General features: G+C 72.0%; 145 protein-coding genes, 3 tRNA genes and 2 pseudogenes (2 of these 150 only partly in view). 75 read left to right on the top strand and 75 right to left on the bottom strand.

The annotated features are described in order from the left end of the window. The 6 genes in view from WMF33_RS45820 to WMF33_RS45795 are tightly spaced (at most 32 nt apart) and all read left to right on the top strand, a layout consistent with a single transcriptional unit that may run on beyond the window. Nucleotides 1-796: the 3' portion of an amino acid adenylation domain-containing protein gene (locus WMF33_RS45820; protein ID WP_437334473.1), read on the top strand. Its footprint begins 7,034 nt before the window's first position; the window shows 796 of its 7,830 coding nt (coding positions 7,035-7,830); the start codon falls outside the window, past its left edge; its stop codon occupies nucleotides 794-796. Between the two features lie 3 nt (nucleotides 797-799). Continuing rightward, complete coding sequence (locus WMF33_RS45815; RefSeq protein WP_437334472.1) at nucleotides 800-7,129, top strand: amino acid adenylation domain-containing protein; 6,330 nt, start codon at nucleotides 800-802, stop codon at nucleotides 7,127-7,129. Nucleotides 7,130-7,133: 4 nt separating this feature from the next. Further along, nucleotides 7,134-16,070: an amino acid adenylation domain-containing protein gene (locus WMF33_RS45810; protein ID WP_437334471.1), complete on the top strand. Its 8,937-nt coding sequence runs from the start codon at nucleotides 7,134-7,136 to the stop codon at nucleotides 16,068-16,070. Further along, a complete protein-coding gene (locus tag WMF33_RS45805; RefSeq protein WP_437334470.1) occupies nucleotides 16,067-20,035 on the top strand; it encodes a non-ribosomal peptide synthetase in 3,969 nt (1,322 codons plus the stop codon). The genes WMF33_RS45810 and WMF33_RS45805 overlap by 4 nt, the downstream gene beginning before the upstream one ends. Before the next feature lie 10 nt (nucleotides 20,036-20,045). Beyond that, complete coding sequence (locus tag WMF33_RS45800; RefSeq protein WP_437334469.1) at nucleotides 20,046-21,500, top strand: diaminobutyrate--2-oxoglutarate transaminase; 1,455 nt, start codon at nucleotides 20,046-20,048, stop codon at nucleotides 21,498-21,500. A 32-nt stretch (nucleotides 21,501-21,532) separates the two neighbouring features. Continuing rightward, nucleotides 21,533-22,444 (top strand): cupin-like domain-containing protein, encoded by a 912-nt coding sequence (locus tag WMF33_RS45795; RefSeq protein ID WP_437334468.1) that lies wholly within the window; start codon nucleotides 21,533-21,535, stop codon nucleotides 22,442-22,444. Between the two features lie 135 nt (nucleotides 22,445-22,579). Here WMF33_RS45795 and WMF33_RS45790 read toward each other — a convergent pair whose 3' ends face one another. Beyond that, nucleotides 22,580-23,488 (bottom strand): hypothetical protein, encoded by a 909-nt coding sequence (locus tag WMF33_RS45790; protein WP_437334467.1) that lies wholly within the window; start codon nucleotides 23,486-23,488, stop codon nucleotides 22,580-22,582. A 263-nt stretch (nucleotides 23,489-23,751) separates the two neighbouring features. Here WMF33_RS45790 and WMF33_RS45785 point away from each other — a divergent pair, with 263 nt between their 5' ends. Then, nucleotides 23,752-24,054 carry an HNH endonuclease gene (locus WMF33_RS45785; protein ID WP_437334466.1) on the top strand — a complete coding sequence of 101 codons (303 nt, stop codon included), beginning with the start codon at nucleotides 23,752-23,754 and terminating at the stop codon, nucleotides 24,052-24,054. A gap of 107 nt (nucleotides 24,055-24,161) precedes the next feature. Here the strand turns inward: WMF33_RS45785 and WMF33_RS45780 are convergent, their stop codons facing one another. After that, nucleotides 24,162-24,893: an RNA polymerase sigma factor gene (locus tag WMF33_RS45780; RefSeq protein ID WP_437334465.1), complete on the bottom strand. Its 732-nt coding sequence runs from the start codon at nucleotides 24,891-24,893 to the stop codon at nucleotides 24,162-24,164. 223 nt (nucleotides 24,894-25,116) lie between these two features. Here WMF33_RS45780 and WMF33_RS45775 point away from each other — a divergent pair, with 223 nt between their 5' ends. Next, on the top strand, nucleotides 25,117-26,283 hold the full coding sequence (locus tag WMF33_RS45775) for a hypothetical protein (RefSeq protein ID WP_437339581.1): 1,167 nt from the start codon (nucleotides 25,117-25,119) through the stop codon (nucleotides 26,281-26,283). Between the two features lie 164 nt (nucleotides 26,284-26,447). Then, nucleotides 26,448-26,666, top strand: a complete 219-nt coding sequence (locus tag WMF33_RS45770) for a heavy-metal-associated domain-containing protein (protein WP_437334464.1) — start codon at nucleotides 26,448-26,450, stop codon at nucleotides 26,664-26,666. 19 nt (nucleotides 26,667-26,685) lie between these two features. Here the strand turns inward: WMF33_RS45770 and WMF33_RS45765 are convergent, their stop codons facing one another. Together WMF33_RS45765 and WMF33_RS45760 are read right to left on the bottom strand one after the other, a co-directional pair. Then, entirely contained in the window at nucleotides 26,686-29,853 is a 3,168-nt protein-coding gene (locus WMF33_RS45765) for an efflux RND transporter permease subunit (RefSeq protein ID WP_437334463.1), read from the bottom strand. A 7-nt stretch (nucleotides 29,854-29,860) separates the two neighbouring features. Further along, nucleotides 29,861-30,949 (bottom strand): efflux RND transporter periplasmic adaptor subunit, encoded by a 1,089-nt coding sequence (locus WMF33_RS45760; RefSeq protein ID WP_437334462.1) that lies wholly within the window; start codon nucleotides 30,947-30,949, stop codon nucleotides 29,861-29,863. A 301-nt stretch (nucleotides 30,950-31,250) separates the two neighbouring features. On the opposite strand from WMF33_RS45760, the gene WMF33_RS45755 reads away from it, so the two are divergent. Beyond that, on the top strand, nucleotides 31,251-31,883 hold the full coding sequence (locus tag WMF33_RS45755) for a TetR/AcrR family transcriptional regulator (protein ID WP_437316336.1): 633 nt from the start codon (nucleotides 31,251-31,253) through the stop codon (nucleotides 31,881-31,883). A gap of 14 nt (nucleotides 31,884-31,897) precedes the next feature. Here WMF33_RS45755 and WMF33_RS45750 read toward each other — a convergent pair whose 3' ends face one another. Next, nucleotides 31,898-33,301 carry an MATE family efflux transporter gene (locus WMF33_RS45750; protein WP_437334461.1) on the bottom strand — a complete coding sequence of 468 codons (1,404 nt, stop codon included), beginning with the start codon at nucleotides 33,299-33,301 and terminating at the stop codon, nucleotides 31,898-31,900. 269 nt (nucleotides 33,302-33,570) lie between these two features. Here WMF33_RS45750 and zigA point away from each other — a divergent pair, with 269 nt between their 5' ends. The 8 genes and pseudogenes from zigA to WMF33_RS45710 all read left to right on the top strand — a co-directional run bounded on the left by zigA (nucleotide 33,571) and on the right by WMF33_RS45710 (nucleotide 40,935). Continuing rightward, on the top strand, nucleotides 33,571-34,815 hold the full coding sequence (gene zigA / locus WMF33_RS45745) for a zinc metallochaperone GTPase ZigA (protein ID WP_437334460.1): 1,245 nt from the start codon (nucleotides 33,571-33,573) through the stop codon (nucleotides 34,813-34,815). A gap of 409 nt (nucleotides 34,816-35,224) precedes the next feature. Continuing rightward, entirely contained in the window at nucleotides 35,225-35,368 is a 144-nt protein-coding gene (locus WMF33_RS45740; protein ID WP_437334459.1) for a hypothetical protein, read from the top strand. A gap of 22 nt (nucleotides 35,369-35,390) precedes the next feature. Next, nucleotides 35,391-36,308 carry a pyrroloquinoline quinone biosynthesis protein PqqB gene (gene pqqB, locus WMF33_RS45735; RefSeq protein WP_437334458.1) on the top strand — a complete coding sequence of 306 codons (918 nt, stop codon included), beginning with the start codon at nucleotides 35,391-35,393 and terminating at the stop codon, nucleotides 36,306-36,308. Next, complete coding sequence (gene pqqC, locus WMF33_RS45730) at nucleotides 36,305-37,006, top strand: pyrroloquinoline-quinone synthase PqqC (protein ID WP_437334457.1); 702 nt, start codon at nucleotides 36,305-36,307, stop codon at nucleotides 37,004-37,006. Before pqqB ends, pqqC begins: the two co-directional genes overlap by 4 nt. Nucleotides 37,007-37,013: 7 nt before the next feature. Then, nucleotides 37,014-37,274 (top strand): annotated as a pseudogene (gene pqqD, locus WMF33_RS45725) (pyrroloquinoline quinone biosynthesis peptide chaperone PqqD); the annotation flags it as partial. Nucleotides 37,275-37,409: 135 nt separating this feature from the next. Further along, entirely contained in the window at nucleotides 37,410-38,474 is a 1,065-nt protein-coding gene (gene pqqE / locus WMF33_RS45720) for a pyrroloquinoline quinone biosynthesis protein PqqE (protein WP_437339580.1), read from the top strand. After that, entirely contained in the window at nucleotides 38,471-40,027 is a 1,557-nt protein-coding gene (locus WMF33_RS45715; protein ID WP_437334456.1) for an MFS transporter, read from the top strand. The genes pqqE and WMF33_RS45715 overlap by 4 nt, the downstream gene beginning before the upstream one ends. A 332-nt stretch (nucleotides 40,028-40,359) precedes the next feature. Then, nucleotides 40,360-40,935 carry a hypothetical protein gene (locus WMF33_RS45710; protein ID WP_437334455.1) on the top strand — a complete coding sequence of 192 codons (576 nt, stop codon included), beginning with the start codon at nucleotides 40,360-40,362 and terminating at the stop codon, nucleotides 40,933-40,935. Between the two features lie 286 nt (nucleotides 40,936-41,221). Here WMF33_RS45710 and WMF33_RS45705 read toward each other — a convergent pair whose 3' ends face one another. The 13 genes from WMF33_RS45705 to WMF33_RS45645 all read right to left on the bottom strand — a co-directional run bounded on the left by WMF33_RS45705 (nucleotide 41,222) and on the right by WMF33_RS45645 (nucleotide 67,012). Beyond that, nucleotides 41,222-41,908 (bottom strand): hypothetical protein, encoded by a 687-nt coding sequence (locus WMF33_RS45705; RefSeq protein WP_437334454.1) that lies wholly within the window; start codon nucleotides 41,906-41,908, stop codon nucleotides 41,222-41,224. A 282-nt stretch (nucleotides 41,909-42,190) separates the two neighbouring features. Then, nucleotides 42,191-43,681 carry a DUF1552 domain-containing protein gene (locus WMF33_RS45700; protein WP_437339579.1) on the bottom strand — a complete coding sequence of 497 codons (1,491 nt, stop codon included), beginning with the start codon at nucleotides 43,679-43,681 and terminating at the stop codon, nucleotides 42,191-42,193. A 154-nt stretch (nucleotides 43,682-43,835) separates the two neighbouring features. After that, nucleotides 43,836-45,500 carry a DUF1592 domain-containing protein gene (locus WMF33_RS45695; protein ID WP_437334453.1) on the bottom strand — a complete coding sequence of 555 codons (1,665 nt, stop codon included), beginning with the start codon at nucleotides 45,498-45,500 and terminating at the stop codon, nucleotides 43,836-43,838. A gap of 775 nt (nucleotides 45,501-46,275) precedes the next feature. Continuing rightward, nucleotides 46,276-47,556 (bottom strand): S24 family peptidase, encoded by a 1,281-nt coding sequence (locus WMF33_RS45690; protein WP_437334452.1) that lies wholly within the window; start codon nucleotides 47,554-47,556, stop codon nucleotides 46,276-46,278. A 62-nt stretch (nucleotides 47,557-47,618) separates the two neighbouring features. Then, nucleotides 47,619-48,878 carry an HIT domain-containing protein gene (locus WMF33_RS45685; protein WP_437334451.1) on the bottom strand — a complete coding sequence of 420 codons (1,260 nt, stop codon included), beginning with the start codon at nucleotides 48,876-48,878 and terminating at the stop codon, nucleotides 47,619-47,621. Nucleotides 48,879-49,413: 535 nt separating this feature from the next. Further along, nucleotides 49,414-50,379, bottom strand: coding sequence for a cobalamin biosynthesis protein CbiG (locus WMF33_RS45680; RefSeq protein WP_437334450.1), 966 nt, complete (start codon nucleotides 50,377-50,379; stop codon nucleotides 49,414-49,416). After that, nucleotides 50,376-51,740 (bottom strand): restriction endonuclease, encoded by a 1,365-nt coding sequence (locus WMF33_RS45675; RefSeq protein WP_437334449.1) that lies wholly within the window; start codon nucleotides 51,738-51,740, stop codon nucleotides 50,376-50,378. The genes WMF33_RS45680 and WMF33_RS45675 overlap by 4 nt, the downstream gene beginning before the upstream one ends. Before the next feature lie 52 nt (nucleotides 51,741-51,792). Beyond that, nucleotides 51,793-51,990: a hypothetical protein gene (locus WMF33_RS45670; RefSeq protein WP_437334448.1), complete on the bottom strand. Its 198-nt coding sequence runs from the start codon at nucleotides 51,988-51,990 to the stop codon at nucleotides 51,793-51,795. A 173-nt stretch (nucleotides 51,991-52,163) separates the two neighbouring features. Beyond that, entirely contained in the window at nucleotides 52,164-57,602 is a 5,439-nt protein-coding gene (locus WMF33_RS45665; protein ID WP_437334447.1) for a hypothetical protein, read from the bottom strand. Then, on the bottom strand, nucleotides 57,599-59,245 hold the full coding sequence (gene mads7 / locus WMF33_RS45660) for a methylation-associated defense system protein MAD7 (protein WP_437334446.1): 1,647 nt from the start codon (nucleotides 59,243-59,245) through the stop codon (nucleotides 57,599-57,601). The genes WMF33_RS45665 and mads7 overlap by 4 nt, the downstream gene beginning before the upstream one ends. Further along, nucleotides 59,242-63,519 (bottom strand): methylation-associated defense system protein kinase MAD6, encoded by a 4,278-nt coding sequence (mads6, locus tag WMF33_RS45655; protein ID WP_437334445.1) that lies wholly within the window; start codon nucleotides 63,517-63,519, stop codon nucleotides 59,242-59,244. The genes mads7 and mads6 overlap by 4 nt, the downstream gene beginning before the upstream one ends. Continuing rightward, entirely contained in the window at nucleotides 63,507-64,898 is a 1,392-nt protein-coding gene (locus tag WMF33_RS45650) for a hypothetical protein (protein WP_437334444.1), read from the bottom strand. Before WMF33_RS45650 ends, mads6 begins: the two co-directional genes overlap by 13 nt. Then, nucleotides 64,898-67,012: a restriction endonuclease subunit M gene (locus WMF33_RS45645; RefSeq protein ID WP_437334443.1), complete on the bottom strand. Its 2,115-nt coding sequence runs from the start codon at nucleotides 67,010-67,012 to the stop codon at nucleotides 64,898-64,900. Before WMF33_RS45645 ends, WMF33_RS45650 begins: the two co-directional genes overlap by 1 nt. Nucleotides 67,013-67,181: 169 nt before the next feature. Here WMF33_RS45645 and WMF33_RS45640 point away from each other — a divergent pair, with 169 nt between their 5' ends. Beyond that, the gene (locus WMF33_RS45640) at nucleotides 67,182-68,276 is read left to right on the top strand and encodes a hypothetical protein (RefSeq protein ID WP_437334442.1); all 1,095 of its coding nucleotides are present in this window, start codon (nucleotides 67,182-67,184) and stop codon (nucleotides 68,274-68,276) included. Continuing rightward, the gene (locus WMF33_RS45635) at nucleotides 68,162-68,485 is read left to right on the top strand and encodes a S16 family serine protease (protein WP_437334441.1); all 324 of its coding nucleotides are present in this window, start codon (nucleotides 68,162-68,164) and stop codon (nucleotides 68,483-68,485) included. Before WMF33_RS45640 ends, WMF33_RS45635 begins: the two co-directional genes overlap by 115 nt. Nucleotides 68,486-68,649: 164 nt before the next feature. Here WMF33_RS45635 and WMF33_RS45630 read toward each other — a convergent pair whose 3' ends face one another. The 5 genes from WMF33_RS45630 to rpe form a co-directional block, all read right to left on the bottom strand. After that, on the bottom strand, nucleotides 68,650-72,423 hold the full coding sequence (locus tag WMF33_RS45630; protein ID WP_437334440.1) for an NACHT domain-containing protein: 3,774 nt from the start codon (nucleotides 72,421-72,423) through the stop codon (nucleotides 68,650-68,652). Between the two features lie 319 nt (nucleotides 72,424-72,742). Continuing rightward, on the bottom strand, nucleotides 72,743-75,154 hold the full coding sequence (locus tag WMF33_RS45625) for an AAA family ATPase (RefSeq protein ID WP_437334439.1): 2,412 nt from the start codon (nucleotides 75,152-75,154) through the stop codon (nucleotides 72,743-72,745). An 825-nt stretch (nucleotides 75,155-75,979) separates the two neighbouring features. Further along, a tRNA-Ser gene (locus WMF33_RS45620) sits at nucleotides 75,980-76,066 on the bottom strand. Nucleotides 76,067-76,245: 179 nt separating this feature from the next. Then, entirely contained in the window at nucleotides 76,246-77,748 is a 1,503-nt protein-coding gene (locus tag WMF33_RS45615; protein WP_437334438.1) for a hypothetical protein, read from the bottom strand. Continuing rightward, nucleotides 77,745-78,458 (bottom strand): ribulose-phosphate 3-epimerase, encoded by a 714-nt coding sequence (rpe, locus tag WMF33_RS45610; RefSeq protein ID WP_437334437.1) that lies wholly within the window; start codon nucleotides 78,456-78,458, stop codon nucleotides 77,745-77,747. The genes WMF33_RS45615 and rpe overlap by 4 nt, the downstream gene beginning before the upstream one ends. Nucleotides 78,459-78,631: 173 nt before the next feature. On the opposite strand from rpe, the gene WMF33_RS45605 reads away from it, so the two are divergent. Both WMF33_RS45605 and WMF33_RS45600 read left to right on the top strand, forming a co-directional pair. Further along, the gene (locus WMF33_RS45605; RefSeq protein WP_020741352.1) at nucleotides 78,632-79,066 is read left to right on the top strand and encodes a GNAT family N-acetyltransferase; all 435 of its coding nucleotides are present in this window, start codon (nucleotides 78,632-78,634) and stop codon (nucleotides 79,064-79,066) included. 396 nt (nucleotides 79,067-79,462) lie between these two features. Further along, on the top strand, nucleotides 79,463-79,966 hold the full coding sequence (locus WMF33_RS45600) for a cyclic nucleotide-binding domain-containing protein (RefSeq protein WP_437334436.1): 504 nt from the start codon (nucleotides 79,463-79,465) through the stop codon (nucleotides 79,964-79,966). Between the two features lie 136 nt (nucleotides 79,967-80,102). Here WMF33_RS45600 and WMF33_RS45595 read toward each other — a convergent pair whose 3' ends face one another. Then, complete coding sequence (locus WMF33_RS45595; protein WP_437334435.1) at nucleotides 80,103-80,558, bottom strand: hypothetical protein; 456 nt, start codon at nucleotides 80,556-80,558, stop codon at nucleotides 80,103-80,105. A gap of 155 nt (nucleotides 80,559-80,713) precedes the next feature. Then, nucleotides 80,714-81,163: a hypothetical protein gene (locus tag WMF33_RS45590; RefSeq protein WP_437334434.1), complete on the bottom strand. Its 450-nt coding sequence runs from the start codon at nucleotides 81,161-81,163 to the stop codon at nucleotides 80,714-80,716. Nucleotides 81,164-81,383: 220 nt separating this feature from the next. Here WMF33_RS45590 and WMF33_RS45585 point away from each other — a divergent pair, with 220 nt between their 5' ends. From WMF33_RS45585 to WMF33_RS45575, 3 genes are all read left to right on the top strand, one after another. Next, complete coding sequence (locus tag WMF33_RS45585) at nucleotides 81,384-82,082, top strand: YggS family pyridoxal phosphate-dependent enzyme (RefSeq protein ID WP_437334433.1); 699 nt, start codon at nucleotides 81,384-81,386, stop codon at nucleotides 82,080-82,082. A 164-nt stretch (nucleotides 82,083-82,246) separates the two neighbouring features. Continuing rightward, the gene (locus tag WMF33_RS45580) at nucleotides 82,247-82,894 is read left to right on the top strand and encodes a TlpA family protein disulfide reductase (protein ID WP_437334432.1); all 648 of its coding nucleotides are present in this window, start codon (nucleotides 82,247-82,249) and stop codon (nucleotides 82,892-82,894) included. Next, entirely contained in the window at nucleotides 82,891-84,282 is a 1,392-nt protein-coding gene (locus WMF33_RS45575; protein ID WP_437334431.1) for a replication-associated recombination protein A, read from the top strand. The genes WMF33_RS45580 and WMF33_RS45575 overlap by 4 nt, the downstream gene beginning before the upstream one ends. A gap of 39 nt (nucleotides 84,283-84,321) precedes the next feature. On the opposite strand, the gene WMF33_RS45570 is transcribed toward WMF33_RS45575, so the two are convergent. Together WMF33_RS45570 and hpt are read right to left on the bottom strand one after the other, a co-directional pair. Then, nucleotides 84,322-84,645: a tetratricopeptide repeat protein gene (locus tag WMF33_RS45570; protein WP_061622784.1), complete on the bottom strand. Its 324-nt coding sequence runs from the start codon at nucleotides 84,643-84,645 to the stop codon at nucleotides 84,322-84,324. Continuing rightward, nucleotides 84,642-85,163: a hypoxanthine phosphoribosyltransferase gene (gene hpt / locus WMF33_RS45565; protein ID WP_061622783.1), complete on the bottom strand. Its 522-nt coding sequence runs from the start codon at nucleotides 85,161-85,163 to the stop codon at nucleotides 84,642-84,644. The genes WMF33_RS45570 and hpt overlap by 4 nt, the downstream gene beginning before the upstream one ends. A 155-nt stretch (nucleotides 85,164-85,318) precedes the next feature. Here hpt and WMF33_RS45560 point away from each other — a divergent pair, with 155 nt between their 5' ends. After that, on the top strand, nucleotides 85,319-85,765 hold the full coding sequence (locus tag WMF33_RS45560) for an acyl-CoA thioesterase (protein WP_061623678.1): 447 nt from the start codon (nucleotides 85,319-85,321) through the stop codon (nucleotides 85,763-85,765). A gap of 43 nt (nucleotides 85,766-85,808) precedes the next feature. Here the strand turns inward: WMF33_RS45560 and WMF33_RS45555 are convergent, their stop codons facing one another. Together WMF33_RS45555 and WMF33_RS45550 are read right to left on the bottom strand one after the other, a co-directional pair. Next, a complete protein-coding gene (locus tag WMF33_RS45555) occupies nucleotides 85,809-87,113 on the bottom strand; it encodes a hypothetical protein (RefSeq protein WP_437334430.1) in 1,305 nt (434 codons plus the stop codon). Continuing rightward, the gene (locus WMF33_RS45550; RefSeq protein WP_061623680.1) at nucleotides 87,110-87,865 is read right to left on the bottom strand and encodes an HAD family hydrolase; all 756 of its coding nucleotides are present in this window, start codon (nucleotides 87,863-87,865) and stop codon (nucleotides 87,110-87,112) included. The genes WMF33_RS45555 and WMF33_RS45550 overlap by 4 nt, the downstream gene beginning before the upstream one ends. A gap of 217 nt (nucleotides 87,866-88,082) precedes the next feature. On the opposite strand from WMF33_RS45550, the gene WMF33_RS45545 reads away from it, so the two are divergent. After that, nucleotides 88,083-88,475, top strand: a complete 393-nt coding sequence (locus tag WMF33_RS45545) for a hypothetical protein (protein WP_437334429.1) — start codon at nucleotides 88,083-88,085, stop codon at nucleotides 88,473-88,475. A gap of 40 nt (nucleotides 88,476-88,515) precedes the next feature. Here WMF33_RS45545 and WMF33_RS45540 read toward each other — a convergent pair whose 3' ends face one another. Both WMF33_RS45540 and WMF33_RS45535 read right to left on the bottom strand, forming a co-directional pair. Next, nucleotides 88,516-91,491, bottom strand: coding sequence for a carboxypeptidase regulatory-like domain-containing protein (locus tag WMF33_RS45540; RefSeq protein WP_437334428.1), 2,976 nt, complete (start codon nucleotides 91,489-91,491; stop codon nucleotides 88,516-88,518). A 111-nt stretch (nucleotides 91,492-91,602) separates the two neighbouring features. After that, on the bottom strand, nucleotides 91,603-92,865 hold the full coding sequence (locus WMF33_RS45535; protein ID WP_437334427.1) for a LeuA family protein: 1,263 nt from the start codon (nucleotides 92,863-92,865) through the stop codon (nucleotides 91,603-91,605). A 418-nt stretch (nucleotides 92,866-93,283) separates the two neighbouring features. Here WMF33_RS45535 and WMF33_RS45530 point away from each other — a divergent pair, with 418 nt between their 5' ends. From WMF33_RS45530 to WMF33_RS45505, 6 genes are all read left to right on the top strand, one after another. Continuing rightward, complete coding sequence (locus WMF33_RS45530) at nucleotides 93,284-95,578, top strand: heme lyase CcmF/NrfE family subunit (RefSeq protein ID WP_437334426.1); 2,295 nt, start codon at nucleotides 93,284-93,286, stop codon at nucleotides 95,576-95,578. Continuing rightward, on the top strand, nucleotides 95,575-96,141 hold the full coding sequence (locus WMF33_RS45525) for a cytochrome c-type biogenesis protein (protein ID WP_437334425.1): 567 nt from the start codon (nucleotides 95,575-95,577) through the stop codon (nucleotides 96,139-96,141). Before WMF33_RS45530 ends, WMF33_RS45525 begins: the two co-directional genes overlap by 4 nt. Then, nucleotides 96,141-97,073 (top strand): hypothetical protein, encoded by a 933-nt coding sequence (locus tag WMF33_RS45520; protein ID WP_437334424.1) that lies wholly within the window; start codon nucleotides 96,141-96,143, stop codon nucleotides 97,071-97,073. Before WMF33_RS45525 ends, WMF33_RS45520 begins: the two co-directional genes overlap by 1 nt. Continuing rightward, nucleotides 97,073-98,707: a carboxypeptidase-like regulatory domain-containing protein gene (locus WMF33_RS45515; protein WP_437334423.1), complete on the top strand. Its 1,635-nt coding sequence runs from the start codon at nucleotides 97,073-97,075 to the stop codon at nucleotides 98,705-98,707. Before WMF33_RS45520 ends, WMF33_RS45515 begins: the two co-directional genes overlap by 1 nt. Nucleotide 98,708: 1 nt before the next feature. Beyond that, nucleotides 98,709-99,608: a formylglycine-generating enzyme family protein gene (locus WMF33_RS45510; RefSeq protein ID WP_437334422.1), complete on the top strand. Its 900-nt coding sequence runs from the start codon at nucleotides 98,709-98,711 to the stop codon at nucleotides 99,606-99,608. A gap of 238 nt (nucleotides 99,609-99,846) precedes the next feature. After that, the gene (locus WMF33_RS45505) at nucleotides 99,847-101,088 is read left to right on the top strand and encodes a CinA family nicotinamide mononucleotide deamidase-related protein (protein WP_437334421.1); all 1,242 of its coding nucleotides are present in this window, start codon (nucleotides 99,847-99,849) and stop codon (nucleotides 101,086-101,088) included. Nucleotides 101,089-101,110: 22 nt separating this feature from the next. Here WMF33_RS45505 and clpB read toward each other — a convergent pair whose 3' ends face one another. From clpB to WMF33_RS45480, 5 genes are all read right to left on the bottom strand, one after another. Then, a complete protein-coding gene (gene clpB / locus WMF33_RS45500; RefSeq protein WP_437334420.1) occupies nucleotides 101,111-103,720 on the bottom strand; it encodes an ATP-dependent chaperone ClpB in 2,610 nt (869 codons plus the stop codon). A 199-nt stretch (nucleotides 103,721-103,919) separates the two neighbouring features. Further along, nucleotides 103,920-106,415 (bottom strand): DNA topoisomerase (ATP-hydrolyzing) subunit B, encoded by a 2,496-nt coding sequence (gene gyrB, locus WMF33_RS45495; protein ID WP_437334419.1) that lies wholly within the window; start codon nucleotides 106,413-106,415, stop codon nucleotides 103,920-103,922. Between the two features lie 412 nt (nucleotides 106,416-106,827). Continuing rightward, complete coding sequence (gene recF / locus WMF33_RS45490; protein ID WP_437334418.1) at nucleotides 106,828-107,979, bottom strand: DNA replication/repair protein RecF; 1,152 nt, start codon at nucleotides 107,977-107,979, stop codon at nucleotides 106,828-106,830. Beyond that, entirely contained in the window at nucleotides 107,976-109,106 is a 1,131-nt protein-coding gene (dnaN, locus tag WMF33_RS45485) for a DNA polymerase III subunit beta (RefSeq protein ID WP_437334417.1), read from the bottom strand. The genes recF and dnaN overlap by 4 nt, the downstream gene beginning before the upstream one ends. A gap of 347 nt (nucleotides 109,107-109,453) precedes the next feature. Continuing rightward, on the bottom strand, nucleotides 109,454-110,029 hold the full coding sequence (locus tag WMF33_RS45480; protein ID WP_437334416.1) for a hypothetical protein: 576 nt from the start codon (nucleotides 110,027-110,029) through the stop codon (nucleotides 109,454-109,456). Here WMF33_RS45480 and WMF33_RS45475 point away from each other — a divergent pair. Together WMF33_RS45475 and WMF33_RS45470 are read left to right on the top strand one after the other, a co-directional pair. Further along, nucleotides 109,995-111,314 (top strand): serine/threonine-protein kinase, encoded by a 1,320-nt coding sequence (locus WMF33_RS45475; RefSeq protein ID WP_437334415.1) that lies wholly within the window; start codon nucleotides 109,995-109,997, stop codon nucleotides 111,312-111,314. The two genes, WMF33_RS45480 and WMF33_RS45475, sit on opposite strands and share 35 nt — an antisense overlap. 33 nt (nucleotides 111,315-111,347) lie before the next feature. Then, nucleotides 111,348-111,995 carry an ATP-binding cassette domain-containing protein gene (locus WMF33_RS45470; RefSeq protein WP_437334414.1) on the top strand — a complete coding sequence of 216 codons (648 nt, stop codon included), beginning with the start codon at nucleotides 111,348-111,350 and terminating at the stop codon, nucleotides 111,993-111,995. A gap of 2,379 nt (nucleotides 111,996-114,374) precedes the next feature. Here the strand turns inward: WMF33_RS45470 and bioD are convergent. Genes bioD through zapA form a run of 3 tightly spaced genes read right to left on the bottom strand, consistent with a single transcriptional unit; the run spans nucleotide 114,375 to nucleotide 116,623 of the window. After that, nucleotides 114,375-115,070: a dethiobiotin synthase gene (gene bioD / locus WMF33_RS45465; protein ID WP_437334413.1), complete on the bottom strand. Its 696-nt coding sequence runs from the start codon at nucleotides 115,068-115,070 to the stop codon at nucleotides 114,375-114,377. Beyond that, nucleotides 115,067-116,281: an aminotransferase class I/II-fold pyridoxal phosphate-dependent enzyme gene (locus WMF33_RS45460; RefSeq protein WP_437334412.1), complete on the bottom strand. Its 1,215-nt coding sequence runs from the start codon at nucleotides 116,279-116,281 to the stop codon at nucleotides 115,067-115,069. Before WMF33_RS45460 ends, bioD begins: the two co-directional genes overlap by 4 nt. Before the next feature lie 12 nt (nucleotides 116,282-116,293). After that, nucleotides 116,294-116,623 (bottom strand): cell division protein ZapA, encoded by a 330-nt coding sequence (gene zapA, locus WMF33_RS45455; RefSeq protein WP_061623287.1) that lies wholly within the window; start codon nucleotides 116,621-116,623, stop codon nucleotides 116,294-116,296. A gap of 314 nt (nucleotides 116,624-116,937) precedes the next feature. On the opposite strand from zapA, the gene WMF33_RS45450 reads away from it, so the two are divergent. Further along, the gene (locus tag WMF33_RS45450) at nucleotides 116,938-117,552 is read left to right on the top strand and encodes a hypothetical protein (RefSeq protein WP_437334411.1); all 615 of its coding nucleotides are present in this window, start codon (nucleotides 116,938-116,940) and stop codon (nucleotides 117,550-117,552) included. A 71-nt stretch (nucleotides 117,553-117,623) separates the two neighbouring features. Here WMF33_RS45450 and WMF33_RS45445 read toward each other — a convergent pair whose 3' ends face one another. After that, nucleotides 117,624-118,403, bottom strand: coding sequence for a hypothetical protein (locus tag WMF33_RS45445; protein ID WP_437334410.1), 780 nt, complete (start codon nucleotides 118,401-118,403; stop codon nucleotides 117,624-117,626). A 285-nt stretch (nucleotides 118,404-118,688) separates the two neighbouring features. On the opposite strand from WMF33_RS45445, the gene WMF33_RS45440 reads away from it, so the two are divergent. From WMF33_RS45440 to WMF33_RS45400, 9 genes are all read left to right on the top strand, one after another. Next, nucleotides 118,689-119,027, top strand: coding sequence for a DUF167 domain-containing protein (locus WMF33_RS45440; RefSeq protein WP_020741324.1), 339 nt, complete (start codon nucleotides 118,689-118,691; stop codon nucleotides 119,025-119,027). Next, nucleotides 119,024-119,830, top strand: a complete 807-nt coding sequence (gene dapF / locus WMF33_RS45435) for a diaminopimelate epimerase (RefSeq protein WP_437334409.1) — start codon at nucleotides 119,024-119,026, stop codon at nucleotides 119,828-119,830. Before WMF33_RS45440 ends, dapF begins: the two co-directional genes overlap by 4 nt. Beyond that, a complete protein-coding gene (locus WMF33_RS45430) occupies nucleotides 119,827-121,713 on the top strand; it encodes a diguanylate cyclase domain-containing protein (protein ID WP_437334408.1) in 1,887 nt (628 codons plus the stop codon). The genes dapF and WMF33_RS45430 overlap by 4 nt, the downstream gene beginning before the upstream one ends. Before the next feature lie 30 nt (nucleotides 121,714-121,743). Then, on the top strand, nucleotides 121,744-123,369 hold the full coding sequence (locus tag WMF33_RS45425; RefSeq protein ID WP_437334407.1) for a DUF4388 domain-containing protein: 1,626 nt from the start codon (nucleotides 121,744-121,746) through the stop codon (nucleotides 123,367-123,369). A 157-nt stretch (nucleotides 123,370-123,526) separates the two neighbouring features. Beyond that, on the top strand, nucleotides 123,527-124,639 hold the full coding sequence (gene ald, locus WMF33_RS45420) for an alanine dehydrogenase (RefSeq protein ID WP_437334406.1): 1,113 nt from the start codon (nucleotides 123,527-123,529) through the stop codon (nucleotides 124,637-124,639). A 17-nt stretch (nucleotides 124,640-124,656) separates the two neighbouring features. Next, nucleotides 124,657-125,748, top strand: coding sequence for an isocitrate/isopropylmalate dehydrogenase family protein (locus WMF33_RS45415; protein WP_148314520.1), 1,092 nt, complete (start codon nucleotides 124,657-124,659; stop codon nucleotides 125,746-125,748). A 145-nt stretch (nucleotides 125,749-125,893) separates the two neighbouring features. Beyond that, on the top strand, nucleotides 125,894-129,625 hold the full coding sequence (locus tag WMF33_RS45410) for a response regulator (protein WP_437334405.1): 3,732 nt from the start codon (nucleotides 125,894-125,896) through the stop codon (nucleotides 129,623-129,625). A gap of 97 nt (nucleotides 129,626-129,722) precedes the next feature. Then, nucleotides 129,723-132,029, top strand: coding sequence for a sulfatase-like hydrolase/transferase (locus tag WMF33_RS45405; RefSeq protein WP_437334404.1), 2,307 nt, complete (start codon nucleotides 129,723-129,725; stop codon nucleotides 132,027-132,029). Nucleotides 132,030-132,445: 416 nt separating this feature from the next. Then, nucleotides 132,446-133,264 (top strand): hemerythrin domain-containing protein, encoded by an 819-nt coding sequence (locus tag WMF33_RS45400; RefSeq protein WP_437334403.1) that lies wholly within the window; start codon nucleotides 132,446-132,448, stop codon nucleotides 133,262-133,264. Nucleotides 133,265-133,356: 92 nt separating this feature from the next. On the opposite strand, the gene WMF33_RS45395 is transcribed toward WMF33_RS45400, so the two are convergent. Continuing rightward, complete coding sequence (locus WMF33_RS45395; protein WP_437334402.1) at nucleotides 133,357-134,181, bottom strand: SOS response-associated peptidase; 825 nt, start codon at nucleotides 134,179-134,181, stop codon at nucleotides 133,357-133,359. A gap of 112 nt (nucleotides 134,182-134,293) precedes the next feature. Between WMF33_RS45395 and acnA the strand changes: the two genes are divergently transcribed. From acnA to WMF33_RS45365, 6 genes are all read left to right on the top strand, one after another. Further along, on the top strand, nucleotides 134,294-137,047 hold the full coding sequence (gene acnA / locus WMF33_RS45390; RefSeq protein ID WP_437334401.1) for an aconitate hydratase AcnA: 2,754 nt from the start codon (nucleotides 134,294-134,296) through the stop codon (nucleotides 137,045-137,047). A gap of 135 nt (nucleotides 137,048-137,182) precedes the next feature. Next, the gene (gene serS, locus WMF33_RS45385) at nucleotides 137,183-138,484 is read left to right on the top strand and encodes a serine--tRNA ligase (protein WP_061625295.1); all 1,302 of its coding nucleotides are present in this window, start codon (nucleotides 137,183-137,185) and stop codon (nucleotides 138,482-138,484) included. A 5-nt stretch (nucleotides 138,485-138,489) separates the two neighbouring features. Beyond that, entirely contained in the window at nucleotides 138,490-140,745 is a 2,256-nt protein-coding gene (locus WMF33_RS45380; protein ID WP_437334400.1) for a hybrid sensor histidine kinase/response regulator, read from the top strand. Beyond that, the gene (locus tag WMF33_RS45375) at nucleotides 140,746-141,768 is read left to right on the top strand and encodes a hypothetical protein (RefSeq protein WP_437334399.1); all 1,023 of its coding nucleotides are present in this window, start codon (nucleotides 140,746-140,748) and stop codon (nucleotides 141,766-141,768) included. Between the two features lie 141 nt (nucleotides 141,769-141,909). Next, nucleotides 141,910-142,359, top strand: coding sequence for a universal stress protein (locus WMF33_RS45370; RefSeq protein WP_061625298.1), 450 nt, complete (start codon nucleotides 141,910-141,912; stop codon nucleotides 142,357-142,359). Nucleotides 142,360-142,510: 151 nt separating this feature from the next. After that, nucleotides 142,511-143,293, top strand: a complete 783-nt coding sequence (locus tag WMF33_RS45365; protein WP_437334398.1) for a hypothetical protein — start codon at nucleotides 142,511-142,513, stop codon at nucleotides 143,291-143,293. A 126-nt stretch (nucleotides 143,294-143,419) separates the two neighbouring features. On the opposite strand, the gene WMF33_RS45360 is transcribed toward WMF33_RS45365, so the two are convergent. Next, complete coding sequence (locus WMF33_RS45360) at nucleotides 143,420-143,965, bottom strand: chalcone isomerase family protein (RefSeq protein ID WP_437334397.1); 546 nt, start codon at nucleotides 143,963-143,965, stop codon at nucleotides 143,420-143,422. Between the two features lie 404 nt (nucleotides 143,966-144,369). Here WMF33_RS45360 and WMF33_RS45355 point away from each other — a divergent pair, with 404 nt between their 5' ends. The 3 genes from WMF33_RS45355 (at nucleotide 144,370) to WMF33_RS45345 (ending at nucleotide 148,864) form a co-directional block, all read left to right on the top strand. After that, entirely contained in the window at nucleotides 144,370-145,869 is a 1,500-nt protein-coding gene (locus WMF33_RS45355) for a vWA domain-containing protein (protein ID WP_437334396.1), read from the top strand. A 274-nt stretch (nucleotides 145,870-146,143) separates the two neighbouring features. Further along, a complete protein-coding gene (locus WMF33_RS45350; protein WP_437334395.1) occupies nucleotides 146,144-147,340 on the top strand; it encodes an aminotransferase class V-fold PLP-dependent enzyme in 1,197 nt (398 codons plus the stop codon). Nucleotides 147,341-147,556: 216 nt separating this feature from the next. Further along, nucleotides 147,557-148,864, top strand: coding sequence for a hypothetical protein (locus tag WMF33_RS45345; RefSeq protein ID WP_437334394.1), 1,308 nt, complete (start codon nucleotides 147,557-147,559; stop codon nucleotides 148,862-148,864). A 167-nt stretch (nucleotides 148,865-149,031) separates the two neighbouring features. Here WMF33_RS45345 and WMF33_RS45340 read toward each other — a convergent pair whose 3' ends face one another. Continuing rightward, a complete protein-coding gene (locus WMF33_RS45340; protein ID WP_437334393.1) occupies nucleotides 149,032-149,352 on the bottom strand; it encodes a hypothetical protein in 321 nt (106 codons plus the stop codon). Between the two features lie 1,430 nt (nucleotides 149,353-150,782). Here WMF33_RS45340 and WMF33_RS45335 point away from each other — a divergent pair. Beyond that, complete coding sequence (locus tag WMF33_RS45335) at nucleotides 150,783-152,405, top strand: thiamine pyrophosphate-binding protein (RefSeq protein WP_063823707.1); 1,623 nt, start codon at nucleotides 150,783-150,785, stop codon at nucleotides 152,403-152,405. A 3-nt stretch (nucleotides 152,406-152,408) separates the two neighbouring features. After that, complete coding sequence (locus tag WMF33_RS45330) at nucleotides 152,409-152,930, top strand: M17 family peptidase N-terminal domain-containing protein (protein ID WP_061623693.1); 522 nt, start codon at nucleotides 152,409-152,411, stop codon at nucleotides 152,928-152,930. A gap of 21 nt (nucleotides 152,931-152,951) precedes the next feature. Here WMF33_RS45330 and WMF33_RS45325 read toward each other — a convergent pair whose 3' ends face one another. From WMF33_RS45325 to WMF33_RS45295, 7 genes are all read right to left on the bottom strand, one after another. Next, nucleotides 152,952-155,018, bottom strand: coding sequence for an ATP-binding protein (locus tag WMF33_RS45325; RefSeq protein WP_437334392.1), 2,067 nt, complete (start codon nucleotides 155,016-155,018; stop codon nucleotides 152,952-152,954). Between the two features lie 551 nt (nucleotides 155,019-155,569). After that, on the bottom strand, nucleotides 155,570-156,301 hold the full coding sequence (locus WMF33_RS45320; protein WP_437334391.1) for a hypothetical protein: 732 nt from the start codon (nucleotides 156,299-156,301) through the stop codon (nucleotides 155,570-155,572). Continuing rightward, nucleotides 156,298-157,350, bottom strand: coding sequence for a chromosome partitioning protein ParB (locus WMF33_RS45315; protein ID WP_437334390.1), 1,053 nt, complete (start codon nucleotides 157,348-157,350; stop codon nucleotides 156,298-156,300). The genes WMF33_RS45320 and WMF33_RS45315 overlap by 4 nt, the downstream gene beginning before the upstream one ends. A 9-nt stretch (nucleotides 157,351-157,359) precedes the next feature. Beyond that, nucleotides 157,360-159,723: an AAA family ATPase gene (locus tag WMF33_RS45310; protein ID WP_437334389.1), complete on the bottom strand. Its 2,364-nt coding sequence runs from the start codon at nucleotides 159,721-159,723 to the stop codon at nucleotides 157,360-157,362. Nucleotides 159,724-159,815: 92 nt separating this feature from the next. Beyond that, nucleotides 159,816-160,805: a universal stress protein gene (locus WMF33_RS45305; RefSeq protein ID WP_437334388.1), complete on the bottom strand. Its 990-nt coding sequence runs from the start codon at nucleotides 160,803-160,805 to the stop codon at nucleotides 159,816-159,818. Next, complete coding sequence (locus tag WMF33_RS45300; RefSeq protein WP_437334387.1) at nucleotides 160,799-163,879, bottom strand: glycoside hydrolase family 65 protein; 3,081 nt, start codon at nucleotides 163,877-163,879, stop codon at nucleotides 160,799-160,801. The genes WMF33_RS45305 and WMF33_RS45300 overlap by 7 nt, the downstream gene beginning before the upstream one ends. Before the next feature lie 90 nt (nucleotides 163,880-163,969). Then, nucleotides 163,970-164,377: a response regulator gene (locus tag WMF33_RS45295; protein WP_061628008.1), complete on the bottom strand. Its 408-nt coding sequence runs from the start codon at nucleotides 164,375-164,377 to the stop codon at nucleotides 163,970-163,972. Nucleotides 164,378-164,800: 423 nt separating this feature from the next. Here WMF33_RS45295 and WMF33_RS45290 point away from each other — a divergent pair, with 423 nt between their 5' ends. Beyond that, complete coding sequence (locus tag WMF33_RS45290) at nucleotides 164,801-165,463, top strand: response regulator (protein WP_044970202.1); 663 nt, start codon at nucleotides 164,801-164,803, stop codon at nucleotides 165,461-165,463. 33 nt (nucleotides 165,464-165,496) lie between these two features. Here WMF33_RS45290 and WMF33_RS45285 read toward each other — a convergent pair whose 3' ends face one another. Next, nucleotides 165,497-166,132, bottom strand: coding sequence for a pentapeptide repeat-containing protein (locus tag WMF33_RS45285; RefSeq protein ID WP_437334386.1), 636 nt, complete (start codon nucleotides 166,130-166,132; stop codon nucleotides 165,497-165,499). Nucleotides 166,133-166,185: 53 nt separating this feature from the next. Between WMF33_RS45285 and WMF33_RS45280 the strand changes: the two genes are divergently transcribed. Together WMF33_RS45280 and xth are read left to right on the top strand one after the other, a co-directional pair. Then, complete coding sequence (locus WMF33_RS45280; RefSeq protein ID WP_437334385.1) at nucleotides 166,186-167,097, top strand: alpha/beta fold hydrolase; 912 nt, start codon at nucleotides 166,186-166,188, stop codon at nucleotides 167,095-167,097. A 94-nt stretch (nucleotides 167,098-167,191) separates the two neighbouring features. Continuing rightward, the gene (gene xth / locus WMF33_RS45275; protein ID WP_437334384.1) at nucleotides 167,192-168,001 is read left to right on the top strand and encodes an exodeoxyribonuclease III; all 810 of its coding nucleotides are present in this window, start codon (nucleotides 167,192-167,194) and stop codon (nucleotides 167,999-168,001) included. A 30-nt stretch (nucleotides 168,002-168,031) separates the two neighbouring features. Here xth and WMF33_RS45270 read toward each other — a convergent pair whose 3' ends face one another. Next, nucleotides 168,032-169,135 (bottom strand): penicillin-insensitive murein endopeptidase, encoded by a 1,104-nt coding sequence (locus WMF33_RS45270; protein WP_437334383.1) that lies wholly within the window; start codon nucleotides 169,133-169,135, stop codon nucleotides 168,032-168,034. Between the two features lie 213 nt (nucleotides 169,136-169,348). Between WMF33_RS45270 and WMF33_RS45265 the strand changes: the two genes are divergently transcribed. From WMF33_RS45265 to WMF33_RS45255, 3 genes are all read left to right on the top strand, one after another. Next, nucleotides 169,349-169,422: transfer RNA gene (locus tag WMF33_RS45265), tRNA-Arg, on the top strand. 79 nt (nucleotides 169,423-169,501) lie between these two features. Continuing rightward, nucleotides 169,502-169,574 (top strand) — tRNA-Lys (locus WMF33_RS45260). Between the two features lie 149 nt (nucleotides 169,575-169,723). Then, nucleotides 169,724-170,644, top strand: coding sequence for an SMP-30/gluconolactonase/LRE family protein (locus tag WMF33_RS45255; RefSeq protein WP_437334382.1), 921 nt, complete (start codon nucleotides 169,724-169,726; stop codon nucleotides 170,642-170,644). Here WMF33_RS45255 and WMF33_RS45250 read toward each other — a convergent pair. The 4 genes from WMF33_RS45250 to WMF33_RS45235 all read right to left on the bottom strand — a co-directional run bounded on the left by WMF33_RS45250 (nucleotide 170,641) and on the right by WMF33_RS45235 (nucleotide 175,869). Further along, nucleotides 170,641-172,575 carry a YjhG/YagF family D-xylonate dehydratase gene (locus WMF33_RS45250; RefSeq protein ID WP_437334381.1) on the bottom strand — a complete coding sequence of 645 codons (1,935 nt, stop codon included), beginning with the start codon at nucleotides 172,573-172,575 and terminating at the stop codon, nucleotides 170,641-170,643. The two genes, WMF33_RS45255 and WMF33_RS45250, sit on opposite strands and share 4 nt — an antisense overlap. Continuing rightward, a complete protein-coding gene (locus WMF33_RS45245; protein WP_437334380.1) occupies nucleotides 172,572-174,077 on the bottom strand; it encodes an aldehyde dehydrogenase (NADP(+)) in 1,506 nt (501 codons plus the stop codon). The genes WMF33_RS45250 and WMF33_RS45245 overlap by 4 nt, the downstream gene beginning before the upstream one ends. Nucleotides 174,078-174,139: 62 nt before the next feature. Further along, nucleotides 174,140-175,000, bottom strand: coding sequence for a fumarylacetoacetate hydrolase family protein (locus tag WMF33_RS45240; protein WP_437334379.1), 861 nt, complete (start codon nucleotides 174,998-175,000; stop codon nucleotides 174,140-174,142). A gap of 200 nt (nucleotides 175,001-175,200) precedes the next feature. Next, nucleotides 175,201-175,869: a phosphoribosyltransferase gene (locus tag WMF33_RS45235; protein WP_437334378.1), complete on the bottom strand. Its 669-nt coding sequence runs from the start codon at nucleotides 175,867-175,869 to the stop codon at nucleotides 175,201-175,203. Nucleotides 175,870-176,166: 297 nt separating this feature from the next. Here WMF33_RS45235 and WMF33_RS45230 point away from each other — a divergent pair, with 297 nt between their 5' ends. Then, nucleotides 176,167-176,358, top strand: coding sequence for a hypothetical protein (locus WMF33_RS45230; protein ID WP_061624112.1), 192 nt, complete (start codon nucleotides 176,167-176,169; stop codon nucleotides 176,356-176,358). Between the two features lie 69 nt (nucleotides 176,359-176,427). On the opposite strand, the gene WMF33_RS45225 is transcribed toward WMF33_RS45230, so the two are convergent. The 10 genes from WMF33_RS45225 to WMF33_RS45180 are packed head-to-tail and all read right to left on the bottom strand — an operon-like array spanning nucleotide 176,428 to nucleotide 197,821. Continuing rightward, on the bottom strand, nucleotides 176,428-176,829 hold the full coding sequence (locus WMF33_RS45225; RefSeq protein WP_437334377.1) for an aldehyde dehydrogenase family protein: 402 nt from the start codon (nucleotides 176,827-176,829) through the stop codon (nucleotides 176,428-176,430). Then, the gene (locus WMF33_RS45220; RefSeq protein ID WP_437334376.1) at nucleotides 176,829-180,971 is read right to left on the bottom strand and encodes a hypothetical protein; all 4,143 of its coding nucleotides are present in this window, start codon (nucleotides 180,969-180,971) and stop codon (nucleotides 176,829-176,831) included. Before WMF33_RS45220 ends, WMF33_RS45225 begins: the two co-directional genes overlap by 1 nt. Continuing rightward, nucleotides 180,968-183,211: a hypothetical protein gene (locus WMF33_RS45215; RefSeq protein ID WP_437334375.1), complete on the bottom strand. Its 2,244-nt coding sequence runs from the start codon at nucleotides 183,209-183,211 to the stop codon at nucleotides 180,968-180,970. The genes WMF33_RS45220 and WMF33_RS45215 overlap by 4 nt, the downstream gene beginning before the upstream one ends. A gap of 26 nt (nucleotides 183,212-183,237) precedes the next feature. Further along, entirely contained in the window at nucleotides 183,238-187,803 is a 4,566-nt protein-coding gene (locus WMF33_RS45210; RefSeq protein ID WP_437334374.1) for a DUF6603 domain-containing protein, read from the bottom strand. A 20-nt stretch (nucleotides 187,804-187,823) separates the two neighbouring features. Continuing rightward, a complete protein-coding gene (locus tag WMF33_RS45205) occupies nucleotides 187,824-189,227 on the bottom strand; it encodes a M14 family zinc carboxypeptidase (RefSeq protein WP_437334373.1) in 1,404 nt (467 codons plus the stop codon). Nucleotides 189,228-189,239: 12 nt separating this feature from the next. Continuing rightward, the gene (locus tag WMF33_RS45200; protein ID WP_437334372.1) at nucleotides 189,240-190,604 is read right to left on the bottom strand and encodes a M14 family zinc carboxypeptidase; all 1,365 of its coding nucleotides are present in this window, start codon (nucleotides 190,602-190,604) and stop codon (nucleotides 189,240-189,242) included. 9 nt (nucleotides 190,605-190,613) lie between these two features. Next, nucleotides 190,614-191,690 (bottom strand): hypothetical protein, encoded by a 1,077-nt coding sequence (locus tag WMF33_RS45195; protein WP_437334371.1) that lies wholly within the window; start codon nucleotides 191,688-191,690, stop codon nucleotides 190,614-190,616. Between the two features lie 15 nt (nucleotides 191,691-191,705). After that, entirely contained in the window at nucleotides 191,706-193,163 is a 1,458-nt protein-coding gene (locus WMF33_RS45190) for a hypothetical protein (RefSeq protein WP_437334370.1), read from the bottom strand. A 2-nt stretch (nucleotides 193,164-193,165) separates the two neighbouring features. Continuing rightward, nucleotides 193,166-194,245 (bottom strand): hypothetical protein, encoded by a 1,080-nt coding sequence (locus WMF33_RS45185; protein WP_437334369.1) that lies wholly within the window; start codon nucleotides 194,243-194,245, stop codon nucleotides 193,166-193,168. 18 nt (nucleotides 194,246-194,263) lie between these two features. Next, complete coding sequence (locus tag WMF33_RS45180) at nucleotides 194,264-197,821, bottom strand: beta-propeller fold lactonase family protein (RefSeq protein WP_437334368.1); 3,558 nt, start codon at nucleotides 197,819-197,821, stop codon at nucleotides 194,264-194,266. 866 nt (nucleotides 197,822-198,687) lie between these two features. Here WMF33_RS45180 and WMF33_RS45175 point away from each other — a divergent pair. Then, on the top strand, nucleotides 198,688-200,487 hold the full coding sequence (locus WMF33_RS45175; protein ID WP_437334367.1) for a glycoside hydrolase family 43 protein: 1,800 nt from the start codon (nucleotides 198,688-198,690) through the stop codon (nucleotides 200,485-200,487). A gap of 46 nt (nucleotides 200,488-200,533) precedes the next feature. Here WMF33_RS45175 and WMF33_RS45170 read toward each other — a convergent pair whose 3' ends face one another. Then, nucleotides 200,534-201,163 carry a LysE family translocator gene (locus WMF33_RS45170; RefSeq protein WP_437334366.1) on the bottom strand — a complete coding sequence of 210 codons (630 nt, stop codon included), beginning with the start codon at nucleotides 201,161-201,163 and terminating at the stop codon, nucleotides 200,534-200,536. 167 nt (nucleotides 201,164-201,330) lie between these two features. Here WMF33_RS45170 and WMF33_RS45165 point away from each other — a divergent pair, with 167 nt between their 5' ends. From WMF33_RS45165 to WMF33_RS45155, 3 genes are all read left to right on the top strand, one after another. Beyond that, nucleotides 201,331-202,746 carry a sugar porter family MFS transporter gene (locus tag WMF33_RS45165; RefSeq protein WP_437334365.1) on the top strand — a complete coding sequence of 472 codons (1,416 nt, stop codon included), beginning with the start codon at nucleotides 201,331-201,333 and terminating at the stop codon, nucleotides 202,744-202,746. 177 nt (nucleotides 202,747-202,923) lie between these two features. Continuing rightward, nucleotides 202,924-204,468, top strand: a complete 1,545-nt coding sequence (locus WMF33_RS45160; protein ID WP_437334364.1) for a type I restriction-modification system subunit M — start codon at nucleotides 202,924-202,926, stop codon at nucleotides 204,466-204,468. Then, nucleotides 204,468-205,739 carry a restriction endonuclease subunit S gene (locus WMF33_RS45155; RefSeq protein WP_437334363.1) on the top strand — a complete coding sequence of 424 codons (1,272 nt, stop codon included), beginning with the start codon at nucleotides 204,468-204,470 and terminating at the stop codon, nucleotides 205,737-205,739. The genes WMF33_RS45160 and WMF33_RS45155 overlap by 1 nt, the downstream gene beginning before the upstream one ends. A gap of 94 nt (nucleotides 205,740-205,833) precedes the next feature. On the opposite strand, the gene WMF33_RS45150 is transcribed toward WMF33_RS45155, so the two are convergent. Further along, on the bottom strand, nucleotides 205,834-206,556 hold the full coding sequence (locus WMF33_RS45150; RefSeq protein ID WP_437334362.1) for a hypothetical protein: 723 nt from the start codon (nucleotides 206,554-206,556) through the stop codon (nucleotides 205,834-205,836). Nucleotides 206,557-207,470: 914 nt separating this feature from the next. On the opposite strand from WMF33_RS45150, the gene WMF33_RS45145 reads away from it, so the two are divergent. Continuing rightward, a complete protein-coding gene (locus tag WMF33_RS45145) occupies nucleotides 207,471-213,023 on the top strand; it encodes an AAA family ATPase (RefSeq protein ID WP_437334361.1) in 5,553 nt (1,850 codons plus the stop codon). A gap of 39 nt (nucleotides 213,024-213,062) precedes the next feature. Here WMF33_RS45145 and WMF33_RS45140 read toward each other — a convergent pair whose 3' ends face one another. Further along, complete coding sequence (locus WMF33_RS45140; protein WP_437339578.1) at nucleotides 213,063-214,571, bottom strand: FAD-dependent oxidoreductase; 1,509 nt, start codon at nucleotides 214,569-214,571, stop codon at nucleotides 213,063-213,065. Nucleotides 214,572-214,658: 87 nt separating this feature from the next. Between WMF33_RS45140 and WMF33_RS45135 the strand changes: the two genes are divergently transcribed. Continuing rightward, nucleotides 214,659-215,303, top strand: a complete 645-nt coding sequence (locus tag WMF33_RS45135) for a TetR/AcrR family transcriptional regulator (RefSeq protein ID WP_437334360.1) — start codon at nucleotides 214,659-214,661, stop codon at nucleotides 215,301-215,303. A 200-nt stretch (nucleotides 215,304-215,503) separates the two neighbouring features. On the opposite strand, the gene WMF33_RS45130 is transcribed toward WMF33_RS45135, so the two are convergent. From WMF33_RS45130 to rpmG, 3 genes are all read right to left on the bottom strand, one after another. Further along, nucleotides 215,504-215,896 carry a four-helix bundle copper-binding protein gene (locus WMF33_RS45130; protein ID WP_437334359.1) on the bottom strand — a complete coding sequence of 131 codons (393 nt, stop codon included), beginning with the start codon at nucleotides 215,894-215,896 and terminating at the stop codon, nucleotides 215,504-215,506. Nucleotides 215,897-216,259: 363 nt separating this feature from the next. Then, a complete protein-coding gene (locus WMF33_RS45125; protein ID WP_437334358.1) occupies nucleotides 216,260-218,578 on the bottom strand; it encodes a heavy metal translocating P-type ATPase in 2,319 nt (772 codons plus the stop codon). Nucleotides 218,579-218,884: 306 nt separating this feature from the next. After that, complete coding sequence (rpmG, locus tag WMF33_RS45120) at nucleotides 218,885-219,055, bottom strand: 50S ribosomal protein L33 (protein ID WP_437334357.1); 171 nt, start codon at nucleotides 219,053-219,055, stop codon at nucleotides 218,885-218,887. Between the two features lie 106 nt (nucleotides 219,056-219,161). On the opposite strand from rpmG, the gene WMF33_RS45115 reads away from it, so the two are divergent. After that, nucleotides 219,162-219,659, top strand: a complete 498-nt coding sequence (locus WMF33_RS45115) for a DUF1826 domain-containing protein (protein WP_437334356.1) — start codon at nucleotides 219,162-219,164, stop codon at nucleotides 219,657-219,659. A 3-nt stretch (nucleotides 219,660-219,662) separates the two neighbouring features. Here the strand turns inward: WMF33_RS45115 and WMF33_RS45110 are convergent, their stop codons facing one another. Then, entirely contained in the window at nucleotides 219,663-220,013 is a 351-nt protein-coding gene (locus WMF33_RS45110; protein WP_437334355.1) for a hypothetical protein, read from the bottom strand. Between the two features lie 419 nt (nucleotides 220,014-220,432). Between WMF33_RS45110 and WMF33_RS45105 the strand changes: the two are divergent. The 3 genes and pseudogenes from WMF33_RS45105 to WMF33_RS45095 all read left to right on the top strand — a co-directional run. Beyond that, nucleotides 220,433-221,062, top strand: a pseudogene (locus WMF33_RS45105) (catalase); the annotation flags it as partial. A gap of 388 nt (nucleotides 221,063-221,450) precedes the next feature. Next, the gene (locus WMF33_RS45100; protein ID WP_437334354.1) at nucleotides 221,451-223,046 is read left to right on the top strand and encodes a serine/threonine-protein kinase; all 1,596 of its coding nucleotides are present in this window, start codon (nucleotides 221,451-221,453) and stop codon (nucleotides 223,044-223,046) included. A gap of 146 nt (nucleotides 223,047-223,192) precedes the next feature. Continuing rightward, nucleotides 223,193-224,482 (top strand): Hsp70 family protein, encoded by a 1,290-nt coding sequence (locus WMF33_RS45095; RefSeq protein WP_437334353.1) that lies wholly within the window; start codon nucleotides 223,193-223,195, stop codon nucleotides 224,480-224,482. A gap of 1,166 nt (nucleotides 224,483-225,648) precedes the next feature. On the opposite strand, the gene WMF33_RS45090 is transcribed toward WMF33_RS45095, so the two are convergent. Further along, entirely contained in the window at nucleotides 225,649-226,989 is a 1,341-nt protein-coding gene (locus WMF33_RS45090) for a metallophosphoesterase (RefSeq protein WP_437334352.1), read from the bottom strand. A gap of 657 nt (nucleotides 226,990-227,646) precedes the next feature. Between WMF33_RS45090 and WMF33_RS45085 the strand changes: the two genes are divergently transcribed. Next, nucleotides 227,647-229,068 (top strand): glycoside hydrolase family 6 protein, encoded by a 1,422-nt coding sequence (locus tag WMF33_RS45085; protein ID WP_437334351.1) that lies wholly within the window; start codon nucleotides 227,647-227,649, stop codon nucleotides 229,066-229,068. Between the two features lie 292 nt (nucleotides 229,069-229,360). Continuing rightward, the gene (locus tag WMF33_RS45080) at nucleotides 229,361-230,281 is read left to right on the top strand and encodes a LysR family transcriptional regulator (RefSeq protein ID WP_437334350.1); all 921 of its coding nucleotides are present in this window, start codon (nucleotides 229,361-229,363) and stop codon (nucleotides 230,279-230,281) included. Nucleotides 230,282-230,308: 27 nt separating this feature from the next. Here the strand turns inward: WMF33_RS45080 and WMF33_RS45075 are convergent, their stop codons facing one another. Next, nucleotides 230,309-230,686, bottom strand: the 3' end of a protein-coding gene (locus tag WMF33_RS45075) for a hypothetical protein (RefSeq protein ID WP_061621872.1). 702 nt of this gene lie beyond the right edge of the window; the window shows 378 of its 1,080 coding nt (coding positions 703-1,080); its start codon lies beyond the right edge, outside the window — the gene reads right to left on this strand; the stop codon is at nucleotides 230,309-230,311.

Genomic DNA, 230,686 nt, shown 5'->3' with positions numbered 1-230,686 from the left:
CCGGCCAGCGCTCACCGCCGAGCGGTTCGTCCCCGATCCATTCGGCGATTCGCCCGGAGGGCGTCTGTACCGCACAGGCGATCTGGCCCGCTATCGCCCCGACGGAGCCATCGAGTTCCTGGGACGACTCGACCATCAGGTCAAGCTCCGCGGCCTGCGCGTCGAGCTCGGCGAGATCGAGGCGCGCCTGCTGCTGCACCCCAGCGTGGGCGAGGCCGTCGTCGTCGCCCGCGACGAGGCCCACGGCGGAAAGCGCCTCGTCGCCTACGTCACCGGCCGCGACGGCGCCACGCCGGAGCCAGAGACGCTGCGCGCCTGGCTCGCCGACGCGCTCCCGGCCTACATGGTGCCTGCCCCCATCCTCCCGCTCCCGCGGCTGCCGCTGTCGCCCAATGGCAAGGTCGACCGCCGCGCCCTGCCCGCGCCCGAGGCGGCGGCGCCGGTCGAGCGCCCCTATGTCCCGCCGCGCACCGAGGCGGAGCGGATCCTCGCCGAGGTCTTGGCGGAGGTGCTCCACCGCGAGCAGGTGGGCATTCACGACAACTTCTTCGAGCTGGGCGGCGACTCGATCGTCACCTTGCAGGTCATCGCGCGCGCCGCCCAGCGCGGGCTGCGGCTCTCGCCCAAGCAGCTCTTCGAGAGCCCGACCGTGGCCGAGGCCGCGGCGCTCCTCGCCGTGTCGGCCCCGCCGCCGGCCGCACCGCCGGCGGCCGCGCCGCCGCGCTCCCCCGAAACCCCCGCCGCCGGCCTCTCCCCGGAGGAGTGGCGCGATCTCTTGGAAGAGCTCGACAGGTGAACCGTGTCCAAGACTGACCCCTCCGCCAACATCGACAGCGTTTATCCCCTCTCGCCCATGCAGGAGGGGATGCTGTTCCACACGCTGCTCCGCCCGTCCTCGGGCATCTACCTCATGCAGAACCGCTATCGCCTCGAGGGCGACGTGCGGATCGACGCGTTCGTCCGAGGCTGGCAGCTGGTCGTGGCGCGGCACTCCATCCTGCGCACCTCCTTCGTCTGGAAGACCCAGAAGCGCCCCCTCCAGGTCGTCCACAAGGCGGTGGAGGTGCCGTTCGACGTGCTCGACCTCCGCGGCCTCCCCGGCGAGGCCCAGGAGGCCCGCCTCCGCGAGCTGCTGCGCGCCGAGCTCGATGCGGGGTTCGACTTCGGCAAGGCGCCGCTCATGCACCTCCGCCTCGTCCGGCTGGGCGACCAGACCTACGAGCTCGTGCACAGCTTCCACCACATCCTCCTCGACGAGTGGTGCACGTCGGTCCTGATGATGGAGTTCCTCGCCTGCTACGAGGCGCTCGCCCGGGGCGAGACCCCCCATCTGCCGCCCGCGCGCCCGTACCGCGATTACATCGACTGGATCGGCCGGCAGGATCTCCCGGCCGCGGAGGCGTTCTGGCGGTCCGCGCTCAAGGGCTTCTCGGCGCCGACGCCGCTCGGGTTCGAGGAGCGCTCCGCGCCCGCGCCGGAGGACGAGGGGCGCGTCGACGATCTCGTGTTCCGGATCGGCGCGGCGCCCACGGCCGCCCTGCGCGCGCTCGCCCAGCGCCACCGCCTCACCCTCAACACGATCGTGCAGGGGGCGTGGGCCCTGCTCCTCAGCCATTACAGCGGCGAGCCCGAGGTGCTCTTCGGCGTCACCGTCGCCGGGCGCCCGCCCGAGCTGCCAGACGTCGAGTCCATCGTGGGGCTCTTCATCAACACGCTCCCGCTGCGCGTCCCGGTCCCCGCCGATCAGCCGCTCCTGCCGTGGCTCTCGGCGCTCCTCGACCAGAACCTCCGGCTCCGGCAGCACGAGCACACGCCGCTCGTGGACATCCAGCGCTGGAGCGAGATCGAGCGCGGGCAGCCGCTGTTCCACAGCCTCTTCGTGTTCGAGAACGCGCCGATCGATCCCGCGCTCCGCGAGGGGCGCATCGTCTTCAAGGTCCAGGACGTGCAGGACCGCGTGCACACGAATTACCCGATCACGATCATGTCGTGGCCGGACACGGAGCTGCCCCTCAAGATCTCGTACGACCGGTCGCGCGTCCGGCCGGAGCTCGCCGAGCGGCTGCTCAGGCACCTCGGGGCGCTGCTCGAGGGCATGGCGGAGAGGCCCGACGCGCGCCTCGGCGATCTGCCGCTCCTCACGCCGGCCGAGCGGCAAAGGGCGCTCGCGGCGCCCGGCGCGCCGCCGGCGGAGAAGGCCGATCTCTCCTCGTTCGCGGCGCGCTTCCACGCGCAGGTGAAGCGGACGCCCGACGCCGTGGCGGTGTCGTGCGAGGGCCGGCGGCTCACCTACGCGGAGCTGAACCGCGAGGCGAACCGCGCGGCCCACGCGCTCGTCGCGCGCGGCGTCGGCCCGGAAGAGCGGGTGGCGCTGCTCGACGAGCGCGGGATCGACCTGCTCATCATGATCCTCGCCGTGTTCAAGGCCGGCGGGGCCTACGTGCCGCTGGAGCCCGCCTATCCGGCCGAGCGCATCGGGCGGATCCTTGGGTCGAGCGAGCCCCGCGTGGTGCTGACGCGGGACCGGTATCGCGGGGCTTTGGAAGGAGTCTTCTCCTCGGTGGGCGCGCCGCGCCGGCCGGCCGTCGTGACCCTCGAGGACACACGGCGCATGTCCTGGCCCGACGGCGACCCGCCCGAGCGCGGCGGACCCGGGAGCCTGGCCTACGTGATCTACACGAGCGGATCGACCGGAGCGCCCAAGGGCGCGATGGTCGAGCGCCGCGGGATGCTCAACAACATGCTGAGCAAGCTCCCGCGGCTCGAGCTCGCGGCCGGGGACGTCATCGCGCAGACGGCCTCGCCGTGCTTCGACATCTCGGTCTGGCAGCTCCTCACCGCCCTGCTCTTCGGCGGGGTGGTCGACATCGTGCCCGACGACGTCGCGCGCGACCCGGGCCGGCTGCTCGAGCACCTGGAGCGGCGGGGGACCGCCGTCGTCGAGGTCGTCCCCGCCGTGCTGCAAGGCATGCTGGACGCGGCGCGCGAGGACCCCGCGCCGCCCGCCCTGAAGCGGCTGCGCTGGATCCTGCCGACCGGCGAGGCGCTCCCCGCCGCGCTCGCGCGCGACTGGCTGACCCGCTACCCGGCGGTGCCCCTCATGAACGCGTACGGGCCGGCGGAGTGCTCGGACGACGTGGCGCTGCACCCGCTGACGGCCCCGCCCGCGGCGCACGAGGCGCAGGTGCCGATCGGCACGGCGGTGGACCACCTGCGGCTCTACGTCCTCGATCACCTCCTCTCGCCGCTTCCCGTCGGCGTGCGCGGCGAGCTGTACGTGGGCGGGATCGGCGTGGGGCGCGGGTACCTGGGCGACCCGCGCCGCACCGCGGCCGCGTTCGTCCCCGACCCGTTCAGCCCGGAGCCGGGACAGCGGCTCTACCGGACGGGCGATCTCGGGCGGTACCGCGACGACGGCACGATCGAGTTCGTCGGGCGGCGCGACCATCAGGTCAAGATCCGCGGCCACCGCATCGAGCTCGGCGAGATCGAGGCGCGGCTCGCCGAGCACGCCGGCGTGCAGGAGGCGGTGGTGCTGGCGCGCGAGGACAGGCCGGGCGCGCGGCGGCTCGTCGCCTACGTGGCCGCCACGGCGCCGGCGCCGGACGCCGAGGCGCTGCGCGCCTGGCTCGCGGCGCGCGTGCCCGAGTACATGGTCCCGCCGATCTACGTGCTCCTGCCGGCGCTCCCCCGCACGGCGAACGGCAAGGTGGACCGCGCCGCGCTGCCCGCCCCCGAGTCCGGCGACGCGCTCTGCTTCGTCGCGCCGCGCACGGTGACCGAGGAGCTGCTCGCCGGCATCTGGGCCGAGGTGCTGGGCGTGGAGCGGGTCTCCGCGGAGGCCTCGTTCTTCGACCTCGGCGGCCACTCGCTGCAGCTGACGCAGATCCTCGCGCGCGTGCGCCGCGCGCTCGGCGTCGAGGTGCCGCTCCGGTCGCTCTTCGAGACGCCGACGGTCGCGGCCCAGGCGCGCGCGGTGGAGGCGGCCCGGCGCCGGCCGGACGCCCCGCCCGCGCCGCCGCTCGCCGCGGCGCCGCACGACGGGCCGCTGCCGCTCTCCTTCGCGCAGGAGCGCCTGTGGTTCCTCGCGCAGCTCGAGCCGACCGCGGCCTCGTACAACGTCCCGGCGGCCGTGCGCCTGCGCGGCCCGCTCGACGCGGACCGGCTGGAGCGCTGCCTCGAGGCGGTGGTCCGCCGCCACGCGTCGCTGCGCACGACGTTCGCGGAGCGCGAGGGCCGGCCGGAGGCGGTCGTGCGCGCGTCGCAGCCCGTGAGGATCGCGATCGCGGATCTCCGCGCCCTGCCCGAGGAGGCGCGCGAGGCGGAGGCGCGGCGCGCGCTCGACCGGGAGGCCGGGAGGCCGTTCGATCTGACCGGAGGGCCGCTGTTCCGGGCGACGCTGCTGCGCCTCGGCGAGCGCGAGCACGTCCTGCTGGTCGTCCTGCACCACATCGTGTCCGACGGGTGGTCGCTGAACCTCCTCGTGGGCGAGGTGACGGAGCTCTACGCCGCCGACGCCGAGGGGCGCGCCGCGGCGCTCCCGCCGCTGCCGGTCCAGTACGCCGATTACGCCCGGTGGCAGCGCGCGTGGCTCGACGGGCCCGCGCTCGATCGGCAGCTCGCGCACTGGCGGCGGCGGCTCGGCGCGGAGCCGCCGGTCCTGCGGCTGCCCACCGACCGGCCACGGCCCGCGGCGCGCTCCTACCGGGGCGCTCGCCACGCGTTCGCGCTCCCGCGCGAGCTCTCCGCGAAGCTCGTCGCGCTCGCGCGCGGCCAGGGGGTCACCTCGTTCATGCTGCTGCTCGCGGCCTTCCAGGCGCTGCTCGCGCGCTACAGCGGCCAGACGGACCTCTGCGTCGGGACGCCGATCGCGGGCCGCACCCGCGTCGAGGTCGAGGGGCTCATCGGGTTCTTCGTGAACACGCTCGTGCTGCGGGCGGACCTCGGCGGGGACCCGCGCTTCACCGATCTCCTGGCGCAGGCGCGGGAGGAGGTGCTCGCCGCGCAGGCGCACCAGGATCTGCCGTTCGAGCGGCTCGTCCAGGCGCTCCGGCCCGCGCGCGACCTCGGCCACACGCCGCTCTTCCAGGTGATGTTCTCGCTCCAGGAGGCGGCGCGGCCCGCGCGGCCGATCGCCGGCCTCGAGATCCTGCCGCTCGAGGTGGACCCGGGGAGCGCGCAGTTCGACCTCTCGCTCCACATGGCGTCGGCGCCGGAGGAGCTGAGCGGCGCGTTCGAGTACAGCACGGATCTCTTCGAGGAGCGCTCGATCCGCCGGATGGCGGACGATCTCCGCGCGCTCCTGGAAGGGATCGTGGCCCAGCCGGCCGCGCGCCTCGGCGAGCTGCCGCTGCCGGAGCCGCCCGCGCCGGCGCGCGAGGAGCCGCGCGAGGAGCCGCGCGAGGACGGCGAGAGCCGCGCGGGAGGAGCGCCGCCGGCCGGCGCGCAGGACGCCGCGCCCGCCACGGACGCCGAGGCGCAGCTCGCGCAGATCTGGGCCGCGGCGCTGGGCCGCGAGCGCGTCGGCCGCCACGACAACTTCTTCGAGCTGGGGGGCGACTCGATCCTCAGCCTGCAGGTCGTGGCCCAGGCGAAGCAGGCCGGCCTACGCATCACCGCGCGCCAGATGTTCCAGCACCAGACCCTCGCGGCGCTGGCCGCCGCCGCGGTCGCCTCCGGCGACGCCAGCCTGGCGCCGGACGACGAGGGCGCGGCGGAGGGCGATGTCCCGCTGACGCCGGTCCAGCGACGGTTCTTCGGCCGCGATCTGCCGAACCCGCACCACTGGAACCAGGCGCTCCTGCTCACGGCGAAGGAGCCGCTCGTCTGGCCGGCCCTGGAGGCCGCGGTGCAGGCGCTGCTGCGCCACCACGACGCGCTCCGGCTGCGCTACGCGAAGGAGGGCTCGGGCTTCCGTCAGGCGTACGCGCCCGACGAGCCCGCCGCGGTCGCGCACCGGACGGACCTCTCCGGGGTGCCCGAGGCCGAGCAGCCGCGGGTGATCGAGGCGCACGCGTCCCGGTGGCAGGCCAGCCTGGATCTGACGACGGGGCCGCTCCTGCGGGTGATCGGGTTCTACCTTGGGGCCGGCCGGCCAGGGCGGCTGCTGCTGATCGCGCATCACCTGGTCGTCGACGGCGTGTCCTGGCGGATCCTGCTCGACGATCTCCAGACGGCCTACGACCAGGCGCGGCGCGGAGCGCCGGCGCAGCTGCCCGACAAGACCGCCTCGTTCAAGCGGTGGGCAGAGCGCCTGGAGGACGCCGCGCGCGACGCCGGCGTCCAGCGGGAAGCGGCCTTCTGGCTCGAGCTGCCCTGGGAGCGCGCGGCGCCGCCGCCCGTCGACGATCCGGGGGGCGATCGGTCGGCGCGGGCCATGGCCACGCTCACGGCGGGCCTGACCGAGCCGGAGACGCGATCGCTGCTGGAGTCCGTGTCGGACGCCTACCGGACGCGGATCGACGAGGTCTTGCTGGCCGCGCTGGCCCTGGCCCTCGGCCGATGGACAGGGCAGCGCGCCTCTGCGATCGACGTCGAGGGCCACGGGCGCGGGGGGCTCGACGGGGACGACCCGGATCTCTCGCGCACGGTCGGCTGGTTCACGAGCGTCTACCCGGTGGTCCTCGAGGTGGCGCCGGACGCGGGGCCAGGCGCCGCGCTCAAGGCGGTGAAGGAGCAGCTCCGCCGCGTCCCGCGGCGCGGCTTGCCCTACGGCGTGGTGCGGGAGCTCGGGACGGGCGAGCTCGCGGACCGGCTGCGCCGCCTGCCGGCGCCGCGCGTCGCCTTCAACTACCTGGGGCAGTGGGATCAGGTGATCGGCGCGGGCGCGCGGTTCTCCGCGGCCGCGGAGTCGCCAGGCGCCGAGCACGACCCGCGCAGCCCGCTCCCGTACGACCTCGAGATCGACGCGGCGGTGTACGACGGCCGGCTCGAGGCGACCTTCCGTTACAGCGCCGCGCGGCACCGGGAGGCGACGGTCGCGGCGGTCGGCGCGCTGTGGCGCGACGCGCTGAGAGCGCTGATCGCGCACTGCCTGTCACCCGACGCCGGCGGCTACACGCCCTCGGACTTCACCGACGTCGCGCTCGCGGCGGACGAGCTCGACTCCATCCTCGCACGACTGGACTGAGGCCATGGCAACCAAGAAGAAAGACGTTGAGTCGATTCACTATCTCTCCCCGCTCCAGCAGGGATTGCTCTTTCACGCGGTCTCGGACCGGTCCGCCGACCCGTACTTCGTCCAGACGGCCTTCCTCCTGGAGGGGCGGCTCGATCCGGACGCCTTCGAGCGCGCCTGGCAGGCGCTCGCGGAGCGGCACCCGATCCTGCGCACGGGCTTCGTCTGGGAGGGCGTCGCCAGGCCCGTGCAGGTCGTCCGCCCGCGGGTGACGATCCCGCTCGCGCGCCACGACCTCTCCGGGCTCGCCGAGGGCGAGCGCGAGGAGGCGCTGGCCGCGCTGATGGCCGAGGACCGGCGCGCCGGCTTCGACCTGCTGAAGGCCCCCCTCATGCGGCTCACGCTGGTCCGGATCGCGGAGGACGCCCATTGCTTCGTCAACAGCCACCATCACCTGCTGCTGGACGGGTGGAGCTTCGCCCTCCTGCTGAGGGAGGCGCTGCTCGTCTATCGAGCGCTCGCGCGGGGCGCGATCCCCGAGCTGCCGCGAGCGCGCCCGTACCGGGACTACCTCGCGTGGGTGCAGGCCCAGGACGAAGCGACGGCCGAGCGGTTCTTCCGCGAGGCGCTGGCCGGGTTCCGGGCGCCGACGCCGGTCCCCATGGAGGCCGGCGCGGGACCGGCCGCGGCGCGCGGCGACGCGCCCCCGTTCGCCGAGCAGGCGCTGAGCTTCTCGCGGGCGGAGACGGAGGCGCTCGCGGCCTGCGCCCGCCGCCTGCGCGTCACGCTCAACACGCTCGTGCAGGGCGCGTGGGCCCTCCTGCTCGCCCGGCACGGCGGCGAGGCCGACGTGGTCTTCGGCGCCACGGTGTCGGGCCGGCCCCCGGAGCTCCCCGGCGCCGAGGCCATCGTCGGCGTGCTGATCAACACCCTGCCGGTGCGGGTCCGCGTGGACGAGCACGAGCCGCTCGCCGCCTGGCTCTCGCGGCTGCAGGACCGGAACAGCGAGCTGCGCCAGCACGAGTGGGCCCCCCTCTCCCAGGTCCAGCGCTGGAGCGAGGTGCCGGGCGGGCGCTCGCTCTTCGACACGCTCGTGGTGTTCGACAGCTACCCCGAGGAAGACGTGGCCGGCGGGCAATCCGACGTGCGCGACGTGCGCGACGTGCGCGTCCGCCCCCTGCCCCGGCCCGGCGTACGCGAGGGCGACGCCACGCTCACCGCCGGGCGCAACAACTACCCGCTGTCGCTCATCGTCGAGCCGTCGAGCGAGCTCCGGCTCATCGTGTGCTACGAGCGCCGCCGCCTCGCGCACGACGCCGCGGCGAGCCTGCTCGGGCAGCTCCGCGCGCTGCTCGAGGCGATGGCGGCGCGGCCGCACGCCCGCCTGGCCGAGCTGCCCCTCGTGAGCGGCGCGGAGCGGCGGCGCCTGCTCGAGGGCGGGAACGCGACGGCCGCGGCCTTCCCGGCGGCCTGCGTCCACGAGCTGTTCGAGGCGCACGCCGCCGCCCGGCCCGACGCGCCGGCGGTCGTCTGCGAGGAGACGGCGCTGACGTACCGGGAGCTCGACCGCAGGACGAACCAGCTGGCGCGCCGGCTGCGGGCGCTCGGCGTGCGGCCCGAGGACCGGGTCGCCCTGTGCGTCGAGCGCTCGGCGGAGATGGTCGTCGCGCTGCTCGGAGCGCTCAAGGCCGGCGCCGCGTACGTGCCCCTCGACCCGAAGTTCCCGCGCGAGCGGCTCCGCGCCGTGGTGGAGGACAGCGGCGCGCGGGTCGTGATCACCCACGAGCGGTGGGCCGGCGCGTTCGACGCGCCGGGGCCGGCGCTGCTCTTCCTGGACCGCGACGAGGCCGCCCTGAACGCCCTGCCCGATGGGCCGTTCGGCCCCGCGGCCCGACCCGAGAACCTCGCCTACCTCATCTACACCTCGGGCTCGACCGGTCGGCCGAAGGGCGTGGCCGTGGAGCACCGCCACCTCGCGAACTACGTGCGCGGCGTGCTCACGCGGCTGCCCCTCCCCGAGGGCGGCGGCATGGCGCTGGTCTCGACCGTCGCGGCCGATCTCGGGCACACGTCGCTCTTCGGCGCGCTCTGCTCGGGCCGCGCGCTGCACGTCCTGTCCGAGGCGCGGATCTTCGATCCCGACGCGACCGCCGAGGCCATGAGCCGCCACGGCATCGACGGCCTGAAAATCGTCCCGAGCCACCTCGCGGCGCTGCTCGAGGCGGCGCACCCCGAGCGCGTGTTGCCGACGCGCTGCCTCGTGCTCGGCGGGGAGGCCTCGAGCTGGGCGCTCATCGACCGGATCCGGGCGCTCGCCCCGGATTGCGCCGTCGTCAACCACTACGGCCCCACCGAGACCACGGTCGGCTCGCTCACCTACCCGATCGACGCCGCGGCCGACCGATCGGCGGCGACGGTGCCCATCGGCCGGCCGCTGCCCAACACGCAGGCCTACGTCCTCGGCAGGAACATGGAGCCGGTGCCGGTGGGCGTGCCCGGGGAGCTCTACCTCGGCGGCGCCGGCGTGACGCGCGGCTACCACGCGCGCCCCGAGCTGACGGCCGAGCGCTTCGTCCCGGATCCCTTCGGCGGCACCCCGGGCGGCCGCCTGTACCGCACCGGGGATCGAGCGCGCGTCCTGGCCGACGGCGCGATCGAGTTCCTCGGGCGCACCGACCATCAGATCAAGCTGCGCGGCCACCGCGTCGAGCTGGGCGAGATCGAGGCGCGCCTGCGCGAGCAGCCCGAGGTGCGCGAGGCGGTCGTGGCGGCGCGGGACAGCGGCGGGGCCACGCGCCTCGTGGCCTACCTGGTGGGCAGGGACGCGGCGCCCCTCGACGCGGCGGCGCTCCGCGCGCGGCTGGCGCTGCACCTCCCCGACTATATGGTCCCGAGCGCGATCGTGCCGCTGCCCGCGCTGCCGCTCACCGCGAACGGCAAGATCGACCGCGCCGCGCTGCCCGAGCCAGAGCGGGCCGGCGCGCCGGACGCCGGCGGCTTCGTCGCGCCGCGCAACGAGGTCGAGGCGACGCTCGCGCAGGTCTGGGCCGAGGTCCTGGGGCAGGAGCGGGTCGGCGTGCACGACAACTTCTTCGCCCTCGGCGGCGACTCCATCCGGAGCCTCCAGGTCGTCGCGCGCGCCAACCAGCGCGGCCTCAAGCTCAGCCCGAAGCACCTGCTCGACCACCCCACGGTGGCCGCAGCCGCGGCGGCCGCGGCGGTCGCGGTCGTGGACGCCGGCGCGACGAGGGCAGAGGGCCCCGCGCTCCCCACCGAGCTCCCGCTGAGCGGCCTCACGCGAGACGAGCTCGATCGGATCCTGCCGGACCGGTCGGGCATCGAGGATGTCTATCCGCTGTCGCCGACGCAGGAGGGCATGTTGTTCCACACCCTCCTGAACCCGGGCTCGGGCATCTACCTCATGCAGCAACACTACACGTGGGCCGGCCGGCTCGACGCCGATCTCATCGTCGAGGCCTGGCAGCGTGTCGTCGCGCGGCATCCCATCCTGAGGACGTCCTTCCTCTGGAAGGATCTCGAGCGGCCGCTCCAGATCGTCCACCGGCACGTCGATCTCTCCGGCGTCATCCAGGTCCTGGACTGGCGCGGTCTGCCCGAGGCCGAGCAGGAGGCCCGCCTCGCCGAGACGCTCGAGTCCGAGCTGACCGCCGGGCTTGACATGACCCGCGCGCCGCTCTGGCGGATCCGGCTGATCCGCGTGACGGAGGACGCCTGCCGCATCGTGCGGAGCTTCCACCATATCCTCACCGATGGCTGGTGCTTCTCGCTGCTGATGATGGAGTGCCTGTCGTACTACACGGCCTTGCGGGAAGGACGGCCGCTGGAGCTGCCCCGGCTGCGTCCGTATCGCGACTACATCGCCTGGCTCGGGCGGCAGGACCTCTCCGCGGCCGAGCGCTTCTGGCGCGGCGAGCTCCACGGCTTCACCGCGCCGACGCCCCTCGGCGTGGAGCGAGCCGTCCCTGGCCATCCGGAGCAGCCCGCGGGCATGGGGGACGCGGTCATCGAGCTGGAGGCGGCCGCCACCGAGGCGTTGATGGGCCTCGCGCAGCAGCACGGGCTGACCCTCAACACCCTCGTGCAAGGGGCCTGGGCGCTCCTCTTGAGCCGCTACAGCGGGCATCGCGACGTCGTGTTCGGCGTGACGGTGGCAGGGCGCCCGGCCGATCTGCCCGACGTGGAGACGATCGTCGGGTTGTTCATCAACAGCCTGCCGCTGCGCGTGATGGTGGCGCCCGAGCAGCCGCTCCTCGCGTGGCTGAAAGATCTCCTGGCCCACAACTACCGCCTCCGCGAGTACGAGTATTCGCCGCTCTCGCAGATCCAGCAGTGGAGCGAGCTCCCCAAGGGACAGCCGCTCTTCAACAGCCTGGTGGTCTTCCAGAACGCGCCGATCGACCCGCGGCTGGGCGAGCAGGTGGGCGATGTCCGCCTCTCCTTCGAGCAGGCCAGGATCCACAACAACTATCCGCTGACGATCGTGGCCTATCCGGGCTCGGAGCTCGGGCTCCGGCTCTCGTACGACCGGCGGTGGCTCGATGGCGACGCCGCCTGCCGCATGCTCGACCAGCTGCGCCAGCTGCTCGAGGAGATGGTGCGGCGGCCGCGCGCCCGGGTGGGCGATCTGGCGCTCCTCCGCGAGGCCGAGCGGCGGCGCGTGCTCATCGAGTGGAACGCGACGGCCGCGGCCGTGCCGGCGGACGCCTGCGTCCACGAGCTGTTCGAGGCGCACGCGGCGCGCCGGCCGGACGCGGCCGCCGTGGTGTACGAGGAGACGGCCCTCTCGTACCGGGACCTCGACCGGAGGGCGAACCAGCTGGCGCGCCGCCTGCGGGCGGCCGGCGTGGGGCCCGAGGATCGCGTCGGCCTGTGCCTCGAGCGGTCGGCGGAGATGGTCGTCGGACTGCTCGGCGTGCTCAAGGCGGGCGCCGCGTACGTGCCGCTCGATCCCAAGTTCCCGCGAGAGCGGCTGGACGCCGTGCTGGCCGACAGCGGCGCCCGCGTGGTCGTCACGCAAGCGCGGTGGGCGGGCGCGCTCGACGCGCCGGGGCGGACGTCGCTGTGCCTGGACCGCGACGCGGCGGCCCTGGCGGCCGAGGCGGCCGAGCCGCTCGGCGCGACGGCCCGGCCCGAGAACCTCGCCTACCTCATCTACACCTCGGGCTCGACGGGGCGCCCGAAGGGCGTGGCCGTGGAGCATCGGCAGCTCGTGAACTACGTGCACGCCGTGCTCGCGCGGCTGCCGCTCGCGGAGGGCGCCGGCCTCGCGCTGGTCTCGACCGTCGCGGCGGACCTCGGGCACACGTCGCTGTTCGGCGCGCTCTGCTCGGGCCGCACGCTGCACGTGCTGTCGGGCGACCGGACGTTCGATCCGGACCGCATGGCCGAGTACATGAGCCTCCACGGCGTCGATGGCCTGAAGATCGTCCCGAGCCACCTCGCGGCGCTCCTCGAGGCGGCGCGCCCCGAGCGCGTGTTGCCCCGGCGCTGCCTCGTGCTGGGCGGCGAGGCCTCGAGCTGGGACCTCATCGACCGGATCCGAGCGCTCGCCCCGGACTGCGCCGTCATCAACCACTACGGTCCCACCGAGACCACGGTCGGCTCGCTCACGTGGGAGATCGACGCCGCGCGCGACCGGCCTACGGGGCCCGTGCCGATCGGCCGGCCGCTCGCCAACACGCAGGCGTACGTGCTGGACCGGAACATGGAGCCGGTGCCGGTGGGCGTGCCCGGGGAGCTCTACCTCGGCGGCGCCGGCGTGACGCGCGGCTACCACGCGCGCCCCGAGCTGACGGCCGAGCGCTTCGTCCCGGATCCCTTCGGCGGCTCGCCCGGCGGCCGCCTGTACCGGACCGGCGATCAGGCGCGCTACCGCCCGGGCGGCGCGATCGAGTTCCTCGGGCGCACCGACCACCAGATCAAGCTGCGCGGCCACCGCGTCGAGCTGGGCGAGATCGAGGCCCACCTGCGCGAGCAGCCGGAGGTGCGCGAGGCGATCGTGGTGGCGCGGGACGACGGGAATGCCAAGCGCCTCGTGGCCTACGTGGTGGGCAGGGACGCGGCGGCGCTCGAGACGGCCGCGCTCCTCGAGCGGCTCGCGCAGCGCCTGCCGGACTACATGGTCCCGAGCGCGATCGTGCCGCTGCCCGCGCTGCCGCTCACCGCGAACGGCAAGATCGACCGCGCCGCGCTGCCCGAGCCAGGGCGGGCCGGCGCGCCGGAGGACGGCGGCTTCGTCGCGCCGCGCAACGAGGTCGAGGCGGCGCTCGCGCAGGTCTGGGCCGAGGTCCTGGGGCGGGACCGGGTCGGCGTGCACGACAACTTCTTCGCCCTCGGCGGCGACTCCATCCGGAGCCTCCAGGTCATCGCGCGCGCCAACAAGCGCGGCCTCAAGCTCAGCCCGAAGCACCTGCTCGACCACCCCACGGTGGCGGAGCTGGCCCGCGACGTCCAGCCGCCGCGCGCCGACGCGGACGCCGCCGAGGAGCCGCCGCTCGTCCCGGTGCCGCGGCAGGCGCCGCTGCCGCTCTCGTTCGCGCAGCAGCGCCTGTGGTTCCTCACCCAGCTCCAGCCCGAGAGCGCCGCGTACAACATGACCGCGGCGGTGCGCGTCGCGGGGGACCTGGATCTCGCGCTCCTGAAGGAGAGCCTCGCCGCGCTCGCCCGGCGCCACGAGCCGCTGCGCACCACGTTCGGCACGATCGACGGCGAGCCGGTGCAGGTCATCGCCCCGGACGGGGCGCCGGCCTTCGAGGTCGTGGATCTGTCGGCCACGCCGGACGCGGAGCACGACGCTGCCATCCAGCGCGCGGCGTCCGAGCGCGCCGCGGTGCCGTTCGACCTCGGCCGCGGTCCGCTGGTCCGCGTGACCGCGATCAAGCTCCGCGACGACGAGCACGTGCTGGTGTTCGTCATGCACCACATCCTGACGGACGGCTGGTCCATGAACGTGCTCGTGGTCGAGCTGGCCGAGCTCTACCAGGCGGCGCGGGCGGGCCGCCCGCCGGCGCTGCCGGCGCTGCCGATCCAGTATGCCGACTTCGCCGTCTGGCAGCGAGCGTGGATGCGGGGAGCGGTCCGCGAAGCGCACCTGGGCTATTGGCGTCAGCGGCTCTCGGATCATCCGCCGGCGCTCGACCTGCGCACGGATCGCCCCCGGCCGGCGGTGGTGAGCTATCGCGGGGCTCGCCACGTGATGACGGTGGATCGAGGGCTGGCCGAGGCGCTCCGCGCCCTGGGCCGGCGCGAGGGCGCCACCCTGTTCATGACGCTGCTCGCCGCGTTCAAGGTCCTGCTCTTCCGGCGCACCGGCCAGACCGACCTCCTCGTCGGGACCGACGTGGCCAACCGCAGCCACGTGGAGACCGAAGGGCTCATCGGGTTCTTCGTCAACCTGCTGGTCCTGCGGACGGACCTCGGCGGTCAACCGAGCTTCCTGGAGCTGCTCCGCCGGGTCCGTGAGGTCACGCTGGACGCGTACGCGCATCAAGACCTGCCCTTCGAGCAGGTCGTGGAGGCCGTGCGCCCGGCCCGCGATCCAGGCCGGCACCCGCTGGTGCAGACCCTGTTCGTTCTGCAGAACACGCCGAGGACCAACATCGATCTACCGGGGGTCCGCTTCAGCGCCGTGGATCTCGACTGGAAGATGTCGCGGTTCGACCTCGGGGTGTTCGTGGAGGAGACGGAGGAGGGGCTCCGGGCTCAGTGGACGTACCGGGCCGATCTGTTCGAGCCCTCCACGATCGAGGGCATGGCGACGGAGCTCGTCGCCCTGCTGCGGTCGATCGTGGAAAGCTCCGAAGATCGCATTACGGCGCTCGCAACCTCGACGAGAGAGGAACGCACGATGCCAAGTCACGCGCAAGGGAACGCGCGCGGTCAGGGCCGGCCCAAGGGCCTCAAACACATCACGCCTCGCAGGGTGGGAATCGACCACGGCGCGCTGGTCTCCACCGGCACGCTCGGCGGAGGGCCGCTGCCGCTGGTCGTCCAGCCCGCCGTCGACGACGTGAACCTCGCGGCCTGGGCCGCGCAGGAGCGCGCGCTCGTCGAGGCCCAGCTCGATCGGCACGGCGCGGTGCTGTTCCGCGGCTTCGGGCTCCGGTCGGTCCCGGAGTTCGAGCAGGTCGCGCAGGCCGTCTGCGGCGAGCTGTTCGGCGAGTACGGCGATCTGCCGCGAGAGAAGACCGGGCGGCAGGTCTACGCCTCGACGCCGTATCCGGCCGACAAGGCGATCCTGTTCCACAACGAGAGCTCGCATATCCCGCGCTGGCCGCTCAAGCAGTGGTTCTTCTGCGTCCAGGCCGCCCCGTCCGGCGGCGCGACGCCCATCGTGGACTGCCGCAGGGTGCTCGAGGCGCTGTCGCCCGAGCTCCGCGAGCGCTTCCGGCGCCTCGGCCTGCTCTACGTGCGGAACTTCACGCCGGGCTTCGACGTGAGCTGGCAGGACTTCTTCCACACGACGGACCCCGCGGTCGTGGAGGAGCGCTGCCGCTCGGGCGGCATGGGGTGCGCGTGGCTTCCGGGCGGCCGGCTGCGGATCAGCCAGCGCGGCCCGGCCGTGCTCGCGCACCCGAGGACGGGAGAGCAGGTGTTCTTCAACCAGGTTGAGCTGCACCACCCGGCGTACCTGGAGGCGCCGGTGCGCGACTCGCTCCTGTCCATGCTCGGCGAGGAGTGGCTGCCTCGCAACGTGTACTACGGCGACGGCTCGCCGATCGACGTCGAGACGACGCGCGCCGTGGGCGAGGCCTACGAGCGCTGCGCCGTGCGGTTCCCGTGGCGGGAGGGCGACGTCCTCCTGCTCGACAACATGCTCGTGGCCCACGGCCGCGATCCGTTCTCCGGTCCACGGAAGATCGTCGTGGCCATGGGCGAGATGGTGACGGGCGGGACGGCGACGCCGGGCGCCCGCGGCGAGGTGGCGTCATGACGATGCAGGTCACGGAGTCGACGCCGAGCGTCCAGGGGGTGCGCCTGTCGCCGCAGCAGCGGCACCTCTGGGCGCTCCATCAGCGCGGGGCCGCGGCGTGCGCGCGCGGGCTCCTCCGGCTGGAGGGAGACCTCGATCCCGCGCGGCTCTCGGGCGCCCTCGCCCGCGTCGTCGCGCGCCACGAGATCCTGAGGACGACGTTCCGCCGGGACGCGCGCCTCCGGTTTCCGCTGCAAGCCGTCGGCGAGGCGGCGCCCGCGTGGCGCCGCGTCGATCTGACCGGCCGCGCGGCCGGCGACCAGGACGCGCACGTCGAGGCGCTCTGGCGCGACGCCGCGCGGCTCGGGTTCGACCTCGAGCGCGGGCCGCTCCTCCACGTGTGGCTGGTGCGCCGCGCCGCGCGGCGGCACGATCTGCTCGTCGCCGCGCCCGCGCTGTGCGCCGACGCGTGGACGCTGCGCCTCCTCTTCGACGAGCTGGCCGAGGCCTACGCCGCCGGCGATCGAGGGGCGCTCGCGGCGGAGCCGGTGCAGTATGCCCAGTTCGCCGAGTGGCAGAACGATCTCGTCGGCGCGGCGCAGGGCGCCCGGGCTCCGGCGGCGGCGCCCCTCGTCCTCCCGTTCGAGGGCGCCGCCGAGGAGGGCGGCGCCTCCGAGGAGGCCGTCGCGATCGAGGTCGACGCGGCGCTGCTCGACCGGCTGAGCGCGCTGGCCCGCGGCGAGGGGATCCGGCTCTCCTCGGTCCTGCTCGCGGCCTGGCAGGTCCACCTCGCGCGCCTCGGCGGGTCGCGGGAGCTCGTCGTCGCCGTCGCCTCGGAGGGGCGGCGGATGGAGGACGTCCAGGAGGTCATGGGCCCGGTGGCCAAGTGGCTCCCGGTGGCGTGCCGCGTGGACGACGCGCTCGGGTTCGCCGACCTTGCGCGCCGGGCGCAGGCCGGCGTCGAGGAGGCGGCGGAGGGACAGGAGTCGTTCGATCCCGGCTCGCCGGCCGACGGCGGATGGCACGCCAGCGCCGTCGGCTTCGAGCTCCAGTCGCTCCCGGAGCCCCGGGCCGCGGGGGGCCTCTCCTGGCAGCTCGAGCGCCAGTGCACGGGCGCCGGCGGGCTCAAACTCGCGCTCTCGGCCCAGGAAGGGCAGGGCCGCGTGCGGCTCTCGCTCCGGTACGACGCGCGCCGGTGCGGGGCGGAGGGCGCCCTGGCGATGGCGGAGCAGTACCGGGCGCTGCTCGGGAGCGTGGCCGAGGGCTGGTCGGCGCCGGCCTCGAGCCTCGGCCTGCTCGGCCCGGCGGAGCGGGCGCGGCGGCTCGCGGCGGGCCGGGGCGCGGCGCGCGACGGGGCGCCGCCGCGGTGCCTGCACGCCGCGTTCGAGGAGCACGCCGCGCGGCAGCCCGACGCGCTGGCCGTGGTCGGGGGCGAGCGGCGGCTCACGTACGGCGCGCTGAACCGGCAGGCCAACCGGCTCGCGCACCACCTCCGCCGGCGGGGGGTCGGCGGCGGCAGCCCGGTCGGCCTCTGCTGCGAGCGCTCCGCGGACATGATCGCGGGCCTCCTCGGCATCCTCAAGGCCGGCGGGGCCTACGTGCCGCTCGACCCGCACGCGCCCGCGCAGCGGCTCGCCCAGCAGATCCGCGGCGCGGGCCTCTCGGTCCTGGTCACGAACGCGGCGGCCCGCGCCCGGCTGCCGGCCGCGGACTGCGCCGTGGTCTCCGTGGACGACGCGGCGCTGCTCGACGCCGAGCCCGCCGGCGACCCGGGCGTGCCGGTCCTGCTCGACGATCTCGCGTCGGTCGTCTTCACGTCGGGGTCCACGGGCGAGCCCAAGGGCGTCGCCGTCACGCACCGCGGCGTCGCCAGCTACACCCGGTCGGTGTGCGAGGCGCTCGGGATCGAGGCCGGGCTGCACTTCGCCACCGTCTCGACGCTGACCGCCGATCTCGGCAACACGAGCATCTTCGGCGCCCTCGCCACGGGCGGGTGCCTGCACGTGATCGGCTACGAGACGGCCACCGACGGGCGGCTCTTCTCGGAGTACGCCCGGCGCTGGCCGCTCGACGTACTGAAGATCGTGCCGTCCCACCTGAGCGCGCTGCTCGACGCGGGCGCCGGGGCGGCGGTGCTGCCGCGGCGGCTCCTCGTGCTGGGCGGCGAGGCGCTGCCGCTCGCGCTCGTCGACCGGATCGCGGCGCTCTCGAGCGGCTGCGCGGTGGCCAACCATTACGGGCCGACCGAGACGACGGTGGGCGCGCTGGTGTTGCCGCTCGGCGACCTGCGCGATCGGCGCGGGTGCGCCTCGGTGCCGATCGGCCGGCCGCTGGCGAGCGCGGAGGCCTACGTGCTCGACGAGCGCCTGGAGCCGGCGCCGGCGGGCACGGTGGGCGAGCTGTACCTCGGCGGGGCCGGGCTTGCGCGCGGGTACCTCGGCCAGCCCGATCTGACCGCGGAGCGGTTCGTGCCGCACCCCTTCGGCGCGGGCGCGCGCCTCTACCGGACGGGCGACCGGGCGCGCTACCGGCCCGACGGCGCCATCGAGTTCATGGGCCGGCGCGATCATCAACTGAAGATCCGCGGTCACCGGGTCGAGCTCGGGGAGATCGAGGCGCGCGTCCGGGAGCATCCGGCGGTCGGGCAGGCGGTCGTCGTCGCTCGGGAAGACGGCGCCGGCGGGCGGGCGATCGTCGCCTACGTCGTCCCCCGGGACGGCGCGCTCGACGAGGCTGCGCTGCGCGCGTTCCTGAGGGAGCGGCTCCCCGAGTACATGCACCCGAGCGACGTCGTGCTGCTGCACGCGCTCCCGCTGACCGCGAACGGAAAGGTGGATCGGCGCGCGCTGCCCAGCCCCGCGGCGCGGCGGCGGCGTGCGTACGTCGCGCCGCGGACGCCGGTCGAGGAGGCGCTCGCGAAGATCTGGGCCGACGTCCTCGGGCGCCCGCAGGTGGGCGTCGAGGACGACTTCTTCGACCTCGGCGGGCACTCGCTGCTGGCGATCCCGCTGATGCACCGGATCCAGCAGGCGCTCGGCGGCTCGCTGTCGCTGATGGCGATCTTCGAGGCGCCGACCGTGGCGGGTCTCGCGCGGCTGCTCGACGGCGAGCGTCCGGCGTCGAGCATCGTGGCGCTCCGCGCGGCCGGGTCGCGCCCGCCGCTCTTCTGCGTGGACCCCACGGGCCGGCATGTCACGGCGTACGAGGGCCTCGCCGCCGCCCTCGGCGACGACCAGCCCGTGCTCGGGCTCGAGCTCGGTCCGGCGCTCGCGCGCGAGGCCGAGGCGGTGTCGATCCGGCGGATCGCCGAGCGGCTGTCGCGCGAGATCCGGGAGCGGCAGGCCCGCGGCCCCTATCTCCTGCTGGGCTGGTCGCTGGGCGGCGTGCTGGCGCTCGCCGTCGCTCGGGCGCTGGAGGAGCAGCGCGAGACGGTCGCCTTCGTCGGCCTCCTGGACACGCAGCCGCGCACGCGCGTCTACGCGTCGGGCGAGCCGGACGCCGTGGAGGAGCTCGCCGCGTACGTCGCGCTGGATCGCAGGGCGGCGTTGCTCGCGCTCCCGCCGGCGGAGCTCGACGCCTTACGCGCGCGGCTCTCGGGGCTGGGCGAGGTCGACCGCGTGAACGAGGCCGTGCGGTGGGCCCAGGCGCGCGGCTTCGTGCCGGGCGACGTGCCGGCGGCCGCCTTCCACCCCCGGTACGCGCTGCTCCGGGACGCGGCCGTGTTCTTGAACGAGCTGCCGCCGCGCGGCCTCCGGGCGCCCATCCACGTCTTTTGGAGCGCCCAGACGATCGAGCGCCGCGGCGGCCCGCCCGTGGACTGGCAGCAGTACACGGCCGGCGCGGTGCGCACGGCGATCGTGCCCGGCGATCACTTCGCCGCCGTGCAGGGGGCCGACGTGCACGCGCGCGTACGCGCGGCCCTGGAGGTCTTGGACCTGGGGGAGCGCGCCCCGGAACGCCCGGAATCGACCAACCCGTCTCGCTAGGGAGTACCCGATGAGCCTATCTGCAGCTTCGAACGTGCCCGCCCTGGACCAGGTGCCTGTGGCGCTGAAACCGACCCTCCACGCGGGCCTCGTCGCCGAGCTGGCCGAGCGTCACCGGCGGCGCGCGCCGTACGATCTCGGGGATCATCCGCTGCTCGAGCGGCAGCGGCAGCGGGAGTCGAGCGCCCGCACGTACCCGCGGCGCCTGCCGCTGGCGCTGGCCCGCGCGCAAGGCGTCTATGTGGAGGACGTCGAGGGGCGCGTGTTCATCGACTGCCTGGCCGGGGCCGGCACCCTGGCGCTCGGCCACAACCACCCTGCGGTGATCGAGGTCATGGAGCGCACCCTGCGCTCGGGACTGCCGCTCCACGGGCTCGATTTCACGACGCCCGTGAAGGACCGATTCATGCAGGACGTGCTCGGCGCGCTGCCGGCCGATTTCGCCCGCTACGCGCGCATCCAGTTCTGCGGCCCCACCGGGGCGGACGCCGTCGAGGCCGCGCTGAAGCTGGCCAAGATCGCCACCGGGCGCGGCACGGTGCTCGCGTTCCACGGCGCGTATCACGGCATGACGCAGGGCGCGCTCACCTTGATGGGCAATCTCGGCCCCAAGGTGGCGCTCGGCCACAGCCTGCACGGCGTCCAGTTCCTGCCGTATCCGTACGCGTACCGCTGCCCGTTCGGGCTCGGCGGCGACGCCGGCGTGGCGGCCTCGCTCGCCTACATCGAGAACCTGCTGTCCGACCCGGAGAGCGGCGTGCCCAAGCCGGCTGCCATCATCATCGAGGCCGTGCAGGGCGAGGGCGGCGTCATCCCGGCGCCCGTGACGTGGTTGAAGGGGCTGCGGGGGCTGGCGACCCGCTACGATATCCCGCTGATCCTCGATGAGGTGCAGTCGGGCTTCGGACGCACGGGACGCATGTTCGCCTTCGAGCACGCCGGCATCGAGCCGGACGTCGTGGTCCTGTCGAAGGCGCTGGGCGGCGGGCTGCCGCTCTCGGTGGTGGTGTATCACGAGCGCCTCGACGCCTGGCGGCCGGGCGCCCACGCGGGCACGTTCCGCGGCAATCAGCTCGCGATGGCGGCGGGGTCGGCCACGCTCGCGGTCCTGCGCGCCGAGCGCCTCGACGCCGCGGCCGCGGAGCTCGGCGCGCGGCTCATGCAGCAGCTCGCCGCGCTCGGCGAGCGGTTCGCGTGCATCGGCGACGTGCGCGGCCGCGGCCTGATGGTCGGCGTGGAGCTCGTGGACGCGGCGGCCGTGCCGAACGCGCTCGGGGCCCGCCCCGCCCACCCGGAGCTCGCCGCGCGCGTGCAGCACGAGTGCTTGCGGCGCGGGCTGATCGTGGAGCGCGGCGGGCGCCACGGCAGCGTGATGCGGTTCCTCCCGCCGCTCGTCATCACGGCCGCCCAGCTCGACGAGGCGGCGAGGATCTTCGGTCAGGCGCTCGCGGCCGCCTGCGCGTAGCCGAGGGGCGCGCTTCAGAAGGAGAACTCGACATGCTCAATCTAACGGCCATGGGCCTCCAGGTCAGCGAGATCGAACGGGTGGGCTCGCTGTCGGTCGAGGCGTTTCGACGGACGTACTACAAGACCAAGACCCCGGTCGTCATCGAGGGCGGCGCGTCCTCGTGGACGCGTCGGTGGAGCTTTGACTGGCTCGACGAGAAATACGGCTCGCAAGAGATCGCGTTCAGCACCGATCCCGTGGGCGCGGAGAAGGTCGGCCGCGTCCGGCTGAGAGACTATCTCCGCAGCCTCGACGCGACCGAGGCGTATGGCGATCAGCTCGAGGCGAGCGATTTCCGCGGGATCTCGGACTACTACGAGGTACCAGCGTACGTCCCGATGCCGCGCCAGCTCACGGTGGCCTTGTGGGTGGGGCCGTCAGGGACGATCGCGCACTTCCACAAGGATTACTATTATCAGATCCCATTTCTCCGCAACGAGAACTGCTTCGTGCAGATATGCGGGAAGAAGCAGTTCGTGCTGGTGCCGCCGGCCTACGACGAGTGCATGTGCACCGCCAGCTCCGACAGCACGAATGTCAAGAGCGAGATTCTCCTCAACGCCTGGGACCGCGTCAAGCATCCCAGGCTCGCGGAGGTCAGGATGGTGCAGACGGTCGTGGGGCCTGGCGACATCCTGTATTTACCGAGGGATCATTGGCATTACGTCACGTCGCTCGAGAAGAGCATCTCGCTGAGCTTCTGGTGGTACCCGGAGAGCCTCGTGGACAAGCTCATGACCTACCGGGCGCAGCTCGAGGCAGGGCGGGATCCGGGCCTTCCCGAGATCACGGCCCAGGACGTCGAAGAGTTCGGCGGGATGGCCCAGGTGATGCACGCGTGCTCCATGCTTCCGCCCGGTTTTCGGCAGATGCTCACCGCCGCCGTCGGCATGGTGCGGTAGACTTCGCTCCTCGAGCGAGCGGACCGCCGGCAGACTTCTCCCGCTCTGGCGCGGTGCCCCGCGGGGCCAGGCCGGGTGTCTCAGCGTCGCTGGCGTGCGACGGATTGGGGCTGTGGGCAGGGCGCGGTCGCGCGCTCAGGAGCCGTTCGTGGCGAGGAGCTCGCGGGCGTCGCTGACGACGGCGGCGCGGCGGATCCACCGGTCCAGCTCGGCGATGTCGGTGCTCGCGAGCACGCGCTCTTGGACGTCGGCGGGGACCTCCAGCCCGCGGGCCTCGAGGAAGGCCAGCACATCGTGCGCCTTGGTCTTCAGGGTGCCCTCGCGCACCCCTTCCTCACGGCCCTCCTGCTTGCCCTGGGCCACGTAGCTACGCGCGAACTCGCTCTGATACTGGTATCCGCTCTTCATCATCGCCTCCAACGTCCGCCTCGCCGCTGCGTTCAGCGAGGATAGCACCACGTCCGCGTACAGCGCCCGGCGCTCCTCATCGAGCCCGGCTGCCGCCGCCAGGAACGCCACCCCGATCGCCTCCCCCGCCTCCCCTTCCCCGTGCGCCATCGCCGACAGCACCACCACCTCCGGCGCCGCCTTCGCCTGCTCGGCGTCTGTGACGACCGGGACGCCCTCGGGCCCGAGCACCAGCGGCGTCAGCGTCCAGCCTGGGTGGCCCGTATCGATCGGCCGCGCGCTCCACCGCGCCATCGCCGCATCGATCGTCACCACCAGCAGCCGCGTCGGGCAGCGGTGCCGCGCCCTCGTCTGGGTCACGTACACCGGCCAGACGTACGGCTTGTCCCGGTCCACGCCGAGCTGGACCTCGACCACGATCGCCATCGCCGGCCGCTGCTGCTCGCTCGCCAGCAGCACGACGATGGCGTCCGCCCGCCGCTCCGAGGGCACGACCTCGGCCAGGTCCGAGGACTCGACGCGCGCCTCCGTGAAGGCGGGGACCGGCTGGCCGAGCGCGTCTTGCAGCATCTCGGCGGCCAGCCTCGGGCGGTTCTTGAACAGCTCGACCAGGGCTTCATGCGTGACTGAGGGCATCGGGTCATCTCTCGGGTGGTTGCAGCCATGCTGATTTTTCCGGGCGGTGTGCCCGGCTCCTGCGGCAGCTCCCGCACGCGCCGGAGCAGCCGCCTCCCACCTCGTAAATTCCGGCCACCTTCCCGGATTCGTCACGCGATCCGACCTACCCTGCTGGTCACCCCCTGCCGGAGGCGCGTCGTCTCGACACGGGGCGGCGTCTCGGTTCGCCTTGCAGCGCGGAGGGCCGATCGCTCACCGGGAAAGCATAGGAGTCACGCGACATGTCACGACCCGAAGACTTCTCCGAATCCACCAAGCAATCCGCCCTGTGCCGGCAGTATTTCCGCTGCGGGAGCTGCGGCGAGCACATCGCAAGCATCGACAGCACAGGAAAATCAGCGCATTTTTACGGCGAGGCGGCGCAGGCGCATCACATACGCCCCATCCGATTCGGCGGGACGAGCAGCGTGGACAACTGCGTCATCCTCTGTCAATCGTGTCATTACTCCGCGCACGAGGGTGGAAGGTACCGCTCGGGAACCATCATCGGCGACACAGGGGATTACGCCTACTACAACGGATAGACATCCAGCCATCCGCCGCCGCCCGCTGGAGGGCGCCGCGCACCTTCCCGGAGCGGCCGAACAGGCCGAGCTCTAGCGGGCTGCTCGGCGCCTTCGAGCCCGGCGCCTCACCCGACCGGACCGCGATCCCCCGCCCCGTGCCCGCAGCCTCGCCGCGGCTCCGGCTCGCCCTTCGCCGCTCTCGGCGGCTCCGGCTCGCCCTTCGCCGCTCTCGGCGGCACCGGGCCGCACGAGCAGTCGAGGCACCCGTGATCGGCGCAGGTCCCGCACGACGCGGCCACCTGCTTGCGGAGCGCCTCGCGCGCGCGGAAGAGGCGCACCGCCGCGTTGTTCGCGGTGATCGACGCCTCCTCGGCGAACGCCTGGACCGAGAGCCCGTCGACCTCCACGCGCTGGAGCGCGGCGGCGTACTCGGGCTTCAGCGTGCCGGCCAGCGCCCGGACGCACTGGCACACGGCGCGCTGCTCCACCTGCGGCTCGGCCACCTCGTCGAGCTCGGCGGCCAGCGCGGCCATCGCCCGCTCCGACGCCCCCTTGCGCCGGAAATGGTCCACCACGGCATTCCGGAGGGTCCGATAGAACCACGCCGTGGCGGACTCATCGTTGCGCAGGCTGTCGATGCGGCCGATGCCCCGCACGAACGCGTCCTGCAGGATGTCCTCGGCGACCGCCCGGTTGCCGACCTTGCGCTCCAGGAATCGCAGGAACTCCCGGTGGCTCTCGACCAGCGTCGCGACCACATCGGCCGAGCTCCCAGGCGCGGCGCCCTCCGCGCTCGCAGGCTCGGCCTCCTCCCTCGCACGCTCGGTGCCTTCCGGGGCTCGCTCGGTCTCGCTCATGACGCATGAGGCTAACCTCGGGGCCCGCCTGCCGCCACCCCGCCCCCGCTTCCGCCGCGCCGCTCCCACTTCCGCCACCCGCCTGCCGCCGCCCCAACGCAAGGGCCCGGGAGCCACGACACAAGGAGCCACGCCGCAAAGGGATGGCCACCGTGAAAGGGATGGCCAGCGTGACCGGCGGGGTCACAATGTCCGCGTCATCGTCAACTTGGAGGCCGGCGTGATGCTGCAAAGGGTGCTCGTCCTGGTAAGCGTGGGACTCGTGTCGGCCTGCTCCGGGGCAGACCCGGACGCCGCTCCGGAGCCGCCGCTGCTCTGCAAGGCCTCACCGGACTGCGCCCCCGCGCCCGAAACGCCCCTGTGCGATCAGGTGCGCGGCGAGTGCGTCGCGCTCCCGCCCGGATCCCCGATCGGCGTCAAGGACGGCAGTCCGTCGTCGGTCGCGCTCGTGCTGGTCCACGAGCAGGACAGGCAGCGTGAGCCGACCGATCTCGACTTCAACCCCGAGCGGCCCGAGGAGCTCTGGGTCGTCAACCGCCAGGATGACAGCGTGATCATCATCACGCGGCCCGGCGCGCCCGACAGCGCCTCGATCCGCCTCCGCGACCCGGCCGCAGCGCACTTCATGGACCGGCCGCCGGCGATCGACTTCGGCGACGCAGGCACGTTCGGGGTCTGCGGCGACAACGACAACGGCGGCAATGACTTCATGGGTCCGACGCTCTTCTCGTCGGACCTCGCGGTCTTCGCGAAATCGACGCCCGACGGCCTCGGGTCGCACCTCGACATGCTCCACTCGAGCCCCTTCTGCAAGGGCATCGCGCACGAGGCGGGCAACGTCTATTGGGTCTTCAACGGCCACGACCTCGCGCTCGACCGGTACGACTTCGCCCACGATCACGGCCCCGGGAACGACGACCACGCCGACGGCGCGATCCTCCGCTATGCCGCCGGCGAGGTGCTCGGCAGCGACGACGCGCCGAGCCACGTCTTCTATCGCGCCGAGGACCGCCATCTCTACGTCGCCGACACCGGTCACGGCCGGCTGCTCAAGCTGGATACCGCGAGCGGCGCGCCCGGCGCGGGCTTCGACGGGCAAGAGCCGGTCAGGGCGCGCAAGCACGTCGACGGGGCCACGCTGACCGAGCTCGTCCCCCCGGGGACGCTGGAGGCGCCGAGCGGGATCGAGGTCCACGAAGGCATCGTCTACGCCACCGATCACGCCACCAGCCGATTCTATGCCTTCGATCTGACAGGACGGCTGGTCCGCACCCTGGATACCGGCCTGCCGGCCGGCTCGCTCGCCGGATTCACCTTCGGGCCGGACGGCAAGCTCTACTTCGTCGACCTGCGGTCGAGCCGCGTCTACCGCATCGATCCCATCCTGTAAGCGCCGCGCGGCCCGACCTCGGCCGGCCGCGCGGCGTTGCCTGGCCGCGCAGGGGGCGCCCGGGCCGAACCGGCGGAGCGCAGCGGCGCGGGCGCGGTGTAATGAAGCCGGGCGGCTGCGTCTTCGGAGGTGAGCGGCCGCGGGGTCGCCGAAAGGAAGACACCATGAAAGAGACTACCCTCCAGGTCGGCGGGATGAGCTGCCCGTCCTGCATTCGCCACATCGACGGCGCGCTGCGCGAGCTCGACGGCGTCGCCAAGGTCGACGTCCGCCTGCGCGAGGGCGCCGTCGTCGTGCAGCACGACCCGGCCCGCGCGCCCGTGGACGCGCTGGTCGAGGCCGTGCGCGGGGCCGGCTACGACGTGCGCTCGCGCGCCGCCTGAGCGACCGCGCTGGCCGGGCTCACTCGCCGCCCGCCGCCGCGCTCGCTTCGGGCGCGGCGAGCAGCGCGTCGAGCTCGGCCTCGCCCCTGTCCTCCGCCCGCCTGCCCCGGCGGCGGCGGAGCCACTCGGCCGCGTCGTCGAAGAGCGAGTAGGCCACCGGCACCGCGAGCAGCGTGAGGACCAGGGAGAGCGACTGGCCCCCCAGCACGATGGCCCCGGTCGTCCGGTTCTGGCCCGAGCCGACGCCGTGCGAGAGCACGAGCGGGATCATGCCGGCGACGAAGGCGATCGTCGTCATCAGGATCGGCCGGAGCCGGTCCTTGTTCGCCTGGAGGATCGCCTGGAGCCGCGGCATCCCCTCGGCCCGCAGGTGGTTCGTGTGATCGATCTGGAGGATCGCGTTCTTCTTCACCACGCCGAAGAGCACGAGGAGGCCGAGCCCCGAGAAGAGGTTCAGCGACTGGTCGAAGAGCTTCAGCGACAGCAGCGCGAACGGCACCGTGAGCGGCAGCGAGAGCAGGATCGTGATCGGGTGGAGCCACGACTCGAACTGCGCCGCGAGGATCAGGTACATGAACACGAACGCGAGGCCGATGACCACGGCGAAGCTCGTCGCCGTGCTCGCCGTGTTCTTCGAGCTCCCCACCGCCTGCGTGGAGTAGCCCGCCGGCATCTTCTGCTCGGCGATGATCCGGTCGAGCGCCGCCTGCACCGCGGTGTCGCCGACGCCGGGCGCGGCGTTCGCGCTGATCGTGATCTGCCGGCGCCGGCCGAGGCGGCCGATCGACGAGGGCCCGCTGTCGGGCTCCAGCGCGACCACGCTGTCGAGCGGGACGGCGCCGTGCTTGGACGAGGGGACCGAGAGGAACGAGAGGCCCTGCGCGTCCGCCCGGTGCCTCGCGTCGGCGCGCACGCGGACGTCGTACTGCTCGCCGGCCTCCGAGTACGTCGAGACCTTGAGCCCGCCGACGAAGAGCTGGAGCGCGCCGGCCACGTCGGCCACCTGGACGCCGAGATCCGCGGCGCGATCGCGATCGATGATCGCGCGGAGCTCGGGCTTGCCCACGACGAGGCTGTTGTCGACGTCCACCGCGCCGGGGACCTTCCGCAGCTCCTCGGTGATGCGCGTCGCGTACTCGGCCAGCCGGTCGAGATCCGGCCCCTGGAGCGCCACCTGGATCCGCCCCGTCGCCTGGCCGCCGGACGAGATCGCCTGCACCTCGCCGGCCGTGACGCGCAGCTCGGGCGGCAGCTTCGCGAGGATCTCGCCGCGCGCCTTCTGCATGATCTCGAGCTGCCCGAGCGCGCGCTGCTCCGGATCGACGAGCATCACGTAGATCTTGGCGACGTTCGAGGCCTGCTGCTCCCCCTCGCCGACCGTCATGAGCGTGCTCGTGACGCCCGGGAGCCGGCGCACGTCGTCGGCGATCCGCTCGGCGATGAGGCGGGTCGAGGTGAGGCTCGTCCCCTCCGGCGCGCGCAGGCTGATCTCGAACTGCGCCTGATCGTCCTCCGGGAGGAACCCGGCGGGCAGCGTCTTGGCGATGGGGCCGCACGAGCCGAGCGCGGCCACCGACGCGACGACGATCACCCAGCGCCGCTTCATCACCCACGCGAGCGCGGCCATGTAGGCGCGCTCGATCGGCCGGTAGAAGACGTCGACGGCGCGCTCGAGGATCGAGGGCTTCGCGTGCGCGCCCGCCTGCCTGTGCCCCGAGAGCCACCGCGCGGCGAGCGAGGGCGTGAGCGAGAAGCTCACGACGAGCGAGACCCCGATGGCGAAGGCCATCGTGAGGCCGAAGCTCTTGAGGAAGCGCCCCACCATGCCGGGCATGAACGCGACCGGGATGAAGACCGCCATGAGCGAGAGCGTGGTCGCGAGCACCGCGAGGCCGATCTCCTTCGTCGCCAGGACGGCGGCCGGGAACGGCTTCATCCCCTTCTCGTCGATGTAGCGGACGATGTTCTCGAGCACGACGATCGCGTCGTCGATCACGATGCCGACGGCGAGCGCGAGCGCGAGGAGCGTGAGGAAGTTGAGCGTGAAGCCGGCGACCCACATGACCGCGAACGTCCCGATGACCGAGATCGGGATGGCGAGCGCCGCGATCAGCGTGCTGCGGGCGTTGCCGAGGAAGAGGAGCACCACCGCCGCGGCGAGGAGGGCGCCGAGCACGAGGTGCTCCTTCACGGCGGCGATGCCCGTGCGGATCACCCGCGAGCCGTCGCGCACGACCTCGATCCTCGTCCCCTCGGGCAGCGAGCGCTGCACCTCGGCGAGGCGCGCCTTCACCGTGTCGACGACGGCGACGGTGTTCTGGCCCGACTGCTTGACGATCGACAGGAGGACGGCGCGCCTCCGGTCGAGCTGGGCCCACGTCTTCTCCTCGGCGCGGCCGTCCTCGACGCGGGCGACGTCCGCGAGGCGCACGGCGCGGCCGTCCTGCTGCCGGAGGACGATGCGGCCGAGGGCCTCGGGCGAGTCGACGCGCCCCATCACGCGGAGCGTGAGGTCCTCGGGGCCGGTCTCGACGCTGCCGCCCGGGGTCATCAGGTTCTGCGCCGCGATCGCGCGCTGCACCTCGGCCGCGGTGATCCCCTGCGCCCTGAGGGCGATCGGGTCGAGCCAGACGTTGATCTGCCGGCTCTGCGCGCCGATCACGTTGACCTGACCGACGCCGGAGATGCCCTCGATCTGCCGGCGCACCTGCTTGTCGGCGATCTCGCTGAGCTCGCGGATCGGCCGGTCCGACTCCACGGAGACGAGCAGCACCGGGGCCGCGCCGAGGTCGATCCTGCTCACGATCGGCGGATCGATGCCCTTGGGCAGGCTGGGCAGGACGGCGCTGATCTTGTCGCGCACCTCCTGGGCGGCGACGTCGGCGTCCTTCTCCAGCGTGAAGCCGACGACCACCTGGCTCACGCCCTGGCTCGACGTCGACCGGAGGTCCTCGATGCCGCTGATGGTGTTCACCGCGCCCTCGATCCGGTCGGAGATCTCGGTCTCGACCTCCTCGGGCGCCGCGCCGTCGAGGCGCGTCGTGACGACCACGTACGGGACGTCGATGTCGGGGAACTGGTCGAGGCCGAGCCGGGTGTAGCCGGCGGCGCCGAGGACCACGATGACCAGCATGAGGACCGACGCGAAGACGGGCCTCTTGACGCAAACGCGGGCGAGCCACTGCATGACGACCTCACTCCACGGCTTGGCCGTTCTCGAGCCCCTGAGCCGGCTTCATCACGATCGCGTCGCCCGCGCGGACGCCGCGGAGGACGGCGACGAGGTCGCCCTTCTCCGCGCCGGTCTGCACGACGCGCTCCTCGATCCGGCGCTCGACCACGGCGAAGAGGTGCGCGCGGCCCTCCTTCTCGACGATGGCGGACCGCGGCACCACCGGGCTCGGCGCCTCCCCGGTGGCGAGCGCGATCAACGCGAACATCCCCGGCCGCAGCGCGCCGTCCGGGTCCTCGACCTCGGCCTCGGCCACGAGGTCGCGCGTGGCCTCGCGGACCGAGGCGCCGATCCAGCGCACGGCGCCCGAGAACGAGCGCCCCGGGTACGCCGGCACGGTGAAGGTGAGCGGGCCGCCGGTCTTCACGGCGGCGAGGCTCGCCTCGGGCACGGTGAACTCCAGGCGCAGCGCGCCCTTCGAGACGAGCGCGACGACCCTGGAGTCGTGGCGGACGTACTCGCCGACGTCGACGAAGCGCTCGGTGACCATCGCGTCGAACGGCGCCCGGATCTGGCCGTCGCCGACGCTCTGCGCGGCGGCGCGCGCGCGGGCGGTGGCGGCCGCGACCGAGAGCGGGGCGCTCCGGCACTGGTCGGCGATCCGGTCGTGCTCGGCGCGGGAGATCGCGCCGCCCTCGAACAGCGCCCGGTAGCGCTCGCACTCGCGCTTCGCCGTCTCCTCCTGCGCGCGGGTCAGCGCGGCGTTGGCCTGCGCCTCGGCGGCGGTGAGCGCGGCGGCGCGGACGTCGAGGCGCGCGAGCAGGTCGCCCTTCTTCACCGCGTCGCCGCGCTCGACGAAGGTCTCGAGCACGCGGCCCACCGCGTTCGCGGCGAGGTCGGTCTGCCGGTCCCCGCGCAGCGTGCCGGTGAGCGCGAGGCTGCGCGGCATCGGCGCCTCGCGCACCTCGGTGGTCTCGACGCGGACCGGCGGCGCGGCCGCCTGGGTCGCGCTCTCGGCGCTGGCCTTGGACGCGCAGCCCGCCGCCGAGGCGGCGAGCGCGGCGAGGAGGAGGAAGCTTTCGGCGCGGCGTTTCGTCGTGGCGTGGTTCAAGGATTCCTCGCGGCGGGGTCGGTCACGAGCGGCCTCGCGTCCGGGCGGAGCGCGACGCCGCGGCCGGCGGCGCGCCGCGCCCCCGCCCGTCCCGCCGTCGCCCAGCCCTCCGCCTCGCCCCTCGGGCGCGGCGCTCCGATCATCGCAACCGATGGTTGCGATGGGTATAACACGGCCGCGGCCGACCGCAACAACCAGTTGCGGTCATCGCAACAAACTGACGCGATGGCGCGCCGCGCCGCGAACGTGCCGAGAAATTGCGCTGGCGTGCGCCGCGCGGCGGAACTTGAATGACGGGTCGATGCAGGCGACGACGGCGAAGCGGACGGCGAGGCGGGGTTCCGCGAAGAAGCGCGCGCTCGTGCGCGGCGAGCCTGTCGTGCGCGGCATCCTCGCGGCCACGCTGGAGGAGCTCGCGAGCGCGGGCTACCGCGCGCTCCGGATCGAGGACGTGGCGACGCGCGCGGGGGTGAACAAGACCACCGTCTACCGGCGCTGGCCCACGAAGGAGGACCTCGTGCGCGCCGCGCTCCTGTCGGTCACGGACGAGAAGATCGTCCCGCCGAACACGGGCTCGCTCCGCGGGGATCTCATCGCGCTCGGGCGGGCGATCGTCGAGATCCAGATGTCACCGGTGGGGCAGAGCCTCGTTCACGTGTTCCTCGCCGAGGGGCTCGACTCGGAGCTCATGGCCATCGCCCGCTCGCTGCGCGCGGTCCAGGAGAGCGGGCTGCGGGCGATCGTCGAGGGCGCCGTCGCGCGGGGCGAGCTCGCGCCGAGCGACGATCCGATGCTCCCGTTCGAGCTGCTCGCGGCCTACCTCAAGAACAAGATGATCGAGCATCGCGCGAGCGTCGACGAGGCGCAGCTCGCGCGCGTCGTCGACGTGATCCTCCTCGGGGTGCTGCGCCCGGGCCTGCGGGAGCAGGCCTGAGCCACGGGGCCGGGTCAGACGGCGAGGGCCTTCCAGCGGCCGCGCGCGAAGGCGACGGCGAGCAGGGCGCTGCGGCAGATCCAGTCGGCGGTGCTGCCCATCCAGACGCCGACGAGCCCGTGGCCGAGGGTCACCGCGAACAGCCACGTGCCGCCGAGCCGGACGAGCAGCGAGCAGACGAGCGTCACGGCGAGCACGGTCCGGGTGTCGCCGGCGCCGCGGAGCCCCATCCCCATGACGGTGGCGAACGCCATGAACGGCTGCGCCACGGCGGCCATGCGGAGCGCCCGCTCGCCCACGGCGAGGAGCTCGGGGTCGCCGGAGAACGCGAGCAGGAGCGGGCGCGGGGCGAGCGCGAACAGGACGCCGAACGCGGAGAGGGCGAGGATGGCCATGAGGGCCGCGACGAGCCCGACCCGCGCGGCGTCGCGGGGGCTGCGCGCGCCGAGGCGCTGCGCCATGAGCGCCCCGGCGGCGATGCCGAACCCTTCGGCGGAGAGGAAGCACACCGACTCGACGGCGATGAGCGCCTGGTTGGCGGCCATCGCGGTGGCGCCGAGCAGCCCGATGATGGCGACGAACCCCATGTAGCCGGCGTGGTAGACGGATCGCTCGGCGAACGCCGGCAGCGCGACGCGCAGGACCCGCGCGAGCGCCGGGGCGCTCGCCGGCGGCGCGGCGCCGGTGCCGCGGGCGGCGGCGTCGGTCGGCGCGGGCGCCGCGGCGGCCGGAGCGGACCGGAGGGGCAGCGGGCTCGAGCGCGACAGCAGCGCCGCGGTCAGCAGCAGCGCCTCGGTGGCCATCGTGCACGCCACGCCCACGGCCGCGCCGCGCACGCCGAGCGCGGGCAGCCCGAGGTGGCCGAAGATCAGCACCGCGCTGACCGCCACGTTGACGAGGTTGCCGATCGTGGCCACGGCGAGCGGCGTCCTCGTGTCGCCGACGCCCTGCAGCGCGGCCGCCGCGACGGCCTCGACGAACGCGAGCGGCAGCGCCGGCAGCACGATCCCGAGGTACGCGGCCGCCTGCTCGACGACCGCCGCGCCGGCGTTCGGGAACAGCGCGCGGAGCAGCGGGCCGCAGGCGGCGAGCAGCGGCAGCGCGACCGCCGCCCCGAGCGCGAGCGCGAAGACCAGCGACGCGCGCGTCGCTGCCGCGGCGGCGGCGCGGTCGCCGGCGCCCACGCTGCGCGCGACCACGGCGAGCGTGCCGGCGGAGGTCGCGCTGAAGACCGAGACGATGGTCCACGTGAGCGTCCCGCAGATCTGCATCGAGGCGAGCGCGGTCGTGGAGTAGCGCCCGACCATGCCGCGGCCGACGAGGAAGACCAGCGTCAGCAGCAGCATGTGCGCGATCGCGGGCCAGGCGAGCTGCCACACCTGCCGCGCCAGCGCCGCGCCTCCATGTTCGCTCTTCACGAGTAGTCGGATCCTCCGGGCTCAGCCGCGCCCCGCCGCCCCGGTGGATATCACCTGCCGCGGTACGCTCCACCCCGCGAGGGAGCGAGGCCTGCGCCGCGCCGGGCGGCCTGAGCTGCGCGCGGCGATCGGGGCGGTCTCGTGAGGCCGCTCCGCGGCGGCCTCGGCCGCGCGCGCGGCGCCCGGCGCGCGCGCCAGAGGTCATTTTATTGCAAATGCAATTGTGTTGCATTATTTGAGACGGTGTCAGACCGAGAGAGGACCTCCACGTGACGCGAAAGCTCCCTGTGACCGTGCTGTCCGGCTTCCTTGGCGCCGGCAAGACCACGCTGCTCAACCACGTCCTCGCGAACCGCGACGCGCTGCGCGTCGCGGTGATCGTCAACGACATGAGCGAGGTCAACGTCGACGCCGCGCTCGTGCGGGGCGGGGGCGCGGCGCTCTCCCGCGTCGAGGAGAAGCTCGTCGAGATGTCGAACGGCTGCATCTGCTGCACGCTCCGGGAGGATCTCCTCGTCGAGGTGGCCCGCCTGGCGGCGGAGGGGCGCTTCGACTACCTGCTGATCGAGTCGACGGGCATCTCCGAGCCGCTGCCGGTCGCCGAGACGTTCACCTTCGCCGACCCTGCGACGGGCGAGAGCCTCTCCGAGGTCGCCCGGCTCGACACGCTCGTCACCGTCGTCGACGCGCAGCGGTTCCTCGCGGACTGGACGAGCGCCGACGACCTGCGCGCGCGCGAGGCCGCGCTCGACGGCGACGACGAGCGCACGGTCGCGGATCTGCTCGTCGAGCAGGTCGAGTTCGCGAACGTGCTCGTGCTCAACAAGACGGATCTCGTGAGCGAGGACGAGGTCGAGCGGCTCACGGCGATGCTCCAGCACCTGAACCCCGGCGCCCGCATCCTCAAGGCCCGCCGCGGTCGGGTCGATCCTCGCGAGATCCTCGGCACGGGGCGCTTCGATTTCGAGGAGGCGGCGCGCTCGCCCGGCTGGATGCGGGAGCTGCGCGGAGAGCACGTGCCGGAGACCGAGGAGTACGGGATCGAGAGCTTCGTCTACCGCGCAGCGCGCCCGATGCACCCGGAGCGGCTCTGGGCCTTCATCCACGGCGCGACCGCCTGGGATGGAGTGCTCCGCTCGAAGGGGTTCTTCTGGCTCGCGACCCGCATGGACGTCACGGGGGCCTGGTCGCAGGCGGGGGGCGCCGCCTCGTTCGAGGCGGCGGGCCGCTGGATCGCGTCGTTGCCCGAGGAGCAGCGGCCGGAGGACGACGAGATGAGCGCCGCGTGGCACCCGGTCTGGGGCGACCGGCGGCAGGAGATCGTCTTTATCGGCGTCGACATGGATCGAGCCGAGCTCACGCGCGGCCTCGACGCCTGCTTGCTGACGGCGGAGGAGATGGCCGCGGGGCCCTCCGGCTGGAGCCGCATCGAGGATCCGTTCCCCGCGTGGCAGGGAGAGAGCGCTCCGGAGAGCGAGAGCGAGGCAGAACCGGCCCCGCTCCTGCTGTCCTGAGGCGATCCATCCCTGTCGAGCTCGCGGCGCCCGAGGCGACCGTGGGCTCGCCGCGGATAGACCTCGATCCCGAAATGGCACAATCGGGTCGTCCACGGAATCGAGTAAGGGATTGTCCTTGCCTCGTGCAGAAACCACGGACTCTTCCATGTCCAAGCGAATCGCTCGGCCCCCACGCAGCGCGCCGGCGATCACGTTGAAGCTCGGCGGGCATTCTTCGGTCGAGGGGGAAAGGAGTCGCACCCCGGAGGCGCCTGCGCACCAAACGATATCTGCTCTGTGCTTCAGGCCTTGACTTGGGGCTGTCCGGCGCGAAATCTCATCCGGCCACTCGTGGAGCGGCGAGCAAGAAGCCTGCGTTTGCGCCGGCGAACAACGCCGTTCACCGAAAGGAAACAGGAGGTCCCCGATGCGCTACGAAAAGCCTGAGTTCGTCGAGATCAAGATGGACGCGGAGATCGGCTCGTACCAGAGCGACTTCGACCCTGTTCCGATCAATTTCGCGCGCCCGGCGCCGGCGGAGCGGGAGGGCGCCTCGGTCGAGGCGGAATAAGGGCCTCCGAGCGAGCACCGGAATGCGCCTCAGCGTCCTGGGTTCGTCCGCCGGCGGCGGCCTCCCGCAATGGAACTGCGCCTGCCCGAACTGCGTCGAGGCGCGCCGCGGCTCGGCGCGCATCCGCCCTCGCACCCAGGACGCGCTCGCGCTCGAGGTGAGCGAGGGCAGCTGGTTCCTCGTCAATGCCTCCCCCGACGTCCACCGGCAGATCGAGGCCTTTCCACCGCTGCAGCCGCGGGCCGGCAGGGCCTCGCCCATCGCGGGGGTCATCCTCACGAACGGCGATCTCGACCATACGCTCGGGCTCTTCTCCCTGCGCGAGAACACGCCGCTCGTGATCTACGCCACCGAGGCCGTCTACCGCGGCCTCACCGAGGGCAACACCATCTTCCGCACGCTCCAGCGCTTCCCCGGGCAGACCACGTGGCGGCGCCTCGATCTCGACAAGCCCGCGGAGCTCACCGGGCCGGACGGCGCGAAGACCGGGGTGACGGTGGTCCCGGTCGCGCTGCCGGGCAAGGTGCCGAAGCACCTCGAGGGCCTCGCCCCGCCGTCTCCGGAGGACAACATCGGCCTCTGGGTCCGCGACGCGACGAGCGGCCGCCTCGCCGCCATTGCGACGGCCGTCGGGGCCGCCGGCGACTACGTGCCGCGCCTCGACGGCGCGGACGTCTGCTTCTTCGACGGCACCTTCTGGTCGAGCGACGAGCTGGTGCGCCTCGGGGTCGGCAAGGCCCGCGCGGAGGACATGGCGCACCTGCCCATCGGCGGCGACGGCGGGAGCCTGAGGCTGCTCGCGGGCGTCGCCGCGCGGCGGAAGATCTACACGCACATCAACAACACCAACCCGATCCTCGTCGAGGGCTCGCCCGAGCGGCGCGCCGTGGAGGAGGCGGGCTGGGAGGTGGCCGCGGACGGCCTTGTGATCGACCTATGAACGACGAGCCGCTCTCCCGGGAGGCGTTCGTCGCGCGGCTGCGCGACGAGGGCGCCCGGCGCTATCACGACAATCACAGGTTCCACCAGCGAATGCACCGCGGCGAGCTCTCGCGCCGCGAGATCCAGGGCTGGGTGCTCAACCGTTACTATTACCAGACGCGCATCCCCATCAAGGACGCGCTCATCCTCTCGAAGAGCGAGGATCCGGCGTTCCGGCGGCTCTGGATCCACCGCATCGTCGATCACGACGGCGCGCGCGAGGGCGAGGGCGGCCTCGCGCTGTGGCTGCGGCTCGCGGACGGCGTGGGGCTCGACCGCGCCGAGGTCGCGGGCCTGAGCAGGGTGCTGCCCGCGGTGCGCTTCGCCTGCGACGCGTACGTGACGCTGGTGCGCGAGCGCAGCCTGCTCGAGGCGGTGGCCTCGTCGCTCACCGAGTTCTTCGCGCCGGATCTCATGTCCCGGCGCATCGTCGCCTGGGAGCGGCACTATCCCTGGGTCGACCAGGCCACGCTCGATTACTTCCGCGGGCGGGTGACGCGCGCCAGGGCCGACTCCACCGAGGCGATCGATTACGTGACGGCGCGCGCGACGACGCGCGCCGCCCAGGAGGCGTGCATCGCCGCGCTCATCACGAAGTGCGACATCCTCTGGTCGATGCTCGACGCCATCGCGGCGGCCTACGGGCCCGAGGCGTGACGCGGAGATGCCCCTCGCGCCCGGCGATCGGCTCCTCCTCGCGAGCAAGGCGCGGCTCGTGCGCGATCGCGCCTCGGGCCGCGAGATCCTGCTCTATCCGGAGCGCGGCCTCGCGCTGAACCCGGTGGCCGCGGCGGTCGCCGCGCGCCTCGACGGCGCCCGCACGGTGGCCGAGATCGCCGCCGAGATCGCGGCCTCCTTCGCCTCCACGCCGCCGGACGCGGTGGAGCGCGACGTGATCGCCTTCCTGGAGGAGCTCGCCGCGCGCGGCCTGCTCGAGGAGCGACGCGCGGCCGTCGCCGTCGGGGACGCCGCCGCGCGCGGCGCGCCGGCGACGCAAGGCCCCGCGTCCGCCCTCGAGGGCGGCGCCGCGGCGGACGCCGCGTCGCACCGCCCCTACACGCTGATCGCGGAGCTCACCTACCGCTGCCCGCTGCGCTGCCCGTACTGCTCGAACCCGATGGAGCTCGAGGGCGCCGCCGGGGAGCTCTCGACGGAGACGTGGTGCCGCGTCTTCGCCGAGGCCGCCGCGCTCGGGGTGATGCAGCTCCACCTCACCGGCGGCGAGCCGCTCGCCCGGCGCGACCTCGAGGCGCTCGTCCGCGCGGCGCGCGGCGCCGGGCTGTACACGAACCTCATCACCTCCGGGGTCCCGCTCGCGCGCGAGCGCCTCGCGGCGCTGCGGGCGGCGGGGCTCGACAACGTGCAGCTCAGCGTCCAGGACGCCGACCCCGAGCGCGCCGACCGGATCGCCGGCTACGCGGCGTTCGACCACAAGCTCGCGGTGGCCGCGTGGGTCAAGGCCGAGGGCCTGCCGCTCACGGTCAACGTCGTGCTGCACCGGGAGAACATCGACCATGTCCCGGCGATCGTCGCGCTCGCCGAGCGGCTCGGGGCCGACCGGCTCGAGCTCGCCAACACGCAGTACCTCGGCTGGGCGCTCGCGAACCGCGACGCGCTCCTGCCCACGAGGGATCAGCTCGAGCGCGCGTTCGCCATCGCCTCGGCGGCGCGCGAGCGGCTGCTCGGCCGGATGGAGATGGTCTTCGTCACGCCGGACTACTACGCCGCCTTGCCGCGGGCCTGCATGGATGGCTGGGCGCGCCGCTACCTGCACATCGCGCCGGACGGCCTGGTGCTGCCGTGCCATGCGGCGCACACGATCCCGGGGCTGCGCTTCGAGAGCGTGCGCGATCGGCCGCTCGCCTGGATCTGGCGCGAGGCGCCGAGCATGAACCGCTTCCGCGGCGACGCGTGGATGGCGGAGCCCTGCCGGGGCTGCGACCGCCGCGAGGCCGATTTCGGGGGCTGCCGCTGCCAGGCCTACCACCTCACCGGCGACGCCGCCGCGACGGACCCGGCCTGCTCGCTCTCGCCGGCGCACGGGATCGTCGAGGAGGCCCGGCTCCGCGCCGCCTCGTCGCGGGCGGCTCAGCCTCGCTATCTCCACCGCGGCGCGCCCCGTTGAGCTCCCCCGCGACCAGGCCCTACGCCGTGCTCGGCGTGGTCGCCGTCGGCACCTGGATGTCCGCGCTCGGCAGCAGCCTCATCAACGTCGCGGTGCCGCTCGTCCGCCGCGATCTCGGGGTCGACATCGGCGCCGCGAGCTGGGTGCTCGCCGCCTACTCGCTCTCGGTGAGCGCGCTGCTCCTGCCGTTCGGCCGCCTCGGCGATCGTCACGGCAAGGGGCGCGTGTACGCCGCGGGGTTCGGCGTCTTCGGCGTGGGCTCGGCGCTCTCCGCGCTCGCGCCCACGCTCGCGTCGCTCGTCGCGGCGCGCGCCCTCCAGGGCGCGGGCGCGGCCATGCTGATGGCGAACGGCCCGGCGCTCACCACCGCCGCGTTCCCCCCCGCGCAGCGCGGCCGCGCGCTCGGCTTGCAAGCGACGGCGACGTACCTCGGCCTGTCGCTGGGGCCGTCGATCGGCGGCTGGCTCGCGCAGCGCGCCGGCTGGCACGCCGCCTTCTGGATCAACCTGCCCATCGCCGCTCTGGGAGGGCTCCTCGCCCGGTCGCTCGTCTGGGGTGGATCGGCCGGCGCGACGCCGGGGATCGCCCGCGGCGCGGACCCGAGCGCGCCGGCGGCGGCCACGGATGCGGCGTCGGCTCCGCCTGCGCGGGGCGCGCCGCCCGGCGCGCGCACGCGGCCGTTTCCGTGGGCGAGCGCGCTCCTCTTCGGCCCGGCGATCACCGCGCTCCTCGTCGCCGTCACGCGCGGCCAGCGCTGGGGCTTTCAGAGCCCCAGGGTCATCGGCCTCCTCGCCCTCGGCGCGGTCCTCGCCGCGGCGTTCGTACGGGCGGAGCGGCGCAGCCCTGCGCCGCTGATCTCGGGCGCGCTGCTCATGCAGCCGGCGCTCGGGCGCGGGCTCGTCGCCGCGTTTCTCCAGTACGCGGCGGTGTACATGATGCTGTTCTTGCTGCCGTTCTACTTGCAGGGCCGGCTCGCGATGAGCGCGGCGGACGCGGGCCTGGTGATGACGGTGCAGCCGGCGGTGATGGCGGTGCTCACCGCGACGAGCGGCTGGCTCTCGGACCGCATCGGCACGCGCGCGCCGGCCGTCGCGGGCATGGCGGCGCTGGCGCTCGGCCTCGCGAGCGTGGCCCTGCTCGGCCCGCGCCCCGAGCGCGCGGGCCTGCTCGCCGCGCTCGCGCTGGTGGGGGTCGGCTCCGGATTGTTCACCTCGCCGAACAATAGCCGCATCATGGGCGCGGCGCCGCGCGATCAACAGGGCACCGCCGCGGGCCTGCTCGCCGAGGCGCGCAACGTGGGGATGCTCTGCGGCGTGGCGGCCTCCGGGGCGATGTTCGCGGCGCTCGGCGGCGGGCAGCTGATCGAGGCGGCCGGGGGCGGCGCGCTCGGCGCGGCGTTCCAGGGGACGATGCTCGCCGCGTCGGCCCTCGCAGCCCTGGGGGCGGGTGTGAGCGCGGCGCGGACGACCCCGGGGAGCGCGCACCCGGGCGCGGGCAGCGGGCGCGGCTCGGCCGTGGTTCGAGGCGAGGCAGGCGGCCCCGTCCCCGGATAAAAGCACATTCCGACGCTTCTCCCGGCCGACTTCGAGGAGCGCCTCTGGGCCGCCGCAGACCAGCGCTGGGCCGACGCGGCGCTCCAGCCGTCGAATGCGCGACGCCGGTCTTTGCGCTGATTGCCCACCACAGATGACGTCCCTCGCCTGGCGCCGCTCTCTCGCGAGCGAGCGGCCAAACCCTACGGGCGAGGTGGCCACAAAAGTTCGAGCTCACCGAATCCCTCCGCCGACCGTGCCTCGCCCTCAAGGCCCTGAGATAGAAGGCTTTCTCTTTGATCCAGCGGGGAAGATAGCTATACTTCCTCCCACACAACCTTCATCGTGACCCCATGAAAATTCAATTCTCAAGCTTCGCCGCGGCAGCGATCGTCGCCATCCTGTCACCTCTTTCAGGCTGCTCCGATGCGCCGGAGGATCCTGACGACACAACCACCAGCAGCTCGGCAGCCGGAAGCACGACGGCAGCCTCGAGTGGGTCCGGGACCGGCGGCTCGGACTCGAGCGGACAGGGCTCGGGGAGCGTTACCAGCAGCGCGAGCACTGGAGGCACCGGCGGTGGCGACCCAGGGGTCGCACCGACGTTCGAGACGATGAAGTTCGTGATTCAAAACGCTTCTTGCTTCGGGGCGGGTTGCCACAACGACGAGATGAACCCGCTGGATTTGCAGATCGACGCGGAGCTGCGCACGAGGCTGGTCACGCACGTGTCCGAGAACTGCGGCAATCTCCCGGTCGTCAATCCCGGCAAGCCGGAGGAGAGCGCGCTCATCAAGATCCTCAAGGGGCCGTGCGGCGAAACGATGCGGATGCCCCTCGAGTGCGTCAACGATGGGGATGCCAAGTGCGTACCCCCCGAATTCATCGAAGCGCTCTCGCAGTGGATCGCCGACGGCGCGCTGGAGTAGTAGGGCCTGGCGAGTAGCCGCCGCCCCCGCGCCCTGCGACATCGAACGGGCTGAAACCCCGAGAAAATGAACCACGGAGGCACAGAGGGCACAGAGGGCACAGAGGAACGACAAATTCATTCTGTGCTCTGTGCCTCCGTGGTTCCAATCTCTTCATTCTCGGGCGTTAAGCTGATCGGCGTTTCAGGATCTGTCCATAAACCGTCGACGGCCGACACGTTGGCCCGCCTGGCTCGGCCGAGCTCACGCTCGCCCGTGTCGGGATGGCCGTGCGACGCGGGATGATCTACGGCTTTACGAGCGCGGCCGCCGGGTAGGCGGCGTGATCGGGTCCGGGCGTGTCCACGGTGTTCGTCTCGAAATTCCAGCTGCCACCCGGCGGAATCTGGACTGTGCCGCTGCCGATCGCCACGCCGAGCGGACGCCCGACGCGATTGACGGAAAAGACCGTGGCGGAGGGCTCGCTCACCGCCACGTCGAGCCCGTTGAAGAACGTGCCCGTGTACGCCGTCCCGGCGCCACGAGTTACGGCCTTCACTTGGCTGATGGTGAGGCCCTCGATCGGAACGACGTCGAGGGCGAAGTAAGGGCACCGGTAGACGACGTATACTACGTCTTCGATCGCGATGTCCGAGGGCAAGTCCGTCACCGCGGCCATGGTCACGTCGCCTGGACCTACGCACGCGGCGATCGCGCCCGAGCCATCCGTGAGCCGATAGAAATGCTGGGTGAGCAACCCGTTGATCCCGACCGCCAGGGACCGCTGGGTCCTGTCGTAGAGCTCAACGGAAACGGCGGCGCTGCAGGCCGGGGTATCCCCGTCGTTCCTCAAGGCGGCGTAGAGCTCGGTGTTGGTCGGTCCCTTGCGAAGCGTCAGCGCGATCACGTTGAGCACGCCGTTTCCGCCGGGGAGCGCCATGACCGTGAGGTCTTCCGGAACGATGAGCGCGTCGTCTCCGATCTCCCCGCCCATCTCGGCGCCGTCGCTCGCTCCGCTCGAGCAGGCCAGGGGGAGGAGCGCAGCAGCAGGGATGAGGAGACGCTTCGCCAACATGACCATGAGAAGAGATCCTCCGCCTATCGCTGTCCGCCATCGTCGTCCAGCGCGGGCCGCGAAGTGAGGAACATCATGAAGAGCGGCAGTTTCGCCGTGCCCGCGGTGGCCGGCGACGCACAAACGCAAAGACCTCTTCGGTAAGAAGAGGTCTTTGCACTCGAGCTCGTCCGGGTGTTCAGGGCGTCGCCCCGAGCGCGGTCAGGCCTTGAGCTCCGCGAACCCGCCAGGATTGTGGATCGAGGCTTCGCGCGCGCCCTTGCCGCCGATGAAGTCCTCCGTCTTGTCGGAATAGCCGAAGTGGGTCACCTCCGCGGAGCCACCCTTCGCAGGGAAGCCGTCCGCGCCCGCCTTCACGCCGAGGGCGTTCATGATGTTGCAGAAGTACTTGTTGATCGGGGCGTTGCCGATCTTCGGATCGGTCCCGGTGCCTTGATTGACGCCGTTGACCTGGCCGGTGCCGTTGGCGCACTGCGACATGCTGTTGCCGGCCGACGGGGTCGACGCGGGGTCGACGTTGATGATCTGACCGGTCTTGAAGTAGCCGCCGGCGCTGCCCGCCTGAATGATGGGGGCGTTGTTGAGGTTGTGCGCGTTGCCGTCCGACATCTCGTTGAACCAGATGGCGGCGACGCTGTCGAGGACCGTCCCGCTCCCCGAGGGGATGCTGTCGAGCATCTTGACGAGGTTCGCGAACTTCTGCGCGTAATAGGCGTCGACCTTCAGGAGCATCTCTATCGCGTTGGGCAGGCAGCTGCCTGTCATGCCCGCGTTGTCGAGGCGGTGCGAGAGGGAGTGCGACTCCATCGTGATGCCGAGCCCCTTGAAATTGTAATTTCCAGGGTACTTCATGAAAATCACGGGGTTGGCGTTGCAGGCGGCCGCGAGCGCCGCGATGGCCGAATAGATGTCCGCGCCGTCCAGATCGCCGGCGACCTTGGTCGTGAGGACGTCGGTGCCGAAGCCGCCCGACGCCGCCTTGGAGGCGTTCGCCGACGTCGCGCCGAGCATCTCGCCGAGCTCCGCGTTGCACTGCGCGGAGACCATCACGTTTCCGGTCGAGTTGACGAGCTCCTTCCAGGCAGCGAGCTTCTGCTTGTCGGCGCTGCTCATGTCGAACCGCTCGAGCGTCTGCAGATCGTCCTTCACGAGATCGAGGACGCTCTTGCCGCGGACCGCCGCGTAGCTGTCCGGAGACATCGGCTCCCCCGACTGGAAGAGGCCCGTGAGGCTGCTGAAGGCCTGCGACGCGTTGAGGCCGCTGAAGAGGGTCTCGGAGGCTTTGTAGGAGATCGCCGACTGAGCGCCGTCATTCTGACCGGCCGTGTTCAAGAGCAACGGCGTGCCTTGCGGGCTGAGCTGCTGGGCGATGACGTGATCCAGCGACGGACCGACGGCCTTCGCGTTGAACTTCGTCGCCTGGTTGAAGCTGAACGGGTCGTTGCTGTTGGGCGTGACCGGCTGGCAGGTGAAGAACGACCCGACGATCTGCGTGTGGGAGTCGTTCCCCTGTCCACGCGTCATGTTGGCGGTCCACTCGTTCATCGAGCGGATGCCGCGCGGCATGAGGAGCTTCTTCGCGTAGGGAGCGAGGGCCGCGAGGCTCGTCGGCTCGAGGTCAGCAGCCGTGAGCTCGCCCTGCGTCTTCGTGGGGAACCACTTGTTCGTGATGACCCCGTAGTGCGTGAACATCACGATGAGCGCCTTCCCAGGCGCAGGGGTGTCGCCCCTCGCGGTGCGTTCCCACACAGAGCTGAGGAAGGGCGCAGCCAAGGCTGCTCCGCCCATGCCACGGAGGAAGATTCTGCGGTTCAGTTTCGTGCTCATGGTCAACATTCCTCAGCTTTCACTGCGTTTCACGGATTCGCACGCGGAACGAATCCGCTTGAGTGAGATCGGCCATCAGATCGAGAACGCTGTAGCCGCTCTCCGACAACTTGAGCTCGATATTATCGACGACGCATTTGTCCTTCCCGTTCGGGAGCCGCCCAAAGGCATAGGAGACCCACGCCTGAGCGTAGAGCTGCTTGGCCTTCTGAACCTGAGCGATCTCCTGCATGAGCTCGAACGGAGAGGTGATCTCCTTCACGTTGCCGTCGCCGAAGTCGATGGTGTTCGTCGTCACGCTCGCGTCGATGACGCCGCCGCGAGGATCCATCGTCTGCATCTTCCCGATGCCGTCGAAGCCCTCCATCACGAATCCCGGCGGGTTGACGACCGCGTGGCAGCCCTTGCAGCTCTCGGGCTTCGTCAGAGCCTCGACGTACGCGCGTTGCGTGTCGAATTTGCCGTCGACGGTCAGCATGGTGGCGCCGGGGAGGGGCGGGCCCGGGTTCACGCCGAGGAGGTACGTCGCGATGAACGCGCCTCGCAGGATCGGGCTCGTGGCGTCGTAGCTCGAGTAGGAGCTCAAGAACCCGACGCGCGTCAGGAAGCCCGGCCGCTCGTTGGCGTCCAGCTCCACCTTGGTCAGCTCGGTGCCGTACGCCGCAGGATCGAGCCCGTAGATCTCCGCATTGTCCTTGTTGACGAAGGCGACATTGCTGAGGAGGACGTCCTTGAACGAGCCGCCCGAGAACGCCACCTCTTCGAAGAAGGCGTCGAGCTCGGCCTGCCAGCTGGGCTTGGCGGCTGGATCGTACAACGGGTACGTCTCGGTGTTGTGATCCCCCTTCCACCAGTGGGCGAGATCGTTGTCCATCTGCGCCCAGTTCCGGTGGAACGCTGAGACGAGCGGCCCGGTCTTCTCGCGCACGGCGATCATCCGCTGCGCCTGGGCCAGGATCTGCTCTTTGGTCTGGAGCTCGTCGTTGTCGGCCGCCGCGTCCAGCGCGTCGTCCGGAGCGGAGCCCCAGAGCAAGTACGAGAGCCTCGTCGCCACTTCGTAGCTGGAGAGCTGGATGCCCTCACCCGACGAAGCCGGAGTGGTCGTCAGCTCGGGGAGCATGAGGAACGAGGGCGACACGAGGAAAGCGAGCAACGTTGTCTCGGCGACCTCGTCGGGCGTTCCTGCCGGCGTCGTCTGGCCCAGCTTCTCGAACCGCGCCACCTCCTCGGGGGTCAGCGGGCGACGGAACGCCTTGCGGCCGAAGGTCTGGATGGTCTGCGTCAAGCAGCCGCTCGCCGCAGGATCGCAGCTGATGAACTTGGACTTGTTCGGCCCAGCCATCACGTCTTTGGCGATCGCCGCGGCAACATCCTGATAGATGCGCCACGCGTCAGGGGTCATCGGGCCGTCGAAGTCGCCGACGAGCAGCTCGGACGGCCGCTTCCCTTCGGCGCCCACGCGGGTGACGCCGAGGAGGTCCCGCACCGTGTTGTCGTACTGCCGGTTCAGCAGGCGGGGGAGCTGGCTCGTCGCCGGGAGCCCGGGGATACAGACATCCGGGGGCCCATTGTCGATGCCGCCCCCCGTGCCGGTCGAACCGCTACCGCCGGTGGGGTTGTCGTCGTCGCCACCATTATCCGCGATGTTCCCTGTGCAGGAAGCGAGGAAGGCTGTTGAGGTCAAAAAAATTGTCGTACCGATGTACGATAGTTGACGCAACGTTCGCATAGCCCAATATTCCCCAGTCGCGCCGAAGTGATCACCGGAGCGGATCGGAAACCGTGGATGAGCCCGAAGCTCTCCGGTGACGAGATCACCGGCGTCTCGCCGAGCGTTTTCCTTTGGAGGCGGGATAGTGAAGCGCTGGCATACGAAGGTCGCGCAGACGCCGCTTCGCTCTAGCTGCTGCCCGCTTCGATCGGAGGGCCGTGCCTCCGCCGAGCGAGGCGGAGACGCGCACGAGGCGTTCGGCGCTCCACCACGATCACAAGGTAGACTCGAGGTTTAGGATGCCTCGCCCCGTCCGCTCGCCAGCACGGACGGCTGCTCTCCGAGACATCCTGCGATCCACCCGCGCGGCTGGGCATGCGGTCAGAGCAGCGACTGTCCACTGCTGAGCTTCGATTCGTTCGTGGACGACGCGTCGCACGATCGTGGACGACGCGTCGCACGGCCGCGGATGACGCGCTGCACGACCTGAGGGCCACACGGAGCCACGCATCCATACGGCCGTGGTTGGCCGTCAGCTGCGTCCACTGCGCCGACGGCTGCGGCGGCTGCCGGTCCTGGACCCGCCTTGTACCTCCGCGATGATCCTCGCGATGAGGGGGACCCAGGAGAGTGAACGTTAACACTCGACTGTTGCCCCTTGAGCCTGGCGATTGGCATTCACTGCTGCCGCCGGCCGCAAGCCACCCGCGGACCGCGAGAACCGCCTCGTGCGCCGCCCTCCAGGCCGTCACCCCTCGCCCGCCGGGTGAACCGCCGCCGCGAGCGCGAGCGCCCATCCCGTGTCGATCCACCGCGTCGCGACCCGCGGCGTCCCCTCGAGGTAGCGCAGCCGGTTGACCCGCTGCTCGTCCAGCCGCCCACCGTTCTTCCCGACGTCGTCGCGCGCGGCGAGCACCCACGCGAGATCGGTCAGCGACACCGTCCGCTCCGCGAGGCCGCCCGGGCCGCCGTCGATGCGCAGCCCGCCGCCGTCGGCCCTGCCGACGATCCTGCAGCGCCCGCCGTCGCGCTCCACGAAGGCGCCTGCGCCGGGGCGCCGGAGCAGCTCCTCCACGAGCGACCGCGCGCGCTCGCGGGCTCCCGCCGGGAGCGACCGGGACGCCCCGCGGCCTGAGCCCAGGGCGCGGTACGCGGCGTGGTCGATCCCTGGACAGGCCCAGAGCCCCTCGTCATCGAGGTAACGGGCCACGCCCAGGGTTCGCCAGGTGGGCTCGCCGGGCGGCCGCACGAGCACGAACGCCGTCTCTCCGGGGCGGCGCTCCTGGGCCGGCAGCGGCGAGCGAACGCGATCGGGCGCGACCAGCGCCCCGGGTGCCTCCAGACAGAAGAAGAGGTGACCGCCGACACGGCCGGTCCGCGGCGGCTCCTCCAGCCCGAACGCACGGGCTGCGGCGTCGTCGTCCTCGAAGCGCTCGCCGGGGCTCGGGCCGATGTCCTCGGGGCGGACCACCTCGACCAGGGTCGCGAGGGGCACCGTCTCGGCCGTGGCCTCGTACGACGGCGCGTCCGGGTTGTCCGAGCGGAGCCACCATCGCGACCGATCGCGCACGAGCCGCTTGATCTGGTAGGCAACCCCGAGATCGCGATCGGGTATCTGGAGCAGCGCCACCTTGCCGTCCAGCGCATCGTACGAGGCGCCGCGCGCAAACTTCATGATCAGCCAGTCCCCGTCGCGGATTGGGCGCTTCCCGCCATCCATCGAGTTGCCCGCGGCGCGCACCGCGAAGAGCCCATCGCCCCGCGCGGCCGCGATCGGGAGCCGCACCGTCTCGGCCTCGGGAGAGAGCTCCGTCGGTGCGGCGGCGGCGCCGGCCGCCGCCCGCAGATCGGGGAAGGCGACGAGCGCAGAGCGCGGCGCCGTGGAGGCGCCCTCGGGGCTCTCCGGCTCGGCCCATAGCCCGTCGGGGGAGCGGACGAAGCGGACGTGGAACGCCGTTCCAGGTCGGCCGGCGGCAAGGCCGAACCAGCGGCGCAGCAGATCCGGGAGCTCGTTGCGCTGCGAGCCCACGCGGTGCGCGACGTTGCAGAACTCCTTACGTCGCCGGCGAGCTCACCGGCGCTCCCGGCGCATCAGCCGAAGCGCGCGGCGCGGCCCCGCAGGAGGCGGCGGAAGGTCCGGGCGGCCTGGACGAGGAGCTCCTCGCGGTGGGCGAGCACGAGGACCCGCGGGCGGCGGCCGTGGTGCTCGGACCAGGCCTCGACGTCGAGCGCGGCGAGGTACGTCTTGCCCAGGCCGGTGGCGAGCACCACGAGCGCGCGGCGGCGCCCCTCCTCCGCGCGGCTCCGGTGCAGCGCGGCGAGCGCCTCGCGCTGGATGGGGTGCGGCGGAGGCGGGGCCTCGATGGGCTCGGCGTCCTCCTCGCCGGGCGGCAGGCCCACCGGGGCGTGCGTCGCGCGCTGGGCGTAGCGCTCGACCCAGTCGGCCGTGAGCGGCCGGGCGCGGGACCACCAGCGCTCGAAGGCGCTGGCGGCGGCCCGGTAGGCGTCCGGATCGCGGTGGCGGTCGACGCGGAGGTTCCACTCGATCCCGGGTCCGAGCGCGGCGCGGGAGATGTTGCTCGATCCGACGAACGCGGCGCCGAAGCCCGGGCCCTCGAAGCGCCACGACTTGGGGTGGAACGAGCGGATCGTGCCGGGGAGCGCGTCGACCTCGACCACGCGCGCCTCGAAGCTGCCCCGGGCGCCTCCGGCGCCCGAAAGCGCGGCGTTGCCGCCGGCCCAGTCGAGCACCTCGGCGAGCGCCGCGGCCTGGGTGATGTGGAGGTAATCGCCGGTGACGAGCCGGACGCGCGCGCCGCGCGCGAGGGCCGCGAACACGTGGCTCTCCAGGACGTCGAGGCCGCTCTCCTGGACGAAGGCCGAGAGGATGGCCACGTCGGTCGCACGCGCGAAGACCGGCGCGAGGTGGCGCAGGAAGGGGTCCTCGGCGCCGCCGGTCGCGAGCGGCGGGGGCCTGCCGGCGAGGTAGTTCCCTCGGCCCGGGATGACGTGGCGCACGCCGCCGCGCGGGTCGTCCACGTCGCCGCGGAAGCGCGGGATCACGTGGACGTGCAGGTGCATGACGGTCTGCCCTGCGGCCTCGCCGGCGTTGATCCCGATGTTGTAGCCGTCCGGGTGGAGCTCGGCGTCGAGCTGTCGCTTGACCGTGTCGACCAGCTCGAAGATCGCGGCGCGCTCGTCGGTGGTGGCGTCGAACCAGGTCGGGACGAGGCGGCGCGGGACGACGAGCGTGTGGCCGGGGCTGACCGGGAAGCGGTCGCGCAGCGCGAACGCGAGCGCGTTGCTCGCCACCCAGGCGGACTCGGGGGTCTCGAGGAACGGGGAGGTCACCGGCGGGCGCATGGTACGCCGGAGCGGGCGCGAGGTGCCGGCGCCCGTGCCGGCCACCCGGCATCACGCCCTGCGGCACTTCTTCGTCCCCGAGCGCTTCAAGGGTGGCGCCTCGGCTCCGACCGTGCAGCAGCTCGCCGGCCACCTGCACATCTCGGTCAGCCAGCGCTACGCGCACGCCAACGGCAACCTGAGGAAGGACGCGGTGCGGGTCTTCACGCCGCAGTCGGCGTGGCCGTGCGAATGGCGTGTGAATGGGCCCGGGAGGCCCTCCAGGGGGCGCCCGAGCTCCTCGACGAAATCCTCAACGGTTTCAGCGGAGGAGAAGGGATTCGAACCCATGGTCGAGTTGCCCCAACCGCGGTTTTCAAAAACGATGGGTTTGGAGCCCTCCGGCGGAATATTCACTAGGACTATCAACAGCTTGCGCGTGACACAAACCCACTGGAGGCTCGCCGTGCCAAAAGTTTGCCAGATCTCGGACGAGTGCCTGCGAAGTGGCGCGCGCCGAGGTGACGCGCCGCTGGAGGTCAAGTCAAGGCAGGCCAAGGATCCACCCTTCCTCCTCGACGCAGTCCTGCACCACGGGGTCAGGCAGGTCCGCTGGCCTGTCGAAGAACCGGCCGAGCTCGCCCGCGGCGTCCGTGCGCTCGGCCCATGCGCACAGGGCTCGGACCTGCGCCTGATCGAGGATGTCGAGCTCGCGATCGGCCGCGATCTGGGCCTCCACCTCGGTGCCGAACAGCACCGGCCAGACCTCGGCGTGCAGCACGAACGGGCCGGTGGCGGGGCCTAGCGCGGGCCCGAAGCCCGTCTCGAAAGGCCACACCTTGCTGAAGGGGGCGAGGACCGCGTCGTGACGGATCCGCGCCACGCGGGGGATCCCGACGAGCGCCTGGCTCCCGACGCTCCCGGAGGTGAACAGCTTCCAGGTCGACTGGACGCTCGGGTTCTTGCTGCGGGCTCGCGCCTCCGCGTGCCGCCACTCGGGCAACGAACGGCCGGCTCGCGAGAGGAACGGAAACGCGAGCTTCCCCTCCCGCTTGCTCGCCTTCAGCGTGGCCGTCGCAGCGCCCGGAGGGCAGCCCCAGAACGGCCCCACCGGACTTGCGACGGGCATCAGCGCCCGGTTCAGCTCCGACGCCACACGCCAGCGGTTGCTCCCGTTGTTCGCGCCGTCGGTGATCTTCGATGCGAGGACGTCCCACGTCCTCGCCCATGGAGCGGCGTTGGAGGATAGACCGAGCGCATCGGCGAGCCCTCGCGGGTATCCGTATGCGAAGTCGAACCCGATGAGCACGCGCAACCCATCGGCGGCGAGCGCGCGGACCCGCCTCAGGAGGTCGTCTATGCAGGCCGAGCGTGTCCGGTGATAACGCTCCGCCGGTGGTGCGCCACGAACGAGCTCGCCGAGCCACACGGCGTCCTTCTTCGGCTTGCGTCGCGTGGGCGCGCTGCTCGCGCTCCAGTCCACGAAGAAGTAGGCGTCGAACAAGGTCATCGCGCCAGCTCCAGGGTCAAGTCCAAGCGCGACGTGCTCGTTCCCGAGCCCGCGTTGTAGCTCGCTTCGGTCTGCCGCCCTCGAGCATGTGGAGCAAGTCGCTCGAGGTACGCCGCGACGTCCCGTGCCGCCTGGTCCGCGGTGCCCTCCGCTGCCTCGCGCGGCAGCTCCACGCGGACCAGATGAACGCCGCCTCCGCGGTTCTGGTGAAACACGCGCAGCCCCGCGCGCTGCACCTTCGACATGGGGATCTGTTTTAGCTCCTCGTAGACCCGATCCGTGATCGGCGTGCTCTCCAGCAGCTCGGAGGTGACCGTGCTCCTCTGCAGTAAGTCGACGATGTCGTCGCGCACGTTCGCTTTGGCCTTGCCGAGGTGCGCCATCTCGAGCTCGACGAACTCGTCGCGGTCCACGAGGCGGATGTCGATCCCGAGCTCTTCCTCAAGCGCCTCGCGCCTCGCCCGGAACGCCTCGCTCATCTGTTCCGCTGTCGTCACCACGACGCCCGCATCGACCTTGTGGTACTCGCGGGCTTGCTCGATCTGCGAGAGCGCTGTCGTGTCGTCCTCCGTTCCCTGATGCAACTTCACCTGTACGGCGTTCTTGTACTCGATGCCGAGCGGGTCCCGGGTGAAGACGATGAGGTCCGCGCCCTTCTCGCCCGCACCGCCCCAGTGCTCAACGCGGCCGTCCTTGTAGATGCACTCGAGCAAGCGGCGGACGAGGTGCTCGAACTCCGCGCCCTCGTACTTCTGTTTGATGTGCTGCCACGCGGCTTGGCGCATCGCCTCGAAGAAGCCTTCGGCTTTCTGGACTTCGGGCTCGGGCGTGTGCGTGTCCTTCCCCGCCTCGATGGCGCCGATGAGCGCCTCGACGGTCGCCCCGAGCGCGTCGATCGCCCACATCCGCGACGGGTTGCGCATCGTGGCTCGCAGCCTCGCGTCGACATGCTCGTTGTCGGCTTCGACGAAGCCGATCTTCCCACTGGGCTCCCGGATGGGGCTCACGGCAACGATGTGACCGTAGTCGGGCCCGGCGCCCTCTTGGACTCGGACGGGCGAGAAGTCGTACCCGCCGGTCACCCGCGCGAGGACCCAGCGGCCCTGCTCGGGGAGGTTGGGGATGACGATCACGTCGCCCTTCTTGAGGCCGTCCGGTTCTGTATCGAGTAGCCGTCGGTTGCGCCAGACGCGCGCCTCCTCGTCGCTCAGCTTCCTCGACCGGACCTGCCGCGCAAGGAGCCGCAGGTCATGTTCACGCTTCCACCCCCACCCCTGCCGTAGCCGGCCCTGCTCGAGCTCGCGGAGGATGAAGTCTCGCCGGGTTCGATCTGTTCGGATCACGAGGAAGCGACGGGCCATGCTCGAAGGCTACGGCGAGAGCGCTGGCAGCAGAAGGACGCTCGGTGTCGGTCTACTTCGGCCACGCCGTACGCAGCTGCTCGAGAAGCTCGGCCGGCATTTCACGGGTCGACTTGATGCCGGGCGGCCGGCTCGATGTCGTCTTCCGCCACAGGCGCGAGAACTCGGTCCACGGGATCCTGGTGTCCTCGCGATCCGCATACTCCTCGACGAAGAGGTGCGTCACCCCGTTCTTGTCCTTCCGTCTCACCAGGGGCTCCGGCCGGGGGGATTCTCCGGATTTTGCTCATGCGGATAACCTTCGTCGCGCCTACACTGGTATGGATGACCAGAGTCTAGGCGAGGTCGATTCCGCGATACGCGGAACGCCGGGAGCGCAAGCCGGGTCAAGGTAATCGGCGACCTCAGCGTGAGGCGCCGCCGTCACTTCACCGTCACCCCGGCCACCGCCGTCTTAGTCCCTCCTCCGTGCTGTGTTACTCTCGGTCGGATCGTCACCTTCTGCGGCCGGTGCATAAATCGCTTGTCCGTGCTCCGCTGCGACCACACCAGCGCCTCGCCCGGCGAAAGCGCGGCTAGGTGGATCTCCTCCAATCCTTCCAGTGCCACGATTGCCGTCTTCAAGTGCCGGAGCCATTGCGGCGACGTCATCCGGTGCAGCACCAGCACCGTCGACAACTCGATCACCACCCGAGGCACGCTGATAGGATCTTGACTCGCTAGCACGATGCTCGTCGCGTGGTGCCGCATTTCGCGGATGGTCTCCACCACCTGCCCGACCAGCTCGGACTCAGTGATGTACTTGTGCGCTTCGTCGAAGACGATGAGCTTGTTGAAGTCGTGCCCGCCTCGCTCCTGCGCCGCGAAGATGCGCATCATCACTACGAAAAGCTCGAGCGCCTCGTCCTTCTCGATCCACTCGTCGCGAAGATCGACAATGATCGTCCGGCCCGGCTGGAGCAGCTCCCCCAGCGAGCGCGTATCGTCAATGTAGGGCTCGGCGAGCCTGAGTCTGTCTTCGGCGAGGCGCGCCGCGCTCTTCGACAGGTCCGCTTCGCGTAGCTCTTCGCGGAGCTTTTCCAGGGTCAACACGTCCCGGTGCCTGCGCAGGATGGCGTTAAGCTGGCGCAGGTAGAGCGCCTCGTTCCCATAGGCCCCGAGGAGAAATTTCCAGCCGTCGTTCTTGAGCTCGGCGGAGCTGAACTTGATCGGCTCGACCACGATCCCGGGGTAATCCCGCCGGCGCTGCTCGACCTTGGCCTCTGGCGTCAGGAGCACGACGTCCCGGAGCCCGTCTGGACGTGCACCATAATCGCGCAACAGCCGGTCCACCTCGTTCTGCTTGCGGTTGGGAGACACGGCCGTGACGAACTCCGGTTCGTAGGCGTCGCTCTTGTGATAATGGAAGAGCACGGTCGCAAGTGGCGAGGGCAGCGCGTTGATGCCGGGGAAGCTCGCTGCGGCCATCTCGGCGATCACGCCCAGCGTGTAGGACTTGCCAAACCCCTGCACGCCGAAGAGGCTGATGGTGTTGCAGCCGGTCAGATCGAGCCCGACCTTCTGTGAGCCGAACTTGCCTAGTACGCCGTGCTGCGGCGTCATCTCGGTGGCGCCGAGAAGTAGATCGGCGACCGGCGCGGTGCCCGCAGCCACGGACTCGACCGGTGCCGCTGTGCCCGACGGGAGCGTGGCACTCGGCGCCGCGACGACCGGCGCAGCCGGGGGAGCAGGCGCGCGAAGTGGCAGCTCGAGAACAGGCTCACGCGCATGGTGCGGGGGGCGAGGCGGCGGGATTACGTAAGGCGTCGGTGACGGGGCGGGCGGCGCTGGAGGCTGCAGGCTGAGGGCCTCGCGGAACGATTCGAGATCCGCGTCCAGCGCCGCAGTGTCCGCCGTCGGCGGCTCGGTGGGTCGTGTACCGCGGCGCTCGCTGCCTCGGCTGGACCGATCGGCGAAGCGACCGGCCGCGTGCGCGAGAAGCTGCTTCGCCTTGTCACCGCCGAGGCGGTACACGACAAATCCGGGCTCCTCCTCATCGACATCCACGCCCTGGCTCCGGTGCTCGAAGAGCACGCCGCAGGCACGCATGTCCAGCGTGTAGCCGTCATCGAGGTTCTCCACGAAGGCGAGTGCACGGGCGAGCTCGGCATCGGAGAGCAGACCGTAGCGAGAGGCACGCCGCGCGTAGAAGGCGAGGGCTCCGCCAAGCTCCTTGGCGCGCAGGAGGGCATCGGCGCGTGGCACCGAGTAGCGATCGAGCGCGAAGCGATCACGGAGATGATCCATGGTGCTCTGGATCTGCTCGTGCATCTCGCGGTAGAGTTCCGCCCGCGCCGGCCCGGAGAGCTCCTCGCGCAGCTTCACCTCTACGATGTCGAGCCGGATCGTCTCCTTAGGCCCGAAGCCCACAAGCAGCAGATCGGCGCGGCGCCGGGATGTGGGCCCCTCCTCACTGGCACTCGCACCAGCGAACCAGGTGCGGTGCGCATCGAGGGGCACGACGATGCGCTGCTCAAGGAGGTGCTCGCGTTCAAGAAGCCAGCGTGCCAGCAGGAGGCCCACGACTTCAGCGGCCTGCGTCCGGCCGCCTTCGAGGCGCAGCGCCAAGCGCCCCGAGATTGATCGGAGCGTGTCCAGGACCATGATCTCCTCGCCAGGACGGAGGCCGAGGCCGTAGGCGTCCAGGATGGGCCGGATGAGTCCTTCGATCTCGAGCGTGCTCCGCGTGCTGAGCAGGATCCTCTGTCGGTCCTCCTGGAGGTACTCGGGTGCGAAGTCGAGCAGGTAGCCGGCCTCGCGAGCGGAGGACGGACTGTCGAAGAAGTCGATGCCAAGGTTTCTATCGACCGTCAGCACCCAGTCGGAGACCTCGTGGACCTGCTTGAGCAGCGCCTGATCGAGCTGAGAGAGCTGGAGCTTGGTCACTGGCACCTCTCCTTCGCGCGCCGGCGCGCTGTGCGCGAAAGCCGCCTGGACGCGCTGCGCGGCCGCGATGCTCTCGCGAAGCAGCTCCTCGGCCAGCGTCGCCTTACGCCGCGACCCGGGCCGGAGGCCCTTCACCCAGCCGACCTGTGCGCCGAGCGGTTCGACCTGGGTTTCGGGCTCTTGCACCAGGCCGGCGACGAACGAGCCGCGGCGCAGCCCATCGACACGCCCGACGCTTCCCAGCACGGTGAACTGCTCGAGCAGCAGCGACACATGGGCGGCGTAACGCTCCGGCGCTTGGAGGAAGTCGGCAAGCGCATTCTGAGCGAAGACCAGCTTGGGCAAGAGGTGGTTGTGAGAGGCGAGGGTGAACTCGTCCTCCTCGCCGACCTGGCGATCAGGATCGAGCAGACTCTCCAGTCCATCGGCGGCGGCCTCGACGCGACCGGCGCCGGCGAAGAGGTGGACCGCGTAGCGGATCGAGGGCGCCTCGGAGCCGAGTCGATCGGCGCGGAGGGCCTCGACGCCGCGCAAGACATCGGCGACCAGCCGGCCATCGCCGGAGTTGAAGACGTTGATACAGAGCTGCTCGACGTAAGGATGCTGCTCGAGGTACTCGAACAGGCGCCACGCGAGATCGTCCGGATCGACCGTAGTGACGGTCGTCGCACGATCGCGGACGCCCAAGACGCGCAGAACGCGATCGCGGGCGGCCATTGCGTCCACAGGAATTGACCCCTCGGCGCGGTCTGGCAGATACAGCGGCCAGAACGCAGTGAGCGGCGCGTGCTCGACAAAGGGCCGTCGCCTCCGGTCGAAGAGGACCATGGGCAGGTTCATCGGCAGGAGTTCAGCCACGAGCTGGTCGAGGAGCTCCCTCCAGTCGGGCGCCCGTTCGGAGCCGTCGCTCCACGCCGAGACCGCGTCTTGGATCATGCGGGCGTGAGCGAGATGCCAGAGCAGGCGAAGGGGGTGAGTGGGCGCGAGCAGGAGCGCCCGGCCGGGGTCACCCGGGCCATGACGCCAGCGCAGCTCGACGGTGTCGAGTTGCGCCAAGGCGGTGCGGAAGCTCGCGGCGCTCACCGGCTCGAGATCGGCGTGCATTGCCGCGCCCGCAAGTGCCACGTAGGCGCGAGCGTAGCGCTCGATCGCCTCGGCGTGGCGCGTCAGGTCAACCGTCTCGACAAGGCCGCTGCGCAGCGTCCGTCGCTCCTCGGGCTTCCCGGCGTCGAAGTGGTGCTCACGAATGGCATGGAAGACCTCCTGGCGGACGGCCAGGAAGGCGGCTGCCTCCGGGAGAGCGCCGAGCTCGGCTTGTTGACGGGGCTTGATTACGACGTTCTCGACTTTGCGCACGTCGACAAACGACACTTCTTGCCCGCTGAGATGCTCGGGGTTCCCGAGTAAGGTCAGCTCGATGGCCCGGAGGAGTGCCGGGATCCGCACCGTGTACCCTGCGAAGCCTTCGGTCGAGAGCTCGAAGTACACCTCTCCCTTGGGTGGCGCGTCCACCGTCTGATCCCAGGCGCCGCGTATGGCGGCGCGGTCGGGCACCGGCTCGCGCTGCTTACCGCCAAGGCACTTCGCGGCGACATCAACCCAGGCTTCGAGAAGCGAGCTCACGAAGACGGCGCGGACCTCGTCGGCAATCACGTCGACGCTCTCGCGCACGACGAGGAAGGGCTCGGACTCGTTCTCGGCGCGGCTCGTGGGGTCGTCATCCTTGACCCGGCGCGGCTTGGTCAGAAGCGCACCGTCGGCGTCGTAGGCATCGATCTTGAGGTAGTATGTCCCCTCCTCCAGCGCGGCGAGATCCTTTGCCTTGAGGTTACGCAAGATGGCGGCGCGGCGTCCCGTCGCCGGCTTGGGGAAGCTATTGCTCTCCCAGGCCACCGACGCTTGCCCCTCGGCGACCGAGAGGATTTGCACCCGCCACGTCTTCCACGACGGCGCCTGCGCAGGGCTCGGGATCGCGCGGAAGGCGACCTTGAGCGTCTCTTTGCTCTTGTCGCCCACGTTCAGGACCGGCATTGGCAAGGTACCGGAGACCTTGTCCTCCGTCTGCTTGGGCAGGCTCAGCGGGTCGAGCAAAAGGCGGAGGTCCTCTTCCTTGCCCTCGTCGATGAAGTCCCAGCAGTCGAGTGCGAGCTCGCGGTGAGTGGGGTCGGTGGCGATCTCCCGCGCCCAGACGCGGATGTCGCTGGCGTGGCGGGTGCGCAGGAAGGCGAAGAGCGGCCCCTGAATGGTGCCCGGCTTGACGGGAAGCCGCCCTAGGCGCGCTTGCAGCGGCTGGGCGGCTTCGCGAAGCTTCTCGCAGACGCCGCGGTTGCGCGTGAGCCAGAAGAGCGTGCTCCCGCGCTCGAAGAGGCGGAAATCGGGGAGGAGCCCGAATACGTAGAGCGCGGCGCCCGCGGCGACCCGGCTGCCGCCGTTCTTGCGCACGGTGAGCAGGTACTCGACCTTCTCGTCGTCGTTGCGGATGTCACGCTCGCGCCGGAGCAGATCGATGACCTCGCGGATTTCGCCCTGGAGCGGCTCGGGGATCCCCTCGAACATGACCTCCACCAGGTCGGACGCCACAGTGGCGAGGGAGAGCTCGGTAAACGTGGCGATGTCGAGCGAGTCCTCGGCGGCGGTGCGCTTGCCCGGCGGGAGGAAGACGAGGAGCGGCGCCGGGAGGACGTTGCGTAGCTCGATCAGCTTGGTTGCCGTGGCCTTCCAGGGCGCGTCAGCGGCGGCGGGCGCGAGGACCCGGGCCACCCAGCGGGGATCGTCCTGCAGGCTCGCGCAGAGGGCGTCCATCACCGGCTCCGGGAGCGTGGTCACGCGCAGGCGCTGCCCCGGGCCCGCGGCCTCCAGCTCGGCCTGAAACCGAGGCCGGAGGTGCTCGGCCAGGAATGCGTAAAGATCAGTCTTGCTGGCCGCCGCGATGGTCATCGTCCCTGCCCTCGCCGCGAAAGCGTGTAGCGCGGCCTCACCGTTTGCGCGTTGTAGGCATCACTGAGGTCGTCGTAGAAACCGATCTCGCGGAGCCTGTCCTTGAGCGCGCGCACATTCTCGCGGAACGCGCGATGCTCGTCGAGCGTCACCGGGCGGCGCCCGGTGGGCGTCGTCGCCTCGGCGATGACGAAGCCGTAGCGGTGCTCGACCCAGCGCAGGAAGTCCTCGACCAGCAGCGGCTCGGTGTAATAGCGCTTCTCGCCGCCGGTCTCATCGAATTGGAGGACTGCGAGCTGCACAAAGACCTCGAGCAGGCGCCCGCCCAGGTGGAAGCGACGCGGATTGCTCAGCGAGCGGCCCTGGACGACAGCGCCGAAGGGGCCATTCTTCTGGAGCAGCTTGTCGATCATCTGCACCAAGTAGGTCATGTGGTGCTTCTGCCGCACATGGCTGATGAGCTCCACCAGCGTGTCGAAGGACGGCATCCCGGCGGCCAGGATGGCCCGGACCTCGGGGGTCAGCTCCTCGTCTTCTTGGTTGAGCCTTATGATCTCCTTCAGTGTGGCCTTGAAATCAGCCTCGAAGTCTGCGGGCGGGTTCGCTAGGATGGATGGAACTCCGAAGGGATCCTCGGGCAGGCGCAGGCTTCGGTCGCGCTCGTTCTCATCCTTCGCATAGGTCATGAGCTGGTTCATGGCGAAGATGGCCTTCACCAGCTCCGCGAGCAGGGCATACTCGGCGGCTGCGTCCTCCTGCGCGATCTGCGCCATGCGCGTGCGAAAGTCGCTCCCCATGTCCACGGTGAAGCTCATCGTGTAGGGGCACTCGGCGAAGGGCTCGCTGGACGTGCCGTAGACGGGGCAGGCGCGGCAGGCAGGGTGCGATTGCCGGTCACGGATCCAGCCAGAGAGCTGGCGTCCGACACGGAGGGTATAGAGGCCGAGGTGCAGGCCGAGGATCGTCTTGAGGTAGTCGATCATCACCGGTCGCGGGACGACATCCTGGTAGGCGAGAAGCCGCTGGACGTCGTTGCAGAGCACCCGGGACTGGCCGCGGCAGGTGGGCGGATGAGGCGCGACCCTCTCCTGCGAGACCTTCATATCCTCGAGATCTTCGACGAGCTTGAGCACAGTGAGCGTCTCGAGGTCGAGGGGAGTCTTCCCATCGTACTTCCGTGTGGCCGGGTCGCGGCCGCGGTCGAGGTAGCTCCGCAGCTCGGAGAGCGCCGTCGACTCGTCGTGCTCCAGCATGGCGTAAAGCGCGTCGGCGTGGTTGTAGTCGCGGCAGTACTTCGCGACGCGGATCTTGTGTGCTTCGAGGTGCAGCGGGCGCAGCGAGGCGATGGCCTCCGTGGGCCTGTCGCGGTTGACCAGATCGAAAATGTCGGCCTTGAGCCACTGGTCGGCCATTGAGGCGTGCTCGGCGAAGCCCTCGACGCCGCCGAGCTTGGTCAGCGCAGTGCGATGGGTCTCGACCTTCTCGAACTCCTTCTTGGGCCGGCCGCGGGTGACGGGGCGGGTTCCGTCACACTTCAGGTACAAGAAGAGGTTGATCAGTACCCGGTCGAGGTCGACGTTCTTCGGGTCCGGGTAGAAGACCTTGGGATTCCTGAACTCCTGGTCGGGCTTGCGGAGCTTCACAGTGTCTTCTCCTCGGTATCCCCAGGCGTTTCGTGCTTGGCGAGGGCGAGGCGGATGCCGTCGGCGCACCCCTCAGCGGTGATCTCGTAGAAGTCGCGATCGTCCTGGGTGACGAGGACGCGGTCGAAGGTGGTGGTCAAGAGCTCGTTGCGGAAGATGAGCAGGTTGACGAAGAGGCCCTGGAGCTCGTTGGCCGTCGGGCGGTAACCTCGGCCGATGAGATCGAGCATCTCCATGAGATCGAGCGAGATGCGGAGGCGGGCTGTACCCTGGCCGCCCTCAGAGACGAGCTCGATGGTGTCGGGGGCGTGCTCCAAGTACTCGGCCAGCGCGGTGGCGCGGGCCACGGTGGCGCGGAACGACTCCTTGGGAAAGAGTCGATAAGACCGAACCGGCGCGTCCTTGATCTGAGTAACTTTGAGCGCCAAATACCGTCGGTTGTAGTCCTCGTTCATGAGGCCCTCGGCGCGCGAGATGGCGTGGACTACCTTGTCGCGCAGCTCGTCGCAGGCTTGGGCGAAGTCCTCGTCTCCCTTGGGCACGACGATGCGCTCCAGCAACGCGGTGGCCCGGTACGGGATCATGGTGCGCCAGCCCTCGTCGCGGCGCTCGAAATAAGCCCAGCGGCGGCGGCGGGCAAGGAGGCGGCGGCGCGCGGCGAGGAGGTCGGCGAAGGGTACATCGTCGGCGATGGTGGGCGCGTCCCGGCCGAGCGCAGCCATAACGGCCTTGGCCGTGGGAGAGCGGCGCTCGTACGTCATCCAAGGGACGGCGGTCTCCGGGTCGTGGTCCAGGCGACGGTCGAGTGCGGGGGCGTTGGGAAGGCCGACGTCGGCCTCACGAAGGCGGCGCACCAGGCGGTCGACCGTGCGTTCCTCTGCGGGCGCGTGTGCGGCGCCGCCGTTCGGGGAGGGCAGACAGCCGATCTCGGCGTCCCGATCGGCGAAGGCGTCGGGGTAGTAGAGGCGCGAGAGATCCTCGGTGAGGTTCCCGTCCGTACGCGCGAGTAGGGTGGCGATATCGGCGCAGCTCTGGTCGCGTAGGAGCATATAGGAAAGCGCCGATCGCAGGTCGCGCATGGTGACGTGGGCCCGGCGGCGGAGGTGGACCACCTCGAAGAGGCGGCGGACGCGCTCCCGGGTGGCCGGGCCGGAGGCCTCGTCACGCAGCGTGTCGACGTTGTGCTTGGTCGGGCAACGAGCGCGGTGGGCGCAGGTTTCGCAGGGAGCCCAGAGCACGGGGTCGAGCATGGCCACGAGCTGGCGCTCGACCAGCGAGGCGGCGCCGCCGGCGGTCACGGCGCGCAGGTTGAGGTTGACCAGGAGTGCGCGCGGGTCGACGGTGTGACCGTCGAGGGCACGATGGACGAAGCGCCGGAGGCCGGCGAAGCGGTCGACCCCGCTGCGCGGCGCCAGGAAGTCGAGGAGGCGTCCTTCGTTGACGGCGATGAGGCGGACCTCGGTGCCGTCGAGCCCGGAGAGGGTGTTGCCTGCGAAAGGGGCGAAGAAGCGGTCCAGGACGGCGTCGTTGTGCTGCTCACCCTCGTCCTGCGAACCATCGTAGTTGGTCTCGTACGAGAGGCCCTCGTGGGTCCAGCGGCTGCCGTTTCGGGTGGGCAGCGGCTCGATGACAGCGTGGTTGTCAGCGAAGAGGCGCTCGACCTGCTGCAAGAACGCCGTCTTGCCGTCGCCAGCGTTGCCGGTGACGATGACGAGGCGGAAGCGGCCAGAGGCGATGGCCGGGGCCAGCTTGCGGTCGAGCTGGGTCTCGACGTAGGTGAGGCGGGCGATCTCGTCCAGGCCGCGGGTTCCCGCGTTGCTGCGGCGAGCCTGGCTGTACAAGGTGAGGAGGCGGGTGACGTACGGGTTGTCGTTCGCGCGCGCGGCCTCCTCCGGCGAAACCGTAAGGCCGGGGAAGTGGCCAGGCTCGATCGGGGGCAGGGGCGCGGGCGCGACCGCGGCCGGGATGCTCTCCAGGGCCGCCTTCATCTCGCGCGCGGTCTGGAACCGGTCGGCGCCGGAGGGCTGCACGGCCTTGAACAGGAACGCGTCGAGCTCGTCCGAGACCCGGAACTCGGTGCTGATGTCGCGGGGATGATAGGGGTCGCCGTCTCCGGGCGTGTCGTTCTGGTACGGGTGGCGGTGGAGGAGGAGCTCGTAGAGGACGACGCCGAGCGAGAAGAGATCGTCACTCGCCTTCCACTTGGGAATGCCTCGATCGGGGGCCCAGTAGCGCGGGGTGCCGCCCTTGCCGGTGGCCTTCAGGGTCTCTGCGGCGATGTTGAAGTCGATGAGCTTGGGCCGGTGCGCAGGCATCTCCAGCATGATGTTTGCCGGCTTGATGTCGCGGTGTAGGACGCCCACCATAGCCCTCTCGCGCGCCGCCTCGATCTCTTCGTACTCCTCCTCGGTGAGATCGCGCCCCGCGCTCGCCGCGCGAAGGCGTTCGTAGGGCTCCGGGTCGGGGTGCATGGCTACCAAGGCATCGAGGAGCTGGACACCGATGGCCTGGATGTCGCGCCAGGGCAGGACCTTGGTCCCGTCGCAGTAGGCCTGTAGGGTCTCGCCGTCGACCAACTCGCTGATGAGGTAGGGGGTCTGGTCGGCGAGGCGGCCTAACCAGTCGATATGGGCGATGTTGTCGTGCTTCGGCAGCAGCTCGCGGATGTGATTGAACTCGTGCCGCAGTGTGTCGATGTCCTCCGCGTTGTGGAGGACCTTCATGGCATACGATTTCTGGTGATCGATGTTGTAGACGCGATACACCTTCGACGACGCCCCGGCGCCGAGCTCGGCGTCAACGCGCCAGGCGAAATCTACGATGGCACCTGGCTCCAGCTTCACGGGTGCAGGAGCGACCGGGCTTGACGGCTTTTCGGCGAGGCCAGTGCTCAGGCCCATCTCGGCGCGTAGGGCGGCGAGTGCTTCTCCAGCGGAAGGGCGCGCCTTGAAGTCGTCCACGCGGAGGAGGGCGAGGAGCAGGGTGTCAAGCTTGGACGAGAGGTCGGGGCGGCGGTCGCTGAGCTTACTTTTCGGGATCCCTCCCGCAGCGCGGGCCGCGGCGGCGTCAGCGAAAGGGATTTCGTCGAGGAGGAGCTGATGGAGGAGGACGCCGAAGGAGTACATGTCCGACGTGGTGTCGAAGTCGTAATCCGTGGCGTCGGAGAGCTCGGGCGGGACATAAGCCGAGTTTCTCGCGCGCGCGGTCGTGTCCTGAAAGACCGTGGCGGAGGTGTCGACATAAGCCCGGTCGAAGTCGGTGAGCCGGGGTCTGCGATCGAAGCCGACCAGGATGGTCTCCGGGCAGACGTTGCGGTGAACGATTCCGTGCGCGTGGACGGCTTCGAGCGCGGCGGCGACGCCTTCGGCGATGGCCAAGCGTTCGCGGAGGGTGAGGCGGTCGCGCTCTTGGTTCTGGAGATAACCGTGGAGGGTGCCAAAGTCGCTCCACTCGGTGACTTCGAAGAACTCGCTGCGTTCGTCGTCGAAGGCGAAGTGGAGGACGCGGAGGAGGTTCGGGTGAGGACCGATCTTGGCCACGGCCTCGGTGGGGCGGCGGATGACGGCGCTCTGTTTGTCCCGCGTGGGCCTGGGGAGATTCGGGTCGACGCGGAAGGTGCGGATGCGGTAGACGGTGCGGTCCTCCGTCAGGAGGGCGTGGCGGGCCAGGTACTCGGCCGAGGCTGCGTCCGCGGTAAGGGTCTCGATGATCTCGTAGCCGCCAATGCGGCGGCGTTTCTCCTGCTGCCGCGCACCCCACTTGCCCTGGAGGAGGGTAACGATGGGCGCGTGGTAGGCGCGGATGTCTGCGGGCCGGGGGAGTTTGTTCGGGTCCTGAAGATAGGCGATGGTTCCTGTGGCCGAGCGGATCGATGATCCCCAGTTGCCGCCGACGTGGTTCGTGGTACCGTCCGGTATCACGATGAGTGGGGAGATGTAGACCTGGGAGGCGAGGGCGCCGAGCTCTCCCTTGAGGACTTTGCACTTTAGGTTCGTCAGCCAGATGGGGGGCTTCTTCGGGGTCTGGTTGATGAGCCATTCGGTGTCGTCCCCGCTCAAGCGGCCGTACCACTCCTTGGCTTCGAGGACATAGAGGGCGTGGGGGGCCAGAACGAGAAAGTCGATCTCCAGGGCGTCGCGATCTTTGGGCTTGATCTGGAAGTTGGGGGCGACGCCGTAAGCGTCTGGGAGTTTTTCCAGTAGGAGCTGGAGGAGGTCGCGTTCGAAGGGGCCGGTGAGGCCGGCACTGGTGGGCGTGGGGATCAGGTGAGCCATGCGGGCAGGACCTCCTCCTCGATGATGCGGATGGCCTCAGTTTCAGCTTCGGTGGCGGCGACACGGGCAGCAGACGCAGCTTCGAGATGCGTCGCGATGTCACGTGACTGTGCGATCGTCAGTGTCGGATAAGGAAGCGCCAGCACCAGGTCTTCTCGAAGGCTCAGGAGCTTGGTTCCCACGCCGGTGCTTCTGAGGAGCCGCTGACCAACAAGTGTCGACAGGAATGCATATGAGATCGCCACCTGCGCACGATCGTGAGGTTGAATCCTCAACAGGTGCTCGGTGACACCACATCTGGCAATGTCGGGAGTTACGATTGCGACTTGCCCAAATATTTCACCTTCGCCCAGTGTTCCCTGGCCACCGGCAAGCAAGCTAAATTCGGGCACAAAGACTAGAGCGCGAGCCACAGCCGGCGGATTGATGCGTTTCGGAACAGGGCGAATCGAGAAAACGTCACGTTGGCTTAGGAAGTCAATGCCGTGAGGAGGTTCGCACGCGATGCGCTGATATCGACCTCCACGGAACAGCTTATCCGGATGCACGACATCACGGAGGCGCTGCGGCCACTTTCGCAGCAGCAGATCTAGCGCACCACCAGTCGAGGCATAGTTCCAGGCGTTGAGGGTAACGAGCGGTCCGGACCAGGTCACACACCGCGACCGGCGCTCCGCGCACATTGCGTGCGCTTCGCGCATATCGGGCAGAGCTTCCACGACCTCCCGTGCAGCGTGAAGTTCTCTTACGTAGATCTCGCGCTGCTCGACCGCTCGGCGCACTAAGTGGGCGACGCGTTCGACGACCTCGTCATCGGGTCGAGGAACCGGCAGATCAGCGAGTATGTCCCGCCGAATTCTTAGGATCTTCGTGCCGTAGCTCGTGGCACGCACGGCCCGGAGCCCGGTAGGACTGGCCAAATACGCATACGCAAACAGGCTCATCGACGCCTCGGGCTCGTGGAATTCGAGGATGAGGCTGTCTTGGCCGACGTACTTACCGGCGAGCCTTCCGTCGGCGATTAGCGCCCGTCCATAAAGCTCGGTGGGGGCGAGCGTGCCGGCTCCAGCGATGAGTACTTGCCAGCGCTTCACCTCGTGCCGCTCGGGGTACCGCATCGAATCGCGGCGAATCAACCGGCCTTGCGGCTCGGCGTCGAACATGTCCGACTGCGATAGAAGCTCGACCGCATGCTCGGGTGCCGCGTCGATCCGTGAGAAGACCGTGGCATAGCCGCTGCCAAGATCAGCGACGAGATCGCGCAGTCGTACGGCCTGCCGGCCCCTGCGCTTCTTACGGAGGCGCTCCACGGACGGCTCATAGTTGAGCGCGCGTAACGCAGCCGGTCGCGCCTCGTCGACGACGAATGCTTGGCGCACTATCTGAGCCTCCCGCTGGCCACAGCCTTCCGGTACTCCTCCGCCACCCACGGCAGGTCATCCGCCAAAACCTTCACCTGCCGCGACCTGACCCTCTCGTACGCCTTTCCCCGCCGCTCCCACCGCTCCAGCACATCCTTGGTCTCGATCCGCTCGCTCCCGTCCGGGTTCCGCACCCACGTCGTCTCGTCCCGCCGCCCATGCCCGCACTTCTCGGCGATGGCCATGAACACGGGGCGCTGCTTCAGCCCCTCTTTGCTCACCATCTGCAGCTCGCTCGGAAAGCGCCGCCGCAAAAAGACGCAGCTCGCTTGCACCGAGACCTGTGGCAGGAACGCTTCAGCCGGCAGATCCACGCTGGCAAGCAGCTCCATATTGCGGAGCATCCACCGCCGCACCGACTCCATGTAACCCCCGGGGTTGCCGAGGATTCCGTTGGGCAGCACGATGGCCATCACGCCGGTGCCGGGTTTGAGAAAGTTGTAGCAGGCTTCGATGAAGAGGATCTCGGGCGGCAGCTTCTTGGCGTCCTTGCCAAGCTCGAAGGCGCTCAGGATATCGGGGTCGTCGACGGGGATCTTGGCGCCGAAAGGCGGATTTGTGCATACATAGTCGAAGGAGCCGAGCCCTCCGCTGCGCTTCACGAACTCGCGCATCTGGTCGGTCACGAACTCCTGAGCTCTCTTGGGCGCCCCGGGCTTCAGCGCGGCTACGAGCTCGAGGCTGTTGGCTTCGTAGATGTTGCCGTGCCCGTCGTTGTTCATCACCATGTTCATCCGCGCGGCCTTGCGCAGATCGGGATCGACATCGAGGCCCCAGAGGCTCTCCTTGGCGTACTTCTGGGCCTTGGGCGCGATCCGCCGGAGCTCTCTGGGCAGCGGCTGCTCGGCATGCGGGCAGCCATCGTCGACGAGCAGCCGGCACCGCGCGTGGGCCAGCGCTACGACGAGAAATCCCCCGCTCCCGCAGGCCGGGTCGAGGAGCTTCTTTCCGGGCGCTGGGTCGACCATGTCGACCATCATCTGGATGATGTTGCGCGGCGTGAAGAACTGCCCGCGCTCCCGCTTCATCGTGGTGGAGGTGATCGCCTCGTAGGCCATCCCCTTGGCGTCGGCGTCCGTGGACAGCAGGCTATAGCGGGACAGCTCCGCGGCCACATAGGCGAGCGCCCGGTCGCGAAGCTCGATGGTCTCGTCGCCCCGAAACACGTCGTGATACTGCTTCTTGGCTTGCTCGAACAGGGCCCTGATCCGTGCGGCAATCTTCTTTTCGCCCGCCTCGGCATTACGCTCGGTCGCCCCGACGAAGAAGTGCCGAGAGCTCCCGTGCTCGTCGTGGATCTTGGCAAAGATGAGGTAGAGGAGTTGCCAGAAGGCGTCGCGCCGGTTCTGGTTGCCGTAGATAAAGTCGTGGCAGCGCTTGAACGTGCCGAGGAGCGATGCGCTGGTGGCGACGCGCAGCGGCCGGCGCTCGGCGTTCTCGAGGTCGGCCAGCGTCTCGTCGGGAGCGGGGATGTCGGCGAGCTCGGTGTAGATCGGGGCCCCTGTGCGGGGGTTGTAGGTGCGCATCCGGAAAGCTAGGTCGAGCCCGTTGGTCCAGACACCGAAGACCTCGGGGTGCTCCTCGCTCAGGTTTCCCAGGATCTCTTCAAGGACGGCGAGGGCCTTTTCTCCGGGCTTGGTGCCGGGCTTGGCGACGATGGCGACCCGGGTGATGGCGCCGAGGTTGACCGCGCCCTCGGCGTCACGGTGGGGCTGGCCATGCTCAAAGACGGCCAGCGAGACGACGCGGCTGCGGGTGCGGACCTTGTCGCCCTCGGAGGACTCGCACGCGATGCGGACGTCACGCTCCATGTCCTCGAGCGGTATCCCGTACTCGCGGTGGAACTGCTCGATGAAGGATTGGAGGACCTCTTCGCCGGGCGTGGCCTGGCGGTGCGTGCCGGTGAGGGCGCAGACGAGCGAGCCGTCGAGGACCACCTCGTCATCGCCGCCGTCGGCTTCGTCCGGCTGGGCTTCGCGCTCGGGGGCGGCGGGGGTTCCGACGGGCTCGGCCTCGGAGAAGAGGTCGCCCTGCGTGGCGTCGTCGGCGCTGCGCTTCTTGGGCCGGGGCATGATCGGCTCAGGGTTTTAGCGGAAAGGCGGGCGACGATACAACCGGTGCGGCTCGATGGGGCGCGGCCGGCCTCGTCGACCGGCGCGCCGCCTCAGCAATCCGTGCGCGAAGGGCGCTCTTGACCGGCGCCATGCCAGGGTCGAACCTAACAAACCTCCGGAGGTTCGGATGTCGAACGAGGTCCTGGGCGACCTGAACGCAGCCTGCGCTCGCGGGGATGACGAAGCCACCGAGCGGATCGCGGAGCTCGTGGGGCTCACGTTGCGCGCGGTCCAGAAGCGCCTCCACGAGGCCCACGGCGCGACGCTTGTACGCAACGTCTTCTTCGACGCGTGGCCTGCGACCGCCGGCGCGTTCGCCGAGATGCGCGTCAAGCAGGCCCGCGAGGCCGGGCTCTTCCCGGAGATCGCGCGGGTCACGGGCCTCGCCGAGCGCGCGGTGCGCCGCCGGCTCGAGGGAGCGCACGGTAAGGGCTTCCTCCAGAACCTCTTCTCTGACGCATGGCCGAGCGAGGAAGGCGAGGACGATGCCCCGGCCTCGGACGATGAGGCCGATCATGACCTCGTCGCGATCGGCACCCTGACCGCGGCACGGGCGCGCCGGGACGAGGACGTCGTGCAGAGGATCGCCGTGCTGACCGGGCACTCGGTTCGCTCCGTCCAGCGGCGGCTCGAGGAGGCACGCGGCGCGACACGGGTGCGCAAGCTCTTCCGCGAGTGGCCGACGGATCCGCAGCGGCTCGGCGATCTGCGCGTCAAGCTCGCCCGCGAGTGCGGTCTGTTCCCGGAGATCGCGGCGGTGACGCACCAGAGCGAGCAGACCATCATCGACTGGCTCATGCAGGGCGATGGCCGCTCGGCAGTCCGCAACCTCTTCGGGTACGTGTGGCCCTCGCGCGGACCGGGCGGCAAGGAGCCGGACGAAGAGGAGGACGGCGACGAAGAGGAGGACAGCGACAAGAGCGAGGACGGCGCCGAGAGCGAGGACGATGGCGACGAGGAGGACGGCGACCAGGACGAGGATGAAGAGGAGGACAGCGACGAGGACGAGGACGGCAACGAGGACGAGGACAATGGCGACGAAGAGAACCTGGTCGCTCGCTTCCGCCTCGATCCCGGCGGTGCGTGGAGCCGCCGCGTAAGATGTCGGTGCACCTCGTCAACATCGCCGAGCCCAAGGATGGCCCAAGCGCCGGCCTCGCCTTTGCGCTGGCGATGCTCTCGGCGGCGACGATGCGGCCGATCCGGCGGGCCCTGGCGGTGACGGGGGAGCTGTCGATTCACGGGAACGTGAACCCGGTGGGCGGGGTAGCGGAGAAGCTCCACGCGGCACAGCAGCACGGGCGCAAGAGGGTCATCATCCCGGCGGCGAACGCGCAGGAGCTTGCCCGGCTGCGGGCCGTGACGGCGCACCTGGAGGTGCAGCCCGTGCAGACGCTGTCAGAGGCGGTGGCGCTGGCCTTCGATGGGTGAGAGGATGGAGCTTGTCGCTGGCTGGCTGGCTGGACGTTCCCGCGGGCGCGGGATGTGGTGAGTGCGACGCGAGCAGGAGCTCGCTGGCGAGGTGTAACCGGCGTTCGATGTGCTCGGGTGCGTGCCCGACGAGCGCGTTCATGCCCCACGGCGCCGCGCCAACGCTATTGTAGGCTTGGTGCGGACTCTCCCATCAAGAAGAGAAGCTCCTCGGCGGCTTCGCTCAGACGGACGCAGGGCCAACGGACGTCTGTCGAGACCCAGGGAAGGTGATACCCGGCGAGCTTGCGTGTCACTTGCACGAAGTCGTCCCGTAGAGAGGAGTCGGAGAGATGGCTCCAGAGGCGGCGAGCCATGCGGAGGAAGGGGAGCGCAACAGCTCGGTCGTGGACGCGTAGCGCCTCCAGACAGGCTCGACCCCATGCCTCCGGCGCCGAGGCCAGGAGGCGCTCCTCATCGTCATCTGCGAGCTCTCGGTCGTCCTCATTCAAGAACGGACGCAGAGAAGCAGCTTGCTCGGCGAGCATGGGAGCTTCGTCGGGGTGCAGGAGCATGAGATAGGAGGTGGCCTGATGGATCACCGGGAGCGGAGTGCTGCTAGCCACGAGCATGCGCAGCACGGGCTCGACCTGACGCAAGATGCGCGCACGCGCGGCGGCGCTCAACCAGCGCGCGAGTCTGAATGAAACGAACGGCGACTCGGTGGGCCAGCGATCAACGTCGCAGATTCGCCGATGGAGTGCCTGAGCCACCTCTTCAGGGAAGTCTCCCTCCATCCAGGCATCCAGAGAGACATCGAATCGCTCGAGCTCCGTCCCCTGCGCCCACGCGATCAGGCCCTCGCTGATCTCCCGATCTTCTACCCAGGCCGGCCACAACCCGCGCAATACGAGACTGAGGGCCGTCGGGGGCAGCGGCCTGATCTCGCCGTTTGCATCGGGGCGCCCGCGGTTCGCGTGATCCCACGCGTCTCGCGCGGCGGCCCGCGCAGCTGCGCGGATCGGGGGGTGGCACAGCGCGCCCTGGGAGGGCGGACACCACGGAACCAGAGGCATCATGAACGGGTTGTGAGGCAGCCACGCTGCATAGACCGCCACCGCGTCGGGCTCCCCTCTCGCGGCAAGCGGCTCCAGCGCGACGCCGGGGAACGAGCTGGGGATCTGGGCGTCAGTCCCACGACGCCACCTCGTCACGAGGGCTCTGCCGATCGCAGGGTGCCTCAGGGCCGCACGACCCAGGGCATCTTGCGCGCCAACCGGGATGAAGATGTCTCCCGCTCGCTCCAGCAGATCCAACGCAGCCTCCGGCGCATGCTCAGCCGCAAGGCAAATAGCGTTGGTCAGCTCGCTCTGGCGAGGAGGCATCAAGGCGAGAGCCTCGCGCACCTCGCTCCTGTGAAAGGCTTCCACGGTGATCTGAAGCAGATCCCGCCTGACGAGCCGCGAGGGAGGGGCGATCGGCGAGTCGCCGGCTGGTGGCTCAGGACCCTGCTGCGGGGGCGCGAAATCTGGCGCCAGCGCCTCGGGCCAGTGACGCTCGAGCCACGATCGCCCCTCTGGAACGCGCCGATGGGCCTCGATGGCATGGTACGCTGCGGGCGGCTTATCGCCGCGGGAGACGAGCTCCTTAAGCTTCGTCAACAGGGCGTCAGTATCTGCTTCGCCGGGGAGCAAGGCCAGGGCCGCGGCCTCCGACGAGATCCAGCTACCCTGGGTCAGCAGCATCTGCAGGAATGCCCGATCGCCCTCATCGCGGGGCGCGTGCCGGAGCACGGCGGCCGCGACGAAGGCCGGCCGCCTCCAGGCCGAAGACTCGAAGGCGTATCCTTGGTCCTGGAGCTCCCAGATCAAGATGTCATGGATCTCCGGCGCAGCTTGCCGTTCAGCCAGCCGTGAGATCGCGACCGCACGGACGGCTGGATCCTCCTCGAAGAGGCTCTGGATCCACGCCTCCGGGTCGCTGTGGTCTCGCTCGGCGATCCATGAAGCCCGGTCGCCCACGGCGAGCAGCACGGGCTTCAGCTTCGGCCAGAGCGCCTCCCAGACCGGCCCGCCGTCGAGCGCGAACTTCCGGACCTCCGCGCCCACGCGGCGTCGCCGCCACGCCGAGGTCTCATCGGTCACCGAATCGAAAAGCGCGGTGGCCAGCGTCTCCGCGACCGGGGCGGAGGCCTGCTCCCGGTCGCGCGCCGCCTGCGCGGCGACCAGTATCCGCCGCAACGGGGCGTCGGCGGTGTCCGTGGAGAGGACGTCGTGGAGGCCCGAGAGCAGCGTCAGCGCACGTGTCGGATCGGCATCCCAGCAGCGATCCAGGGCCAGGCGCGCGATCTCTCCGGCCCAGGGCTTGCCGGCTGTTCCGATGATCTGCTCGTCGCTCCTGCGTAGCAGGGCCCCGGCGGCGAGGTACTCCGCAACGGCGCGCTGCGGCAGCTCCCATGCGCTCCCGTCGATGCGACGAAGCAAGCCGAGCTTCAGTTCCGCGGTCTCGATCGCGGAGTCGACCTCCGCCTCTCCGAGGACCCGCGCCAGCGCGGACTCGAGGGCCGACCGCGACAGCGCACGACCCCCTCGCGCGAGCGCGTCGAGCGCCACCTGTTCGAACGCCTCCCTGAGCCGCTTCCATGCCGAGCCATCCCGGTCCTCGGCCCACCGGCGGAAGAGCGCATCGACGAACCAGCGGAAGAGCCTCGCCCTCCCCGCCCCTCCGTCGGTGTGCTCCGGTTGCTGCAGGGCCAGGAGCGTGCTGCAAAGCGGGCTCGCACGCGTCGAAGCGTCCGATGTTATCGCGGATTTAGGGGACGACGGGCGCCCTCGAGCTGCCATGCTGTGAGCCCACCTGGACGAGAAATCCTGCCATTCTTGCTCACGCCACGCGGGAATCTCCACCAGGGTGGCTTCCGGGAGCAGTCGGGGATGGAGGTGAGAGGTCCGGCAGGTAAGCGCGACGCCCAGGATCGCCTGGCGGCCATAGACGGCGATCAGCTCCTGCAGCACACCTTGCTGGGCCCGCTCTTCGACCTCATCCAGGGCGTCCACCAGAAGCACCCACCGGCTCATGGGATCCGTCCAGAGCCGCGGGAGACCATCGAATGGCAGGCGCGGTATCAGGAGGTCGAGCCGGGTTCCGACGAGCTGGGCGGCTCGGACGTGCAAGGGGAGCGGCGCGCGGTCGTCATCGGCGGCACGCTCGGCCAGCTGCGACGCCGTGGTCAGGACGGCCACCGTCTTTCCTGCGCCCATCGGCGCGAGCACCAGGATGAGCGGCTTGCCGTGGGTCTCGATGTCCAGCCAGTCGATGAGCTGCCCCTCGTGACGGGGCGGACGGCTGCTGACCTGCGGGCGGCGGTCCGGCTGTCTGGTGGACAGCTCGCCCTGCCGTGACGCGAGCCTGAGGATCTGCGGGAGCAGCACCTCTTCGATGTGGATGTCGTCCGTTCCAGGAAGGTGAAACGAGAGCGGGTACAGCGGTCCGGCCTGCTGGAGTTCGCGGCGGACCTGAGCACAGTACTCCTGACGGAGCCGCGCCCGGTCCCTCTGTGACAGCCATGGTCCTGCGCCGCAGTGCCGGATCAGCAGATCGGAAAAGTGCTCCCAGCCCCAAACCTGGAAGTCGATCCTGAGCTGGCGACCAAGCGCCAGCGCCCTCGACTGGACCCCTGCCGAGACTGCCGCAGTCGTCACGACCACAAAGGTGTCCATTTCTTTCCAGTGCTGGAAGCATCGGAGCTGCTCGGCCATGTTCTCCAGATCGGACGGATTCAGGCGCTTCGCACGGTAGTTCTTGGCCTGAAACGCCCAGAGCCGACCCGTGCCCGCCGGCCGCCGGTCCCGTGCCAGGACGTCGAGGCCGTGCTGCCCCTGGCCCTGCCGGCCGTAGAGCACGGCGCTCGGATCACCGAGGTACTCGCGGGCGAAGTGAGCGATATACCGCTCCAGCACTTTCCATTCGTCAGGGGGAGGGACGGGGGAGGACATTGTGTCGCCGGTGCCGTCACCTTCCCTATCACAGCCCCATCGCCCGGGGTGGGATTCACCCCGGCGAATGCGCCAGCAGGTAAGCGCCTCGATGAGAAGCTTACCGGCCCCGACGGGACGCCCGTGAGAGCGGGTGCTCGCTGCCGGCCCTCCCATGACGTTCGTGGACCGAGGCCGTGGAAGTTGCGGTCGCCCTCGGGACGTTACAGCTTCTGCCCTCGGCTCTCCCGTCCCTGTGGGCGTGAGCATGCACAGCGCCGACTGGATGCCGCAGGCAGACCTGCTACGTGCCGAGGATGTCCTGCACCTCCCGCTCGAGCCACTCGAGGGTAGCGTCCGCATGCCCGAGCTCCAGGCGGGCCTCCTCGAGCCATCGGGCGGCGTCGTCGCGCTGGATTGTGCGCGGGTGCTCGCCCACGCGCGCCAGGAGCTCTCCTGTATCGAGCGTGGGAACGCCGTGCTCGCCGGCGCGCCACACCGCTCGGCGCACCGCGCCCTCGACGACGCACCGGATGTCCGACGGCGTGAACAGCCGCGTGTTGGCCGCGAGCGCGTGCGTGTCGATGCCGTCGATGCCACGGATGCCGCGCCGCTGATCGCCGCCGAGGTAGTGCTCGAAGATCTCGCGCCGGTCGTCTTCCTGCGGGGGAAAGACGGGGATCTTCAGATCGAAGCGGCCGCTCCGGCGCACCGCGGAGTCGATGCCGCGGGCGTAGTTCGTGGTCGCGACGACGACGACGGAGCGCCCCGAGAGGCGATCGAGCTGCGCGAGGAGCTCGTTCACCTGCCGCTTCTCGTCCGTGTGCATGTTCATCTCGGACCGCTGCGGGGCAACGCCGTCGAACTCGTCCAGTATCAACATGGAGGGCGCCTGCTTCAGGGCCCACGTGAAGACCTCCCGGATCTTCTCGACCCCCTCGCCCAGCCACATCGAGGTCAGGTCACTCGGCACGAGCCGTCGGCGCGTAAGGCTCGCCTGACCCGCCAGCACGCGTCCGATCAAGCTCTTGCCGCACCCTGGGAGCCCGTACAGCAGCAGGCCGTTCGGGGCGCTCACGCCGAAGCTCTGATAGCGGGACGGCTCGACAAGCGGCGCGAGCAGATCGCTCTGCAAGCGGGCCTTCAGGTCGGCGTACCCAGCGACGTCCGTCCAGTCGAGCGGCCGCTCCACGATCGGCTTGCGCGCCTCGCGCCACGCGACCCCTCGGATGCGAACCTGCGGGCGAGGAGGATCGATCAGGCTCACGAAGACCGGTCGACGGTCCTGCAGATCGACGAAGCCGAGGCGAACGCGATCGAGTGCGTCGCCAGCAACGTTCCGTACGATCGCGGAGACCTGGTGCCGAGCGAGCAACGCGACATCGCGCGGGAAGAGGAGCCACACCTGCTCGCACTCGAGCATCGCAGCCCGTTTCCGGCGGAGCTTGTTCTCGAGGAAGAAGAACGGGTTCGACCCGCGGAGCGCGATGCCGCGCAGTGTCTCGACCTCGACCCAGAGCTTCTTCCCCACGCGAAGGTCGGGGCGTGCGACCTTCATGTCCGGCACCTCCGCCTCGGGCTCGTCGACATCCGCGGGGATCTCGAGCACGCGCTCCACGAGCACGTTCTCGTTCGGGAAGCGGGTCGTGAGGTGCTCCAACATCACGGCCTTGAGCACCATGTGCTCGGTCCCCTCGTAGCCCGCGTCGAACTTGGGATGCGTCACCTCGTACGTGGCCCGATCGAGGAGCGCATCGGCCGCGCGGGCCGCATCGGCGAAGAGGCTCGAGAGCTGCACCTCCACGTCGCCGTCCTGCCAGTCCGCCTCCACCGACGGCGCACCGGTGTATGCGGCAAGCCAGCGGAGAACCTGAGGGTAGTGCGGGTCGTCGGCGGCGCGGCGCGCGTCAGGGCCAGGGTCGGCCGTCGTCGTGGTGAAGATCGCGCGCACCCGGTACGTGTGCGGGATGTACGCCTCGCGCACGAACGCCGTGAGCTCGTCGTCGACCACGTCGTGCGGGTCGTCTCGGATCAGGTAGACCGCACCGATGCCAGGGAAGTCGTCGCCCTCGCAGCGGTCACCCTGCCCGGTCACGGAGCGCAGGCGCGACAGCGTGAGGATCTCGGGAGCCTGCGCGACCCACCGCCCCATGTCGTCGAACCGGAACGTCAGCGCCCGCCGCCGTGTAAGCGCCGCCAGGACGCCGGCCAGCAACGTGAACATCTCGTCGGACGCATCGACCATCAGGCACACCGTGCGGCACGACCAGATCGCCGCTGTGATGTCGTGCCAGAGCGCGCCCGAGCGCTCGCCCGTCGGCGCGTCGTCGACGTGGAAGCCGAAGGTGAGCGGATCGACCGGCAGATCAAGCTCGCCGTCCTTCCACGCGACCACGCCCCGTGCGCTCCCATAGCCAGGGCAGGCCGCGCGCTGGGATTGCTCGCTGCTGACGGGCGCGTCGCTCTTCCAGATGGTGATGTAGTCGTTGACGGTGCTGCCGCTGAGCTTGTGGTCGTAGCCCCACCTCTGGAGGTTCTCGAGCGCGGACGAGAGCGATGTCTGGCGCACGCGGGCGCTCGCGGTGTAGCCGAAGCCCTCGAGGAAGGTCCGGAGCTTCATCCGTGTGCGGCCGCGATCCGAGCGGGCAATGGACGTAGCGAGCTCCTCGCGAAAGTGCTCGCTGATCGTGTCGAGGAAGTCAGTGCGGTCGGGCATGGGTCGGTCTCCGCGGTACCTGCGTGCAAGCGTACCAGCCCCGGCCGCTAGCTAGAGCCCCGCGCGTCTCGCCACGGGGGCCCATGCATCAAGTCTCCGTTCCTACAGACCGGGTGGGAGGCCTGAGCCTCGACCAAACTGCAGGGGCGTGGATGATGCCCTTGCTCGACGCACTGAGTATGGCGCCGCAGATCGGGACGCGCGCCATGCGGAGTCGGGCGACGTGACTCCCTTCGCACGGATCCGGTCATGCGGCGCGTCGCACGCGCTCGAGCATCGGGCTGACGATCGCGTTGACGGTCCGGAGCCCTTTCCTGATGACGTCCACCGCTTCGCGGACGAGCCTCGTGCGTTCCTCGCTCGGGGCAACGCGCCGAGGGCTCTGATCATCGCGTTCGCGCCCGAGATGACGCGGGCAATGACCTTGATCTGGCGAAGGCACAGCCCGCGCCCGTGGCGGTGGCCGGTTCAAGAGAGGGAGGCGACCGCAGGATGACATCCACGCCGCTGCTTTCCCGGGCGGCCGACGCGGCCGAACAGGGTGGGAGGCTGGAGCGCCGAACACGTCCCCTTACGATCGGGCACGGGTTACTGGTACGGCAAGCGAGGGGATCGATGGACAGAAGCGCCGCGTACGCTCGCCGCCGAACTCGCAGGGGTCCGACTTAAGCGACTCAGGCACGGGAACGGTCCCGGAGCGGGTGCCGGACAGGGGGTCGCCGTGCCAAAAGTTTGCCAAATCTCGGGTCCCGCCCTGTCCGCCGCTGTCCTCTCCCGTCCCACCCCACGACCGCAGCAAATGCCGGAACTCACAGCAGATTTCAGCGGAGGAGAAGGGATTCGAACCCCTGGTTGAGTTGCCCCAACGGCGGTTTTCAAAACCGCTGCCTTCGACCGCTCGGCCACTCCTCCAAATACTCAGAACGACTTGCTTTTGTGCCCGTTCCCGCGCCGCCTGTCAACGCCGCCCTCGCGCCGCGCCGCCGCACCGGCCGTCCGTGGGGCGTCCCTGAGCTCGACCAGCGCGCATCCGGCAGAGCTCCACCTCGCATCGGCGTCTCTCCCCTTCCCTCCCCGCTCGAGCGCTCCCGCTATTTCCGCCCCCCGTCCCCCGCCGTCGCTCCCCCCGTCCCCGTCGCGCCCGCCGCCTTCTCCCCTACCCCGCCCTTCATCACCTCCGCCAGCCACGCCTTCGCGCCCGCGCAGGTCCCCGCCGCGCGGGCCTCCCCTCCCCCGCGCCGCTCATACGGCCCGGCGACGATCGCCACGTCGCTCCCGCGCGCCGTCCACGCGAGCGGCCCGAGCGACGCGCGCTGCTGGCACGCCTTGCCGAAGCGGCGCTCGAGCACCTTCCCCGCCTCCGCCGCGTCGGCCGCGCGGTCGAACCGCAGCCGCCACGCCAGGGCGAACGCTCGGCGCGTCGGGTCCTGCGGATCGTCCCGCTGGACCACCGCGTACCGGTCCCCGCCCCACCCGGCCGCCGCGCCGATGGCCGCCTCGCGGTGCGCGTAGGCCGCGAACGTGATGCGCAGCGCCTGCTCGCCCATCACGTCGTCGAAGACGACGCGGAACCCTGGACCGAGCGCCGCGGCGGTCGGGACGGCCACCTCGACGGCGGGCTCGCGCGCGGCGAGCTTCTCCGGGTGCAGCAGCTGCTCGGTGGTCTCCGGCAGCGCGCGCCAGACCGCGTCCACGGAGGCCCAGCCGCCGTCCCGGCGCAGCGCCTGCACGAACGCGAAGCCGTCCGTGTACGGCGCGCCCAGCGACTCCTGCAGCGCGAGCGGCGTGTCACCCACGGACGACAGCGCCGTCGACATCGCCACGAGCTTCCGGAGCGTCGACTCGTCCATCTGGAACGCCGAGCCGACCAGCACATCGAACATCGCGCTCATCGCCTCGCCCTCGACGAGCGCGTGCGTGGCCGCGAGGCGATCGCTGTCGCCCGCCTTGAAGCGCAGGAGCCGCCCGAGCGAGAAGCTCTGGTCCTGGAGCGCGTGGACGAGCTCGTGCGCCAGCGTCTCCTCGGCCTCGGTCTCGCTGAGATCGTCGACGAGGTACATCGTCGCGTCCTCCGGCTCGTAGAAGCCCGCGATGCGGCCCTCGAGCAGGCGGTACATCCCGGTGGTGAAGTCGTAGTCGGCCGGGATGAGCTCGAGCGCCGCGAGCACCTCGCGCTGGTGATCCAGCACGCCCTCGGGGATCTCGCGCTCCACGTGCGCGCGCACCCGCGCCAGGATCTCGCCGCGCGTGAGCACGCGGCTCCGCACCTCGCGGAGCACCGGCAGGCCGCGCGCCTTCGCCACGCGGGCGAGCACGCGCGCGACCTCGTCCTGGGTCAGCCGGGCCGCGTCGTCGTCGAGCTCGCCCTCGCCGACCGGACCTGCGCCCCCGGTCGGCGGAGGCGCGACAGGCGGCGCAGGGCGCGCCGCGTCCGAGGTCTGCGCGCCCGGCCGCGCCGCAGGCGCAGCCGGCTGCGCGCAGCCAGCCAGCGCGGCCGTCCCGAGGAGCGCCGCCCCGAGGAGCGCCGCCGCCGCCGGCCCCCGCGCCGCTGCGAGCCCCCGCGCCGCCGCCGCCCGGGCGTTGGGCTGGGTCACAGCTGCTCCGCGGCGGGCGCGCGGAGCGCCCGGATCGCCTCGGCGTACCGCGCCACGCGCGCGTCGAACGACAGCTCCTCGCCCGGCGCCACGGCGCCGAACACGGCCGAGCCGGCGACGAGCGCCCTCGCCCCGGCGGCGACGACCTGCCCGGACGTCGACGGAGCGATGCCGCCGTCGACCTCGAGCGCGATGTCGAGGCCCGCCTGGTCGATCGCCTGGCGCAGGCTCCGCAGCTTGTGCAGCGACGCCGGGATGAACCGCTGGCCGCCGAACCCGGGGTTGACGCTCATCACCAGAATCAGATCGAGATCGGGCAGCACGTGCCGGATCGACTCTTCCGAGGTGTGAGGGTTCAGCACGACGCCGGGGCGCGCGCCAGCCTCCCGGATCTGATGGATCGTCCGGTGCAGGTGCGGCGACGCCTCGACGTGGACCGAGATCCGATCGGCGCCGGCGGCCGCGAACTCGTCCACGTAGCGCTCGGGCTCCACGATCATCAGGTGCACGTCGAGCGGAAGACGCGTCGCGGCGCGAACCGCGCGAACGACCAGGGGTCCGATCGTAATGTTTGGCACAAACCGGCCATCCATCACGTCGACGTGGATCCAGTCGGCCCCGGCGGCCTCGGCGGCCCGCACTTCCTCCGCGAGACGACCGAAGTCAGCCGACAGGATCGACGGAGCGACGATGATTTTGTCGTGACGCACAGGGTAGCGCTAGCAGGCGTGACGCGTGGCGGCTAGCGGGGCACCGACGAGCGTGCTTACGAGGAGGCCGGCGCGGCTGCTAGGCTGCGCAGGTCTGCGCGAGGCGCCCGTGCCCTGCGCGGCGGCGCTGCAGACCGAAGGCAGGATCCCGAACCGTTCGAGTGAGGTGATGCATGGAGACACGGCCGCTGACGAAGCCCGACTACGACCGGATCGTGGGCGAGATCGATCGGTGGTGGGCAGGCCCGACCAGCGCGCTCGCGCACCCGATCTTCTTCTACGAGCTCGGGCGGCTTGCCCGCGTCGTCGAGGATCGCGGGCTGCTCGTCGGCTTCCTGCTCGGGTTCAGGTGCCCGGACGCGGCGATCGGGTACGTGCACCTCGTCGGCATTCACCCCGACTACCGCCGGCGCGGCGTCGGCAGGATGCTCTATGCAGCGTTCGAGGAGGACTGCCGCCGCGAGGGCTGCCGGCAGCTCAAGGCGATCACGACCCTGGGCAACGAGGGCTCCGTGCGCTTCCACGCGGCGGTCGGCTGGTCGGCGGCCGAGGTCGAGGACTACGCCGGGCCTGGGCGCCCGCGGATCGTGTTCACCAAGGATCTCTGATACGGCTCGCGCCAGGCGCGCACGGCGGCAGCGCAGCGTCCGGGCGGAGCGCGGCGCGAGGCGGCTCGACGAGCGCGGCGCGAGGCGGCTCGACGAGCGCGGCGCGAAGGCGGCTCGACGAGCGCGGCGCGACGGCGGCCCGACGAGGCGACGGCGCTCCGGGCGGGCATCGCGCGGCGACGAGGCCGCAGCGAGAGCGCCGGCTGGACGGCCCGCGCTCGCCGCGAGGGCGAGCGTTGACGTCCTCATGTTGCGGCGTACGCTCTGTGCGAGCTACATCGGCTCGGAGCCGCGAGGTGGAGCGATGCGAGAAAGCGGATACGTTCGCGAGGTGGTGGCAGGCGTTGTCGGGTCGGCCGACGTGATGGTCGCCGCAGGCGCCCTCGGTGCATCCCCGTGAGCCGCGACGGTGAGCTGGTCGCGCAGCTGCGCGAGATCGGCCTGTTCGGCGGCCTGGGCGATCACGTCCTCCAGGGGCTCGCCGACACGCTGGAGCTGCTCGAGCTGCAGCCGGGGGCCGTCGCCTTCCGCGAAGGCGACAGCGGCCGCGAGATGTTCGTGCTGCTCGCGGGCGAGATGGAAGTGCTCAAGCGCTCGAAGCGCGACGTCGAGGCGAGGGTCGCGGTCCTGGGGCCGAGCGACTGGTTCGGCGAGATGTCGATCCTCGACGTGATGCCCCGCTCGGCGACCGTGCGAGCGATCGCCCCGTCGCGCTTGATGCGCGTCACCGCCCACGATCTCGACGCGCTGTACCGGCGCGACCTCAAGTCGTACACCCTCCTCGTGCTGAACATCGCCCGCGAGATGTCGCGCCGCCTTCGCGTGGCGGACAGCCTGCTCGCCGAGCTCGTCGCGAACATGCTCGACGAGTACGCGCGGCCGCGCCGACCCGGGATCTGAGCCGCGCGACCGAGGCGTCGCACGGCGAAGGCGTTCAGGAAACGTCTCCCGGCCGTACCCGGGAGATCAGCGCCGCCGTCGGGTTACGAGGCAGCATCGAGCGCTCGGCATGAGGGCGCCTGGCTCATCGGTCGCCTCACGCGCCGCCCTGGCCGAGCGCGCCGCCGGCGCCGCCCGCGCCAGCTTCGCCGCCGGTGCCGCCCGCACCAGCTTCGCCGCCCGCGCCGCCCGTGCCGCCTTCGCCACCGGTGCCGCCCGTGCCGCCCGCGCCAGCTTCGCCGCTCGCGCCGCCTGCACCACCGGCGCCGACAGGGTTATCCGCGCCGGTCGCGCCACCGGTCCCGGTCCCACCGGTGCTGCCAGCGCCGGTCGCGGCAGCGTTGCCCGAGCCGACCCCACCAGGGGTGAGGCCGCTGCCGCCCCTGCCGTCATCCCCATCGGTTCCACCCGTGTCGCTTCCCCCTCCGGGCCCGGTCTCGCTGGCGCCATCGCAGTCCGCGCACCCGATACCCGAGAGAGGCGGCTCGGGTTGTGGGTTGAAGCCACAACCCGCGAGCACCAGCCCCATCAGAAGGACGACAAGCTTGCGCATAAGCTCTCCCCTCAATAGCACCCTGCGCAACCCCCTGCCGCTTGCGCAGCGCCCTCTCATCCGCGGGAGCGCGGCGTCGAGCGCGATGAGCCGTCTGCTTCCGCTCGCGTCTGCGCGGAGCGGGCGCCGCCGTCAAGGTCGGGCTGCGCGCTTGCTCAGCCGCAGTCCACACCTCCAGCGCCCCCATCGCCGCAGGGCTCGCCGCCCTGGCCGCCAGCGCCACCGCCGGCGCCGCCGTCACCGCCCCCGGCGCCGCCAGCGCCGCCAGCACCACCCTCACCGCCCTCGCCGCCAGCGCCGCCGGCACCGCCCTCGCCGCCAGCGCCGCCGGCGCCGCCACCGCCGCCATCACCGCTGCCCGTGCTCGTGGAGCTGCCCGCTTCGCCGGCGCCGCCACCGCCTCCGCTGCCCGATGCTGGATCCGGAGCGCCAGCGCCACTGCCAGCGCTAACGCCAGCTCCGTTGCCCCCTGCACCCGTGCTGCCGGCCCCGGTGACGGTCGCCCCCGGCGGCGAGGGGTCCTCGTCCTGGAACGGCGGTTCAGGCTGCGGATTGAACGTGCATCCAACCGCGAGGAGCAGGGTAAGCAACAGCAGGCTTCGCATGGCGGGTACGCGGAAGTATGGCAATCCACATGCCACGTGAAAACCCCTGAAATCACAGGGATTGACCGGCGATCGTCGCGGTCCTCAGGCACACTCTGGCACGCCGCTCGGGCGGTGGGATCCGGCATGACGCGCCGGCCTCCGCCGCGGCCCGCGCTGCCGCGTCCGGCGCAGGGGCGCGCCCTCGTGTCCGAGGCGGCAGCTCGCGGTATCGTGCGGCGTGATTTCTGTAGACCTGGAGAACATCGCGCCGCGGCTCGAAGAGGTGCGGCGACGGATCGCGAGCGCCGCGGCGCGCGCCGGACGCGCGCCCGGTGAGGTCCGGCTCATCGCCGTGTCCAAGGGGAAGCCGGCGGAGGCCATCCGCGCCGCCTACGCGGCCGGGCAGCGCGATTTCGGGGAGAACTACGCGCAGGAGCTGGTCGAGAAGGCCGAGGCGCTCGCCGACCTCGACGGGATCGTGTGGCACGCCATCGGCCAGCTCCAGCGGAACAAGGCGAAGGTCGTCGCGCGCGTCGCGCAGGTCGTGCACTCCGTGGATCGCGACGAGCTCGCCGTGGAGCTCGACCGGCGCGCCGCCGCGCTCGGCCGCACGCTCGACGTCCTGCTCGAGGTGAACGTCGGCGGCGAGGCCTCGAAGGGCGGCTGCGCGCCCGGCGACCTGGCGCCGCTCGTCGCCGCCGTCGCCCGGTGCGCGCACCTCCGGCCCATCGGCCTCATGACCATCGCGCCGTTCCTCGAGGACCCGGCCGACGTCCTCCCGTTCTTCGCGCAGCTGCGCGCCCTGCGCGACGCGCACGGTGGCCACGAGGTGCTGCCCGAGCTCTCGATGGGCATGTCGCACGACTTCGAGGCAGCCGTCGCCGAAGGCGCCACGCTCGTCCGCGTCGGCACCGCCATCTTCGGGGCCCGCGGGTAACGCCGGCGCCTCGCGCGCGGCGCGCTCCCGGTCCCTCCGGCGCGGCGGCGATCCATCGAGCCGGTCTCCGCGCCGACCGCAGCGGCCGCTCCTTCCGCCGGCCGCGCGCTCTTTTTCGCCCTGCGCCCCTCGGACATGGCGCGCCGGGACGTTAAACTCCCCGCGTGCTCCAGGCGAAGGCGGCGAACAAGCCCTCCTCGGTCAGCGTCGTCGGCGGCGTCCGCGCGACGCTCGCGGCGTCCGCGCGCTCCGCCCTGGCGCGCCTCGGCTCGGCTGGCCGCGCCGGCGCCCTCGCGAGCGCCGCGGCCTGCGCGACGCTCGCGCTCGGGTGCGGGCCGGGCGCGATGCCCGCCTCGGTGCGCCACCCGCTCGTGGGCAGCTCCGCGCCGGAGTTCCACGCGGAGTCGACGGCGGCGGTCACCGTGGGCGTGCCCGGCACCCGGAGGACGCGGGTCACCGTGATCGACTTCTGGGCGTCCTGGTGCGCGTCGTGCAGCCGGACCCTGCCGGCGCTCGACGAGCTCTGGCGCGACCGCAAGGCGGACGGGGTGGCCGTGATCGGCGTGAACGTCGACGACTCGGAGGCCGCCGCCGAGGCCGCCGCGTACGAGCTCGGCGCGACGTTCCCCATCGTCGCGGATCTCGGCCAGCGGCTCACCGGGACCTACGGCGTCGCGCAGGTCCCCCTCACGTTCGTCGTCGACGGCGCCGGCACCGTGCGGTGGGTCGGGCGCGATCCGGCGATCGCGCGCCGCGCCGTGGAGGTCCTGCTCTCGGAGCGCCCCGCCGGCGCGAGGTCGGTCTTCGAATGAGCGCCGCGCGCGGCGGCGGCGGCGGCGCGCGGCGGCGGCCCGCGGGCGACGAGCCGACGCTCTTCGACGCCGCCCGGCAGCGCGAGCCGGAGCTCCGGGCCGCGGTGCCCCTCGCCGAGCGCATGCGCCCGCGCTCGCTCGCGGACATGATCGGCCAGGGCCACCTCCTCGGCGAGGGCAAGCTGCTCGCGCGCGCCATCGCGGCCGACCGGATCCCCTCGATGATCCTCTGGGGCCCGCCGGGCGCCGGCAAGACGACGCTGGCGCGCGTCGTCGCGCACACGACCAACGCCCGCTTCGTCCCCTTCAACGCCGTGCTCGGCGGCGTGCCGGAGCTCCGCGAGATCCTCGCCCAGGCGCGCGCCGCGCGCTCGTACGAGGGCAAGCGCACCATCCTGTTCGTCGACGAGATCCACCGCTTCAACAAGGCCCAGCAGGACGCGTTCCTCCCGCACGTCGAGGACGGGACGATCACCCTCATCGGGGCGACCACCGAGAACCCGTCGTTCGCGGTGAACGCGCCGCTCCTGTCCCGGTGCAAGGTCTTCCGCCTCCAGGGCCTCGACGCCGCGGAGCTCGTCGAGCTCCTGCGCCGCGCGCTCGAGTCGCCGGCCGGGCTCTCCGGCGCGGTCTCGGCCGACGACGACGCGCTCGCGGCGATCGCGGCGCTCGCGCAGGGCGACGCCCGCAGGGCGCTCACCACGCTGGAGATCGCCGCGGACGAGGCCGCGCGCGCGGGCGCGACCACCATCACGCGCGAGCTCATCGCCGGCGCGAGCGAGCACAAGACGCTGCTCTACGACAAGGCCGGCGAGGAGCACTACAACGTCATCAGCGCCTTCATCAAGTCGATGCGCGGCTCCGATCCCGACGCCGCCGTCTACTGGCTGATGCGCATGGTCGAGGCCGGCGACGACCCGCTCTTCCTGCTGCGCCGGATGATGATCTTCGCCTCCGAGGACATCGGAAACGCCGACCCGCGCGCCCTGGAGGTCGCCGTCGCGGCGGACGCCGCGTTCCGGCGCATGGGCATGCCGGAGGGGCTCTACCCGCTCACGCAGGCGGCGCTGTACCTCGCCACGGCCCCGAAATCGAACGCGTGCAAATCGGCCTGGCACTCGGCGCAGGCGGCCGTGCGCGAGCACGGCGCGCTGCCGGTCCCGCTCACGCTGCGCAACGCCGTCACGCGGCTGATGCGCGACGAGGGCTACGGCGAGGGCTACCGCTACGCGCACGACGAGCCTGGCGGCGTCGCGCGGGGCGAGGCCTACCTGCCGGAGCCGCTCGTCGGAAGCCGGTTCTACGAGCCGACGGACCGCGGCTACGAGCGGACGATCGGCGAGCGCCTCCGCCGGATCCGCGGCGAGGGCGGGGGAGAGGGCGGCTGAGGCGCGGCGCCGGGCCCGGCGCCCGGCGCCTTCACCGCGTCACGCGTCGCCGTCGCCCGCGCCGGCGAGCGCCTGCTGGAGCTCGCTCAGCGCGTGCTGATCGCCCTTGCCGCGCGCGACCCCGATGCCGTCGCTGAGCCAGGCGCGCCCCTCGTCGAGGCGGCCGGCCTTCACCAGCATCGTCCCGCACATGAGGTACATCGGCACGTAGCTCGGGTCGATCGCCCGGAGCGCGGTGAACGTGGCGAGCGCGTCGTCGTGGCGGCCCTGCCCGGAGTACTCCAGCGCGAGCGCGTACCAGTGGAACGGGTCCTTCGACCCTTCCCGGGTCATCTTCTCGAGCATCAGCAGCCGCTTGCTCACGTCGCCTCCACAACGCCGATGAACGGCAGGTTCCGATAGCGCTCGGCCCAGTCGAGCCCGTAGCCGACGACGAACTTGTCCTCGATCGTGAAGCCCAGGTAGTCGATCGGCACCTCGACCCGCGCGCGGGCCGGCTTGTGCAGGAGCGCGCAGACCTTCACGCTGCTCGGCATCCTCGTGCGGAAGAGCTGGAGCAGGTGCGAGATCGTGAGGCCCGTGTCGACGATGTCCTCGACGAGGAGGATGTCCTCGCCCTCGATCGGCCGCGTCAGGTCCTGCGTGATCTGGACGACGCCGGTCGAGTCCGTGCCCTCGCCGTAGCTGCGCACGCCGAGGAACTCGATGCGCACCGGCAGGTCGATGTGGCGCGCGAGGTCAGCGGTGAAGACGAAGCTCCCCTTGAGCACGGAGACGAGCACGAGCCGCCGCTCCGCGTAGTCCTTGGTGATCTGCGCGCCGAGGTCGCGCACGCGGGCGCCGATCTGCTCGGCGGACAGCAGCGTCCGGACATTCGCCATGGGGCCGCGCTACCATCGCGGCGCCCCCGCCACCAGCGCCGAGGCGCGCCCCCGCGCCCCGCGCGCCGCCGGCCGCCTCCGGACGCGCGGATCCCAGGTCGCGCGGCCGCCCCGCCCGCCGGGTCGAAAGTGGGTTAGTCTCCGCGCCGCTCGCGATGCAGCCCCTCCCTCCGCCCGACGCGCCCCCGCACCTCACCTCGCGCACCCCGCTGACCGTCCGCTTCTGCGAGACGGATCTGATGGGCATCGTCCACCACGCGAACTACGTCGTCTACCTGGAGGCCGGCCGCATCGACTGGCTGAAGCGCCGCGGGGTCTCCTACGAGGAGATGGTGCGGCGCGACCTCCACCTCGCGGTCGCGGAGCTGCGGATCAAGTACCGCAAGGCGGCGCGCTTCGGCGACGAGCTCGTGGTCGAGACGACCTGCCGCGAGGTCCAGCGGGTGACCGCGCGCTTCAGCTACCGCATCCTCCGGGGCGAGGACGTGATCTGCGACGGCGACATCCTCCTCGCGTGCCTCGGCTCGAACCTCACGCTGACGCGGATCCCGGACGACATCGCCGGGCTCCTGTCGAGCCCCGAGACGACGCCCGGCAGCTAGCGCCGTCCGCCGCGCCCAGCCGGCCGCCGCCCGCCGCTCCCGCTCAGTCGCCGCCCGCCGCGCCCGCGTCGGCGCCGCTGCGCACGAGGCGCGCCGGCATCTCGACCGTCTGCGGCGGGTCGATGCTCTCGCCGAGGAACGTGCGCCACTGGACGACGTAACGCCCGCGCTGGGGGCCGGCGACGTAGCGCTCGCTCATCGGAGGCACCGCGACCGCGGGGATGCCGTCGACGAGCAGGTAGTACAGCGCGTCGGTCTGGTTGACCGCGACGAAGCCCTCGCCGGGCGCGCCCGGGTCGACGCTCGCGGGCAGCGGGAGCGGGTCGGTCCGGATGGCCGCGAGCTCGTCGCGCGTCAGGAAGACGCCGCCCTGCGCCGACGGGAGCCCCGCGGCGGTGTACGCCGCGCTCGGGGGCGGCATGAGCAGGTCGGTCGAGAGCAGGTCGGTGCGCCGGACCGCCGACGTGACCTCGAACGCGACGCCGCCGCCGCTCTGCCAGGCATAGCTCGCGTAGAGCGGCACCTCGCCGGCCACGCACTCGGGCGACTTCGGATCGACGCCGAGGATCTCCAGGAGCGCCCGGCAGAGCAGGGGCCCCCCGTCGCCGGCCTCCGGCATCCTGCCGAGCTCCAGGTACAGCGCGCCGAGGCTCGCGTGCACCTCGACCTTGCGGACGTCGACCTCGAGCCGCTTGCCCTCGCCGACCGGGCGCGCCGAGCCGGCCGACAGCGGCGTGACATCGACGCGCCGCTCGCCGAGCAGCGTGCGGAGCGCGCCCGGCGGCACGACCCGGTACTGGGCCGAGGCCGGCCAGAGCAGGATCTCCCCGTAGACGTCGAGGCGGGCGCGGAGCTCGGAGCCGGGCGGCAGCGGGAGCGCGCGCGACGTGAACTGGACCCGCATGCGGCCCGTCTCCGTGAGATCGACCTTCCACGACAGGTCGGTGAGCCGCTGCGCCGCGTGGACCCCGGCGGCCGCCACCTCGGGCGCCTTGGGGGGCTGCGGCACGTCGCGCCAGCGGAAGGCCGCCCCGAGCGTGACGCCGGAGAGCTCGCGGGCCGAGAGCGCGTCGTCGGGCAGGGGGGTCGCCGGCGCGAGCGGCAGCGGCGACTGCTGGCTCGCCTCGGACATGATCGGCCGGCCGTAGTCGTCGGACGCGAGCTTCGCGCTGGCCTCGACCGTGGACGCGTCGAGCAGGTCCGGCGCCTCGTTCGCGAGCGGCGCGGGGAGGATCCTCGCGTTCGGGCTCGCCCCGGCCTCCACGAGGTCGGCGGGCTGCTGGCGCGACGGCTCGCACCCGGCGGGGGCGAGCAGCAGGCCGATGGCGGCGATGCGCGCGTGGATCACGGCTCCCGCTCGAAGGTGTGGATCACCTGCACCCGCGGGTCGAGCGGCGGCGGGTCGGGCGCGCACTGCGTGTCCAGGAAGACCGCGGTGCAGCGGGGGTGGCAGTCCACGAGCAGGTTGCAGTTCGCCGCCTCGTTGTCGAACGCCGCGATGACGCGCCCGAGCCGCGAGAGCTGCGGGGCGACGCTCCGCTTGAACTCGGTGTCGGGCATCTCGAACCGCGGCTTCACGACGAGCTCCGTGCCGATGACCCCGATGGGAAAGCCGAGGTCGCGCAGGCTCGCGAACGAGCCGAGCGCCATGTTCGGGAGGTCGCGCCCGGTGAGGTACACGAGCGTCGCCCCCGCCGCATGGCACTCGCGCGCGTACTGGCTCGCGCCGGGCACCTCGACGTCGTGCCGGATGTGCGGATCGTTGAAGAAGCGGGCCTTCCAGAACTCGAACGCGTGCAGGTGGAGCGACTCGTCGTCGACGCCGAGCCGGCGCAGGTTGTCCTGGAACCCGTACACGATGCCCTCGGGCGACGCGCGCTCGAGGAGGGCGGCGACGTGCGGGTGCTTGCGGCGCCACTCCTCCGCGAGCTCGTGGAGGATCGCGACCACCCGCGGCCGGTTGTCCATGAGGGTGCCGTCGAGATCGAAGACGATCACGGGCGGCCCCTCGGATCGGTCGGCCGCCCGCGCGACGATGGAGTCCAGGAGCCGCGTCCGCTCGAGAGGGACGAGGCGCTTCTCGTAGAACAGCGTGCTCAAGGTGGTCGCGCCGCGAGGGAGCGCGCCCTCCGCGCCGCTCCTCGGGCGGAACCCTATAGCGCGAACTCACCCGCCCCAGAAGCCGCGGTGTCCACCCCCGAGGCCTTGGCCCACGAGTCGGTAAGTGTGCAGAAACATCCCACATTGTTGACCATGGCGTTCCATTCTTCGTAGGATTTTCCACACCGGGGGCGCTTGAGTCCCCGAAGGAAGGCCCATGCAGAACCGCATCATGACCGCTCTGGCCCTGGCGATGGCGCTGACCGCCGTGTCGGGCTGCTCGAAGACCCCTCGCGATCGCCTTCAGGGGCGCTGGTATGGCGAGTCCATCGAGAACGCGCCCGTGGAGCAGCTCACGAAGGCGACCGGGTGGGTCAAGGGGACGGCGCTCGAGTTCAACGGCAGCAAGGTGACGGTCACCCTGCCCGCGGAGACGCCGCGCAGCGGCACCTTCAAGGTGACCAAGGCCGAGGGTGAACAGGTGACCGTCGCGTTCCTCCGGCCCGAGGGCGGGCTCGACGAGGCGCAGTTCCGCTTCGCCACGGATCAGACGCTGCGCTGGGAGATCGGCGACGGCCGCGCGATCGTGCTGGCCAAGGCGAAGAACTGAGATCGGGCGGCGCCCGCCGCCTCGCCGCGCTCCCGCCCGCCTACCGCCGCACCCGCTCCCGCCGCACCCGCGTGAGCCACCGCGCCTCGCCGCGCTCGCCGTCGCGCGCGAGCAGCACCACGACGTCCTCCGACAGCGGCCCGGTGAGCCGCCGCCGCGCCTCCTCGATGGAGCGCACCTCGACGCCGTTCACGGACAGGAGCCGATCGCCAGGCTCGATGCCGGCCTCCTCCGCCTCGCTCGCCGGGGGCACCGACACCACGGTCACGGTCCGGCGCTCCTCGCCGAGCGTCACCGCCAGGCTCCCGGCGCCCTTCGGGTCCTGCCGCGCGCCGTCGCCCGGCAGCGCGATCCGGACCCGCTCGGTCGTCCTGCCGGCCCGCACCTGCACCGGCTGCGACTCGGCGCGCCCGAGATCTGCGCTGTACGCCTCGAGCACCGCCGTGCCCTCGGGCAGGCCGCCGAGCTGGAACCGCCCGTCGCGGTCGGTGAGCACGACGCCCGGCGGCAGCGGGCCGAGCGGCAGGTACGTCGGCACGCGGTCGCGCGCGACGCGGACCCCGGCGACCGGATCCCCGCGCGGATCGACGACCTGGCCGGCGACCTCTCCGGCCTCGAACAGGTCGATGCGCCCGAGGTCCGCCGGGCGATCCGGGTCGCCGGCGAGGGTGACCCGCAGCGTGGCCGGCGCGAACCCGTCGCGGGTCACCGTCACGCGGAACTGCCCCGGCGCGAGGTCCCCGAGCGTGAAGGCGCCCTCCGCGTCGCTCGTGGCGCGGCGCGGCCCGGTCGGAGAGAACAGGGTGATCCGCGCGCCCTCGAGCCGCTCGCGCCCGCCGCGCCCGGTCACGGTGCCGGTGGCCTTGAGCGCGGCGCGCATCTCGAGCCGCAGCTCCTTCGGCGCGGCGTCGACCTGCTCGACGCGCGGGGCCCTGCCGGAGCGCACGAGGCTGATCCGGAGCGGGAGGCCGGCGGCGTCGGGCAGCAGCGCGTCGCCGCCGTCGTCCGTGAAGAGCGTCTTCCGGAGCGGGACGGCGACGTCGAGCGAGAGGACGCGCACCTCGGTGCGGTCGAGCGGGTAGCCGCGATCGTCGGTGACGCGGATGGCCACGGCCTCGCGCACCTTCGGGAGGACGACCTCGATCTCCTTGCGATCGCGCTCCGGGACCGCGACGACGAGGCGCGCCACGACGTCCCCGGGCGACTCGGGCCGGGACACCGAGACGAGCACCTCGTCGGGGACCGCGGCGAACGCGAACGTGCCGTCGTCGGCGGAGTACGTCACCCGCTCGAGCGAGCCCGCGGTCGCGGCCAGCTCGACGCGCGCGCCGGCGACCGGCCTGCGGTCCTCCTCGAGGACGCGGCCCTCGAGCAGGCCGCCCTGGCGCATCACCACGCGCACGTGGGCCTCGCCGCCCGGCGGCAGCGTCACGACCTCGCTGGGCGTCTCCACGTACTCCGGGTGCCGGACGATCGCGTGGACGCGCCCCGGGGTGACGGGCTCGGCCCGGAAGGTGCCGTCGGCGCGCGTGACCCACGGGTCGCCCGACCGCGCCGCGGCGACCGGGAGGATCGCGTCGCCGCGCGGCAGGTCCGGGATGGGGCCGGGCATCACCCCGAGCTCTCCCGCCGGGATCAGCGGCGCCGGGCCGGGCAGGGCGCGCTCGAAGTGCTCGTCCCTGAACTCGGACATCGCGGTGGTCTCGTCGATGGGCATCCCCTCGGCGTCGGCCCCGATGATCTCGATGGTCGCGCCCGGGACCGGGTAGCCGCGATCGTCGACGACCTCGCCCACGAGCGCGCCGCCGCGGAGCAGCGGGATGCGGACCTCGGAGGCGTCGGCCTCGACCTGCACCGCGTTCCTCGGCACGAAGCCGGCCGCCAGGGCCGAGGCGCTCGCGTAGCCCGGCGCGATCGGCCCGAGCGTCACGGACCCGTCGTCGCCCGTGCGCCCGTGCAGCGGGAACGCCGACAGCCCCTGCTCGACGAGCACGACGTTCGCGCCCTTCACGCCCGGCGCGGCCTCGCCGTCGCCGTCGGTCACGAGGACCCGCACGTGGCGGCCGGGCCCGAGGACGAGCTTCACCTCCTTGCCCTCGCCGCGCTTCACGGGCACGGCGAGCGCGGTCGCGCTCACGGCGGCGCCGCGCCGCGCCTTGAGGTCGTACACCCCGTCGCGGAGCCCGGCGATCCGCGCGGCGCCGGTCGCGTCGGTGGTCGTGCTGCGCGCCGGCCACAGGCCGGTGCCGGCGGCGAGCACGGTCGCGCCGTCGACGGGCTGCCCCGCCGCGTCCACCACGCGGACCGTGAGCGCGCCGAGCCGATCCATCCGGAGCCGGAGCGGCGCCGGCCCCGGCACGACGCCCGTCCGCACGGTGTCCTCGAAGCCGAGCGCCGACGCGCGGACGACGTAGGGCGCCGCGCCGAGCCGCTCGAACCGCGCGCGCCCCCCCTCGGCGGTCGTCGCCACGAAGGGGAGGGGATCGGCGGTCGCGACCGTGACCTCGGCGCCGTCGATCGGGCGCTCGGCCTCGTCGACGACCTGCACGTCCAGCACCTTCGCGGGCCGCAGCACGAGGTCGACGGCGCGGGGGCCCGGCTCGAGGGCGAGGCGCGCCGAGGCGCGGGCCCGCTCCGCGCCGTACGCGAGGACCCACGTCTCCCCGGACGGTAGGCCGGCGAAGCGCGCCTCGCCGGCCGGATCGGTCCTCTGCTCGCCGGCGAAGTAGGCGCGGTCCTCGCGCAGCGCGAAGACGCGCACCGTCGCGTCCGGGAGCGGGCGCCCCTGCTCGTCGCGCACGGTGGCGGTGAGATCGGCCGCGCGCCCTTCGACCCAGGCGGGCACCGGCGGCGCGGGGATCGGCGCCTGCGGCAGGAACCGCGGGCCCAGATCGCGCAGCGTGGTCGCGGCGAGGAAGCAGACCAGCGCGGCGATCGCGGCCAGGACGGTATCGAGCCGCGACCGGCGCTCGGGCCGGTCGGCTTCCGCTGCGGGTTGCTTGTCCTGCTCGGCCACGGCGTGGATCTCTACTCCGGATCCGCCGAAACGCCGAACGCCCGGGGGCCGTTCCCGGCCGGTGGGGTCTGGCCCGGCCGGCGGGGAAGGGCCCCGGCCGGCGCCGCGGGGTCAGGCCTGATGACCGTGGTGCTGCTCGATGACGGCCAGGATCTCCTCCTCGCCGAGGATGTGGTCGGTGGCCTTGGCCTTGGCGAGGATGGCGTCGACGAGCTCCTTCGAGGGCTCGATCTTCCGCTGCCTGAGCCAGTAGTTCACGTTGGAGGCGCCGGACATGTAGCCCACGCAGATCTCCTGCTTGCGGCCGAACATGCCGGCGGGGACGCCGGAGTAGATCCGGTCGGCCATCCAGGCGTCGCCCTTCGCCTCGGCCTTGATGATGGCGGCCGCGTGCACGCCGGTGGCCGTGCGGAAGGCGTCGCGTCCGACCAGGGGATAATTGATGGGGACCTCCCAACCGACCGCCTGCGCGGCCGTCGTGCAGTACTCGAGGAGGTGGGTGAGGTCCTGGTGCTCGAGGAGGCCGAGGAGCTTCATGTTGAGCAGGATGAGCTCCATGGCGGCGTTGCCGACGCGCTCGCCGATGCCGAGGGCGGTGCCGTGCACCCGGTCCGCGCCGAACTGGAGCGCCCAGATCGCGTTCTCGAGCGCGAGCCCGCGGTCGTTGTGGCCGTGCCAGTCGATGCCGACCGACGCCCCGGCCCCCGCGACGATGGCGCGCGTGAAGTTGATGAGGTTGCGCACCCCGTCGGGCGTCGCGTGCCCCACGGTGTCGCACAGGCACAGCCGGGACGCGCCGTGGTCGATGGCGACCTTGAAGAGCGTCGCCAGCACCTCGGGGCGCGAGCGCGTCGTGTCTTCCGTGACGTAGGCGACCGGTAGCCCGGCCTTCACGCCCGCGTCGATCGCGGCGGCGCTGCGCTGGGCGATGAGGTCGACGTCCCACGCCTCCGCGAGCTGGCGGATCGGGCTCGAGCCGATGAAGGCGTAGATCTCGACCGGGATCCCCGCGCGCTGGGAGATCTCGATCATCGGCGTGATGTCCGAGACGACCGTGCGGCCTGCGCAGGCGACGCGGAGCGGCAGGCGGTTGTCCGCCACCTCCTTGCACATCCGGAGCACGTCCTCGAAGGCCCGCTGCGAGCTGCCGGGCAGGCCGATATCGGCGACGTGAATGCCGACCTTGGCCATGAGGTGGAGCAGCTTGAGCTTGCTCTCGATGTTCGGGTCGGCGACGGAGGGGTTCTGCAGGCCGTCGCGCAGGGTCTCGTCGAAGAAGCCGATCTCCTTCGGGATGACCCGCCCGACGCGGCCCACCTCGTTCCAGTCGTAGATGAGATCGGTCGGGCGGCCAGCGTCGGCAGCGATCGCCATGCTCGGAGTATAGTGCGCGGTTCTCAACGCCGAGGCTGAAACGAAGCTCTTCCGGAGCGCTCGACATGACGCACGGCGCAGGCGAAGGCGCGAGCGACGACGGCGGTGACGCCGTAATGCATGCTCCGTCACATCGGGGTCACGCCGGGAGGGACCGAGCGCGGGCCGGCGGCGTGCGCGTGGGCGTCGGCGGCGAGCGCGCGGGGGGTCGGCGTCGACGAGCGCGGACCGGGGTCGGCGGGGCAGGGTGCAGCCCCGCCAGAAAAAGCGCCGGGCCGAGGACGGGGCAGGCGGCCGCGAGCGCCGCGCGCGCCGCGGCCGCGCGCCGCGGCGTGGTTCCGCGGCAGCGATGGCCGAATCGGCGGGCGCGGTGCGCTGGCCCCGCGCGCCGGGCAAGCCTAAGCTTGCGGCCACGACGATGTGGCAATCTCTTCCTGAGTTCGGGACCGGCGTCCTCTACGCCATTCTGGTCACCGCGGCGTACACCTTCGCGGTGGCGCTCGCGTCGGCGCGCGGGCGGCCGCGGCTGCTCCAGGCGGCGCGGCTCGGCGCGTACGGCACCATCGCGCTGGTCGGGCTCGGCGTGCTGGTGCTGGCGTACGCCTTCGTCAGCCACGATTTCCGCATCGCCTACGTCGCCCAGTACAGCGACCGGTCGATGACCACGCCGTACCTCATCGCGGCGCTCTGGGGCGGGCAGGACGGCTCGCTGCTCTGGTGGATGTTCCTGACCGCGGTGTTCTCCGGCGGCTGCGTCTACTGGCTGCGGCGCCGGTACCTGGAGCTCCAGCCGTACGTCATCGCGACCCTGATGAGCGTCCTCATCTTCTTCGCGGCGCTGATGATCTTCGCGGTGAACCCGTTCCGCACGAGCGTCGCGGGCGCCCCGCTCGACGGCAACGGGCTGAACTACCAGCTGCGCAACTTCTACATGATCATCCACCCGCCGAGCCTCTACGTCGGCTTCACGAGCGCGGCGGTCCCGTTCGCCTTCGCGATCGCCGCGCTCGCCACGGGCCGGCTCGACAGCGAGTGGATCGTCGCGACGCGGAAGTGGATGCTCTTCTCCTGGCTGTTCCTCTCGATCGGCAACGTGCTCGGGATGCTCTGGGCGTACGAGGAGCTCGGCTGGGGCGGCCCGTGGGCGTGGGATCCGGTCGAGAACGCCGCGTTCCTGCCGTGGCTCACGGCGAGCGCCTACGTGCACTCGACGATGATCCAGGAGCGCCGCGGCATGCTGAAGGTGTGGAACGTCTCGCTCATCTGCGGGACGTTCTTCCTGACCATCTTCGGCACCTGGCTCACGCGGTCGGGCCTCATCGCGAGCGTGCACTCCTTTGCCCAGTCCGGCATCGGCATCTGGTTCGTCGGCTTCATGGCCGTGATCCTGGCGACGTGCACCGCGCTCATCGTCTACCGCCTGCCGCGGCTGCGCAGCGACGGTCAGTTCGAGTCGCTCCTGTCGCGCGAGGCCGCGTTCCTCTTCAACAACTGGGGCCTCTTCAGCATCATGATCTTCATCGCGGTCGCGACCGTGTGGCCGCGCATCAGCGAGTGGCTGCTCGATCAGAAGTCGACGCTGGGGCCCACGTTCTACAACATGTGGCTGCCGCCGGTCGCGCTCGTGGTCTTCTTCCTGATGGGCGTCGCGCCGCTGCTCGGGTGGCGGAAGACGTCGCCGGAGCTGTTCCGGAGGAGCTTCCGCTGGCCGGTGCTGGCCACGGCCGTCACCGCGGCGCTCCACCTCGGGCTCGGCAAGAAGGTCGGCTTCGCCCCGTTCGTCGCCGTCGACCCGATCTACCCCGGCCAGCTCGGCGACGCGCTCGCGAAGCTCGCGTCGACCTACCCGTTCTTCACGGTCGCGATCGCCGCGTTCAACATCGCCGTCGTCATCCAGGAGTTCGCCCGCGGCATCGCGGCGCGGCAGAAGCGCGGGGGCGAGTCGTTCTTCGCTTCCTTCTACAACCTGGTCGCCAGGTCGCGGCGCCGCTACGGCGGCTACATCGTGCACGTCGGCATCGCGGTGATGTTCGTCGGGTTCGCCGGCCGCGCGTGGGGCGTCGACAAGGAGATCAGCCTCCGCCCGGGCGAGGCCGTGCAGATCGAGGAGTACCGCCTCGTCTACGCCGGCCCGCGCATGGAGGTCGACAGCGAGAAGCGGATGGTCTTCGCCGACCTCGACGTCGAGCGCCACGGCGCGCCGGTCGGCCGGATCAGCCCGGCGAAGTACATCTACAAGGCCACCCCGGAGGCGCCGTCGACCGAGGTCGCCCGCCACATCACGCTCAAGAACGACCTCTACGTGATCATCGGGATGGCGAACCCGCAGACGAAGGTCGCCTCCTTCCAGATGCACGTGAACAACCTGATCTCGTTCATGTGGTTCGGCGCGGGGATCCTCGTCCTCGGGGCGCTCATCGCGATGTGGCCCGACATCGCCCTCGAGGAGGCCGGCGCGTTCGGCTATGTCCGGGCGGCGGGGTCGGTCACGGCGTCGGTCGTGTTCGCCTTCCTGCTCGCCGGCGGCCCGTCGCAGGCCTACGGGCACCCCATCCAGGAGCGGCTCGGGCCGCCGATCCTGAGCGCGCCGGGGGGCGCGGACGGCGAGGCCGGCGCCCCCGCGTCCGGCGCGTCGGTTGATCCCGGGCGGGCGCCCGCGATCGGTGCAATGCTCCCGACCCCTGCCGAGCCGAGGCAGCCAGCCTTCGAATGAGCCGCACACGACACCTCATCCACGGGATCACCCTCCTCGCCGCGGGCCTCATCGCCCTCGTCGTCCTGCTGCGCTCGCCGGAGTTCGCCCACGGCCAGCAGCTCGGGGAGGGGATGCAGCGCTCGGGCACCGTCGGCATCCAGAACGAGACCGAGCGTAAGCTCTTCTGGAGCCTGATCTGCACGTGCGGCTGCCCGCGCGAGACCCTCGGGACGTGCACCTGCGGCACCGCGCACGAGCGCCGCGACCAGCTCCGCGAGGCGCTCGCGTCGGGGCTGTCGATCGAGGCCATCCAGGCCGCCTACGCCGAGCGCTTCGGCGCGGAGGCGCTGGCCGTGCCGCCGAACAAGGGCAGCCAGCGGCTGCTCTACCTCTTCCCGCTCGCCGCCATCATGGCCGGCGCCGGCATCGTCATCGTCACGCTGCGCCGATGGAAGCGGCGCAGCGACGAGGCGCGCGCCGCCGTCGAGCGCTCCCCGAAGGGCGTTGTCCCCGGCGGGCGCGACGATTACGACGACAAGCTCGACGAGGAGCTCAAGCACCTCGACCGCGAAGACCGTTGATGAGCGCCGAAACCTCCGCCAAAAGCGCCGCCTCGGCCACGGCCCACGAGGCCGTGAGCCGGGGCTCTGGCTCGCCGCTCGAGCGGCAGATCGTGCACTACGCTCGCTTCGGGGTGCCGCTCGCGGCGCTCGCGGGCGCCGGCGTCGCGGGGCTCGTCGCGGGGCCGCCCGCGGCGATCCTCGTGCTCGCGGGCGGCGCGCTCGTCGCGGTGATCGCCATCTTCTGGGCGAGCCTCCGCGTGCTGCTCGGGGAGACCCCGCTGAGCGGCGCCGACGCGTACGCGATCGGCGCGCCGCGCGCCGAGGAGGAGCAGAAGCAGGCCGTCCTGCGCGCGCTCAAGGACCTGGAGTTCGAGCGGAGCGTCGGCAAGATCAGCGACGAGGACTACGCCGATCTCGTCGCGAAGTACCGCGCCGAGGCGAAGCGGCTGCTCCGCGTGCTGGACGCCGACGCGCAGCCGCGGCGCGAGCAGGTCGCCGCGCTCGTGGCGAGGCACCTCCGGCGCGCCGGGCTCCAGGACGACGGCGGCGTGGAGGCGCCGGAGCAGGGCGAGGGCGCCGAGGGCGCCGCCGCGGGCGAGGGCGCCGCCGCGGGCGAGGGCGCCGCCGCGGGCGAGGGCGCCGCCGCGGGCGAGGGCACCGCCTCGGAGGCGAGGCCGGCGAAGCGGAGGCGCGCCAGGGCCAAGCCGCCGGAGCAGGAGCGCGCTCCGGAGCCGGCGGAGGGCGAGCGCGACGAGGCCGAGGCGACGGCGGAGGGCGCGGCTGCGCCGGCGCTCGCGTGCGCGGCCTGCGGCACGCTGAACGACGAGGACGCGGTGTTTTGCAAGAAGTGCGGGACGAAGTGCGCGCCCGGCGCGCCTGTGGCCGAGCAGGCTGCGGCGGAGGAGGCCGCGGCCGGCGTCGACGAGAACGACAGCAGGAGGGCGTCGTGATGCGCTGGTCCAGGTACACCGCGCTGGCCGCGATCGCCTCGCTGAGCATGACCGCGGCACCGACGGCGCAGGCGCAGCCCGCGGCCGCGGCGCAGCCCGCGGCGGCCGCCGCGACCCCGGCGCAGCCGGCTGCCCCGGCGCAGCCCGCGGCCCCCAAGGCGGCTCCCGCGCAGCCCGCGGCGCCGAAGCAGGACGCGAAGACGGCGGCGCCGAGCGCGGCGAAGCCGCCGGCCGCCGCCGCTGCTGCCGGCAGCGCGAGCCCCGCTGCGGCCTCGGCGGCTGCGGCGGACGCGGGCGCGCCCGACGCCGCTGGCGCCCTCCCGCCGGGTCATCCCGAGGTCGGGCAGGAGCTGCCTTCCGGCCACCCTCCCGTGGGCAAGCCGCCCGCGGGAGGCGCCGCATCCCGGCGCGCCGCCGAGGAGCTGACCGGCCTGTTCGAGGCGCCCGACGACACCGTCCAGGAAGATGCCGGCCTTCCGCCCGGCGCCATCGCGCTCACGGTGCAGGACGCGAACGGGCAGCCCATCCCTCGCGTCGCCGTCGACGTCGACATCCTGCAGAGCTCGGTGACGAAGGGCGAATCGCGCGAGCGCGTGACGCGGGAGACCGACGACGCGGGCATCGTCCGGCTCGAGAACCTCACGATCGGCGGCGGCACGAGCTACGGCATCTCGGTCACGCGCAACGGCGGGACGTTCTCGCTCCCGCATTTCGGGCTCAGCGCCGAGGCCGGAAAGCGCGCCGTGCTCCACGTCTACGAGGCCACGGCGGACGTGAACGGCCTGCTGGTCGGGTCGCAGGGCATCATCTACCTCCAGCTCCGGCAGGACTCGATCTCGGTCGAGCAGCTGTTCCAGGTCTACAACCTCGGACGCGTCGCCTGGCTCCCCAACGAGACGTTCGCCCTCCCGCCGGACTACAAGGCGTTCAACAAGAGCGAGGGCATGGACGAGATGCGCTTCGAGGAGGTGAAGGGCACCGGCGTCGCGCTGCGCGGCACCGTGAGTCCCGGCCGGCACGAGGGGCAGTTCCGCTGGCAGGTCCCGCTCAACCAGGACGAGCGCCAGACGATCCGCATCGAGCTGCCGCCGCGCATGGCCCAGCTGCGGGTGATGGCCGAGGCGTCGAAGTCCATGACGCTGAACGTCGCCGGCTTCCCGGCGGCGCAGCGCACCCAGAACCGGGACGGCAAGAAGATCCTGATCACCGAGAAGGCGGGCAACCGCGCGGAGGGCGGGCTGAGGACCATCGAGATCACGCTGGGCGGGCTGCCGACGCCCGGCGTGGGCCGCTGGGTCGCGCTCGTCCTCGCCGGCGCGGCCGTGATCGGCGGGGCCGCGCTGAACTTCGTCCGCCGGCGCGAGGACGATCGCGGGCCCGACGAGGAGGAGCGGCGAGAGCTGCTCGAGGCGCGCGACGCGCTGCTCGACGAGTTCGTCGAGCTCGAGCGCGCGCGGAAGCGGGGCGACGTCGGCCCGAAGACGTACGACCGGGTCCGGACGGCGCTCCTCGACGCGCTCGCGCGCATCGTGAGCATGATCGAGGCCACGCCGGCGCGCGGGAAGACCGCCGGCGCGCGGGAGCCGTCCGGCGCGCGGCGGAAGGCGGACGCTGCCGCATCGCCGCCGCCCTGAGGTGGGGGCAACGCCGAGCGCCGGACGGAGGCTCGGCTGGAAGGCCAGCCTGTCCGCGGGCGCGGCCCTCCTGATCGTCGGCATCACGGCGCTCGCTCGCCACCGGGCCGGGCCGCCGGCGCGCTGCGCGCCGGGGATGGTCGCGCTCGGCCCGCGATGTTGCGGCGAAGGCCAGCGCCTCGACGACGCCGGCCGCTGCGCCGGCGCGCCGAGCCGATGCGGCGCGGGCCTCTCGGCGACCCTCGCCGGCTGCGTCGCGCCGGGCGCGACCGTGCGCGTCGCCGCCGGGACGCTGCGGCTCGGGCCGAGCGACTGGGAGGCGCAGGGCGTCGTCGAGGCGCGCGAGGTGTTCGTCCCGGCGTTCTCGCTCGACGCGTTCGAGGTCACCGAGCAGCGCTACGCGGCCTGCGTCGCGGCCGGCGCCTGCGCGGCGCTGCCGCTGCGCGGCGAGCCCGGCGTCCCGGTGACGGGCGTCACGCTGGAAGAGTCCGCCCGGTATTGCGCCTTCGCGGGCGGTTTGCTCCCCTCGCGCAACCAGCTGGCCTTCGCCGCGGCGGGCCCGTCGAGCCGGCGGTACCCGTGGGGGGACACCGGCGCGGTCTGCCGTCGCGTCGCCTTCGGCCTGCGCGCGGGGCCGTGCGGATGGGGCGCGACGGGCGCTGAGCTCGCGGGCTCGCGCCCTGACGGCGCCGCCGTGCACGCGGGCGGGCGCGTGTTCGACCTGGCCGGCAATGTCGCCGAGTGGGCGGCGCCCGATCGACCCGACGACGGGATGTCGGGAACTCACGGCGGATCGTGGGCCGACGAGGCGGCCTCGGCGCTACGCACCTGGAATCGGCGGCTCGTCCCTGTATCCACCCGTTCGCCCGATCTCGGATTCCGGTGCGCCTATCCGCCGTGAGCGCGCGCCGCGCCGCTCACGGCGGCGTCGGAGGGGAGGGGAGAGGGAGGGGGAGAAGAGGGGAGAGGGGGAGCTAGCGGAGAGGGGAGCTAGCGGAGAGGGGGAGCTAGCGGAGAGGGGGAGCTAGCGGAGGGAGGAGGGATGGCATGCGAACGACAACAACCGCGCCCAAACGACCGCAAAACCGTCCGGAAACGCGCTCCGTCGGCTCCGGATTGGGTTACAGTCCCCCTTCCCAATGACTGTCGCGCTTCTCTCGATCGGGACCGAGCTCACCCGGGGCGAGATCCTCAACACCAACGCGGCCTGGCTCGCTGCCGAGCTCACCGCAGCGGGCTTCACGGTCAGCGAGTCCCTCACCGTCGACGACGACGTGGATCGCATCGTCGCCGCCGTCCAGAAGCTCGCGAGCGCGCACCGGCTGGTGATCGCCACCGGCGGCCTGGGCCCGACGACCGACGACCTCACCGCGCTCGCCGCCGCGCGCGCGACGGGCACCGACCTCGTGCGCGACGAGAGCACGCTGCTCGCCATCCGCCGCCGCGTCGAGAGCCGCGGCAAGACGATGAACGCGGGCCACGAGAAGCAGGCCGAGGTCCCCGCCGGGTCGGAGATCCTGCCGAACCCCTCTGGCACCGCGCCTGGCTTCGGGATCCACCTCGGCGAGTCCACGGTCTTCTTCCTCCCGGGCGTGCCGCGGGAGATGAAGGCCATGTTCACCGAGCAGGTCTTGCCGCGCGTGCGGCCGGCGGCTCCGAACAACACCTTCCAGGTCCGCCTCCGCACCTACGGCCTGCCCGAGTCCACGGCGGGCGAGCTCCTGAAGGGCGTGGAGGAGGCCTATCCCGGCATCACGCTCGGCTACCGCGTCCACTACCCGGAGGTGGACGTGAAGGTCCACGCCCGCGCCGCCACGCAGTCGATGGCGCACGAGCTGGCCTTGAAGGCGACGGCCGACGTCCGCGAGCGGCTCGGCACGGCCGTGTACGGGGAGGGGGACGACGCCTTCCCGGAGATGGTCGGGCGCTCCGTGCGCGCCCGGGGCTGGCGGCTCGCCGTGTCAGAGTCGTGCACCGGCGGGCTGATCTCCCACCTGCTCACCAGCTACCCGGCGAGCGACTACCTGGTCGGCGCCGCGGTCACCTACGCGAACAGCGCCAAGACGCGGCTGCTCGGCGTCGCGGAGGACACCCTGCGCGGCCACGGCGCGGTGTCGGCCGAGGTCGCCGCCGAGATGGCCCAGGGCGTCCGCCGCCTCTGCGAGGTCGACGTCGCCATCTCGGTCACCGGCATCGCCGGCCCGACGGGCGGCACGGCGACCAAGCCGGTCGGCCTCTGCTACTGGGCCGTGTCGCACCCTGGCGGCCTCGTCGTGCGCGACCGCGTGTTCTCGGGGGATCGCGAGGAGGTCCAGCTCGGCGCCGCCTACGCCGTCCTGGACCTCCTCCGCCGCATCGCCGGCAACCTCCCCGAGCGCTGACGCGGGCGCGGGCTGACGAGCGTCAGTTCGGCGCGGCGCGCGTGAACGTGAGCGCGCCGTCCCCGCGGTCGATCCGCACCGTGTCGCCCTGCTTGAACTCCCCGCCGAGGATCCGCTTCGCGAGCTCGTCCTCGATGCTCCGCTGGATGGCGCGCTTCAGCGGCCTCGCGCCGTACTGCGGGTCCCACCCCTGCTCGATGAGGTAGCCCTTCGCGTCGGACGAGATCGTGAACAGGAGCCCGCGTCGATCCAGGCGCTTTCGCAGCAGATCGAGCTGGATGTCCACGATCTTCTCCATCTGCTCGCGCGCCAGCCGCCGGAACACGATGAGGTCGTCCAGGCGATTCAGGAACTCCGGGCGGAAGTGCTTCCGCACCTCCTCGATGACGGCCCTCCGCACGAGCTCGGCCTTCTCGTCGGCCGGCAGGTTCGCCCGCTCCTCGATCGCCGCGGCCGCGGGCGTCCCGAGGTTGGATGTCAGGATGATGATCGTGTTCTTGAAATCGACCGTGTGTCCCTGTCCATCCGTCAGGCGCCCGTCATCGAGCACCTGGAGGAGCGTGTTCCAGATGTCCGGGTGCGCCTTCTCGATCTCGTCGAACAGCACCACGCTGTACGGCCGCCGGCGCACCGGCTCCGTGAGCTGGCCGCCCTCCTCGTAGCCGACGTACCCGGGCGGCGCGCCGATCAGGCGAGCCACCGCGTGCCGCTCCCCGTACTCGCTCATGTCGAGCCGCACCATGGCCCGCTCGTCGTCGAAGAGGATCTCGGCGAGCGCGCGCGCGAGCTCGGTCTTGCCGACGCCGGTCGGCCCGAGGAACAGGAACGACCCGATCGGCCGCCGCTCGTCGCCGAGGCCGGCCCTCGAGCGCCGGATGGCGTTCGACACCGCGCGGAGCGCGTCCTCTTGCCCGACCACGCGCCGCCGCAGCTCCTCCTCGAGGCGCAGGAGCTTCTGCATCTCGCTCTCGAGCATCTTGGACACCGGGATACCGGTCCACTTCGAGACGACCGCGGCGATGTCCTCGTCGGTGACCTCCTCCTTCAGGTAGCTTTGCTTCGACTGCACCTGGGCGAGGGTCGTGCGGATCGACTCGAGCTTCTTCTCGATCTCCGGGATCTTGCCGTAATGGATCTCCGCGGCGCGCCCGAGATCGCCGGCGCGCTTCAGGCGCTCCTCCTCGAGCCTGAGCTCCTCGATCTGCGGCTTGAGCTGGCGCAGCTCGGAGATGAGCTCCTTCTCCCGCATCCACTGCGCCCGCATCGCGTCGCGCTGCCCCTGGAGCTCGGCGATCTCGCGCCGCACCTCATCGAGGCGCGCCTTGCTCGCCTTGTCGCTCTCGCGCTTGAGCGCCTGCTCCTCCATCTGCAGCTTGAGCAGATCGCGCTCCACCTGGTCGATCGGCGTGGGCAGGCTGTCGATCTCCATGCGGATCTTCGACGCCGCCTCGTCGATGAGGTCGATCGCCTTGTCGGGCAGGAACCGCTCGGTGATGTACCGGTTCGACAGCACCGCGGCGCCCACGAGCGCGGCGTCCTGGATGCGGATGCCGTGGTGGACCTCGTACTTCTCCTTCAGGCCGCGCAGGATGGCGATCGTGTCCTCGACGGTGGGCTGCGCGACGAGCACCTGCTGGAAGCGCCGCTCCAGCGCCGCGTCCTTCTCGATCCGCTTCCGGTACTCGTCGAGGGTGGTCGCGCCGATGCACCGGAGCTCGCCGCGCGCGAGCGCGGGCTTCAGCATGTTGGCCGCGTCCATGGCGCCCTCGGCCGCGCCGGCGCCGACCAGCGTGTGGAGCTCGTCGATGAACAGGATGATGCGCCCGTTCGAGCCCTCGATCTCCTTGAGCACGGCCTTGAGCCGGTCCTCGAACTCACCGCGGAACTTCGAGCCTGCGACCATGGCGGCGAGGTCGAGCGCGGCGATGGTCTTGTCCTTAAGCGACTCGGGCACGTCGCCCGCGACGATGCGGTGCGCGAGGCCCTCGACGATGGCCGTCTTGCCGACGCCGGGCTCACCGATGAGCACCGGGTTGTTCTTGGTGCGGCGCGACAGCACCTGGATCACGCGCCGGATCTCCTCGTCTCGGCCGATCACCGGGTCGATCTTGCCCTGTCGGGCGAGCTTCGTGAGATCGCGGGTGTACTTCTCGAGCGCCTGGAACTTCCCCTCGGGATCCCGGTCCGTCACGCGCTGATTGCCGCGCACGGCCGCGAGCGACGCGAGGAGCTTGTCGTACGACAGCCCCGCTCGCTCGAAGATCGACTGGATCTCCTTGTCGGTCTTCGTCCCGGCGAGCAGGACGTGCTCTGTCGAGATGTACTCGTCCTTGAGCGCCTTCGCCTCGTCTTCGGCCTTCTGCAGGACCGCGAGCGCGCGCCTCGACAGGTTCGGCTCGGCGCCGCCGCTCACGCGAGGGTAGGTGTCGATCTTCGCGTCGAGCAGGCGCAGGAGCCCCGCGGGATCGGCGCCTGCCTTCTGCACCAGCGGAGCGCCGAGGCCGCCGTCCTGGCCGACGATCGCCCGCACGATGTGCTCGGGATAGAGTTCGGGATTTCCCCGGCGGCTGCCGAAATCGACAGCCTCTCGTATGGCCTCCTGGGCCTTCGTCGTCATTCGCTCGATTCTCATGGCACCTCGAAGCTAAGGCGTGTGCCATCGCTAGCAAGGGGCCGGCCAAGCAAGCGTCTTGCCAGAGATACCGAGCGAACGCATCGGTGGATCGATGCAGCCTCAGCGCCGTGTCAACCCCACCGTGCGTGGTGGGGTCCTCGGCTGAAGCGGGCGCGGGCTCCGTCCGCCGCGCGCCCTGGACGCAGGCGACGCAGGCTCAGATGTCGAGGTTCTTCACGTTGAGCGCGTTCTGCTCGATGAAGTTGCGCCGCGGCTCGACCTGATCCCCCATGAGGATCGTGAAGAGCTCGTCCGTCTTCACCGCATCGTCGATGCGGACCTGGAGGAGGGTCCGCGCGTCCGGGTTCATCGTCGTTTCCCAGAGCTCGTCGGCGTTCATCTCGCCGAGACCCTTGTAACGGCTGATCGCGATACCCTTCTTGCCCCGCTCTTCGATGTAGTCGACGAGCGCCTCGCCGTTCTCGATCGTCTCCTCGCCGCTCGAGGTGCGGGCCCGGTAGGGGGGCGCGCCGATGGAGCGCAGGTCCTGCTCGATCGACCAGGCCTCCTGGTACTCCGGCGAGCCCACCAGATCCCAGTCGATGACGCTCTTTCGCGCGCTCGCGCCAGGGCGCGGCACGACCTCGATCCGGCTCGTCCCGTGCTCGGTGTCGCGCGGCGTCGACAGCGTGAGCGGGAACAGGTCCGGGTAGCGCTGCTTCAGGTAGGCCCGGAGCTCGTCGGCGGCCGCGGCGACCTTCTTGGTCTCCCGCAGGTCGTCGCGCCCGAGCCCGCTCGACCGGAGCACCGCCGCCACGATCCGCGCGTCACAGCGCTTGTCGATGTTCGACAGCACGGCGCGGAACCGCTTCAGCCGCTGCGCGAGGCGGTAGAGCGGCTGCCCCGCGATGCCCGTCTGCGCGCCGCTCGCGACGATCTCGAGCCCGTCCACGGCGTTGCCCACGAGGAACTCGTCGAGCGCGGCCTGGTCCTTCAGGTACAGGTCCCGCTTGCCCTTGCGCACGCGGTAGAGCGGCGGCTGCGCGATGAACAGATACCCCTTCTCCATGATCTCGGGCATCTGCCGGAAGAAGAAGGTCAAGAGCAGCGTGCGGATGTGGGAGCCGTCGACGTCGGCGTCCGTCATCAGGATGATCTTGTGGTAGCGGAGCTTGTCGATCTCGAACCCGCCGGCGTCGTTGATCCCGCAGCCGAGGGCGGTGATCAGCGTGCCGACCTCGGCGGAGCTCAGCATCCGGTCGAGCCGCGCCCGCTCGACGTTCAGGATCTTGCCCTTCAGCGGGAGGATCGCCTGGAAGTGCCGGTCGCGCCCCATCTTGGCGCTGCCGCCGGCGCTCTCGCCCTCGACGATGTAGATCTCGCTCTTCTCCGGGTCCTTGGACTGGCAGTCGGCGAGCTTGCCGGAGAGCGACGTCACGTCGAGCGAGCCCTTGCGGATCACCTCGCGGGCCTTGCGGGCCGCCTCGCGCGCCTTGGCCGCGACGACCGCCTTCTCGATGATCTTCTTCGCGCTCTGCGGGTTCTCCTCGAAGTACTGCGCGAGCTTGTCGCTGACGACCGCCTCGACGATGCCCTTGACCTCGCTGGAGACGAGCTTGGATTTCGTCTGCGAGTCGAACGACGGGTCCGGGTGCTTGATGCTGAGCACGCACGTCAGGCCCTCGCGCGCGTCCTCGCCCTGCAGGCCCTGCTTCAGCTCCTTGAAGAGGTTGTGCGCGCTCCCGTAGTTGTTGATCGTCTTCGTGAGCGCGGCGCGGAGCCCGGTGAGGTGCGTGCCGCCGTCCCTGTTGTGGACGTTGTTCGTGTAACAGAAGATCGCCTCCGTGTAGGAGCCGTTCCACTGCAGCGCGACCTCCACGCCGACCGGCGGCGCCGAGCTCGCGCGGCCGTTCCCGGCCTCGCCCGCCGCGCCGATCTCGTGCTGCGACACGAAGCTGATCACCTCGTCGTGAATCGGCTCCTTGGTCTTGTTGAGGAGCGCCACGAACTCCGCGATACCCCCCTTGTACTCGTAGGCTTCGGCCCTCCCGTCGGGGCGCTGGTCGTCGAGGTGGATGATGAGCCCGGCGTTCAGGAACGCGAGCTCGCGGAGGCGGCTCGCCAGGACGTCGAAGCTGAACTCGACCGTGCTGAAGATGATCGGGTCGGGCTTGAAGGTGATCTTCGTCCCCGTCTTGTCCGTCACGCCGATCCCCTTGAGCGGCGCCCTCGGCACGCCCCGGGCGTACTCCTGGAACCAGAGCTTTCCTTCGCGCTTGATCTCGACCTTGAGCCACTCGGAGACGGCGTTCACGGCGCTCACGCCGACGCCGTGCAGGCCCGCAGAGACCTTGTAGCTGGAGTTGTCGAACTTTCCGCCGGCGTGGAGGACGGTCATGACGACCTCGGCGGCGCTCACGCCCTTCGCGTGCATCCCGACCGGGATCCCGCGGCCGTTGTCCTCGATCGACACCGAGCCGTCGAAGTGGACGGTGACCCTGATCTCCGTGCAGGCGCCGGCGAGGTGCTCGTCGACGGCGTTGTCCACGGCCTCCCAGACCAGGTGGTGCAGCCCCGATCCGTCGTGCACATCGCCGATGTACATGCCGGGGCGCTTGCGCACCGCTTCGAGGCCTTCGAGCGCCGTGATGCTGTGGGCGTCGTACGACGCCTTGGTGAGGTCGGTCGGCTGGCTCAGGGTGGGTTCCGTCATCTCGGTCCTGGTGGGCGCGCCCGCCGCCTCTCACCGGGGGGCGCAGAGCGGCGGAGACCGCTCGGATTGCCGGAGTTCTTGCAGTGGAGGGGCCGGCGCGATGGGCAGCTCGTCTGGTGGGACCCGGGCGCCGCAGCCGCGGCGCCGGATCGATTCCGAGGGCACGAGCGTTCATGCGCGGACCGCTCGTCGATGCCCCGTAAAGACTGCGGAAATGTAGCCGAAATCAGCCGCTCGGGCAAGCGTTTCGCCGAGTCCGGAAGCCTCGTAACACCGTATTTTCGGCGCCTGGCGCGGGCGCGTCCGGAGCATCCCAACTCGTGCCCTGCGGGGCGGGATCAACGCGTCTCGGGGCGGCCGCGGCAGGCCTCGCCGCGCCCCCGCCGCCCCGCGTCCGCCCCCGCGGCGCACGTCAGCTGAGCGCGCCGCCTTCGACGTGAAAATCGCGCCGCTCCGACGCGGGTACGCCCGGCGTGACGATGAGATCGCGCCGCGTGGTCGTCAGGAACACCTGTCCGCGCGCCATGCCGAGGAACGTGAACAGCGCGGCCGTCCGGTCGGGGTCGAGCTCGCTGGACACGTCGTCGAGCAGGAGAATGGGCTCTACACCCCGGACGGACGCAATGGCGGCGGTCTCAGCCGCCTTGAGCGAGAGGGTGAGGGCCCGGTGTTGCCCCTGGGAGGCGACCACGCGGGCGGGGTGGCCGTCGAGCTCGAGCACCAGGTCGTCCCGGTGGGGGCCGAAGCCCGCGCTCGGCCGGTGGGCGTCGCGCCGGCGGTGCTCGCGCAGCGCCTCGGCCGCCTGCGCGGCGTCGCTGGCGCCGCCCGGCGCGTAGCGCGCGGCGAGGGTCAGGTCGGGCGCCGCGATGCGGGCGAAGGCGTGGGCGAGCTCCGGCGCGAGCGCCTCGACGGCGGCCGCGCGGGCGCGGGTCAGCGCCGCGCCGTGCAGGGCGCAGAGCTCCTCGAACGCGTCGAGCTCGGCGCCCCCCTGCGGCGACGCGCCCCCGCCGCGGTGGAGCAGCTCGTGCCGCGCGCGGAGCGCCTGCGCGTACCGGGCGCGGTGGTCGGCGCTCTGCGGGTCCATGAAGAGCGCCAGCCGATCCAGCAGCGTGCGCCGCGCGCTCGCGGGCCCGGTCGAGAGCGCGAGCTCCTCGGTGTGGAAGGCGACGACCGGCGAGCGCGTCGCGAAGCTCGACAGGCTCGGGGGCCGGTTGCCGTCGATCCGCACCACGCACCGCTTCTGCTCCACGGCGGCGGTCTGCTCGCGCGCGAGGGGGGGCAGCGCGTCCCTGCGCTCGACGAAGCGCGCGCGCGCGCTCGCGACGTCGGCGCCGTGGCGCACGAGCTCCGCCGCGCGGTGGGTGCGGAAGCTCCTCGAGGTGGCCGCGAAGTAGATCGCCTCGAGGAGGCTCGTCTTGCCTTGACCGTTGTTGCCGGCGATGACGTTGAGGCGCGGCGCGGGCTCGACGTCGATGCGGCCGAGGTTCCGGAACTCGCGCACGTGGAGCCGCTCGAGCAGGAGGCTCGGGAGGCGTTCGTGTCGCTCGTCGTCGGGCGCGCTCAAATCCGCATCGGCATGATGACGGCGACGTAGCTCTGCTGGTTCGACTCGCTGCCGGGCCGGAGCACGGCGGGGTCGAGCTCCCCGGAGATGCCGAGGATGACCTCCTCGTCGTCGATGGAGCCGAGCACGTCGAGGAAGTACTTGGCGTTGAAGCCGATCGTGACCTCGGGCCCGGCGTAGTCGACGGCCACCTCGTCGAAGCCGGCGCCGGTGTCCGGGCTCTCGCTGGTGATCCGGAGGGTCCCCGGCGCGATCGACAGCTTGACGCCGCCGGTGCGGTCGTTGGCGGCGAGCGCGATGGCGCGGAGGGCCTCGGCGAACTGGACGCGGGGCGCGCGGACCGAGCGCTCGGTGACGGACGGGATGACCTGCTGGTAGGGGGGGAACTGCGCGTCGACGAGCTTCACCGAGAACTGCATCCCGGCGATGTTGAAGAAGGCGTTCGGCCCGCTCTGGGTGATGGCGACCATGGGGGTCTCCTTCTCGGCGCGCGCCTCCTCGGCGAGGCGGCGGAGCTCGGTGATCGCCTTGAGGGGGATGAGCATGGTGGCGGTGGCGGAGCTGCCGGAGACGGTCGCCTCCATCTTGGACAGGCGGTGGCCGTCGGTGGTGACCATCCGGACGCGGTCGCCGGCCCACTCGAACAGGGCGCTGTTGACATGGGCGCGCGTCTCGTCGGTGGAGATCGAGAAGTGCGTCCTGGCGATCAGGAGCGCGAGCTGCTCGACGGGGAGCTCCAGCGAGGGCGCGTCGCGCGACGGCGCGGGCAGCTGCGGGAACTCCGAGCCGGGGAGGCCGGGGAGGGTGTAGCGGCGGGGCGATCCCACGGCCTTGAGCGACGTGTGCGCGCCCTCGGTGGTGGTGATCTGGATCGGGCCATCGGGCATGGCCTTCACGCGTTCGAGCAGGTCCCTGGCGGGGACCGCGACGGTGCCGCCGGTCTTGATGTCCGCGTGGGTCTGGCCGGTGACCCCGAGGTACAGGTCGGTCGCGGCGACGCGGACGGCGTTGCCATCGGCGGCGAGCAGGACGTTGGCGAGCGCTGGCATGGCGCTTTTCTTATCCGCCACGCCTTGGCAGCGCGCGACGAGGCGAAGCAGATCTTTCTTGGGGATCACAAGGTCCATAGCCGACTCCGGAGCCGCTCCCTTTAGCAGGGTTATTGCCCGGGCGTGGGCGGGAAATGAGCGCTCCGGTGACCTTGCGGGACGCCTCTTCTTTCCATGAAATAGATAGATAAAGACATCGTCTTCGTCGTAGGCGCTGTGGAGGGCGGGGATAACTCAGATTGCTCAATGAATCCGAGCAGTTGAAAGCGAGCGCCCTGGGGTAAATGGACCGTGCTCAGGGGTAGGAGGACGGGGGACAGCTGGCGGGCGGCGTGTCTCCCCCGTTTTGCCCCCAGGGTTGTCGAGGGGGTTATCCCCAAGATCCACCAGGGGGTGCTCGGGAATGTACAACCGAGCGCGGCCGGTCACGCTCTCACCTGATGCGCTGTGCAGTTCCGAGCGGCACCTGGATGGAGTATTGCAAAATGTACGGACTTGAGTTCGGTGCGGTGCATCCACTGCGGTAGCCACCACGACGTTGCGGCGATCGTGTGCCCGTCGACCGGCCTCGTCATCGCATCGCGCGAGGCACCCTCGTCTTCCCGTGGGGGCCGGCGCGTCGTGGCGGCTCCGCTGCAGCCCGTCCCTGGACCTGCTGCACCGCAGCCGTCGCGGGGAGCGCCGCCGCCGCCGAGATCAGCGCCGCCGCCGAGATCAGCGCCGCCGCCGCCGAGATCAGCGCCGCCGAGGTCAGCGCCGCCGCCGCCGAGATCAGCGCCGCCGTCGCCGAGGGGCTCGCCTGGCGTGGGACCGAGCTCGTCGGCGCGCAGCGCGCCGCCGCCGCGTCCCGAGGCGCGATCCACGCCGCCGCGCGCGCCGTTGTCCAGCCGCGGCGACGCGCGGGTCGAGGCGTGGCCGAGGAGAGACGCGGCGAGCGCGTCGTTGGGGCGTTCGCTGCTCGGGCATGTGATCGGCGACAAGTACGGGGTCACCGCGATCATCGGGGAGGGGGGCATGGGCGCGGTGTACGAGGCCGAGCACCTCCAGATCGGGCGGCTGGTCGCCGTCAAGGTGATGCACCCGCGGGAGACGCAGCAGCGCGAGGCGATCTCGAGGCTGGAGCACGAGGCGCGGGTCGCGGGGCGGATCGGTCATCCGAACATCTGCGAGGTCTACGACATGGGGTGGCTCCCTGACGGCAGCCCCTACCTTGTGATGGAGCGCCTCCACGGTGAGACGCTGGCGCAGCGGATCGAGCGCTGGGGGCCCGTACCGCCGAGCGAGCTCGTGGACATCATGCTGCAGGTCCTCTCCGCGCTGGTGACGGCGCACGAGCGGGGGATCGTTCACCGCGACCTGAAGCCGGAGAACATCTTCCTCTCGGAGCGCGCCGGCATGTTGCCGGTTGCCAAGCTGCTCGATTTCGGCATCTCCCAGGCGTCCGGCATGGATGGGACGATGGATCTGACCCGCACCGGCATGGTGATGGGCACGCCGTACTACATGGCGCCCGAGCAGGCTCGGGGCGATGTCGAGCTTGACCACCGGCTCGATCTGTGGGCGGTGGGCGTGATCCTCTACGAGGCGCTGACCGGCCAGCGCCCGTTCGTCGCGCGCAACTACAATGCGCTGCTCGTCCAGATCCTGACGCTCTGGCACCGCCCGGTCACGGAGCTCGATCCCACGATCCCGCCCGGGCTCTCGCGCCTGGTAGATCGCGCCCTGGCGAAGGAGCGCGACGAGCGCTTCCAGAGCGCCCGTGAGTTCCAGGAGGCGCTGCGGCGGTTCAAGAACGAGGTACCCGTGTCGCAGAAGCGCCGGGTGGAGCGCGTCGCGGTGCAGAGCCTCATCGAGGATCGGAACGACGACGGGACGATGATGTTCGCGCGGCTGGGAAGCGAGCAGGACGCCGGCGAGCCCGGTCGGATCGTCGCTGCGAGCGGCCGCTCAGCGCCCGAGGTGGCGAGGAAGGGTGCTCAGGTCGCTGATGGCGGGAAGGGGCTTGCGTTGCGTCACGGCGCGTGGTCGACGCGGGCTTCGGGGGCGGTGAGCGACGCTGGGGCGGTGCGCAGGCGGAGCGAGCCGGTCGCCGAGGTGGTGGACGGGCCGTCTCGGGACGACGAGACGGAGGATCGGCCGACGATCCCTTCGTTGGGCCCGCTCGGGAGGGGGGCGGAGCTCTCGGACGACAATGAGGCGACGGTGGTTGATCCGCCCGCGTTCCCGGAGGACATGCCCACGGTCGTCGGCGGTGAGGGTCGCGCGCGGGGCGGCGACAAGAGCTGACACGGGTGTGAGCGCAGGAGCGAGGTGAGCGCAGTGGATGCGATCGAGCGCGTGGTGGCGCGTGGCGTCGTGAAGACGTACGGAACGACGGCGGCGCTGCGGGGCGTGACCGCGACCATCGAATCGGGCCGGTTGACGCTCATCGAAGGGGCGAACGGGTCGGGCAAGTCGACGCTGCTCGGCATCCTGGGCACCGTGATTCGCCCGACGTCGGGCGACGTCAGCTACGAGCCGCTTGGGGACGACACGGGGCGGGTTCGAGGCACCATCGGCTGGCTGTCTCACGAGTCGCTGGCGTACCCGGACCTGTCCGGCCGGCAGAACGTCGAGCTGGCGGCCAGCTTCCACGGGCTCGATGCGCAGGAAGCGTGGCGTCGAGCGGAGGAGCGCTTCGAGCTCGGGAGCTTCGCGGTTCGCCCGCTGCGGACGTGCTCGCGCGGCCAGCGGCAGCGCATCGCGCTCGCGCGCGCGCTGGTGCACCAGCCTTCCTTGGTGCTGCTGGACGAACCCACGACCGGCCTGGACCGGTCCGGTGTCGCGCGGCTGCTCACGGTGGTGGAAGCCGAGGTGGCGCGGGGCGCCGCCGTGGTTGTGGTCTCGCATGAGCCGGAGGTCTTCCGGCATCGAGCTGCCGCGCGTGTCGTGCTGGAGCGCGGTCGCGTCGTCGCCGACGCGAGCTGAGTTACCTCGCGACCGCTCCCGACCCGAGCCGTCCATCCGAGCGCCCGTGCCATCTCGTCGCCGAGCTGCGCGAGCTCGGCACTGCGCATTCTCGCTGTCGGCGGCACGGCCTGCGCCGACACGTTCGTTCTGCCGGCTCTCCGAGCGTACACGCCTGCGCCTCCACGTCGCAGCGGCGGGTGAGCGACCGCCGTGCAAGGTACGAGGCTGCCGTCGCCGTTCGCCGTGCGCCCTGCCGTGGCGCGCGTTCGTGGGTCTCAGGAACGACGTGCTGGTCAGCGCCGACCGGAGGATGTCACCCGACGACCCTATCGAGCGCGACGGCGCGGCGCTCGCGGGCACCTTGCGTGATGCCAAGAGTAGGGCGCGATCGGCTCCGAGCAGCCGCGCTCCGGGATAGAGCGCGACGTCGAGCAAACCGCTCGGTTCACCTGTTCCTCTACGCACTCGTCTACGCACTCGTGATGCTCTCTCAGGCCCGTAGCGCTGCAACGTCCGCTGGGCGAAGACGATCACAGCGGTCCTGGTGCTCGCCGAAGAGCTCTCCCTTCAAGACCCGCCAGCCTTCTCTCCGGCAGGCTCGTGAGGAACTCGGCAGCCGTGTGGGCCAGCGACTCTGGGAACGCGCCTGAGACAGGAACCAGACGGGGCGTGACTGGGGTTGGGCCGAAGCTCGCGGCGCGATCTCTCCAGACGGGGCGCGACTGAGGTTGGGGCCGAAGCTCGCGGCGCGATCTCTCCCGCGTTGGTGCTTGTCACAGCACCGGGAGCTGCCCGCGAATTCAGCGTTACCTGCGCCGGTTGCCAACCAGGAGCGAGAGCGCGCGGGGGCAGCACGGCGCGGTCAACCTCATGAAGGATGTGCAGGGGGTAGGGACCGATCAGCACGACGGAATCACGAGCGAGCGCGCACACCAGCTCTGCCTTCGTCGGTGCCCGCGCCGGGGTCTTCAACGAGAGCGCCGCCGCTCTCGTTGCAGGCCCCGGGGCCACCCTTTGGCCTCCCCCCACGCGGTCACGACCTTCAGCGAGACGGCGCTGGCGCAGCGGTGCGCCGCCAGGTGGGATGCGAACGGTTCCGAGAAGCGCCGCGATGCACTCGCCGTGAGGTGCCCGATCGGCACGACGCCGGCTCGGTCTGAACCGAGCTGACGGCGGCCAGCTGATCGGCGTCGTGCGCCTCGAGGCCGTCCACGCCCGACGCGATGGGATTCAGACTGCAAACTTCGTCGCGGCGAGCTGCCAGCGCACCGACGAGCGTGACCGTCGTGTGCCTCTAGCCCACGCCGGTCCTGGTTTCGACTACCGCCACCCGGAGCTGTTTCACGTGAAACAGGAGGGCCTGTCCTCGCAGCGCCTCGCGCACCCCTTGCAAGGGCACGGTTGGAATGCGCCCCGGCGCTGGGCCTAGACGGAGTGAGAGTCGGGTCGGGTTCACAGCTGGTCGCAGAGCAAGTCGCATTCGGACGTGTCCTGGCCAGCCTCCGGCGAGCGGAGCTAGGTACGGTGGCGCGTCAGGATGAGCTTGGCTTCAGGGACGATGCCGGTGCAGTTGGTTCCGCACGCGGCCCGGCATCGCCACCGTGCCTGTGGTGATGCTGGGTGATGCTGGGCGCTTCGAGCTCTCCCGCCTTGTTGCCGGTCGGCGCATCGGGAGCTGCGGCGGGTTCAGCACCACTTGCGCCGGCGGCAGACCCGGGGGCGAGCGCGCAGGGTCAGCCCGGCATGGCAACCTCATGAGGATGCCCAGCCGCGAGGCCCATCAGAACGGCAGCATCGGGAGCGAGCGCGCGCACGAGAGCTGCGCTTCTCAGTCTGCCCGAGAGGGGACGAGAGGGGAGAGGAGCTCGCCGGCGCACTCGATGAGCACCCAGGTCGCCTTTTGACGCCCGCCCCACGCCGTCACGACCTCCAGCGAGATGGCGCTGGCGCGGCGGCGCGTCACAAGGTGCGGTGAGACCGGCTACGAAGAGCCACGCGATGCACTGGCCGTAGCGTACCCATCGTTCCGGCGCCGGCTCGGGATGCACCGAGCCGATAGCGGCTGGCTGATCGGCGTCACTCGCCGAGAGGCCGTCCACGCCCGACCGATGGGCTTCAGGCCGCAAACTTCGTCGCCGCGAGCTGCCGGGATAGCGACGAGGTGAAGCCCGTGTGCGTCTTGCCCACGCCGGGCCTGGTTCCGACCACCGCCACCCGGAGCTTGTTTCACGTGAAACAGGACGGCCTCACCTGGCAGCGCGCCTCGCGCACTCCTGGAAGGGCACGCCTGGAACGCGCCCCGATGCTGGAAGCAGACGAAGCGGGGATCGGGTCGGCAGCCAGCGGCAGAGCCGGTCGCGTTTGGACGTGACCTGACTGGACGGATGGCGGACGGAGTCAGGTATGCAGTCGCGCCAGAACAAGCTCGGCTGCGGCGAGCGATGCCGGCGCTGTGGGGTCCGCACGCGGCATCTCCACGGCGCCTGTGGCGATGCCCAGCGCTTCGAGCTCTCCCGCATTGGTGCCGGTCGAAGCATCGGGAGCTGCCGGCGGGTTCAGCACCACCTGCGCCGGCGGCAAACCGGGGGCGAGAGCGCGCAGGGCCAGCACGGCGCTGGCCACCTCATGAAGGACGCCCAGCCGGTCGAGGCCCACCAGCACGACGGCATCAGGAGCGAGCGCGCGCACGAGATCGGCGTTCGTCAGCTGCGGCCCGAGAGGGGAGAGGAGCGCGCCGGCGCTCTCGATGAGCACCCAGGGCGCCTTCTGCCTCGCGACCCACGACGTCACGATCTCGAGCGAGATGGTGCTGGCGCAGCGGCGCGCCGCGAGGTGCGGCGAGACCGGCTCCCGGAAGCGGTACGGCGCCGGCTCGGGCTGAACCGAGCTGACCGCGGCCAGCTGATCGGCATCGCTCGCGGAGACGCCGTCCACGCCCGACTCGACGGGCTTCAGGCCGCAGACTTTGTCGCCGCGGGCTGCCAGCGCGGCGACGAGCGCGACGGTCGCGTGTGTCTTGCCCACGCCGGTCCCGGTTCCGACCACCGCAATCCGGACCTGACCTGTTTCACGTGAAACAGGACGGCCCCTCATCGCAGCGCCTCGCGGAATCCTGCAAGGGCACGCTCCACATCGGCCTCCGCGAGCGACGCGCTCGCCGTGATGCGGAGCCGCGATGTACCCGCCGGGACCGTCGGCGGGCGGATCGCCTGGACGAGTATGCCCTCCCGTGCGAGGCGCTGGGACATCTCCACCGCGGCACCCGGCGACTTCAACAGCCAGGGGAGGATGGGGCCCGACGAACCCGGGAGCAGCGGGGCCCCCAGCGCGTGCAGGCCAGCGCGGAGCTGGCGCGTGACCGTGGCCAGTCGTGACCGACCTGCGTCGTCGGCGGCGGCACGACGGACGCGGTCCACCGACGCGAGCGCCACCATGGGGCTGATGCCGGTCGAGAACACGAAGCTCCTCGCGCGGTTCCACAGGTAAGTCCGCAAGGTCGAGGAGCCCGCGACGAAGGCGCCGTGGAGTCCGATCGACTTGCCGAGCGTGCCGATGAGGACGTCGGGGCGAACGCCGACCTCGGAGCACAGGCCAGCGCCGCGCGGCCCATGGATGCCGAGGGCATGCGCCTCGTCCACCACCAGCGCGGCGTCATGACGGTCGCACAGCTCGCGGAGGTAGCGCAGGTCGGGGCTGTCGCCATCCATGCTGAAGAGCGATTCGGTCACGACCCACCGGCGGCGGGCGCCCCGGCCGCGCACGAGAGCGCTCTCGACCGCCTCCGCGTCGAGATGGCGGACCACCTCGATGGCCGCTCCCGAGAGGCGGCAGCCGTCGATGAGCGAGGCGTGGTTCAGGGCATCCGAGACGATGACATCCCCCGGCCTGGCCAGCGCGGCGACGGTGCCGACATTGGCCGCGTACCCCGAGGAGAACAGGAGCGCCGCCTCCATGCCCAGCCACGCGGCGAGCTCGCGTTCGGCCATCAAATGCGCCTCGTGCGTCCCGCTCACGAGACGGGACGCGCCCGCGCCGCTCGCGGCGCCACCCTCCGACAACCAGGGGAGAGCGGCGTACCCGAGATAGTCGTTCGAACACAGCACCAGCATCCCCGGACCAGCCGCGGTGACCGCAGGAGTGCGCAGCAGGCCCGCGCGGTCCAGCTCGGAGAGCTCGTCCTGCAGGTGGCGAAGGGCGTTCACCCCTTCGGGCGTCGACGAGGGCGGGCGGGGAGCTTCATCCATGGATGCAGGCATGCCATCTCCTTGGGCAGCCGGGCCAGTCCGTAGGACCGCGCGGCGCATGAGGATTCACGCTCAGGGCGTGCTGCCGTTCGCTTCGCCCGAAGACGGCGAATCCGGGCCGACGCCGAGCACCGCGTCGACCCGCTGCAGGATCCGGCCGAACGCATCCCGCGCACGGCCGGCGATCATGGCCGTCCGGGAACGCTCCTGCTCCAGGTCGTGGGCGAGCGCGATAGCCGCCAGCAACATGGCCTGCGGCGTCATAGCGCGGCCGGCGGGCACAACCGTGGCGAGCTTCTGGTCGACGACAGCCGCGAGCCGCTGGAGCTCTTCATCGCTCGCGGAAGTCACCACGCGGTAGGTCTGACCCCCCACCCGTAGCTGCACGGTGCGGCGCGCCATAGCCCCCGGACGCTACCATGAACCCCGCCGGGCGCGCAGAGCGGGCTGCACCGTGCGAACGGAGTGACTTGCCGATGACAAACGCGACCGACGAGCGCCCAGAGACCCGAAGGCGCGCTCCCTCATCGCGCCGGAGAGTCACGCTCGCAGCTCGCCCGGAGCGACGCGCTCCGCGACCTGGCCAGAGACCCGGAGCGCGCGCCGAGATCCGACCGACGTCGACCCGACGGCGGACCCTCGACAACCTCGTAGGGCGACGCGGATCGCAGAATTCCAGCGCGCCCCCCGGCAGCGCCCTGTAGCATCGCCCCATCATGCCTATGGCGGGCCGCCCAGCTGCCTTGGTTGCCGCCCTCCTGGGGGTCGTTCTCGCGCACGGCACGGCTCGCGCCGAACCCCAGGCGAGCGTCGGCGTCACCCTCGGCGCCGCCGGCACGGGCCTCGAGCGGCGGTGGTGGGATTCCACCGCCTTTCACGCGGGGCTGCGAGGCGACGTCCTGTTCGGCCGCGGCGCCAACGACGACTTCGGTGTCGGCCCCTATGCCGAGGTGCTCACCCACGGCTTCGACGAGCTCCAGGCCGGCGCGGGTGTCTCGGCGCTCGCACCTGTCCTCGACCTGTTTCCGCTGATCGTCTCCACCGGGGTCTACGGCCGGTGGAGCGCCGACGCCGACGCGCTGGAGCCGGGGATCGCCGCCGCCGTCTTCTGGGGAGCCCGCAGCTACAACTTCGACTCGCCCTACGTGATGAGCACGGGGCTGCTCGCCCAGATGCGGCTCGGGCTCGGCGTCTCCAAAGAAACCGCGATCGTCCTCGCTGCCCAGCTCGACGTCGCGCTGCTGGGCCTCCCGTTCGTCTATCTCTTCAATGTGCTGACGGGACCGTCACCGGAAGCGGCCCCGGTGCGGCGTGCTGCATCGGCGCGGTGACCGCGCCTCGCGCCAGCGCGCCGGGTGGGCGTTCCAGGTTGGCAGAGAGCCCTCGAGGGGGGCCGCGGCGGCTACAGGCCGAAGCTGTTGATGTACTCGGCGCAGGTCTGACCGAGGTTGCGGCAGTCCTGCGGCCCTCGCTGGCCGGGGCAGGTCGCCTCGACGTCCTCGTTGTCTTCGCACTCCTCGCTGGCGGAGCTGGCGCAGCAGGCCGCCGGCGATACGTCGACGCACCGGCTGCACGCGAAGCAGACCCGGATCGGGTAGGACCACTCGGCGGTCTCGACCTCCTGGCCACCCAGCGTCCTGCCCCGCACCACCACCGACGCCACCACCTGGACGTCGCGGCCGAGCCTCGCGGCCTGGCCGCGCAGGTTGTCCATCGTGGCGCCATCGAGCAGGAGCACCTCGGCGCAGTTGTAGCCGGCATCGCTGCCCGCCCCGGGGTCGATCATGCCCGTGATCGGGACCACGTAGCCCTCGGTCACGGCGTTGCCCTCGATGTCGTCGACGCGGACCTCCGCCTCGTAGAGGTGAACGCGCGACGTCTCGGTGCGGAGCACGTCCGGGTCGCCGCGCTGCACGATCTGGTTGCCCACGAGGAGCGTCGCGCTGTGGCTGCCGGCGTACGCGGCGTCGACCGCGTCCTCGGTCCAGAACGGCTCGTCAGGGCCGCAGGTCACCGTGCAGTCCCCCGTCCGCGCCATGCGCATCCGGACGAACAGGCTGCTCTCGTTATCGGCGCATGCAGACGCGAGCAGGCCGCCAGACACCGCTAGCAGCGCGAGCGCACAGAGCCTCCTCGCGAGGCCGGACGTGGCGGCCACCGACCCTTCTCCTTCATCAGCCATGGCAAACGCCTCCACCGCGGAAATGAGCATCAGCGGCGATTATCGAGAACCGCTGACGCAAGTCGCCCCTGCCGGATCGTGTTGCGCGAGCCGACCCACGACCTGGCCGAAAAGAGTAGCGGGTCGGCGCGCCGAGCGGCAAATTCGCGGTGGCCGTACGCCGCGGAAGCTGACGTAAGCTGAGTGACCGGCGTGACCGGCGTGACCGGCGTGACCGAGCGACGTTGACCGCGCCTCGCGGGGACCACGCGTGAGCTCGAGATACGCTACGATGCCGGCGGCCCGATGAGCAAACCCGAGGAGAGCGATCCCGTCGCCGCGTGGAGCCGCCTCGCGATCACCGAGCGCGCCGAAGGCGTGCGCATCTCGGTCCAGGTGCGCCCCAAGTCGTCGCGCTCCGCCATCGTCGGGGTGCGGGAAGGGGCGCTCGACGTGTCGCTGACCGCGCCGCCCGTCGACGGCGCCGCCAACGCGGAGCTCGTCAAGCTGCTCTCGCGCGCGCTCGACGTGCGCCAGAGCGATGTCCAGATCGCCCTCGGCGCGAGCGGCAGGAGCAAGGTCGTCGCCGTCCGCGGGCTCAACGAGACCGAGGCGCGAGCGCGGCTCGCCGGGGCGAAGCGATGAAGGAAAACGTCGTCCGGTTCGAGAAGTGGGAAGGTCTTGGCAACGACTTCATCCTCGTCGAGGCGGTCCCGATGACCGCCGAGGCGGCGCGGCGCCTCTGCGACCGCCGGTTCGGGATCGGCGCCGACGGCGTGCTGGTCATCGATCGCGAGCGGCGCGAGCGGCCCACGATGCATGTCTGGAACGCCGACGGGAGCCGCCCGGAGATGTGCGGCAACGGCATCCGCTGCGTCGCGGCCTACCTCGTCTCCCGAGGGACGCCCCAGAAGGCGATCACCATCGCGACCGACGCCGGCGACAAACGCTGCGAGGTCACCCGGGCCGGGGACCGCTTCGACGTGCTCGTCGGCATGGGCCGCGCCCGCCTGGGCGAGCCGCTCGTGGTCACCGCGCTCGGCGCGGAGCACCGGTTCGCGACCGTGGACGTCGGCAACCCGCACGCGGTGACGTTCGACCCCTACACCGAGGACGCGATCGACGAACTCGGGCCGATCGTGGCGACCACGCCGGCCGAGGGCATCAACGTCGAGTTCTGCCGCGCGCGGCCGACCGAGCAGGCCGAGGGCGCGTGCATCGACGTGACCGTCTGGGAGCGGGGCGTGGGCCGGACGCTGGCGTGCGGCACCGGCGCCTGCGCCGTGGCGGTCGCGGCGTGCGCGCAGGGCCGCGCCCCGTACGGAGCGCCCCTCCGCGTGGTGCTGCCCGGCGGCTCGCTGCGCATCACCGTCGCCCCCGGATCCCTGGAGCTGCTCATGCAAGGCCCGGCGCGCCGGGCGTTCTCGGGCGAGGTGGTGATCGCGTGACCGCCTCGGTCGAGGGGGTCTGGAGCCCGAGCCGGGCGCCGGTCCACGAGATCTCGCTCAAGGTGCTCGCCGTCATCGCCGACGAGGCGACCCACACGCTGTTCTCGCGGGTCATCACGTCGGACGAGCTGATGCTCGCCAGCGATCTCGCGGAGGGCATCGCTCTGGCCGAGACCGCGGCGCCGGACGTCGCCTTCATCGACGTCGGGCTCGGCGACGGGGCCGGCCTCGCGATGGTCCACCACCTGAAGGCGCTCGCGCCCGAGGCGACCGTCTTCGCGCTGGCGACGCGGTCGCAGCTCGAGGCGGGCGCCCACGCGGTCGCGCTCGGCGGCGCAGGGCTCTTCCTCCTGCCGCTCGGCGGGGACGAGGTGCTGAACGCGGTCGGCTCGGTGCGGGTGCGCTTCGCGGAGCGCGCCCTCCGGGTGCAGCTGGAGCAGGAGTCCGCGCGCAGCGCGCGGGCGGCCGGGTGGATCGCCCGCGTGGCCGAGCTCGCCGACGCGCGCGACCGCAACGCGGCCGCCCAGCAGGTCGCCGAGGTGTTCGTGGAGGCGACCGGCGCGGCCGCAGCCGCCGTGTACCTGACGGTCGGAGAGCGCTCCACCGAGCTGACCCGCTCGGCGCTGACCGGGCCGCTCGATCGCGCGCCGGCGTACGGGAGCGAGGCCGACATCCTCGACTTCGCCCGGCGCGAGCAGCTCATCGTCGTGCCGCTCGCCCTCCGCCGGCTGTCCGCGGGGCACCTCCTGCTCCAGAAGGAGCCCGGCCGCAGCTCCGCGTTCCCGTCGGTCAGGCGCCCCGACAGCAGCGTCTCCACGTCCCGGCGCGCCCCGCTCCTCGACGGCCTCGTCAAGCTGCTCGCCACGCAGGCGACGACGGCGCTCGCCCTGCTCGGCGAGCGCGAGCGCTCGACCGGCGGCGCCGCGATGAAGGACCCGGCGTCGAGCGCGTACTCGTTCGCGTACTACGTCGACGTCGCCGGCCGGGAGATCGACAAGGCCAAGCGGCACGGCCGCCGGTTCACGATCGCGACGATCGTCATCGAGCCCGACGCGACCGCCGCGTCGGAGCGCCAGGACGACCTCACCTACTGGCGCGCCACGCCGCCGCCCCCGGCCAACGGGCTCAACCCCGGTCAGGTCGCCGAGCACCTGCTCCGCGCCGTGCGCGACACGGACATCCTGGCCCGCGTCGACGAGAACGAGTTCCACCTGCTCATGCCCGAGACCGCCGGGCTGGAGGCCCACGCCTGCCATCGCCGGATGCTCTCGCGCGTCGCCGGGAGCGAGAAGCGGGCCGGGTACCTGCCGAAGGGGCTGCTCGTCGGCATCGCCACCTTCCCCCACGACGGCCAGGGGCTCGCGCAGCTGCTGCGCATCGCCCGGCGGCGCGCCGAGGCCACCAAGTCCTCGATCCTGCACCGCATCCCGCAAGATCGGCGGAGCATCGGCGAGATCTTCAGCCTGCTCGTGCGCGAGGCCCCGAGCGCCGAGGGCCCCTCCGCGATCTCGGCGCCCCGCGCGCTCGATCTGTCGGTCACCGATACGGTCCTGCTCGCGACCTCGGTGATCCGGAACGCGCTCCGCGGGGGCGCCGTGCTCATCCTTGTCGCCCACCACGACGGGCTCAGCCTGGGCGCGCAGGTCAAGGCGCTGCTCGCGTCGCCGCGCGACGACGTGGTAGTGCACGCCCTCGACCTCCGCTCGGCGCCGGGGTGCGACGACATCGAGGCGCTCTGCGTCCTCGCGGAGCACGGCGCGTACGCGCTCGTCGGGCGGAACCAGGGAGGCTTCGTGAAGGGTATCCACGCGGCCGATCCGCTGCTCGCGGACTTCCTCGCCGAGCGGCTCGGCCGCGCGGCCGGGCTGCGGGTCTTCGGCTGACTCGGAGGGCGCCGTCCAGTGTCTCGAAGGGTGCTGTTGGTCGATTCGGACGTGGACGCGCTCGGCGCGCTCGCGTCGGCGCTCAGGGCGCGTGGTCTCACCGTGACCAACGCGAACGGCGCGTTCGAGGCCGTGGAGCAGGCGTTCAAGCGCCGCCCCGACGTCGTGCTGGCCGCGCGGGCGCTCGACGAGGACAGCGCGCTCGCGGACGCGTTCGCCGCCGTCCCCGACCTCGCCGAGACCCCCATCCTGTTCGTCGTCGACGGCGCCGAGGGCGAGCTCGGCCCCGACGACGTCCTGCGCAGCGACGTCGATCACATCGTCTCGCGCATCACCGAGGCGTCCCCGCGCGGCTCCAAGCCGACGGCGCTGCAGGAGATCCGCGGCGATCTCCAGCAGGTCCCGCTCGTCGACCTGCTCCAGCTGCTCGCGATGAACCGCCGGAGCGGCGTCCTCGGGATCACCACGCCGGCCGGCGCCGGCGAGCTCCGGCTCGCGGCAGGGGAGGTGATCGACGCCGTCTACCGCCGCCTCGAGGGGGAGAAGGCGCTCTACCGGCTGCTCGGCGAGCGCGACGGGCAGTTCGCGTTCTCCCCCGGCGAGCCGACGAGCGCGCGCCGGCTCATCGCGCCGACGTCGCGGCTCCTGATGGAGGCGCTCCGCCAGGTCGACGAGGTCCAGCGCCGCCGCACCGAGCTCGCCCCCGCCGGCGAGGCCTTCCTGGTGACCGAGCCGTCGAGCGACGATCTCGACCTGACCCCGCTCCCGAGCCACGACCTCTTCAGCGCCGTCGCGATCTCCGGCGGCGCCGTCGCGGCGGACGACGCGAGCGCCGCGACCTCCGTGCCCGACATCACGGCGCCGGCGCCCTTGGCGATGCCGGCCAGCGCGCCGCGGGGCGGCCGCGGCTCGATGCCGCCGCCGCCGACGCTCCGCGCGGCCGAGTCGACCGCGCCCAAGCTCGAGGCGCTGCGCTCCCCGACGGCGCCGCCGCCGTCGCTCGGGGAGCCGACGGAGCGCGCGCTCGTGGCCGAGAAGCTCACGGCGCTGCTCCAGATGCCGCACAACCTCGACGAGCTGCTCGACGAGATCGGCGCGCCGGATCTCCTGATCCTGGAGGTCTTGATGGAGCTCACGGAGGCCGGGAAGATCCGCCGCATCTCGCTCGCCGACCTCACCACGCCGTTCGCGCCGCCGGAGCACTTCCCGGTGCTCCGGTCGCTGGTGACGCGCCTCTCCCGGCCGGGCTTCGCGCCGCCGCCGCACCTCGTCATCGCCGCGAGCGCGCGCCGCATGACGATGCTCTCCCACGCGGTCCGCCGCATCGCGGACGCGAACGTCCCGGCCGAGCCGCCGCCGCACGCGGCGCTCCCGAGGCCGCTCGGCGTGATCCGGCTCGGCGACGGGGTCGAGCTCGCCCTGATCGGCCTCCCCACCGAGGAGAGCTTCGCGCCCACCTGGGCGCTCGCCCTGCACGGAGCGGCCGCGGTCGTCCGGCTCGGCGACGCCAGGGAGGACGCGCTGGCAGCGCACTGCGAGGCGCTCGAGCTCCTCTTGCTCGACGCAGAGGCGATGATGGGTCCGCTCGATTTGGCCTCTCCCGGACAGATCACGCTGCTCGTCCGCGCCGCGCTCGAGGCCGCCGCCGGGGTGTGAGAGGCCGACACGAAGGTTGATTCGAACGGATCTTCCGAGGTTTCTCGCCTCGAAAACAGCCGCCGTATCGGCTCTTGCAGCGTTGCAAGGGCGGGTTTCTGCTATCGTCGTCCGACGCCCTCGCTTTCAGCAGTTCGGCGAGGAGAGGAGCGCGATCGTGCTTATCGGAGTCCCCAGGGAGATCAAGACACGTGAGTACCGCGTCGGGATGACGCCCGCGGGAGTCCGGGCCATGGTCGGCCACGGGCACAGGGTCCTCGTGGAGTCCGGCGCAGGCGAGGGCAGCGGGCTGTCCGACGAGGCCTACGCGCGCGCGGGCGCCGTCATCGCGCGATCGGCGGCAGAGGCGTGGAGCGCCGATATGGTCGTGAAGGTGAAGGAGCCGCTCCCCTCGGAGTACGGCCACTTCCGCCCGGGCCTCGTCCTCTATACCTACCTGCACCTGGCCGCCGAGCCCGACCTCACGAAGGAGCTCGCCCGGCGCGGCGTGACCGGCGTCGCGTACGAGACGATCCAGCTCGAGGACGGCTCGCTGCCGCTGCTCCGGCCGATGAGCGAGGTGGCCGGCAGGATGGCGGTCCAGGTCGGCGCCTCGTGCCTCGAGAAGGAGCGGGGCGGCAAGGGCGTGCTCCTCGGCGGCGTGCCGGGCACGCGGCGCGGCCGCGTGGCGATCCTCGGCGGCGGCGTGGTCGGGCGGAACGCGGCGACCATCGCGGTCGGCATGGGCGCGCAGGTCACCGTGCTCGACGTGCGCGCCGAGACGATGAGCTACCTCGAGGACGTCTTCGGGGGCGCGATCGAGACGCTCTACTCGAACGCGGAGAACATCGAGACGATGTGCGAGCGCGCCGATCTCGTGATCGGCGCGGTGCTCGTGCCCGGCGCCAAGGCGCCCCTGCTCGTGACCGAGGACCACATCCGCCGCATGGAGAAGGGGACCGTCGTGGTCGACGTCGCCGTGGATCAGGGCGGCTGCATCGCGACCTGCCGCCCGACCACCCACGACAACCCGACCTACGAGGTGCACGGGGTCGTCCACTACTGCGTCGCCAACATGCCGGGCGCGGTGTCGCACACGAGCACCTGGGCGCTCACGAACACGACGATCGGCTACGCCGTGGCGATCGCCAACCAGGGCATCGCGGCCGCCGCCAAGGCGGACCGGGCCGTGGCGCTCGGCATCAACACCCACGGCGGACACGTGACCTACGGCCCCGTCGCCGCAGCCCACCGGTTGGAGTACGTGCCGGTCGAACGCGCGCTCGGTTGATCCCGGAGCGCGACCCTGTGGCAGCCGGCAAGAAGAAGAAGATCGCGATCATCGGCGGCGACGGCATCGGTCCGTCCGTCACCGCCGAGGCCAGGCTCCTGCTCGAGCTCTACCAGGCGCGCGCAGGGCTGCCGATCGACCTGTGGGACCTCGACCTCGGCGCCGACCGGTACCTGCGCGACGGGACGACCTTCCCGAACCAGATCCAGGTGGCGATCCAGCGCGAGTGCTCGGCGGTGCTCCTCGGCGCGCTCGGCGATCCGCGCGTGCCGAACCTCGAGCACGCGCGCGACATCCTCTTCGGGATGCGCTTCGGTTACGACCTCTACGCCAACGTGAGGCCCGTCCGGGCCCTGTCCGATCGGCTCGTCCCGCTCAAGGGCCGCGCGGCGAAGGACATCGACTTCGTCGTGTTCCGCGAGAACACCGAGGGCATCTACGTCGGGATGGGCGGCCAGTTCAAGCGCGGCACCCCGGACGAGGTCGCTATCAACGAGGACGTGAACACGAGGAAAGGGGTCGAGCGGATCATCCGCGCGGCCTTCGACTACGCGCGCGCGACCGGCCGGACGCGGGTCACGATGGCGGACAAGTCGAACGCGATGCGACACGCGCACGAGCTGTGGTTGCGGGTCTTCCACGAGGTGCGCGCCCAGTACCCGGAGATCCAGTCGAACCACGTCTACGTGGACGCCCTGTGCCTGTACCTCATCCAGGATCCGTCGCAGTTCCAGGTCATCGTGACGAACAACCTGTTCGGCGACATCGTGACCGATCTGGGCGCGGCGCTGCAGGGCGGGCTCGGCATGGCCGCGAGCGCGAACGTGCACGCGTCCGATCCGGCGCGGGTCGCGCTGTTCGAGCCGGTCCACGGGTCTGCGCCGCCGCTCGCCGGCAAGGACGTGGCGAACCCGTTCGCGGCGATGCTCACCGCCGGGCTGCTGCTCGCCCACCTCGGGTGGCCCGAGGAAGAGCGCCGCATCGAGCGCTGGGTCTCCCAGGCGCTCGACCAGGGGATGTGCACGGCCGACGTGGGCGGCACCCTCGGGACGCGGGCCGCAGGCGCCTGGGTCCGGGAGCAGATCGCCGCGGAGCTGGGCTCGCCGTGAGGTGACCCGGAGGGCCTGGCGCGGCGGCCGCGCGGGCACGATCGCCGAGGAGCTCGGCTGACCCGGGAGGCCAGGCGCGGCGGCCGCGCGGGCACGATCGCCGAGAAGTTCGGGTGTCCGATCCTCCTGTGATACGGGACCGCCAATGGGCGTAGGATCGAGGGCGGTGGAGCACGCGGGGCCGCGGAGCAATGCAGCGGGCGAGGCTCGGCACGAGCGGCTGGGCGGGGCGCGGGCCGAGTTCGTGGCGAACCTGGGTCGCCGTGTGGCGGAGCTCCGCGCGGCGCTCCGGCGGATCGAGGCGGACGACGATGCGCCGCGGCTCATCGAGGACCTGAAGCGGCGCCTGCACTCGCTCGGCGCCGGGGCGCGGCTCCTGCGCTTCGCGCGCGTCGCCGAGCGCCTCGCCGAGGGAGAGTCGGCGCTCGCCGCCTCCGCCGGCGGCCGGCTCACCGGCGAGGCCGCCGCCGTCCTGGGGAAGGTGCTCGAAGAGCTGCCCGCCCTCGCGTGGGGTCAGGCGGCGATCGGCGAGACGGCGGCGCCGCCGCGCGAGCAAGCGATGGCGTCGCGCGAGCAGGTGATCGCCTCGCGCGAGCCGGCGGCGGCGCAGGGCGCGCGCGCGGGCGCGGCGGGCGCGCGCAGCGCCGGCGCCGGGCAGGAGGAGGCCGCGGGCGCGGGCGGCGCGAAGGGCCAGGCCTCGACCTGGATCGCGGGCGTGAGCAACGGCCGCGCGCTCGCCCCCGCGCCGCTCACGCTCGACGACGAGGAGGAGGCGAGCGCGCGCCCGTCCTCGCCGCGCAGCGCGGAGCAGGCGCGCGCCGTCGAGGCCCAGGAGGCCGCGCCGCTCGAGGCGCCGATCACCGTCCTCGTCGTGGGCGGGGCGCCGCTCGCCGACGCGCTCGATCCGGAGAGCGCCGGCGCCGGGCCGTCGTTCGAGGTGGAGCGCACCGACGAGATCGAGACGGCGATCGATCTCGCGCGCGCGTTCGCGCCGGACGTGGTCCTGCTCGACGCGGATCTGCCGGGCGCGCGCGGGCTCGCGGAGGCGCTCGCCGCCGATCCGCTCACCGACCTGGTCCCGGTCGTCGCCGTCGGGCGCTTCGCGCGGCCCGAGGACGCGGCGCCGTACGTGGCGCTCGGCGCCGCGCGCGCGCTCGCGAAGCCGGCGTCGCCCGACGCGCTCCGGCGCGCCGCCGCGGAGGCCGCGGCGAGCTGCGTGCGCCTCCGCCAGCCCGCGCGCGCGCCGCTCGGGGCCGTCAGCCTCGACGATCTCGGGGCGCGCCTCGCCGAGGAGCTGCGCCGCGGGCTCTGCGACGCCGCCGAGCCGAGGAGCCGCGGGGCGCACGTGGACCTCGGCGACGGCGCCGAGGTGCTCGCGGCGCTCTGGGGCGCGGTGGCGCGCATCCGCGATCTCGTGACGATCCGCTCGCACGGCGGCGTGCGGTTCACGCCGAACGGGCCCGAGGGCGCGCTGCCGCTCGCGCCGTGGATGACCGCGCCGGGCGCGCCCGAGGGCGAGCGCTCGCGGCTGCACAGCGAGATCCGCGCGAAGGCGCCGGCGCGCGGGGCCGCGAGCGCCGCGGCGCCGATCGACGCGGCGCTCGACGCGATGGACATCGTGGTCGCGGACGACGATCCGGCGGTGACGTGGTTCCTCGCCGGCGTGCTCCGGGCCGCGGGCGCGAAGGTGCACGAGGCCCACGACGGCGCGCGGGCGCTCGACCTCGCGTACCAGACGACGCCGGACCTCGTCGTGAGCGACGTGCTCATGCCGCGCCTCGACGGCTTCGCCCTGTGCCGCGCGCTCAAGCGCGACGTGGCGCTGCGCGACGTGCCGGTGATCCTGCTGTCCTGGAAGGAGGACCTGCTCCAGCGGCTCCGCGAGCTCGGCGCTCAGGCCGACGGTTATCTCCGCAAGGAGGCGAGCGCCGCGGCCTTCGTGCAGCGGGTGAACGAGGTCCTGCGGGGCAGGCGGCGCGTGGCCGAGCGCATCGCGACCGGCGGCGAGGTCCGCGGGCGGCTCGACGGCATGACGACGCGGACGCTGCTGTCGCTCGCGTGCGCGCGCCGGCCCGACGCGCTCGTGTCGGTGCGCGACGCCGCGTTCCTCTACGAGGTGCTGATCAAGGACGGCCGCCCCGCGGCCGCGAGCCGGACGGCGCAGGACGGGACGTTCCACCGCGGCCCCTCGGTGCTCGCGGCGCTGCTCGGCGTCGGCTCGGGCCGCTTCGCGGTGGCGCCCGCGCCCGAGGACGAGCTCCGGGCCCCGCCGCGCCCCGGGTTCGAGGGGACCCTCGCGGAGCAGCTCGTGCCCGCGATCGCCGCGGCCCGGGCGGCGCAGCGGCTGCTCCACGGGCCGCCCCTGATGCAGGTCGAGCGCGTCATCGTCGATCTGGAGGGGATGGGCGCCACCACCGACGCGACGCCCGAGCCGGCGCGGGCGCTGCTCAGGACGCTCGCCCGGGGGAGCTCGCCGCGGTCGATCATCACGTCGGGGGAGTTCGCCGCGAGCCTCGTCGAGGACGTGCTGAACGACGTCGCGGCCCGCGGCTGGGTGCGGCGCGTGATCGGCCGCGAGGGCGAGGATCTGCTCGCCCCCGCCGTGGTCCGCGAGGAGGAGACGCTCCGCGGCGTGCGGCGCGCCTCGGAGCGGGCTGCGCCGGCCGTGACGCTGCCGACGGAGCTCGGCGAGGGCGGCGCCGCGTCGTCGCGCGCGCCGGTCGAGCTCGGCGACGACCAGCTCACGGTGGTGCCCGGCTCGGTGGCGCCGGTCGCCGCGGCGCCGGCGTCCGGCGCGGCGGCGTCGATCCCGGTGGTGTCGGTGGTGTCGGCGCCCGGTTCGGCGGCGTCGATCCCGGTGGTGTCGGCGGCGCCGGCGTCCTGGTCGGCGGCGTCGATCCCGGTGGTGTCGGTCGACGGCGAGGATGAGACCGCGGCCGCGAGCGCGCGCAGGGCGCTCGCGAGCGCCAGGATCCCGAGCGACTTCGCCGAGATCCAGGGCGATGTGGTCAGCGCGCGCGCGACGTGGGCCACGCCGGCCGAGGCCGCGGCGCTGGCGGCGGGCGTGACGCCGGCCGTGCCGGGCGTGGCGCCGGCGCCAGCGCCGCGCAGGCCGGAGGCGACGCTGCCCGCGCTCGAGGTCCCGAAGCCCGAGCGGCTCCTGACGCTCGGCTCGCTCCCGCCGCCCCCGGTCGTCGAGGCGCCGGCCCCGCCGCCCGCGGCGCTCCGAGCGCCCGCGCCCCCCGCGGCACGGGGCGCGGCGTCCGGCCCGGCGCCCACCGTGGACGAGTCGCCCACGCCGCGCCGGGTGCGCCGGCCGTCCGCGTACGTGCCCACGCCGCCGCCGCCGGCCCGCGACAACCGCATGACCATGTGGGTCCTCTTCGCGGTGGCGGCCTTCGTCTTCGCGGTGGCCGCGCGGCTGTCGCGCGATCACGAGCTGCAGAGCGCCCCGCCGCCGAGCCTGCCCGCGGCGGAGCCGCCGGCCGCCACGGCGCCGGGCGCTGCCGGCACGGCGGGCGCCGCCGCGCCGAGCGCCGCCAGCACGGCGGGCGCCGCCACGGCGCCGGCCGCGGCGGCCGCCGGGCCGGTCGGCGAGACGACCACGAACCCCGTGCTCCCCGAGGATCTGCCGCTCGCCGCCGAGCACAAGGTCCCCGAGGGACACGGCATGCTGGAGGTGATCGCCGGGTCGGGCGACACGCTCTTCGTGGACGGGCGCAAGGTGGGCACCGGCAGCGCCCGGCTGCCGCTCGCGCCGAAGGACGGCGCCTACGAGATCCGGGCGAAGCTCCGGGACGAGGAGCGGGTGCGCTTCGCGCTCGTCAAGGCCGGCCGCCTCACCCGGCTCCGCATCGCGCCGCCGTGGCGCCGCTGAGCGCGACCGCGGCCCCGCCCAGGCCGCCGCGACCGCCCGCGCTCCCCCCGGCGCCGGGCCGCGGGCAGCGAACCCCGCTCGTGGTAGAGCACGCCCCGTGCGCGCCCGCGTGATCCGACCCTACCACCCCTCTGCCGCGCTCACGCTCCTCTCCGCCGCGGCCGCGCTCCTCTCCGGCTGCACCGGGTGCGAGTCGACCCGCGAGCTCCCGGCCGGCGCCACGGCGCCTGCGTCTGCGAGCCCCGCAGCGACGCCGCTGCCCCCGGCCCGCGACCTCGTGCACCTCGTGGACGAGCTGCGCAACTGCGACATCGAGCACCGGGGGCTCCTGTTCGACACCGGCGCCAACGCCCTCCTCGGCCGCTTCGCCTGGCAGGGGACCGTGCCCACCGGCATCACCGCGGTCGAGCACGCCGGATCCACCTGGGCGCGCATCTCGGAGCGGCAGATCAAGCTCACGTTCCTCCTGCCGTCCGCGAGCCCCATCTTCGTGTCCGCCCGCGCGGTCGGCCTCGCTTCCCGGTACGCCACGATCTCGCTGGATGACCAGCTCCTCGGGACCCTCCGCTTCCAGCGCGACCAGATCCGCATCGCCTCGACCCCGACCACCACGCTCCCGGCCGACCCCGGCCTGCACACCCTCACCATCCGGTTCTCCGGCCGGCTCCGCGAAGGGGAGTCGTTCGCCGACATCGACTGGGTCCGCGTCGGCATCCCCGACGAGGACCCGGCCACCTACGGCCCTCCGACCCTGCGCGACGTCGTCGCGCCCGCCGCGGCGCTGTCGGGCGTCCCGCACCGGTCCATCGCGCTGCGCGCCCCGGGCGCCGTCCGGTGCACCTTCCGCCCGTCCAAGGTGACCCGCCTCCGCACGGCCGTCGGCGTGCTGGGCGCCGGCGAAGGCGACGCCGAGATCCGCGTCCTGCGCGACGGCCAGGAGCCCCTCCCGCTCCACCGCGTCCATGTCGAGGGCGGCGACAAGGCGACCTGGACCGACGTCGAGCTGCCGCTCGCGCCCTTCGAGGGCTCCCTCATCACCCTCGAGCTCCGCGCCACCGCCGCGGCCCGCGGCGGCCGCATCCTCTTCGGCGACCCCGTCCTCGCCGGATCGCAGGAGCCCCCGCCGCCCGTGCGCGCGGCGCGCGCCGTCGTGATCGTCGCCCTGAACGGGGTCGAGCGGCCCGATCTGCCCCCCTGGAGCGGCCGCCCGGAGCCGCACCTCGCGACGCTGTCCGAGCTCGCCACGTCCGCGACGACGTTCGATCACCACCGGGGCCCGAGCACGGTCGTGTCCGCCGTGATCGCGTCGCTGCTCACCGGGCTGCCGCCGCCGGCCCATACCGTCACCGACACCGGCGCCCGCCTCCCCGCCCGCATGACCACCATCGGCTCCATCGCGAGCGACAGCAGCATCCGGACCGGGTTCTTCACCGGCGTCCCCACCACCTTCCGGGCGTTCGGCTTCGGACCCGGCTGGTCCCGCGTCCTCGAGCACCCCCCGACCAGCGGCGAGCCGGCCACCACGCCGATCGACGCCGCCTCCGCCTGGATCAGCGAGACCGTTCGCCAGGACGCCAGCAACCGCCTGCTCGCGTTCGTCCACGCGCGCGGCGGCCACCCGCCCTGGGAGGTCGGCCCGAAGGAGCTGAACGCCCTCAAGCCGGCCGACTACGCCGGCCCGATCGAGCCGCGCCGCGCCGCCCAGGTCCTGGCCAGGCTGCGCAACCGGCGCCGCGACGTCCTCAGCCCCGACGATCGCGACCGGATCCGCGACCTCTTCTCCATCGCGCTCGCCGGCCAGGACCGCGCGCTCGGCAACCTCATCGGGACCCTCAAGGCCGCCGGCCTGTGGGACGAGACCCTCTTCATCGTCACCGGCGACCTGGCCAGCGGTCGCTCCGACGGCACGCTCTACGCCGAGAGCCTCGACCTCCAGGAGCCGGTCCTGACGCTCCCGCTTTATGTCCACTTTCCCGGCGATCTTTACGCCGGCCAGCGCATCTCTGCCCCGACCGAGATCATCGACATCACGCGCACCGCCGTCGCCGCCCTCGGCCTCTCGTTCGCCCGCGAACCGCTCGGGGAGGATCTGGCGGCCGTCGCCTCGGGCCTCCAGGGCGTGGAGCGCGACCCCCAGATCGCCGCCCTCGGCGATCGCTACTCCACGCGCTGGGGCAACCTCGTGCTTTCGGGGCGGCTCGGCGTCCCCCCCTTCCTCTGCGACCTCAACGTGGACCCGACCTGCGCGTTCAACCGCCGCGAGGTGATGCCGCTCGCCACCCTCTCGCTCTTCCGGCGCACCGTGACGTTCGACCTGTCCGTACGCGCGCCCGCGGCGCAACGGGAGCCGGCCACGATCGACGCGGAGACGGCGGCCGTGCTCAACGTATGGGGCGCGCAGTGACGCCCGCGCGACGCCGCGCCGGCGCGGCGTCGCGCCGACGATGACGATGACCCGCTGACGGCGCCCGGCGGCGCGCGTTGCCGCGGGGCGCGGGCGAGGGCGTCCGCGACATCGCGCAGGCCGCGCACGCTCGCGCTCCGCGACGCCATCTGCCCCGCTGCGAGGCAGCATGCCCCGCTCCGCGCTCCCGCGTGCGGCGTCGATCGATCGAGCGATCGACCCATCGGCGACCCATCTGCCGACGTACGCCCGCGCCCGCGCGTGCGCGTCACGGGCCCGCCGCGCGCGCGATGGCGTGCGCGTGATGCGCTCGCTCCGCGCGCGCCGGGCGCCTGGCATGCTTCGCGCAAACGCCGCAGACCGCACAGGCAAAGCGCCTCGATGGCGCTTCATCTTTCCGTGAGAGGAGTCCCCGCATGAAGGCGACCGACCTATTGAAGGAGCAGCACCGGGAAGTCGACGAGCTCTTCGAGCGCATCGCGCAGGCCGACACCAACGAGATCGGCGCGCTCCGGGACGAGCTCGTGGCGAGCCTCGTGGGCCACGCGGCCATCGAGGAGGAGCTCTTCTACCCCGCGACCCGGGAGGCGCTCGGCGCCTCCCCCCTGATCCCGACCTCGTACGAGGAGCACTCCCTGGTCGAGATCATGTTGCAGAAATTGCTCAGCACCGAGCCGGGTGACGAAACCTTTCACGCCAGGCTGGGTGTGCTCAAGGAGCTCGTGCGACACCACGTCGAGGAGGAGGAGCAGGAGCTCCTGCCCCAGGCCGAGCGCGCCATGGGCGCCGACCGCCTCGAGGAGCTCGGGGCCCGCCTGGAGGCGCGCTTCGACCAGGTGCGCGAGGGCAACGTCGAGGCGCTCCTGAGCCAGAACGTCGCGAAGAGCATGCCCGCCGCCGGCGGCCGCCGCACGCGGGCCGCAAAGCCTGCGGCGCGCAAGGCGGCGGCCAAGCGTCCGCCCGCGAAGCGCGCGCCGACGCAGCGCGCCGAGCCGGCGCGGGGCGCCCAGAAGGGCCGTCGCGGCGCCGCGGCCACGACCGGACGGAAGAAGGCGGCAGACGCGGCGCCGGCGAAGACCGGGCGGGCCGCGCCCGCGCGCAAGACGGGCCGGGCGACGACGAGCCGGGCGACGACGAGCCGGGCGACGACGAGCCGGGCGCCGGCGAGCCGGCCGGCGAAGACGAGCCGCACGGGCCGCAAGGGCGGTCGCACGAGCAGCGCCTCGGCACGCTGAGATCGCGGCACACCGGGGGGGCGCCGCGGAATGCGGCGGACGCCGGGGAATGCCGGTGGACGCCGGGGAATGCCGGCGGGCGCCGGCGAACGTCAGCGGCGCGGGGTCCGTCCGGAGGGGACGGCGGGCCCCGCGCCTGCATCGAGGTCGAAGAGCGGGAGCGTACCGCCGGCCTTCGGGGCGGCGGCCTTCGCCGGGCTGGCCTTCGGAGCAGCGGCCTTCGGGGCGGCGGCCTCCGCCGCGACCTCCTCCAGCAGGGCAGGGTCGTCGTGGCCGACCGCGTTGACCCGCGTCGAGACGGCGCGCGCCGCGAGGGAGCCGCGCGGCGCCGGCCGGAGCAGCGCCTCGACGCGATCCGCGTCCGATTCGTCGCCGACGCCCAGCCAGAGATCCACGTCCTCGGGCGCAAGGAGGACCGGCATGCGGTCGTGGACCTGCGCCACGTCGGCGCTCGCCTCGGTGGTCAGGATCGTGAAGCGGACGTCGATGTCGCCCGCGTCGGGGTCCTTCGCCGGCTGGTACAGCCCGGCCATGCGGAGCATCCCGCCCCCGGCAGGGTGGAACCACGTCGGCCGCCGCGCGCCCTTCGGCCCGCTCCACTCGTAGAAGCCGTCCGCGGGCACCACGCAGCGGCGCGCCGCGAACGCGCCGCGGAACGTCGGCTTCGTCCGCGCGCTCTCGGCCCGCGCGTTGGCGAGGAGCGAAGGCGCCGCGCCGCCCCCGGCGAAGCGGCCCGCGAACCCCCAGGTCGCCGCCACGAGCTCCCGCTGGCCGCCCTGGGCGCGCAGCACGGGGTGGACGGTCGACGGGGCGATGTTGTACCGGGGCCGGTAGAGCGCGGCCGCCTTCGGGTCGACGGCGATCGCCCGGGCGGGGCCGCCGTCCGCGGCGCCCGCGCCGAGGTACGCCTCCAGCATGGCGACGAGGGATGCGAAGTCCGGAACTGCCAGGGTAAAGCGCGCGCACATAACACTAGATTAGCGCCATCGGCGCGCCTACAAGGGCGCTCCGGACGTTGGAGGAGGCCGCATGGTCGACAGCTTTGGCACGAAGAGCACGCTGACGGTTCAAGCCGATACGTACACCTACTACAAGCTCACCTCGCTGGCGCAAGGCGGCGCTTCGCTCGACAAGCTCCCCTTCTCGCTCCGCATTCTCCTGGAGAACCTCCTCCGGCACGAGGACGGGCGCGTGGTGCGCAAGGATCACGTGGAGGCCGTCCTCAACTGGGACCCCAAGGCCCGCCCCTCGCAGGAGATCGCCTTCCACCCGGCGCGCGTGCTGCTCCAGGACTTCACCGGCGTCCCGGCCGTGGTCGACCTCGCGGCCATGCGCGAGGCGCTCGCGAAGCTCGGCGGCGACTCGCTCAAGATCAACCCGCTCCAGCCCGTCGACCTCGTGATCGACCACTCGGTCCAGGTCGACAAGTTTGCGTCCTCGACGGCCCTCAAGGTGAACGCGGCGCTCGAGTTCGAGCGCAACCAGGAGCGCTACGCCTTCCTCCGCTGGGGGGCGCAGGCGTTCACCAACTTCCGCGTGGTGCCGCCCGACCAGGGCATCTGCCACCAGATCAACCTGGAGTACCTCGCCGGCGCCGTCATGCGGCAGGGCGCGCTGGTCTACCCGGACACGCTCGTCGGCACCGACTCGCACACCACGATGATCAACGGGCTCGGCGTCGTCGGCTGGGGCGTCGGCGGCATCGAGGCCGAGGCGGCGATGCTCGGCCAGCCGCTCTCGATGCTCATCCCCGAGGTCGTGGGCTTCAAGCTCCACGGCAGCCTGCCCGAGGGCGCCACCGCGACCGATCTCGTCCTCACGGTGACGCAGATGCTGCGGCAGAAGAAGGTCGTCGGGAAATTCGTGGAGTTCTACGGCCCCGGCCTGAGCGCGCTCTCGCTCCCGGACCGCGCCACGATCGCCAACATGGCGCCCGAGTACGGCGCCACCATCGGCTTCTTCCCCGTCGACGACGAGACGATCGCCTACCTGCGCTTCACCGGCCGGCCCGCCTCGCTCGTCGCGCTCGTCGAGGCCTACTACAAGGAGCAGGGGCTGTTCCGCACGGACAACACCCCGGATCCGGTGTTCAGCGACACGCTCGCGCTCGACCTCGGCGACGTCGAGCCGTCGATCGCCGGCCCGAAGCGGCCGCAGGACCGCGTCCGGCTGCGCGACGCCAAGCGCACGTTCCGCGCCTCGCTCCAGGGCATGCTCGAGAAGGAGTTCGCCGCCGCCGAGCCGGCCGCGGTGAAGGCGTTCCTCGAGGAGGAGAGCGGCGCGGCCGCCGCGCGCGCGCCCGCGCTCGAGAAGGTCATGCGCCCGGCGGAGATCACCGAGGGCGACACGCGCTACACGCTGCGCCACGGCTCGGTCGTGATCGCCGCGATCACGTCGTGCACGAACACCTCGAACCCGGCGGTCATGCTCGGCGCGGGCCTGCTCGCGAAGAAGGCCGTCGAGCGCGGGCTCACGGTGAAGCCGTGGGTGAAGACCTCGCTCGCCCCCGGGTCCAAGGTCGTCTCGGACTACCTGCAGCAGGCGGGGCTCCTGCCGTACCTCGAGGCGCTCGGCTTCCACCTGGTCGGCTACGGCTGCACGACGTGCATCGGCAACTCCGGGCCGCTGCCGGACGTGATCGGCGACACGGTCCGCCACAACGATCTCGTCGTGGCGAGCGTCCTGTCCGGCAACCGCAACTTCGAGGGCCGCATCAACCAGCACGTGCGGATGAACTTCCTCGCCTCGCCGCCGCTCGTCGTCGCCTACGCGCTGCGCGGCGACGTCGACGCCGACCTCTTCAAGGAGCCGGTCGGCACCGATCGCAACGGCGAGCCGGTGTACCTCAAGGACATCTGGCCGAGCTCGGCCGAGGTCAACGAGGCGATCCGCACGGCGGTGCGGCCCGAGCAGTTCCAGGCGCAGTACGAGAACGTGTTCGCCGGCGACGAGGAGTGGCAGAAGCTCTCGGTCCCGGGCGGCCAGACGTTCGTGTGGGACGATTCCTCGACGTACGTGCGCAGGCCGCCGTTCTTCGAGGGGCTGTCGAAGGACCCGGCGCCGCTCGGCGACATCCGGGGCGCGCGCGTGCTCGCGCTGCTCGGCGACTCGGTGACCACCGATCACATCTCCCCGGCCGGCAACATCGCCAAGAACAGCCCGGCCGCGAAGTACCTGGTCGAGCACGGCGTCGCGCCCGCCGACTTCAACTCGTACGGCGCCCGCCGCGGCAACCACGAGGTGATGATGCGCGGCACGTTCGCGAACATCCGCCTGAAGAACCTGCTCCGCCCCGGCGAGGAGGGCGGCATCACGGTGCACCTGCCCGACGGCGAGAAGACGACGATCTACGACGCGGCCATGCGGTACAAGGCGGAGGACGTGCCGCTGCTCGTGATCGCCGGCGCCGAGTACGGCACCGGGTCGTCGCGCGACTGGGCGGCGAAGGGGACGAAGCTGCTCGGCGTGCGCGCGGTCATCGCGAAGAGCTTCGAGCGCATCCACCGGTCGAACCTGGTCGGCATGGGCGTGCTCCCGCTCGAGTTCGCGCCGGGCGAGGACGCCGGGACGCTCGGGCTCACCGGGCGCGAGGTGTTCGAGATCGCCGGCATCGCGGACAACCTCACGCCGGGCAAGAAGCTCAACGTCGTCGCGACCGGGGAGGGCGGCAAGACGACGACGTTCACGGTCACCGCGCGCATCGATACGCCGAACGAGGTCGACTACTACCAGCACGGCGGCATCCTCCAGTTCGTGCTGCGCAGCCTGGGCGCCACGGCCTAGCGCTCCTCGCCGCGTCGCTCCCCTCCGCGCCGGGCGGCGGGGGAGCGGTCCGGCGGGGAGCGGACCCCCGCCCGAATGCGGCGCCGCGCGTCGCGCCTGCTGACGCGCGTGCACGCATCGGCTAAACCCTGGGGCATGCTCGATCCCCGCCACGTCGCAGATCACCTCGATGAGGTGCGCGCGGCGCTCGCTCGTCGCTCGCCCGCCGCCGCCGCCACCCTCGGAGACGACTTCGCCTCCACGGTCAGCTCGCGCCGGTCGAGGATCCAGGAGCTCGAGCGGTGGCAGGCGGAGCGCAACGCGGCGAACGACGCGATGGCGCGCCTCGACAAGAAGTCGCCGGAGTTCGCGCAGAAGCGCGACGAGCTGAAGGCCCTCTCCGCGAAGATCAAGGAGGCCGAGCAGGTCGCCTCGGAGCTGGAGAAGCGGCTGACCGAGCTGCTCGCCGTCGTCCCCAACCTGCCGGATCCGTCGGTGCCCGACGGCGCCGGGGACGAGGACAACGTGGTCGTGAGGACGTGGGGCGAGAAGCCGAGCTTCTCGTTCACGCCGAAGAACCACTGGGACATCGGCACTGCCCTCGGCATCCTCGACTTCGAGCGCGCGGCGAAGCTCTCGGGCGCGCGGTTCACGGTGCTCCTCGGCGCGGCCGCCCGCCTGGAGCGGGCCCTGATCTCGTTCATGCTCGACCTGCACACGCGCGAGCAGGGCTACCTCGAGGTGCTCCCGCCGTTCCTCGTCAAGGACTCGGCCCTGTTCGGCACGGGCAACCTGCCCAAGTTCGCCGACGACCTGTTCAAGACCCAGAAGAGCGACCCGGAGCGGGCGTACGACCTCTACCTCATCCCGACGGCCGAGGTCCCGGTCACGAACCTCCACGCGGACGAGATCCTCGACGGCGCGTCGCTGCCGATCGCGTACGCGGCGTACACGCCGTGCTTCCGCAGCGAGGCGGGCAGCCACGGGCGCGACGTGCGGGGGCTCATCCGGCAGCACCAGTTCGACAAGGTCGAGCTGGTGCGGTTCTCGGCGCCGGAGGACTCGCCCCGCCAGCACGAGCTCCTCACCGCGCACGCGGAGGAGGTGCTGAAGCGCCTCGGCCTCCACTACCGCGTCTCCGCGCTCTGCACCGGCGATCTCGGCTTCGGCTCGCAGAAGACGTACGATCTCGAGGTGTGGCTGCCCGGCCAGGGGGTCTACCGGGAGATCTCGAGCTGCTCGAACTTCGGCGAGTTCCAGGCGCGCCGCGCCCAGATCCGCTACCGGCCGGAGCCGAAGGCGAAGCCGCGGCTGGTCCACACGATGAACGGATCGGCGCTCGCGGTGGGGCGGACGGTGATCGCGATCCTCGAGCAGTACCAGCAGGCGGACGGGACGGTCGTCGTGCCGGAGCCGCTCCGGGCGTTCATGGGCTGCGAGGTCCTCCGCGGCAGGTAGCGGCGATGGGAGCGGACGAGGAGGCCAAACGCGAGCTCCCGGAGCCGCGAGGCGCGCGCGAGCTGGGCGAGGGCGAGCGGCGCTCGCAGCTCCCCGAGTCGCGGCGAGGGCGCGAGCCGGGCGAGGGCGAGCGTCGCTCGCAGCTCCCCGAGTCGCGGCGGGGGCGCGAGCTGGGCGACGGCGAGCGGCGCTCGCAGCTGCCGGAGTCGCGGGGCGGGCGCGAGCTCGGTGAGGGCGAGCGCCGCCCGCAGGTCCACGCGCCGTCGACCCCCACCGAGACCTCCATGGCGCTCGCGCGCCGTCGGCTGCTCGAGCTCTGCAAGCGGCACAAGGACGAGCTGATCGACGACTGGATCGAGAACGTGCTGGCGCTGCCGCCGGAGCGCGGTCGGTACACCGACCGGCCCGTCGGCGAGGTGACGGAGAACGTCCGCTCCTGGCTCGCCGCCTTCACCAGGATCCTCGAGGACGGCAGCGAGGCGCTACTCGACGAGTTCATCACGCACCTGGTCGAGCAGCGTTACGCGACCGGGTACTCCATCAGCGGCCCGCTGATCGCCGCCTCCGAGTTCCGCACCGCGGTCGCGGGCGTCCTCGACACGACCCACGACGACGGCGACGCGGACGGCACGTCCTCCATCGACGTGCTCCGCGCCGTCGACGCGCTGTTGCTCCAGTTCGAGCACCGCTTCGCCGAGGCGTACGCCCAGCGCTCGCTGTTCGCCTCCGAGGAGCGCTACCGCGAGACCGTCGAGCTCTCGTCCGACGTCCTCGCGACGATCGACCAGGAGGGCATGCTGACGCGGCTGAACGTGCGCTTCGAGGTGCTCTTCGGGCACTCGCGGCAGGCGTGGATCGGCCGGCCGATCACCGCGCTCGCGGTCGCGGCGGACGTGCCGGCGCTGCGCGCCCTCGTGATGTCCGCGTCCCGGGCCGAGGCGCCCCGGGAGGCCACCATCCGCTGCGGGACGCGCGCCGGGCTGACCAAGGTGATGACGGTCCGGATCACGCGGCTCTACGGCGAGGACGCGTCGCTCGCGCTCATGCGCGACGTCACCGAGGAGGTCGCGCGCCGCGCGCAGATCCTCCACAGCGAGAAGCTCGCCTCGATCGGCCAGGTGGCGGCGAGCGTCGCGCACGAGCTCAACAACCCCATGGCGTGGGTGATGGCGAACCTCGAGCAGATCCGGAGCGGGGCGCACAAGCTCGTCTCGGCGGCGCGCCCGGTGGCGTCGGGCTCCTACGAGGACCTGCTCCGCGCCATCGACCTCATCGATCGGTCGTGCCACGAGGCGCTCGCCGGCGTCGAGCGGATGCGCGACATCGTGACCGACCTCAACCTCTTCTCGAGCAGCAGCGAGCGCAAGCCCGAGCGGGTCGATCTCGTCGACGTGATCGAGCTCGCGCTGCGCATGACGGGGCCGCAGCTCAGCCAGCTCTGCCGCATCGAGCGGCATTACGGCGAGATGCCCCCGCTGGTCGGCTACCCGGGCAAGCTCTCGCAGGTGTTCGTGAACCTGTTCATCAACGCCGCCCAGGCGATGCCGAACCGCCCGCGCGACGAGAACCTGGTGCGCGTGACGGCGCGCTTCGACGACGGGGTGCACCACGTCGAGGTGGAGGACAACGCGCGCGGCATGACCCCCGAGGTCGTCGAGCGCATCTTCGACCCGTTCTTCACGACCAAGGAAGAGAGCGCGCGGCCGGGGATCGGGCTCTGGGTGTCGCGCAACATCGTCGAGGAGCAGCACGGCACCATGACGGTGTCGAGCAAGCCCGGCATCGGCACGGTCTTCACGATCCGCCTGACGGGCCTGAACCCTGCGGATCTGCCGGCGCTCCGCCCGCCGCCGGAGCCGCCGCGCCTGTCGTCGCGCGGGACGATCCTGTTCGTCGACGACGAGCCGATGCTCCTCAACGCGTTCGCGCGCGCGTTCGAGGAGCGGCACGAGGTGCTCGTGGCGAAGAGCGGCCACGAGGCGCTCGACCTCCTGCGGGACCGCGGCGGCCGGATCGACGCGATCGTCTGCGATCTCCTGATGCCGCAGATGAGCGGGATGGCCCTCTACGACGAGATCGGCGAGCGGTTCCCGCAGCTCCAGCCGAAGATGGCCTTCATGTCGGGCGGCGCGTTCACGCCGAGCGCGCGCGAGTTCGTCGAGCGGGTGGACAACCCGAAGATCGCGAAGCCGATCTCGCTCGACGACCTGGAGCGGGTGATCGCCGATCTCCTCAGCGGCGGGCAAAAGCGGGGGCACTAGATGGCGGACGCGAGGGCGACGCGGGCGCGGGCGAACCACGCGCGCTACCGGCCGGGGCAGCGGGAGGGGTTCTACGAGAGCTTCTTCCAGCGCGCGAACCACCCGACGCGCCCGCTCGCCTTCTGGATCCGCTACACGCTCTTCAGCCCGGCCGGGCGGCCCGACGCCGCGGAGGGCGAGCTCTGGGCCATCTACTTCGACGGCGAGTCGGGGCACCACGCGGTCGCCAAGCGCGAGGTCCCGTTCGCCGGGCGCTGCTCCTTCGCCCGCGATGCCCTCGAGGTGGACATCGACGGGGCCCAGCTGCGCCCGGGCCGGCTCGCCGGCGCGGCGGGCGAGGGAGAGGGCGCCATCGCCTGGGATCTCGCGTACGAGGGCGGCGGGGAGCCGCTCCTGCTGCTCCCGGCGGCCCTCTACGACGCCCCGCTGCCCAAGGCGAAGGCGCTGGTCGGCGCGCCGATGGCGGTCTACCGCGGCGTCCTCCGCGCTGCGGGGCGCGACGTGGACGTCTCGGGCTGGGTGGGCAGCCAGAACCACAACTGGGGGACGAAGCACACGGACCTCTACGCCTGGGGGCAGGTCGCGGGGTTCGACAGCCACCCGGACAGCTTCCTTGAGGTCGCCACGGCCCGCCTCAAGGTCGGGCCGTTCTGGACGCCGAGCATGACGCCGCTGGTCCTGCGGCACCGGGGCGAGGAGATCGCGCTGAGCTCGCTGGTCCAGGCGGTCCGCGCCGAGGCCTCGTTCGACTACTTCACCTGGCGCTTCCGGACCGAGACCGATCGGCTGAGCGTCGAGGGGGAGATCTCGGCGCGCGCCGCCGACGTCGTGGGCCTCGCCTACAGGAACCCTCCCGGCGGGGTGAAGCACTGCCTGAACACGAAGATCGGGGCCTGCAGCCTCACGCTGCGGCGGAAGAGCCTGGGCCGCGAGGTCGGGATCGAGACGCTGACCACGGCGCGGCGCGCGGCGTTCGAGATCCTCACGGACGACCGCGGCCACGGCGTGGCGATCCGCGCCTGATCCACGCCGGACGCACCGGGCCGCTGCGCGGGCGGCCGGGGTGGTGCGCCGCGCGGGCGCCGCCGCGCGGGACGTGCTGCGCGCCAGGCGCGGAGTCGGCTAAAGAGATCCGGGAACGCCACCGCACGAAAGGCGGACGCCATGAGCCTCAAGCACCCCCGGACCATCCTCGTTGCACTGGACAGCTCTCCCCGGGCGCCGTTCATCCTCGCGGAGGGCGTCGATCTCGCGCAGAAGCTCGGCGGCAAGCTCGTGCTCGTCCGCGGCATCGGGCTGCACCACAGCCTGCCTGCCGAGGCGATGAACGAGTCGCCGACGCGCGTCCCCGAGATCCTGGAGCGGGGCGACCGGGAGGAGCTCGAGCAGCTCGCGCGCGGCGTGCCGCCCGAGCTCGTCGCGAAGGTCGTGGTCCACGTCGGCGTCGCCTGGGAGGTCATCTGCCGGACGGCCGACGAGGAGGACGCGGACCTCATCGTGATCGGGTCGCACGGCTACTCGGGCATCGACAAGGTGCTCGGGACGACGGCGGCGAAGGTCGTGAACCACACGAGCCGGTCGGTGCTCGTGGTGCGCGACAAGCCCTCGGATTGACGGCGATCCGGCGCCGGCGGTTCCTCAGCGGTCAGGACGACGGTTCGCCGAGCTCCACCGCGCTCGTCTCGGCCGGCGACACCCTCGGGCGGAACAACATCGATGAGCGAGCCGCGGCGCTCGGGGCGTGTTTCCAGGGAAGGAGGCTCGAATGAACCATCGGATCATCCCGGTCGCGGACGGCTTCTGGAACATTCGCGGATCGTTCAAGATCGGCGGGATCATCGACGTCGGTACGCACGCGTCCCTCGTACGGCGCGAGAACGGCAAGTACATCTTTCTCGACTCCTACACGCTCGGGGCCGAGGAGAAGCGCCACATCGACGAGATCACCCATGGTGGAAGGGACGTGGAGGCCATCATCAACGTTCACCCTTTCCACACGCTGCACGCGAAGGCCATGCATGCCCACTATCCGCACGCGCGCCTTTACGGCACATCTCGCCATCTATCCCGCTTCCCGGACCTCCCGTGGGAAGAGACGTTGATCGAAGATCCGGCGGCGCACGCGCTGTTCGCTGGCGACCTCGACTTCTCGGTGCCGCGCGGGGTCGATTTCGTCTCCTCGAACGAGAACGTGCACTTTTCGTCGGTCCTCGTGCTGCACCGCGCGTCGAGGACGATTCACGTCGACGACACGCTGATGTACGTCCGCCTCCCGTCCCCGATGCGCCTCCTGGGGCTCAACGACGTCCTGAGCTTCTCTCCCATGCTGTCGCAGGCGCTCGAGAAGCGCCCCGGGGCAGCGCTGGAATTTCGGCGATGGGCCGAGGAGCTGGCGCTTCGCTTCCATGACGCCGAAAACCTCTGCGCCGCCCACACCGCGACGCTCACGGCTCGAGAGAACGGCGGAGCTCCGATCAAGGATCGCATCCTCAGAGCCCTGGAAAAGGTCGACAACACGCTGAAGAGGCATGAGCGCAAGCACGGCTGAGGAGACGCCGAGCCGCGGCGTCGCGGCGGACCGCGGGAGCAGCGGTCTCGGCGCGGTCCGCGGGCGGCGGGAGCTCGTCGCGTCATCCCCGCGCGCCGAGCCGGCGGGCTGACGAGGCGCCCGGCGTCAGGGGAGCTTGGCGATGAGCTCGTCGCTCAGCGTCGGCTGGTCGATCTTGCCAAACCAGATCTGCCAGGTCGCCTTCATGAAATCGAGGCCGCCCACCGTCGCGGTCCCGCCGCCGGCGACCTTGGCGGTGGTCGTCTTCGCGCGCGCGTCGTACTCGATGGTGACCTCCGCGCCCGTCTTGAGGTCGCCCTCGAACGCCGAGACGAACCTCGCGATCTTCGTCTGATCGGCGTACCCGTTCATCGCGTAGGCGTCCTTCAGCGCCTTGACGATGCTGTCGCGGTCGACGTCGCGCAGCATCGTCCAGACGAACTTCTTCCCCGTATCCATCTCGATGACGGCCTGCTTGGACCTCGTGGAGGGGAGCTGTTCCATGTAATGGCTGATCCGATAGACGTCGATCTTGGCCGTGCCGACCGTCCTCACGCGGACGCCGGTGCCCGTGAGCGTGTAATCCGGCAAAGCGAAGAGGCTCGCGACAGCCAGGAAGATCGCCGCGAAGGCGGCGAGAAGAGCTGGAGACTTGCTTCGTACGAGTTTCATCGGATCGACCTCCTCCGGCATCGCCGCTCGGCGGCGCATCGTGTCCGGGCGCCGCGCGCCGGCGATCGCCCGTCCATGATCGTGAATCAGCAAGACGCGGACCATCGGCGGAGGGACGCGGGGAGCCGCATCGGTCGCGAGATCTCGATAGGGGCCCTGGCCTCATGCGCCGGCGACGCATGAGGTGTGCTCGGCGGGGGCTCCGGGGCGGGTCGGTCGGGAGGGACGGCGGCGCGGCGGCGAGCTCTCCCGGAGATCTTTTTTCGGCTGGGTCCGTAGAAGCCGCGCGCTGCGGGGGTCGAGGAGATCGCGGCGGAGGACGCGAGTCCCCCGTGGGCCGCGCCTTGGCTCGGGCTCGCGGCGGAAGGAGCTTCTCGATGCGGACGATGCTCGCGGGAGTGCTGATGGGATTTGCGGCTCTGGGCTGCGCGGCCGGCGCGGCGGCGCCTCCGGAGACGGGCGCCGCGGCCGCGGAGGTCTCGCCGGGCCCGGGGGCGCGGCAGGAGGGCGCGTCGGCGGTCGCCGCGGCCCCGGCGGCGGCCGGCGGGGCCGCGGCAGCGGCCGCACCTCTGGCGGAGATGGCCGCCGCGCCTGCGGCGGTCGAGGCGCCGGGAGCCCGGGCCGAGGCGAGCCGCGGCGTCTGGATCGGCGCCGCGGGGGCCAGCGACTTCGTGCTGCCGGGGACGCGCGAGACGCAGCTCGGCGTGTGGGTCGACGTCCCCGCGGCCCGCCGCGGGGCGCGCGCGCCGGCCGCCGTCGCGCTGCTCGTGGACGCCTCCGGCTCGATGCAGGGGCCGAAGATGGACCACGCCCGCGCCGCGGCGCAGGCGTTCGTCGACGGGCTTCCCGACGGCGACCTGGTGTCGCTCGTGTCGTTCGCCGACGCCGCCGTGGAGCGCGTGGCGCCCGCCGTGCTCGGCCCCGAGACGCGCCCCGCGGTGGCGCGCGCCATCGCCGCGCTCGGCCCCGACGGCAGCACGAACCTCTTCGAGGGCCTCCGGCTCGCGGAGCGGCACGCGGCCGCGGCGCCGTCGACGCACGCCGTCCGGCGCGTCGTGCTCATCTCCGACGGCCAGGCGAACATCGGCCCGTCGTCGCCCGAGCTCCTCGGCGCGCTCGCCCAGCGCGGCGCCGCCCACGGGGTGCAGATCACGTCGATCGGGGTGGGCGCCGACTACGACGAGCGCACGCTCAACGCGCTCGCCCTCGGCTCCAGCGGCAGGCTTTACCACCTCACCGAGGCCCGCCAGATGTCCTCCGTCCTCGAGCGCGAGCTCGCCCTGCTCCAGACGACCGCGGCGACGGGCGCCTTCGTCGAGATCGTCCCGGCGCCTGGCGTGGAGGTGATCGGCGTGCCGAACGAGCGCGCCGACCGGTCCGGCGACGCGGTCCGCGTGCTGCTCGGCACGATGTTCGGCGGGCAGCATCGCGAGATGCTCGTGCGGGTGCGGGTCACCGCGCCGGCCGCCGGCTCGCACCCGCTCGCGAGCGTGCGCTTCCACTTCCGCGACCCCGAGAACGGCAACGTCGCGCGCGTGCAGGAGGTGGTGGCCCGCTACGAAGTGACGAGCGACCCGGCCCAGGTGGCCGCGCACGAGAACGAGCGGACCCAGACGCTCGCGGCGGTGATCGAGACGGGCATGACGCAGCTCGCGGCGGCGCAGGACGTGGGCTCCGGCGACTTCGGCGCGGCCGAGGCGAAGCTCGCCGCGGCGGAGGAGCGGCTCCGTGAGCAGGCGGCGCGCGCGCAGTCGGCCAAGGAGAAGGCGCGCATCGCCGGCGCCGCCTCGGCGGTGGCGAGCGCGCGGAAGACCGCCCGCGCGGCCGCGGCGGCCCCGCCCGCGGCGCGGCGCATGGACGCCCTCCAGATGAACGGCGCCTCCCCGCTCTGGATGGGCCGCTGAGCGGCGCCATCGAGGCGCCGCCCGCCAACCCGTCCATGATGGACCGCGGACGCGTCCATCATGGATGGGTTGACCGAGCGCTGCATCCTTGCCGGAAGGCGGTCATGGTTGATCCATGAATCAACATTGATCAATACGACCATCATGGATCCATCATCGATGCGCCTCGCGTGGCCCTCGACGCCCTCGACGCCCTCGACAGGAGGCGTGGCCACGCGCGACATTGTCACCGGCCCTCCGACACCTCAGCCTCCCAGGGCACTCGACCTCCGCCATGAACCCGAACGCCTTCCCGGAGTCGCGCGCCGGCGCCGCGCGCGAGCTCTGGCCGCTCGACCCGGCCGTCGCCTTCCTGAACCACGGCTCGTTCGGCGCCTGCCCGCGCGCGGTGCTCGAGGCGCAGCAGCGTTACCGCGACCAGCTCGAGCGCGAGCCGGTCCGCTTCTTCCTCCGCGAGCTCGAGCCGCTGCTCGACGCGGCCCGCGGCGAGCTCGCCGCCTTCGTCGGGGCCGACGCGGACGACCTCGCGTTCGTGCCCAACGCGACCTTCGGGGTCAACACGGTGCTGCGGTCGCTCTCGCTCGGGCCGGGCGACGAGCTCTGCGTCACCGACCACGGGTACAACGCCTGCCGCAACGCGGCCGAGGCCGTCGCGGCCCGCGCCGGGGCGCGCGTCGTGGTCGCGCCGGTGCCGTTCCCGATCGAGGGGCCCGAGCAGGTGGTCGAGGCGGTGCTCGCGCGGGTGGGGCCGCGGACGCGGCTCGTGCTGATCGATCACGTGACGAGCCCGACGGGGCTCGTGTTCCCGGTCGCCGCGCTGTCCGCCGAGCTCGCCGGACGCGGCGTGGATCTCCTCGTCGACGGGGCGCACGCGCCCGGCATGCTGCCGCTCGACCTCCGCGCCCTCGGGGCGGCGTATTACACCGGCAACTGCCACAAGTGGATGTGCGCGCCGAAGGGCGCGGCGTTCCTCCATGTGCGGCGCGACCGGCAGGGCTCGGTGCGCCCGCTCTGCATCAGCCACGGCGCCAACTCGCCGCGCACCGACCGGTCGCGCTTCCTGCTCGAGTTCGACTGGACGGGCACCTCCGATCCGAGCGCGGCCCTCTGCGTCGGGGACGCGATCCGCGCGATGGGAGCGCTCCTGCCCGGCGGCTGGCCCGAGCTCCGGGCCCACAACCGGGCGACGGCGCTCGCCGCGCGCGACCTGCTCTGCACGGCGCTCGGCTGCCCGCCGCCGAGCCCCGACGCGATGATCGGCGCGCTCGCGACGGTGCCGCTCCCGGACGCGCCGTCGTCGCCGCTGCGCCTCGATCCGCTCCAGGACGCGCTCCTCGCGCAATGGGGCATCGAGGTGCCGGTGTTCGCCTGGCCCGCGTCGCCGGGGCGGGCCCTCCGGATCTCGGCGCAGATCTACAACGACCGGCCGCAGTACGAGCGCCTCGCGGCGGCGCTCTCGGCGCTCTTGTAGCGCGCGCGGGGAGCCGGGGCGTGCCTCCGGGCCGCCGCTCCGCCGGGGCCGCTCCGCCGGGGGGGCGCGCGGCGCTCGCCTCGCGCTCGCGCCGTCGGTCCGGGTCCGCGTCGCGGCGCGCTGCCCGGGCGCGGGAGGGCGAAGCGCGACCGGCGCTTGCTGGAGCAGACGCGCGCGCCTTCCGAGGCGATAGGATGCGCGCCCCAAGGAGACACGATGCCACGTCGAATCCTGGTCTTGTCCTCGCTTTCCTGGCTGGCGACGGCGATCCTCGCGGCCGCGCCGATCGCCGCGCAGCCCGTGACGCCTCCGCCGGCGACGCGCCCCGCGCCCACCGCCTCGGCGCCGGCGGGAACGCCGCCGGCTCCTCCGGCGCGGGCGGGGACGCCGCCAGCGTCCGCGCCGCAGCCGGCGCCCGGCGCGCCGCAGTCGCCGGCGAGCCCCGCGCCTGCAGCGCCCGGCGCGCCGCAGTCGCCGGCGAGCCCCGCGCCTGCAGCGCCCGGCGCGCCGCAGTCGCCGGCGAGCCCCGCGCCTGCAGCGCCCGGCGCCCCGGCAGCGGATGCGCCAGCGCCGGAGGGATCGCCGCCCGGGCCGGCTGGAGCGACGCCCGAGCCGGGAGCTGCCGAACCGCCGGCAGACGCCGCGCCGCCCGCCAGGACGCCGGCCGCGCGGCGGGCAGGCCGGTGGGAGAGCATGGAGGACTGGACCTCGTCCCTCTCCGAAGCCGAGCAAGGGCCGCTGCCCGCGCCCGCCGACGAAGGCGCGCTCGGCGGGGGGACGGTGCCGCTCGCCCAGCGCGGGGCGATCGGCCTGGAGACCTCGGCGTTCAGCGGCGGCGACAGCGACGTCTCCGGGCTCGCGGTCGCCCTCTTCGCCCGCATGCCGTTCGCCGATCAGACGTTCCTCGACGTCCGCGTCCCCTTCGGGCTCGCGATGGATGAGCGCACCGACGCCGTGCTCGGCAACGTGATGCTCGGCGCCCACCACGTGGCCCGCGCCGGCCGCAAGCTCTGGATCACGGTGGGCGGCGCCGTCGGGCTGGCGACGCTCTCGGCCCAGACCCACGACCACCGCAGCTACGAGCCGGTCGGCGCGAGCCGCGCCTACTGGGACCTCCACGAGTACTTCCCGAGCATTCTCCCCATCCACGCGCGCCTCGGCGCCGAGGCCCACCTCGGCCCGGTGATCGCGCGCCTGCAGATCGAGCCGCTCCTCTACATCCCGCTCGGCCGCAACGAGGAGTACGAGGTCGCGATCCAGCACGCCGCCGAGGTCCAGATCGGCCACGGGATCGCCGGCGGCCTGCGCGTGCAAGGCGTCGCGCTGCCCACGTTCGACAACGTGGGCATCCGGCACGCCGTCGCGCGCAATCTGTACGTGCTCGCCCTCGAGCCGTTCCTCGCGATCGAGCGCAAGGCCGCGTTCCTCCGAGCGGGGCTGCTGCTTCCCTTCGACGAGGAGCTCGGCCCGCCGCTCGATCACACCTGGGGCTTCCACCTCACCGCGGGTGTCCGCACCGACTGAGGCCTTCGGCGGCCGAGCCGCGCGGCCGCCGAGGCCCGGCAGCGGCCGAGCCGCGCGGCGGCCGGGGCCAGGCGTTGGCGGTCGCGTTCGAGGCGCCTCCGGCACGTTCGAGGCGCCTCCGGCACGTTCGAGGCGCCTCGGGCGCGGCGCGGGACCCTGGGGCGCGGCTAGGCGCCTCGGGCGCGGGTCGCCTCGCCGATCGCGTGGGTGATGTGCCCCTCCAGCTCGCCCGCGGGCAGCTGCTCGGACTCCACGACGACGAGGCGCGCTCCCGCGTCCTCCGCGAGCAGCTCGAACGTCTGCGGCGCGCGCTCGTGCAAGTGGCTCGGCAGGACGATCGCCAGCGGACGGAGGCGGACCGCCATCGCCCACGCCGACGCCGCCTCGCACGAGCGGACGAGGAAACGAGCCCGCGCCGCGACCCTGCGGCAACGGGCCAGAAAACCGGGGCTGCAGTCGAGCGCCAGCACGATGGGTATCCGGATCAATTGACTGCTGCTACTAGGGGGCTCCGACATAGGAAGATGCTACTCCAGCGAAGCGCTATTGCGCGTCCTCTTATCCCGCATAACCGATACAGAGCTTTCCCGAAATAGAAAACAACAAGCTCGCAAGCTCATGTAAGCAGTCACGCGTCATTTTGGTGTATTGGGTAACGTTCTGTGAGAGCAGGATATTTGAAATGAACGCTGCGAGAAGCAAGGCGCCAGCGCACTACCGCCCACGCGGCGCGGATGTCGGCCGAAATGTTGGCCCAGCAGCAACGGCAGATGATGCCTTGGCCGATCGCACGTCAATGAAATGATGTACCGGGGACGGAGTCCATCCCCGGATGCGGGCATCGGGGACACCCGGACAGATGAAGCGCACGTGGTAGACGCCGCTCGGGACGTAGGCAGTGAACCCAGCGTCCACGAGAGCGCCACACACGATTGGCTCGCGTTCCCCCATCGATCCAGCGAGACGGCCGTCCCGGCGCCAGGGCGCCTCCCGCTGTCGAGGTTGCTGCACCTCAAGGAAGTTGGCGCGCATACGCAAAGGAGATCGCGTGTCATCGCGGACGACAGCGCACGCCTCCTCCAGGACGGCCACCGGGACACGCTCCTTCTCACCAATCACCGTGCGCCCGCCGTGCCCATCGCCCACTGAACCGGTTAACTGCCTCACAGATTCTCGCGCGCGCTCGGCGCGGGCCGAATTGTTTCCGCCACGTTGCGGGAAGGTTACGGCGAGCGTCGGCGACGGCGCCGGGCTCGGCCGCGATCCGCGCCCGGAGAGGTCCGGTGCCTTCTCCCAGGCCGGCGGCTGCAGGGCAGGGGCACCGGGGTGAGGCCGAGAGAGATGGCGGTGTGGAGGTGGCAGCTGCAATAAGGAGCCAACTATATCATTTCATCGCCCGGAGAGAACAGCATCTGGCAGCGGCCAGCACGGCGCTGCTCGCGCCGAGATGGCGACGATATCCCAGCAGGGGCGGAGTCGACCCTGTAGCAGCGCTGTATTTTTACAGCGTCACCCGCTGCACGTGGGCTTCCTCTCGGGTGCAGCCTGACGACGGGCGCCGGCGATAGCGTGGTTTCCGGGCAAGGAAGCGGCGCGCGCACCCGCCGGCAGGTGCGTTGCCGCCGCGGCGCTCTCAAAGGACGTTGGAGGTTAGGAAAAACACTAAACTAAGACTCGTCCTGGCCGTTTCGCAGTGAACACCGGACGCCGGTTCGGAGGTCAGCGCGGCTGTGGGGCGCACGTCCGAACACGGCGCCACACGCGCGGCCGCCGGGGTCGTCCCCGCCGAGGTCCGCGGCGCCGAGCGCCCGGCCCGGTGAGGCAGCTTGCCCGGCGCGCGGCGCCGGCGGCCACGGAGGCGCACGAATCGCCCGCTCGCCGGGAGGACGCTGGGGCGCACATGGTATATGCCGGCCCCATGGCGCAGGTGCACGGAGGCAAGCTCGTCTCGAAGGCGCTCGCGAGGCACGGGGTGACCCACCTCTTCACCCTGTGCGGCGGGCACATCCAGGCGATCTACGACGGGTGCCTGGACGACGGCATCCGGGTCGTCGACGTGCGGCACGAGCAGACGGCCGGCCACGCCGCCGACGGGTACGCGCGGGTCACGGGGAGGCCCGGGGTGTGCGCGGTCACCGCCGGGCCGGGCGTCACGGACGTGGTGACCGCCGTCGCCAACGCGCAGCGCGCGGGGATCCCGATGGTGGTCCTCGGCGGCGCCGGCCCGCGCGCCCTCGCCGACATGGGCTCGCTGCAGGACATGAACCACGTCGAGCTGATGCGCCCCATCTCCAAGTGGAGCGCCTCGGTCCCGTCGACCGACCGCATCCAGGAGTACGTGGACTCGGCCTTCCGCGTCGCCCAGGCGAACGTGCCAGGCCCGGTCTTCCTCGAGATCCCGCTCGATCTGCTGATGGGCTTCGCGGGCGACGACGCGCCCGCCACCGCGCCCACGCCCCCGGCCCGGCCCGGCGGCGACCCGGCCGCCGTCGCGCGCGCCGCGGCCATGCTGCGGGAGGCGGAGCGGCCCATGTTCATCGTCGGCAGCCAGCTCCGCTGGTCGCCGCGGCGGGACGCGCTGCGCCGCTTCGCCGACGCCGTGAAGGCGCCCTTCTACCTGAACGGCATGGCCCGCGGCGCGCTGCCCCACGCGCACCCCGGGCTGATGAGCCGCTCGCGCCGCTTCGCCCTCGCGCAGACCGACCTCTGCGTGGTGCTCGGGACCCCGTTCGACTTCCGGCTCGAGTACGGCCGCGCCGTCGGCCCGGCCGCGAAGGTCGTCCAGATCGATCTCGACGGCAGCGAGCTCGGCAAGAACCGCCGCGTCGACCTCGGGATCGACGGGGACAGCGGCGTCGTGCTGGAGCAGCTGCTCGCGGAGGTGCCCGACAAATCCGCCGAGGCGTGGCTCGCGGCCGTGCGCGAGGCCGAGGAGCGCGCGCGCGCGAAGATCCTCGCCGAGATCGCGAGCGACAGCGACCCGCCGAACCCGCTGCGCGTCTGCGCCGAGATCGGCAAGCGGCTCGGCAAGGACGACATCGTGATCGGCGACGGCGGGGACTTCGTGGCCACGGCCGCGAACGTGCTGAAGCTCGAGTGGCCGCAGCTCTGGATGGACCCGGGCCCCCTCGGCACCCTCGGCGTCGGGCCGGGCTACGCGATGGCCGCCAAGCTCGCGCGGCCCGAGGCCAACGTCGTGCTCGTGTACGGCGACGGCTCGTTCGGGTTCCACGCGCTCGAGTTCGAGGCGATGGCGCGCCAGGGCATCCCCGTCGTGAGCGTGATCGGGAACGACGCGGCCTGGACGCAGATCCGGCGCGGGCAGGTCGAGCTCTACGGCGAGGGCCGCGCGCCCGCGACGTCGCTCGACCTCACCCGGTACGACCGCGTGGTGGAGGCGCTCGGGGGCTTCGGGGCCTTCGTGGAGCGCGTGGAGGAGCTCGGGCCCGCGCTGGACGAGGCGTTCCGGTGCGGCAAGCCCGCCTGCGTCAACGTGAAGATCGCGAAGAGCGACTTCCGCAAGGGCGCCATCAGCGTCTGATCCGTGGAGCTCCGGTTCGTCCCCCCCGACCTGCAGAGCCTCGACGAGCTCGACTCGGAGGTGCTCGCGTGCGCCCCGTTCAGCGACGCGCTGCCCGCCCACGGCGTGGCCGGCCTCTGCGACTGGCGCCTCGGCGGCCGGATCTCGGAGCTCCGGCGGCAGGGCCAGATCACCTGCGAGCTCGGCGAGGTCGTGATGATCCCGTGCAAGCCGCGCATGGCCTTCGACAAGCTCGTCCTGTTCGGCGCCGGCCGGCGCGACGCGTTCGACGAGGCGATCTTCCGCGAGGTCGTGCGCCGGATGCTCGCGACGATGGGCGGGCTGTGCACGCGCGTCGCCGTGGTGGAGCTGCCGGGGCGGCACGACGGGCTCATCCCCGCCGAGCAGGCGGCCGACGCGCTCCTCGACTGCGCGGGCAGGGAGCGCGGCGACAACGTGTGGACGCTGGTGGAGCGCGCCGAGGGCCGGCAGCAGATCACCCAGCACATGATCGAGCAGCGCCGCCGGGTGCGCCGGGCGCTGTGACGCGCGCGGCGCGGGCGCGCGTCAGGCGGGCACCTTCGGCAGGTCGACGGTGAACGTGGCCCCCTCGCCCGGGCGGCTCTCGACCTCGATCGTCGCGCCGAGGGCGTCGGCGATCTGCCGTACGATCCACAGCCCCATGCCGAAGCCGCTGTAGTTCTCGCTGGAGACGGCGCGCTCGAAGCGCTCGAAGATGCGGGCCTGCTGGTCCGGCGCGATGCCGATGCCGCGATCCCGCACCACCAGGCGGGCGCGGTCGCCGAGGTCCGAGACCGCGACGTCGATGCGCTTGCCGGCGCCGTACTTGATCGCGTTCGAGAGGAGGTTCGTGACGATCTGATCGAGGCGCAGGCGATCCCACCGGCCGACGACCGAGGCCGGGGCCGACAGATCGACCGGACAGCCCGCGGCGGCGAGCTCCTCGCGGAACCGATCCAGCACGTCGTTCACGGTGGCCGCGAGATCGACGTCCTCGAGCTCGAGCTGCAGGCGGCCCGCGGAGATGCGCGAGATGTCGAGCAGGTTCGTGATGAGCCGGGCGAGCCGCTCGACCTGGCGCTTGATCATCTCCAGCCGCGGCGTCGCGCGCTCGGCGGTGAGGTCGCCGCGCTTGCCGGCGCGCAGGAGGCCGTCGACCTGCAGCTGCATGGGCGTGAGCGGGGTGCGGAGCTCGTGGGAGGCGATCGTGAGGAAATCGTCGCGCGCGCGCACGGCGAGCCGCGCCTCGCGGTAGAGCCGGGCGTTGTCGACGGCCAGGGCCGCGCGCCGCGCGAGATCCTGCGCGAGGTCGAGATCGACGGCGTCGTAGCGCCGGTGCGTCGAGGCGAACGAGAGAGTGCCCAGCGTCCGGCCGCGCGCGGTCAGCGGGACGGTCAGGTGCGAGGCGAGCGAGAGCGAGCGCAGCGCCTCGTAGTGCGCCTGATCGAAGGAGATCGCCCGGACGAACGAGTCGGTCACCCGGGGGATGAGCTCCGGCTGCGCCGTGCGCAGGACCCTGCCGATGCCGCGCGCGCAGGAGTCGGCCGTGAGCCTGCCGAGCAGCTCGGCCGCCGCCGCCATCGAGGGGTCGGCGTGGGCGGTGACCTGCCGCTCGGTCGCGCCGGACTCGTCCTGCAGGAGGAGCACGCAGATCTGCGCGAAATCGGGGAGGGCGACGCGGACCACGCGCCGCAGCGTCTCCTCGAAGTCGAGCGACTCGCCGAGGATCTGCCCGGCCGAGACGAGGATGCGCTGCGCCTCGTGGACCCGGCGGCGCTCGGTCACGTCGCGGGTGACCTTCGCGAAGCCGCGCAGGCGCCCGGCCTCGTCGAAGAGCACGTTGATCACCTCGTTCGCCCAGTAGCGCGTGCCGTCCTTGCGGACGCGGTAGCCCTCCTGGACCGAGCGCCCGGCCTCCACCGTGCACTCGAGCTCCGCGGCGGGCCTGCCGAGCTCGACGTCCTCCGGCGGGAAGAGGACCGAGCAGTGCCGGCCGATGATCTCGTCGGCGCGGTAGCCGTTGATCCGCTCGGCGCCCGGGTTCCAGCTGGCGATGCGGCCCGCGGGGTCGAGCATGAAGATGGCGTAGTCCTGGACACCCTCGACGATGAGGCGGAACCGCTCCTCGCTCTGCTTGAGGCGCTTGTCGGCGCGCGCCTCGGCCGCCTCCATCTCGCGGCGCAGGAGGAGCTCGCGCATCCTGCGGTTCTCGTCCTCGTAGTGCTTGCGGCGCAGCTGGGCGCGCAGGCGGGCCTTGAGCACGGTGAGCTCGCCCGACTTCGTGACGAAGTCGTCGGCGCCGGCCGAGAGGGCGTCGAGGATCGCCTTGTGGTCGTCCCGGCCGGTGAGCATGAGCAGCGGGATCGGCCGCCACGCGGCGTTCGCCTTGATGCGGAGGCAGGTGGCAGGACCCGACAGCCCCGGCATCACCATGTCGAGCAGGATGCCGTCGACGCGCGCCGCCGCGAGCCGCGCGAGCGCCTCCTCCCCGGAGTGGGCCAGCACGGCGACGTAGCCCTCGTCGCGCATCGCCGCCGCGACCTGGTGCAGGTACGTGGGGCTGTCGTCCACGATGAGGATGCGATGAGGCGGCGTGTCCGTCGGGCGGTTCATGGGAGCCTCCCAGGCAGGCTCCCGTCAACGAGGGCAGCCGCCCCGGCCGGGCGCGTGGTCGTGGCAGAACCGGTGCTGCACCCGCAGACGCCCCCCCGCGGCGCCCCCACCCTCATTGGCCACCCGTGCAGGTTGGCATGCATTCTCCCCCGCCGACGCGAGAAGCCTACCTGGCCCGATGCACTTTGCGTACAGCATCCTTTTTCTACCAGATGCCAGTCGCCCGCAACGTTGCGCCCCCCACCGTCCTGCGGAATCCCGGCCACGAGCCCACCAGGTCGCTCGATCGAGCCGGATCTCCAGAAAAAGCGTACGGGAGCTCCTGCGCGACAAATAGGGTAAATGAGGATTGACAATCGGCGGATCTGCCGAATTGATGGCGAGTCCACCGACTCGATATCTGCCGGAGAATCGAGGCGTCGCGGCGCCGCGCGGTCCGACGAGGGCGTGAGTGGCCAGGGCTGCGCGGCGCTCACCGCCTCGTCGGGAGCCCCGGAGGGAGCGACGCGCCGGCCGCGCGCGGCGGACGAGGGCGGGAGATCGCGAGTCCGTCACCCCGCGTCGATGAGCTCGATCATGGTGGCCCGGGCGGGCCCGCCCGCGGGGATCCAGCGGCAGAGCTCGTCGACGCCGGCGTCGTCGACCACCCGGCGGAGCTCGGCGCGCGCGGCGGCGAGCTCGCCCCGGGCGGCGAGCGCGTGCGCCCGGGTGATGCGGTAGCGCTGGCGCACCTCGGACGGCTCGTCCCGCTCCCCGTCCGAGCGGCCGACCAGGGAGAGCGCCCCCTCGGCGTCGCCCGTGCGCACGAGCACCGCGGCGCGCGCGCCCCGCACGAGCGGGCGCACCGACGCGGGCGCGCGCTCCTCGCAGAGGTCCGGGAGGAGCCGCCTGGCCGCCTCGACGTCGCCCGCGCAGAGCTGCCACTGGGCGAGGTTGCTCATCAGGAGCAAGCGCACCCCGGGCGGCGTCCAGTCGAGCGGGACGTCGCGCAGCGACGCGGCCGCCGCCCGGTAGCTGCCATGAAAGGCGAGCGACTGGCCGACGACGTGCGCGGCGTACGCGTAGATGGCCCGGGGATCGCCGCGGTGGGACGGCGGCGACGCGGCGGGAGCCTCCCCGGCGCGCGCGGCCGGACGAGCGGCCCAGCGGCGCCGACCGGCGGGCGCGGGGGCCTCGGCGCGGCGGGCGGGCCGCGCGGCGCGCTTCGCCCGGACGAGGCCGCCGAGGAGGAGCAGCAGCGCGGCGACGGCGGCGATCGCGCACGCGGCGCCGGCCGGGATCATCCGGCGGGCTCCTCGGGCGGACCGGCGGCGCGCGCGACCTGGTCGGGGCGGACCGCGGCCGGATCGAAGCGCTGCGCCGACGCCAGCATCTTGGTGAGCGTGGGCTCGAACGGCGCGTCCGGGGACCGCTGGAAGCGGAGCGGGTTGATGCGGGCCACGACGAACGCCTTGAGGTAGGGGCTCTCGAAGCCGCGCGCCTTGAGCGCGTCGACGGCCTGCGCGACCGCGTCGTCGACCGCGAGGAGGAGCTCGGCGCGCGCCCTGCGGGTCTCGATCGCCTCCGGGAGCGGCTCGTCGAGGAAGCGGTCGATGTGCCGGAGGACCGACTGGTAGGCGCCGCCCGAGAAGCGGGGGCGCTGCTCGTAGCAGAGGCCGAGGGTGAGCAGGCTCGGCTCCTCGAACTCGAGGCGGAACTCCTGCTCCGGCCGCGGATCGAGATCGGCGAGGGAGCGCGCCATCCGCGTCACCTCGAGCGCCTTCTCGCGGATGTTGTGCGCCTTCTCGGTGTTGAGCGCGAGGATGCGGTACGCGATCCGCTCGTCGGGCAGCACGAGCGCGACCGCGCTCTTCGCGCCGAGGCGCGTGAGCGCGGCGCGGCGGTGGTTGCCGTTCGGGGTCCAGTACCTTCCCTCGCCGGGCGCGGACGGCCCGGCCCGGCCCGGGCCCGACGAGAGCGGGGTCCGCACGGCGATGATGGGATCGAGGAAGCAGTCGAGCTTGTCGATGACCTCGCCGAGGCGCGCGACGTGCGCCTCCGAGAGGTCGCGCTGGAACGGCGTCGGCTCCACCCGATCGAGCGGCAGGCCGGCGAGGACCGCCCACGCACCGCCGACGGGCTCGCGGTAGACGGCGAGCACGCTGCCGCCGTCGCTCCGGATCGCCTCGGCGAGCGCGGCGACGTCCGGCGGGGGCGCGCCCGCGGCGAGCTCGGCGGCGTCGAGGCCGCGCGTGCCCGCGGCCGGCGCCGCCTTCTTCCGCCGCGCCCGGGGGGCGGGCGCGGCCTTCGGCTCCTTCGGCGCCCGCGGCTTGGCTGTGCGCTTCGCGGCCATCGGTCCTCCTCAGCGACCCCGGAGCATGCCCCGGGGATCCGCGCTCGGCCCCCCTCTCATCGTGTCGGCGATCGCCTGGTGGAAGCGCTCGAGCCGCTGGTCCGCCGCGTGGAACACGGTCCCTTCCGGGTACCTCCCGTCCGCGTCGGCGACGCCGGCCGGGACGCCGGTGATGATCTCGATGCCCTCCTCGACCGAGCTCACCTCGTACACGTGGAAGCGGCCGGCCTCGATCGCGGTGATGACGTCGCCCCGCAGCATGAGCGCGTCGCGGTTGGCGCTCGGGATGAGCACGCCCTGCTCGCCCGTCAGGCCCTTGGCGGCGCACAGATCGAAGAAGGCCTCGATCTTCTCGTTGATGCCGCCGACGGGCTGGATGCTCCCCTGCTGATCGATGCTGCCGGTCGCGGCGAGCTCCTGCCGGATGGGGACGCCCGAGAGCGCCGACAGGAGCGCGTAGAGCTCGCTCGACGAGGCGCTGTCGCCCTCGATGGGCTCGTAGGTCTGCTCGAAGACGAGCGAGGCGCCGAACGAGAGCGGGCGGTGCTGGGCGAACCGCGCGGCGAGGTAGCCCGTGAGGACGAGCACGCCCTTGCTGTGGAGCGGGCCGGACATCTCGACCTCGCGCGCGATGTTCACCGGGCCCTCGCGGCCCGGGTAGACGACCGCCGTCACGCGGCAGGGGCGGCCGAACGTCTGCGGGCCGTCGGACAGGACCGAGATCGCGTTGACCTGCCCGACGCGCCGGCCGGTGACGTCGATGCGGATCGTCCCGTCGGAGAGCATCTCGTGCACGTGGTCGCGGAAGTGGCTGCCGCGGCGGCGGGCCGCCTCGAGCGCCTCGTTGACCTCGGGGCCGTCGACGACCTTGCGGCCGCGGCGCTGGGCCCGGTAGCCGGCCTCGGTCGCGACCTCGGCGATGAGCCCGAGCTGCGCGCTCACCTTGGTCTGGCTCTCCGCGAGGCGGCCGCCGTGAAAGAGGAGCGCGGTCACGCCGTCGGCCGTGATCGGCGGCAGGCCGCGATCGTGCGCGAAGCCGGCGAGGAACGCGGGGTAGGTGAGCAGCGCCTGGTCGAGCGAGATCGTCGTCTCGAAGCGCGCCTGCACCTTGAAGAGCTGCGAGAACTCCGGATCGGCGTCGTGCAGGTCCTGGTAGAGCTGCGGGTTCGTGACGAGGACGACCTTCACGTCGATCGAGATGGGCGGGAAGAGCAGCTCCTCCGCGGTGCCGCGGAAGTACGACGGGTTGTGCTCGGGCACGATGAACTTGCCGGCGAGGAGGCAGGCCTTCAGCTGCTCGTAGAGCGCCTCGTTCTTGAGGAGCGCGCCCGCGGGCAGGATGAGGAAGCCGCCGGCCGCCTCGTGGAGGGCGCCCGCGACGGCGAAGCCCGGCTCGGGCGGGAAGCCGGAGTCGGGCGGCGCGTGGGTGCGGCCGAAGAGGGCGCTCAGCGTGGGGTAGGGGACCTCCACGACGGGGGCGCCGGAGTCGGGCGTGTGCTCGGTGAGCAGCGTCGGGACAACCACGCCGCGCGGCAGGGTGGCGCCGCCCTCCTCGCCGCGCGCCTCGTCGACGAGCAGGCGGAACTCCTTCGAGACGACCGTCTCGACGTCCGCGAGGAAGGCGCTGATGTCGTCGCGCCCCTCGAAGCGCGCGCCCACCGGCTGGAAGCAGCCCTTCACGCCGTCGCTGAGCAGCTGCTTCACGACGCTGCGCAGCTCGGCGTCGGCCTCGTCCTGCACCGTGGCGAGCCGCATCTCGAACTCCTCGATGGAGCCGGCGATGGCGTGCAGGGCCTCGCCGTCGGGCGCGTTCGAGGCGTCGTCGAGCGAGGTGATCTGCACCTCGTCGTCGCCGCGGACGAGGTCGAGGCCGAGCTCGCGCGCCGCGGATTTGAGCTGCTCCTCGAGCCGCCGCTCCTCGGCGTTGACCCGGCGCTGGATCTTGCCGCGCGCCTGCTTGAAGCGCTCGCCCTCGGTGGCGCCGCGCAGGGCGTCGACGAGCTTCTCGTGGAGCTCCTCCATCGCCGCGACGAACGGGCGGCCCTCGCCCGGGGGGAGCGACAGGACCGTGGGCTCGCTCGGGCGGTGGGGGTTCGGCAAGAGGAGGATGTCGTCGGGCGTGGGGCGGCTCGCGGCGATGCGCTTCGCGACGGCGCGTGCGCAGAACGTGCGGCCGGTGCCGGGCGCGCCGACGACGACGACGTGGAAGCGGGGCTGGCGGATCTCGAGGCCGAAGGAGAGCGCGGCGAGGGCGCGCTCCTGCGAGCCGATGCCCGCGGACAGCGGCGCGACGTCATCCGTCGTGGAGAAGCGGAAGGTCTGGGGGTCGACGATCTTGCGGCACTCGCTGGCGGGCAGCTTGCGGGCGACCATGGCGGCGCACCATAGCGCCTTTCGACGCCCGCTGGCGTGGAGCCCGCCCGCCAGGGCGCGGCCGCGCCGGAGAACACGCTGAAGAGCGCGCGCTACCGCCGCAGGACCATCACCGGGCAGGGGGCGCCGCAGAGCACGTCGCGGAAGACGCCGCCGTGGTGATCCTCGAGCTGCCCGTGCCAGACCAGGACCACGAGGTCGCTCGTCAGCTGCCCGGCGAGCCGCAGGATCTCCGCCGCCGGCTCGCCCTTGCCGAGGAAGAACCGCGTGGCGACGTCGTGGGGGCAGTGGCCGATCGCGCTCAGGAACCGGGCCAGGAACTCCTCGGTGAACGCGGGCCACTCGTGCTGGGGCTGATCGACGTACAGGGGCGCCACCATCGCGCCCGGCTCGGAGGGCAACGGCGTCGAGACGGGCGGCGCGTCGTCGGCCTCCCGCGGCGAGGCGCCGCCGACCATCACGATGTCGAGCTCGGCGCCGATCCTGCGGGCGAGCTCTCCGGCGGGGGTGATGGCGGCGGCCGTGCTGGGGGTCCCGTCGAGCGGCAAGAGGATGCGCTCGATCCGCGACGACGTGGGCGCCGCCGGGCCGATGACGACGACCCCGCAGGCGGCGGCCTCCAGCGCGCGCGCGGCGAGCCGGCCGACGCCGAGGCGCTCGTCCACGACCTCCTCCGGCTCGGAGGCCACCACCACGAGGGAGGCGCCGCGGCCCCTCGCCGCCGCCGCGAGCGCGCCCGGCGGATCCTCGCTCGCCGCGACGTGCAGCACCACGCCCTGCAGCGCCTCCGGGGCGACCCCGAGGTGGGCGGGCACCTCGCTCGCCTCGAGCGGCTCGGCGCAGACGAGGAGCCCGTGCAGCGGCGCGTGGAGCGCGCCGGCGATGAGCCGCCCGAGCCCGAGGGCGCCCTGGTGGGCGCGGCGGCCGTGGAGCGCGACGAGCACGCTCCTGCTCCGCGCGCCGCTCTCCGGCGAGGGCTCGTCGTCCCCCTCGCGCGCGCCGAGGGGCGGATCGGCCGCGGAAGCCGGCCCGGACAGCGCCCCACGTTCCCCGAGAGACCCATCGCGCACGGCGCTCAGCATGTCGTGACCTCCTCCCATGTCTGGAACCGGCCGCCGACCCGCCGCGCCGCGTAGCGCCGGCCCGGCTCGGCCACCACGGCGCAGGCGACCGCGCCCGCGTCGAGCGCGGCGATCGGCAGCGGCGCGCTCCCCTCGAGCGCGACCTCCACCGCGCCGTCCTCCACGTGGATCTCGAGCGCGCGGCCTCGCCACGAGATCGGGATCTTGAGGTGACGCCAGCCCGGCAGGAGGTGCGGCTCGACGCCGATCGCCTCGTCCTCGTCCGGCCACGGCGGCGCGGGCGGGAGCCGCGCCGCGAGCGCGCTGCGCGGGACGCGCGTGAGGCCGGCGGCGCCGAACGCGACCGCCTGCCAGAGGCTGCCCATCGCGGCGACGTGCACGCCCCCCGCGGCGTTGCCCATCGTGTTGCCGAGGTCGATGTCGGCGGTCTGGTCGAAGTAGCGCGCGGCGTGGGCGTGGAGGTCGAGCCGGGCGGCGACGAGCGCGTGGGCGCCCGGGCTCAGCGAGCTCCCGTGGGCGGTGCGCGGCTCGTAGTAGAGGAAGCTCTCGCGCCGCGCGCTCGCGGGCACCGCGCCCCAGAGCAGCGCGACGAGCTGCACGACGTCCGCCTGCTTCACGACCTGGCAGGCCTGCGTCCGCGCGCGACCGAGCAGCACGTCGATCGGCGCGCTGCGCACGGCGTAGTCGGCGATCGCGAACGGCTCGAGGCGGAAGTAGCCGGCGAACTGCTCGATGAGGCCCGTGCGCGGGTCGAGCCCGAGGGCCATGCGATCCGCCACGTCGCACCAGCGCTCGACCTCCTCGGGCCGGAGGTCGAGCGCCGCGAGCACGTCGCCGCGCGCCACGCCGCGCCGGACGACCGCGGCGGCGGCGCGGAGGTTGTACCGCGCCATCCAGTTCGTGAACGCGTTGTCGTCGACGGCCTCGTGGTACTCGTCCGGCCCGATGACCCGGCGGATGTGGGCGAGCCCGTCCGGCCCGGTCTCGGCGCGGCTCGCCCAGAAGCGCGCCGTCTCGACGAGGATCTCGGCCCCCTCGCCGCGCTCGAACTCGAGATCGCCGGTGGCGCGGCCGTAGGCGTGCGCCGCGTACGCGACGTCGGCGCTGATGTGGTGCTCCTGCTCGCCGGAGAGCACCCGGACCACCTCGCCGAACGGCGTGACGAGGAGCGGCGGCGTCGTCTCGTCGCCCGTGTCCGCCGACTCCCACGCGTAGAGGGCGCCCTCGTAGCCGAGCGACCTCGCCTTGCGGCGCGCGCCCGCGAGGGTGCGGTGCCGGTACAGGAGCAGCGCGCGCGCGGCCTCGGGGTAGCAGTGCGTGTAGAAGGGGACGAGGAAGGTCTCGGTGTCCCAGAAGACGTGGCCGCGGTACGCCTCGCCGCTGAGCCCGCGCGCGCCGATGGAGCAGCGCGGGTCGTCCGGGTTCGCGGCGCCGATGAGGTGGTAGAGGGCGAACCGGAGCGCCCGCTCGATCTTGGGGGCGCCGTCGATCTCGACGTCGGCGCGGCGCCATCGCTCCGCCCACGCGCGCGCGTGCTCGCCGAGCACGTCGCCCGCGGCGCGGCGCGAGAGCTCCGCCTGGAGCGCCTCGCCCGCCTCGCGCGGCGCGGGGGTGTCGCGCGACGTGTGCAGCGTCGTCGTCCGGAAGAGGCGGAGCCGCTCGGCGACGCGGACGCCGATGTCGCAGCGCTCGGCGATGGAGCGCGCGCCCTCGGTGCGCTCGCAGCGCGCGCCGTCGGGGACCTCGGGCGGCGAGCCCTCGGCGGCCTCGCCCGGGAGCGCGCGCAGGTGCGAGGTCATCGCGGTCTCGAGCCCGCCGTGCGTGCGGCCGACGAGGAGCAGGCTCTCGGCGCGCGCGTCCGCCGAGAAGCGCGCCCAGTGCGCCGCGCCGCTCGCGCTCTTCACGTCGCCGCTCAGGATCGCGTCGACGCGGATCGTCCCGGTGAAGTTGATGGGGGCGACGCTGAGCGCCTCGACGAGGACGTGGCGGTCCGCGAGCGACGCCGCGTGGAGCGTGTGGACGTGCGCGAGGTGCCCGGCCTCGCCGCGCCGCAGGCACTCGCGCAGCAGCACGCCGCGCCGCAGGTCGAGGGCGCGGAGGTGGTGCAGCACGCCGCTCGTCTCCGCCGAGAACGGCTCGCCCTCGATGGCGACGCTCAGCCGGCCCCAGTCGGGGGCGATCACGAGCTCCGGGACGCGGCTCACGTCGGCCGAGGGCTCGAACGCGCCCGCGATGAACGTCGCCGGCCGCGATACGCTCGACCCCTCCGGGAGCGACGCGCGCGAGCCGAGGTAGCCGTTGGCGATCGCGAGCAGCGACTCGATCTCGTGCTCGCGCGCCACGTCGAACCCCGGCTCCTCGACGATCCACGCGGCGTCGCGCGGCGCCGCGAGCGCGCCGAGCTCCCGGTCGAGGTCCCGCTGGAGCGCGACGATCTCGCCGAGCCGCCGCGCGCCGGCCGCCGCGTGGGTCGCGCCCGCGAGCTCGGGCGCGCCCGCGAGCCCGCGCGCGCCTGCGAGCCCGCGCGCGCCTGCGAGCCCGCGCGCGCCCGCCGCCGGCGCGCCCCCGCCGGGCTCCGGCGAGATGGCGAGCCAGTCGCGCGGCGCGATGCGGAGCGGCGCGATCACCTGCGCGAGCAGCGCGGCCAGCGCGGAGCGCCCGTCCGGCGGCGCCGCGGCGGCGAGCGGGACGGCGGCGCCGCGGCGATCGAAGCCGTAGAGCTCGGCGCCCTCGAGCGCGCCGACGAAGAGCCGCCTCCGGTCCGCCGCGCTCTCCGCGCGCGCGCCGCGCTCGAGCCGCCGCGCGAGGTGGGGCACGGCCTCGCGGGCGAGGAGCGCCACGCGCACCCCCATCGCGAGCAGCGCGTCGAGCAGCGCCGCGGCGCCGCCGTCCGCCTCCGGGCCGCCGTCCGCCTCCGGGAGGACGCTCGCGTCGAGGACGACGAAGCGGAAGCGGTGGTGCAGCTCGGCCGGCAGCCGGATCGCGGCCGCCGGCGCGCCCGCGAGGCCGGGGCTGCTCGGCCCGCCCCGCGCGACGACGGGCGGCCCGGCGGCGCTGTCTTGGAGAGACGACATCCTCGGCTCCTCCCCGGGGCCGGGGTACGCGAGGATCGTGCCGCCGCGCCTGTGCAGGCCGGGATCAGGGCGGGGCGCGGCGGCGGTGGGCTAGCGCTGCACGTCGGCGGTCAGCCGATCGAGCACGCCGAGGAGCCGGTCGACGTCGAACGGCTTCGCGAGCACGCCGGCCACGGCGCCGCGGATGCTGGGCTCGCTCACGCCGGAGAGCAGGAGGACGGGCACCTCGACGCCCGCCGCGGCGAGCGCGGCGAGGAACTCCTCGCCCGTCATCTCGGGCATCACGTAGTCGAGCAGCACCGCCCGCGGCCGCGCGCCGCGGGCGAGGCGATCGAGCGCCTCCAGCGGCCGCGTGAACCCCTGGACGCCGTAGCCCTCGTCGGCGAGCAGCTCCATCAGCGAGTCGACGAGCGCCGGGTCGTCGTCGACGACGAAGATCTCCGCGCGCGGGGGCGGCGAGGCGCCGGCCAGGCACGGAGAAGGGCCCGGCGAGCTCATCCAGTTTCTCTCGATCGCTGGCCTTTTCGGCGCATGAGGCGCGCAAAGGATACCAGACGGCCGCCGCGACCGCATGGGGCAGGTCGCGCGGGCGTGGCGCGCGGCGTGGCGCGTGGCGCGTGGCGCGTGGCGCTTGGCGCGGGGCGTGGCGCTTGGCGCGGGGCGTGGCGCTTGGCGCGGGGCGTGGCGCTTGGCGCGCGGCGTAACGCTTCCCACGGCGCAGATCTCCGCTGAGCTCCGAAACTCGCTCAGGACGGAGTTTTCCTCATCAATTGGGCTTGCCGCCGCGCCGCTGCTTGCAGATCGTTGAGCACCTGATACCCCTGTAAGGTTCCTCCCAGGACGACCCGAGCAGCTTGACTTGAACTGCTCGCGGGTATCGAATTGTGGTCCGAAGGACACTCCAATCCCCCTGTGGTCATCATGGCGGAAACCCCTGCTAGCAAGCTGCACATCTATCTGATCGACGATCACCCCGTCGTCCGCGAAGGCTTCGCTCGAGCGCTCTCGGACGAGCCCGACATGGTCGTCGTGGGCCAGGCCGGGACAGCAGCCGACGCCTTGCGCGAGACGGCGAGCTGCAAGCCGGACGTGGTGCTCGTCGATCTCAACATCCCCGACCGGGACGGCATCGAGCTCCTCGGGGCGCTGCGGGCGCAGCTTCCGCAGGCGAAGCTGCTCGTGCTGAGCGGCTACGACGACGAGTTCCGCGTCGCCGAGGCGCTCCGCGCGGGGGCGCAGGGGTACCTCGTGAAGACCTCGAAGCTCGAGGAGGTCATCGAGGGCATCCGCCGGATCGCGACCGGCGGCGCGCCGCTGTCCTCGAGCATCGCGGGCGCCGTCGTGCGCGCGATGCGCAAGCCGGCGAGCGAGGGCTCCGGCGGCCTCGACGCGCTGACCCCGCGCGAGCGCCAGGTGCTGCGGCTGCTCGCGGCCGGCGTGTCGACGCGCGAGACGGCCGCGCGGCTCACGATCAGCCCGAAGACGGTGGAGACCCACCGCGTGCGCATCTACGCGAAGCTCGGATGTAAGAGCGCGGTCGAGCTGACCCGCATCGCGGTCCGCACCGGGCTGATCGAGGCGTAGGCCACCCGCGATCGCGCGAGGCGCCCCGCCCGCTCACCGCGCGGGAGCGGGGCGCTTCGCCTTCCTCTTCCCCGGCGCTGCTTCCTTCGTGGCCGCCTCCGGCGTGGGGCTCGCGCTCGCTCGGCGCTTCGCGTCCTCGAGCAGGCGGTCGATCCGCACGCCGTCGATGGTGAGCCCGTCGATCTTGCAGCCGGTGATCTCGACCTCGCGGAGGTCCGACGCCTCGAGGCGAGCGCCGCGCAGGGTCACGTCGGACCAGCGCGTCCCCGCCGCGTCGGCGTTGTCGATCCGCGCGCCTGCCAGCGACACGTCGTCGAGCGAGGCGGCGGCGAGCGCGACGTTGTGGAGGCGGGCGCCGCGCAGATCGACGTCGTCGAGCTCGGCCTCGGCGAGCGCGACGTTGTGGAGGCGGGCGCCGCGCAGGTCGATGTCGTCGAGGTCGACCTCCGTGAGCGCGACGTTGTGGAAGCGCGCGCCGCGCAGGTCCACATCGTCGAGCTCGGCCTCGGCGAGCGCGACGTTGTGGAAGCGCGCGCCGCGCAGGTCGGCGTCGTCGAAGTCGGCCCCGGCGAGCGTCGCGCCGTGAAAGCGCGCGGGCCTCGGGGGCGCCGCGGCGTCGCGCTCCGCGGCGTCCGCGCTCGACGGCGCGATGGGGGGCTTCTTGGCCATGGGTCCATGCTAGCGCTAGGCGCAGGCGGCGCGCTCGCGCCGCCCGGAGAGCCATGAACGCACCCGACGCCTTCGTGCCCCACCACGCCCTCGTCTCCGCGCCCTCCGCGGCGCCTGCCCGCTGGATGCTCGTGCTGCACGGCATCTTCGGCTCCGGCGCCAACTGGCGCACCTTCGTCCGGCGCCTCGCCGAGGCGCAGGCCACCGGCGGCGCGCCCGGGGCGCCCGGCCCCGCCGCGCGGCCGTGGGGCTTCATCCTGGTCGACCTGCGGGCGCACGGCCTGTCGCAGAGCCCGCCGGCGCCCCACACCATCGCGGCGGCCGCCGACGACCTGCTCCGGCTCGGCGATCGCCTCGGCCTCGATATCCGCGGGGTCATGGGCCACTCGTTCGGCGGCAAGGTGGCCCTCGCCTACCTCGATCGCCGGCGCGCGGGGCCCACGGAGCCCACGGAGATCGAGCGCGGCTTCATCCTCGACGTCGATCCGAGCGCCAGGCCCGCCGGCGAGGGCGGCTCGGAGAGCCCCGGCGTGCTCGAGCTGCTCCGCGCCATCCCGCAGCCGATCGCGTCGCGCGAGGCGTTCCTCGAGGCGGTGCAGGCCGCCGGCTTCAGCCGCGGCATCGGCGAGTGGCTGGCGATGAACGTCCGCCGCGAGGGCGACGGCTTTCGCATCCGGCTCGACCTCGACGTCCTGAACGACCTGCTCACCGACTACTTCGCGCGCGATCTGTGGCACGTCCTGGAGGAGCCGCCGGCGCCGACCGCCGCCGGGGTCGAAGCGCGGCGCCTCCACGTCGTCCTCGGCGGCAGGTCGGCGTCGGTCTCGCCGGAGTCGCGCGCCCGCTTCGAGGCGCTCGCGGCGCGCGCGCCCTGGCTCTCGGTCCACGTCCTCCCGCGCGCCGGCCACTGGCTCCACGTCGACGATCCGGACGGCCTCTTCGACGCGATCCGGGCGGCCCTGTGATCGTCCGCGATCGCCTGAGCCCCGCGCGCGGCGCGGCCGCGCCTGGATCCAGGCTTTCCGTCCTGCTCTCCATCCACTATCGGTGAGGCGACCTATGCGCATCGCGTCCTGGAACGTGAACTCCATCCGCACGCGGCTCGAGCAGCTCACGAGCTGGCTGGTCCGCGCCGCGCCCGACGTCGTTTGCATGCAGGAGACGAAGGTCGAGGACGGCAGCTTCCCGGAGGCGGCGCTCTCCGAGGTGGGCTACCGCTCGATCATCTTCGGCCAGAAGTCCTACAACGGCGTCGCGATCGCCGCGCGCTTCGGGCTGTCGGTGGACGACGTGAAGAAGGGCCTCGACGGCGACGAGGAAGACGTCGCCCGGCGGATGCTGTCGGCCACGGTCGAGGGGATCCGGATCATCAACGTCTACGTGCCCAACGGGCAGGCGGTGGGGACGCCGGCCTTCGCGTACAAGCTCGCGTGGCTGGAGCGGCTCCGGCGCGAGCTCGAGGCGAGGTACCGGCCCGATCAGCAGCTCCTGATCTGCGGCGATTTCAACGTGGCGCCCGAGCCCATCGACGTCGCCGAGCCGAAGAAGTGGGAAGGGCAGGTGCTCTTCCACCCCGACGAGCGGGCGGCGCTGGGCCGCCTGATGGAGTGGGGGCTCGTCGACGCGTTCCGCGCCTGTCACCCCGCCAAGGCGGCGTACAGCTGGTGGGATTACCGGATGGGCGCGTTCCGGCGCAACAAGGGCCTCCGCATCGATCTCGCGCTGGTGACGCGCCCGCTGGCCGAGCGCTGCGCGGATGTGTCGATCGACACGCGCCCGCGGGAGCTCCAGCGCCCCTCGGATCATGCGCCGGTGGTGGTGGAGCTCGCGGACGGCGCGGCGCCGCCCGGGGCCGCGCCGGCGGTCTGAGCGCGGCCGGGCGTCAGCGGGGGGCGGGCGTCAGCGGGGGGCGGGCGCCGCTACGACGTGCGCCGCGCCGTCGGCCGCGGCCGCTGGCGCGGCGGCGGCGTGCGCCTCGCTGTCCGCCGGGGCCGCGGGCGCGGTGGCCTCGAGGGGCTTCTTCGCCGCGTCGGCGTCGCACGCCGGGCGCGCCAGCGACTCCTCGACGCAGGCGGCGCGCATCGACGGGGGGCACGCCACGCGGATGTGGAAGTGGTCGTTGTGCAGGTCGGCGTCCCTGGGGCTCATCATCGCGGCGGCGGCGCGGCTCCGGAGCTCCGCCGGGACGCGCGTCTTCGCGGCGTACGCGAGCAGCCGCGCCCGCAGCGCGTCGGTCACGAACAGGTATTTGACGCCTGCCTGGCGGTCCTGGAGCAGCGCCTCGACCAGCGCCCAGTTGCGCTTGTCGTCGAAGCGCGCCCCGGGGAGGCCGATGGCGTCGCCCTTGTCGTCGAACGCCACGAACCGGTCCATGCGCAGCGTCTTGCCCTTCGAGTTCACGACGTAGAACCCGACGTCGGCGTCGCGCCCCGTCTGGTGGGAGTTGTGCCCGTCCAGGCGGCCGCCCGTCCTGGCCGAGAGATCTCCGACGAGCAGCGCGGAGTCGCCGTGCTTCTTGGCCACCTGGAAGGAGGCGCGCCGCAGGGCCTTCACGAGCACGGGCAGCCCCCAGGTCCTTGCGCCCTCGCGCGTCTTGAGGTGCCGCGATGACCGGAGCCGCACGGCGCCGTTCAGCCGCCCGCGGTTGGGCGCCCCCTTCGACAGCGGCTTGCGCTCGTCGGCCTCGGCGGCGGTGCCGCCGCGCGCCGCGCGGGAGGTCTCGCCCCGCCGCGCCGCGCGCTTCTTGCTCGCGCGGTCCGCGGCCGTCCCCTTCGCCCCGGCGCCGCGCGCGGCGCGCGATCCGCCCTCGTCGCCGGTCGAGCTGCGGCGCGCGGCGGGGCGCTTGCCCTGCGGGCGCTGGTCCGGCGGCTGCTCCACCGAGGCCGGCCGCGCGCCCGCCGGGGCGCCGAGGGCCGGCGCCGCGACCGACAGCGCGAGCAGGAGGGCGGCGACAGGGCCCCGGGACGCGAAGCAACGGCGGGTGAGCGGGCGAAGCAACGGCATGACGGGGGCGGACCCTACCCCGCGGCGCGGCGGGCAGAGAACTTCTTTCGCCGCCGTCGCCGGCGGGGCGCGGGCGAGCGCAGGGCGACGCCCGTCCGGGCTCAGCGGGGGTGGCGGCCTGAGAATTGCGCATCGGGATGCTTCATCGCCTTGACATATCGGCTCCGGTGCGGTTAGAAGCGTTCCGCGAGCCCCGCCGAGGGGCGCGCAGGAGCGCCCGTAGCTCAGCTGGATAGAGCGTCGGACTTCGAATCCGAAAGTCGCCTGTTCGAATCAGGCCGGGCGTGCCGGGCTCAACGGACGACGCAAGCGATCCAGAGAAGTCCCGGGGACTGTTCCAGAATCCGTCGGTTTGACAAACTACTCGGGCCATTAGCTCAATTGGTAGAGCAGTGGACTCTTAATCCATTGGCTGAAGGTTCAAGTCCTTCATGGCCCACCCGAGATGATTGAGGAATCCAGCCAGCCCGAGGGGCTGGCTGAGACAGCCGGGACAGCGGCTGGAACGATCGAAGAAGCAGCGCGGGACAGATGCTCGAAAGCCCGACGACCCAAGGGGTGTCGGGCTTTCGGTGTTTTGAGGACCCGATGGTCATCGAGCTGACGCCGAGCTTCCAGGTGATCGACCCGCGCTTCCGCAAGGTCGCGCTCCCGCACGTGCACGTCGAGAAGCTGTACACGGGCTGCCGCTGGGCGGAGGGGCCCGCGTGGTTCCCGGCGGGGCGCTACCTCGTCTGGTCGGACATCCCGAACGACCGCATGATGCGCTGGGACGAGACCGACGGCTCCGTCTCGGTGTTCCGCCAGCCCGCGATGAACGCCAACGGCCACACGGTCGACCTGCAGGGCCGCCTCGTCTCGTGCGAGCACCGCGGCCGCTGCGTCTCGCGCACCGAGCACGACGGCTCGCGCACGGTGCTCGCGTCGCACTTCGAGGGCAAGCGGCTGAACTCGCCGAACGACGTGGTCGTGAAGTCCGACGGCAGCATCTGGTTCACCGACCCGAGCTACGGCATCGACAGCGACTACGAGGGCGACGCGTCGCCGAACGAGCAGGGCGCGCAGCGCGTCTACCGGCTCGACCCGGTCTCCCTCGCGCTGACGGTCGTCGCGAGCGACTTCGTGCAGCCCAACGGCCTCGCCTTCTCGCCGGACGAGTCGCTGCTGTACGTCGCCGACACCGGCGCGACGCACGCGAAGGACGGCCCGCACCACGTGCGCAGGTTCCGCGTCGACGCGAACGGCGCGCTGACCGGCGGCGAGGTGTTCGCGACCTGCCCGGTGGGGGTGTACGACGGCTTCCGCGTCGACGTGCACGGCAACCTGTGGCTGTCGGCCGGCGACGGCGTGCACTGCCACGCGAGCGACGGCGCGCTGCTCGGCAAGGTGCTGATCCCCGAGACGGTGTCCAACGTCTGCTTCGGCGGCGCCAAGCGCAACCGCCTGTTCATCTGCGGCACGACCTCGCTCTACGCGGTCTACCTGAACACCCGCGGCGCCGCGCGCTAGCGCTCCGCCGCCATGGCGCGGCCGAGGAGCCCGATGATGCGCTCCGCATCATAGACGCACCCACCCCAGCTGCCGCCGCTGGCATCCTGAAGAGCAGCCCATAGCCGCGTATCCGCGCTCACGCGGTCGTCGGGCTTCAGGGCTGGATTGGGCAAACGGGCGGCAAGACCGCCGGCCTCCACGCCCACGACGTCCACCGTCCCCTCCAGCTTGCGCGTGTCGATCCGAAGCCGGACGCGGTCGCCGTCGCGCACGCGCCCGATGGGCCCACCCGCCCACGCCTCCGGGCTGACATGGCCGATGCACGCCCCGGTGGACACGCCCGAAAAACGACCATCCGTGACCAGGGCGATCCGGTGCCCGTCCTTCACGTGCTTGAGGGCGGAGGTGATCTGGTAGGTCTCCGGCATTCCGATACCGGGACCGATGCCGATCAGCACCATCACGTCACCCGGTTGCACGGCGCCCGTCTTGATCGCCTCGATCGCCGCGTCCTCGCTGCCGAACACGCGCGCAGGCCCTTCGTGCAGATAAACGCCGTCCGGTCCGATCACCTGAGGAGCGATCGCGGTGCTCTTCACGAGCGCTCCCTCGGGCGCGAGGTTGCCGCGCAAGAAGGTCACCGTGCTGGTGAGGCCGCGCTCACGGGCCTTCCCGGCGGACATGATCACGTCGTCCGGGTCGATGCCGTCCAGCTGCTGCAGCTTGTCGCGCAGGCGCCGGCGCCGTTCGCTGCGCTCCCACCATTCGAGGTTCTCGCCCAAGGTCCGGCCGCTGACGGTGCGCGCGCCGAGCCGCAGCAGGCCAAGCTCGCGCAGGTGGAGCATGACCTCCGGGACGCCTCCCGCGAGGAAGACCTGAACCGTGGCATAATGTCGTGGCCCGTTGGGCAATACGTCCACGAGGCGCGGAACGAGGGCGTTGATGCGCGCCCAGTCGTCCACCGTGGGGCGTCGAAGCCCGGCCGCATGGGCGATCGCCGGCACGTGGAGCACCAGATTCGTCGACCCGCCGACGGCGGCGTGCAGCACCATGGCGTTGTGGATGGAATCGTCGGTGACGATGTCCCGCGTGGTCACGCCGCTTCGCTCGAGGGCCATGAGCGCGTGCGCGGAACGGCGGGCGAGGTCGCGCCAGATCTCGGCGCCCGACGGGCTGAGCGCGCCGTGCGGGAGGGCGAGGCCGAGCGCCTCCGCCACCACCTGGCTCGTCGCGGCCGTCCCCATGAACTGGCAGCCGCCGCCGGGGGAGCCGCAGGCGCGGCAGCCCATCTCGGCGGCGTGGTCGAGGCTCACCTCCCCGCGCGCGTAGCGCGCCGCGAGGGTCTGGACCTTGGCGGTATCCTCCGCCTCCTCCGCGAGGAGCGTGACGCCTCCCGGCACGAGCACCGTGGGGAGGTCGGGTGTGCCGGCGAGCGCCATCAACATGGCCGGCAAACCCTTGTCGCACGTGGCGACGCCGAGCACGCCCCGGCGCGTGGGCAGCGAGCGTATCAGCCTTCGAAATACGATGGCGGCGTCATTGCGATAAGGGAGGCTGTCGAGCATGCCGACGGTGCCATTGGTCCGCCCGTCGCACGGATCGCTGACATAACCGGCGAACGGAATGCCCCCGCCGGCCGTGAATGTACGGGCGGCCTCCTCCATGAGCAGCCCGACCTCCCAGTGTCCCGTGTGATACCCGAGCGCGATCGGCGCGCCGTCGGGCGCGCGGATGCCCCCCTGCGTGCTGAGCACGAGGAACTGCTTGCCGCGCAGGCGCGCAGGATCCCACCCCATCCCGGCGTTCTGAGTCCAGCCGAACAGCTCGCCGCTGGACATGGCGCGCAGCTGCTCGGCCCCGAGCGGGAGGCGCCCCGACGGCCCGGGCGCGGTGGTGCGCAGGGCGTAGATCGCCTCGCTGTCGGACTCGAATACCGGATCGCGGCTCATGCGCGGGGAGCGACGGGAGCGCGGGTGGACTGGCCGTCGACGAGGCGCGATATCCCGAGCGGATTGTCGTCACGCAGCTCCGGCGGGAGCAGCGCGGGCGGACACGACTGGTAGCAAACGGGGCGCGCGAAGCGGAAGATGGCCGCGGTTCCAACCGAGGTGAAGCGCACGTCGCTGCTCGCTGGATACGGCCCGCCGTGGTGCATGGCGTGCGACACCTCCACGCCCGTCGGATAGCCGTTGAAGACGAGGCGGCCCGCGACCCGGCTGAGGACATCGACAAGGTCCTGGGCGGCGGCGAGATCCTCGGCGGTCCCATGGAGCGTGGCGGTCAGCTGGCCTTCGAGCGCGCCGAGGAGCTGAAGCAACTCTCCGCGGCTCGATGCGGTGACGAGCAGCGCGTACGGTCCGAAGATCTCGTGCGCGAGGTGCGGCTGCCGCGCGAAGTCGGCGGCGGAGACGCGAGCGACGCGCGCGCCGGCGTCGGTCAGCCACTCCACGCCTTTCAGCTCCCGCACGGAGCGGTCGAACGACTCCTGGATACCGGCGTGCAGCATCACGCCGGGAGCGACGGCGCGCGCTCGGCCGGCGACCGACTGAGCAAACGCATCCCATTCAGGGGAGGCCAACCCGAGGACCAGGCCCGGCTTGGTGCAGAACTGGCCGACGCCGAGCGTGCACGAGTTGGTCAGCCCTTCGGCGATCGCGTCGCGGCGCTCGCGCAGCGCGCCGGGCAGCACGACAAGCGGGTTGATGCTGCTCATCTCGGCGAAGACGGGGATCGGCCGCGGGCGGGCGGCCGCGGCGTCGCAGAGGGCGCGGCCGGCGCGGGTGGACCCGGTGAAGCCCACCGCCTGGATCGCCTCGTGGCGCACCAGCAGGAGCGAGACCTCGGGCGAGGCGCCGTGCACCATGCCGAACACGCCCGCGGGCAGGCCCGCCTTCTGGACGGCGGAGCGCAGGGCCGAGGCCACGAGGTCGGAGGTGCCGGGATGCGCCGGGTGGGCCTTGACCACGACCGGGTTGCCTGCGGCGAGGGCGGAGGCGGTGTCGCCGCCCGCAACGGAGAACGCGAGGGGGAAATTGCTCGCGCCGAAGACGGCGACCGGGCCGATCGGCCGCAGCATGCGGCGCAGGTCGGGGCGCGGGAGCGGCTTGCGGTCCGGCAGCGCGGGATCGATCCGCGCGTCGACCCAGGAGCCCTCGCGCACGACCGCGGCGAAGAGGCGCAGCTGGCCGGTGGTGCGGCCGCGTTCGCCTTCGAGGCGGGCGACGGGCAGCCCGGTCTCCCGGTGCGCGGTCTGGATCAGGGGTTCGCCGAGCGCCATGATCTCGTCGGCGGCGGTCTCCAGCAACCGGGCGCGCAGCTCCGGCGCGAGGTCGGCGAAGGCCTGCGCCGCCGCCGCGGCGGCGCGCGCGGCGGCGTCGATCTCGGCGGCGGTGGCGTCGCGGTAGGCGCCGAGCTTTTCCCCGGTGGCGGCGTTGTGAGCGAAGAATTCCATGGTTTCAGCGCGGAGCCGGAGATGAACGTCTCGATGTCTCGATCTTCATACGATGCGCCTCGTCAACCTGCGGATACCGGGTTTGCCAGCGTGCCGGCGCCGAGAATCGTGATCTCCACGAGGTCGCCAGGCTCCAGGGTGAACGAGTCGGGCGGCACGATGCCGGTCCCGGTCATGAGGACGACGCCCGCGGGGAAGCTCAGCTCGCGCGTGAGGTAGGCGACGAGCTCCTCGGGCGCGCGCCGCATCCTCGCCGTCGAGGTCTCCCCCGCGAACACCGCCTCGCCCCTGCGCCGGATCGCGAGCTGGATGGAGAGCGCGCGCAGGTCCAGCCCTGGCTCGTCCGCGAGCGCGATGGCGGGGCCGAGCGCGCAGCAGCCGTCGTAGATCTTCGCCTGCGGCAGGTAGAGGGGGTTGTCGCCCTCGATGGATCGCGACGAGACGTCGTTGCCCGCCGTGTAACCGACGATGCGGCCCGCCGCGGACACGACGAGCGCGAGCTCCGGCTCGGGCACGTTCCAGCTCGAGTCGCGCCGGATGCGCACCGGCGCGCCCGGACCGGCGACCAGGCGGGGCGTCGCCTTGAAGAACAGCTCCGGGCGCTCGGCGTCGTACACGCGGTCGTAGAAATCGCCACCGCCCGCGCTCTCTTCCTTGCGCGCGTTGCGCGAGCGCTCGTAGGTGACGCCCGCCGCCCAGACCTCCTGCACGTCGATCGGGGCGAGCAGCGGGACGTCGGGCGGGAGGGGGCGGGCTGCGGCGCGCGCGTCGCGCACCGCGCCGAGGGGATCGGGCAACGCGAGCCACGAGGCGACGGACGCGAACGCCTCCGGGGACGCCGCCGTGAGGTCGTGGCGCGCTCCCCGCTCGTCCTCGACCCCGAGCCGTGGCCCTCCATCGCCCGCAAACCGAAACAGCTTCATGTCCGCGCCTCCCTAACAGGCCCCCTCGTCCGCGCCCGAGCGACGTGCGTGAGCACGCGCGGCGCAGCGCTGAAGGCCATCCATCCCACAGTCGCGTGGCGACCGCATGATCCACCATTTGCGCGTTCTGTAAAGCCACTTTTTCGCGCTCGCCTGAGCGATACCACGCGGAGGCCCCCGGCGCGCCGGCGCGGGGCCCCTCAGGGCGCCTGCGGCGCGCGCGGCGAGCTCCGGTCGAGCGCCTGTCCGAGCAACCGGCAGACCTCCTGCTCGGACACCGGCGTGTAGTCCTCGTACCAGAGCCCGACCGAATAGACGGGATCCCGGATGTAGCAGTAAACGAACTCGCGCGCGCGCCGGGAGAGCTCCGCGTACGCGGCGTACGACGCGACGGGGACCGCGATGACGATGCCCGCCGGTCGTCCTTGCTCGACGGCCGTCACTGCGGCGCGCATGCTCGCTCCGGTCGCCACGCCGTCGTCGACGAGGAGGAGCGTTCGATCCCGGATGCCAGGCGCCCTGTGGCAGCCGTAGTAGACGCGCTCCAGGCGCTCCACCTCCCGGGCCTCCGCATCGGCGAGCCATTGGACCGTCTTGTCCGAGACGCCCAGCGCTCGGCAGAGCTCTTCGTCCACGACCCGGACGCCGCCGCTCGCGACGGCGCCGATCGTCATGCGGTGGTTGACCGGCGCCACGATCCGGCGCGCGATCAGCACGTCGAGCGGCACCCGGAGGAGCTTCGCTATCTCGAAGCCGACCAGCACCCCGCCTCGCGGCAGCGACAGGAGGGTGACGTCTTCCCGCCCCGCGTAGGCGGCCAGCCGCGGCGCGAGCTGGCGGCCGGCGTCGGCCCGATCTCGAAACGGCATGTCTCCCTCTCCCATCCCGGCATCGCCGGGATCGCCGGCGGCGCTCGGCGTAGCGTGCAATTGTCTCGCCAGGCGCGGCGCCTTACGCCGCCGGGGCGCTCTGCTCGCGTCGCCAGGCGGCCTCACGTGCGCCGAGATCGCGTCCGGCGCGAGGACCATGGCCCGCCCAGGCATTTCTCCCCTGGGCGAGGCCCCTCGAGGATCGGCCGCGGTGGCGATGACAGCGAGGCGTCGCGTCACCAGGTACCCCGTGCACCCCTCGATCCTGAGGACATGCCGCTCGCCAGGGAGAGAGATATGGCCAGGCTTCAGCTCGAGCTCGAGCAGCGCGAAGCGACAGACGTGAGGACAGCCCTGTCGATCCGGCTCGTGGGCATGCGAGAAGAGCTGGTCCACACCGACAATCGAGAATACCGGGCGGACCTGAAGGCGGCGATCGAGCGGCTCGAGGTGGTGCTCCGGCGCCTCGACGCGTGCCTGGCCGGCTGACGCCGGCACCATGGAGCGTGCGCGTCGGTGACGACCACGCGCACGGCGCCGGCCGCTCGCATGGATTCCTCACCGTGCGAAGGAGCGATGCGATCTCCTGGGACGCGATGTGTGTCCGCGATCGAGCACCGTGGGGAGCACGGAGTGCCCGTCGACGAGCGGCTCCGGCCCGCCGGGCGCGGCGCCGCCGACAGCACGCGCGCCCCCGCGGTTCGCGCCCGATCGACGTACGCGAGCACCCGCGCGCGCCGCCTCGGAGATGAGCGGCCCGAGGTGCGCGCCGGGATCGGTGCCGGGGCCGAGCTTCAAGCGCCCGACCCGCTCGACCGCGCGCCGGGTGAGCTCGTCCCCCATGGTCTCGACCACGATCGCGCGCGACGTGGCCGTGCACTTCTCGCCCGCCGAGCGCAGCGCCCCCTGCACGGTCAGCTCGACGGGCAAATGGCCGAAGCTCTCCGATCGCAGCGACATCATCGCACCGCCAGCTGCGACACGTCCACGCCGTCGGCGTCGGGGGTGATCCCGTAGTAGTCGAAGTACACCTTCGCTCGCGAGATGCCCGAGGCGATGGTCATGTTGGTCAACGCCACCGTGAAGCTCGCCCCGGGCGCGAGCGTGACGGCCTCCGAGGTGGGGGTGGCCGCCCAGTAGCTGCCTCGCACGTCGTCCGAGAGGGCAGAGAACGTCCACCCCGCCGCGGTCAGGGACATCGAAGACACCGCGTCGTCGGGCACGAGCTGACCGAAATGGATGTAGATCGACGAGCCTTGTTTGGCCGCGTCCTCGTTCACGATCTCGCCGGGTGAGAACGTGGCCGGCACCTTCCGCAGGTTGGTCACCGTCAACGTCAAGCTGGCGGCGGCTCCGGACTGGACGACCGGCGCGCCGCTCGCGTTCGTCAGCGCGAAGCGGAGCACCGTCGGGTTCACGCGGAGCCACCCTTCGGTGAGCGTCTGGGGGCTGTACTGCCAGACGGCGCCCGCCGTAGGAGCGGCGATGTCGGCGATCACCCGCCAGGTCTTGCCGCTCGACAGCGTCTCCTCCTCGATGAACGCGAACTCCACGCCGCCGATGGTGGGCAGCGGCAGAGAGACGCCCGGCGCCGGCTGGAGCACCGGGCTGACCTGGAACGTCACGTCCAAATCCGCGAGCGTGTCCGCATACTGATCCGGCGGGATGGACAGGGTCGCTGTCGGCAAGATGCCCGTGGTCGCGTGGACCGCCGCGCGCGGATCGAGCAGCATCAGCACCTTCTGCGCCCCGAGCGAGGGCGAAGGGCCCGTGCCTTCTGGCGGCGCGGAGGGGCTGAGCAGGAGGCTCGTCGTCGACGGCACCACCACGCCGGACGTGGCTCCGGAGGTCGCTGCCTCGGTATAGAAGGTGGACAGGTCGTATGCGCCCTCGGCACCCTGCTTGAAATAGCCCACCAGGCCGTCGTCGAGCTGCTTCAGGTCGCCGAGCACCACCGGCAGTCGAAGACCGCTGATCCCGCTGTCGGTGTCCTCGAACGTCTGGCCGCCGACGAGCGTGGAGAAAGACTGGTTATACGCGACCGTCTCCGACAGCGCGAGGCGCAGGGACGCCTGACACAGGGCCACCGGGCGACCCACGAGGAGGGCAAGGCCGGACTGGCTCGGAAGCGTGGACGGCGCGGTCGAGCTCGCGGCGGTGTCGAGCGCTGTCCAGAACGCTTCAAAGAAGGCCGGCGTGGACGCGGCGAGGGCGACGGCGAGGTCGCGGAGGTGCGGGTTCTGAGAGGCCATGACCGTGGCCACGTCTTGGTCCACCGTCGTGTCGTCCCCGGGGGTGGCCTGCCAGACGACCCTCGTCTTGTCACCGGTCAGAGACAGCACGCCGAGCGGGGCGCCGAGGGCGTTGTAGAAGAACACGCCGATGACGAGGTGGCTCGGCAGGAGGAAGCCGCAGATGGGCGTGGTCGCGGGGTGGTCGTTCATCTCGGCGTACTCGGCCGCGTCCGCCGCGAGCCACCGGAAGAGGAGGCGCGACGGCTGGACGAGGCGCGGCGGCAGCGTCACGACGCCCGGCACGGCCTCGCCGCGGTACGTGGTGGCGAGCGTGCGAGAGATGTAGATCTGCTGGATCTGGACAGGGCGCTTCTGCCCGAACACGTCGAGCACCGTGAGGCTCGGCTGCATGAAGCCGGCGCGCAGCGGGGAGAAGGCGCCGTTGAAGAGGGGCGAGAGCGGCGGGATGTCGTCGCGCTGGGTGATGATCGACGTGGTCTGTCGCGTGGCCACCTGGAACGGCATCGGCGCGGCGGACGACACGCCGATGTCGAGCTGGAGCGCCTGCGCGCGCATCAGGAGGGCGTTGTCGAGGCCGGTCATCGCCTGCATCACGATCGGCGTGGCCTGCAGCTCGGACAGGACGGCGGACAGCGTCGGATCGGCGTGGCTCGCGAGGTACTTCGCGATCTGATCGGCGAGGTTCTCCGCCGTCTTCGACGACAGGACGCCGGCGCCCGTGTACGCGACCGTGCCCGAGCCGGGGAGGGTCGGATCGAACGACACCTTGGAAGGATCCACGTCGATGCTGCCGGGCCCGTTCGGCGTGTACGACATGAACCGCGGGTCGTCCGTGTCCAGCGTGAAGTTGCCGGTCACGACCGCAGGGTCGTAGGGCGAGAGCGCGCCGGAGGAGGTGACCGTCGGGGACAGCGGATGGTAGTTCGCGGTCCAGAGCACCAGGAGAGGAAGCCAAGGGTTTTCGCCTTCCCACCACGTCGCGGCGACCGGAGACGGCAGGGTGCCGGTGAAAGCCTGGTACGCGCCGCTGGGGGCGCCGCTCTTGAGGGCGGCGTCCAGCGCGGTCGTGAGCGCCGCGTCGGCGTTCCCGCTCGCCGCCGCCGCGATCTGCGTGTTCAGGAGCACGGCCTCGAGCACCAGCGCGGCCATGTCCGACGCGTACCGGAGGTGGTTCGGCGACGGCGGACCGAGGGCTGCAACCTGGCTCGCGCTCAGGATCACGGTGCCACCGCCTGCCTTGCTCAGCGTCACGGCGGTGACCACCGCGTCGCTCGTGCGGCACGCGAGCTTGCCTTCGGGGTGGAATCGGCCGTCGCCTCCGTACCGCGCCGCCTGGCGGACCGCGTCGCCGGCGAGCAGCACGACAGGCTCCGTGGGAGCGAGGGACGCCTGCGCCGGGACCTGCTGCAGCTCGTACCCCGCCGGCAGCATCTGGCCCACCGCCTGGAGCTGGGCAGCCAGCTTGGTCTGCGCGTCCACGAGGAGGCGCTGGGTCGTGGACCAGCTGGAAGCTCGCGTGGAGAAGGCGTTGAATGCCTCGTTCTGGTGGGCAGGCGTCACCTGGAAGAGACGGTACCAGTCGGCGAAGAGCTGCCATTTGAACGCGGTCACGATCCGCGCCATCTCGTCCGCCTCCGCCTGGTATTCATTGAGGAGGTTCAGCGCGTCGGCCAGGGGGACGGGCAGGGGCGGCGGCGTGGCCGACTGCGCCTCTTCCGGGAGGGTGTCGGCCGCGGCCACGATGGTGTGCAGCGTGCCGGCGGGCGTGGAGCCGAACTGGCGGGCGAGCAGCTCCTCGTCGAGGGCGGCGAGCTGTCCGGGCACGGGCGCGGTGATGCCGCTCAGGAGGCCGAGCTGGAACAGGGTCAAGAGGTCCTCGAACGCGGCCGGCTGCGGCTGGGTCTTGCCGGCCATGTATGCCGAGAGCGCCTCCGCCGGGTGGTTGCCGATGGCCACGTCGAGCGCGAGCGGCGCGCCCTCTCGCGAGATGTACTGCGTGGAAGGGCTCCAGACGATGTCCTGCGCAAAGCCGCTGTAGAGCGAGTACGACGCCGGGGTCACGGCGGAGAGGAGCTTCCAGCCGCGCTCGTCGGACAGAGCGGCAGGGTCCTTCCCTCCGGCCGCGGGGTCGTTCGCCGGGTCGCTGTAATAACCGGTGACGACGTACATCAGGTTGACCGGGCCCTGGCTGGTGTCCACGTCCGAGAGGTCGTCCCAGAAGCCGAACACGTTGCGCGCGTTCGGGTAGAACGCCGCGAAGGCGATGTCGCCGCTGGCCGCCGCGTGGATCGGAGTGCCGCACAGATCGACGATGCTCGCGCCCGGCGGCGGGGTTGGATCGGTCCAGCTCCCGTCGAACAGCTGCCATGCGCCGAGGTACCGGAACCCGCGACCCGGCGCGCCGCCCGACGCGACAGGAGGCTCCTTGACTGGCAATGTGGGCGCGTTCTTGCCGTCCGGGCGCACGGTGGAGAGCGCGTCGCTCATCACGATCCAGCTCTTCGAGGCCAGCGGCCCGCCGGACACGACCACGCGCGTCACGAGCCAGCGGTTGGGCAGCGCAGGGAAGGTCAGGTCGGCCGAGCTCGCCCGCGTCAGCGCGTCCGGCATGGCCCAGTGCAGGTGGACACCCTGCTCCATGGGCCAGAGCGGCGGCTGGCTGTAGTCGCGCCACACGTTGACGCCGAGGAACGCGGGGAGCGGGGCGGTCGTCTGGTCGGAGTACGTCGTCGTCGCCCCGGCGAAGCGGACCGTCTGCTCGTGCGCGTCCACCGCGCCCACGCAATAGGCCTCCACGTCGAGCGGGACGATGAGGCCCGTCGTGCCCGCGACACCCGTGCTCCTCATGACGACACCTCCGCGAAGGCCACTTCCACGACACCCTTGCTCATCTCCAGGGCCCACTCCGCCGACGTCACCCCGTTTGGCAGCGTCTGGCCGAAGTCGCCGGTGAGCCGCGACGCGATCGTCGCCGCGGCGCTGGCCACCTGGAGCGTCTGCCCGTCCGCCCGGGTCGTCACGCAGGCGACGGCGTGCGTGCCAGAGGGATCGCACGGAGTCACCTTGGGGGTCGGGTTCGTGGTGTACTGCTTCCCCGGCGTGGGAGGGTTCACCTCGCGCAAGGTCGTGAAGTACGCGCCGGAGGGGCCGCGCTCCACGCCGGCGTGGAGCTGCTCGGGCGGCTCCTGGATGAGCAGCGAGCCCAGCACGCCATCGAACAGCGCCATCGTCACGCTGTCCGAGAGGCGCCGCACCGTCACCCGCGGGATCTCGGCGGTGCACGCATCGTCCGAGAAGCCGCGGAAACGCAGGTTCGGCCAGCCGGTGGCCGCGGCGGACCGGAGCAGGAAGCCCGTGATGGGTCCGCGCGCGTCCGGCGCGGGCTCGGCCAGCATTGCGGCCCGCGACCGCGGGTCGTTCTTGCGGAGCGTCCGCATGTGGCGGCGCGCGCTGAGCCGGACTCGCGGCGCATGTACGGTCTCCAGCTCGCCCGCCGACGCCGTGCGGCGCCCCACGCTGAACGCGCCGTCGATCAGCGCGTCCACGTACCCTTCGTCCACGTAGAAGAAGCGGATGGACTCCGGCGGCAGCATCCGTTCGTCGGGGACGAGGTAGTTGAAGGGCACGCCCGTCAGCGTCGCGAGCTGAGCCAGCCAGTCGAGCACCTCGGGCGGGAGCGGCGGCGGTTCGCTCGCCGCCCGGGCGGCGCGCTCCTCCAGGAAGCTCGGGAAGACCTTCGCCCCGCCGAGCCTCGACTGGAAGAGCGCCTCCTCCGCGGCGATGGCGTCCGACTGGATGACGGAGAGCTTCCACTTGTAAAGCGCGTTCGCGACGCCCGTGGCTTGCAGCATCAGGAGCTGGCCGAGCTGCCACGCCGCGCCGTACGAGACGTCGAACATGCCCGTGAACGGGTTGTAGGCGTTCGCCGCGTCGGGGCCCGAGCAGAGAGCGGCGGACCTGGGCGACGCGGGGGTCGGGGCGGGCAGGAGCGGTCCGCGGTAGAAGGACACGGTCTGACCGCCGTGACGCAGGTGGTGAGTCATGGGCACGTAGCCGAGCATCAGCGCTTGCTGGACGAGCACCGTGGCGTCCGCCGTCGAGGGGGTGCCGAGGGCCTGATTGGCGAGCGCACGCTCGATCTCGGCCGCGCTGGGGGGCGGCCCGTTCAGGGGCAAGGCCAGGGTGGACAGCGCATTCGAATCGGGCGCGCGGTTCAGGCTCGTGAGCAGCGCCTCCAGCGTCTGGTCCATCGCGTTCGCCGTGAACGACCAGGCTCGATAGCAGAGGAGGCGCACGGCCGTCGTCCCCGCCGGGATCGACGGGCTCTGGGCGCCGTCGTCCGCCGGAAGGTAGTCCGCCATGTCCTCCAGGGACACGAGGAACGCGCGCGTGACCGCCGTCGTCGACGGGATGCGGTTCGCCACCACCACGGCGCAGCGCTCCGTCGTGGTGGCGCTGTCGACGCCCTCGGTCGTGTCCACCTCGCGGACGTGCGCGAGGTACTGCACATCGGCGGCCGACGGCGCGACCTTGTTCCACGTGGCGAGCGGCAGGTCGATCACCGTGCACGGGTCGTCCGGCGTCTCGCCGTAGCCCATCGGGTTCATGGTCGCCGCGCCGTAGGAGAGGATCGACGCCGGCAGGGTGCCAGTCCCCGTCACGGTGGATCCCGTCACCGTGATGGCCGTGCCCGCGGGGACGAGGTCCTTTGCGTGCATGGCCGCGGGCACGGGGCTCTCGCCGTCCGCGAGCACGAGCACCGCGAGCCAGGGATCCTGGTCGTAGGTCGAATCGCCGCTCTTGAGCGCCCGCTCCCACGGCAGGGTCCGGCGGCGCAAGACCACGTGGGGCAGCACGCCGTCGAGCTCGCCGTTCGCGAGGTTCGGCGGGAACACGCTCGCGATGTCGTCCGGGGCGAGGGAGAATCGCTCGCCCCTCACCACCAGCGTCGCCTGCGCGGAGAAGGTGCCTGGGCTCTGGTTCGGGATGTTCTCCTCGGCCGTCACCACGTACGTGCCAGTCCGGAGCGGCGGCGTGGCGTCCTGAATGAACGTTACGTACTTCTGGGCTGTGCTCGTGCTCCTCACCGCGTCTCCTCCTTCGTCTCGCTTCGTCACGTCGAGCGCATCTCACCGAGCAAGCGGAGCCGCGGAGCGGCGTCCAGATCGTCGTTCGCGGGGTCCGACAGGGAGGTGACGTCCACGTTCGGATCCACCGTCACGCCCTGCCCTGCCATGGCGGCGATGAGCGCGCTCCGCACCGTGTCCACGGTCCGCGTCGCGATCGTCTGCGCCACGGTCTCGGTGGTGAACGGGTCCGTCGTCGGGATGACGGCGCTCGTCCACGAGAACGGCTGGATGTCGTCGTCCAGCGTGAAGAGCAGCGTCTCGAGCGGGACCGGAAGGGTGGTGTCCGGCGGCGTGACGACGGGCACGAGATCGTAGCCGCCGAGCGCGTTCACGATGGTGCTCGACGTGAGCGCCGTGCCCGGATCCACGACGGGGACCCCGTTCGCGTCGAAGGTCTTCAGCTCCCAGAACGCCTTGGGCGCGTTCACGAGCGCGCGCACCGCGTGGAACGTGGACAGCTCCGACGACTGCACCGCGAGCGTGAGCCCGGGCTGGAAGTCCGCGTTGCCGATGCCAGCGGGCCCCGCGCCGAAGGCGACGTTCGGGACGATCACGTTGCCCTGCGTGTCCCGCGGCTGCTCGCTGTCGGGCGCGAGCGACACCTGCCCCGAGAAGGTGCTCGTCTTGATCGGAATGACGGTCTTCACGTTGCCGCGGAACGTCTCCCCGTTGACGAGGTACACCGGCGCCGACGGGGTATCGTCGAGGACCCGGACCAGGCCCTGGGACACGGTGAACCGGACGAGCGGCGAGGTCGCGGGGTCCCCGAGAGACGTCCCGGCCCGCACGCCCGAGCCGAGGCGCCGCGAGGCGCCCGGCCGCGCGAATCGGCCCCGCGGGCGCGCGGCCTGCGACGAAGCGCTCGACGGGCCGGGGAGCACATCCGACACGAACTCGTGCCATGGCACCTTCGTGGACTTGTCCTGCGACGACGTGCCGAACGAGATCGTGAACGAGATGATCGAGAGATCCACGGTCGCCTTCCCAGCGAACGAGGGTCCCCAGATCTGGATGCCCACGCCGACGTGGACCGTGAACGACACGCGGACGAACCAGATCTTGACGCTGAAGGATGCGCCGAGATCGATGCCAGCGTCGATGAAGTAGTGGAAGGGCTTGAACTGCAGCAAGAAGTCCGCCCACACCGTGAACCAGGCGCGGACCGGCCCGCTCTCCCACGTCGCGCTCAGCTGCCCGCCGGCCATGACCACGTTGTTCGTGAGCGCGAAGTAGAGCCCGCCCACGATGGACAGCGCGGGGGGCATCCGCCAGCTCAGCCCGAGCCTGGGGACGGCGGGGTAGTAGCTCGGGACCGTGAAATTCGGGTTGTAGCCGCCGAAGGTGAGCACCGTCTCCCCGGCGCGCTCGCCCGAGAACCAGAGGTTGAAGGCGAACCCGCCGGTCAGGCGCGCGTCCTTCGACAGGATGTACGAGCTCGGGGTGAGCTGTCCGGCGATGGCGAGCAGGCCCGTGGACGGAGAGAAGGACACCTCGAGCGCGATCTGGACCTCCGCGACCGGCGACTCCGGGGGGATCTGGAGGGTCGAGATCCCGAGGAGAGCGACCTCGAAGGTCTTCCCGAAGGTGACCGTGGCGAGCGCGAAGGAGTCGACGATCGTGAAGCTCGTGAAGCTGAGACCCGCGGCGAGCCAGTAATCTCCGACGCTCGGCGCCACCACGCCGGACGACGCGAGCCGCGTGAGGACCCCCTGCACCTGACCGCGGATGGGCTGTGTCGGATCCATCGTCGGCGGGTCGTTCCCGCCCGTCGCCCACGCGACCAGCGGGAAGCTCGCGACGCCGCTCACGTCCGGGATGACGAGCTGCCGGTTGAAGCCGAACCCGACCGCCGCCCCGGTGACGAAGAACGCAGGTATCCCGCCGAGCGGCGCGTTCAGGATGCCGTACAGGAAGAACGACGGGTGATCCTGGTACTCCGCGTATCCGGCGAACGCCGCGAGGGCCAGCTCGGGCACGCGCACCGACAGCGCGCCCACGAAGTTCACCGGCGACAGCGTGCCGAGCAGCCCACCTTGGATGCTGATGGGCCCTTCCTGGAAGCTGACCGCGATCCCCTGGATCGTGAGCTCCACCCTCGGCGACTCGATCGGCGAGCCGATGCCCAGCCCGAGGAGGTCGATCTCCAGGCCTCCCGCCGCGAGCGCCATGTTCGTGAGCACGAACAGGGACCCGCGCTGGTACGAGAAGCCGATCTTCTGGAAGGTGACCGGACCGAACGTCTTCTGCACGTCGATCCACATCACGTCGCTGCCCGGCGCGGCCGCGCCCGCGAGCGCCGTCGCGGCGGGCGTCGCGGTCGCGGCGAGCGCGGAAGGCGGAGGCGCGGGCGGCGGGCTCGTCACGAGGAGGCTCAGGCTGCCGAGCGCGAGCTCGGCCACCATCGAGAAGCCCTTCGGGATGGCCTGGGTGCCGGCCGCCGCGCTCGTCGGCGGGAGCGGCTTCACCGGCACCTGGAGGTCGGCCATGAGCTGATTGACCGCCGCGACGTCCGCCGCCGTGAACGCGTCGGACGTCACCACGAGCTTCAGGTTCTTGATGCCCACCATCGCGTCCGCGGGGAGGGCCTTGCCGACGAGCGGGAGGCTCGACAGCGGGAACTCGACCGCGATGTCCATCGCGAACAGGTACTTCTTCGCGCCGTTCGCGTTGACGTACGCGAGCAGCGCGTCCGCGACGTCGATGACGAGCCCGTCTGGCAGGATCGAGGCCACGCTCGGCGAGATCGTCGCGATGAGCTGCTTCACGTCGATCGTGCCCGCGTCCGCGCCGTGGGTGTACGCCGCCACGAACGCGTCCGAGCCACCGCCCCTTCCGAAGCCGACCTCGAACGTCAACCCGTTCGCGGTGAAGGCGCCCTGCACGACGGCGGTCAACGACGGGCTCCACGCGAGCTGGAAGCCGACCGAGAACTCGGTCAGCGTGAGCACGCCGGGGATCACCTCCCAGTCCAGGGTCGGTGTGAGCGGATCCGCCGCGCTGGCGAGCGCGATCGTCATCCCGAGGTTCGTCAGCGCCGTGGGCGAGACGGTGAGCCCGAGGTTCAGGTTCTGGATGAGGAAGTGGAGCCGATCGAGGCCGGACGCCCGGATGTAGCTCCCGAGGTCCGCCCCGTTCGCCAGCGTGGCCATCTCTCCGATCGACGGGAGCGCGATCACCGGCGAGATCACGTCGAGGCGCCACGGCGCGGTGGACGCGCTCCGGCCGAACTCCACCAGCACCTGCCCTGCCTCGCCGATCGCGAACATGCCCCCCACGGTCCCGAGCACGCCGTTCTGCGCGTCGATCGTGAACTGGATCTGAAGGGACGACAGCGTGAGGCCGTTCGAGGGGAGGAGCGGCCAGGGGCTCGTGGACGAGAGCGCGAAGGTGAACTCCTGGAGCGCGAACCCTTGCGCGGCCACGGCCACGCGGAGGTACCGGAACGTGAATCCGCCGACCTTCGACAGGCCCGCCGGGAGGAGGCTGTCCATCGAGCCGCCGGAGAGCAGGTGCGCGATGTCCCCGAGGTCCGGCAAAGCGATGTTCGGTTGCGCGGTGAGCGACCAGACTCCCTGGTCCAGCGGAAACGGGATCTCCGCCTCCAGGGTGAGGCTGCCCAGCACGAAGTTACCCTGGACGTAGCCGGACCCCGAGAGGCCCAGCGCGACCCCCTGTCCCGCTTGGGTGTAGTCGAGCCCCAGGGAGACCACGACATCGGTGAGCGCGATCTTCCCGCCGGCCGCGGTCCAGAGGGCCTTCGAGGGATCCGAGGTGTCGGCGACGTCGAGCGTCACGTTCGAGAGCAGAGGCGCGCTCGGCCAGAGGGAGAGGCCGAACGACCGGAGGCCGAGCCCGGTCGTGCCGATGATCGCCGGGAAGGCGGCGAGCAGGTTCAGCCCGGAGGGAAGGAGCCACGCGAGGTCGTCGAAGGACCAGCTCTGCCCGTCCACCGGCCCCAGCTCGTACCCGCTCGTGGCGGTCGAGAGCGCGACGCTCAGGCCCTTCGCTCCGCTCGGCGGCGACACGTCGCCCTGGATCTGGGGCACGAGCGCGTACGTCATCAGACCGCTCTGCGGCGCCGCCACGCCGACCAGGCCGTAAACCGCACTGGCGAACGTCAGCGCGGCGGCGAGCCCGGGAACTTGCACCGTGGGTGACGGCCCGCTCGTGACGATACCGCTGTAGAACCCGGACGGCAGCGCGGCGCCGAACATGCCCGTGATCGTGGCCAGCGCGGGCGCCTGGAAGAGCGCCTCGATGGCGACGTCGCCGTTCCCGAGGTCCTCGAAGGTCACGGTGAGCGTCAGGTCCTGCCCCTGGCCGCTCACGACCAGCACGTTCGACGTCACGGACGCAGGCAAGCTCACGTTCGACGTGAGGGTGAAGCCGGTGAGCTGGAGGAGCTGGAAGACGTCGAGCAGGTGCGCGCCCGCCGTGCCGCGGAGCGTCGGCGGGGTGAGCGGGAGCGCGTGGTTCGGGTCGCTCGCCTGGGCCTGCGACAGCGAGGTCAGGAGCGTCTGGAGGAGCTGGGATGCGGTGCCGTCGGACATGGCTATCTCCTCGGGGCTTCCTAGACGGGTAGCTGGTTGCCTCGGCCGAAGACGTTCCAGCTCAGGAACTGGCTCAGCGCGGAGGTGCGGATGTAATTGCGTCTCGGGGGATTGCGCTGCCTCACGCGCGACGCGTGGCCGGCGGCCGCGATCAGGGCCAGCGCGGCGCGGATGTTCTTCTCGAACACGCCCATGATCTGGTTCTCCGGAAGCGCGAACCCCGCGGGGCCCTGCCCGGTGTTCCCGGGATCGAGCTCGATCGTGTAGGCCCTGGAGCCGTGCGCGCCGGCGGCGCGATCGATGACGCTCCCGGTCGCGTCGTACCCGACCGTCTGCGCCGGCGTCCCGAGGGCGTAGTCGTAGGTCCCTGTCCAGTGCATCCGGGGGGCGATGAGCACCTGCATGGCGCGGCCGAGGTCCTGGTAGCGCCGGCCCACCAGGCCGCGGTCCCACGCTTCCGTCGGATAGACGATGAGCTTCGAGTAAGAGTGGTAGTCGATCGACGTGTCGAACTGTCCCTGGGCGCGCGCCACGTCCGCGAAGACGGCCTGGAGGTTCAGCGTCTCGGTCTCCGACGCCCTGGCCGGGCCGAAGTAGTCCTGCCGCACGTTCGTCGGATCCCCGCCCGTCCCGTCGAGCCCGTGGAAGCGGGGAACGAACCCCCAGAACATGGTGGAGAAATTGCGGTTCACGTCCACGCCGACGATCCCTTGCTGCGGCGTGAAGCTGTAGTGCGTCGTCGCCGCCGTGCCCTGCGCGGGCTTGTAGACGGGGGCGTCGTACGCGATGTTCCCACCGGTGTTCGACACGTTGGAGAGAGGCCAGTTCGGGCGGCCGCCCGGGGCGAGCGAGGCGTCCCACCCGAGGACCGTCGCCGGCAGCGCCTCGCGGTTCTTGCGCCAGTTCCGGTGCTGCGCGGTCGTGCTGAAAATCGTGTGGTGGTTGCCGTTCGGGTTCAGGATCGGGATCACCGAGATGTGCCGCGTGGTCAGCAGATCGTGGATGGCCTGCTGGTAGCGGTTGGCGGGAGCGGCGGTGTAGTTCAGGATCAGGTACTCCGCGATCAGGTACACGATGGCGGGCGCGACCCACTCTCGCGCGTGGACGCCGCCGGTGAGCACCACCTGCGGGACGCTCCGCGGATCCCCGCCGATCGGGCCCCCGAACTGCAGCATCGTCATGTCCCTCGCGTCCGCCTGGTCGTCCACCGGCTGCGCGCCGGTGCGCCCCACGGCCACGTGCGGGACCTGCTGGGTGTTGGTCGCGAACTGCGCGAGCGCCGAAAGGTCCGCCTGCATGCTGTAGAACTGCATGCCTCCGGAGCTGGCGACGGCCTGCGACAGCGTCCAGGCCTGTGGGTTCGGCTGGTAGTCGTACGCGTGATAGTGGTAGTCGCCCGGTTGTGTCCGCTGGGGAGGGGGCATGGCCGTTCCTTCCTAGACCGGCAAGCGGTTGCCGCGGCCGAACACGTTCCAGTCCACGAACTCCCGCTCTGCGGCGGAGTTGATGGCGTGGTACCGGACCCACCGCGCGGTCGCCTGTGAGGCCTGCCCCGCCGCGGCGATGAGGGCGAGCGCCGCGCGGATGTTCTTCTCGAACACGCCCATGATCTGGTTCTCCGGCAGCTCGAACCCAGGGTTTCCCGACGGATCCAGCTCGACGACGAACGCCCGCGCGTTCGCCTGGGTCGCGCAGTGATCGCCGAGCGTGCCCACGGCGTCGTACCCGATCTGCGCGACCGGCGGGCCGAGCCCGTACTGGTACGACCAGGACCACGACAGCGACGTCGCGATGAGGGCCTGGAGGATGAGCCCCAGGCTCGTGTAATTCGCGTTGACGAAGCCGCGGTCGTATGCCTCGGTGGGATAGAGGATCTGCTGCGCGTAGGAGTGGTAGTCGATCATCGTATCGACGTTCACGAGACCGCCAACGGTGGCGATGGTCGCCTCGATGTTCCGGGTCTCGAGGGCGGACGCCCGCCTTGGTCCGAAGTAGCTGTCGCTCGTGGGGCGGTTGTTGTCGTCCGGGGCCCCGTGGAAGAACGTGTTGTACCCGCTGTACATCGTGGTCGCGTTGCGGTTCAGGTCCACGCCGAAGACCGCCGCCGGCACGATGGTGAAGGCGCTGTTGCCCGCGTTCGGCGGCAGGGGCAGGTCGTAGAGCGGGGTCTCGTAGCGCACGTTCGCCCCGTTCGGCGCCACGTTCGCGAACGGCGGATTCGGAGCCGCCGGCACGCCGCTCCGGAGCGCGGCGAGCCACCCCGCCTGGGTGGTCGGCAGCGTGTCGCGGTTCTTGCGCCAGTCGCGGCTGTTCGCCGCCCCGCTGAACACCGTGTACCAGTTGCCGTTGGGGTTCAGCATCGGCACGAAGTAGAGCTGGCGGTTGTCCACCAGGTTCCGGATCGCCGTCTGGTAACGGCCGACCGGGGCAGCGGTGTAGTTGACGACGAGGTACTCCGCGATGAGGTAGGCGATGGCCGGGGCGACCCACTCGCGCGCGTGGATCCCCCCGGTGATGATGACCGCCGGCATCCCCATCCCGCCGCCGAAGGACAGCACGGTCATGTCCCGGTTCACGCCGACGTCGTCGGGCACGGTCGCGCCGGATCGGAACGTCTGGATGTTGGGGACGCCCTGCATGGCCCCGAAGGCCGCGAGCCCCTGGAGATCCCGCTGCATGCTGTAGAACTGCATGCCGTTCGCCGTGGCCACCGCCGGCGACAGCGTCCACGGCGCCGAGGCGACGTAGTCGTACGTGTAGAAGTGGTAATGACCGGCGGCGGTGCGTTGGGGCGGCGGCATCGTTCGTCCTCAGGGAGCGGTGTTCCGGACCAAGGGGGCGAGAGCGTCGGAGGGGCGCTCTGCTGCTTCGAAGTGGGCGCGGAGCCCGGCGGCGTCCTCCGCTCTGGCGCTCGCTGCCCACGCGGCCGCGTGGGCGGTCATCCGGCGCTCCTGATCCACGACGGCGGACAGCAGCGCATCCGGCCCGCCGCGCACGGCCGGCGCGACCGGGAACGCGGCGATCGCATCGAGGAGCATGGCCGTGTGCTCCCGCAACACCGGGGTCATCGCCTGGTGCGCGGCGGGGTGCTCCGAGGCCGCGCGGCGGCCGAGGTTGCGGAGCACGTGGCTCTGGTGCAGCAGCGCGCGCCGCGTCTGGGCGGCGATGGGCTCACCGACCCCTTTGCCCTCCCGCTCGGAGTACTCGAGGCGAGCGGCGAAGTCTCGCTCCAGCGCGGCCTGCGCCGCCGCGGACTGCGCCGACGCGGACTGCGCCGCGTCGAAGGCGGCGTCGTGGAGCGCGTCTCCATCCAGGTAAAGCACCGTGACGGCGGCGCCCAGCGCCTGGAAATCGGCGATCCGGCTGTCGCGCACGGTCGCGACCACGCCGCCTCGAAAGCCCATGAACGGCTCTCGATCGTACGTGAGGAGGCGGCGCACGTCGGGGGTGTCCGGCGTGATGTACACACCGCGATAGGGATCCACGTGCGGGATGCCCTGAGGCACCCGCAGCCGCACGCCCCGCCGACAGGCGTCGATCAGCGCGCGGGCGCGCCGCCGGTGCGAGGCGGCCCTGGCGAGGAGCTCCTGCCGCTCCTCCTCGGACGTGACGCGCGGGCGCGAGGCCTCGGCCTCATGCTCCAGCGCCATCCATGCCTCGTTGTGGACGGCGGACGAGAAGATGGCGCTGGTCACGTTGTTCTCGTACGTGCCAATGCCGTACAGGTCCGCGTGCCGATCGAGGAGGACCTCGAAGTGCGCCTCCAGCGCCGCCTGCTCCGGGGCCCCCGGCAGCGCTCGGATCGCGGCCGCGCACGTGTCGAGGGACGTGTGGAGGAGATCCAGGAGCTGCCGGAAAGCAGCCTTGTGCTCGTCGCGGGTCGGCATGATCCCTCGAGGCCCTTACCCGGTGATGAGGAGCTTCACCGAGATCCCGAAGGACCCCGAGGGCGCGGTCGCACCTTGCCAGTACGACCACACCACGCTCGTCTGGAAGGACGCTGGGTACTGGACCGGCCACGCGATGAGCGCGCCGGACGCCGGGATGCTCATGGACGTCGCGACGACCGTGTTCGCGCCGTCGGGGCCTGGGATCGACACGGACAGCTCGCCGTCCGTGGGGATGTTCGTGAGCTGCACGCCCACGTAGTAGCTGTGCGCCGCTGCCGGCGTGGTGATGGACGCCACGTCGCTCGCGGTGGGCCGGGCCGGCGACGACGCCGTGGCGGAGAGCCAGCTCATCTGCGGGTGCGTGGCGACGAGCTGCGTCGCGCCCGCGGGGTTGATGTACCCGAACGGGGAGAAGTCCGGCGGCTGCGGGCTCGCGCTCGCGTCCGCGTACGTGATGAGCACGTACGACTGGCCCGTGGGCGGCGGCGGCGGATTCCACACGATGGGCACGGTCGAGACCATCACCTGTCCGCTGGCCGTGGCGGTGAGGTCCACCCAGTTCTGGGGGACGCCCGCCACGGTGAACCCCGCTCCGGAGAAGCCCGTCGGCGAGATCTGTCCCGTCGTGGCCCAGAACAGGTACACACGCGCGGCGCCGGCGCCGCTCGCCGTGTTGAGCGCCCGGAGGTAGAGGAAGTTGGGCTGGCCGATGACGAGGGTCTGCCGGAGCTTGCCGCTGTCATAGTCGCTCTGGCTGGCCAGGGCGGACACGTCCTGCGCCGCGGCGGCGCCGAAGACGATGATGTCCGGGCTCGTCTGGGCGCCGGTGCCCTCCGCGGCGATGGTCTGTCCGGGGAACTGACGGACGAACCCGCCGCGATAGAGCGTGTCGAGCATGACCATGTTGCCGTTCTGCTGGATGTAAGCGCCGAGCGCGTCCATGCTCGCGAAGGGCGTCGTCGGCCAGGTGGGCGGGCTCGGGCTCGCGGAGTTGTCGACCCACGCGATCAGGTAGTACGACGCGCCCGAGGTGCTCGGCGTGGGCGGAGTCCACGAGAAGGGTGTCGTCGTCGCGACGTACTGCCACTTCGACACGGCGCTGACGTCCTGATAGCTCTGGGCTCTCCCGTTCACGGTGAAGCCCGTGGACTGCCACTTCGTCGGATCCAGGATCTGGTCGCTCTGCGCGAAGTAGAGGTAGATGCGCGCCTTCTGGATGCCGGCGGGGTTGTTGTTGATGCCGCGGACGTAGAGGTAGTTCGGCTCGCCGATGACGGGCGCCTGGAAGAAGTACCAGTCGTAGCCCGTGGGGTCGGTGAACACCGTCGGATCGAACGCGTCCGCCGCGCCGATGAGCAGCAGATCCGGAGAGGCGCTGTACTGCGCCGGGCCCGCGGGGGGCTGGCCGAGCTTCTGGCGGAGGACGATGCCGGTGACGGCGGTCTCTCTCTTTGCGGTGGTCGCGATCATGATCAGACTGCCTTCTTCCCGGGCGCGCCGGCGCCGCCGAACTTGAGGTTGTACGACTGCGATCCGACCGGCATGACGTGGACCTGCACGAGGTTGAGGTCGTCGTCCCTCGCGCTGGTCGTGAAGAAGGGGCTCGGGATGCCGTTCGGCGCGTTCACCGCCCGGTAGAACCGCGTCAGCGAGGGTCCCTGTTGCAGGAGCGGGGTCACCGTGATCTTGGCGTTCGCCGGGAGCGGGATCTTGCCCGGTTTGTGGGTGACGAGGACAGAGGTCTGGAAGTCGGGCGGGTAGGAGAGCGCGCCGCGCGGCATGTACCCACCCTGGTAGTCCGAGACGCTCGCGTTCTGCAGCGACACGGTGTTGGACGAGTCCGTGCCCTGCAGGCTCACCGAGAAGGTCCCGTCGCCGGGGACGTTGAAGAACGAGACGGAGAGGTAGATCGTGCCGCCGCTCGCGGGCATGGTCAGGTTGGTGCCGTACACGTAGTCGGGAGGCGGCGAGTAGTAGTCGGTCGTGTTGCGCCAGGCCATGTTCGGGTGGGCCATGATGAACTGCCCGAGGTCGTCGACGCTGTTGAAGCTCGGGAGGACGGGCGGCTGCGGGCTCGTGCTGTTGTCGACCCATCCCACGATGCAGTAGTGATCCCACTGGCTGCCCTTCAGGGTCGGCGGGATCCACACGAGCGGGAGCTGCCCGACCACGACCTGGTCGGCGCTCGTCGCGACGATGTCGATCCAGTTCTGGGGGACGTTCGCCACCGTGATGTTGTCGCTCCGCCAGTTCGTCGGCCAGAGCATCAGGTCGCTCTCGGTGTAGTAGAAGTACACGCGAGACTGCTGCGCTCCGTTCGCTGTGTTGACGCCGCGGATGTAGATGTAGTTGGGGTTGTTCTCGATGACGTTGGCGCTGAACGGGTTATTGTACCCGTCTGCGGACGTGAACTGGGTGAGGTCCGACTGGATCGCCGGCTGCCCGTCGATCTGGTAGGCGATCATGTCCGGAGACTCGGACCACCCGGAGGATGGCTGTCCCGGCTTCTGCCCCGGAGCGTGCCGCAAAAACAGGCCCGAATAGCTTCCCATGGAGCTCTCTTCCTTTCCTTATGCCGCCGCGCCGAGGCCGCTCGGCGCCCCCATCTGCACGGCGTCGATCACGGCGAGGCTGCCCTGCGCGCCAGCCCCGCCGCTCCCCTGGCCGCGCGTGTTCGCCGTGAAGATGCGCGACGCGTCCGGCAGGATCGCGAGGCCGTCCGCCCCCGCCGCCGCGGACGGCTGCGCGTTGAGCGGCAGCGTCTGCAGGATCCGGAGCGAGGCGGGGTCCAGGACGCGGAGCGCGCCCGCGTTCGTGTCCGTGGCATAGAGGCGCCTGCCGTCCGGCGACGCGATGAGGCCGCGCAGGTTCACGAACGTCTGCGGGATGGCCGCCGTGCGCACGGCGAGCGTCGCCACGTCGACCACCGTGACGGTGTTGTACTGGGCGCCGGCGTTGAGCACGTACGCGGTGGATCCGTCGGGCAGGATCGTGGCATCGAGGGCGCTCGCGTCCGCGGGCACCACGGCGGGGTCGAGGCTGTACGTCCCGTCCGAGGCCCTCCGCACGACGCGCACCGAGGACGCGGCCGGATCGACGACGAACACCGCCGAGCCGTCCGGCGTGGACCGGAGCATCACCACGCCCGCGCCGCTGCCCTGGTAGAGCGGCACCGTCTGGCCCGGTGTCCACGCGCCGCTGCTCTTCGTGAGCACGAGCAGGCCGTAGCCTCTCGACGAGGTGCCGAGCAGGACGAACAGCGTCTGTCCGTCGCCGGCGATCGCGATCGACAGGGGGGAAGAGCCCTTCGCCACGGAGGAGAGATCGACGCTCGTGACGGTGAGGTCGGTCGTGCGGATCAACGAGAGCGCCGCCGCGCCCTGCGTGATCGCGATCGCTTGCTGGTCCGAGGCGACGGGCGAGAACACGCACCCGAGGATCGGCTGGCTCGCGAGGACGGCGGAGATCTGCCCGTAAGTCAGGTTGTAGACAAGGATCCCGGGCGGGAGGTGACCGGCCGCGGGCACCGCCGCGTCGTGCCATGCGAAGACGACGGACCCGTCGGGCGCGGCTGCCACGTCGGTGGGCTGGTTGGGAGTCGAGACGGTCTTCGGCGCCGCGACGTACGTCTCGAGCGTGATGAGGCCGAAGCCGCTCGCGTCCTCGGTCGCGACAGCCGCCATCAGGCCGTCCTGGGAAGCGGCGATGCCGTACGGGCGCTGTCCGACCGGGATGGGGCTCCCCGCGACCGCGGCGGACGCCGGCGGGCCCCACGTGCTCAGGAGCGACACCGTGGCGTCGAGCTGGTTCGCCACGAGCGCGTACCCGCCGCCCGGCGTGAGGGCGATGGCCCGCGGCCCCTTGCCCACCGTCACGGTGTTGCGAGACCCGGTGTTCGGGTAGTTCGGGTCGACCACGACGATGGCGTTCTGCTGCGGGCAGGCGATGAGGAGCTGCTTGCCGCTGGACGTCGCGGCCACGTCGACGGGCGAGCCGGGCAGCCCCTCGATGGTGTCCACCACGGAGCCGAGCGCCCCGCTCTGATCGAGGGCGACGACCGAGACGGTTTTGTTGGACGAGTTCGCCACGAAGAGCCGCGTCCCGGAGGCGTCGAAGCAGATGCCGGCGGGCGCCGCGCCGACGTACACCGTCCCTTCGATCGCGTACCCATGGCCGGACCGGACGAGCGACACCACCTGTCCGGAGGCGCCGGCCTGCGTGCCCACGGTCACGAAGACGCGCTGGCGATCCGGCGTGATGACCGCGCGGGACGGCGTGGCGGGCAGCGCGACCGAGGTCGCGGCCGAGAAGCTCGGCAGCCCCGTCCCCTGAGCGGTCACCGCGATGAGCGAGACATCGGCGCTGCCGCTGTTGGTGGTCACGAGCAGCGCCCCGTCCTGCGAGATGGCGAGCGACGTCGGTCTTTTGCCGACCTGGAGCGTCTGCTGGACCGCGTAGCTCACCGTATCCGTGACGAGCACGCTGTTCTGGCTCCGGGACAGGAGCGCCACGAAAGGAGCGGTGGGCGAGAACGCCACGTCGGTCGTCGCGCTCGGCGCCGTCTGGGCGGACACCTGGGGCTTGAACGCGGACACGACGAGCTTGCGCGTGAGCGCCGCGCTCGGGGTGGCGAGGTTCGGCGCGAGCGTGATGACCTGTGGCCCGGTGAGCGTCGCGTTCGTCGTGCCCGTGGCGTTGAACGTCTGTCCGCCGAACGCGTCGCCGGTGCTCGTGAGGGACACGAGGACGTCGTCCGGAGTGTCGACGGCCCACGCGAACGTCGCGTCGTGGGACGCCGACCCGCAGTAGATCTCGAGGGGCGCTCCCGTGAACGAGTTGATGACCGGGAGCGCCGTGGCCGTCTGCGTCGCAGAGTCTCTGTTGACCACGCTCCCGCCCGGGCGGGTGGCAACGAGGTTCAAGACGGTGGACTCCGCGGTGAGATCGACCGGTATGTGCGTCTTTCCGGTCACGTCGAGCTGCTTGTAGTTCTGGGTCAACGTGAGGCTCGTCGCGTTCCGCGCGAGCCAGCTCACCGTCACCGTGGCCTTGCCGTTCCGGAAGTACGTGGGGTTCGGCGTCACCTTCAGCCAGTCGATGGCCACGTGGGGCACCTTGTTGAGCACGAGCGTGTAGACGCCGTCGGCATAACCGGGCACGTTCGCGAACGCGATCACCATCGCCGTCGGCCCCGGCTGGTACGTCGTCACGATGTTGGTGAAGTCGAAGGCCACGATCGCCTGCACGCCGCTGCCGACGATGGGCGCGCCGTCGGGCGGCTGGAGCGTCCAGGAAGGGGACTGTCCGTGCAGGTTCGCGGCGATGGTCCAGCCGTCCGCGTTCAGGCCGGCCGCCGCCACGATGTTGCAGGCGTTGGCGACGTCGGTGAGGGCGCCATATCCGAAGGTGTCCCCGGTCGCGCCGTACACGAAGCTCACCGAGAAGACGGTGCTCGGCCCCGCCTTGACGACGGTGCCCGTCGCGCCCGGCGAGAGCTGGAGGGAGAGCGCGTTTTCGGCGCGGCGCAGCGGGAGATTGCTGCTCACGATCGTGCTCTGATCGAGGCCCACGGCCAGGACGTCGGGCAGGAAGCCGGAGCGCTCGTCCGGGCGGGCCACGAGCGCGACCTGGAAGCTCGAGAACATGCCCTGGACGGCGGGCACGCCGTAATACGTCACGTAGAGCTGCACCGTGGGCGTGCCGAGCGCCTTGGGCACCTCCATGCCGCTGATGGTGATGGAGAGGCCTCCCGAGGTACCGGCGGACAACGTCTTCACGACGGTGGGCGTCACGCCGACGACGCTGGAGGCGGGGAACGTCTTGAAGGAGAAGCCGTCCGCCGAGAGCTTCAATCCGGCGAGCACGTCGGGCGAGAGCTGGAGCTGGGAGAGGTCCAGGTAGAAGACGGTCCCGGACGTGGGCGGCGTCGAGGGGTCGGTGATGGTCCCCGGCGTCAACGTGACCGAGCCCGACGTGAGGCCGACCTGCAGGGTGAGCTCGTTGTACGTCACGTCGGTCGTGATGTAGATGACGTTGGCAGTCAGCCCCGAGCCCGCGGCATTGACGAGCTGGAAGACGATCTGCGGGCTCGTGTCGACGCTCGTGGCTTCCTCGTTCTTCGCGTGCATGTGCACAGTACCTTTCGCGCCTGTGGGTTCCAGAAACTCTGCCCGCCCCGATCCGGAAGCTCTGACCGCCGAGGGGAGCTCCTCTGCCCCCTTCCGATCAGCCGGGTTGTGCGCTGTCACCGTTCACGACCCGGGTCGCGTGCAAGCACTCTATGGAGCGAGAATCCCGATGGCCGTCTCGACGTCCGGCGAGCATTGCAACAGCTGCGCCGTCGCTCGGCGATCGCGTGAGTGTGTACAATCCCGCTCGGCGCGCGGCGATCCAGAGGCTCCAGAGGCCCCAAGCGGAGCGAGTCGCCTCCGATCGAGCGACGACTCGACGCACGGGGGCGAACGCGTCAGAGACATCGCGTCCAGGCCGCGCGGTGCGCCGTGGGGTCCTCCTGTGGTGGGTGGTTGCGACGGGCGATCCGCGTGGCGAGGAGCAGGCAGCGAGGGGCGTGTCTCCGCAGGCGATTTCTTGCCAGCCAGGTGAGTCCGCGTCGGCAAGATGTTGCCCGCAAGACGTTGCCGGCAAGATGTTGCCAGGCGGCGACGGCGCGCCCGAGCTAGATCTCGCCGCCCGGCGCTCGCCCGCGGCGCTGAGGTGTCACCACGGCTCCCGATCGGAGGGCTGCCCCGGCGACGCCTCCTCGTCGCGCGCCACGGACGGTCCGTCAGGCGCTCGGCGGGGGTGCCACAACCGCGCCTCGCCGGCCGCCCCCCCCGCCTCCGACCCTTCCACCTACGCTTCGCAAATCCATCCCAGTGCGACGCGGCTTCGTGTGAGCGTTAACATTTCTGCTCAACAAGAGGCGAATTCTTGTTGACACGATCGTGTTAACGTTAACAATATGCGTCAGAACCTTATGAAGTAGGTGCTCAACATGGATCACGCTCGTTCGAGCCTGGTGACTGGTCTTGTGGTTTCGGCATTGCTCGGGGCTTGCGGCGGTGAGGACAACCCGGAGCCGCAGGCGGCGGCCTCCTCTGGTACGGGCGCTTCGTCGTCGACCTCCAGCAGCAGCTCGGCCAGCACCGGCGCCCCGGCGGGCAGCGGTGGTGAGGGCGCCGGCGCCGGCGCCAGCAGCGGCGGCGACGGCGGCAGCGGCGGTGAGGGCGCCGGCGGCGCCGGCGGCGACGGCGGCAGCGGCGGCGGTGTCGCCCCTGCCGTCTGCCCTGACACCTACTCCAACCCTGTCATCTGGGAAGACCTCCCCGACGTGGAGGTCATCCGCGTCGACGACACCTACTACTACACGGCGTCCACGTTCCACTATTCGCCTGGGGCGCCCCTGCTCCGCTCGTACGACCTGGTCCACTGGGAATACGTCTCACACTCCGTTCCCGTGCTCGACTTCGACGCGTCGTACGACCTGACCAGGGGTCGATCCTATGTGAACGGCATCTGGGCGTCCACGCTCCAGTACCGGAAGAGCAACGAGACCTTCTACTGGATGGGCTGCATGCACAACGCGGGCGGCGGCTGGGTCTTCACCGCCAAGTCCCCCGAGGGCCCGTGGGAGAAGCACAAGGGGGGTTGTTACTACGACATGGGGCTGTTGATCGACGACGACGACACCATGTACGTGGCGTACGGCAACAACACGATCAGCGTGGCCCAGCTGAGCGCGGACGGCTTCAGCCAGGTCAAGAGCCAGAACGTGTTCCAGACGCCGGGGAACATCTCGGGGCCGCTGGAGGGATCCCGCTTCATCAAGAAGGATGGAGTCTACTACATTTTCGTCACGCAATATGCGAATGGCGAGTATGTGCTGCGCTCGACGAACGGGCCGTTCGGTCCCTACGAGCTGCGGCCCTTCGCGGTCAAGCTGCCCTACGCTGGCGCTCCGGGCTCCGGCGGATCCCCGCATCAAGGCGGCGTCGTCGAGACGCAAAACGGGGATTGGTACTACATGGGATTCAACGACTCGTACCCCGCTGGCCGCATCCCGGTCATGGCCCCGATGACCTGGACCGACGGCTGGCCCTCGGTCACCCTGGTGGACGGCAAATGGGGCGGTACGTACCCCTTCCCGGACCTGCCTTGCGGATCGAATCGCGTGAAGCCGCCGCCGAGCAAGGACACCTTCGCGAAAGAGACCCTGAGGCCCGAGTGGGAGTGGAACCACAACCCCGACAACAGCAAGTGGTCCTCCGGGGCTGGGCTGACCCTGCAAACGGCGACGGTGACCGACGACCTCTATGCCGCTCGAAACACGCTGACCCGCCGCATCGAAGGGCCGGTCTCGATCGCGACGATCGAGCTCGACTACACCAAGATGCAGAACGGCGACGTCGCCGGCCTCGCCGCCCTGCGCGACGTGTCGGCGTGGATCGGGGTCAAGAAGGCAAACGGGGCGACGCGCGTCGTGATGACCAGCGGGGTCAACATGAACACCTCCTGGACCACGACGGGCAAGGGGAACGAGGTGGCCGGCGCCGACGTGTCCGGCGGCAAGATCTGGCTGCGCGTGGAGGCCAACGTCCGCTCGGATGGCGGGGGCGGGCAAGCGCGCTTCTCCTACAGCACGGACGGCGCCCGGTTCACCAACCTGGGCAACACGCTCAACATGAACAAGAACTGGCAGTTCTTCCTCGGTTATCGCTTCGGCATCTTCAACTACGCCACGCAGTCGCTCGGCGGCTCGGTGAACGTCGCTTCCTTCGAGGTGACCAAGCCGTAACGGGCGGGCCGCTCGTCGCGCGGTGAGCGGAGCGGCCGCGCTCCGCTCAGGGGCGCTCCAGGACCATCCGCACGCCGAGCGCCACGAGGACCACGCCGGAGACCGCCTCGAGCGTCCGGCGCACGCGGCCGCCGGACATGGCCGCCTGGAGCCGGCCGAGGAGCAGGACGAGCGCCAGGTACCAGGCCGTGTCCACGGCGACCCACACCAGCGAGAGGAGGAGCAGCGCTGGCAGCGTCGGCGCGCCGGCCGGCACGAACTGCGGCAGGAAGGAGGCGGCGAACACGGCCGCCTTGGGGTTCGCCAGGATGGTGAGGAGGCCGATGCGGAAGGCGCTCCACCCGCCGGCAGCGGGCTCGCGGGCGCCCGATCCCGCGTCGCCGTCGCCGGCCCGGCGCCGACCCAGGATGGACTGAGCGCCGAGCGCGATGAGGACGACCGCGCCGGCGATGCGGAGCACGTCGTAAGCGACCGCGGAGGCCTCGACGAGCGCGGAGGCCCCGAGCGCCGCGACGAGGGCCCAGAAGAGGAGGCCCAGCTCGTTCGCGGCGATGGCGGCGAGGGCGGCGCGGCGCCCGCCGCGCAGGGCCTGCCGCACGATGACGGCGGTGCTCGGCCCCGGGATCACGGCCAGCACCAGCGCGGCGCCGCAGAAGGCAAGGAGCGTCGAGGTCATGAAGAGCCTGTGTACCCGCGGAACGCTCCGCCGGCCAGGCGCCCGCGCGCGGAGGCCCGTGTCCAGCGCCCGTCCAGCGCGCCGGGCGCGCGGGCGGCGCCCGTCCGTCGCAGCGGCGCCTCAGGCGGTCGAGGCGCCGGCGGCACGCTTCGTGGTTCACCGCGAGCATGGGCGTGCCCGCAGCGCAGCAGGGGGACGGACGCGGTGAGAAGCCGCCGTCCACGGTACGGGTCGTCCTTATCGCGTCCGTCGCGGCGCTGGGCGGCTTCCTGTTCGGGTTCGACACCGCCGTGATCAACGGCGCCGTCGGGGCGCTGGAGAAGGTGTTCACGGCGCACACGGTCGCGGTCGGCCTGTCCGTGTCCTCGGCGCTGCTCGGCGCGGCCGCCGGCGCGGTGCTCGCGGGCAGGCTGGCCGACCGCTACGGCCGCACGCGGACCATGCTGGTCACGTCCCTGGCCTTCGTCGTCAGCGCGGCGGGCTCGGGGGCGGCGGTCTCGCCCTGGGACTTCAGCGCGTGGCGGGTGCTCGGCGGCGCGGCCATCGGCGCGGCCAGCGTCGTCGCCCCGGCATACATCGCCGAGGTCGCGCCGGCGCACCTGCGCGGCCGCCTCGGATCGCTCCAGCAGCTCGCGATCGTGCTCGGCATCTTCGTCGCCCTGCTCGGCGATTACGCCATCGCGTCGTCCGCCGGCTCGGCGTCGAGCCCGTTCTGGCTCGGCGCCAGCGCCTGGCGATGGATGTTCTGGAGCGCCATCCCGCCGGCGCTCTTCTACGGGCTCGGCGCGCTGCTGATCCCCGAGTCCCCGCGCTACCTCGCGGCGAGGGGGCGCGCGACCGAGGCGCTCGCCGTGCTTCGCGGCCTCCTCGGCCGAGCCGCCGGCGAGAAGCTCCTCGACATCCAGAGGACGCTCTCGTCCGAGCGCCGGCCGAGGCTCGCAGACCTCCGGGGGCGCTCCGGGCCGCTCCGCATCGTCTGGATCGGCGTCGGTCTATCGGCGTTTCAGCAGCTCGTGGGGATCAACGTCATCTTTTATTACTCGAGCGTCCTCTGGCAGACGGTCGGGTTCTCCGAGCGGAGCTCCCTCGCCATCACGGTCGTCACCGGCGTCACCAACATCGCGACGACCCTCGTCGCCATCGCGACGGTCGACCGCGTCGGGCGCAGGCCGCTGCTCATCGCGGGCTCCATCGGCATGGCGCTGACGCTCGGCGCCCTGGCGGTCGTGTTCGGCGCCGCGGGCGAGGACGCCGCGGGCAACCCGGTGCTGACGGGCGCCGCCGGCCCCGTCGCGCTGCTCTCGGCCAACCTCTATGTCTTCTGCTTCGGGGCGTCCTGGGGTCCGGTGACGTGGGTGCTGCTCGGGGAGATGTTCGAGAACCGCATTCGCGCCCTCGCCCTCTCGATCGCGGCGGCCGCGCAATGGCTGGCGAACTTCCTCGTGACCGCCACGTTCCCCGCGCTCAAGGTGGCCGGGCTGGGCATCGCCTACGGGCTCTACACCGCCGCGGCGGCGGCCTCTCTCGTGTTCGTCGTCGCGTTCATCCCCGAGACGAAGGGCAAGGAGCTCGAGGAGATGTGATGTGCGTCACCGCGACCCAGGCGGCGCCGCCCGGGCCGCCGGTCGCGCCCGCGTCGGCGGCCGCCGACCGCGCCCGCGCCCGCCGGAGACGTGGCGAGGCGGCGTAGCGGGCGGGCAGCGAGGTGCCCCGGCGAGAGCGAGCACCCCGCCCCCGTCCTCGGGTAGAAGCATGCCCTGATGCCCCTCCCCGCCGGTTTCGAGAAGCGCCTCTGGGCCGCCGCCGACCAGCTCCGGGCCAACTCCGCCCTCCAGCCGTCCGAGTTCGCGACGCCGGTGCTCGCGCTGATCTTCCTGAAGTACGCCGAGCACCGCTTCGCCGAGGCCGAGAGGCAGCGATCGTCGTCCCGCCGCCGGGGCGGCGCCGGCAAGGGCGACGGCCGCGCCGGGGGGGTCCTCTTCGTCCCGGAGGACGCCCGCTTCAGCCGCCTCCTCCGGCTGCCCGAGGGGGCCGACATCGGCGAGGCGCTCGACGACGCGATGAGGGCGATCGAGGCGGAGAACGAGGACCTCGAGGACGTCCTGCCGAAGACGTACGGCCGCTTCGACGCGAGGACGCTCAAGGAGCTGCTCCAGCTCTTCGGCGCCATCCCGGAGGACGTCGAGGGCGACGTCTTCGGTCGAATCTACGAGTACTTCCTCGGCAACTTCGCGCCGCGCACCCTGCAGAAGGGCGGCGAGTATTTCACGCCCTCCTCGGTCGTGCGCCTCATCGTCGAGATCATCGAGCCGTACCACGGCAGGATCTACGACCCTTGCTGCGGCTCCGGGGGCATGTTCGTGCAGAGCGCGAACTTCATCGCCGAGCACCGGAAGCGGCCGTCGGACGAGATCGCGGTCTACGGGATCGAGAAGGTCGCGCAGACCCTCCGCCTCGCGCGGATGAACCTCGCCGTGCACGGCCTCTCGGGCGACATCCGCGAGGCGAACGCCTATTACGAAGACATCCACGATCAGGTCGGCAGGTTCGATTACGTGATGGCCAATCCGCCGTTCAACCAGAACGCGGTCGACCGGGAGCGGCTCAAGGGCGACAGACATCGGTTCCCGTTCGGGATGCCCTCGGTCGACAGCGCGAACTACCTCTGGATCCAGCTCTTTTACAGCGCCCTGAGCGCCTCGGGTCGCGCCGGGTTCGTGATGGCCAACGGCGCGAGCGACGCCCGGGGCAGCGAGCTCGAACTCAGGCGGAAGCTGATCCAGACCGGCGCCGTCGACGTGATGGTCGCGCTCGGCTCGAACTTCTTCTACACCGTCACCCTGCCCGTCACGCTCTGGTTCCTCGACCGGGGGAAGGCGAGGGGAGCGCGCGAGGACAAGGTGCTCTTCATCGACGCGCGGCGCGTCTACCGGCAGGTGGACCGCTCCCATCGCGACCTGGCGCCGGAGCAGATCGAGCTCCTCGCGAACATCGTGCGGCTCTACCGCGGCGAGGAGCCGGAGGACCTGCACGGGAGCGGCGCGCTCCTGAAGGAGCGCTTCCCCGGCGGGGGGTACACCGACGTGCCGGGGCTGTGCAAGGCGGCGACGCGCGGGGAGATCGAGGCGCAGGGCTTCAGCCTCAACCCGGGCCGCTACGTGGGCGTCGCCGGCCGGGTCCCCGAGGACGTCGACCTCAAGGAGCGGCTCGAGCAGCTGAACGAGGAGCTCACGCGGCTGAGCGGCGAGGCGCGGGAGATCGAGGCGAAGATCGCCGAGAACGTCGCGGCGCTCCTCGAGGCGTGATGGCGCGCGTGGAGTGGCCGCGCGCCGCCCTCTCGGACGTCTGCGAGGCGATCGTCGACTGCGTCAACAAGACGGCACCGACGGTCGACGAGATCACGCCGTACAAGATGATCCGCACGACGAACGTGCGCGGCGGGTGGATCGAGCTCGACGACGTCAAGTACGTCACGGAAGACGTCTACAAGCGCTGGACGCGCCGTCAGGTGCCGCGGCGCGGGGATGTCATCCTGACCCGCGAGGCTCCCCTCGGCGAGGTCGGCCTGCTGCGCACGGGCGAGCCCGTATTTCTGGGACAGCGCCTCCTCTCCTACAGGGCCGACCCGAAGAAGCTGGACAACCGGTTTCTCCTCTACGCGCTCCGGGGCGATGAGCTGCAACGCCAGATCAAGGCGCTCGGCTCGGGCGCGACGGTCGAGCACATGCGCGTGCCCGACGCCGGGAAGCTCACGCTGCGGCTGCCGCCGCTCGCGGTCCAGCGCCGCATCGCCGACATCCTCTCCGCCTACGACGACCTCATCGAGAACAACGCGAAGCGCGTCAGGATCCTCGAGGAGATGGCCCGCTCGCTGTACCGCGCGTGGTTCGTCGACCTCCGATTCCCAGGGCGCGAGGAGGCGACGCCGGCCCCGTCCTCCCCCGTCGAGGCGCCGGCGGGCTGGGGGGTGGCTCGGCTCGGCGATCTCGCGGCCGACGTGCGAGATCCCGTCGATCCGAGCGCCGTGGCGCCCGAGACCCCCTGCTTCGGGCTCGAGCATCTGCCGCGACGCTCGGTCGCGCTCGGCGAATGGGGGCACGCCGGGGAAGCGCACAGCATCAAGCTCCGCGCGCGCGCCGGCGACATCCTCTTCGGGAAGATCCGGCCCTATTTCCACAAGGTCGGGGTGACGCCGGTCGACGCGGTGTGCTCGTCGGACATCCTCGTCTTGCGAGCGCAGGCGCCCGAGCACTTCGGCCTCGTCCTCTGCTGCGTCTCCAGCGACGCGTTCGTCGCCCACGCGACGCAGACGTCGCAGGGCACGAAGATGCCGCGCGCGAGCTGGGACGTCCTCCGCCGGGTCGCGCTGCCGCTGCCCCCCGCGCGGCTCCTCCGCCGGTTTGATCGCATCGTCACGGATCTCGTGGACATGATGCATCGGCTCGTCCTGAAGAACCGCAATTTGAGGGTGACGCGCGATCTGCTGCTCCCCGGCCTCGTCTCCGGAGAGATCGACGTGAGCGGCGTCGATGCTGTCCTCTCCGGGGGGCCGTCGAGGGCCTCCCCGGAGGATTGAATTCAACCCGGAGGGCCGTCGAGCGGTCGTGGTCAGGCGATGTCGGCGCCCATCGACGATCGGGTCAACACCGCGCCTTCATTGCCTGGTCCGCTCACCTGCAGCGCAGGCGTTCGGGGGCCTCCGCCGCTCGAGGGGCGCACCGCTCCTCGATCGACTGATCGCAGCGATAGTACTCGCTCGTGGAGCCGCACTCGGCGTCCGCGCCGTAACCTTCAGGCGGATTGGGGCGGATGCAATCGAGGCGGTCACACTCGAGGGTGCCCGTTCCACCGAAGAGCTGCTCGGGATCGGGTGTGGCGGTTCCATCGCAGTCGAAGTCGAACTCCGACCCGCCGCGGGCTGGCGGCGCCATCGGCTCGGCATGGTAGGCCTCCGCTCCAGGGTGAGCGTTCGCTTCGTTTGGACCGCAATCGTCGCTCGACGCGACGTAGGGACCCCCGCACGCATCGTCGCCGCCCGACGGCGCGTCGCACGCCTCGACGACGGCATTCCGGTCTCCATGCCCATCGGAGTCCGCGTCGCAGTACCACGCGACCTCGTCGCACCCGCCGCCGGCTCCACCGCTGCCCGCCGTCGTCCCGGCCGGGTTCCCGCCAGCCCCGCCAGCCCCGCCAGTCCCGCCGCCAGCCCCGCCAGTCCCGCCGCCAGCCCCGCCAGTCCCGCCGCCGACCCCGCCAGCCCCGCCAGCCTCGCCGCCCGCGCCGCCGGCGGTTCCCGAGCCCGCGCCGGCGCCGTGGGTGCCGGCGCTCGTCGAGGTCGCCCCGGCGGTGTCTCCGAAGAGGTCCGGGGGCACGTCCCTGCAACCGGCGCTCACGGCGGCAGCGGCGAGCACGATAGCGGCCCGAGCGCAAGTCCCGACCGCAACCCTCCGAAAGCTCCGACTCCTCATGCCTCAGCCTAACTCGAGGCCCCCGTGCCTCTCAAGACGCATGCACCTGTCCGCACGGCGGCCTGCGCCGGTGCGCGCAACCCCGGATCGCTCCAGCGATGGAGCTCCTGGGCAGCAAGAGCAGCTCCTCGCGGTCGAGCCACGCGCGGACGGCGTCGAGCACAGGCTGAGAACCGCGCCCGTTTCCGGCGGCCGCTCGTCATCGACCGTTTTCTCTACGTGTCGGCGGGCGGCAAGCCTGCGTCGTGGCCACGTGGCCTCGCGCGGGTCGAGCAGATGCCCGACGGCCGGCCTGCGCGCCGCCACCCGACGTGGAGGATATCCTCGTCATCGGGATCGCGGGATGGGACGGCCAACCGGGCACCTTCACCGTCGGCGTCGAGACGCCTCAGGGCACCGCGCGCGCGATGATCGGGATCGACGAGGTCGAGGGCGAGATCACGGTCGAGCCATTCGTCGGCACCCCCTCGGCCTCTCGTGGGATCTCTCCGCCGGCTCCGGCAGCACGGACCTCGCCGCGTGCGGGCACTTCGAGGTCACCTCATGCGTGCCATCCGGCTGAGGTCGGCCTCGCGGAACGAGAGCAGGCGGGGAGGGTGCAGCGTGGCTATCCCGTGGGACCGGTGACGCGGCCGGCCTTCACCGCGCGCGACGCGGCGGCGGAGGGCGCCCCATCGGGCCACACCGGAGCTGCCCTCGGCGGCGAAACAGGCGGAAACTATGAAATCGCTGCTGTTTCCGGCGACCGCTCGTCCCCCGGTGCCAAGTCACACCCTTTGGAATATAAAATTGGCTGGTCGCAGTGCGTCGCCTTATCGGGCGAGCGAGCAAGGTTTGCGATGATCGTCGAGAGAGGCTACCTGCTCCGCGAGAAGATCGAGGAAACCGCAGATTTCACCCTGTACCGCGTATGCCGCGAAGGCGACAGCGTCCCGGTCTTGCTGAAAGTCCTGCGCGCGGAGAGATCGACCGGCGCCGAGGTCGCGCGCTTCAAGCACCAGTACGAGCGCGTCGCGCGCCTCGCCTCGCCCCGCCTCGTCGCGCTGCGCGGCGTCGAGGCGCTCGCCGGCTCCTTGATCGTCGTCCTCGAGGACTTCCCGGGCCGCGATCTCGCGCGGATCCTCGCCGCGCGCCCGTCACGCAGGATGCCGGTCGGCGAGGCGCTCGATCTCGCGGCCGCGCTCGCGGAAGGTCTCGCGGCGGTGCACGCGGCCGGGCTCGTCCACCGCGATCTGCGCCCGCAGAACGTGCTCGTCGGCGCGCGCGGCGCGGTCAAGATCAATGGCTTCGGCGTCGACGCCGAGATCACCCGCGCGCACGAACGGCTCTACGCGCCGGCGGTCATCGCCGACGTGCTGCCCTACGTCTCCCCCGAGCAGACAGGCCGCATGAACCGCGGCGTCGACTACCGGACCGACCTCTACGCGCTCGGCGTCATCCTGTACCAGATGCTCACGGGTCAGCGCCCCTTCGAGGCCCTGGACCCGATGGAGCTCATTCACGCGCACCTCGCCCTCGCGCCCGCGCCGCCGTCCCGCGTCGATCCGACCATCCCCGAGGCCGTTTCCGACGTCGTGCTCAAGCTGCTCGCGAAGAACGCCGAGGAGCGTTACCAGAGCGCCGAGGGCCTGCTCGCCGACCTCGAGCGCTGCCGCGAGGCCCTGCGCGGCACGGGGACGATCGAGCCCTTCGTCGCGGGCCAGCGCGATCGTCAGGACCTCTTCCGGATCCACCAGAAGCTCTACGGCCGCGAGCATGACATCGAGGCGCTCACCGCCGCGTTCGAGCGCACGCTCGAGGGCAGCCGTGAGATCGTCATCGTCTCCGGCTACTCGGGGATCGGGAAGTCCTCGCTCGTGCACGAGATCTTGAAGCCGCTCGCGCAACAGAAGGGCTATTTCACGAGCGGCAAATACGACCAATACAACCGCGGCGCCCCCTACAGCGCGGTGATCCAGGCGTTCGACGGCCTCGTGCGGCAGATCCTCACCGAGAGCGATGCGCGCATCCTCCGCTTTCGGAGCGCGCTCCTCGAGGCGCTCGGGCCGAACGCGCAGGTCGTCTGCGACGTCATCCCGTCGCTCTCCCACGTGATCGGCCCGCAGCCGCCCGTCCCGTCGCTCGGCCCGATCGAGGCGCAAAACCGCCTGAACCGGTGCTTCTTGCTGTTCGTCTCGGTGTGCGCGCGGCGCGCGCACCCGCTCGTCTTGTTCCTCGACGATCTTCAGTGGATCGACCCCGCGAGCCTCGTGCTGCTCCGCGCGCTCCTCGCCGACGACTCGCTCGATGCGCTCCTCTTCTGCGGCGCTTACCGTGACAACGAGGTATCGCCCGGGCACCCGTTCGTCCTGGCGATCGAGGAGCTCAAGCAAGCCGGGCTCGTCGTGCGCAACATCGTCCTCGCCCCGCTCGCGCGCCCGCACCTGATCGAGATGCTCTCGGATAGCCTCAAGCGCAGCGACTGTGGGCCGCTCGCCGATGCGGTGCAGAAGAAGACCGGCGGCAACCCGTTCTTCGTCAAGGAGTTCGTCCGGTCGCTGCACGACCACGGCGTCCTCGCGTACGCAGCCGGATCAGGCTGGCGCTGGGACCTCGCCGCGATCGACGCGCTCCGGTACACGGACAACGTCGCAGACCTCATGGTGCGCACCATCGCGCGCCTGCCGCCGGCGACGGTGAAGGCGCTCAACCTCGCCGCGGCGATCGGCAACCGGTTCGACCTCGACGTGCTCGCCGCGGTGAACGAGTGCTCGCCGGAAGACGCGTACGCCCGCCTCGATCTCGCCGTGAGCGAGGGGCTCGTGATCGCCGGGCGCGGCGGCTACCGCTTCGCCCATGACAAGGTCCAGGAGGGCGCCTACGCGATGATCCCGGAGGTGGACCGGCCCGCCTTCCACCTCCGGATCGGCCGGCTGCTCGCGGGCAAGCTAGACCTCTCGGAGAGCCAGAGCCTCTTCGACGTCGTCGGCCACCTGAACAGCGCAGGCGACCTCGTGTCGGACCCCGCGGAGCGCCTGCACCTCGCCCGCATGAGCCTCGAGGCCGCATGCCGCGCCGAGGACTCGGCCGCCTTCGGCGCCGCGCTGCGCTACCTGCAGCTCGGCCTCCTGCGCCTTCCGGAGGACGCCTGGGCGTCACAGTACCCGCTCCGCCTCGAGTACGCGAAGAGAACCGCCCTGATGCTCTCGCTCTGCGGCCGGCATGACGACGCCCTCGCGATCCTCACCGATGGCCTGGAGCGGGCCGCGAGCCGGCTCGACCGCACCGAGGTGCTGCGGCTCAAGATGAACGTGCAGGTGCTCAAGAACGACCTGCCAGCCGCGCTCGCGGAGGGGCTCGAGGCCCTGCGCCCGTTCGGGATCGACCTGCCTCCCTTCCCGGACGACGTCATGCTCGACGCCCAGGTGCGGGCGACGATGGATCTCGTCCGGGAAAGGACGACCGAGGCGCTGCCAGGCCTGCCGCCGCTCGCGGACCCGGAGATCCTCGCCATGCAGGACGTGCTCCAGGAGCTCTTTCTCCCCTGCTACTTCCTGGCCACGAACAACCTCGGCATCACGGTCGCACAGATCCTCGAGAACACGCTGCGTCACGGGCTCTCGAAGAACTCGATCTTCGGCTGCATGAACTTCGGGATGCTCCTCTGCGCCCGCGGCGACATCGCGCTCGGCTACCGCTTCGGCCGCGCCGCCGTCGACCTCGCGGACCGCTACACGGACAAGAAGTCCGAGGCGATGCTCCGCAATATGTGGGGCGCCTTCGTGCAGCATTGGCGAGAGGGCTACGCCATCTGCAAGTCGTCGCTGGTCGCCGGGGTGCACGCCGGGCTCGAAACGGGCCAGTACATCTGGTCGTTCTACAACACGGTCAATGGCATCACGAACAGCCTCCTGCGCGGCCTCCCGCTCTCCGACCTCCTCGCCGAGGCGCAGAGCTACCAGCCGATGCGCAAGCTCGACGAGTTCAATGCCATCACCTGGATGGTCGGCGCGGTCGGACAGATCGCGCACCAGCTCTCGGTCGAGACCGAGCGCCCCGCCACGCTCAAGGGGGCGTGGGTCGATATCGACGAGGTGATCGAGGAGTCCCGCCGCATCGACAACCAGGCCTCGTTCTTCTTCGCCCACTTCTACATCGTCGTCCTCTGCGTCTTCCAGGGGGCGTTCGAGGAGGCGGCGCGCGCTGCGCTCTTGCCGAACATCGAAATCCCGGCCGTGGCGGCCTGGCATGGCAACCCCGCGTTCCATGGCTACGCAGGCATCGCGTTCACGCAGGCGGCGGACCTCGTCTCCCCGGAGGAGCGCGCGCTCTTCCTCGCCCGCGCCGAGGCCTGCGCCGAAAAACTCTCGCGCTGGGCGGACCTCTGCCCGGAGAACCTGGCGCACCGCCGCGCCCTCCTCCTCGCCGAGCTCGAGCGCGCCCGCGGCGACGCGCGCGCCGCCGGGGACCGCTACGACGAGGCGATCGTGCTCGCGCAGCGCGGCGGCTATCTCCACGACGAGGCGCTCGGCAACGAGCTCGCGGGCCTCTGCTTCCGCGCGCTCGGCAAGGAGACCATCGCCGGCGCCTACCTGACCAAGGCGCACAGGGCGTACGGCCGCTGGGGCGCGACGGAGGCGATGCGGCGCCTCGAGCGCGCGTACCCCGATCTCGTCCCGGGCGAGAGCCTCCGCGGCGGGAGGAGCCCGCAGGCCGGCGCCGCGCTCGACGTCGGCTCGGTGCTCAAAGCCTCCCAGGCCATCTCGGGCGAGATCGTCCTCGACCGCCTGCTCGACGCGCTCATGCGCATCATGGTCGAGAACGCCGGCGCGCGGCGCGGCGTCCTCCTGCTCCTGCGTGACGGACGGCTCGTCGTCGAGGCCGAGCACCACATCCGGGATGCGTCGGTCCACGTGCTCGGCGCGGCGCCCCTCGAGGGCCGCAAGGACCTGCCGGCCAGCGTCATCACGTACGTGGCGCGGACGCGCGAGACCGTCCTGCTCGGCGACCTCGCGATCGACGGGCCGTTCGGGCGCGACCCCTGCTTCGCCGGCGGTGCGCCGCGCTCCTCGCTCGCCGCGCCCATCGTCTACAAGGGCCGCCTCGCCGGCGTGATCTATCTCGAAAACGACCTCACCCGCTCTGCCTTCACCCCCGATCGCGTCGAGGTGATCCGGCTCCTTTCGGCCCAGGCGGCCAGCTCCATCGAGAATGCGCGCCTCTATGCGGATCTGCAGCAGGAGAACGCGGAGCGGCGGCGCGCCGAGGAGGTGCTCCGCCATTCCTATTCGCTCCTCGAGCCCACGCTCGAATCGACGACGGACGGCATCCTCGTCGTCGACGACGAGCAGCACGTCGTGCGTCAGAATCACAGGTTCGCGGCGATGTGGCGCATCCCGGACGAGATCCTCTCCACCGGGTCGGACGCCACGTTCTGTACGTTCGTCTGCGACCAGGTCCTCGATCCCGAGGCGTTCCTGCGGAGGATCCGCGCTCTCTATGCCTCGCCCGAGGAGTCCAGCTTCGATACCATCCCGTTCGCGGACGGGCGCGTCTTCGAGCGTTATTCGCAGCCCCAGCGCCTCGGCGGGCGCGTGGTCGGGCGGGTCTGGAGCTTCCGCGACATCACCGCGCGCGTGCGCGCCGAGCAGCAGCGCGATCAGCTCCTCCTGGACGAGCGGCGGGCGCGCATGGCAGCGGAGGAGGCCGTGCACCTGCGGGACGAGTTCCTCTCTATCGCCTCGCACGAGCTCCGCACCCCGCTCACCAGCCTGCAGCTCGCCATCCAATCGCTGGGGCAAAGGCTGGCGCGGGGCATGGACGTCGAGCGCGTGCGATCCGCGGTCGCCCTCTCTGGCCGCCAGGTCAAGCGCCTCACCAACTTCGTCGATATGCTCCTCGACGTCTCCCGGATCCAGGCGGGGAGGCTCGAGCTGTACACGGCGCCCGTCGAGCTGCGCGCGCTCGTGGACGAGGTCGTCGCCCTCCTCGGCCATCAGATCGCGCAGTCAGGCAGCGCGGTCGCCGTGCGCGCGGAGCAGCCGGTCAGCGGCCGGTGGGATCCGCACCGCCTGGAGGAGGTCGTGACCAACCTCCTCACCAACGCGATCAAGTTCGGGGAACGCCAGCCGATCGACATCGCCATCACCCGGGAAGATCGGGTCGCGCGGCTCTCGGTGACGGACCGTGGGATCGGGATCTCGGCCGACGTGCAGGCGCAGCTCTTCGAACGATTTCGCCGCGGCGTCTCGTCGAAGCATTTCGGGGGGCTCGGGCTCGGCCTCTACATCACCCGCACCATCGTCGAGGCGCACGGCGGCCGAATCCGCGTGTCGAGCGAGGTCGGCCGGGGCTCGACCTTCTGCGTCGAGCTGCCGCTCTCGACCGAGCGCGCGGGGGATTCGTCGTCGTAGCTCCCTGTCGCACCCGTCGCAGACCCGCCGTCGCAACGCTCAGCTGAACGCGGCGAGATGGTCCGAGACCGCCGAGGCGTCGCCGGCGTCGGAGATCAGGGCGACGTAGCCGTCGGGGCGGATGAGCACGACGGTGCGCTCCGTCGCGCCGTAGGCGTGGGCGAGATGGCCAGCGGTGTCGGCGACGTCGTCGGGGCCCGCCGGCTGTCCGACGACATGGAGCGTCCTCAGGCCGGAGGCTGAGGCGCCGATCGCAGGCGCGGGCCCGAAGCTCAGCAACGTGAAGCGCCCGCCGCGCGTCAGCTCGAACAGCCGGCGTTCACCTTCCACCGTGGTCAGCTTCGTCGCATCGGGGGCGCGGTCGCCGGCGCGGAGCAGGGCCGTCTCGTCGCGGTCGTCGCGCACCAGGGAAGAGCCGCGGTAGTGGATGTCGAGCTGGGTGATGCTCGGATCGCGGCGGGTGGCGACGTCGTTCCGCTCGAGCACCTGCTGGAGGCGCGTGTTCGAGAGCGCGAGCACGCCGGCTGCGATCGGTCGCCGCTCGGCCTCGTAGCTGTCGAGCAATGCCGGCGAGGCGCCCTTCGCGACCGCCGCCAGCTTCCAGCCGAGGTTGTGCGCGTCCTGGATGCCTGTGTTCATTCCCTGGCCGCCGGCGGGCGCGTGGATGTGCGCCGCGTCGCCGGCGAGGAACACGCGACCCTCGCGATATCTGTCGACGAGGCGGACGTTCGCGCGCCACAGCGACGACCACGTCGGCTCGTGGAGCCGGAGGTCGGTGCGGCCGCTCCGCCGCTCGAGGATCGCCCGCATGTTGGCGAGGCTGAGCTCGGGGTCCTGTCGCGGCGCGACGGCGGCCCCGAATTGGAAGGCGTCGGTCGAGGGCAGCGGGCAGAGGCTGAGGGCGCCCTCCTCATGCCACCAGATGCGCCAGGCGTCGCGGTCGAGGCCGTCGACGTCGACGTCGGCGACGATCATCCGCACTTCCTCGCGGGTCTCGCCCTCGAACGCGATGCCGGCCTGCTTGCGGACGATGCTGTGGCCGCCGTCGCAGCCGACCAGCCAGCGCGCGGCGACCGTCTCCGTCGCACCGCCTTTGACAACGACCGCCGACACGCCTTCGTCGGACTGCTCGAAGCTCGCGAGCGCAGCACCGAATTCGACCGCGCCGCCGAGCTCCGCCAGCCGCAGCCGCAGCGCTTCCTCGGTGCGCCATTGGGGCGTGATCAGGCTCGCCGGATAGGGGATGTCGGAGCGACCCTTCAACGTCTCGGGGATGGCGCCGCCCAGCGTCACCCGGCCGTCGGGTGCCGTGGAGAGGATCGGCATCGCCATCCGGCCGTGGGCGATCACGCGATCGACGATGCCGAGATCGTCGAAGACCTCGAGCGTGCGCGGCTGGATGCCCTTGCCGCGCGAGCCGGGCCGCGGGCCGGGGGCGGCCTCGATCAGGCGGAAGGACACGCCGCTGCGGGCGAGCTCGCAGGCCAGCGTCAGCCCGGTCGGGCCGGCGCCGACGATCAGCGCTGCGCACATCTCGGGATCCGTCATCGTCCGTCTCCGGTTGAAGAGAGCGATGGATCTCTTATCATCCGCGGCGTTGATAAGAAATGAAAAATTCTCTAAATGGTCAGGCCCATGACGACGGGAACGCAGAGGCAAGTGCGCCGTAGACGGCGCGGCCAGCGGCTCGAGGCCGATCTGCTCGACGCGACCTGGGAGGAGCTGGTCCAGGTCGGCTTCGCGAACCTGACCATGGAATCGGTCGCCGCACGCGCTCGCACGGGGATCGCGGTCCTGTACCGTCGTTGGGCGAACAAGGACGAGCTGGTGTTCGCCGCCATCCAGCACCGCCGAGACGCAAACCCGGTCGCGGTCCCCGACACCGGCGCCCTGCGCAGCGACCTGCTCGCCCACCTGACGGCCCTGAGCGACGCCCTCGCCGGCTTCTTCGCCATCGCCGCAGCCGCCGCCTTCTCGGGGTTGCTGGCCGGCACCGGCCTGACCCCCTCGCAGATGCGCGACAAGGTCATGGACACCCAGAAGCGGCGTGTCCGCATCCTCTACCAACGCGCCCACGACCGCGGTGAGGTCAACCTCGAGCGCATTCCCTCCGCCGTGCTCGCCCTGCCGTACGACCTCGTGCGACACGACCTGCTCATGGATCTCAAGCCGCTGAAGCCCGCACGCATCCAGTCCATCGTGGACGAGCTCTTCCTGCCCCTCGTACAGAGCTTTGGAGCGCGCGAAGGCAACGCAGCACGTCGCGTTCGGCGTCGATGACGTACCGGTGGACTGGTCCCGGAGGGTACCCCGTTGGGCCACACCGGAGCGGCCTTCGCCGGCGAAACAGGCGGAAGCTATGAAAGGCGCAGCAGCGGGAGATCGAGCAGATGAGGGCGTGGCGAGCGGAATGGTATCCGGAAGAGTGGCGGCCGCGCCCGCCTCCCGAGGTACCGGCCCCCGGCGGCGCGACGGCTGGCTCAGGGGACGCTGTGGTGTCCGCCGGCCGCCCCGCCCGGCCGCATCTGCGCGACCTGCTGGCACGCGGCGGCGCAGCGGCGGCACTCGTCGGCGCAGGCCTTCATCTGCGCGTCGCCCGTGAACCGGTCACAGCTCTGAGCGCAGAGCTCGCAGATGCTCGCGCACGCGGCCGTGACCTGGTTGTGCTGCGGCGAGCTGCGCAGCAGCATCGTCCCGGTCGTCTCGCAGATCTCGGCGCAATCCTGCATGAGCCGCAGGTGCGAAGGCTCCACGTGGGAGCCGCCCATCTGGAGGCAGTGCTGGATCGTCTGGACGCAGATCGACTGGCAGCTCTGGGCATGGGCGGCCGTGTCCACGAAAGTCTTGCTCGGCGTGATTCCCTTGTGGGTCATGTGTCCCTCCTTGATTCCGATGATGCTTCTCGACGATTCGTGATCTCATGTCGTGTGCGCCTGACATGAGCCCGGCCGCCGAGTCGACAGACTTGTCGAGCTGGCCAGACCCCTCATGTCGGACTGGCCAGATTTTTCATGTCGGAGCGCTCCGTAACCGCGGCTCGGAAGGAGGCTGAACGGGCCTACGATGTCGCGACTGCTCTCGTGTCATCCTGCTCGCCCATGCGGTGAGCGGCTCACAGGCCGCTGCTCGGAGCGGGCCTGGGCGGACGGGATTCGACAGGGACGATGGATTCGATGTGACCTGTACGGTTACCTGCGCCCGACCGAGCGACCAGGCCGCCCGGTCGAGCGCGGAGGTCAGCCCGCGCGCCCGAACCGCCGCAGCCGCAGGGAGCTGAGGAGCACCGAGACGCTCGACAGGCTCATGGCCGCGCTCGCGAGGACCGGCGACAGGAGCCAGCCGGTCAGCGGGTACAGCGCGCCGGCCGCGATCGGGATGCCGACCACGTTGTAGACGAACGCCCAGAAGAGGTTCTGGCGGATGGTCCGCAGCGTCGCGCGCGCGAGCCCCAGCGCGGTGGGCAGCGCCGCGATGCCGCCGCGCAGCAGCGCGACGTCGGCCGCGGCGACCGCGATGTCGGTGCCGCTCGCGACCGCGATCCCCACGTGGGCGCCGGCGAGGGCCGGCGCGTCGTTGATGCCGTCGCCGACCATCGCGACGACGCGCCCGCGCTCCCGCTCCTCGCGCACGACGCGGGCCTTGTCCTCGGGGCGGACCTCGGCGAGCACCTCGTCGATCCCGAGCTCTCGCGCCGCCGCGCGCGCGGTCGCCCCGCGGTCGCCGGTCACCATCGCGACCCGCACGCCGAGCCGGTGCAGCGCGGCGATGGCCTCCTTGGCCTCGGGGGTCGGCAGGTCGGCGACCGCGACGAGGCCGGCGAGGCGGCCGTCGACGGCGACGAACGACGGGGTGTTCCCGTGCCGCGCGAGGCCCTCGGCGAGCTCCTCGAGCGGCGCGGCGTCGATCCCGAGCTCGGCGAGGTACCGCGCCGTGCCGATGCGCACCTCCCGCCCGTCGACGCGGGCGACCACGCCGCGGCCGGCGTCGGCGCGGAAGGCCGCGGGCGCCGCGAGCGGGAGGCCCCGGGCGCGCGCGCCCTCGACGAGCGCCTTCGCGACCGGGTGCTCGCTGCCGAGCTCCGCCGACCCGACGAGGCGCAGGAGCTCGTCCTCCGGGACGTCCGCCAGCGCCTTCACCGCGGCGAGCTGCGGCCGCCCGGCGGTGAGCGTGCCCGTCTTGTCCACGAGGACGGTGTCGACGCGGCTCGCGGCCTCGAGCGCTGCGCCGCCCTTCACGAGCACGCCGAGCTCGGCGCCGCGGCCGGTGCCCACGGCCACGGCGGCGGGCGTCGCGAGGCCCAGGGCGCAGGGGCAGGCGATCACGAGGACGGCGACGAACCGCTCGACCGCGGCGGCGAGCCCCGCCGCGCTCGGATCCGCCGCGACCCAGGCGACGAACGCGAGCGCGGCGATGCCGAGGACCACCGGGACGAAGATGCCGCTCACGGTGTCGGCGAGGCGCGCGACGGGCGCCTTCGAGCCTTGCGCCTGCTCGACCGCCTCGACGATGCGGGCGAGCGCGGTGTCGGCGCCGGTCTTCGTGATCCGCACCGTGAGCTGCCCGCTCTGGTTCAGCGTGCCGCCGAACACGGCCGCGCCGGCGCTCTTGTCGACGGGGAGGCTCTCGCCCGTGAGCATCGACTCGTCGACCGCCGAGGCGCCCGAGACGACCTCGCCGTCGCTCGGCATCCGCTCTCCCGGACGGACGCGGACGAGATCGCCGGGCGAGAGCGCCGCGGCCGGGATCTCCTCTTCCCGATCGGCGCGCAGGCGCCGCGCCGTCTTCGGCTGGAGCGCGACGAGCCCGCGCACCGCGTCGGTGAGCCGCTTGCGGGCGCGCGTCTCGAGGAGCTTGCCGAGCAGGACGAAGGTGATGATGGCCCCGGCCGCCTCGAAGTAGACGTGCGGCCGCGCGCCGTGCTCGGCGTGGGGGAAGAGCTGCGGCGCGACGACCGCGATCGCCGAGTAGACCCACGCGGCGCCGGTCCCGAGGGCCACGAGGGTGTTCATGTCGGCCGCGCGGTGCCGGAGCGCGGCCCAGGCGAGCCGGAAGAACCTGCGCCCGGGGCCGACCATCACGGCGGTCGCGAGGGCGAGCTGGACGAGCCGGCCGCCCGCGCCGTCGGCGCCCGGGATGCGGCCGTGCGACATGCCGAGGACGAGCAGCGGGACCGAGAGGGCGAGCGATATCGCGAAGTCGCGGGAGAGGGCGCGCCGCTCGCCGTCGAGGCTCTCCTCGGCGGCGGCTGCCCGGCCGACCGGGGCGGCGGCGGCGCTGTCCGGCGGGGCGGCGCGCTCCGGGACGCTGTAGCCCGCGTCCTCGATGGCGGCGACGAGCGCGCTTTCGGACGCGGCGGCCGGGTCGAAGGTGACCGTGGCCGTGCGGGTCACGAGGTTGACCTTCGCGCCGCTGACGCCGCCCGTGGCGAGCAAGGCGCGCTCGATGCGCCGGACGCAGGCGGCGCAGGTCATGCCCTCGACGGGCAGGTCGATGCGGCGGACGGCGGCCCCATCGGTGTCGTGGGGGGCGGGAACGGAGACGGATGCGGTCGACATGATCACCTCTCTGTCGACCGGTGCAGACGCAGGAGCCCTCCGCGGATTACGGCGAGGGCCCTGGAGCTCACCGCGAGCTGGCCGCCCGGCCGGTGCGCCCGCGGCTCAGGGCGCCCGGCTCGCCCGACGAACGCGGCGGCTCCTGCGCGGTGGAGAGTACCTGGACAGCTGCGTCTTCGGGGATGGCGGCCGTGGGTGGCGGGCTCGCGTCCGCGCGCGCTGCCGAGGCGCTTCGCGGCCGAGGCGCTGCGCTGCCGAGGGCCATCAGGGCCCCTCACGCGCCCGTGACGAGCTCCGGCGTCTCGTTTACTTGCCGCCCCCCTTCGAGATCTTCCCCTCCGTGAAGACCACGTGCTTGCGGGCGACGGGATCGTACTTCTTCATCTGCATCTTCTCCATCATCGTCCGTTTGTTCTTGGTCGTGTAGTAGCAGTAGCCAGTCCCCGCAGACGAGACGAGCTTGATGATATCGCGCACGCGGTGATCTCCTTATCGTCGCTCGGCGGCAAGCCGCGGCCCGGGCCCGCGGCAGCGGACCCCAGGACATGCCGGACGTAGAGCTACTACATCACCCGGAGTACTGATGCAACTTGGTTGCATCAAAGGCGCCTCCCGTGACATCAGCGCGCCGGACGTCGCGGCGCTGGCTGCCGGAGCGCCTCACGCTTCCGGGCGTGACGCCTTCCTCGACGACGTGCGCGGCTTGGTCTCGCTCTTCGCGGATCTCACCGGCCGCCCGCGGATCGGCGTGCGGCTCGCGCGGCTCGACAAGCCCATGTGCCCTCGTCTCCACGCCGACATGGTGACCGTCCGCCTGGTGACCACCTATGTCGGGCCGGGGACCGAGTGGGCAGAGCACGCGGACGTCCGGCGGGACCGGCTCGGACACCGCTCGAACGGCGTCCCCGACGAGGTCTCGGGGGTGCTGCGCGCCGGCGCGCGCCTCCGCCGGATGGCTCCGTTCGACGTCGGGCTGCTCAAGGGCGAGGCCTGGCCAGGCAACCGGGACCGCGGCGCGGTGCGCCGGTCGCCGCCCGGAGCGTCGCCGCGCGTCGTCCTGACGCTCGACGCCCTGGCTTGAGCGCTACGCCATCAGCTGGACGCTGCCGTGATGGTCGCAGTGCCCGCCGTGCGGGTGGTGCAAGTGGCCGTCGACGAGGAAGTCCACGTGATCTCCGTGAGGGACCGCGGGGTGCCCGCACCCATCGCCGTGCTCGTGCTTCACGTCATGCCCTGAGCACGCATGGCTCGGGGTACACTGCGCAGGATTGTCGTCGTCCACCGAGAGGACGTGCTCGTCGACATGATCGCCATGCCGGTGATGCAGGTGGCCGTCGTGCAGGTAGTCGACGTGGTCACCGTGACGTATCGCCTGGTGTCCGCACGCCTGGCCGTGATCGTGCGCATGCTCGTGGTGGGTCGCGTGGTCCTTCATGCTGTTCTCCTTATCGAGCGACGGGGAAACGCAATCGAGCGACGGGGAAACGCACCTCGGGAACAGGAAGAGGCTGCTTGCCTCGGCCTTGGAAGGTCCGACCTCCCGGCGGCTGTCACCCACTGGGGACGAGGGGACACTTGTTATCTAGCCTACGCCAGCGGCGTGCGCCGGCCATCCAATTTTCTCCTGGGGCCGCAGTCGCCTGGACGGGCTCGCCTCCCGGCCAGCCTCGCCGCGCCTCCACGTGCCAGCACACGACCGTGCTGGACGCGCCCGCACCGAGGCGCCCCGCATGGGCGGGGTGCCAGACCCGCGCGTCCCTCAACTCCGCCGTTCTTGTGGCAATTCCCCTCATCGCTGGCCCCGACAGGCCACGTATGGTTTCTCTCCATGAGTGTCCGTGTTCCAGGAAGCGACCAGGACGACAAGTAAAGGCCCTTGGAGCCGTGCGGTCCCGCCCCGAGGGCATGCACCTCACCACGAGGTACACGAAGGCCAGGTTCCTCCAGGACCCGTCGATCAAGACCCCGGTGTTCGTGCGGTTCTCCACCGTCGCCGGCTCGCGCGGCTCCGCGGACACGGTGCGCGACGTGCGCGGCTTCGCCGTGAAGTTCTACACGCAGGAGGGGAATTTCGATCTCGTCGGCAACAACATGCCCGTCTTCTTCATTCAAGACGGCATCAAGTTCCCGGACGTGGTGCACGCGGCCAAGCTCCACTGGAAGCCGCTCCTCGGCGTCCACTCGCTGGTCTGGGACGAGGCGCAGAAGCTCGCGGGCAAGGACCCGGACTTCCACCGCCGCGACCTCTGGGAGGCCATCGAGACGGGCGACCATCCCGAGTACGAGCTCGGCGTCCAGATCATCGAGGAAGAACAGGCGGGCACGCTGGGCTTCGACCGCCTCGACGCGACGAAGCTCGTCCCGGAGGAGGTCATCCCGGTGAAGAGCGTCGGCGAGCTCGTGCTCCACCGCAACCCGACCACCTTCTTCGCGGAGACGGAGCAGGTCGCCTTCTGCGCACAGAACGTCGTGCCCGGGATCGAGCTCCTGCGCGCGCGGCATCGACGGGGCGCGATCCGGCGTGGTCACGCGCTCGGGCGGCGCGAGCTTCGTCGCGTCGTTCATCGACGCCATCCGACGGCACCGCCACTGGGGCCGGGAAGACCTCCAGGCCATCCCCGCCTGACGCCGGCGGGCGCCGCGCGGGGCTGGAAGGCGGCATGTAGGCCGGAAGGCGCCCTGCGAGGCTGGAAGGCGGCGTGTAGGCCGGAAGGCGCCGCGCGAGGCTGGAAATCGCCTGGCGAGGCTGGAAAAGCGCGCGTGAGCCGGAAGGCGCCGCGCGGCCCCGGCGCGGTCGGCCAGCGCCGCGCGGCACGTCCGTCGTGGCCGATCCGTCGCGCCGGGGCCTGCTTCTCGTCTAGACTGCCGGTCGATGGTCGAGCTAGCCAGGCACGCCGACCCGGACCAGGCGCGGCAGGCACCCCCGGAGAGACCCACCCGACGCTGCCCCGCGTGCGGCGTCCGGTACCCGCTCGACTTCCTCGTCTGCCCCATCGACGCGACCACGCTGGAGCTCCAGGGCGTCACCGCGACCGACCCGATGGTCGGCGAGCTGCTCGCGGGGAGCTTCTGCATCACCGGCGTGATCGGCGCGGGCGGCATGGGCCGCGTCTACGTCGCCGAGCACATCCGCCTGCCGAAGCGCTTCGCCGTCAAGGTGCCGCACGAGCACTTCGCCAGCCACCGCGAGGCGATGGCGCGCTTCGAGCGCGAGGCGCAGACGATCGCGCGCGTCGGCAACGAGCACGTGATCGACGTCGTGGACGTGGTGCGCCTCAAGGACGGGCGCCCGTGCATGGTGACCGAGCTGCTCAAGGGCGAGGACCTCGGCAGCCTCCTCGATCAGGTCGGCAAGCTGCCGCTCCCGACCGCCATCACCATCTCGCGCCAGGTCTGCCGGGGCCTCGCCGCGGCCCACGCCGCCGGCGTCGTCCACCGCGATCTCAAGCCGTCGAACCTGTTCCTCGTCCGGCGCGAGGGGGGCAGCATCCACGTGAAGATCCTCGATTTCGGGGTGGCTAAGGTGCTCGACGGCGCCGATCTCACCCGCACGGGCTCGGTGGTCGGCACGCCGCAGTACATGGCGCCGGAGCAGGCGCGAGGCTCGGCCGAGGTCGACTCCCGCGCGGACATCTACGCGGTCGGCGCGGTGCTGTACCGCATGCTCACCGGCGAGCGCCCCTTCCCCGAGGAGGAGCCGGCCCGGACCATGATCCGCCTGCTCACCGAGGACCCGCGGCGCCCGCGCGACATCGACAAGAACATCCCGGAGGGGCTCGAGGCGCTGGTCCAGCGCGCCATGGCCCGGACGCGCGAGGATCGGCCGCCGTCCGCGCAGGAGCTCGATCGCCTGCTCGCGGACTTCGACATGCAGGACCCGTTGGGGCCGGCGCGCGCGCTCGCCACGGCCGTGACCGAGGGCGCCCCGAACGACGAGATCGCGACCGTGGTCATCCCGAACGCCCAGGGGCAGACGGCGGACGACGTGACGCGCAGGGCGCGGCGCGCCCGGCCGGTCGCGCTGCTCCTCGCCTTCGCGGTGAGCCTCGCCGCGGGCGCGGCGGTCTTCACGAGCGCGGCGATGGTCCTGCGCATGGTCTACGGCATCACCGAGCGGCGGGCGCTCAGCGAGACCGAGATCCTCATCGCCGGGGGCGTCGCGGGGGCGCTCTCGCTCGTCGCGCTCGCCGGCACGATCCGGGTCGTCATCGGGCGCTGGCGGAGCGGGCCGGCCATGGAGCGCCTCGGCAAGGGGCTCCTCTCGGCGCTCCGGTGGCTGTTCCTCTCGTGCGGCGCCCTCGCGCTCGGCGCCGCGGCCTACAACGCGTTCGCGCTGCCGATCCCCGCGCTCGGGCTCGAGCCGAGCGACTGGCTCGGGTGGATCGACGTCGGCGTGGTCGCGCTGCCGACGCTGATGGCGCTCGTCGCGCTCGGCGTGGCGCTGCGGCGGGTGACGCGCGTGTCCTGACCGCCGCGCTCGCCGGGGTGGGGCGGCGAAATCCGGTCATCCCGCGAGCCCGCCAGCATTCTCTCATGCATTCGACAGCTTGTAAATAGGCGGTCGAATCGGCGAGATCCGCGGGCCCGCGAAGCACCCCACGAGGAGGCGAGATCATGTCCGCACGATTCAGGCCCGAGGTGTATGCCGTCGATTTCGGTACCTCCAACTCGCTGCTCTCGGCGGCCAGCGCGGAGGCGACCTGCCCGCCCATCCCGCTCGACGACGCGGCGGCCGACCCGACCGTCCTCCGCAGCCTGCTCTTCTTCGGGCAACAGCGGTTCTCCTGCGGGGCGGCGGCGATCGGCGACTTCGTCGCGAACGGCATGCAGGGCCGCTTCATCCGATCGATCAAGAAATACCTGCCCGACCGGAGCTTCTCCGGCACGCAGATCGGGCACCGGGTCGTCACCATCGAGGACCTGATCGGCCGCTTCCTGCGGGAGATGCGCGACCGGGCGAACCGCCACTTCGACGCGGACGTCGGCCGCGTCGTGCTGGGCAGGCCGGCGAAGTTCTCGACCGACCCGGCGGACGACCGCCTCGCCGAGGAGCGGCTCGAGCGGGCGGCGCGGATCGCCGGCTTTCGCGAGGTCTTCTTCTGCCCCGAGCCGGTCGCCGCCGCGCACGACTTCCACCTGGAGCTCGACCGCGGCGCCGTCGTCCTCGTCGCCGACTTCGGCGGCGGGACGTCCGATTACACGATCGTCAGGATGCGGCCGGAGGGGTTCGCGCCGTCCGACGTGCTCTCGCTCGGCGGCGTCTCCATCGCCGGGGACGCGCTCGACGGCAGCCTCATGCGCCACAAGATCGCCCGCCACTTCGGCGCCGAGGTCACCTACCGCGTCCCGCTCGGCTCGAACCAGCTGACCATGCCCCGGCCCATCGTCGAGAAGCTCTGCTCCCCGGCCGACATGACGGTGCTCCAGCACCGCGACGTGCTCGCCTTCCTCCGCGACGTGAAGGCGTGGTCGCTCGGGGCCGAGGACCGGCAGCGCATGGACAACCTGCTCTGCCTGGTGGAAGACTCGCTGGCGTTCCGCGTGTTCGAGGAGATCGAGCGCAGCAAGTGCGCGCTGTCCAGCGAGGCGGTCGCGGAGTTCCGCTTCGATTACCCGTCCATGCACCTCCGCGAGCGCATCGCCCGCGAAGAGTTCGAGGCCGGGAGCGAGCGGCAGATCGACGCGGTCCTACGGGCGCTCGACCAGACGGTGCAGGACGCCGGCCTGTCGTTCGACGGGGTCGACGTCGTGTGCTGCACGGGCGGGACCGCCAGGGTGCCGGCCCTCCGGCGCGGCATCGAGCGGCGGTTCGGCCAGGGCAAGGTGCGGCAGCTGCGGAGCTTCCACTCGGTCGTGCAGGGGCTGGCCGAGCGGGCGCGCAGCCTCGCCGCCGCGTCCGCCTGATGGGGCGCCGGCCGCGCCCGGCTGGGGCAAGCCCTCGCCAGGCGACGACACGGCCGCGCCCGGCGAGGGGGCGGCCTCGCCGCGCGCCGAGGACGCGGGGCCATCGAGCCAGCGGGGATCGCCCTCGACGACCCACGGGTACGCCTCGTGGAGCGCGCGCTCCATCCGGCCGCCATAGCTGTGGCCGGCGCCCTCGGCGTGCAGGACGCGCGCGGCGACGCCGCCGCGCTCGAGCGTCGCCTGCGTCTTGCGCGCCTGCGCCGCGCAGTCGGCCCGCCCGCACGCGAGCAGCACCCGCGCCCCGCCGCCGCTGCGAAAGCGCCGCGCGGTGCCCAGCGTCCACTCGCCGAAGCCGCCGTAGCCGCCCTCGATCAGCGCCGCCCGCGCGAAGCGCGCGGGGTGCCCGGGCAAGAGCAGCGCGCCCATGATCGCGCCCTGCGAGAACCCCGCGTAGATCGGGTCGCGGAGATCCACCCGGTCCCCGAAGCGGCTCGACAGCGCCGAGACCGCCGCGGCGACCTCGCGGCTCAGCGCGTAGTGGTCCGGGTAATAGAAGATCCGGCCGCCGTCCGGCATGCGGGCGTCGATGGGCTTGCCGCGCGGGCAGAGCACGAACCCGGCCCCCCGCACCATCGCGCGCCAGATCTCGCAGTGCCACTCGGGCCGATCGCCCGCGCCGTGGGCGACGACGAGCACCGGCCGCGGCCCCTCGCCGCGCGGCGGCACGACCACCGCGGGCCCGAAGCCGGGAACGTCGAGCGCGACGAGCGCAGCCTCCTCCGCGGGCGGCGGGGGCTCGGGCGCGGGGGCGGGCGCGTCCTCCGGCGGGTCGACGGGGGCCTCGCTGCGGCCCACCGGCGCGAGCGGCGCGGCCGCGCACCCGCCGGCGAAGGCGAGGATCGCGAGCCCTCGCAGGGTGACCGCCCGTCGCGGGCCCCGGCTCGGCAGCGCTCGTCGGCTCGTCAGCGCTCGTCGGCTCGTGGCGCTCATCGCGCCTCAGAACCTGAACACCCGCGGCGCGAGGATCAAGAACCGGAGAAGGTGCCTTATCCCGAAATACATCGAGAACCTTCGGCGGGGCGCGAGCGCCCGGAGATCGCCGCGCTCTGGGCCGCGCGCGGGCGGCGCGCGACAGGCGGGCTCAGCGACGGGAGCGCGGCGCCGCGTCAGGCGGAGACGAGCACGATGCGGCTCACCTCGGGGGGCGCGCCGATGCGCGCCGGCGGGCCGGCGGTGCCGAAGCCTCGGTTGATGTAGAGGTGCGAGCCGCCGCGCTGGTAGAGCCCGGCGACATAGCCGTGGGGGAGCACCAGGTCGGCGGGCCGGACGAGCAGGTTGACCTGGCCGCCGTGGGTGTGGCCGCTGAGCTGCAAGGCCACCTCGCCGGCGGCGTCCGGGAAGAACACCGGGTTGTGGCAGAGCAAGACGCGCGGCAGGTCGCGGGGCACGTCGGCGAGCGCCCGGCCGAGGTCGGGGCCGCCGCCGGGCACGCGCCCTCGCGCCCACACGTCGTCGACGCCGAGCAGCGCGAACGCGCCGCCGGCCCCTCCGACGACGCGCCCCCGGTTGCTCAGCACGCGGGCGCCGCCGCGCTCCAGCGCGTCGAGCGCGGCGTCGATGCCGGCGAAGTGATCATGGTTGCCCGGGATCGCCGCGACCCCCTCCCGGGCGAGCGGGCCGAGCCGCCGGGTGAGCCGCCCGAGGTGCTCGGCATACCGAGGATCGAAATCGATGAGATCGCCCGTCATCACGATGAGATCTGCGCGCGCCTTGCGCACGAGATCCTCGGCGGCGCGCATCTCCGGCTCGCCCACGAACAGCCCGAGGTGGATGTCCGACAGCTGCACGATGGAGAAGCCGTCGAGGCTGCGCGGCAAGCCCGGTATCGGAATCGCGACCTCTTCAATGACGTAGTCGTGCCGCCCGACGAGCGCGCCATACACCGCGCTGCCGCCCCCGATGAGGAAGGCCGAGCCGGCGGCCCCGTTGGCGAGGAAGGCGCGGCGCGGGAGCGCCGGCGGAGCGGCCGGCAGCAGCGGGAGCGGCGCGGCGCGGGGCGGGAGCGGCGCGGCGCGGGGCGGGAGCGGCTCGCCCGCGCCGCCGGCCTCGGTGCGCTCCGCGTCCTCGCCAGGGCGGGGCGCCGCGTCCGCGGGGCCGTCCGCCGCGTCGGCGGCGCGCGCCGCCGCTCTGGCGCGCGTGAGCGCGGCGCGCGCGAGCCGCGCGATCAGCCGACCGAGGTCCACGATGCCGAGCAGCACCGCGGAGAGCAGGACGGTGAGCGAGAGGATGTTGCTCAGGAGCACCGTCCCGCGGACCACGCCGTCGGGCAGCGCGCCCCGCCAGAGCCGCGCGGAGATCATCGCCAGCACGGCGGCGGCGAGCAGGCCGGCGAGCGCGCGCCGGCCGCGCGGGCCCAGGCCGAGCAGGCCGGAGGCGCGCCGGTGCACGTACACGCCCAGGGGGCCGAGGACGGCGATGAGGATCAGCGAGACGACGAGGAAGCGCATGGCGGGCTCTGCGGGGCAGGGGGGACCGAAGCCTAACCGATCGGCGACGACCGGCCAGAAGCCGCCCCGCGACGGCGCGGCGATGGATCGCGGTTTGGGGCGCGCCGCGGGCGAGCGCTGCACTCCCCACGATCACGGCAGGACGCGCCGCCCGGCGCAGCGCGTGCCCCGGTGCCTCCCTGCGTCACCGCACGTCCGACTCTCCGCCTGATCTGGGCACGTCGCCTCAGAGAGCGGTGAGACCACAGTCGATGATGCACTTGGAAATCAACCCGAAACAGTTCTGCTCGTCTGCTATGTCACTTCTGGACGCAGCCGCCGCACGCCCCCTGTCTCGACGATTGCGCGCTGCGTTGCGCCGGCGTCGATCCTCTCGCAGCGTGTTCTCCCGTGAAACGCAGCGTGCGGGCCGCTGTTGAACGCGGCTGTGACGCGCTCGTGACGCGCGCCGGAGCGCGTCGAGCGTCGCGAGGCGACGGACATTTCTATTCGCTGTGAAAAAAGGGACCGCGCGGCAGACTTACGATGAGAAGACGCGGACATGGCAAAGCCGTCGTTTGTTCTTGCCCCAGCGAAACTGTTGGTCTAGATTCGCCCCGCCATTTTTCGATATGTTGGATTTGCCTGGTTTCTTCAGAAGTAGGTGAAAGGCTTAATATGCTGAGAAGGAATTCGCATCAGCTCGGGACGGCAAAGTGGGTTGCGGTCCTCCTCGCGACCGCCGCCTTCGCGGCGTGCTCGGGTGACAACGGCGGGGGCAACGACGGAGAGGGCGGCGCGGGCGCTGGCACCCCCGCGGGCGGCACCGGCGCGGGCTCCCCGGCGGGCGGCACCGGCGCGGGCTCCCCGGCGGGCGGCACCGGCGCGGGCTCCCCGGCGGGCGGCACCGGCGCGGGCTCCCCGGCGGGCGGCACCGGCGCGGGCAGCCCCACCAGCACGAGCACGACGGCCTCGGGCGGCAACTGCACCGGAACGGTCGACATCTCGGCGCCGAACGGCAACCCGTTCGAGGGTGGCACGCTGTTCGTGGACCCGGAGTACGTCGCGAAGGTCCAGTCGTCGATCGACAAGACGACGGACACGGCCCTCGTCGAGAAGATGAAGAAGGTCCAGCAGATCCCGACCGCGTTCTGGCTCGACCGGATCGCGGCGGTCGACCGCCTCGAGGGGCACCTCGACGCCGCGCTCGCGCTCCAGAACCAGATCTGCGAGCCGGTCGTTCCGGTCATCGTCGTGTACGACCTGCCGAACCGCGATTGCTTCGCCGAGGCCTCGAACGGCGAGCTCCGGGTCGAGAACGGCGGTGTCCAGCGGTACAGGGAAGAGTTCATCGATCGGATCGCCGCGATCCTCGCCGCGCGTCCGAACCAGCGCATCGTCGCGATCATCGAGCCCGACTCGCTCCCCAACCTCGCGACGAACCTGGGCAAGAAGGACTGCACCCCGGAGACGGAGACGGCCTACCGGGAGAACGTCGCGTACGCGCTCCAGAAGCTCAACATGTCGCACGTGTACCAGTACATCGACGCGGCGCACTCGGGCTGGCTCGGGTGGCCTGACAACCAGAAGAAGGGCGCCAAGATCTTCGCCGACGTCATCAAGGCCGCCGGCAACCCGGCCGGCGTCCGCGGCTTCGCGACCAACGTCGCGAACTACACGCAGCTCAAGTACACCTCGGAGAGCTACGATCAGCAGAGCAACCCCTGCTTCGGCGAGTACGACTATGTCAACGCCATGGGCACGGCGCTGGCTGCTGAAGGCCTCGGGGACAAGCACTTCATCATCGACACGAGCCGCAACGGCGTCGGCAACATCCGGGCGGACTGGGGCTACTGGTGCAACAACATCGGCGCCGGCATGGGCGAGCGGCCCCGGGCCAACCCGGGCGGCGCGACGCGCCTCGACGCCTTCTACTGGGTCAAGCCGCCGGGTGACTCCGACGGCACCGCGGACAAGAACGCCGAGCGCTACGACCTGTTCTGCGGCTACGAGGACGCAGACCAGCGCGCGCCGGAGGCGGGCTTCTGGTTCCACGAGTACTTCGTGGAGTGCGTGAAGAACGCCAACCCGCCGCTCTGATCGGCGTCGTCGGCGGGCGAAAGGCCGTGACGAGCGCGCTCGATCGAGCTTGATCGAGCGCGCGCCGGCGGCCGGGGCAGGCGAGGAGCGTAGAAAAAAGGGGTCTACCCGCCCGCGGGCCGCGCGGCCGGCCGGAGGGTAGACCCCTTGAAAAGACGCTCCTCGCCTGTCCCGGCCGCCGCGCTGTTTTTGTCGAGCGCACCGGGGCGGGAGGCCCGCGGCCGGAGGCCGGCGAGAGGCGGCCGGCGCGACGTCGAGCGACGCGCGGCGGGCCGTGGCATGGTCGCGCGCCGTGCACGACTCCATCACGCTCGACCAGCTGCGCACGTTCATCGCGGTCGCCGACGAGGGCAGCTTCTCGGCCGCGGCCAGGAAGCTCCGCCGCGTCCAGTCGGCCGTGAGCCACGCGATGGCCAACCTGGAGGGCCAGCTCGGGGTCGTCCTCTGGGACCGATCGACCCGGATCCCGGCGCTCACGGAGCACGGCCGCGTCCTGCTCGGCGCCGCGCGGCGGGTGTGCGCCGACGCGGACGCGCTCAGCAGCGCGGCGCAGCGGCTCGCCGGCGGCCTCGACCCGCTCGTCTCGCTGTGCGTCGACGCGGTCTTTCCGCTCTCCGCGCTCGTCGATCTCTGCGTCGAGTTCGCCCGCGTCTACCCCACCGTGGAGCTCGTCGTGCACACCGAGACCATGTCCGCCGTCGCCGATCGGGTCCTCGACGGGACCTGCCAGCTCGGGGTCGTGGGCCCGGCGGCGGCGGCGCAGGGCCTCGAGCGCCGGCACCTCACCTCGGTGCGCATGGTGCCCGTCGTCGGCGAGGCGCACCCGCTCGCGGCCGCCCAGCGGCGCGAAGGGCGCGTCGCCACCGATCAGCTGCGCGAGCACGTGCAGATCGTGCTGAGCGAGCGCGGCGGGGCGCGCTCGCCGGAGCAGGCCGTGCTGTCGCCGCGCACCTGGCGCGTCGTGGATCTCCAGACCAAGCGAGAGCTCCTTTGCGCGGGTCTCGGGTGGGGCAACCTGCCAGAGCACATGATCCGCGAGGATCTCAGGACCGGACGCCTGGTTCGCCTCCGGCCGGAGGCGTGGGGGGAAGACGAGCACCTCCTGTCGCTGGCCGTGGTCCACCGGCCGGCGCTCGTGCTGGGGCCGGCGGGGCAGTGGGTGCTGAAGCGCCTCGTCGAGCTCTGCTGCGAGCACGTGGGGGGGCCGCGCTGACCGCCGCCGCCGGCGGGAGGGCGGCGGTCAGAGCGAGAGGCGCGAGAGCAGCTCGTTCACGCGGATCGCGGCCGCGACGCTCCCGGTGTCGTGCGCGTAGTCCATGGCCGCGAACAGGTGGGTCTGCTCGAGGTCGAGCCGCTCCGGCGAGCGCTCGAGGAGCCCCACGTAGTGCTCGAAGAAGCGGCGCTGGTCGAACTGCGTGCGCTTCAGCGCGGCGTGGCGCACGGTCGCGTGCAGCGCGAAGCGGCCCGCGAGCGGCTCCTGCACGAGCCGGAAGCGGCGGAGCGACGCGAGCGCGTCCCCGGCGCTCCGCCCCGCCCGCGCCAGCGTCGCGAGCGAGGCCTCGTCGATGTGGTCGCCGTTCGAGTGCGAGAGCACCGCGAGCATCCGCCGCGCCGCCGG

Source organism: Sorangium sp. So ce394 (genome assembly GCF_051474665.1).
In the GTDB taxonomy this organism is placed as follows: domain Bacteria; phylum Myxococcota_A; class Polyangia; order Polyangiales; family Polyangiaceae; genus Sorangium; species Sorangium cellulosum_D.
Note: the sequence above shows the minus strand (reverse complement) of the source record. Positions and strands in the feature narration are given on the sequence as shown.

Excerpts from the sequence above, each read along its gene's own strand:
- WMF33_RS45460 (WP_437334412.1), bottom strand. The coding sequence starts at position 116,281 with ATGCGCCGCGCGGTCCTACGGACTGGCCCGGCTGCCCAAGGAGATGGC.
- WMF33_RS45095 (WP_437334353.1), top strand. The coding sequence starts at position 223,193 with ATGTCCGCACGATTCAGGCCCGAGGTGTATGCCGTCGATTTCGGTACC.
- bioD (WP_437334413.1), bottom strand. The coding sequence starts at position 115,070 with ATGAGGGGCCGTCCTGTTTCACGTGAAACAGGTCAGGTCCGGATTGCG.
- WMF33_RS45810 (WP_437334471.1), top strand. The coding sequence starts at position 7,134 with ATGGCAACCAAGAAGAAAGACGTTGAGTCGATTCACTATCTCTCCCCG.
- WMF33_RS45115 (WP_437334356.1), top strand. The coding sequence starts at position 219,162 with ATGCAACTTGGTTGCATCAAAGGCGCCTCCCGTGACATCAGCGCGCCG.
- pqqC (WP_437334457.1), top strand. The coding sequence starts at position 36,305 with ATGAACGACGAGCCGCTCTCCCGGGAGGCGTTCGTCGCGCGGCTGCGC.
- WMF33_RS45090 (WP_437334352.1), bottom strand. The coding sequence starts at position 226,989 with ATGCGCTTCCTCGTCGTCTCGCTGATCCTCATCGCCGTCCTCGGCCCC.
- WMF33_RS45355 (WP_437334396.1), top strand. The coding sequence starts at position 144,370 with ATGGGATTTGCGGCTCTGGGCTGCGCGGCCGGCGCGGCGGCGCCTCCG.
- WMF33_RS45515 (WP_437334423.1), top strand. The coding sequence starts at position 97,073 with ATGCGCTGGTCCAGGTACACCGCGCTGGCCGCGATCGCCTCGCTGAGC.
- WMF33_RS45700 (WP_437339579.1), bottom strand. The coding sequence starts at position 43,681 with ATGTTCACGCACTACGGGGTCATCACGAACAAGTGGTTCCCCACGAAG.
- WMF33_RS45230 (WP_061624112.1), top strand. The coding sequence starts at position 176,167 with ATGGCCAGGCTTCAGCTCGAGCTCGAGCAGCGCGAAGCGACAGACGTG.
- WMF33_RS45740 (WP_437334459.1), top strand. The coding sequence starts at position 35,225 with ATGCGCTACGAAAAGCCTGAGTTCGTCGAGATCAAGATGGACGCGGAG.
- WMF33_RS45400 (WP_437334403.1), top strand. The coding sequence starts at position 132,446 with ATGAAGGCGACCGACCTATTGAAGGAGCAGCACCGGGAAGTCGACGAG.
- WMF33_RS45325 (WP_437334392.1), bottom strand. The coding sequence starts at position 155,018 with ATGAACCGCCCGACGGACACGCCGCCTCATCGCATCCTCATCGTGGAC.
- WMF33_RS45130 (WP_437334359.1), bottom strand. The coding sequence starts at position 215,896 with ATGACCCACAAGGGAATCACGCCGAGCAAGACTTTCGTGGACACGGCC.
- WMF33_RS45535 (WP_437334427.1), bottom strand. The coding sequence starts at position 92,865 with ATGGCGATCGCTGCCGACGCTGGCCGCCCGACCGATCTCATCTACGAC.
- WMF33_RS45270 (WP_437334383.1), bottom strand. The coding sequence starts at position 169,135 with ATGCCGTTGCTTCGCCCGCTCACCCGCCGTTGCTTCGCGTCCCGGGGC.
- WMF33_RS45640 (WP_437334442.1), top strand. The coding sequence starts at position 67,182 with ATGTCGAACGAGGTCCTGGGCGACCTGAACGCAGCCTGCGCTCGCGGG.
- WMF33_RS45680 (WP_437334450.1), bottom strand. The coding sequence starts at position 50,379 with ATGACCTTGTTCGACGCCTACTTCTTCGTGGACTGGAGCGCGAGCAGC.
- WMF33_RS45395 (WP_437334402.1), bottom strand. The coding sequence starts at position 134,181 with ATGCTGGAGGCGTACCTCGGCGCGGGCGCCGCGGACGGCGGCCCCGCC.
- WMF33_RS45440 (WP_020741324.1), top strand. The coding sequence starts at position 118,689 with ATGAGCAAACCCGAGGAGAGCGATCCCGTCGCCGCGTGGAGCCGCCTC.
- WMF33_RS45800 (WP_437334469.1), top strand. The coding sequence starts at position 20,046 with ATGAGCCTATCTGCAGCTTCGAACGTGCCCGCCCTGGACCAGGTGCCT.
- WMF33_RS45520 (WP_437334424.1), top strand. The coding sequence starts at position 96,141 with ATGAGCGCCGAAACCTCCGCCAAAAGCGCCGCCTCGGCCACGGCCCAC.
- WMF33_RS45370 (WP_061625298.1), top strand. The coding sequence starts at position 141,910 with ATGAGCCTCAAGCACCCCCGGACCATCCTCGTTGCACTGGACAGCTCT.
- WMF33_RS45300 (WP_437334387.1), bottom strand. The coding sequence starts at position 163,879 with ATGTCGTCTCTCCAAGACAGCGCCGCCGGGCCGCCCGTCGTCGCGCGG.
- WMF33_RS45255 (WP_437334382.1), top strand. The coding sequence starts at position 169,724 with ATGGTCATCGAGCTGACGCCGAGCTTCCAGGTGATCGACCCGCGCTTC.
- dnaN (WP_437334417.1), bottom strand. The coding sequence starts at position 109,106 with ATGGACCTTGTGATCCCCAAGAAAGATCTGCTTCGCCTCGTCGCGCGC.
- acnA (WP_437334401.1), top strand. The coding sequence starts at position 134,294 with ATGGTCGACAGCTTTGGCACGAAGAGCACGCTGACGGTTCAAGCCGAT.
- WMF33_RS45705 (WP_437334454.1), bottom strand. The coding sequence starts at position 41,908 with ATGGGCGGGGAGATCGGAGACGACGCGCTCATCGTTCCGGAAGACCTC.
- WMF33_RS45785 (WP_437334466.1), top strand. The coding sequence starts at position 23,752 with ATGTCACGACCCGAAGACTTCTCCGAATCCACCAAGCAATCCGCCCTG.
- dapF (WP_437334409.1), top strand. The coding sequence starts at position 119,024 with ATGAAGGAAAACGTCGTCCGGTTCGAGAAGTGGGAAGGTCTTGGCAAC.
- WMF33_RS45205 (WP_437334373.1), bottom strand. The coding sequence starts at position 189,227 with ATGCCCCCTCCCCAGCGGACACAACCGGGCGACTACCACTATCACGCG.
- WMF33_RS45365 (WP_437334398.1), top strand. The coding sequence starts at position 142,511 with ATGAACCATCGGATCATCCCGGTCGCGGACGGCTTCTGGAACATTCGC.
- WMF33_RS45285 (WP_437334386.1), bottom strand. The coding sequence starts at position 166,132 with ATGGCCAAGAAGCCCCCCATCGCGCCGTCGAGCGCGGACGCCGCGGAG.
- WMF33_RS45100 (WP_437334354.1), top strand. The coding sequence starts at position 221,451 with ATGGTCGAGCTAGCCAGGCACGCCGACCCGGACCAGGCGCGGCAGGCA.
- WMF33_RS45315 (WP_437334390.1), bottom strand. The coding sequence starts at position 157,350 with ATGGCCGCGAAGCGCACAGCCAAGCCGCGGGCGCCGAAGGAGCCGAAG.
- WMF33_RS45085 (WP_437334351.1), top strand. The coding sequence starts at position 227,647 with ATGCTGAGAAGGAATTCGCATCAGCTCGGGACGGCAAAGTGGGTTGCG.
- WMF33_RS45625 (WP_437334439.1), bottom strand. The coding sequence starts at position 75,154 with ATGCCCGACCGCACTGACTTCCTCGACACGATCAGCGAGCACTTTCGC.
- WMF33_RS45445 (WP_437334410.1), bottom strand. The coding sequence starts at position 118,403 with ATGGCTGATGAAGGAGAAGGGTCGGTGGCCGCCACGTCCGGCCTCGCG.
- WMF33_RS45480 (WP_437334416.1), bottom strand. The coding sequence starts at position 110,029 with ATGATCGCGGTGACCCCGTACTTGTCGCCGATCACATGCCCGAGCAGC.
- WMF33_RS45180 (WP_437334368.1), bottom strand. The coding sequence starts at position 197,821 with ATGCACGCGAAGAACGAGGAAGCCACGAGCGTCGACACGAGCCCGCAG.
- zapA (WP_061623287.1), bottom strand. The coding sequence starts at position 116,623 with ATGGCGCGCCGCACCGTGCAGCTACGGGTGGGGGGTCAGACCTACCGC.
- WMF33_RS45280 (WP_437334385.1), top strand. The coding sequence starts at position 166,186 with ATGAACGCACCCGACGCCTTCGTGCCCCACCACGCCCTCGTCTCCGCG.
- WMF33_RS45770 (WP_437334464.1), top strand. The coding sequence starts at position 26,448 with ATGAAAGAGACTACCCTCCAGGTCGGCGGGATGAGCTGCCCGTCCTGC.
- WMF33_RS45305 (WP_437334388.1), bottom strand. The coding sequence starts at position 160,805 with ATGCTGAGCGCCGTGCGCGATGGGTCTCTCGGGGAACGTGGGGCGCTG.
- WMF33_RS45220 (WP_437334376.1), bottom strand. The coding sequence starts at position 180,971 with ATGAGGAGCACGGGTGTCGCGGGCACGACGGGCCTCATCGTCCCGCTC.
- WMF33_RS45235 (WP_437334378.1), bottom strand. The coding sequence starts at position 175,869 with ATGCCGTTTCGAGATCGGGCCGACGCCGGCCGCCAGCTCGCGCCGCGG.
- WMF33_RS45575 (WP_437334431.1), top strand. The coding sequence starts at position 82,891 with ATGAGCGCCGCGCGCGGCGGCGGCGGCGGCGCGCGGCGGCGGCCCGCG.
- WMF33_RS45675 (WP_437334449.1), bottom strand. The coding sequence starts at position 51,740 with ATGGCCCGTCGCTTCCTCGTGATCCGAACAGATCGAACCCGGCGAGAC.
- pqqB (WP_437334458.1), top strand. The coding sequence starts at position 35,391 with ATGCGCCTCAGCGTCCTGGGTTCGTCCGCCGGCGGCGGCCTCCCGCAA.
- mads6 (WP_437334445.1), bottom strand. The coding sequence starts at position 63,519 with ATGGCTCACCTGATCCCCACGCCCACCAGTGCCGGCCTCACCGGCCCC.
- WMF33_RS45645 (WP_437334443.1), bottom strand. The coding sequence starts at position 67,012 with ATGCCCCGGCCCAAGAAGCGCAGCGCCGACGACGCCACGCAGGGCGAC.
- WMF33_RS45175 (WP_437334367.1), top strand. The coding sequence starts at position 198,688 with ATGGATCACGCTCGTTCGAGCCTGGTGACTGGTCTTGTGGTTTCGGCA.
- WMF33_RS45765 (WP_437334463.1), bottom strand. The coding sequence starts at position 29,853 with ATGCAGTGGCTCGCCCGCGTTTGCGTCAAGAGGCCCGTCTTCGCGTCG.
- WMF33_RS45595 (WP_437334435.1), bottom strand. The coding sequence starts at position 80,558 with ATGCGCAAGCTTGTCGTCCTTCTGATGGGGCTGGTGCTCGCGGGTTGT.
- WMF33_RS45710 (WP_437334455.1), top strand. The coding sequence starts at position 40,360 with ATGAAAATTCAATTCTCAAGCTTCGCCGCGGCAGCGATCGTCGCCATC.
- WMF33_RS45375 (WP_437334399.1), top strand. The coding sequence starts at position 140,746 with ATGGCGGACGCGAGGGCGACGCGGGCGCGGGCGAACCACGCGCGCTAC.
- WMF33_RS45200 (WP_437334372.1), bottom strand. The coding sequence starts at position 190,604 with ATGCCGCCGCCCCAACGCACCGCCGCCGGTCATTACCACTTCTACACG.
- WMF33_RS45360 (WP_437334397.1), bottom strand. The coding sequence starts at position 143,965 with ATGAAACTCGTACGAAGCAAGTCTCCAGCTCTTCTCGCCGCCTTCGCG.
- WMF33_RS45195 (WP_437334371.1), bottom strand. The coding sequence starts at position 191,690 with ATGCCGACCCGCGACGAGCACAAGGCTGCTTTCCGGCAGCTCCTGGAT.
- WMF33_RS45775 (WP_437339581.1), top strand. The coding sequence starts at position 25,117 with ATGCTGCAAAGGGTGCTCGTCCTGGTAAGCGTGGGACTCGTGTCGGCC.
- WMF33_RS45190 (WP_437334370.1), bottom strand. The coding sequence starts at position 193,163 with ATGATCGCGACCACCGCAAAGAGAGAGACCGCCGTCACCGGCATCGTC.
- hpt (WP_061622783.1), bottom strand. The coding sequence starts at position 85,163 with ATGGCGAATGTCCGGACGCTGCTGTCCGCCGAGCAGATCGGCGCCCGC.
- xth (WP_437334384.1), top strand. The coding sequence starts at position 167,192 with ATGCGCATCGCGTCCTGGAACGTGAACTCCATCCGCACGCGGCTCGAG.
- WMF33_RS45450 (WP_437334411.1), top strand. The coding sequence starts at position 116,938 with ATGCCTATGGCGGGCCGCCCAGCTGCCTTGGTTGCCGCCCTCCTGGGG.
- WMF33_RS45240 (WP_437334379.1), bottom strand. The coding sequence starts at position 175,000 with ATGAAGCTGTTTCGGTTTGCGGGCGATGGAGGGCCACGGCTCGGGGTC.
- WMF33_RS45145 (WP_437334361.1), top strand. The coding sequence starts at position 207,471 with ATGATCGTCGAGAGAGGCTACCTGCTCCGCGAGAAGATCGAGGAAACC.
- WMF33_RS45225 (WP_437334377.1), bottom strand. The coding sequence starts at position 176,829 with ATGTCGCTGCGATCGGAGAGCTTCGGCCATTTGCCCGTCGAGCTGACC.
- WMF33_RS45135 (WP_437334360.1), top strand. The coding sequence starts at position 214,659 with ATGACGACGGGAACGCAGAGGCAAGTGCGCCGTAGACGGCGCGGCCAG.
- WMF33_RS45170 (WP_437334366.1), bottom strand. The coding sequence starts at position 201,163 with ATGACCTCGACGCTCCTTGCCTTCTGCGGCGCCGCGCTGGTGCTGGCC.
- WMF33_RS45320 (WP_437334391.1), bottom strand. The coding sequence starts at position 156,301 with ATGATCCCGGCCGGCGCCGCGTGCGCGATCGCCGCCGTCGCCGCGCTG.
- WMF33_RS45165 (WP_437334365.1), top strand. The coding sequence starts at position 201,331 with ATGGGCGTGCCCGCAGCGCAGCAGGGGGACGGACGCGGTGAGAAGCCG.
- WMF33_RS45245 (WP_437334380.1), bottom strand. The coding sequence starts at position 174,077 with ATGGAATTCTTCGCTCACAACGCCGCCACCGGGGAAAAGCTCGGCGCC.
- WMF33_RS45755 (WP_437316336.1), top strand. The coding sequence starts at position 31,251 with ATGCAGGCGACGACGGCGAAGCGGACGGCGAGGCGGGGTTCCGCGAAG.
- WMF33_RS45665 (WP_437334447.1), bottom strand. The coding sequence starts at position 57,602 with ATGACCATCGCGGCGGCCAGCAAGACTGATCTTTACGCATTCCTGGCC.
- WMF33_RS45185 (WP_437334369.1), bottom strand. The coding sequence starts at position 194,245 with ATGGGAAGCTATTCGGGCCTGTTTTTGCGGCACGCTCCGGGGCAGAAG.
- serS (WP_061625295.1), top strand. The coding sequence starts at position 137,183 with ATGCTCGATCCCCGCCACGTCGCAGATCACCTCGATGAGGTGCGCGCG.
- WMF33_RS45410 (WP_437334405.1), top strand. The coding sequence starts at position 125,894 with ATGGGCGTAGGATCGAGGGCGGTGGAGCACGCGGGGCCGCGGAGCAAT.
- WMF33_RS45290 (WP_044970202.1), top strand. The coding sequence starts at position 164,801 with ATGGCGGAAACCCCTGCTAGCAAGCTGCACATCTATCTGATCGACGAT.
- WMF33_RS45350 (WP_437334395.1), top strand. The coding sequence starts at position 146,144 with ATGAACCCGAACGCCTTCCCGGAGTCGCGCGCCGGCGCCGCGCGCGAG.
- WMF33_RS45590 (WP_437334434.1), bottom strand. The coding sequence starts at position 81,163 with ATGCGAAGCCTGCTGTTGCTTACCCTGCTCCTCGCGGTTGGATGCACG.
- gyrB (WP_437334419.1), bottom strand. The coding sequence starts at position 106,415 with ATGACGGAACCCACCCTGAGCCAGCCGACCGACCTCACCAAGGCGTCG.
- WMF33_RS45295 (WP_061628008.1), bottom strand. The coding sequence starts at position 164,377 with ATGAGCTCGCCGGGCCCTTCTCCGTGCCTGGCCGGCGCCTCGCCGCCC.
- WMF33_RS45790 (WP_437334467.1), bottom strand. The coding sequence starts at position 23,488 with ATGCCCTCAGTCACGCATGAAGCCCTGGTCGAGCTGTTCAAGAACCGC.
- clpB (WP_437334420.1), bottom strand. The coding sequence starts at position 103,720 with ATGAGAATCGAGCGAATGACGACGAAGGCCCAGGAGGCCATACGAGAG.
- WMF33_RS45110 (WP_437334355.1), bottom strand. The coding sequence starts at position 220,013 with ATGAAGGACCACGCGACCCACCACGAGCATGCGCACGATCACGGCCAG.
- WMF33_RS45560 (WP_061623678.1), top strand. The coding sequence starts at position 85,319 with ATGCAGCCCCTCCCTCCGCCCGACGCGCCCCCGCACCTCACCTCGCGC.
- WMF33_RS45335 (WP_063823707.1), top strand. The coding sequence starts at position 150,783 with ATGGCGCAGGTGCACGGAGGCAAGCTCGTCTCGAAGGCGCTCGCGAGG.
- WMF33_RS45545 (WP_437334429.1), top strand. The coding sequence starts at position 88,083 with ATGCAGAACCGCATCATGACCGCTCTGGCCCTGGCGATGGCGCTGACC.
- WMF33_RS45605 (WP_020741352.1), top strand. The coding sequence starts at position 78,632 with ATGGAGACACGGCCGCTGACGAAGCCCGACTACGACCGGATCGTGGGC.
- WMF33_RS45310 (WP_437334389.1), bottom strand. The coding sequence starts at position 159,723 with ATGGTCGCCCGCAAGCTGCCCGCCAGCGAGTGCCGCAAGATCGTCGAC.
- WMF33_RS45155 (WP_437334363.1), top strand. The coding sequence starts at position 204,468 with ATGGCGCGCGTGGAGTGGCCGCGCGCCGCCCTCTCGGACGTCTGCGAG.
- WMF33_RS45805 (WP_437334470.1), top strand. The coding sequence starts at position 16,067 with ATGACGATGCAGGTCACGGAGTCGACGCCGAGCGTCCAGGGGGTGCGC.
- WMF33_RS45210 (WP_437334374.1), bottom strand. The coding sequence starts at position 187,803 with ATGTCCGACGGCACCGCATCCCAGCTCCTCCAGACGCTCCTGACCTCG.
- WMF33_RS45125 (WP_437334358.1), bottom strand. The coding sequence starts at position 218,578 with ATGTCGACCGCATCCGTCTCCGTTCCCGCCCCCCACGACACCGATGGG.
- WMF33_RS45795 (WP_437334468.1), top strand. The coding sequence starts at position 21,533 with ATGCTCAATCTAACGGCCATGGGCCTCCAGGTCAGCGAGATCGAACGG.
- WMF33_RS45525 (WP_437334425.1), top strand. The coding sequence starts at position 95,575 with ATGAGCCGCACACGACACCTCATCCACGGGATCACCCTCCTCGCCGCG.
- WMF33_RS45505 (WP_437334421.1), top strand. The coding sequence starts at position 99,847 with ATGACTGTCGCGCTTCTCTCGATCGGGACCGAGCTCACCCGGGGCGAG.
- WMF33_RS45140 (WP_437339578.1), bottom strand. The coding sequence starts at position 214,571 with ATGACGGATCCCGAGATGTGCGCAGCGCTGATCGTCGGCGCCGGCCCG.
- WMF33_RS45160 (WP_437334364.1), top strand. The coding sequence starts at position 202,924 with ATGCCCCTCCCCGCCGGTTTCGAGAAGCGCCTCTGGGCCGCCGCCGAC.
- WMF33_RS45530 (WP_437334426.1), top strand. The coding sequence starts at position 93,284 with ATGTGGCAATCTCTTCCTGAGTTCGGGACCGGCGTCCTCTACGCCATT.
- WMF33_RS45380 (WP_437334400.1), top strand. The coding sequence starts at position 138,490 with ATGGGAGCGGACGAGGAGGCCAAACGCGAGCTCCCGGAGCCGCGAGGC.
- WMF33_RS45345 (WP_437334394.1), top strand. The coding sequence starts at position 147,557 with ATGCCACGTCGAATCCTGGTCTTGTCCTCGCTTTCCTGGCTGGCGACG.
- WMF33_RS45780 (WP_437334465.1), bottom strand. The coding sequence starts at position 24,893 with ATGAGCGAGACCGAGCGAGCCCCGGAAGGCACCGAGCGTGCGAGGGAG.
- WMF33_RS45250 (WP_437334381.1), bottom strand. The coding sequence starts at position 172,575 with ATGAGCCGCGATCCGGTATTCGAGTCCGACAGCGAGGCGATCTACGCC.